Raw genomic sequence first — 230,075 nt, forward strand, 5'->3', positions numbered from 1 at the left:
CGTTCACCTCGGTTAATATGAATACTATCTTAACGAGGTGTCCGGGTGAATTAGACCACTACAGAGTGATTCACTATCCTCGTGGGGTGGAACTAGATAATATAGAACCAACTTACACAGTTGCTCTTCACCGGCAGGTGAGTCGATATAGAGATTTTCAGCGTGTTGATATTTTAAGAGCGATGGCAGAACAAGAATCTGATGGTAGTCATTGGGGGTACAGTGCAAGGCTTGATGATGTATTTAGGCTTACTGTTGGCGGAGCCGACGAGGCGGGAAGTACCGGGTTCAATCAAATACAAAACAAGTATGCCTACGGAGGTTTGTCATTGGATGGTACGTCGGTTGGTGCATCTAGAAGGAGTATATGCGGTGCTGTTTCTGCCTATGATCAATACGGTGGCAGCCGCGTTAACCATTATGACCCTGGTCAGAATTTAGTAGCGAAGGCTGTGTGGCTTGCAGCAGCAGAAGGAAACTGCGGTCGCTCGTTTCGAAGTGCATTTAACAACGATTCTTACACAGGAACTTATCGTAGTGGAGATACCTTAGTTCTTCTCGGCTACAGTACGGGTGAAGTAGCAGAAGCTGTTGCTGGGGGAAATCACACCGATGATACATATGAGCTCTTGGCAAAGGCGATAGGAGCATATAATCAAGGTGCAGGTATTTTTAATCAAACGTCTTGGCTTGAATTAATTACTTCCCAGATGACACCTGGAAGCAACGAATATCAACAAATAATGGCGATTCCGTATCCAGAAAGAAGTCGGGGGCAGAGGCGTCTTTCAGGACGAACTACGGCAATGAGATACGGTATTCGGGTAATGCATGACAATGATAAGCTGAATCTCCCATACAGAACCTATAAATGGCGCGGTGGCGTATATCCAGACCGAAACTCTGATGGGACGCCGAATCCTCGTGCTGGACAGTTTTGGTGTTTCGAGTATGGAGAAAGGGATTGGATGAATCCGGCTTTCAATATTAACCTTCGCGGAGGTGGTGTGCGTCCAGCGCGTTGGAGTGACTACTTCGGGCGAGCATCTAGGTCTGATGAACATAAGGTTGAATGCTAAACATATGAAAATGATGATGTTCTCTATCTGTCTTGCCTTTCCTATTAATGCCCTATCTATAGAGTTGAAAGATGGTTTGGGCCCTGGTGACGTTCTGTGGGGAAAGCTCACTGCAGCAGACTTCGAAGCTGGCTACTCGCCCACTTTTGCTGTGGATGCTGGTGATGGTGTGGTTTATACATATGACTCAACAATAGGTAAGGCAAACTATGAAAAAGGTGTGCTATTATATGCTTGGCCTATTCATCCTTGGCCTGGACATTTGTTTTTCGCTGGCGAGTATGCGGCTGCTGCAGAGGCTGCAAGCATTGCGCGTGGTGGGGATTTTGAGTTACCTGAAAACCCTACTGAGATAGTCAGTAGGGTGGCCAGTTATCTTTCGCTCGATTCAACTATGCCGGCAGGCTGCTTGAAAAGTATTCCTCTGCGCTATGGTGACTTCGATAGTGATGGCACGTCCGAGGTTGTTTTGTTTGCAGGTGCTTCAATCGTTTTCTTTTCTCCTCTAAATGAGGAAGTCATCTTTAGTTATCACTACGAATTGAATGACGAGTTAATTGAAGATACCGAGAAGGAAATATTTCCTCCGCCATACTCTGATTCGGATCCTCAGTATTTTTCTGATAGTGGAGCCGATGTACTGGTTATGCAGAAGCTGCAAGCGCAAAAGTCCTACTCTAAAATCTTTGTAAGCAGTTTTGATGGTGATGATGCATTGGATATTATCCTTTGGAGGAAAATGTATCGTTCAAATTTACGAAGTGAAGCTGTGCCGGGGTTTCATATGATTGGCGAGGCGGCTATGCACTATGAGTTGGTTGAAGGAGGTTATGCTTTACAGGAAACATCCACTATTGATGCCTTAACGTGGCTGGAGGACAAGAAGCTGACCTGGCAGCAAGGCTTTCCCTCTCGCTCTGAATGCCCAGGGGAAGAGGACAAATTGATTCCAGAAATGCACGATCCGCTGCTTAATGACCCGGATGTGTTGCGCTGATGGCTGGACATGGCTCTTTAACAATTGGGGTAAATAAACCAGCCGCTTGCAAAACGAGCTTCACTGGGGTGGAGGGTATCCGGAGACCCCTTTTCGTATGCATGAAAGCGGCAGTTTAAGCTTTAGTCAGATTCTGTATACAAGTCGCTACGGGCCTCGCCCTTGTGCAGCACACAGTGATATGGCGCTTAACTTCTATGATCCCAGCGATCAGTTTCAAGCATTTGTCGCTCATACCGCTTCTAATAACGAGGCGACGGCCAGTACTGCTCGATGCTGGGGTGGTATGCACTTGGCCTTTACAGGAACAAACCGAATGCGGGAGGACTATGGCAATTCGATCGCTGGAGATCCGACGGGTGCAAACCATCCGATGGCTGATTTTCGTGGCTATATCGACAACACGACGCAGGCGCTTGTTCGCAGAGCATTAACTGTGCGTGAGGATGACTACGAGGCTTTGGCAAAAGCCATAGGTTTTTACAATGGTATCGGAACGCGTTTTCGTAACTACCCATGGCCACGTATGTTAAAGCAGTACATTTATCAGAGGAATTCGAAAAGCAACCACACTAACGATGCCGGTGACTACGTATGCCATAGCTGTAAATACAGCATTGAGGTACGTAACCAAGAAGACTTATTTGCAGGTCACCTAAGGCGCTATGTCTGGATGGGTGGTACTGCGGCTGCGGATATCAGTACTGATGATGACCCTGAGATAGAAATCAGAGCGGGAGAAGAATGGTGCTTTGTGTATGGGGAAAGTGAATGGGTGAGTGGCGCGACTGTAGTTCTAGACGGTAGAAGGGTGTCCAAGAAGTATCGAGATTACAGAAGAGCAGCCCTCTTGAATGACAATCTCAAAATGGCATGCAATTAGGATTATGAAGAAACTATCGATAGTGATTTTGAGTCTATTGAGCTCAGTAGCTTATTCAATCGAAGATTTAAAGCTTGGTTATGACCTGGATGATAATGTGGATCTGCTAAAGAAATTCTACGAAAAGTATGGTTATGCAACGAGGTATGTCTACCGCTATGAAATAAATAGCTATTTCTCTTTATCGTCTGGTGGCGTGGGTCACTATGACTTTGATGACCCGCATGATCAGGGTGAGAACTGGAGTATTGAGCCCTGGTCTTATTTAGATTTTCCTCCTGAAATTCGCTTTGCACCAGGTTTTAGTGGCTATGACTTGGTGCCGGGATATCGTCATGGTTGCTTTGGCAAGTCGCCATTACGTTACGGCGACGTGGAAGGTGATGGCGATCCTGAGCTAGTGATCATGCACTCTCAGATTATGAAAATATTCTCGCCTCACTACGGAAGGCTGGTGTTTTCCATGTACTACGACGGCAGTGATTGGGAGCCGAACGACCAATATATTCGTCAGGCCTTTGAAGGCGCTCCGATGCCACCGCTGGAACAGCAGTATCACGGCTACTCTGCTATCTGGCAGCACTCTGTATATCAAGGTGGCCAGCTTGAGCCTGGCGTTCGTGTTTACAGTAAACTGTTTGCAGGTGATTTCGATAAAGACGGTAACCCAGATCTTATAAAATGGCAGAAAGCCTTTGTAAGCAACAACAAAACCGAATCCATCGCTTGGAATAAAGTCCGTAATAGTCTGACGCATTATGAGCGCGACCTTGCGACACAAAAACGTCTTGAAAACGGTGTGACTGGCGAGTATTTACCACAAATCACCCTGGACGTAGTGATCGAAGGCTGGCTGCGAGAAAACGAGTTGACCTGGCAGCAAGGCTTTCCATCATTTTCTGAATGCCCAGGCGAAGAGGGCAAGTTGATCCCAGAAATGCATGATCCATTGCTTAATGATCCAGATGTGTTGCAATAACTACCATTACTGTATCTGAATCAACGGCTGCTCGCCGGCAAAGTCGGGCAGCAGCCAGATCTGTTCGAACTCCCCTTGGTCGATGTTTAATGTGTGCAATGTTTGGGTGATTTGCTCGCGGCTCCAGGCGGGGCTGGCGTTGCGAATTACCAGCCATACGCGCTCGGAGTCGTAATGTTTTGAGGCTTTGCTGGCCAGTAAGCGCCCGAGGGCGTGCTTGAGTTGCTGTGGTTGGGAGAGCTCTAATAACTCTTGCAAATACCACCAAATCGGGTCGTGTTCTTGGCGGCCGGAAACCCATTTGGCTTCGTCTTCGCTGGCGTATAAATGAGCAATTTCCAGATCGAGTTGCCTGCCTTGATAAAAACACGAGGTGTCGGGTTTTCTTGGTTCGTTGTGCCAAATATGGCGCATGGGCTGGCCGGTGTCTTGCTCAAATCGGCGCATAAATAAACGCGCTGCGTCATGCTCGAGTTTGCGTTTTTCAACCTCAGAGCGGGGCAGTGTCCGGCCATCGTGGCGGCGATGTATGTCGGATGTCATAGCAACCTCTGAAGTATGTTGTGGGTGTGGTTTGGGTGTGGTTTGGGTGCCTAGTTAAGTCACGTAAGTAGCGTGCCCGTCTATTAATCGACGAGCAAGCTCTGAGTGTTTGCTTTTAGCTGCCCAGTGCTGGGTAGGTGGTTCCTTTTTTAGGCCCGCAAGCGTGTGGGTGGGTGTTTTTAAAAGTGACGGGCAGCGTTTGGCCGCAGGGCAGCGCGTTGTAGTTAGGGGGTAAGTTTGGGCCACACTTCTGTACGTCGAAGTGCAAATGGGGGCCGCCGCTTTGGCCGGTGTTGCCGCTGCAGGCGGCGGATAGTGAGGCGCAGAGCAGTGCCACGGCCGGGCGTAAATATTTCACAGTCGATTATCCAAGCATCCGCGAAGCGGTTTATGGACGTGACTGTAAGAAATCCCCCAGCACTGGGCAAGCGCTGAGGGTTTGTGGGGTGCTTTATGAGGTGTATGTAGAAGCGCGATTATTTGCGCTGCAAAAACACCCCGGCTTCGGTGTGATGAGTGTAGGGGAATTGGTCGAACAGCGCCGCGCGTTGGATGGTGTGGCTTTGGTTTAACACTTTCAGGTTGGCTGCTAGCGTCTGCGGGTTGCAGGAAATATAAACAATGTTTTCGTAGGCTTGCACTTGGCGAACGGATTCGTCGTCTAACCCTGCACGTGGGGGGTCGACTAATACGGTGCGAAAATCATAGTCGTTTAAGGCAATGCCTTCTAAACGGCGAAAGCTGCGCTCGCCGCGCAGTGCTTGCACAAATTCTTCGCTGGATAAGCGAATAATATCGACATTGTCGAGCTGGTTGTCGGCGATGTTTACCTGTGCGGCTTGCACCGAGGTTTTTGATATTTCCGTTGCCAGTACTCGGCGAAAGCGATCGGCCAAGGCGATGGAAAAATTACCGTTGCCGCAGTAGAGCTCTAATAAATCGCCGCCAATGCCAGTGACGCAGTTGCGTGCCCAGCTCAGCATGTGCTGGTTCATTTCGCCATTGGGCTGGGTAAAGCCGCCTTCAATTTGTCGGTAATGATAATCGCGGCCATCAACGCTGAGGGTTTCATTGACATAGTCGCGGCTTAACACGCGCTTTTGCTTACGCGCCCGGCCAATAATGGCAACGTCTAATTGCTGCGCCAGCTGTTCGGCAGCGCTTTGCCAGGCGTCGTCCAGCCGCTTGTGATAAATCAGCGTAATCAGCGCATCGCCACTTAATGTGGTTAAAAACTCCACCTGAAATAAACGCCGGCGCAGCAGCTCATTGGGTTGGATCGCGTCGAGCAGTTCCTCCATCAGACGTTGAATCAGCGGGCTGGCGATGGGGAAATCTTTGACTTCGTAAGGCTGGCTTTTATCGCCCGGTGCGTACATGGCATAAAAGCAGCGTTCGCCGTCGTGCCACAAGCGAAACTCAGCCCGCAGTCGAAACCCCTGTGGAGCGCTGGCGTGCACCTCTAATTCTGGCGCGTTGAACGGTGCCAACACCGCCGCCAACTCGGCACTTTTGGCCTGCAGCTGCTCAGGGTATTGCTCGAGTTGGACGTTGTGCTGATAAACCGGGTACATAGAGCCACCTTAAAAACGGGCGCACATTATACGAGTTGTGGCACAGATTTCAGCCCGCAGGTGTGTATCTGTCAGTTATATAACCGGCTATAACGGCAACGGCCCACCGGCTTTGACCTCGCGAATGGCAAAGCTGCTGTCGATGGTGTTGACGTTGGGCAGCTTTTGCAGGCGTCGCACCCAAGATTCGTAGTCGCGCAGGTCTCGCGCCACAACTTGCAGCAGGTAATCAAACGCCCCAGACACCGTATGGCAGCTCACCACTTGAGCCATGTCTTTTACTGTTTGCTCAAACTGCTCGATAACGGCGTCTTGGTGCTGGTTGAGGCGCACGTGCACAAACACCGTGATATCGAGCTGCAGTTTTTCGCGGCTCAGCTCGGCGCGGTAGCGCTGAATCCAGCCTTCTTGTTGCAGGCGGCGAATGCGTCGGGCGCAGGGCGATGGCGATAAATCGACCTTGTCGGCCAGCTCATGGGCGGTGAGCTGGCCATTGTGTTGTAGCAGGTCGAGTAAGCGACGGTCGATGCGGTCGAGGGGCTTCATATGGCGAAAAACTCAATAAAGTTAGCTGTATGTGGCACAAGTAGCGCCTCAGTTTGCAAAATATTGCCACCTTTGGGCAGCTGGGTCCAAGCACAATAGTGTCAGTTGTTAATTGGAGAGCACTATGTCCGGCCCTGTATCGAGCCCCATGTCGGCCAGCCAAAGCTTGAGTTGGAAAACCGTTGTGCCCATTGATAATCACGCCGGTCAGCGTCGCTTGGGCTATTTGGCGGCGTTTGCCACGGTGTTGATTTGGTCGAGCTATTTTATGTCGCTGCGTTTGGGAGCCTTGTCGCCGCTATCGACGCTGGACTTAACCCTGTTTCGCTTTGCCGTGCCTGGGCTGTTATTAGCACCTTGGTTTTGGCGCCGCCGGGCACAGCTGTTGGCAGTGCCGCGTTTATGGCAGTTGGGCATGTTGGTGGGCGGCGGTGTGCCGTTTTTCTTGCTCGGTGCCTACGCCATGCATTGGGCGCCGGTGGCTCATGGCAGCACGCTGATTCCCGGTGTGGCACCCTTGTTTGTGACCTTGTTGGCGGTAGGGTTGTTTGCCCAGCCGCTTACCCGCAATAAGCGTATCGGTCTGGGTAGCATTGCTCTGGGCGTGGCTGCGCTGTTGCTCACCAGTTGGCAACAGGCCAATGCAGAGTTGGCACAAGGGCAAGGGCTGTTTTTAATCGCCAGTTTGTTTTGGGCCGTATTTACCTTGTCAGTCCGGCAAAGCGGTCTGGCACCCTTGGATGTCGCGGCTTGGGTTACCGTGCCCAGCAGTGCGGTGTTGCTGGTGTGGGCGGCTGTTGAATGGCCGTCGCTGTTTGTATTTCAAGTCAGTTGGCAGCAGTGGTTGCCGCAACTGCTGGTGCAAGGGCTGGCGGTCGGCTTGGGCGCGGGTTTTTTGTATGGCTATGCCATTCGCCAGCTCGGTGCAGAAATTACCTCAGCCATCGGCTCATTGACGCCGGTACTGGCGACGGTCGTCGCGGCGGTGTTTTTGCAGGAAACGGTCGAATTCAGCACCCTGGTGGGGTTATTCTTGGTCGCTTTGGGCGTGCTATTCGCCAGTGGACTATTTCCTGAACGGAGATCAAATTGATGTTAGAGCAGTTGGCTCCCCCGGCAGAAGATCCGATTCTGTCGTTAACGGTGGCGTATCGACAAGATGAGCGTGACGACAAACTGGATTTGGGCATAGGTGTGTATCGCACGGCCGATGGCCATACCCCAGTGATGGCCGCCGTGCGTGAGGCGGCCATCGCCATTGCCGCGCAGCAAGACAGCAAAAGCTATGTCGGCTTGGCGGGCAACGAGGCGTTTAACCAGGCCATGATCACGCTGTTGCTGACGGATACCAGCGCACTGGCGCGCACGGCCGCCATTCAAACGCCCGGTGCCAGCGGAGCGCTGCGCATGCTGGGCGAGTTAATTGCCTACGCACGCCCAGGGGCGACGGTCTGGCTGAGCCGCCCCAGTTATGTTAATCACCAGCCGGTGATGGAGGCCTGTGGCCTTGAGGTGCGCGAGTACCCGTACTTTGACCCGGCCACTAAGCAGGTTGATGAGCCCTCGATGCTGGCAGCCATTGCCAAGCTGGGGCCAAACGATGTGTTGCTGTTGCACGGTTGCTGTCATAACCCGACCGGGGCCGATATTTCCTGGAACAGCTGGCAGAAAATTGCGGCCATGGCCCAGCAACAGGGCTTTTTGCCGTTTGTCGACTTGGCCTACCAAGGCTTTGGCGATGGCTTAGACGCCGATGCCGCCGGCCTGCGCTTGCTGGCCGACACCTTGCCAGAAGTGCTGGTGGCGGTGTCGTGCTCGAAGAACTTTGGCCTTTATCGTGAGCGTACCGGCGCGGCACTGATCATAGGTGAGACCCTAGAGCATGCTCAGCGTGCCAAGGGCCATATGCAGCGCATTGCCCGTGCGACTTACACCATGCCACCCGATCATGGCGCTGCCATCGTGGCTCATATCCTGGCCGATACGCAGCTGCAGCAGAGCTGGTTAACCGAGCTTAACGCCATGCAGCAGCGCATCGTGCGTTTGCGTGAACAGTTGGCCGGTGCCTTTAGAGAGGCCAGCGGCAGTGAGCGCTTTCACTATTTCCAACACCATCGCGGCATGTTTTCTGTCACCGGCTTAACGCCCGAGCAAACCGCTGCGCTGCGTGATCAACACGGCGTTTATGTGGTGGGCGGTGGTCGCGTTAATGTGGCCGGTTTGAGCGAAAACCGCATCGACAAACTGGTGTCGGCGTTTTTGGCGGTCGGCGCTTAATGCGCCGTATCGGAGCGAGCCGCTTAATGCGCCGTATCGGAGCGAGCCGCTTAATGCGCCGTATTGGAGAGAGGCGATGGATGAACCGAGCTGTGATGAACTGCCATGGGCAGCGCTCGGGTTTGTTGCGTGCAACTGGGCTGCTATTGGCGGCCCTGCTCAGTGCCTGCGGCGGTGGTTCAGGCTCGTCGTCATCGTCGAATAATGACCTGCAATTGCCACTGTCGGCGGAGCAGCGCCAAGCGGTGTTGCGCTTGCCTGTGGTGGTGCATGTTCTGTATCGCGATGAGCAAACCAACATCAGTGATGAGCAAATCCAGTCACAGCTGGCGGCTACGAATCAGCATTTGCGTGCGCTCAACAGCGCTGAGCTTGCGACGGTACCCGAGGTCTATCAGCCATACATTGCTGATGCCCGCATTGAGCTGGTGCTGGCTGATCAAGACCCGCAAGGCCAGCCCAGTACTGGCATTACCCGCACGCCGTACCCTGATCCAGTCGATGGCTCCTGTGATTACTGCACCGGCACGGCGGCGCAATGGGATCCGTCACGCTACATCAACATCTGGGTAGGGGAGTACAGCACGCGTACCGGTCGCCTGGCGGCCTTGGGCAGTGCAGTGGCGGGCCCCAGCTCGGCGCGTGAGCAGTGGGGCATTACCCTGGAGTACCGGGTGTTTGGCTCTCTGGAATATGGCGAGCCTGAAGCTCTGGGCTGGCTGCATGAAGACTATGCCCAGGGCAAAACCCTAACCCACGAGCTGGGCCACTACTTAGGCCTGCTTGGGCATATTCAGCTGGGGGAGGGGCACCGCCTATACAGTTGCGACGGCTTGCCTGACACCAGTTGCAGTAACAGTGAGCTGACCATGAGCTTTATGCGCACCTTGCAGCCCGATGCTGAGCTGAAAATGTTTTCTCGCAGTCAGGCCGATATCATGCGTCACACCTTGCTCAACGGCTATTTACAGGGGCTGGCGCAACTATAACCACAACCACCACCACAGTAAGGTTGTTGATCGTCATATCAGCCAATGTGTGAGTGTGCGGCTGGGTTACAGTAGCGCTTTATTTGCGCTGGGAGTGACTTATGAGCGACGTATTACGCGAGTTGTTGCAGTTACTGCGTTTGGAGGCCATTGGCGTTAACCGCTATCGTGGCCATAGCCAGGATTTAGGCTTTCGCGCTCTGTTTGGTGGCCAGGTGCTCGGCCAAAGCCTGTCGGCCGCCATGCAGACCTTACCCGCCGGCGATTGGGCGCCACATTCGCTGCATGCTTATTTTTTGCGTCCGGGCACGGTGCAAGACAGTGTCGAGTTTGAAGTCGATGTGCTGCGTGACGGTCGCAGCTTTGTCACCCGCCAGGTAAAGGCCAGTCAGCACGGCAAAGCCATTCTTACCATGATGTGCTCGTTTCAACTGCCGGAAGCGGGCTTTGAACACATGGCGCCGATGCCAACCGTCAACGGGCCGGACGGTGTGGCATCACAGTTGGAGCTGGCACGCATGTTTCGTGACTATTTTCCCGAGCGTGTGCGCGATATTTATACCGCCGATAAACCCATCGAGCAGCGCGTGCTCGACCCCGTCAATATTTTTGCGCCGCAAAAAAAGGAACCGCTGAAATACGTGTGGATGCGCGCTGACGATAGCTTGGGCGATGATTTTCATGATCATGCCCGGGTGCTGGCCTACGCCTCGGATTTCAATTTGATTACCACGGCACTGCATCCCCATGCGGTGTCGGTGTCGCAAAAAGACATGCAGGTGGCGTCGCTCGATCACAGCATTTGGTTTCATCGTCCATTTCGCATGGATGAGTGGCTGTTGTACGCCATCGATAGCCCCAACGCCGGTGGCGGGCGTGGATTTTGCCGTGGTCAGTTGTTTAATCAGCAGGGCGAGCTGGTGGCCTCCGTTGCCCAAGAAGGCTTGATGCGCAAAGTCATGCCCAAAGGAGCGTCTTGATGCACAGTGCTCGAACCTTAAAACTGTTGTGGCCGCGTCGTCGGCGGCCCTTGGCTGAGGTGTTGGCGCACAGCCAAGTGAGCTTTCGGGTGTGGCCTTGGGATTGCGATTTTAATCTGCACCTGACCAATGGCGTCTACTGCAAATGGTTAGATTTAGCGCGCACTCGTTTGTTTATTGAGTTCGGCGCGGTGCCTTTATTTGTGCGCCATGGCTGGCGCTCGGTGTTGGCCAGTCAAACGTGAAGGAACCTCTGCATAACTCGGTGCCCGCTCTGGATCGCCAGAGGGCTCCAGGTCACGAAGGCGGTTTGCCGCTTTAGCCAGCTACAGCAAAAATCGGCGACACAGAGCTGGAGTTCTCAGGCGTTCCCCGCAGGGCGCGGGCAGCAGACTTCCATAACATCGTTATCGATGTTGAAAAGGGCTGGCCATTTTCTGCCATCGCCGCCTTGTTCTGAAAGCCTGCTGCACTCGCGCAGAGCTGTGCAGAGTTATTCAGACGTTCCTTAACCTTTATTCGTGAAATTCCGCCGTTAGCTCAGGTGACTGTGACGAGCCGTGTGCTGCATATGGAGCACAAGTACTTTTATGTGGAGCACCGCTTTGAGGTGCAAGGGCGCTTGCACGCCACCGCACTGGCGCGGGTGGCGGTATTGCAAAGACGGCGTGTGCAGCCTCTGCAGCGCATGTTGGCGCAGTTGCAGCCGGGCTATATGTTTGAAACAGAGCCAGTGCCTGAATCTGTTTTGGCCAAGATGGCCTTGGTGTCCTGAATTAGAAGTTCGCATGCATTCAGCGGACCTTTCAAGTTCTCTGGCAAGGCGTGCCTCACAGGTAATGGTGGTTCCATTGGCAAGCGGCAGAACGAAGTCAGAGGGCTTGAAGGGTGCGCCCGAAGGGAGTGAATGGAAAGCCCCATTACGGCGTTGCTGCTCTAGAAAAGATCCCGATATTTCCTGCGAACAGCGCCTTGTACTAGTGCTTTCCATTCGCTCTGAAAATATACGAACTTCCGATTCAGGACACAAAACGCCAAGAAAAACGCGGGTTAACCGCTTGGCACTTTGACCTTTCCTGCCTTTTCATGTGATCGCTGCTTACCTATGCTTGTCGCTCTTAGTATTGGCAACAGGCAGTCTTCATGAGCACCGAGCTTCAAGCAGCGATTTCCCGCTTAAATCACATTATTTTGGGCAAACAGCCGCAGTTAAAGCTGGCGATGAGCTGCTTGCTGGCGCGCGGCCATTTGCTGCTGGAAGACTTGCCCGGCATGGGCAAAACCACACTTTCCCATGCGTTGGCGGGCGTGCTGGGCTTGGACTACAACCGTGTACAGTTCACCAGCGACTTGCTGCCCGCTGATGTGCTGGGCGTGAGTGTGTTTGAGCGCGAGCCAGGCAGCGAGCAAGGGCGTTTTCGCTTTCATCCCGGGCCGGTGTTTTGCCAGTTGCTACTGGCCGATGAAATCAACCGTGCCACGCCTAAGGCGCAAAGCGCTTTGCTGGAGGCAATGGAAGAGCGTCAGGTCACCGTCGAAGGTGAAACCCGGCCGCTGCCGGAACCGTTTTTTGTGATCGCCACGCAAAACCCGGTGCATCAGTCGGGCACCTTTCCTTTGCCGGAATCGCAGTTGGACCGTTTTTTAATGCGCATTAGCCTCGGCTACCCGGATGAAAAATCGGAGCGCGCGTTATTTGAAGGGCGTGACCACCGCCAGTTGGCCAATGAAGTGGAGCAGGTACTATCGGCAGGCACACTGCAGCAATTGCAGCAACAGGTCAGCGATGTCAAAGCGTCGGGCTCGGTGTTGGATTATTTGCAGCGCATCATCGCCTATACCCGTTATGACGGCGGCTACCAGTACGGCTTGTCGCCGCGCGGTGGCTTAGCATTGCTGCGTGCGGCGAAAGCTTGGGCGGTACTGCATGGGCGCCAACATTTGCTGCCTGAGGATATTCAGGCGGTACTGGCCGCCGTGGTTGACCATCGCTTGGCCGAAGCGGCCGATGGCAGCGCCGGTCGGGTATCGCAGCAAATTTTGAACAAGGTGCCGGTATTGTTATGAGCACTTGGCGCCAAGCCTGGCGGCGGCGCTGGCAAGGCTGGATGGAGCGGCGAATACCGCCGTGCTCAGAGCTGACCTTAGGCCACCGCTCGATCTTTATCTTCCCATCGGCCATTGGCTGGTTGTACGCGGCTTTGCTGTTGGTGATGCTGCTAACGGCCATCAATTACCAGAATAGCCTGATTTATGGCATGACCTTTTGGTTGTTTAGCGTAGGCATCAGTGCCATGCATTTTAGTTTTGGCAATTTGTCTGGGCTGACGTTAACGGCGGGTCATGCACTGCCGGTATTCGCCGGTGACACCATCGAGTTGCCGGTGCGTTTACGCAGCAGTAAGAGCAAGGCGCACCAGTCTTTACTGCTGCGTTACCCCAATGGCCCAGAAGTCGTCGCGGATGTGAATCGCGGCGATGAAAGCGAAGCGTTGTTAACGGTAACGACCCAAAAACGTGGCTTGTTAAACGCTGAACGCTTTTTGCTAGAAAGTCGCTACCCGCTGGGTATTTTTCGTTGCTGGAGCTGGATTCGCTTGCGCTATCCGGTGGTGGTGTATCCGCAACCGATATGGACGCCGTTTCGCTTCGCCAGTGGCACCGATGGCGAGTGGCTGGAAGGCGCCAGCATCGATAGCAGTGGTGAACAGGACTTTCAGGGGCTGCGCAGCTACCAGCCGGGCGATTCCCTCAAGCGCATCGCCTGGAAGCAATACGCCCGTGGCCGCGGCTTGGTGAGCAAGGACTTTGACAGTGATGAAGGCGCCAGTTGTTGGTTTGATTGGGAAGCGCTGGCGCCATTGGATACCGAGCAGCGCCTGTCACACCTAACGGCTTGGGTGTTAAAAGCCCACGCTAATGGCTGGCACTATGGCTTGCGCCTGCCGGGTAAAACTCTGCCGCAGTTGCACTCCGAGCTGCATTTAGAAGCCTGCTTAAAAGCGCTGGCGCTGTTTGGTTACAGCGAGGAGGCGTCATGATTACTCACTCGATTCCGCGGCCGGCGACGCCCTGGCTATTGGCTGCTGTCGCCGCCAGCTTGGTACTGCATTATTCGCATTTGCCCATTTGGATGTGGGGCTTGGCGGTGTTAACGGCCAGTTGGCGCTGGATGGTGCACCTGGGGCGCTGGTCGTATCCGGGGCGCACGCTCAAGTTGATCGCTGTGTTATTGGCGGTGCTGGCGGTGGGCAGTACCTTCAGTGGTCGCTTTTCATTGGAGAGTGCCGCGGCCTTTTTGATTGCCGCTTGTGTGCTCAAATTGCTGGAAATGCGCACCTTGCGCGATGCCTATGTGGTCATTTTTATGGCCTATTTCACCTTGGCGACGGGCTTTTTGTTTGAGCAAGAGCTGTTGGCTGGCCTGTTGGCCTTGTTCGCCATTTGGCTGATGACCAGCGCTCTTATCAGCGCGCATCGCACCAGCCAGGGCACGCAGTCGGCCAGTCAAGTGGCGGGAAAGTTACTGTTGGCATCTTTGCCGGTGATGTTGCTGCTGTATTTTTTGTTTCCACGTTTAGGGCCTTTATGGAATGTACGCTTGCAAAGCGATCAGGCGCGCACTGGGCTATCAGAGAGTATGGCGCCGGGCGAAATTGCTAACTTGAGCCAGTCGGATGAACTGGCCTTTCGTGTGACCTTTGATAATAACCAGCCATTGCCACGCCAGCAGTTGTATTTCCGCGCCTTAACGCTGGACCGCTACGATGGCCGACGTTGGTCGCCCAGCGGCATCTTTACCGAGGTCGACTATGCCCCCAATGCCTGGCGCCCGCCGACGGACGCTGAGGGCGTGGTGCGCTACGAAGTTGTTCAAGAACCCACCGATCAGCGCTGGCTGTTTGCCTTGCGCGGTGTGGGTGCAGTGGAGCCGCGCACAGGGTTAACTGGCGATGATCGCCTCGTGTATCGCACCGAAGTGCGCCAGCGCATTCGCTATCAGGTCGAATCGCTGCCCAATGTCAGCATTGCAGAGCAAGGTCTAACGCGTCGGGTATGGCAGCAAAGTGTGCAGCTGCCGGGGCGTGGCAATGAACGTGCGCGCCAATGGGCCGCTGAGCGCTATCAAGGCGATGCTTCGGCCTTGGTCAATCAGATCTTGCAGCATTTTCGCCAGCAGCCGTATTTTTACACTTTGCAGCCGCCGGCCTTGGCCAGCGATGACATCGACGGCTTTCTGTTCGATACTCGGCGCGGCTTTTGTGCCCACTACGCCGGCGCCATGACCTTTATGTTGCGCTCAGTTGGGGTGCCGGCACGTGTGGTGGCCGGCTACCAAGGCGGTGAATGGAACGCGGAAGCCGGTTATTTAACCGTGCGCCAGTTCGATGCCCATGCTTGGGTGGAGTATTGGCAGGCAGGGCAGGGCTGGATATCCGTCGACCCTACCGCAGCAGTGGCACCTGAGCGCATCGAGCAAGGGCTGCGTGAGGCGTTGGCAGGCGAGGAGGAAGAAAACTTCTTAGCCGACAATCCATTATCGCCTCATCGCTTTACCGGCGTTGGCTGGCTGAACTCGATGCGCATGCAATTCGATCAGCTCAACTTTTATTGGCACCGCTTTGTACTCTCCTATGACCGTGGCCGTCAGCAGCAGCTGTTGGATGTTTGGATCGGTCTTAAAAGCTATAAAGAATGGCTTTACCTGCTGGCCAGCGGCTTTGCATTGCTGTTGGCGAGCGGCCTGTTGTGGCTGTGGTGGCAGCAGCGGCCGCGCTATCGCAATGGCTTTGCTCGTGCTTGGAGTGAACTGCAGCATTGGCTGCTAGAGCAGCAATTGGGCCAGCCTGGTAGCACGCCCGATGAGCTGTTGGCTCAAGTGCAGCGCCAGCGCCCAGACTGTGCCAGTGAGGTCGAACGCACCCGGCGCCAGTTGCAGCATTATGTTTACGTCGCCGATGAGCCTGCGGGCAAACCGCAACAGCTTATGGCGCGCCAGCTGCGGCGCTTGCATCGTCGTTTGGCCAAGCGCAAAAGCAGCCGTCGCCCGCCACGCTCATAAAGGGGCCGTAGGGCTCTTGTTGCAGGCGGCGCACTAGGGTCGGAAACAGCTGGTCGTCGGCCACGGTGCACAGCGCACCAAAGCCATAGGCACCAAAGTAAGCCAGCTCGCCACTGGCATGAAACAAGGCCAAAGCCGGGCTGCTGGGTAACTGCAGCCCAGGCTGTGCGGTAATCACTTGCAGCCGGTCTGGGTTAAGTGCCTTAAGCTCACGGCGTTGTTGCTCGCTGCTGGTGTGAGCTGCCACCACCACCACCCGCAGCTGTGTGCTATCAAATTGGGCCAGCAGACTCGAGTAGTGGCGTTGGCTGACCTGGTTGCATAGGCAGTCTGGGTTCCAAAAGTGCATCAGGGTGGGCAGCTCAGTGGGCGGTAGTTGCTGCCACAGCGGTGCTAAGCGTTCTGCAACGCCTTCAGCTTGCCAATAATCAATGGCGTCCTCAGAGGTAATAAAAGGGCGTACGGCCTGTTGCTGAAACCACCATAAGCCGAGCAAAGTCAGCATAAATAAAGCCAGCAGTCCTGCCGACAGCCACCAGTGTTGGCGTTGCATTGTTTCTCTCGTTGTGTGCTGTGTCAGAAAGGCTTTATACCGCAACTGAACTTGAAAGTGTTGAGCTTCGCCTCCACCCACTTCACTTAAGAAGCAAAAAAGGAGCAGGGCATGAGCGACGTGGATGTTCAAATACAACAAGCCAAAGAGCAAGAGCCGGCGCAAGCGACGACGCTTTTAGAAGCGACCATCGACACCTTCGATGATGTAGTCATCGCGGCATCCAAGCAGAGGCCGGTCATGGTGGATTTCTGGGCCAGTTGGTGCGCGCCGTGCCAGGCGCAGTTGCCGATTCTGCAGACCTTGGCTAAGCAAATGCAGGGGCAGCTCGATGTTGTTAAGGTCAATACAGAAGAACAGCTGGCGCTGGCCGAACGTTTTCAGGTGCGCAGTTTGCCCACCTTGATGCTGTTTTATCGTGGTGAAGTGGTGCAACAACTGCAGGGCTTGCAGGGGGAAAGTGCTCTGCGTCAGTGGGTGGAGCCCTATGTGGTGCACGAGTACGACCAGCTGCTGCAACGCGGTGAGCAGTGTTTGTCTGAGGGGCGGGTCGATGAGGGCATTGAGCTGTTGCGGCAAGCTTGGCAGCAAGTACGTGAACAGCAAATTTCTAGGCCAGAGTTTTTGGCGCGACTGGCCACGGCCTTGATGGAAAATAATCGTCTAGCAGAGGCGCGGCAAGCATTAGAGCAGGCTGATTTGTTGTTGCAGCGGGCGCCAGAAATCGTGCAGGCAAAATCACGCCTGGCACTGTTTCAGTCTGAACACCAAAGCGATGGTGATGTGGTCAATCAGGCGCTGGCATCGGCGGCGGAGCAAAACTTTGAGGCGGCGTTAGAGCAGTTGCTGGCCAGGCTAGCTGAGCCCAATTTGGCGGCGACAGATAAAGACCAAGCACGCAAAGCCGCGGTGGACATTCTCAATACCATGCCAGATCGCGAGCAGGCCAATGCGTACCGCCGCCGCTTGTTCAGCCTGCTGCATTGACCTGACTTGAGCCATGTTGGTGGTAAAGTTATACCGTTATCTGTGTTGGGCTTTAAGGGTTGAATGTGCGAGTTGAGCGTGACAGCTGGCTGCGTGAGACCCGGGTGAGGGGTCGGTATAAGTAGCTACTGGATGGCTTAAACGGCTTTTGCAAAGAGAGTTGATTAATGTAAAGAAAGTTAGTTAATCGCGGCTGGTACTGGGTTGGTACTGAACAGTGTTATGCAATACCTGCCCTAATAGCGCGGGCATAATGCACAGCGAGATTGTGTTAACGACAAAACGGAGAGCAGCATGCAACGTCGGCCGTTAGGCAACACCGATATTCAAGTCAGTAAACTGTGTCTGGGCACCATGACCTGGGGTGAGCAAAACAGTGAAGGCGAGGCCCATGAGCAAATGGACTTTGCCTTAGAGCGGGGTATTAACTTTTTTGATACCGCTGAAATGTATCCGGTGCCGCCCAAAGCCGAGACCCAAGGGCGTACTGAGTCCTACATAGGCAGCTGGTTTAAGCACCGTGGTCAGCGTGATCGAGTGGTGTTGGCCACCAAGGTCAGTGGGCCGGGAGACTGGATGCAGCACATTCGAGGCGGTCCGCAGCTGACTCGTGAACACATTATGGCGGCGGTCGAAGATAGCCTTAAGCGTCTGCAAACCGACTACATCGACCTGTACCAAGTGCACTGGCCAGCCCGTAATACCAATTTTTTTGGCAAGCTGGGCTATCGCGCCGATCACAGCGAGGCAGAATCTACGCCACTGACTGAAACTCTGGCGGCCCTGCATGAGTTACAGCAGCAAGGCAAGATTCGGCACTATGGCCTGTCGAATGAAACCGCTTGGGGCACGATGAAGGCCCTCAGCATCGCTGATCAACGCGGCTACGCTCGGCCAGTGTCTGTGCAAAACCCTTACAATCTGCTCAATCGCAGCTACGAGGTTGGCTTGGCGGAAGTGTCGCACCGCGAGCAAGTGGGCTTGCTGGCCTATTCGCCCCTGGCCTTTGGTGCGTTAAGTGGCAAGTACCTCAATGGCCAGCGGCCAGATGGGGCGCGTCTGACGTTATTTGACCGCTTTACTCGCTACGTGGGTGAGCATGCTGAGGGCGCCATCGCGCGCTATGTCGACATTGCCCGTCAACACGACTTGTCGCCGGCCACCTTGGCGTTGGCGTTTGTGACACAGCAGCCGTTTGTGAGCTCCAATATCATCGGCGCAACTAATCTTGCGCAGCTGGAGGAAAACATAAACAGTGCCGACGTTACCCTCAGCGATGAGGTGCTGGCAGAGATCGACTTAGTACATGCGGAGATCTGCAATCCCTGCCCGTAAGGCACTTCTATAACCGTTGTTAGCCGTGAACCACGGCAGGGCGCTTGGCGATAACGGCCAAGCGCCAGCCCAGTGCGATGGCGGCTGCGGTTAAACCAACCACCAAGCCAATCCAAAAGCCTTGAGCGCCCAACGGTTCCGGCGCTAAGAAGGCCAGCCAATAACCCAGCCCTAGGCCCAGCAGCCAATATGAGACAAAGGTGATGAGCATCACCGCTATGGTGTCCTGATAGCCGCGCAGAGCACCTGCCGCGGCAATTTGAATGGCGTCCGAGAGCTGGAACACAGCAGCAAACAGCAGCAAGGTCGCGGCCAGGGCAACTACCTTGGGGTCGGGTGAATACAGCGAGGCAATCGGCGCCGACAGCAGCACGATTAAGCTGGCATTGAACATGGCGATGCCTAAGTTAACGACCACGCCAAGCCAGGAGGCTCGGCGGGCTAAATCGTAGGCGCCAGCGCCGAGGTGATGCCCAACTCTAACCGTCAGCGCCATGCCCAAGCTCAGTGGGATCATAAAGGTCAGCGAAGAAACGTTGAGTGCCACCTGATGGCCAGCCACCACCGTTGGCCCAAGTTCGGTTAAAAACAGCGCAATGACCGAGAATAAGCTCACTTCAAAAAAAATCGCCACCCCAATCGGCAAGCCGACGGCGGCTAATTGCTTGACTCTGTCCCATTTAGGGCGCCAAATGCGCCGCCACAGGCGAAATTCTGGCTGCAGTCGATGACGACGAGTGTTGATGGCCATGGCAAAGGCCATGGTAGCGAACACAATAGAGCTGCCGATGCCGCAGCCGACGCCGCCCAGTGGTGGCAGGCCAAACCAGCCATACACAAACACCGCATTCACGGGCACATTGAATGCTAGGCCCGCCAACATCACTCGGGTGACGTGGCTGGCTTGATTGAGGGCCTCGGCGTAAAAGCGATAGGCCAAAAACACACCGGCACCAGGCATTCCGATGGCAATTGCAGTAAGATACTGCGCGGCAATCTCTGCGGTTACTGGGTCATCCACCCAGGCGCCGATGAGCTGTGCCATGGCATAGAGAAAAACGCCGGCAATGGCGCCTGCGACAATGCCAAGCCAAAGTGCGGCAGCCAATAAATGCGGTAAGTCGGCGCCACGAGCGGCAGCGTTCAGGCGCGCGGTGAGTGGCGACAGGGCGACTAAAATGCCCGCCAGAAAGAGCCACACCGGCATCCAGAAACTGGTGCCAATGGCGACGGCAGCAAGGTCGCGGGTGCTGACATAACCGGACATCAAGGTATCCACGGTGCCCATGCCGATTTGGGCCAGTTGGGTGGCGAGAATGGGCAGTGTTAGGCGGCTAAGCGCTTTGAGTTCGTGGCGAGTAAACGACATGATGACAGGTCCGGAAAAGCAAGCCGGGCATTCTGCACCGAAGTAACAGAAGAGTGAATAGTGAATCCTGAGTTAAACCCGCTAGACCTGATCCAGATATTCAACACACTGTTCAGTCATGAAGAGAATACCCGCTTAATCGCCGGCGGCGATGAACCGATTTACTTGCCGGCCGATGCGCAAACCCCCTACCATCGAGTCATATTTGCCCACGGTTTTTATGAATCGGCATTGCACGAGATCAGTCATTGGTGCATTGCTGGCCGCCAGCGCCGTCAGCTGGTGGATTTTGGTTACTGGTATCAACCAGACGGGCGCACTGTTGAGCAGCAGCGCGCCTTTGAACAGGTGGAAGTGAAACCACAGGCATTGGAGTGGATATTATCTGTTGCTTGCGGCCGGCGTTTTCGCGTCAGCACCGACAACCTGGATGGCGACCGCGAAGCGGTCGAGCAGGGTCTTAGGGCCTTTCGGCTGGCCGTCGGACAACAGGTCAGCGAATACCTGAGCGCGGGCTTACCGCCCCGGGCCGAACAACTGAAACAGGCCCTGCTGAACTTTTATCAGCGTCACGATGAGTTTGCTCATTATCGCTTTGACGCCACGCAGATTTAACGGAGACGACCTTGTTTAAACGCTTATTACGACGCACTGAGGCCAATAACAGCCCCAGTCCAGCCAATAAGGCTGCCAGTCGCAGTCAGAAAAAAGCCCACCCGAAAGAAGACAATCAACCCGCCCGCGATCATCACAAGGCTGCACCGCATGCTCAAGCAAGCAAAGGCAAGCCCCGCAAGAATAAGCCCAAGCGTCCGGCACGTGATGAACGCCAAGAAAGTTGGTCGCTGAGCGATTTTCAGGTAGAAGCCGTGCCGGGTAAGGTGCGGTTTCACGATCTGGGTCTGCCAGACAGTGTCATGCGCGGAATCCATAAGTTGGGTTTTGAATATTGCACGCCCATTCAGGCCGAGAGCTTACCGGCCGCTTTGCGTGGCCGCGACACCATTGGTCAGGCGCAAACAGGCACCGGTAAATCGGCGGCCTTTATTCTCACCATTCTGAATCAACTGCTGACCGAGCAACCGAAAGAGCGCTACGCCAGCGAGCCGCGGGCGTTAATTGTGGCGCCAACGCGCGAACTGGCGATGCAAATTGGCAAAGACGCTGAGGGCTTGGCGCGTTACACCGGCATGACGGTGCATACCATTGTCGGCGGTATGAATTACGAAGAGCAGCGCAAAGGTCTGCGCGATGAAGTGGTGGACATTTTGGTGGCCACGCCAGGGCGCTTAATCGACTTTATGCGCAGCCAGGATGTGTTTTTGGACCAGGTGGAAGTTCTGGTGCTGGATGAAGCCGACCGCATGCTCGATATGGGCTTTATTCCGGATGTGCGCCGCATCGTTCGCTCGACTCCGCCCAAAGGCGAGCGCCAAACCCTGCTGTACTCGGCCACGTTTAACTACGATGTGCGCATCTTGATTGATCAATGGACGGTCAATCCGCTTAAAGTCATCATTGAACCTGAGCAAGTCACCACGGACCGCGTTGATCAGCGCTTGTATCTGGTGTCTGAGTCAGAAAAATTCGGCATGTTGCTGCGCACATTGGATGAAGAAAAGCCTGAGCGTGCAATTATCTTTGCTAACCGCCGCGACTTAACCCGCAACCTGTGCGACAAACTCAACAAAAAAGGCCATAAGGCCTTGTTGCTGTCGGGTGAAGTGAGCCAGCAAAAACGCATCAAAACATTGGAGCGCTTTCGCGATGGCGACGTCACCATCATGGTGGCTACCGATGTTGCTGGGCGTGGCATTCACGTCGAGGGCGTCAGCCATGTGGTGAACTACACCTTGCCGGAAGACCCAGAGGACTACGTACACCGCATCGGCCGTACCGGTCGCGCGGGTGCCAAAGGCGTATCGGTGAGCTTTGTGTCGGAAGACGATGCCTTTGTACTGCCCGACTTGGAAAAGTACCTCAATCAAAAGCTGACGCTGACTTACCCAGAGTATTGAGTATGGGCCCACTGCGTTATCTGGCATTGCTGGGGTGGTTGTGGAGTAGCGTTGTCTACTCTGCCGATGCCGTGCAAGGTCAGGTGACCCCGCAGTGGGCAGAGCAATATCTGTCGATGCATTACCCGGATCTGCTGGCCAGCAGCCACCAGGACCACGTCGTGTCTTATTACTACTTTGGCCAGTGGCAACAGTTCACCCTGATTGGGCTGGAGCGCGTGCGGGGGAGGGATTATCGCCAACAACTGACGCTGCTGGTGTTTAAGCAGCAGTCGCTGCTCGGTTATTTTGCCGATGTGGCCAGTTTCCCCAGCAAGTTAACGGATGGCGGCGAGCTGGTCTTTCCTCCCGGGCTGGAGCCCGAGCAGATCGTTCGACTTACCGACCTTCCGCAACAGATTTGTCTGCCGCGTTTGTCTCACTGTGCCAGCTGGCACGCTGCTGCTGCAGCTGATGCAGCAGCCAGTTTGGATCCTGCAGCGGTAGATCATGGCCCGCACTTGGATGTAAATGCAGCGGACAGTGCCACTGCTGAGCAATGCGTTGACTGCAGCGCCAATTAACCAAGCGATCCCCCTGGCTGGCATACAGGGCGGTGCGCGCGCAGGGCGCTCCTAACGGGCCACGAAAGCGGCTGGCAGCCCAGAGCTGGCGCAGGGCGTTGCGGATACTGAGAGGGTGTTGATGAGCAAACACCGTCCAATCGGCAAGGCAGTCGGCTCTGTCTTTCTTGCTTACATCTATTTCATTGACGGTTTGCTGCCAAATGGCGGCCTCTAAACGCGCTCGGCTAGGGCGCCAATGCAAAGCTGCCTGCAGCAGTTTAAGCAACGCTCTTGGCTGCATGCGCTGCCAGGGCAGAGCCAGATTGGCAAAGCTGGTATTGATGAGATGCAGCTCGCTGACTTCATGCGGGTAGCGTTTGGCCCAGTCACTGGCGATCATGGCGCCCATGGAAATGGCAATAATATGGAGCGGGCGCTGCTCTGGCAGTTGACGGCGAATGGCGTCGGTCATGGCTGGGATGCTGAGTGGCGAGGTTTGCTGCCAAAGCTCACCGTTGCCAGGCAGCTCGGGTTGCCAAAGTGTATGGTGTGGCAGGGTCTGTTGTAGACAAAGAGGGAAGTCGCCCCAGTGAAACTGCGCGCGCACTAGGCCGCGCAGTAACACCAGCGGCGTATCAGAAGTTGAAGTAGCGCTGGACGGTAAACAGGAAGTTGGTGCCGGCATCAAACTCACTCCCTAAGTTGGTGCGTTCCAGTGATAGCTGGTAGTCGTAGGCACCGTAACTGCGGCCAACGCCAATGCGGAATTGCCAGTAGTCGTCCCGGCGCTCATCACCAAAGTTAAAATCATCATCATAGCTGTGGTATTGATGGCGAGCGGTCAGCATTTCGATCGAAAACGTACCTGTTTGCACCGTGTAAGCCAGTTCAAACGCGCTCTTAGAGTGCTCTGAGCCCAAATACTCCGGTGCTTTGCGCCAGCCAAACATCAAAGCGTCATCGTACAGTGCGCGCACGGTGAGCTCGTTATAAGCGTCTATTTCTACGTCTTTATCACCGATAAAACGGTAATGGGTCAGGCTGGTGTCGATGGCCAGGCGGTCACTTAAAGGCACATACCAGCCCAGGTAAGCGTCGGTTTCGTAATCCGGGCTGTCTTTTTGCAGCCGTACGCCGCTGCCCCAGACGCCAGCGTAAAGGCCGCTGGTGTGTTGGTAGCTTAGGCCAGTTTGCAGGGTGGGCTCAGCACGGGTGTAACTGATGCCGTCGCGAATATATTCACTGGTGGCGCCAATGTGGGCTTGGAAGTCAGCCTGGGCGGCGGGTGATAGCATTACAGCCAGTGCGGCACTGGCAGACAAAACAGCTCGCAACATGAATCCTAACTACTCTTAATCAGCTGGCAATCAGCGCGACATGATACGCACTTTTGCTACAATTGTTATCCCTTTCCTACTGTTACACCTGCCAGGCTTCGTGTGGGTACCAACGCTGCAATGCTTGGCGGTGGCAATGTTGTTTGTGCTGCAAATCGCTGGGCGCCCAGGTCGGCATGCTGCGCACGGCGGACATTAGAAAATCGAACAGCAGCAAATGCCGGCGCTGAATGCGCTGCTGGCGGTGCGGCATGATGGGGTTGAAAAAACTGTGATAGCGCAGCAGGTGGCGAGGGTTTTTCTTGACCCATAGCCAAGAGCCCATTTCCAATGTCAGTGGCAAATAAATGCCATTCGGCTGTTTGCTGGCGTAGTGGCGGTAAAGGTAGTCCCATAAATCGCCGTGGGTGGTGTAGGACAGCGATTGCGGTTCGAATAAATAGTTATGACTGGGGTAGGTGCGTTCAAACAGCTCGGTCAATGCCAAGCTTTCGGCAATGCCTGGCCAAGGTTGAGTGTCGCCGGCATAGGGGAACCACACCCGGTCACGCACGCCAAAGCCGGAATGACAATCCAGACTGATGCAATGAGGTTGGCTGAAAATGGCACTGCTGACGACGTCGACCAGTGTCTGGCTCTCTAGCTCCATGTGACCGTCTTTGCGACCGCGATACCAAGGCAGATGGCGGCTGATGCGTTGGCCGCCAACCAGCCAAGCCGTTTTGCCGCAGGCATCCAGCGGTGCATTGCGCATTAAATCCACGCCGTGAGCATTGGCGCGCTGGTTGCGCCACATGCCTGCTGGGTTGACGATGGGAATCACCAATAAGCGCAGCTGTGCCAGCTGCTCGTGAATGGCAGGGTCCCATTGGAGGCGCTCCAGCAGGGTGCGTAAAAACGCCAAAATGACTTGGGTGCCTATGCGCTCTATGCCGTGCACGCCGCCAACCAAGACCAGGGTCGGCGCTAATGGGGCGCGGCTTCCGGCTTCCAGCACATAAAAGGGCAGCTGCAATGTTTGCCCATCGATGGGCTGGGGAATATGAGCGGGCACACTGATGCGCAAATGCTCGCGGCCGCGCTCTAGCAAGCGCTCAAGCTCATACAGCTCGGGCAAAGCACGTTTAAGATGGTAAATGCGTTGAATCACAAGGCTGGGGTCCTTACTCTGTGCCGCCTGTTTAACACTCTAGAGTAACAATTTGATGAAAGCGCGAACGCGCATGCCCGAAGCCATGCCTGAAAGGCTGCGGGTGATGACCTGGGTCAGAACTTTGTGGCCTTATTTGATGGAATACCGCTGGCGCGTTGTGGCGGCGCTCAGTTGCTTGCTGTTGGCAAAGCTTGCCAGTGTCGGCATGCCGTTTTTGCTGAAATATCAGGTGGATCACTTAACCACGGTGGATGACGCCGTCAGTGACTGGTGGCTGTGGTTTCCTTTGGGGTTGCTGCTGGCCTATGGCAGCGTGCGCTTTATGACGGTGTTTGTGGGCGAGGTGCGCGATGTCTTGTTTGGGCGCGTGACCGAGCGGGCGATGCGACGCATGGCATTGCGGGTATTCGAACACTTGCACCGTTTAAGCTTGGCGTTTCACTTGGATCGTCAAACTGGCGCGCTGCAGCGAGACATCGAACGCGGCACCAATGGCATCAGCTTTTTGATGCGTTTTTTGATTTTTAATATTGGCCCGACTTTGATCGAACTGGTGTTGGTGATCGGTATCTTATTGGCGAATTACCCGCCGGTATTTGCCGTCATCACCACCGTTGCGGTGGTGACCTATGTGGCATTTTCGGTGCGCGTGACAGAGTGGCGCACGCAGTATATTCGCCAGGCTAACCAAATGGACTCCACCACGCATGCTAGGGCCTTGGACAGTTTGTTGAACTATGAGACCGTTAAGTACTTTGGCGCAGAACAGCGCGAAGCGCAGGCCTACGACGGCGCTTTGGCACAGTGGGAGCAGGCCCGTCGCAAGAACCGTTTAACCTTATTTTCGCTGAACTCAGGCCAAGCCTTGATCATCAGTGTCGCCATGGCGGCCATGCTGATGTTTGCTGCCTACTATGTGATTCGTGGCGAGATGACGGTGGGCGATTTTACCTTGGTCAACGCCTTTATGTTTCAGCTGTTTTTGCCACTGAATTTGCTCGGCTTTGTGTATCGCGAGATTAAAGCCTCCATGGCCAATATTGAACGTCTGTTCGAACTGCTCGATGAAGCCCCTCAGGTTGTAGATGACGGCAAAGATAAACTGCAGGTTTCTGCCGGTCGCATCGTATTCGACAATGTGCACTTTCACTATCCAACGGGCCGCGAAGTTCTTAACGGCTTGTCACTGACAATAGCGCCTGGGCAAACCGTGGCGCTGGTGGGCAGCAGTGGCGCGGGTAAATCTACCCTGACGCGCTTGTTGTGGCGTTTTTATGATCCGCAGCAGGGGCGCATTTTGATTGACGATCAACCGCTAACGGCCGTGAGTCAGCAGTCGTTGCGTGAGCAGCTCGGCATGGTGCCGCAAGACACCGTGCTGTTTAACGATACCCTACGCAATAATCTGCTGTATGCGCGCCCGGATGCAACCCAAGAAGAGCTTGAGCGCGTGGCGGCGATGGCGCAGTTACAAGGTTTGCTAAGTCACGCCAGTCAGGGCTGGGAGACCATGGTGGGGGAGCGTGGATTAAAGCTGTCTGGCGGCGAGAAGCAGCGCCTTGCGATTGCCCGAATGCTGCTTAAGCGGCCCGCCATTATGCTGTTTGATGAAGCGACGTCATCCCTCGACTCAACCACAGAGCAAAACATCATGCAGTCGATTCGTCAGGTGTCAAAAGGGCGTACGGCGTTAATCATTGCCCATCGTTTGTCCACCATCGTCGATGCCGATCGCATCGCGGTACTGGATCAGGGGCGGCTGGTCGAAGAAGGCACTCATGGCGAACTGCTGGCCATGCGCGGCGCCTATTGGCGTTTATGGCAAGCGCAACAAAGCGAGGGAGGCGAGGATGCGACTGCTGATCATTGATGCCATGAACCTGATCCGGCGTATTTATGCGGCGGCGGAAAAAAAGGGCGAAATGCCACTGGAAGCAACGCGCAGTCATTGCCTGGCGGTAATGTCCCGGCAAGCCGAGCAGTGGCAAGCATCCCACGTGGTGATGGTGACGGAATGGCCGGCGCAAACCTGGCGTCATCAGTTGTGGCCGGATTACAAACTGGGCCGGCCACCGATGCCGGAGCCCCTGGCCCAAGGGCTGCCGGAGATGCTGCACTATTTTCATCAAAGTGGCATTTACTGCTTGTCCGTCGATGGCTGGGAGGCCGATGACGTTATTGCCAGTATGGCTGTCACGGCGTGTCAGCACCGGCTGGAGGTGTTGATCGTTTCCACGGATAAAGGCTTTTGTCAGCTGGTGCAGCCCGGGATTCAAGTTCGCAATCATTTTGATCATTACGATTGGGACTTAGCGAGGGTAGAGCAGCAGTTTGGATTGTTGCCCTCACAGCTGGTCGACTTTTGGGCCTTGATGGGCGACAGCACCAATCATCTGCCGGGCGTTGCTGGCATCGGTCGCAAGACGGCTGCGCGGCTGTTGGATCGCTTTGGCAGTCTGGATACCTTGCTGGTGCAAATGGCCGACTTTGGTGATGAACGCTGGTCCGGTTTGCTGCAGCAGCATTGGCAACAAGCCTTGTTAACCAGGTTGTTAGCGCGCCTGCGAACCGATGTGTCACTCGGCGTGTCGCTGAGTCAGTTGCGCTACGGCTAAGCGACATTGTCGGTCACGGGTGAATTGCTTACACTGCACGCTTTTTTTGGGGAGCTTCAGTGCTATGGCGGTCGAGATTAAAGTTCGTGGCTACCATTTGGATATTTATCATCATGTGAATAATGGCCGCTATCTGGAGTTTTTAGAAGAGGGGCGCTGGGACTATTTTGATCGCCACGCTTTTATCGAACTGTTTGAGTCGCGTCAGCTCAGCTTTGTCGTTGCCAATATCAATATAAATTATCGTCGGCCGGCGTACGTCAATGAAACTTTGCGCATCACTACGCGCATCGACCATATCGGTAATAAAAGTGGTCGGCTATTGCAGCAAGTGTGGTTGCTGCAACAAGGTGAAGCGGTGGAGTTGGTGGCAGATGCGCTGATTACCTTTTGCTTGATGGATGAGTCCACTCAAAAGGCAGTCGTCATCGAGGGCGAGCTGCGCGCTATATTGGAGCGCATGTTAGAGGAAGGTTTATGAAAATCGAGCAGGTGTTAGACGAGATTCGTCAGTTCTTACATATAGAAACGCCAGATGCCTGGATAGACGAAGCATTAAAGCAGCAAGATGTACTCTTAATTGATCACGCTAATTGCGAGAAGAAGGCGGCCACGACGGCAATGAACTTGCTGTATAAGCATATTGATCGCGACGATTTGCTGAAAAAGATGAGCCAGTTGGCGCGTGAAGAGCTGCTGCATTTTGAGCAAGTGGTGAACATCATGCAAGAGCGCGGTATTCGCTATCGGGCGGTGTCCTCTTCGCGCTATGCGTCGGGCTTGCGCGATGCCGTGCGCAAAGGCGGTGAACACGAACTGATCGATGTATTGATCGTGGGGGCATTTATCGAGGCACGTAGCTGTGAACGCTTTGCCAAGTTGGCGCCTTTTTTAGACGACAAGCTGGCACGGTTCTATCGCTCGTTGCTGCGCTCGGAAGGGCGCCACTACCAAGATTATCTGGCATTGGCGCAGCAGTATTCAGCGGTGGACATCACCGACCGAGTAGCGGCGTTCAGGCAGCTAGAAAATGAACTGATTGCGTCACCCGATCCGGAATTTCGTTTTCACAGCGGTGTGCCGAGTGCGGCCTAACGCTGGTTAGTCACGGCTGGCGCGAATGATCTTTAAGCACACATCGGCGATGGTTTGATATTCATCTTCACTGATAACACGCGCGGTTAAATCGCGCTGCGCTTGTTCCAAACTGGCCCGTGCATCCTGCAGGTCAGTATAACGACGGTTAGCTTCCAGAGCTTTGTTAACAACGGCCGTTGTGTTCATAGTCCACCTCATGGTCTTGCTTCAGCTTTAGCTTAGATAAGTGTGGGGAAACTACTTCCCCGCCAGCGGCTGCATTGAAGCAGCCGGTCTTAATGGCAGCAATGTTGTTTATGGAAAAACCATCTTGCTTCATTAGACGAAGGCTACCTATCATGGCTCCCTCCTTATGATTGGCTGATCAATACAATGACAACAGATACCTTGCAGCCATGGCGCAGTGATGACAAGTGCCTAGCAGGATGGCAGCGGCCAGGTCACGGTCCCATTGTGCATTTTCTTCATGGCAACGGCTTTTGTAGCCGAACACTGTGGCCAATGGCGCAGCAGCTACCAGCCAGCTGGCATTTGATTTTTACCGATATTCCTGGTCATGGACGTTCGCCGCAGCCAGATCATCGCATGCCTGACTGGCAGGCCATGGCCGAGTCTATCGCTCGTCAGATAGAGACGATGTCTAACGGCCGTGCTGTTATGGCGGTAGGGCACTCGATGGGTGGGGTGTTGAGCCTGTTGATGGCAGCGCGATATCCGTCATTATTTGCCTCCGTTGATATGTTGGACCCGGTACTGTTTACGCCGGAGGTGGTATGGGCGCAGCGCTTGATGCGCAAATCGGGCTTTTGGAAACGCACGCGCTTGGTCCGTTCGGTTGCGTCGCGTCGTCGTCACTGGGCCGATAAAGAGCAAATGCAGGCCTCGTTGCGGCGTAAATCACTTTACCGCCAATGGAATGATGAAGCGTTACAGGCGTTTGTTTGTCATGGCAGCCGGCCTGTTGCTGACGGGGTTGAGCTGGCCTGTGATCCTGCTTGGGAGGCATCCATATTTGGCTCGTATCCGCGTGGGCTGTGGTCGGCGGTGCACCGTTTGACGGTGCCAACTCGAATCTGGGTCGCAGGGGGCAGTTACTTCTTTATTGAAAAAGCAGCGCAGAAAGCGGCCCGTCGCCAACAAATCAGCTGGTTTAGCTTTGGCGATGGGCATTGTTTTCCGATGGAAGCGCCCGAGTTAACAGGAGAAAAACTGCATCAATTATTGTGCGCTGACAGCGTTGTAAAACCTTTGTCAAACACGGTAGGGTAGGCTATTGTGATTGCGCTGACAGCCCGTCGTAGCCGTCAGTTTTCATCTGGTATGGCAATAAAAAGAGATAATGAGTAGGACTCTATGAACATGGAGATTCAGGCGGCACTGGATGTCGCTGATGAAACTGATTCCTTTCTGCAAATCACCGACGTGATTTATGACAAAGAAGCCGAGCTCGGCTACGACGAACTCAACGATGCGGAGAAAACCGTATTTCTATTAGATCAACTGCTACGCGAAATGGAAAACGGCGGTTTTGTGCAGTTCGTTCACCATGATGCTGGCAGTCGAGCCACTGACACGCTCGAAGCGCTGGAACGCATCAAAGCCAAAGTGTCTGCAGGTTTACTCGACCGTCTGTTGGATTTTTTTCCTGAGAGGCATGTTCCCTCCGACGAAGATGAGCGCATTGATTTATTTGATCAGATCGAAAGTGATCACGCCGATGCCATCGCTGAACTGGATGACCGCTTCTATGACAGCGGCGAGAATCTAGTAGAAATGACGCTGCGCTTCGTCACCAAGCATGTGAAAGATTTCCGTTAATGGCCGGTTGGTGGCATCGCCGCCAACGAGCCTTTGCCGCTGCATTGGCTGGTTTGGCTGCGGTGACGCAGCGGGAGGCGCATTTTCGTATTCACCTGCTGGCGGCATTCGTCGTTTTGCTTTCTGGTGCCTTAACCGGGGTCAGCTCTGGACAGTGGCTGGCAATCATTGTCTGTGTGGCATTGGTGCTGGCGACTGAGGCCTTGAATGCAGCCATTGAAGCTGTTTGTGATGCTTTGCACCCACAGCACCACCCTCTGATTGGCCAGGCTAAAGACATGGCCGCCGCAGCGGTCTTGATTGCGGCTCTGGCATCGATGGTTGTTGCGCTACTGATATTTATCCCACTGTGGTGGCCAGGACACTTGCATTTGTGACGTGCATTTCCTATAAACGGGCCGCTGGGGGATTGATATCCCGCCTAACTATAACAACAAGAAGGATCACCACATGCTACGCATTTTGCTCGCCCTCTCCCTGTTGTTGGGCCAGACGTTTATGGCTCAAGCAAAAGAGTTTTCTGGATTGGAGTTGGCCGACTCTTTCACCCTTGATGATCACGCGCTGACGCTCAACGGTGCGGGGGTTCGTACTAAATTTTTTCTTGATTTGTATATTGCTGCACTGTACCTGCCAGAACTGGAAGATGATGGTGACGACATCGTCGAGGCAGACGAACCCATGGCGCTGCGTTTACACATTATTTCGAGCATGATTACCGGTAAGCGTATGGCCGACTCCACCCGTGATGGTTTCGTTCGTTCGACTGGTGGTAATCTGGCGCCCATTGAGGACAAAGTCGAGCAGTTAATCACCGCCTTTGCTGACGATATTAATGAGGGCGATGTGTTCGACTTAGTATATCGCCCCAGCAATGGTGTGACTGTTTACCACAACGGTGAAGCTAAGTCGCAAGTGGCAGGCTTGGCGTTTAAGCAGGCGCTGTTTGGTATCTGGTTATCAGATGACCCAGTCCAAGAGGACTTGCGCGACGCATTGTTGGTGCGGGCAGATTAAAACACGGATGTTGTTGCCAGGTGCGACTCTAGCTGAAGTGAGGAGTAATCGCTCGGCTGCGAATCCGCTATAGTCTGGGGACGGCATGCCAACAATGGCATACTGATGTCCATATAGATCGAGGGGATTTCATGGCAACGAGCCAGTTGGCCGGTTTTCTGCCTGAGGCGATTCCGGTGCTGATGGTCGATGATGACGAATCCGTCATGCAAGTGAGTCGGTTGGTATTGCGCAGTTACCGCTTTCAAGGCAAGCCGCTGGAGTTGCTGGAGTGTAATAGCGCTGCGGCAGCGCGTGCAATGTTGTTAGAGCGAGATGATATTGCGCTGGTGTTACTCGATGTCGTGATGGAATCCGATGATGCCGGTCTGCAATTGGTGGGCTTTATTCGTGAGGAGCTACAAAACCACCGCATCCGTATTGTACTGCGCACGGGGCAGCCGGGTTTCGCCCCTGAGCGTGAAGTCATCGATCAATATGAAATCAATGATTACCTTTCCAAAGCCGATGCCACCGCTCAGCGTTTGCGAGTGGTGCTGACGACGGCGCTGCGCGGCTATCGCGATATCGTTGCTGCCCAAATGATGGCGCATAAGGCTGAGCAAGCGGGTAAGGCCTCGGTTGCTAAAAGTCGTTTTTTGGCCCATATGAGCCATGAAATTCGCACGCCACTAAATGGCTTGATCGGCATCATTAGCTTGCTGCAGCAAACGCAGTTGAGCCTTGAGCAGAAAGACTTGGTTCAAGATGCTCAATATGCGGCTGACGCTGTACTGGCCATCATCAATGATGTGTTGGACTTAGGTAAAATCGAAGCTGGCAAATTGGAGCTCAGCCCCCATTGCTTTCAGGCCAACGACCTTCTAAGGCGGGTGCAATCGGTTTTTTTTGCCAACAGTCGCAAGAAGCAGTTACAACTGGATTGCAGTTTGATTCCAGACGATTGCCCACCGCTACTGGCAGATGCCGACCGTCTGCAGCAAATCTTATTAAACTTCGTCAGCAATGCTTTGAAGTTCACCCCCGACGGCGGTGCCATAGCCATTCGCGGGGAGTTTAATGCCGAAGCGCTTTGGTTGCGCTTTGAAGTCGAGGATAGCGGCATTGGCATCGCTCCCGATCAGTTGGAGCGCTTGTTTTTGCCGTATGAGCAGGCCTCGGCGCAAGTGGCTGGACAGTTTGGCGGAACTGGGTTGGGGTTGAGCTTATGCCGCTCTTTGGCCGAGCTGATGGGCGGTCAAGTGTGGGCCAGCAGCGTAGAAGGTCAAGGTAGTTGTTTTGCGGTTCAGGTGCCTGTGGAAGTGGCGATCATTGAAGATAAGCCTGGGGCTGGTTTCGAAGAAACCTCGCTGCAAGGCTTGGTCGTTGCTATCTGTGAAGACGACGACACCAGCCGAACGGTACTAGAGCGCATGCTACAGCGCCAAGGTGTAGAACTTCTGAGCTACGAGCATGGTCAGGCGCTGTTAGACGATGCCCAATGGCAGCGCGCAGATATTTTGCTGTTGGATTGCAATATGCCGGTGCTCGATGGCTTTGCCACCACGGAAGCGTTGCGCCAGCTAGGCTGTCGACGTCCAATTGTGGCGCTGACGGCGGGAGTTTCGGATGATGAGCGCCAACAGTGCCACCGCAGTGGCTTTGACGATATCGTCGCTAAGCCGGTGCGATGGCCTGAGTTGTTTGCCCTCATGCAAGCGTTGGCGTCGGCCGGCTCGCATTAATTTTTCGCTTAACCTTTGTCGTTGTTCGGGCTCTGTGCCGCTTGATACATGGCTTTTAGGCGCGCTACCACGTCGGCATTGATGCTGCCTTTAGGGAACTTCCCTGCGGCGTTGGCGGTGCCCGCTTTGCGTTGCAACAACAGGCTCAAAGCTTGGTCGACGTGGCGGACAGCATGGATATGAAACTGTCGGTTGGCCACCGCTTCCACCACTGCTTGGCTTAAAACCAAGTTGCGTTGGTTGGCCGCTGGAATGATCACGCCTTGCTTACCGGTCAGGCCGCGGGCTTGGCATAAGCGAAAGAAACCTTCGATTTTCTCATTGGCGCCGCCGATGGCTTGAACCTCTCCGTACTGATTGACCGAGCCAGTCACAGCGAACGACTGTGATACTGGGCTCTTGATCAGCGCAGAGATGAGACACACGAGCTCAGCTAGGGAAGCGCTATCGCCATCGATGTAGCCGTAAGACTGCTCCATGGCAATGTGGGCGGTCATGGCAAGTGGGAAGTCCAGTGCGTAGCGATGGCCGAGAAAGCCGCTGATGATCATCACGCCTTTTGAATGAATGGCCTGCCCCAGATCAACTTCGCGCTCAATGTCCACCACGCCTCGGGTGCCAGGGAACACAGTGGTGGTAATGCGCGCCGGTGAGCCAAAGCTGGTGTCGCCCAGAGACATGACGGTCAGGCCGTTGATGTTACCGATGGCAGTACCGTCGGTTTGTAACAACACCGTACCCTCCAGCATTTGCTCAAACAGTTTGTCGTATACGCGCCCAGTGCGCTCTTTTTTGGCATTGAGTGCACGCTCGATATGGTGTGCTTCAATCTGTTGGTCGTTGGCCATTTGACGCAAAAAGTCGGCTTCAGATAATAGGTCAAACTGCTCGCCGATGCGGGCACTTAAAGCATCTTGACGCTCGGCTAGGCGCGCACTGAACTCCAGCATGCGTACCATGCCGCCGTGGCTCATATGGGCCATTTGCTGCTCATCGATGCGACTGCGCAGCAGTCGAGCATAGGCGTGAATATGGTCGCTATCGGCTTGCAAGTCGCCGTCGAAATCAACCACAGCTCGGAACAGACGACGGAAATCCTCATCGTACTCTTGCAGTAAATAGTAAATTTGGCGTGAGCCAATCAGTACCAACTTCAGCTGCAGTGGAATGGTTTGTGGCAACAGGGTTGTGGTGTTGAGCATGCCTAGGTCGGCGTAGGGGGATTCTATTTTCAACTGGCCAGATTGCAGTGCGCGCTTCAGCGCTTCCCATACCAGTGGCTCAGACAAAACCTTCTCGGCATCGACTATTAAGTAGCCGCCGTTGGCGCGGTGGAGGGCGCCTGGGCTAATGCGACGGTAGTTGGTGACCAGAGCGCCTTGCTCGTTGGCGTATTCAATGCGGCCGAACAGGTTGGCGTAGCTTGGGTGCGGCTCGTAAATAACGGGTGCGCCACTGTTGGATTGGTGGCGGGTAACGATGTTGGGCAGCAGTGCTTCTTCCAGAGAGCTGCGTTTGTTGTACTCCTCGCGTAACTCTAACATGCGCTCTTCAATCAGCTCCTCTAGTACCAAGCGCGGTAGGTGTGCTTCGACATCGTTGAGGTAATCGCTCATGGCCGAATGGTCAGCAAACTGCTGACGCAGCGGTTCGAGTAGTGGAGCAATGGCTTCTTTGATGGTGACCTGATTCAGTTCGCGTAATGAGTTGGACGATTCGCGCTTCCATTGCGGCAACTCGGATAACTGTTCGCCCAGCATCTGCTCCAGTTCAGCAATGGTGTTGTGGAACTCGTCACGCTCTGCTTCGGGTAGCTGTGCAAACTCCGTCTCATCCAATGCTTTGCCTTCCCGCATGGGGGTAAAACTAATCGCAGATGAATCACGATATACGGCCACGCCGCGCTTGTGTGCTTCGCGCTCGATCTGTTCGATGGCCTTGTCATAGCGACGGTTGAAGGCGTAGTCGATGGCGGCTTTTTTTTGCTGGTAGGACGGGTGTTCGAAAGCCGCAGGAAAGGTGGCTAAGAGCTGATTGATCAGCTCATGAATATGCTCTTGGTAGCGTTGAGCTTCATCGGGTTGCAGTTTTAATGCGCGGGGCTCGCGCGGGTTGTCGAAATGATTGACATAACACCAGATGTCCGGGGTTGTTTGGCGTTTGCCTTCATTGCGTAGGTACTCGCGCACATATGAGGAGCGGCCCGTGCCCGTTTCTCCCATGACAAAGATGTTGTAGCCGGGGCGTTTCATGGCGACGCCAAACTGAATGGCATTTACCGCCCTTTCTTGACCGAGTACCCCTTGAAAGGCGTCGAGCTCAGCGGTGCTGGCTGGTAATCGGTTTGAATCCAGTTGGTGAGTCAGTTGGTCGCTGCTTAGGCGAGTATCTGAAAGCGATGGCATTAGCGGTGTTTATCCTTTTTAACAAGCCAAAAACGTCGGCTGGTCAGTGACAGTTCAGCCCAGTAACGAGTGATAGTAGCGGCCTGACCTACGCCCCGGCAAACCTTCTGCTGTCAGGGCGTTGCAATTGCTTTGCAGGCTTGGATAATGTGCGCCCCCTTGGAGTCCGTATGTCTGTACAGCCTGAAGATAGAACCACCATCGATATGTTTGCGGCACGCCGTCGAGGTCGTCCGCGCAGCAACCCTTATGATCGCTCATTGCAATGTCGAGTGAACAAGCGCAGCCAACGTCAGCGCGACAAAGCGCGTGGACTGAAACGCTTGGAAGTAAAGGTGCCCCACGCCATTGTCGAGCATTTGGACGATGCTTGTGAGCAGCTGCAGTTGAATCGCGCCGAAGTTATGGAGCTTGCCCTGCGCCATTGGTTGCATTTGGGCGACGACTGATGGTATCCGAGCTTATCTGCTACAAAGCATGTGAGCATTTGTCCCAATAGCACAACTGCGAATTGTGTTAGCACAGCACTGTCGCTATGCTCGGTACAAACTTACCAAGGATCCCCTTTATGCAATGGATGCGTTTGTCTTTGTTATTGGCCTCGGTGGCGGCCTCAGGTAGCCTCTTAGCCTCCCATCAGCATGAACTGGCCCAACCGGTTCCACTCTATAGCAACCCAGCTTTAGCTCTGTCCGTGCGACATACAGATAGCGGCTGGCAGTTGCTGCTGTGCCACAATGACGCTCGTGAGTTACAAACGCAGCATCCATTGGTGTTGTCCGTTGATGGCGAATTTATGCGTCTGTCGTCGGCGGGGCAAATGGTTGAGCGAGAAGGTTATCAGTGTCACGCTTTTCGTACTCGATTGGAGCGGTTGCAGCGCATGGCAGAGGCCCGACAGGTGTTGTTGCGTGCCTTTTTTGTAGAGGGGCGATTAGACACCCGAGTAACGGGCACCGAAGCGGATTATTTGACCCGTCCACGCTTGTTGGGACCCTTGGGGCAAATTGGCCGCTTCATTGATAACAGCAGTGTGGCTGAAAATTCGCTTGTAAGTGGTGGATAAACGCTTGATTTTTCAATGAGTTTTGCTATTGTTCGCGTCCTCCGAGTAATCGGACGTTGTGGTGGCCCTCATCGGTCCCCTCGCAACGATAAGCTGTAAACCCCGCCAGGCCCGGAAGGGAGCAACGGTAGCAGTGGACTCGTGTGCCGGGGTGTGGCTGGTGGGGGTCATCTCCATTTCTGTCCTGACAATCTTTTCACGACGCGCTAAGATGGCGCCCATCTTTGTTTTCCGGTAGCGGAAATTTCATGAGTTATCAGGTACTTGCGAGAAAATGGCGGCCTCGGAGCTTCGCTGAAATGGTGGGGCAGGAGCATGTTCTCAAAGCCCTTATTAATGCCTTAGACGAGCAGCGTTTGCACCATGCCTACCTGTTTACCGGCACCCGTGGCGTTGGTAAAACCACCATTGCTCGTATTCTTGCCAAGTGCCTTAACTGTGAGCAGGGCGTTAGCTCCGTGCCGTGTGGTGAGTGTGGGGCTTGTCAGTCTATTGCTGACGGTCGTTTTGTTGATCTGATTGAAGTCGATGCGGCTTCACGCACCAAAGTCGAAGATACACGCGAGTTACTCGATAACGTTCAGTATGCTCCAAGCCAAGGGCGTTATAAGGTCTATCTGATCGACGAAGTGCATATGCTGTCGACCCACAGTTTTAACGCCTTGCTAAAAACGCTGGAAGAGCCTCCCGAGCACGTAAAGTTTTTGCTGGCAACGACGGATCCGCAAAAGCTGCCCGTGACCGTGCTGTCTCGCTGTTTGCAGTTCAGCCTCAAAAATATGACACCCCAGCGCATCGTTGATTATCTAGCACAGGTGCTAACGGCAGAAAATGTCGGCTACGACGAGCCCGCCCTATGGCAGTTAGGACGAGCAGCTCAGGGCAGTATGCGTGATGCGCTGTCATTGACGGATCAAGCCATCGCTTACGGACACGGTGAAGTCACTGAACAGCAAGTTGTGGCTATGCTCGGCACTATGGATCGTGGCCGCTTGTTTCGTTTGGCGCAGGTGATGGCAAAGGCCCATGCCGCAGATGTGTTAGCGGAAGTCGCCGATATGGCTGAGCACGGTCCAGATTATGATGAAGTGTTGCAAGGCCTGATGCATATTTGGCACCGTACGGCGTTGGCGCAAGTCACGCCGGATGCCGTTGATAATGCTGAAGGCGATCGTGAAGCGATCTTGCAGTTGGCCGTTAATATGACGCCAGAAGACGTACAGTTATGCTACCAAATCGCCGGTAGTGGTCGTCAGGATTTAACTTTGGCACCCGACCCACGCCAAGGTTTTGAGATGGTGTTGCTGCGCATGTTGGCATTTCGCCCAGCGCCGACAGCTCCGCTGGAGTTGGATTTGCTCAGTTGTTTGGAATCCCCTACAACAGAGCGCCAAAGCGACGAAAAAAAAAATCCTAACGCCCGCCAGAAAACCCTTGCACCGTCGCCACTAGCAACACACCCTGGCACGCCAGAGCCGACGCCAGAGCCGACGCCAGAGCCGACGCCAGAGCCGACGCCAGAGCCGACGCCAGAGCCGACGCCAGAGCCGACGCCAGAGCCGACGCCAGAGCCGACGCCAGAGCCGACGCCAGAGCCAGAGCCAGAGCCAGAGCCAGAGCCAGAGCCAGAGCCAGAGCCAGAGCCAGAGCCAGAGCCAGAGCCAGAGCCAGAGCCAGAGCCAGAGCCAGAGCCAGAGCCAGAGTTACAACCCACAGCCAAGCTGGCCGAGCTTACCTCTCATAATTGGTGGCAATGGGTTGAGCAGTTGCCACTGGCGGGTATGACCGCTGCCATTGCCCGTAGCTGTGCACTGGTTCAGGTTGATGGCCAGCACTACCAATTTGATCTGGACCCAGATAACTCGGCGTTGTACAACGACGCCCAGCGCCAGCGCCTGCAAGAGGCCTTGGCCAGTAAGTTGGGTGTCGTCCAAGTCAGCGTTGAAGTACGGCCGGTACGCGGCGAAACGCCTGATCAGCGTCGCCAGCGCTTACAACAAGAGGCATGGCACAGCGCATCGCAAGCCTTGTCGACTGACCCAGCTTTACAGCTGCTGTTGCAGCAGTTTAGTGCCACTATTGACGAATACAGCATTCAGCCACTGCAGTCTGACTGATGTGGCTGGCCACTAAATAAGAGGAAATCACCATGATGAAAGGCGGAATGGGCAACCTGATGAAACAGGCCCAGAAGATGCAAGAGCAAATGCAAAAGGCGCAAGAAGAACTGGCTAATGCAGAAGTTCAGGGCGAAGCCGGTGCTGGTTTAGTTAAAATCACCATGAACGGCCGCCATGATGTCAAACGCGTTGAAATTGATGATGCCGTTATGTCTGAAGACAAAGAAATGCTGGAAGACTTATTGGCCGCTGCCGTCAACGATGCGGTGCGCAAAATCGAGCAGCGCAATCAGCAGGAAATGGGCAAGCTGACCGAAGGTATGGGTCTGCCAGCGGGCATGAAACTGCCATTCTAATGTTATGGCATTGGCGCCGGCACACCAGCAGTTAATACGAGAGCTGCAGCGCTTACCCGGCGTTGGGCCTAATGCGGCCGCCCGTTGGTCCGAGTGGCTGCTGACGAGGGGCAATGGTACAGGCTTGGCACAGGCGCTCTCTGAGGCGCTAGCTGCAGAGCACTGTCAACAATGTCGGCGCTTGGCTTCGGGCCCACTTTGCCGAGCGTGTGAGCAGGTCGAGGAACCACTGCGGCTGGCGGTGGTGGCCTCAGAGCAGCAGGCAGACAAGTTACTGGCTACGGGTTATCCCGGTTACTGCTTTATATGTCACGGCCGGCTTTCGCCCAGCCAAGGGGTGGGCCCAGAGGCGTTGGGCTTCATGCACTTGATTGACCGAAACTGGCAACGCGTTGATGCACTGTTTGGTCGTCAGGTTGAAGACCAAGCGACGGTATTGTATTTGCGCCAGCTCTTTCACGGACGTGCCGATGTCCATCACATTACAGAGGAGGACGGGTGGCAGCGTTAAAAATTCCTGAGCCTACCTGGCTCACGACCAATGCGGCTTTGGCAGAAGCCTGTCACGACTGGCTGCGTGAGCCTTACCTGGCTGTCGATACCGAATTTGTGCGCACACGCACGTATTTTCCTCAGGCAGGCCTGGTGCAAGTCGCCAGTCGTCAGGGAAGCTACTTAATTGATCCATTGACGATCAATGATTGGCAGCCATTGGCTGAGGTGTTTGAGCATCCGTTGGTGGTCAAGGTGTTTCATGCTTGCGCCGAAGATCTTGAAGTGTGTCGCTTACTGACCGGTGTCGTGCCATCACCATTGGCCGACTCACAGTGGGGGGCCGCGCTGGCTGGTATGGGCGGCTCATTGGGGTTTCAGAAAATGGTTAAAGAGTTGCTGAACCTCAACCTGCCGAAAGAGGAGACGCGCTCGAACTGGCTAGAGCGCCCCTTGCGTCCAGAGCAGGTGCGCTACGCTACGGCCGACGTGCACTATTTGCACAAGCTCTACCCCAAGCTGATTCGGCGGCTAAAAATTTTGGGGCGTGAATCTTGGTTGAGTGAGGACTGTCAGCGCTGGGTGCAGCAAGCGTTGGCCCCTGATGATTTGAGCAGTTTATACCGTCGCATTAAGCTCGCTTGGAAGCTAAGGCCGCAGGAGCAGCTGGTGTTGCAGCAGCTGGCGGTGTGGCGTGAGCAACAGGCACGTGCTCAAGATGTGCCGCGCGGTAAAATTGCCGATGACCAAGGTTTGTGGAACTTGGCGCGTTTTAAAGCAAAAAACCGTGACCAGCTCGCTAAAGCGGGCATGCGCCCAGCGCTGATTCGTGAGCACGGTAAGGATGTTTTAAAAATAATTGATCAGGCGCTGCAACTGGATCGGCAATACTGGCCCGCTGCCCTCGACAAACCCTTGTCGCCGTTGGCCGGTCAGTGGATGAAAAAACTGCGCCAGGCGGTCGCCGAAAAAGCCGAGCTGTTAGAGTTACCGGCCGATGTGCTGGCTAAAAAAAAGGCGCTGGATGTACTGCTGCGATCTGGCTATCCTCGCGGGCCCTTCCGTTTGCCGGATGAGCTAAGCGGCTGGCGACGGGCAGAAATTGGAGATTACTTGGTACGACTGCTGGAAGAGTGCGGTCGTGGCGAGACAACAGGCTAATTATGAGCAAAGTGTTATGCGACGTATACAAGTCGCGCAAGAAAGACGAAACCTATTTGTATGTGGCTCGCCGCGATGGCATGTCGCAAGTACCTGATGAGCTGAAAGAACTGTTTGGTGAAGCGCAACTGGCGTTGACCATGATCATAACACCGGACAAAAAGCTGGCGCGCACTGACGGCGCACGAGTACTGCAGCAAATCGACGAGCAAGGCTACTACCTGCAGCTACCGCCGCCCCGTGAAACCTACATGCTGGATCTATTTTGTAAGCGTGATGCCGACGATGACTGAGCCTTTTTGGCAGCGTAAAACGCTAGAGCAAATGACACCGTCAGAGTGGGAGTCATTGTGCGATGGCTGCGCTAAATGCTGTTTGCATAAGCTAGAAGATGAAGACACGGGTGATGTTTATTACACCGATGTGCACTGTCGCTACCTCAATACTGACAACTGTCAGTGCACTGTCTATGAACAGCGTCAGCAAAAGGTGCCGCACTGCGTGTGGTTAACACCTGAGCAAGCGCACGAGTTTTTTTGGCTGCCAGACACCTGTGCCTATCGCTTGTTAGCGGAGGGCAAGCCGTTGCCGTCTTGGCACCCCTTGATTACCGGCGATGCTAACAGCGTGCATCAAGCGGATGTTTCATTGCTGGGCAAGGGTGTGAGTGAAACTCAGGTTAACGAGCAAGACTGGGAAGATCACATTATCTGGAAAGCATAATATGGCAATCATGATGGAATACTGGCCGTTTTGGCTGATCTATTTGCTCGCCGCTGCCATCGGCTTGTGGTGCTGGGGTCAATGCTTTTTCTGGCTGCGCTCCAGTGAAGCGCGACGAGTGATGTACGCCGTGGGCGCTGTGTTGCTGTTGACGCCGGCTCCGGCAGGCGAAGGTTTGAGTCATCTGGCGCCGGCGCTGGTGGTGGTGCCGTTTGCCTGGTTGGATGGCAGCTTAGAGCAAGCGATGCCGGCACTTAACTGCTGGTTGGCAGCCTTGGGCATAGCGGCTGTGGTGTTGGCGCTCAGGGCGTTGTTGGTTTATTTCACCAGTGCCAACGAAGACGACAGTGAGCACTCTGCTTAACCTATCTCATTTCTAATCAGGGGTGTTGATCGTTTTTTATTCAGCTCGCCCCTGACTTTTCTTTTTTTTATTACTTTTCTGGCTAACTCCCAAATCTTTGCTAATTTTTACAGCAGGCGTTTACACGGTTCCCGGACGCTGAAGCATTGGGGCTTCCCCTCATGGAGCAATGGACCGCTGCGGCTCGATCCGCTGCGTAGGAAGAGGTTGGAAATATGGCAAATCATATTTTTATTCTGGCGACGGTAATGCTGCTGGCCGGTATTTTTGGCGGGCTGGTGAATTATTACCTCTACGGTGATAAAGACCCAGATGCAGCCAGCCTGCCGCGCTTTTTGGTGGTTGGGGTGGGGGCGTCTTTCCTAGTGCCAGTAGTGCTGGATATGGTCAACAGCGAGCTAGTGCTAGAAAGCCAGGGTGATCCATCGCGGTTGTTGATTTTCACTGGCTTTTGTTTGATTGCCGCGCTGCTCAGTCGCTTCCTGATTGATAACCTATCCGACCGAATTCTTAATGAAGCACAAATGGCAAAGCAGCGCTCGGAAGAAGTGCAGCAAAACTTACGTACCATGCAAACTGAGTTGCTGCCTTTAATTGACACCGAAACCGAGCAGGACGCTTCCCAAGGCGATCCAGAGTCGGTTCAGATCAACGAAGAGCTGGATGTCACTTCCACCCAAGTGCTGCGCATTCTGGCCAGTGGCCGTTTTATTTTCCGCTCGCTGGGCGGGGTCTGTCGCGAGGCCAACGAAGAAGAATCCACCATTTTAAAAACCTTGAATGTTCTGGTAGTGAAAAGCCTGGCTGGCAAGGTCAGCGGCAAAAATGGGGTGCGCTGGCACATCACGGAGAAGGGGCGCCGGGTGTTAGAAAACAACTTGTAGTTCGGTTTCCAAGTGTTAGAGCGGTGAATGAATCAGGGCACCTGCGGTCAAGCAGTGTGCCCTTTTTACTGCAAATTACAGTCCTGCGCGCTGTGGCCGATAATGACAGTATTGTGAAGTAGAAGGGGAGTGCTATGCAGCACTGGCTCAGCCGATCATTGGTCGGTTTGCTGTTACTGATGAATCTGGTTTGGTCTTTAACAGCGTCGGCTAACGAAACGCCCGCAGATGTGCGCATCATTGTCGATATATCCGGCAGTATGAAGCAAACGGACCCTGACAACCTGCGCGTGCCGGCCACCAACTTGTTGATCGAGTTAATTCCCGACGACTCTCAAGCCGGCATTTGGACCTTTGGCCGCTTTGTGAACATGCTGACGCCGCTGGCACAAGTGGATGATGCTTGGCGACAACAAGCGCGAGCAGATGCGCAAAAGATTAACTCGGTTGGCTTGCGCACTAATTTGGTTGAGGCCCTCGATAAAGCGCGCTGGCAACTCGCGCCAGACTCCGGCTATCAACAAAGCATCATTTTACTTACCGATGGCCGTATCGATATGGCCAGTGGCGCTAACGCTGAGCAGGTCAATCAAGCCGAGCGCCAACGCCTTAGCAACGAAGTGCTGCCAGCCTATGCTGCCGCCAATGCACGCATCCATACGCTGGCGCTGTCTGACGCGGCCGACAAAGACATGCTGCGGCAAATTGCGCTGGAAACCGGTGGCCTGTATCAAGAAGCGATCAATGCCGACGAGTTGCTGGTTGCCTTCCTGCGTGCCTTCGATCGTGCCGTGCCTACCGAGCAGGTGCCGATGGTGGACAACACTTTCACTATTGATGACAGCGTGACCGAATTTACGGCACTGATTTTTAAGCGCTCAAGTGATAAGCCGGTGCAGCTGTTATCGCCGTCTGGAGAGGTGTTGAATGTCAGTAACAGTGCAGAAAATAGCCAAGTGCGCTGGCATGAGGAGTTAAACTATGACCTCATCACAGTTACCGCGCCAGCTGCTGGGGATTGGCAAGCAGACGCTGACATCGACCCAGAAAACCGAGTACAGGTGTTGACGGATTTACGCTTACAAGTCAATGGCCTGCCAGAAACGATCTTTGCCGGCTACCCTGTGGACTTGGATATGGCCCTGACCAATCAGGGCGAGACCATTACCGAGCCTGCCTTGCTTCGCCTAACGGATGTGAGTATCAAAGTCACCGCCCCTGATGGGCGCATTGGTAGCAAGCTGTTGTCAGACCCTGAAAGTCTGCCGCCCGATGGCGTTTATCGTGAATCCTTGTCACGTCTGGCGCAGCCTGGTACCTATCAATTGGAAGTCACCGCCAGCGGCCCGACCTTTCAGCGCCGCCAGCAGTTAACCGCCACTTTGATGGAACCACTGCGTATTCGCAGCCGTGAGGATCATCAGCAGCAACAGGCCAGTGTTAGCGTTGAGCCGTTAGTGGCGAGCATTGATACGGGGTTGTCTCGAATCATCGCGCGCGTCATTTCCCCAGATGGCAGTTCGGTGATTCAGTCGATGGAGTTTGATACCGCGCAGCAGTCTTGGCGGCTGCAGTTAATGCCGGCCGAGGGGCCGGGTCGGTATGAGGTGGAGCTAAATGTACGCGGTGTGACGGCCAGTGGCACGACCTTTAAAACCCGCCCTGAGCCCTTAAGTTTTGACTTTCCGCTGCAAGACCCAAACGCCCCCGTAACTGCTAAGCCTGATGTTACCGAGCCCGCTGTATCTGAGCCTGAGATTGAACCAGCTCCGGCGACATCAACCGCAACGGTAAATGCTCAGCCTGAGTTAGCGCCAGCAACACCAGCAAAAGCACCGGCTGCCAAGCCACAGTCTCAACCTGAGCCAGTTGAGCCGGCCGTCGATAGCGAGCCTGAGTTGGTTGAGCCGGTAGATGAAGCCATCGAAGACGAGGGGGGGATTGCTTGGTGGGTTTATTTGCTGCTCGCGGTGGGCAATGCCAGTGTTTTAGGCGGCGCTGCTTGGTGGTGGCTACGTCATCGTCGTCAGCAAGATACGGAGGCGTTGACCCAAACCGATGCCCATGAGAGCCATTTGCCGCCTGATCTGGAAGCGCCGGAGCTGAGTGACGATGAGCTGGGCGGCAGTTTTGATAGTTTCGACGGCTTGGACGAAGAAGAAATTCAGCCACAGCCAGAGGCGCCAGCAGGCATGGGGAGTGACACCGATATTACCCCAGACTCCCTCGACGATGAGTTTTCCATCGATCCAGACGACAACGCAGCGCCCGATTTAGAGGATGACTGGGGCGAGTTTGATGTCGACGATGAGCTCGGCAGTGAGCCCGACGACACGCAAAAGCCTGATTGAGCCTCTCTTGCTGTTGCAAGGGGGGCTCCTTATACTTTCTGCCTACTTAAAATTACGTAACCTGAGGTGGGTATGAAGTTCGAGGGCACTTCTGAATATGTGGCGACGCCCGAGTTGCAAATGGCGGTGAATGCCGCCATTACTTTGCAGCGGCCGCTGCTGCTGAAGGGTGAGCCTGGCACGGGTAAAACCATGTTGGCAGAGCAGCTGGCCAAATCATTGGATACGGAATTGATCCAATGGCACATTAAAAGCACCACCAAAGCCCATCAGGGGTTGTACGAGTACGATGCGGTGTCCCGCTTGCGTGACTCACAGCTAGGTGACGATAAAGTGCACGATATTGCCAATTACATTGTCAAAGGCAAGCTGTGGGAAGCCTTTACTGCTGATAAACCGGTGGTGCTGTTGATTGATGAAATCGACAAAGCCGATATCGAGTTTCCCAATGATTTGTTACTCGAACTCGATCGCATGGAGTTTTTTGTATATGAAACCCAAGAGCGAGTGGTTGCCAAGCACCGGCCTATTATTCTGATTACTAGTAACAACGAAAAAGAGCTACCAGACGCTTTTTTGCGCCGTTGTTTTTTCCATTACATTGATTTCCCAGATCGCGACACCATGCAAAGCATTGTGGATGTTCACTATCCGGGCATTAAAGCAGATCTGGTACGCGAAGCGCTGGAAGTCTTTTTTGATGTGCGCAAAGTGCCGGGCCTTAAGAAAAAGCCATCGACATCTGAGTTGATTGACTGGCTCAAATTGTTGTTAGCCGATGATCTAGGCGCGGAAATGCTGCGCAATAAAGATCACTCTAAAGCCATTCCTCCCATGTACGGCGCACTGTTAAAAAATGAGCAGGATGTGCAGCTACTAGAAAAGCTGGCATTTATGAGCCGCCGCAAAGGCTGACCTTATGCTAATCGATTTTTTCGAAACCGTGCGACAGGCTCGCGTGCCGTGTTCGGTACGTGAGTATTTGGACCTTATTGAGGCTGTACAAGCACGTCTGGCGTTTGCCGACATGGATGATTTTTATGCCATTGCACGCTTATGCCTAGTTAAAGATGAAAAGCATTACGATAAGTTCGACAAAGCCTTTGCCGCGTATTTTCAGGGGTTGGAGCTACCGCCGGACTTCTTGACCGAAGCGGGTATTCCAGACGATTGGATGCGCAAAGAGTTTGAGCGCCTGCTGTCGCAAGAAGAAATGGATAAAATCGAGGCGCTGGGTGGTTTAGACAAACTGATGGAGGAGTTTCAAAAGCGTCTAGAGGAGCAAGAGAAGCGCCATCAGGGCGGTAATCGCATGATCGGTACTGGCGGTACGTCACCATTTGGGGCCAATGGCTATAACCCCGAAGGCTTTCGCATTGAGCAAGGCAAATCACGGCACAAAAAAGCCATTAAAGTCTGGGAAAAACGCCAATATCGCGACTTGGATGACAGCATTGAGCTTGGCATTCGCAATATCAAGGTGGCGCTGCGACGGCTGCGCAAATTTGCGCGCCAGAGCGCAGCAGAAGAGCTGGACATGGACGATACCATCGGCTCGACTGCAAAAAATGCCGGCTTTCTCGATATCAAAATGGTGCCTGAGCGTCACAATGCGGTGAAAGTGCTGCTGTTTTTTGATGTCGGTGGGTCGATGGACCCTCATGTGCGTACTTGTGAAGAACTGTTTTCAGCGGCGCGTACCGAGTTCAAACACATGGAAACCTTTTACTTCCATAATTGCTTGTATGAGTCGGTGTGGCAAAACAACGTTCGTCGCATGAATGAGCAAACCAAGACCTGGGATATTCTGCGCAAGTACGGGCCAGACTATAAAGTTATTTTTGTTGGCGATGCCATGATGGCGCCGTATGAAGTGACCCACCCGGGCGGTAGTGTTGAGCACTGGAATGAAGAGGCGGGTGCCGTTTGGCTACAGCGGGTGCAGCAGCACTACGACAAAACTGTTTGGATTAATCCAGCACCGCAAGCCTATTGGGGGCAGGGTGGCTCGCTCGGAGCGATTCGTTCAATTTTTGCCGATCATATGTACCCACTCACGCTGTCAGGTCTTGAAGATGCGATGAAGTATCTAGCGAAATAAAAAAGCGGCCGTGCCGCTTTTTATTAGCTAACACTCACCTCTGGCAGAGCAGGAGCGGGTAGCGTTTGCTTCTCTTGCGGCGCCATCACCGTAGCTTCGCCTTCGGCCACGACTTTACCGTTCTGGTTGGTCACACTGCAGCCTAGCGTCACAATCGGCTTGCTGTCGTGTTTGCTGGTGACGGTGAGCGTTACGGTGAGCTGGTCGCCTAGCATGACGGGCTTTTTAAACGACAAATTCTGACCCAAGTAAATTGTGCCTGGGCCGGGAAGTTGTGTGCCTAACACGGCAGAAATCAAGGCGCCGGTATACATGCCGTGTGCGATTTGGCCTTTGAACATGGTGGTGGCGGCGTACTCCGCGTCCAGGTGTACGGGGTTGCGATCACCCGATACGGCGGCAAATAATTGCAGATCGCGCTCGGTCACTGTTTGTTCGCGCGTTGCTTGCTCGCCAACTTCAATTTCATCAAATGTGCGATTGGTCAAGGTATCCATATTAAACTCCCTGTTGATTTAGCCACTGCAGGATATCGTTACGCACCTGATCGGCGTTAATTTCATTCAATACTTCATGACGTGCATCAGGATACAGGGTGCAGGTGACATTGTGATGACCTGTTTGGCGGAATTGTTGTGCCAAACGCTCCACGCCCTTACCAAACTGACCCACTGGGTCGCGATCGCCAGCGATAAGGAGAACCGGGAGGTCTGCGCGAATGCTGCTTAAGGCATTGGCTTGGCTGATTTCAATTAATCCAGTCATTAAGTCGGCCCATAGCTGCGCACTGCACAGGTGGCCGCAACGCGGATCATCAACATAGGCCTGTACTTGCTGTGCATCGCGTGACAACCAATCGAAAGGTGTTTGCGCCGGTTTAAAAGCGCGATTAAAACTGGCGAACGACAGAGTGTTCATCAGGTCGGATAAGTGCCTTGGGCCTTTGAGCTTGGCTTGTACTCGGGCCACCGTACGTGCCAGCTGATAAAGCCACGGCGATTGATAATTGCTGCCGCTGAGTATCAGGCCTTGCAGTTGCTCGCTGTGACGCCTAGCAAACCCTTGTGCAATAAACGACCCCATAGAATGGCCGAATAAAATTACGTTGTTTTGCTGGCACTGTTGCTGGACGAGCACTATGTCGTCGATGACTCGCTGCCAGCCATGCTGATCGGCAAAGTGCCCTAATGGAGCACGCTCGCCATGGCCACGGTGGTTGTGGCTGATGACGGCGTAGCCTGCTGCGATCAGAGTCTCTACTAGGGGTTGGTAGCGCTGATGGTGTTCGGCCATACCGTGGGTGATGTGAATCACTGTATCGGCGTCGGCTGTGTTCCAATAGCTGGCGCTGACGGTTTGGCCATCGTTACAGGTCAATGGCAAGTGCTGCGGTGCCGTTGCGGTGGCAGAGGGAGTGTCAATCGAAGCGTGATGAGTCATGTTGTGGTCGTTGTGTTATTGGATGGGCTTACCATGGCGTTGAATCAACATTTTGTAAACTGTACAGCTGTTCAGCACCATTGGCGCATCCGTAATAGTGCGCAGTTGCGGGGCAGTAAGCTTGCGGATGACCTGTTTTGCCGCACTGTTAGAAAAACGGTACACTCCTGCTGCTTTTTTTGACCCGTTGCCAGTGGGGAGCCGGCAGCTTGGTCTCGTGACTTTTAATGCCTTGGCGCTCAATCAGTTGGCCAGGGTGGCTCAGGAGGCAGTATGAACGAACAGTTTTTTCAGGAACGTTACCCCGAGGGATTCCCGACGGCGATAGACCCCGACAAATATGGCTCCGTGGTGGAGATCTTTGACGGTTTCGTTAAAAAATTCAGTGATCGCCCCGCCTTTACCTGCTTAGGTCAGACGATTACTTACCGCGAGTTAAATGAAAAAAGTGCTGCCTTCGCTGCCTATCTGCAGAATGAAACCAGTTTGCAGCCTGGCGATCGTATCGCCGTGCAGTTACCTAATGTGTTGCAATATCCAATTGTGGTATTCGGTGCAATGCGCGCTGGTATGGTCGTGGTCAACACCAACCCACTGTACACCGAGCGTGAGATGGAGCACCAGTTCAATGACTCGGGTGCCAAAGCTCTGGTGGTGCTGGCCAACATGGCGTCCAAAGCAGAAAAGGTGCTGCCCAATACCGGTATCAAGCATGTCATCGTTACTCAAGTAGGGGACATGCACGATGGCTTAAAGCGTTTGCTGATCAATGGCGTACTCAAATACGTCAAAAAAGAAGTACCCGCCTACACTATTCCCACTTCAGTAGGGCTGCGTGATGCGCTGGCTAAAGGCAGCTCGCACCGCTTTACGCCGGTACAAGTGAATCGTGATGACGTTGCCGTGTTGCAATACACAGGTGGCACGACGGGTGTAGCGAAGGGAGCGATGCTGACCCATCGCAATTTGATGGCCAATATGATGCAGTGCCATGGGTTATTTACCATGATTCTGGAAGAAGGTCGTGAAACCGCCATTGCGCCACTGCCTCTGTATCATATTTATGCCTTTACCGTGCATTGCATGGTATTACTGGAAACCGGTAACCATTCGGTACTGATTCCCAACCCACGTGATATTCCTGGCTTTGTGAAAACCTTACAGAAAAGCCAGTTCAGCGCGTTTGTGGGGTTGAATACACTGTTCGTGGCCTTGTGTAACCGCGAAGATTTCCGCGCCTTGGATTTCAGTGGGCTGAAGCTCACCATTTCTGGTGGTATGGCTTTGACCAAAGACGCAGCGGAGCAATGGCAAAAGGTCACTGGCTGTGACATTGCTGAAGGTTTTGGTATGACCGAAACCTCGCCCGTGGTGTCATTTAACCCGCCGGGCCACATTAAACTCGGCACCATTGGCATGCCGGTGGCAGGCACCTTGTGTAAAGTCATCGATGAAGATGGCAACGAGCTGCCTGTGGGAGAGCCTGGCGAATTATGTGTTCACGGCCCGCAAGTGATGAAGGGCTACTGGCAGCGTCCTGAAGCGACGGCCGAAACCATCAGTGAAGATGGCTGGTTAAAAACCGGTGACATGGCGGTCATCATGGACGACGGTTACATGAAAATCGTCGATCGTAAAAAAGACATGATTATTGTTTCGGGTTTCAATGTTTACCCGAACGAAGTTGAAGACGTGGTGGTATCACATCCCGATATTCTTGAAGCGGCTGCCGTGGGTGTGCCGGATGCCAAGAGCTCCGAGGCTGTGAAAGTGTTTGTGGTGTCGTCTAACCCAGATTTAACCGCTGCTGAAATTACCAGCTGGTGCCGTGAGCGCTTAACGGCTTATAAAATACCGCGTCATATTGAGTTCCGTGACGAGCTGCCCAAAACCAATGTGGGCAAAATCCTGCGCCGCGAACTGCGCGATGAGGAGTTGAAAAAACATAACTAGCGTCACGGTTATGGAAAAGCAACGCCCTGAGCCTTCTCGGGGCGTTTTTATTTGTTCAGGAGTCCGCCTTGCAGGCATCCACTCAAGCCGATATCAAAGCTCTGCATCAAGCCATTGATCAGTGTTTATTAAAAGATCAGTTTGCTGCGCGTCGCAGTGTGAAAAATATTCAGCAGCGCTTGCAGCAAGGCAAAGCCATTGATCAGGCATTGCAGCAGCTGTTAAAGCGTATCGAAACTAGCCAGGCCGCCCGTGCTCGGCGCAGTCAGCCGCTGACGTTATCCTACCCTGAAGGCCTGCCGGTCAGTGAGCGGCGCGAAGATATTTTACAGCTGCTGCGTGAGCATCAAGTCATTGTGGTGGCCGGCGAAACCGGCAGTGGTAAAACCACACAGTTGCCCAAATTATGCTTAGAAGCGGGGCTGGGGCAGGCAGGTCGAATTGGCCATACTCAACCGCGCCGGTTGGCTGCGCGCTCTGTTGCCCAGCGCATTGCCGATGAGCTGCAAACGCCATTGGGCGATGTGGTGGGCTATCAGGTGCGCTTCACTGACCAGAGCAGTGATGACACTCGCATTAAGTTAATGACCGACGGTATTTTGCTGGCGCAAACTCAGCACGATCGTTTTTTGAACGAATACGATGCCATCATCATCGACGAAGCCCACGAGCGTAGTCTGAATATTGATTTTCTGATTGGTTATCTCAAGCAGCTGTTGCCGAAAAGACCCGATTTAAAAATCATTATTACGTCTGCAACCATCGATCTAGAACGTTTTTCTCAGCACTTTGATAACGCGCCCATCGTTGAAGTCTCAGGGCGTACCTACCCGGTGGAAACGCGCTACCGTCCTTTGGTGCGTGACGATGAGCAAGCCGAAGATCAAACCCTGTTTGAGGGCATTGATGCGGCATTGGCTGAACTGCGCGAAGAAGATAAGCGCAACGGCCATCCGGGTGATGTGCTGGTGTTTTTACCGGGCGAGCGAGAAATTCGTGAGTGTGCTGATTATTTGCGCCGCCAGTCTTTGCCCGCAACGGATATCTTGCCGCTCTACGCTCGCCTCAGTGCAGCCGATCAGCAAAGAATTTTTCGCCCCCATGGCGGTCGGCGGGTGGTGTTATCCACCAACGTGGCCGAAACCTCTTTGACGGTGCCTGGCATTCGCTATGTGGTCGACTCCGGCGTTGCACGATTAAGTCGTTACAGTTATCGCAGCAAAGTACAGCGCCTTCAGGTTGAGGCCATTTCACAAGCCAGTGCTAATCAACGCGCCGGCCGCTGTGGCCGTACCGCACCTGGCGTCTGTATTCGCTTGTACGAAGAAGACGATTTTAACGCCCGCCCAGAATTTACCGACCCAGAAATTCGCCGTACCAATTTGGCGGCAGTGGTGCTGCAAATGCTGCACCTGAAGTTGGGTAAGTTGCAGTCATTTCCGTTTGTCGATCCGCCCGATGAGCGTTTTATTCGCGACGGTTATAACTTGCTGGCGGAACTGGAAGCGGTGGATGCGCAGCAGCAATTAACGCACATCGGCCGGCAAATGGCGCGCTTGCCGCTTGATCCGCGGGTATCGCGCATGTTGCTGGAGGCGCAGAAGCAGCAATCATTAACCGAGGTAATGGTCATTGCAGCAGCGCTGTCGGTACAGGACCCGCGTGAGCGGCCGGCTGAGAAAAAACAAGCGGCGGATGAAAAACACCGTCAGTGGCGCCATGATGATTCTGATTTTCTGACCTTGGTGAACTTGTGGCAGGGCTATGAGCAGCAACGTCAGGAGCTGAGTCAGAACCAGCTGCGCAAATGGTGTCAGAAAAACTATTTGTCGTTTATGCGTTTGCGCGAGTGGCGTGATACGCACCGTCAGCTGCATATTTTATGCAAGCAGCTGGAGTTAAAGGAAAACTCCGAGCCTGCCAGTTATGAAGCGGTCCACAAAGCCTTGTTGGCGGGTATGTTGAGTCAAATTGGTTTTAAAACCGAAGGCAGCGAGTACTTGGGCGCGCGCAACCGTAAATTGGCCATTTTTCCTGCGTCTGGATTGTACAAAAAGCGGCCCAAATGGATTATGGCCGCCGAGTTGATGGAAACCTCACGCTTGTTTGCGCGTGAGGTCGCCATGATTGAGCCGCAATGGGTCGAAGACATTGGTCGGCCGTTATTGAAATACCAGTATTCGGAGCCCCACTGGCAGCAAAAGCGTGGTCAGGTATTGGCATTTGAGCAGAGCAGTTTGTACGGCCTGGTGGTGAATCCACGCAAGCGCGTCGATTACAGCAAAACCCACCCGCAAGAGGCACGCACTCTGTTTATTCAGCATGCGTTGGTGGAGCAGCAGTTGGGCAGTCAGGTCGCTTTTTATCGCCACAATGTGGAGCTGCTCAAAGAAGTGACCGAATACGAGGAAAAATCCCGCCGCCGCGATCTGGTGATTGATGATCAGGTGCTGGCGAACTTTTATGATCGCCACTTGCCAGCGCACATCAGCTCACGTCGGCAATTAGAAAGCTGGTGTAAAAAACACCCCAAAGAGCAGCAAGCGTTAAAATTTACGCGGGAATTTTTGCTCAGCCCTGAGGCGGCGGGCATTGGTGTGGCAGATTTCCCTACCGAGCTTGAGTGGCAGGGCATTTATTACCCGCTGAAATACAGCTTTGCACCGGGGGCAGAAGACGACGGTATTTCGCTGCAAGTGCCGGTGGCCATGTTGCAGCAATTGCCGGGTGCACGAATTGAGTGGCTGGTGCCTGGTTTTATCCAAGAGAAAGTCGTGCAGCTGATCAAAGGCTTGCCCAAAGCCAAGCGCAAACAATTTGTGCCTGTGCCGCAAACGGCAGAGGCATTTTTGCAGCACGTGGCCTTCGGTCAGGGCAGTTTGCTGCAAAGCTTATTGGATTTTCTCAATCGTACGGCGTGGCCGAAAGTCGAGCGTGACGAGTTGTCGGTAGCGGATCTTCCTCAGCATTTGACGATGAATATCCAAGTGATGGACGACGGCCAGCTGGTGTGTCAGGGGAGAGATTTAACCGCGCTGCAGCAAGAGTTTAGCGGTGCCAGTCAGTTGCAAGTACAAACCCTGGGGCATGCGGACTATCAACGTGATGGCATTGAGCGTTGGGATTTTGGCGATTTACCAGAAGTGGTGGAAACGGATTTAAACGGTTTACCGGTGCGTGCTTTTCCATGCTTGTTGTTGCAAGGACATGACTTGTCGCTGACGGTAGAAGCAGACCCAGGTGTGGCCGAATCACAGCATCGACGCGCGGTGGTGCAGCTGTACCGAAGAATGTTTGCCGCTCAGGAAAAAACTTTACGCAGTGATTTGCAAAAAGCCGTGGGCTCACGCTGGCTGCAAGCGAAGGGCCTAGGCACTCAGCAACAATTGGCAGAGTCGCTATTAGCCGCTGTGTTTCGTCAGGTATTTGTGCCGTATGAGGAGCCGGCGCCACGCACGCAGCAGGTTTTTGAAGAGCGCCAGCAACGCCGTGCGCAACTGCTTGAGCAGGGCAGTGTGATGATCGAGCAGTTTGATCAGTGGATGACACTGCGCCACGGCATTCTTAAGTCGATGGGCGGGGCGGTCAGCCTTGATCGAGCGATGGCGTACAGCGACGTGAAAGCACGGCTAGAAACCTTGCTAGCCCCCGGCTTTATGGAGCAAACGCCATGGCAGCATTTGCAGTGTTTCACGCGTTATTTGAAAGCCATGGCCTATCGCTTAGATAAACTGCAAGGCAATCTGGCGCGTGATCGCCAATCCATGCTGGAGTTTGAGTCGCTTGAAAAGCCCTATTTGGAGCTGATTGCTGGCCATGATGTGCCGCCGCTGAGTGAGGTGGCGGAGTTTGGCTGGCTGCTGCAAGAGTGGCGGGTGTCCTTGTTTGCTCAGCCGCTGGGGGTGCGCGAGCCGGTATCACTGAAACGGTTAAAAGCGCGCTGGGAGGCGCTGGATAAGACGCTGTAAAAAATTGACCATTGTCTGTAAGAAACGCCGATACGCATCGACTAAGATGGTGTCGGCGGCGTTGAAGCCGTTTTTCAATAACAACAGGCAAGGTTAAATCACTATGGCGATTAAAACAGCAGCAGCGGCGTTAAGTGCCGCTTTCTTAGCATCTTTGGCCACCGCTCCAGCACAGGCTGATGCACCCGCTAACCCGTTTGCATCACAAACTTTAGACAGCGGTTACCAGCTGGCTGGTGATCATGAAGGTAAATGCGGCGAAGGTAAGTGCGGCGGCAAAGCCGAATCTGAAGGCAAGTGCGGTGAAGGCAAATGCGGCAGTAAATCAGAGTCGGAAGGTAAATGCGGTGAAGGCAAGTGCGGCAGCAAGTCCGACTCTGAGGGCAAATGCGGCGAAGGTAAATGTGGTGGCCATTCCTGAGGGTTGATGTATGAGTTTTCCAGTACAGGGGGCCGGCCTAGGCTTGCGTCGAGGCTTGATGGACGAGCTTAAGGCGGCGTTGCCTGCGCAAGTCGATTTTATGGAAATCGCACCAGAAAACTGGATGCGCATGGGTGGGCGCTTGGCGAAATCGCTGCGCGAGTTTACCGAGCGCTACGATTTTTTATGCCACGGCTTGTCTCTGTCGCTGGGAAGCCCAGACCCGTTGGATGAAGACTTCATTCGCGATGTGGGTGCGTTTTTGCGCACTCACAAAATTAAGGCTTACAGCGAGCACTTGAGTTATTGCGGCGCCGGCGGCCATATGTACGATTTGATGCCCATTCCCTTTACCACGGAGTCGGTGCGTTACGTCAGTGAGCGCATTCAGCGGGTGCAGGAAATTCTCGGTCAGCGTTTGATTATCGAAAACGTTTCAGCTTACGCCGAGCCGGGTAAGCGCATGGAAGAAATCGAATTTGTCACCGACATTCTAAAAAGCGCCGATTGCGATTTATTGTTGGACGTCAATAACGTCTTTGTGAACTGCCGCAACCATGGCGGTGACCCTTATAAATACATCACGGCCATGCCGACAGAGCGCATTCGCTACTGTCACATAGCGGGGCACTTTGAGGAAGCGGATGATTTACTGGTGGATACCCACGGTATGACGGTGAAGGATGATGTCTGGCGTCTGCTTGAGTTTACCTACCAACAGCACGGCGTGATACCGACCTTGCTTGAGCGGGATTTTAATTTCCCGCCGTTAGCTGAGCTTCTGCAAGAAGTGGATCGCATTCATGCGATTCAGGATCAAGTAGCGCGAGCGGAGCAAGTTGGATGAATGCTAGCCAAACATTGCAACAGCAGCTAGCTGACAGTATTCGTGGCGCCCAGCCGTCCATGCCTGAAGGCGTGAGTGAACGAGCGCTGGGGGTTTACCGCGACCTGTTTTTTAACAATGTGTTGGGATTTATCGACGGCACTTTTCCCGTGTGTGAGCAAGTGGTCAGTGCGCAACAAGGGCGGGATGCTTGGCTGGAGCTGGTGCGTCATTTTTTGCGCGATTTTCGTTGCTCTTCGCCACTGTTTGTCGACATTCCGCTGCATTTTTTGGAGTATTTGCAGCAGCAAGGTGAGGCGGCTTTGCCCGCGCATTTGCAGGAGTTGGCCCATTATGAATGGCTGGAGTTGGCCGTGGATATCGATCCGGCGCAAGCACCTGCGCTGGCTGATCCCAACGGTGATCTGGCGGCGTGTGTGCCAGTTTTGGCACCAGCAGCGCAGGGCTTTCTTTATCAATACCCAGTACACACCATTAGCACAGATAATCCTACGCCCGCGCCACAAGCGACGGCCTTGATAGTATTTCGTGACCGACAGGATCAGCCGCGCTTTTTGCATACTAACCCTATGACCTTGGCCTTATTAGCGCAATTGCAGCAGTCGCCGCAGTCGGGGTTGGTATGTGTCAAAGCGGTGTTAACCGCCGCTGGTCAAAAGCACACGGATGCAGCCCTACATGGAGGGCTGCAAATACTGCAGCAATGGCATCGTGAAGGGCTGATTATTGGTGTCAGGGCAACAGAGCGTCTTTGATGCTTGTGTTTGGTTGATGTGAATGATGAGGCAAGGGCTGGCACATTGGCGTCAGCAATGGATGCGCCGACAAACACTTTTCAGGTGCTTTGGTAACTGCTCTAATGGCGACGTATTTAAGCGGCGGCAAACGGCGATGAAACGGACAATAAATTACGCGCTACTGTTTTTACTGATCTTGGTATTGCCAGTGCAAGCAGAAGAGTCGGTTGATCCGGATCCTTGGGAGGGGTTTAACCGGCGCGTGTTTGCCTTTAACGAGGTCATGGATCGCTACGTTGCTAAGCCGTTAGCGCAAGGCTACCAGGCAGTGACGCCGCAAGATGTCGATGACTCGGTCACGCATTTTTTTTCCAACCTTCAGGACGTGATCGTCATTGCCAATGATTTAGGTCAGCTGAAGTTTGGTCAGGCCGCATCCGATACGGCGCGCTTTCTGGTCAATACGACCGTGGGTTTTTTCGGCGTATTTGATGTCGCAACACATATTGGTTTGCCCAAGCACAATGAGGATTTTGGCCAAACGCTCGGGTTTTGGGGGGTAGGCACGGGGCCTTATTTGGTGCTGCCCGTACTTGGCCCGAGCACGCTGCGCGATACTGCCGGCGATGCGGTGGGCACGCTGGCGGGGTTGGATTATTTAGCCATTCCGGATACTAACGCCAAAAAGCTCGGTGCATATACCTTGCGCAACGTCGATGTGCGCGCTGATTTAATCGCCTCCGAGGGCTTGGTAACAGGCGACCGCTATACCTTTATCCGCAGCTTCTATTTGCAGCGGCGTGAGTATTTAATCAATGACGGTGAGTCCAGCGATAGTTGGGAAGATGACGGCTGGGAAGAGGACCCGTGGATGGATGACGAGTTTGACGACGGCTGGGACGACGAAGCCTGGCAAGATACACAAGAGTTTCAGCAGTAAGAAAAAGCCGCATAATCATGCGGCTTTTTTAGGCTTATTCGTCGAGCATTTCCTGCATCGACATAGCGCAGCTGTTAAAACCGCCATCCACGTAGATGTTTTGTGCTGAAATGCCTGAGGCTAAATCTGAGCATAAAAATGCCGCGGTGTTGCCGACTTCTAATGTGGTGATGTTGCGGCCTAAAGGCGCGCGATCGGCATTGTGTTTGAGCATTTTGCGGAAGCTCTTAATGCCCGATGCGGCCAAGGTTTTGATGGGGCCGGCAGAAATAGAGTTCACTCGAATGCCGTCTTTGCCTAAGCTGCCCGCCAAGTAGCGTACTGAGGCTTCCAGTGAAGCTTTGGCCAAGCCCATAACGTTGTAGTTGGGCAGGGTTTGTTGTGAGCCGTGGTAGCTCAACGTCAACAAGGAGCCGCCCTCGCTGAGCATGGGCTTGGCGGCCTTAGCCAGTGCGACAAAGCTGTAAGCGCTGATGTCATGGGCAATGTGAAAGCCCTCGCGGGTAGTGACGTCGAGATAGTCGCCGTCCAGCTCATGGCCAGGAGCGAAGCCCACGGAATGGATAATGATGTCGATGTTTTGCCAGTGCTCGCCCAGTTGTTTGAAAACCGCATCGATTTCTTGGTCGGAGCTGACGTCGCATGGGAAGCACAGCTCGGAGCCCCAGCCAGCCGCCATTTTCTCAACCCGGTCTTTTAGTTTTTCGCCTTGGTAGGTGAATGCCAGTTCTGCACCTTCGCGGTGAAAAGCTTCGGCGATGCCGTGGGCAATGGAGTGTTTGCTGGCTAAACCTACAATCAGTGCTTTTTTACCGGATAACATTCCCATAGTGGTTATACCTTATTGCTGTGATTCACGCGTTGCGTTGAGTGTACGGATGGAAACGTCCTGGGCGCGGCGCCTGTCAGGACGGGATAAAATAGCATTGCGCTGACGACCATCAACATAAAGGTAGCCGCCATGGTGCAAATCAAATGGATCGGCTGACGGCGCTCCGTCAGGCAGTTGCAGCCAGTTCCACACCAGCAGCGTGTTGGGTTGGCTGGGCAATGACCAGTGTGGTTGTGCTAATTGATCTGGGTTTTGTACATGACTGATGATGATGTCGTTACTTGCGCTGTCTTCCAACAAACCAGCGCTGCGTGGGCGTACTTGGAAACCTTGACCAGTTAAAAAGTCGGCCAGTGCTTGGCTTTCGGGCTGCAGCAGCCCTGGTGGGTGCAGCAGGGTGACTGGCGGGTGGAACTCGACCGCGGCACTGGCTTGGCCATCAAAATAGCTGCGTAACTGCTGTGCCAAAACAGACGACTTATCATGGCCGGCCCCCAGTATCACAAACGGTGGGTTGGTGCTGGGTTGTTGCCATATCTGCATGCGGTAGTTGCGAGCGCGTTGGCGCAGCGGGCTGAGGTCCTCTAAATAGCGAAACTGCAGCCAGTCGATTTCGCCGCGCACCAAAGCAGGCCATTGTTGGTTGGGGTCGATTTGCTGCAACCGAATGGTGGCGATGCGAAAGCGACCAACAAATTGCTCGGCTGCCCACCAGTTCGGTGTGCGGCGCAATACCAATGCTTCACCTGGCTGCACTGAGTCGATGTAATAGGGGCCGCTGGTGGGCTCCGGTTGCCAGCGCAGGGCATCTGGCGAGGCGTTGAAAGCTTCGTAATAGTGCGCGGGTAGCAAACGCAAGGGTGCCAGCTGGCTTAGGTGCTCTGGCGCTAGCTGGCTAAATTGCAGTGCTACGTGCTGCTCTGAGTACACCTCGATGGCGATCAGATTCGACGGGCCATGCTGCTGCAGGGTGAAGACCAGGTCGCGGCTGGTCAGACGAACGCCATCGGACCAACGTGCTTGACGGTTGAGCTGCAAATACAGGCGCTGTTGCTGTTGCCCCCAGCGCTCTAGTAAGCCGCTGTGCAAGCCACCTTGATGCTGCAATGCAAGCGGCATCTGCAAGCGCTCCAGCCAGTCGCTGTGTTGTGGCAGTTCACTCAAGCGCTGCACCGCCGCTGGAAAAGGAGTGAGCGCCAAGCGCATGACTCCGCCGCTGTCTGCTGGCTGTTGAAGCTTAGCCTCTGGGCGCGGGAGTGACTGCCAATCGATTACTGGTAAATCATAAAGATAACGCACGGGCACTTGTGCCCATGAGTGGGAAGTCAGGGTGATCAGTAGCAGCAGGAGCAGACGCATGGGCGCCATGTTAGTCTCCTGTCGCTCTGGTAAGCAATCCCTGCCTTTGACACAGATTCGTTCCTGTTAAGAAAAAGTCAGTCGCTAGCGAGTGACATCAACATACAGCGTCAGACGCTGGCCTGGCTGCAAATACTTATTGCGGGCCAATTGTCGATTCCAACGTTTGACATCCGACAGGCGCACATTAAAGCGGCTAGCGATGCGAGCCAGTGAATCCCCATTGCGTACGGTGTAGCGTACCTTGCGAATGACTTCGCGCTGCGCCTGGGTAGGCTGGCTGTTTTTGCTCCAGATGGTGAGTGTTTGCCCAGGCTTGATTGGGTCGCCCGGTGCCATGCCATTCCAGCGAGTGATGTCGCGCACGCTGACGTCGTGCTGGCGGGCGATGCTCCAGAAACTGTCGCCGCTGCGCACTTGGTAGCTGATGCGCTGGCTGTTGCTGGAGGGCTTGCGCCGCTCTTTTAACCTTTCTAAGCGCTGTGGTGCACTGTAGGCGTAATTGGCTGCGGGCTGCATCGCCGATGGAATCAGTAGTGCTTGTCCGGCACGAATAATACTGCCGCGCAATTGATTGGTTTGCTGCAGTGCCGCCGGTGTGGTGTGAAAGCGCTTAGCAATGGTACTTAAAGAATCCCCACGTCGGACCACGTAGCGCTGCCATTTTAGCCGCGCCGACTCGGGTAACTGCGCCAGATTTTGATTGAATACCGTGGCGGCCTTATACGGCACCAACACCTCGTGGGGGCCTTCTGGGTGCGTGGCCCAGCGGTTAAAACTGGGGTTGAGCTTGTAAATCTCATCCAAGGGGGTATCCGCTAGCTGTGCTACCTGTGACAGATCTATCTGGCCGCCGGTGTTGACCACGGCAAAATAAGGCTCGTTTGCCACGGGCTTAAAGCGTACGTCATACTTTTCTGCATCACGCAATAAGCGTGCGAGGGCGATCAGCTTGGGTACATAGGCGCGCGTTTCTCGCGGCAGCTCCAACGACCAAAAGTCAGTGGGTTTGCCTAAGCGGCGATTTTTGCGAATGGCTTTGCGCACGGTGCCGCCGCCCGAGTTATAAGCTGCCAAGCCAAGTAGCCAGTCGCCGTCGAACTGGCGTTGTAGGCGCTCTAAATAAGTCAGCGCAGCTTCCGTGGCGGCACGAATGTCGCGCCGTCCGTCGTGCCACCAATCTTGATGCAGGCCGAAGCTGCGGCCGGTAGAGGGAATAAATTGCCAAACGCCCGCGGCACGACCATGAGAGTAGGCGAATGGATCAAAGGCGCTTTCGACAATGGGCAACAATGCCAGCTCGCCTGGCATGTCTCTGGCTTCTATTTGTTCAGCAATAAAGTACAGATAGCGCTGGCTGCGGTCGGCAACGCGATCGAGATAGCCTTGATGCGATTTATACCAGTTTAGCTGCGAGGTAATGCGCTGCTGATCTTGGTCGATGTCTAGGCGGTAAGACGCCAGAATGCGTTGCCACACATCTTGGTGTTGTAACGTGCTGTCTGACGTTTCGGGGTGAGCGGTGATGTCAATGGGCGACTGGTGCGTTGGCTCTGGCTGAGTGACGGTGGTCTGCGTAGGATGCTGCGCGCAGCCACTGATGACGCCGGCCACCAGCCATAGTTTGATGATTCTCATACCGTTACAATGTTTGCGAAAACTGGCAGTCTAAAGGCCTGCTTAGGGGCAGGCAACTGCGCAACTGTCAAGGAGAAGCATGGCTCAGTACGGTAACCGCATCGACCATCGTCATTACACTGACTGGCTGCAAAAACCATCGGCGCAGCGTTTGTTAGCGTTGGAGGCGGGCTGGCTAGGCGATTGGCTGGCCCAGTTAGACGGCGAGCAGCTACTGTATGCCGGTGTTGATCCGGCGCCGCGTTTCTTGCGTCATAGTCCTATGTCGCACGTTTTTACCACCGCACTGCCTTGGCAGTCAGCGGAGCAAGTGGCTGCCATGCGGATGAATCCAGATGCTTGGCCGCTGATGGATCAATCGCTTGATTTAGTGGTGCTGCAGCACACGCTGGATATGAGTCGCAGGCCGCATCAACTCGTGCGTGAGGCCTCTCGCTGCTTAGTCAGCAGTGGTTACTTGATCATTGTCGGTTTTAATCCTTGGAGCTTCTGGGGTGCGCAGCGCTGGTTGCGTACTTTTTCTTCGGAGCTGCCCTGGCTAAGCAATACTGTATCTGCTGGGCGCTTGTGCGATTGGCTTACATTACTCGACTTTCGTATTGAAAGTGTGCAAAACATAGCCCATTTGTGGCCTATCAAAGCGTTTAATGAAGGGCTGAGTCGTCGCATTGACCGGGTTTTAATGGGACGGCGTTGGTTGCCTGGCAATGCTTACCTGTTGGTTGCTAGAAAAACTATCGCAGGTGTGACGCGTATCCGGACACGGCGCTGGCGAGTCGCCGATAATGGCTTTACTATTCCGGCGCCAGCGGGCTGCAGTCCGCTGCCTTGAGCGGAAAAGAGAGTAGTATGAAAGTTGAGCTGTACACCGACGGTGCCTGTAAGGGAAACCCTGGGCCAGGTGGCTGGGGCTGTTTGTTGCGCTATGGTCAGCATGAAAAGGAACTCTTTGGTGGCGAAGCGTTGACGACCAATAATCGAATGGAGTTAACGGCGGCATTGCGCGGTTTGGATGCCTTGCAGCGCCCTTGTCAGGTGGTGTTGACGACGGACTCTCAGTACGTCAAGCAGGGTATTCAGCAGTGGTTGGCCGGCTGGAAGAAAAAAGGCTGGAAGACAGCCGCTGGGCAGCCCGTCAAGAATCAAGATTTATGGCAGGCTTTGGATAAGGCTGTGCAACGCCACCAAGTGGAATGGCGCTGGGTAAAAGGGCATGCCGGCCATGCCGAGAATGAGCGTGCAGATGCGCTGGCAAATCGCGGTGTCGCAGAGTGCGGTGCCGGTAATCAGTAACGGGTAAGAGCCTTTACATGAGACAAGTTGTACTGGATACAGAAACCACAGGTATCGGCGACGGCCACCGTATTATTGAAATTGGTTGTGTCGAGGTGTTGGAGCGCAAGCTGACGGGGCGGCATTTTCATCGCTACATTAATCCGCAGCGTGATATCGATGCGGAAGCTGCCGAAGTTCATGGTATTACCAATGAATGGCTGATTGAGCAAGGTGCGCCTGTTTTTGCACAAATTGCTGACGAGTTTCGCAGCTTTATCGCTGGTGCTGAGCTGGTGATTCACAATGCCCCTTTCGATGTAGGTATGATGGATGCGGAGTTTGCCCGTCTTGGGCAGTCGTCAACTCGCGATTTTTGCACCATTCTTGATACCTTGGTGATGGCTCGGGATATGTACCCGGGGGCGCGGAATAGTCTCGATGCGCTGTGTAAGCGCTATGATATTGACAACAGTCATCGCGAGTTGCACGGCGCTTTGCTGGACGCTGAGATTCTGGCCGACGTCTATTTGATGATGACAGGTGGTCAAACCGACTTGATGTTAAGCGTCGAGGATGATGAAGACGACGAAGTCAAGGTCGAAGACAAGCTCGGGCAAGTCGATGCAGCGCGTGTCAATTTGCCAGTAGTAAGGGCAGGAGCGGAGGCCTTGCAGGCGCACGAGGCTATGCTGGACTTAATCGATCGATCCAGTGATGGCGCACTGTGGCGAGGCCTATAGCGGCAGCTCCTGTTACCATGGCGGTTGGTTTAGTGCGACCCGTCGTGTCGCCAGCGGTCTTATTAGATGTGCTTATGGGTGGCAGTGTGAGCTGCCACACTTTCGGTATATAGTCGTGCTGATGCCGGCTGCAATAAAAGTTGAATGGTAGAATGGCTGACATAAAAACAGGAAGTGATGTATCCCAGTTTGCAGCGTCCTTGAACTTGGTGCGGGTCGAAGTGGCCAATGCCTTGGATCAGGCTGCATTGCAGTTGGATACTTATTCAGAGTCGGGTGACGCAGAACAGCTAAAAGCCTTTCTGGAAGAAATCCAGCAAGTGCGTGGCACCTTTAAAATGCTCGATTTTCGCGCTGGAGAGCGTCTGTGCGAAGAGTTGGCTGAAACTGGGCGGGCACAGAAAGGGCGGATGATGCCGGAGAAAACACTGTCAGTGTTTACTCAAGCCGTGCTGTTCCTGAAGCGCTACATAGACTTTGTGATCAGTGGTAAAGCTGTGGCACCAAGCTTGTTGCTGCCAACGATCAATGAGGTTCGTGCTGAGCGTAGCGAGAAGGCGCTGCCAGAGGCGTATTTCTTTTTAGTCAACTTGCGTCCGCAGTTGAACTCACCACAGGCTGAGCCACAAGCTCGAAACTTTTCAGTTCGCAGAGCGCGTCAGCTCTACCAATTGGGCTTGATTGGCTTGATTCGTAATGATGGCCGACGCGGCCCGTTACAGGTCATGCTGCGAGCTGTGCGCCGTTTTGAAAAGGCCAGCCGGTCGCAAGCATCGTGGCCGTTTTGGTATGTGGCGACGGCGGCATTAGAGGCCTTATCGGAAGACGCCTTTGAGATGACGGGTACCCGCTTGCGCTTAATGGGCTTGTTGGATCGTCAAGTGCGTCGCATTCAAGACACTGAGGGTAGGGCCTTTAATGAAAAGATGCCCGATTGGCTGTTAAAAGAGCTGCTCTATATTGTGTCGCTGGCTGAAGGTGGTGAGCCTGTTGTGGATGCGGTGCAGAACACCTTCCGTATTGGCAATGGCGTTAAAGAGCGGATGTTATCTGAGTCGCGCGCGCGCTTACACGGGCCAGACCAGTCGGCGCTGGAGTCTTTGTCGCAGGCATTGCAGGAAGAAATGCAATCAGTAAAAGATCAGATCGATCTGATTGAGCGCACTGAAGCGTCTGAGTCGTCGCTTGGCGAGTTGCTGGAGTCCTTGGATCGTATCGGCGATACCTTGCTGGTGACCAATTTAAATGATGCGTCTTACCGAACTCAGCAGCTGTGTGAGCGTTTAAAGCAAATAGGTGTCAATGGCCTAGAATCAGAGCTGCCTTATCTAGCTGATGAGGTGATGACCATTGAGCAGGATATTCTTGGTCTAACCCAAGATAACTTGGAGGGTGAGAGCCTAGTCGACCCGATTAGCCTCAATGAGGCGCGTATTGCAGTGGTGTCTGAGTCGATGACGGCGCTGACATTGATTAAGCGTGCAGTAGGCTCTTTCCTTGATTCCAGTGGCGATAAGCTTCACATCAAAAATGTTGGTAAGAGCTTGCGTGATGTCGCAGGTGCGTTGTTGTTTCTTGAGAATGAACGCGTGTGCAAAATGCTGCATGAGCTGGACAGCTTTATAGCTGCGGTCCTAGATGGCAGCTTGGAGCCCGGTGAGTCACAGATGGAGGCTTTTGCAGACGCAGTGACTGGCATTGAGTACTTTTTGGATTCCCTGTCTGGCCAATCGGCCTCGGCAGATGATGCACTGGCGTTAGCAGCCGATAGTCTTGAGCAGTTGCGAGCACGCTGAGTATGTTGCTGCAGACCTTGACAGGTGCTCTTATCGTGCTGGTGCTGCTCGGGCTGATGCTGGTAGCTGGCTTTTGGCGCGGTGATGGTTGGTTTCGTCAGTGGCTAAAAGGCACGGCCGGTATGCTGGCGCTGGCTGCTTGCGTATGGATGATACTGGCCCTCATGGATGTTTGGAGTTATCAGCAAATGCAACGCCAGCATCCGTTGGCGACCGTGTCCAGCTTTCGTATTGACGATCAGTTATACGATCTGACCATTGTCGACGAAGAGGGGCGCGAGCAACGCTTTGAGGTACGTGGGGATCAATGGCAGTTGGATGTGCGCTTATTGCACTGGCGTGGTCCGGTTGCAGCCTTGGGCAGTGCTCCCTTGTATCGCTTGGAGCGTTTGAGTGGGCGTTACCTAACGCTAGAGCAAGAGCGTACGGCACCACGCTCCGTGCATACTTTGGAGCAGTCGCGCTGGGTAGATATCTGGCAACTGCTGCGGGGCTTGCCGCTGTGGTTGCAGCCAGAGTTCGGCAGTGCTGTATATATGCCGCTGGTCAATGGGGCTGTTTATGCCGTGGAGGCCGGTGGTCGTGGTCTGACCGTTAAGCCGGTGAATGATGTCGCAGCAGCGGCAGTGAATCAGTGGTGATTCACTGCCGTATCAGGTTAATCGCGATTGCGGCAAGAAATTAGGGTGTTTTCCAGTAGCTTTGCTCGCGTCATCGGGCCCACGCCTCCAGGTACGGGGGTAATGTGGCTGGCGCGTTGAGCGGCGACCTCAAACTCTATATCACCTATCAGCTTGCCGTCCTCAGTGCGGTTGATTCCCACATCAATGACAACAGCGCCTGGCTTGATCCACTCCCCTTTAACCAATCCTGGTTTGCCGACGGCGACCACGACAATGTCTGCTTGGCTAACAAAATACTCCAGATCGTGAGTGAAACGATGGCATGTGGTAACGGTGCAGCCTTTAAGTAGTAGCTCTAGGCTCATCGGTCGGCCAACAATATTGGAAGCGCCGACGATAACAGCGTGCTGGCCGCGCACCGGCTCACCTGTGGTATCGAGTAGGTCGACGATACCTGCCGGCGTGCAGGGGCGCAGCAGTGGCATGCGTTGTGCTAAGCGACCGATGTTAAATGGGTGAAATCCGTCAACATCTTTAGCTGGGGCAATGCGCTCCAAAATCTCGTCAGCTTGCAGACCTTGTGGCAGTGGTAGCTGCACCAAGATGCCGTCGATGTCATCAGCGCTGTTAAGTTCGTCGATTAGATCGAGGAGTTGTTGCTGAGAGGTGTTAGCAGGTAGGTCGTACGCACGGCTGACAAATCCCACTTGCTCACAATCCTTGCGCTTGTGAGAAACATACACTTGAGATGCAGGGTCGCTGCCGACGAGAATAACCGCAAGGCCGGGAGCGCGTTTGCCGGCCTGGATGCGGTCGCTAACCTGTTGTTTTATGCTTTCCCGGATTGCCGCCGCCCGGGCTTTGCCGTCAATCAACTGAGCAGTCATGATTGCACAATTACCTGTTCATAAAGAGAGGGCGCGGATTTTCTCATGGGAGTCGGGTAAAACAAAGGTGGAACCGGCTCGAGTGCCCCCAGAAATGAGGGAAGCGATTGTTTTTAAAGAATTTTTAAAAAAAATGTTGACGGCTTTAGGCGGCATCTATAACATGCGCAGCCACTTGCTCGGGGCAACTCGTCAAGGAGATATCGGGGTATAGCGCAGTCTGGTAGCGCGCCTGGTTTGGGACCAGGATGTCGGGAGTTCGAATCTCTCTACCCCGACCATTTAATTGCAACAATTAAATGGCCATGCGCCCGTAGCTCAACCGGATAGAGCATCGGCCTTCTAAGCCGAGGGTTGCAGGTTCGAGCCCTGCCGGGTGCGCCACGCGCAGGCAGTGGCATCAAAATATGGTGGCTGTAGCTCAGTTGGTAGAGCCCAGGATTGTGATTCCTGTGGTCGCGGGTTCGATCCCCGTCAGCCACCCCATTTCTTCTAGCCTCTCAGGTTAATACCCACTAACAGAGCCCCATTTCGGAATATGATTTTCGGGGTGCGCAGGTTGATCACTCTGATCAGCACAGACATTTTTTGTACGTATTTTTCTTGATCTGACCTGCGCGCGACTCAGTTAGCATTTGCTGGGTGGGCGCGATATAATCCGCGACCTTTAAATAACGGTGGCTGTTTCCAAGGGAATGGCCGGTATGAGATTCACTGTACTGAGAGGCATCTATGCAAGTGTCCATTGAGACAACCTCTGGTCTTGAGCGTTGTATGACCATTGGCGTTCCTGCAGCGGAACTGGAAGAAAAAGTAACATCTGAGCTGAAGCGCATTGCTAAAGGCCAACGCGTCAACGGTTTCCGTAAAAATAAGCCTCTGCCGCCTTCAGTGGCTAAGCGCATGTTTGGTAAGCAAGCACGTCTAGAAGCGGTTTATCAGCAAATGCAGCAGTCGTTCTTTCAGGCTGTGCAAGAGCAGGATGTTAAGCTGGCCGGTATGCCTCGTTTCGAGCCAACCTTGGATGAAGACGGCAAGGACTTAGAGTTTAAAGCGACTTTTGAAGTCTATCCCGAAATTGCTTTGGCGGATTTCTCCAAGATTGCGGTAGAGCGCAAGTCTGCTGAAGTTAAGGATGAAGACTTGGAAACAATGGTCGAGACCTTGCGTAAGCAAAAAGCGCAATGGCAAGACAGTGGTGCGGCCGCGCAAGATGGCGATCAGGTTAATATCGACTTCGAAGGTTTCATCGACGGTGAGGCTTTTGAAGGCGGTAAGGTAGAAGGCTATGACCTCACTCTCGGTTCAAAGAGTATGATCCCAGGTTTTGAAGAGAGTCTTGTGGGTGTGGAAGCTGGCGCTGAAACCACCATTGAGGTGACCTTCCCTGAAGACTACCAAAAAGAAGATCTGCAGGGTAAAGCGGCGCAATTTAAGATTAAGGTGAATGCGGTTAAAGCACCTGAGCTGCCTGAGTTGAACGAAGCTTTCTTCAATGAGTTTGGTGTAGAAACCGCTGACGAAGCTGAGTTCCGCACTGAGATCCGCAAGAACATGGTGCGTGAGCTGGATCGCGCTATCCGTACCTTGAACAAGCAGCAAGTCATCAAGGGCCTTTTGGATAGCAACGATATCGACGTGCCATCCTCTTTGATTGATCAAGAAATCGACCGTCTGCGTCAGCAAGCGGTACAACAGTTTGGTGGTGCACAGCAGTTCGATCCGAAGCAGCTGCCTGCGGAACTGTTCAAAGAGCAGGCGGAAAAGCGTGTGCGTATTGGTCTGCTGATGAATGCGGCTATCGAAGCTGAAAACATCGAGCCTTCTGCTGAAAAAGTTGAGCAGCTGATCGAAGAAGTGGCTGCGACTTACCAAGAACCCGAGCAGGTGCGTGAGTACTACAACAACAATCCAGAGCAGAAATCTCAAGTTGAGGCGCTGGCGCTTGAAGAGCAGGTGGTAGAGAAAGTCTTGGCGGTAGCCCAGGTCAGTGACGTTGAGTCAAGTTATGAAGAAGTGATCCGAGCTGCAAATCAGCCGGCCTAATCTTGTTATAACCACTGACAAGTAGCGCTCAACTGGCTAAACTGTTAACAGCCGCTCCGTTATGGATGCGGCTGTTTTTATAGCTAAAGAGCTGATATTCCAAACTGCCGAGGGAGTACTGAGTCGAATGATTGACTCCAATAAGCAACAAGCCGATATCGTTCAAGCCAGTGGTCTGGTGCCCATGGTGGTAGAGCAATCTGCCCGCGGCGAGCGTTCTTACGATATCTATTCCCGTTTGCTGAAAGAGCGCGTGATCTTTCTGGTTGGTCCGGTTGAGGATCATATGGCCAATTTGGTCGTGGCTCAGTTGCTGTTTCTGGAATCGGAAAACCCTGATAAAGATATCCACCTGTATATTAACTCACCAGGTGGATCAGTAACGGCAGGTATGTCTATTTACGACACCATGCAGTTTATTAAGCCGGATGTAAGCACTATGGTAATCGGCCAAGCCTGTAGCATGGGTGCTTTCCTATTGGCTGCTGGTGCCAAGGGTAAGCGTTACAGTGTGCCTAATTCTCGGGTGATGATTCACCAACCATCCGGTGGCGCGCAAGGTCAGGCGACTGATATCCTGATTCATGCCAAGAATATTCAAGACACTAAGGAACGCTTGAATAGCATTCTGGCCAAACATACTGGGCAAGCCTACGAAACCATTGCTGAAGATACTGAGCGTGATAATTTCATGGATGCTCAGGCCGCTATGGAATATGGTCTAATTGACCAGGTGCTGGAAAAGCGCTGATAGGCTATTGTGACCTGGAAAGGTTGAAACAAGATCGAGCCTGATGCCTTCAGGCTCAAGCGTAATGAGGCAGTCGAATGACCGACGATACAAAAGGCAAAGGTGATGATGGCGGGAAGCTGCTCTACTGCTCGTTTTGCGGTAAGAGTCAGCACGAAGTACGCAAACTGATCGCTGGGCCATCGGTGTTCATCTGTGACGAGTGTGTCGACCTGTGTAACGACATCATTCGCGAAGAGGTTCAGGAAGCGGAAAGTAAAGGTAGCAGTGATGCGCTGCCGACGCCGCAAGAAATTAAGGCGACGCTGGATGAATACGTCATCGGCCAAGACAAAGCCAAAATGGTGCTGGCGGTGGCAGTATACAATCACTACAAACGCTTGCAGTTTAGTGGTGGTAAGTCAGACGTAGAGCTGTCAAAAAGCAATATTCTGCTGATCGGTCCGACAGGCAGTGGTAAGACTTTGCTGGCAGAAACGCTGGCCCGCCTGTTGAATGTTCCCTTTACTATCGCAGATGCCACCACACTGACAGAAGCGGGTTACGTGGGTGAGGATGTTGAAAACATCATCCAAAAGCTTTTGCAGAAGTGTGATTACGATGTCGACAAAGCCCAGCGTGGCATTGTTTACATTGATGAAATTGACAAGATTTCTCGTAAATCGGACAACCCATCCATTACCCGTGATGTATCGGGCGAAGGGGTTCAGCAGGCGTTGCTGAAGCTCATTGAGGGAACCGTCGCTTCCGTTCCACCCCAAGGTGGGCGCAAGCATCCTCAGCAAGAATTTTTGCAGGTGGATACCGGCAATATGCTGTTTATCTGTGGCGGCGCGTTTGCTGGCTTGGACCAGATCATTCGTGATCGCTCTGAAAAGAGTAGTATCGGCTTCTCAGCCACGGTGAAAGGCAAAGAAGACGAAAAAGCAGTGGGCGATGTTCTGCGTGATGTTGAGCCGGGAGATCTGGTGAAGTACGGCCTGATTCCTGAGTTTATTGGCCGCTTGCCAGTGGTTGCTACATTGGATGAACTCGACAGTGATGCTTTGGTGAGGATACTGACAGAACCTCGTAACTCTCTGGTGCGTCAGTACGAGAAGTTGTTCGAGATGGAATCGGTAGAACTAGAGTTCCGTGATGCCGCGCTCGAAGCGATTGCCAACTGTGCCATGGAACGTAAAACCGGTGCGCGTGGTTTGCGTTCCATTATGGAAGGTGCGTTGCTGGATATCATGTATCGCATCCCCTCGGAAGAACACGTAGCCAAGGTTGTGATTGAAGAGTCTGTGATCAATGACGATGCCGAGCCACTGATTATTTACGAGAGCGCTGATGTGGGCAAAGTCTCACCAGATGACGACTAAAGATCGTCGTTTAGCTAGCTGACAAAAGGAGCGCAAGCTCCTTTTGTTTTATCTGGCGCTTGTATTTACGGCGTTCCATCCCCAATATCAGTTCATACACTCGATTCAGGTATGTTTGATGACACGTGAAGTATTACCCCTGCTGCCACTGAGAGACGTGGTGGTATTTCCATCGATGGTTATTCCTCTGTTTGTCGGGCGCGAGAAGTCGATCAACGCCTTGGAAGAGGCGATGGAGTCCGATAAGCGCATCATGTTGGTGGCGCAAAAGGATGCTGCGGATGATGAACCCGAGCTCGACGGCCTGTATAGCATGGGCACTGTGGCGACCATTTTGCAGTTGCTGAAGCTACCTGATGGTACGGTAAAAGTACTGGTCGAGGGAGACGTTAGGGCCCAGCTTGATAGTGTCGAGCATCAGGAAGAGATGATGCGTGCGGGCTTGTCGGTGATTGGCGATGAGCAGGTTTCAGAGCGCCAAAACGAAGTGCTGGTGCGGACTTTGACCGGCAATTTTGAACAATATGTGCAATTGTCGAAAAAGGTGCCTGGTGAAGTGCTATCGACGATTTCTGGTATTGAAGACGCCAGTCGCTTGGCAGATACCGTCGCCGCTCACATTTCACTTAAGCTTGAAGAAAAACAGGAAGTGCTGGAAATGTTGGATGCGCGTGAGCGTGTTGAGCACTTGCTGGAGTTGATGGAATCCGAAATTGACCTGTTAAAAGTGGAAAAACGCATTCGCGGTCGGGTCAAAAAACAGATGGAGAAAAGCCAGCGCGAGTATTACTTGAATGAGCAAATGAAGGCCATTCAAAAAGAGCTGGGCGATCTCGAAGACGGCGGCAATGAGTTTGACGAGATTGTCGATAAAATTGAATCGTCTGGAATGACAAAAGAAGCGCGCGAAAAAGCAGAAGCGGAACTGAAAAAGCTGCGCATGATGTCGCCTATGTCAGCAGAGGCTTCGGTTGTGCGCGGTTATCTCGACTGGCTGGTGAATCTTCCTTGGAAAAAGCGCTCGCGTGTGAATCACAGCTTAGAAAAAGCCGAGCAGATTCTGGACGAAGACCACTTCGGCCTAGAAGAGGTCAAAGAGCGAATTTTGGAATACTTGGCCGTGCAAGGTCGAGTGAAAAAAGTACGTGGCGCTATTTTATGCCTAGTGGGCCCTCCTGGCGTTGGTAAAACGTCGCTGGGGCAGTCAGTGGCGCGTGCTACCAATCGTAAGTTTGTGCGTATGGCACTGGGCGGCGTGCGAGATGAGGCTGAAATTCGTGGCCACCGCCGTACTTACATCGGTTCTATGCCAGGTAAGCTGGTACAGAAAATGTCTAAAGTTGGCGTGAAAAACCCGCTCTTTTTGTTGGATGAAATAGACAAAATGGGCATGGATCATCGTGGTGACCCAGCATCGGCGTTGTTGGAAGTGCTGGATCCTGAGCAAAATAGCCAGTTTGCGGACCACTACCTTGAGGTCGATTTTGATTTGTCCGATGTAATGTTCGTGTGTACCTCCAACAGCATGGATATTCCTGGGCCATTATTGGACCGGATGGAAGTCATTCGAATTCCAGGTTATACGGAAGACGAAAAGGTCAATATTGCTCAGCGCTATTTGCTGCCCAAGCAGATTAAAGCCAATGGCCTTAAGCCTGATGAAATCGAGCTCAGTGAAGAGCAATTGCGTGACATTATTCGCTACTACACCCGCGAAGCGGGTGTGCGCGGGTTAGAGCGTGAAATTGCCAAACTGTGTCGCCGTGTCGTCAAAGCTAACGCGTTGGCCAAAGAAGCGGTAACGCGCAGTATCGACAGTGAGTTATTGCAAGAATACCTTGGAGTTACCAAATATCGCTACGGACTGGCAGGCCAAGAAAACCAAGTGGGTCAAGTTACCGGTTTGGCTTGGACCTCCGTTGGCGGTGAGCTGTTAACGCTAGAAGGCGCAGCAACTCCGGGCAAAGGTCGCACCATCAAAACGGGCTCGCTCGGTGATGTCATGCAAGAGTCCATTCAGGCGGCGCTCACGGTTGTCCGTAGCCGTGCATTAGGCATGGGCGTCGATAATGAATACTTTGAAAAGCATGATTTGCACATCCATGTGCCTGAAGGCGCAACACCAAAGGATGGCCCAAGTGCCGGTATCGGTATGGCAACGGCGTTGGTGTCTGTGATTACGGGTATTCCAGTGCGCGCAGACGTGGCGATGACGGGTGAAATTACCTTGCGTGGTAAGGTGCTGGCGATTGGCGGCTTGAAAGAAAAGCTACTGGCGGCGCATCGCGGTGGTATTCAGACGGTTGTTATTCCTAAGGAAAATGAAAAAGATCTGCGAGATATTCCAGAGAATATTCAGGCAGAGCTTAACATTGTGGCTGTGGATTGGATCGACGAGGTGCTTGAGTTGGCCTTGGAAAGCCTGCCGGAAGTTGCCACTGGTGAATTAATCAACAAAGATGAGACGGCGGCCCAGAAAGATGACAAAAGCCGCCCGAGCACCCATTGACGCTGTCAGGGGTGCTTGGTATAAATCATCGCTCTATTTGACGTTCCTGTAGCGATCGCCCAATCGCACAACAAGAATTCTTTTTTGCGCACAGAGTAAGGGGATAAGTGTGAATAAATCTGAACTGATCGACGCGATTGCTGCGTCTGCTGATATTCCAAAAGCGGCCGCTGGACGTGCACTGGATGCCATGATCGAATCTATCGGTGGAGCCCTGAAAGAGGGTGAGCAAGTGGCGCTGGTAGGTTTTGGCACCTTCCAAGTTAAAGAGCGTGCTGCCCGCACCGGTCGTAACCCACAAACCGGTGCTCCGATTGAAATTAAAGCGGCCAAAGTACCAAGTTTCAAAGCCGGTAAAGCACTGAAAGACGCGGTCAACTAAGCCAACTGAATAAGGACCGGTAGTTCAGTTGGTTAGAATACCGGCCTGTCACGCCGGGGGTCGCGGGTTCGAGTCCCGTCCGGTCCGCCAAATTAAAAAGCGCATCCCGGGATGCGCTTTTTTTGTGTTTGCCATAGAAATGGTTGCGCACAGTCAACGGAGGAATCATGTTACAAACCATGCGTGACAATGCTCAGGGCATTGTCGCCAAAGTCATTGTTGGTTTTATTATTATCGTATTCGCACTGTGGGGTGTTGAAAGCATCGTCACCTTAGGTGGGGGCGATGACGCACCTATCACGGTCGGTGATTACGACGTTTCAGAGTTAGAAATAACACGTCAAGTTGAACAGCAGAAGAACAACATGCGCCGCCAGTTTGGCGACCAGTTTGACGACAGCTTGTTTAATGATGAGTTTTTTCGTCGTACCGCGGTAGAGCAGCTAATTGAGCAAAAGCTGGCACTGCAAGCGGCTGAGGATATGGGGTTGGCCATTTCAACGGCGCAACTTGATCAAGTGATTGTCAATACGCCAGCGTTTCAGGTGGATGGCAAGTTTGATCGAGATCGCTTTGTGAGCATCTTGCGCATGAATGGCTGGACGCCCTTGTCTTATCGCGAAGACCTAGCGGCTGATTTGAAAATGAACCAAGCGCGTGCAGCGTTGGTCTTGAGTGGTATAGAAGTACCGTTCAGTGGTCAGCTGGCTCAAGCGTTAGCAGAAGAGCAGCGTGAATATCGCTATGTCGAATATCGCATTGCCGATCTGGAAGGTGACATCGAAGTCAGCGATGCCGATGTCGAGCAGTTCTACCAAGACAATCAAGACCAATTCCAAACCGCTGAAACAGTGACCGTAAATTACGTGCGCTTAAGTTTGAGTGAGTTGGCTGAGCGTCAACAGGTTCTGGACGAAGACATCGAGCAAGCCTATGCCGACTATCAAGCTGATCTGGCAGACAACGAACAGCGTGAAGCCAGCCATATTTTGATTGAGGCCAATGGCGAGCGTTCCGATAGCGAAGCGCGTGAGTTGGCTCAGCAGTTGGCTGAGCGTGCTCGCAACGGTGAGTCGTTCGCGGCCTTAGCGGAAGAGTATTCTGATGATATCGGTTCGCGCAGCAGCGGCGGCTCTTTGGGCTTAGCGGCGCGCGGCACCTTCGTTGAGCCGTTTGAAAACGCACTGTACGCCATGCAAGAAGAAGGCTCCGTGAGTGATCCGGTTGAAACTGAGTTTGGTTATCACGTGATTCGCTTCGATGGTGTTCAAAGGCAGCAGCCGAAGTCACTGGCCGATGTTCGCCCGGAGCTGGAAGATGAAATCCGCAATGGCAAAGCAGAGCTGGCTTACGCTGAGCAATTGCAAGAGTTGTCGAACTTAGCGTTTTCAGCGCGCCAGCTGAGCGATATCAGCGAAGCGATGGCGCTGCCGGTGCAGTCATCCACTGCGTTTAGCCGTCAGCAAGGTGAAGGCGTTGCCTCGGATTCGAGGGTTCGGGCAGCGGCGTTTGCTGATAACGTACTGCTCGATCGTGAGTTGTCGGACGTGATTGAAACGGATGATGGCGCCGTCGTATTGATGGTGGATCAGCACCAGCCGCAGCAAACTCAGCCGTTGGCTGAAGTGCGTGAGAGGGTTGTCGCGCTGCTCAAGCGTGAGCGCGCCGCCGAGCAGGCGCAGCAGCTGGCTCAAAGTGCTGCTGAAGACCCAGCCAGTGTGGATGCATGGCAATCTGTCAGCAATAAGGCCGCTGCCAGCAGCGATGCGCCGCGTGCAGTGCAGCAGCGCGCGTTTGCCTTGGCAGAAGGCAAGGCGGATGCCATCGCAACACCCGGTGGCCACAGTGCCGTGGTGGTGGATCGCATTCAGTCCGTGGCCTGGCAGGAGCAAAGCTTGGAAGACGGCAGTCTGGAAGAGCTGCGCATGCGTCGCTCACGTTTAGATATGTTGAGCTACCAAGGCTATGCCCGTAATACCACTGAAATCCGTGGTAGCGATAGCTAAGGTTGCTTGGCTAAAAAAGCCCGCGTTCATCGCGGGTTTTTTTGTGCGCGCTTGAAAAGGAAAAAACCATCGATGGGTGGTGCGAAGAGGAAAGCGGAGAATTAACAAGAGCAGACAACAGGAGGGGAAGAAAACACCAGGAGCAGGGCCCCTGGTGATCAAGCTTACGCTGGGAACAGTTCGCCCAGTTTGGTCGCCAGCATCATGTCGCCTTCAACACGCAGTTGACCAGACATAAACGCTTGCATGCCGTCGGTTTCGCCAGTTGCGATGCCTTCGAAAGTTTCGGTGTTCATAATCAGGGTAACGTTGGCGTCGTCGTTCTCGCCTTTTTCAACAGCACAAGTGCCGTCTTTAACAACCAAGTGGTAAGTATCACCGTCTTCGATGTTGAACTGGAAAATCAGGTCCAGGCCGGCAGCAGCGTCGGCGTTGAACTTGCTGTTCATGGTTTCAATGATTTCTGCAACAGATGCCATGAGTGGTTCCTTTTTAATACTTGTCAGATCAAGGGTTCGGCTGGCAGGAGTACAGCTGACGTCGGAAAACACTGGGTCAGCATCCCGCGCGCGTCTGCAGCCAGACGGCAACACTCTAGGTGCAGCCCTGTTGGGTGTCAATCAAAATTCATACGTTTGTTTGAATGCCTTGTCCGTCGTTGACGGGTGTGCGCGGCAGCGGCTTCAGTTATGCTTGCGCTTTAACTCAAGATGGAAGGAAATCACGGGTGGAATTCTTAGCGGACTACGGTTTGTTTGTCCTCAAAGCAGTAACCATTGTCATCGCCATTCTGGTGGTCATCGGCGGCATTGCCTCTTTGAGCATGCGTAACCGCAGCGACAGCGATGGCGAGCTCAACATTAAAAAGTTGAATGACGAGCTCGACGATCATCAGCAACAGCTGCGGGCAGCGGTGTGCGACAAAGAAGTACAAAAGCAGTTACAAAAACAAGAAAAGAAAGAGCAAAAAGCCAAGCGCAAGGCTGAGAAAAAACGCGCCAAAGATGGCATGGAACCACTGCCGGAAGCGCGCAAGCGTGTGTACGTGCTTGACTTTGATGGTGATATTCGCGCCAGTGACGTTGATCTTCTGCGCGAAGAAATATCCGCCGTGCTGACCTTTGCCCGCAAAGAAGATGAGATCGTCGTACGACTGGAAAGCGGCGGTGGCATGGTGCACAGCTATGGCCTGGCGGCGTCACAGCTCAAACGCATTCGTGACAGTGGTATTCATCTGACGGTATGCGTCGACAGAGTTGCCGCCAGCGGTGGCTACATGATGGCTTGCTTGGCAGATAAAGTCGTCGCTGCGCCCTTTGCCATCATCGGCTCCATCGGTGTGGTGGCTCAACTGCCAAACTTTCATCGCCTGCTTAAGAAAAACGACGTTGATTTTGAAATGTTCACCGCCGGTGAATACAAGCGCACGGTGACCATGTTTGGGCACAATACGATCAAAGCCAAAGAGAAATTCCAACACGATTTGGAGGATACTCATCAGCTGTTCAAGCAGCATGTGCAGCAGTACCGTCCGCGGGTGGATCTAGAAGCCGTGGCCACCGGCGATATCTGGTATGGCCAGCAAGCGCTGGAATATCGTTTGGTCGATGACGTGGGCACCAGTGACGATTACCTGATCCATGCGTGCGACCATGCGGATGTATTTACGGTGCGCTACGAGCAGCGTAAATCATTGCAAGAAAAGCTGGGGATGGCAGTGCAAGCAGGCGTTGAAAAAGCCGGTGTGCGCTTGCTGACCATGGCCAACCGTCAATTGCATTCAAAGGGGTAACTTATGTTTTCGGCATTTCGGGTAGAACAGACGGACACAGGCTTTCAAGGTCAATGGCAGTCGGTGGAACGCACTGCCTTGCCCGAAGGAGACGTCGAAATAGAGGTGCAATACTCATCGGTGAATTATAAAGACGCGCTGTCATACAGCGGCAATCGCGGCGTTACCCGTGATTACCCGCATACGCCGGGCATTGATGCCGCTGGGCGTGTGGTCAACAGTGAGGTTGATGAGTTCAGCGCCGGCGATGAGGTCGTGGTGTTTGGCTATGACCTGGGCATGAACACCGATGGCGGTTTTGCCCAACGCATTCGAGTGCCAGCCAGCTGGGTGCTGCGTTTACCGCCAGGCTTGAGCTGTGCTGATGCCATGGCCTGGGGCACCGCTGGGTTTACCGCTGCCTTGAGTGTCATGAAACTGGAGCGTAATGGCATTGCACCGAGCAATGGCCCAGTGGTGGTCACCGGTGCAACCGGCGGTGTCGGCTCAGTGGCCGTGGCCTTGTTGGCGCGTTTGGGGTATTCGGTGGCAGCGGTTTCAGGCAAGGCAGAGCAAAGCGATTTCTTGAGCCGGTTAGGTGCCACCAGCGTGGTTAGCCGCGATGATATTTTAGCGGTCAAAGGCAAAGCCATGGCTCGCACTCAGTATCAGGCGGCGGTCGACACCGTTGGCGGTGATTTAGTGGCCGCCTTGGTGCCGCAAATTCACCCAGAAGGTGCGGTGACCACCTGCGGTATGATTGCTGGCACCCACTTTGATGTCAGCGTGTTCCCGTTTATTTTGCGCGGCGTCAGTGTGCTGGGCGTTGACTCCGTGGAAATTCCACGCGCTCTTAAACAAGCGGTGCTGGATAAAGCCGCCTCCGATTGGTCATTGCCTCTGTTGAATGAGCTGGTCACAGACATTGGCCGCAGTGAGCTTTCTAAGGTGCTCGATGCGCTGTTGCAAGGGCAGGGCGTTGGTCGCTACCGTTTGGACTTGAGCCGCGATTAATCGCGGCGCAAATGGTCTTTAACGGCAATCGGGTTGGGGTAGTTAAACACCACGATGTAGCTGGAAATGGCAAAAGTGATGATGGCGGTGGCCTGAATGGTGAGCGATGCGGGCTGGCTTAACAGGCCGCTTTCACTGGCAACAAAGGCGATCAGCAATGAAAACTCGCTGATTTGCCCCAGGCGAAAGCCCACATCCCAAGCCAACCTAGGGTGCTCGCTGAACCCCGCAAGCAGGTATCTTAAGGTTATGGGTTTTACCACCAAAGCGGCGGCTGCCAGCAAGCTGGCTGGCAATAAAACATCCGACAGCAAGCCCAGATCTAAGCCGGCACCCAAGGCAAAAAAGAACATCACTAAGAAAAAGTCTCGCAGTGGCTTTAAGCTCAGAGCAATGAATTGCGCTACTGGGCTGGTGGCCAAGGCCACGCCGGCGACGAACGCACCGATTTCATAGGTTAGCCCCAGCTTGGCAGCTGCTTCGGCAATGGCTAAGCACCAGCCAATCGCAAGAATAAATAGATACTCTTGAAAGCGATCAAAGCGCTGTATCAGTGGCAGCAACAGCCAGCGCACGGCTGCGTAACAGCTGCCCGCCAGCAGGGGCATTGCCAGTAAGGGTTGCCACAGTGGAATGTCCTGATCGCCTGCCATAAAGCCCAATACGATCAGCGTAACGATGGCGAGAATGTCCTGAATCAACAGCAGGCCGATCATCAGCTCACCCATGTGCTTGTGATGCAGCACGGTGGTGGGCAGTAATTTGAGCGCAATGATGGTGGACGAGAACACCATGGCAAGGCCAATGATGATGCTGTCGAGTAAGCCAAATCCAAAGGCCCAGGCTATGACAAAGCCGCTGGCAGCAAAGACCAGTGAGCTGAGCAGGGCGACGGAAGTGGCTTGGCGCAGCACAGCCAGCAACGCCTTGGGTTGCATGTCTAACCCGAGCAAAAACAGTAAGAAGATAATACCGATATGGGACATGTGCGACAGTGCTTCTGGATGCTCGATCCAGCCCATGCCAAAGGGGCCAGCCAGTACGCCTAAGCCAATGTAGGCAATGATGAGTGGCTGGCGCGTGTAGAGTGCAACCGTGGCAAATACGGCTGCACCGGCAAATACGATGAAAAAGGCAAAAATAATATCTTCAGGCATGCAGCAAGAGTACGGGAGCGATGCGACATGCGCCAGTGCAAAACGGGGTGACCGCGTAGGCGGCCATCTGGTTAGTCCGCCATAGGGGTCAGCAGATAAGCGCGTTGACGCCCTTGGCGATCAAGGTAGCTACCGACAATCTGACCTTGCAGGTTAATGCCGGTGGCTTGGGTTAGCTGGCCATCGACGTGTGTGAGGCGGTTTAGGTCCAGCAGCTGTCCATCAAGGTAGAGAATCGCACTGACGGCGTTGCTGTCGGCTGAAAAGCCAACGGCCATACCGGCCAAGTTAATGTCGAGAAACTCAGACGAGCTTCCCAGCTGCTGGCTTAAAGTGCCAATAATATGCTTATCCAGTTGGCCATCTAAGCCGGGTAGCCACAGCGTGGCTTGTTGGGGCGAGAATGGGCGGTCGGTGCTGGAGCCAGCAATTACGCCAAAGTCGTTTATTTCCTGCGCTTCACTCCACAAGGTTTCGTCGGCTTCAAGCATGCTAAAGCCAAATAGGGTTTGCACAAAACCGCGATTGGGCTTGCCGGACCAGCGCTCGTATTCAAAACCGGCGATGTCGCCAAGGTTATTGGTGGCGCTGGCGCGGCGGTAAAAACTTTCGTGCTCGGCAATGGGCCAAACTTCGCCATCACGCCATATGACGGCGGTGTCTTGTCCGCTGTTGGCATCCGCCCAGCCGACAATGTCGCCCAGTTCATTGATGTTGGTGGCCATCGCGTTGCTACCGGCTTCGTCGCTTAACAAGGGCAGTGGCGTGGCGTCGGTTTCGCTAAATAGCCAGGGCAAGTACTGCCAGCCTTGCTGATATACGACTCGGCTGTAACCAATGATGTGGCCTTGATTGTTGATCTTGCTCGCTTGTGTGTGCTGAGAATCATCACGGCCTTGGCCAAGGCTATGCATTTCACCGTCGCGAATCACGAAGGCATGATGGCAGTTAATGGGCCCGCTGGCGGTAAAACAGGCTTTGTCGTTGTCGACATCAGACCAGCCGACAATATCGCCGACATCGTTGATGTCCAGCGCGCTAGCTTCAGGCCCGCCCAGTGTGCCTAAATCGGTAAAGCTGTAGCGCGGCAAATTCGACGGGTTGGCACTGGCCAGCGAGCTGATGGCGCTGATCAGCAAAGCGGTGGGCACAGCAGTAAAGCGTTTCATAAGAGCTCCAATGAACAGAGAATTGAGTTAGCCCTGTGAAGGCTGCTGTGAACCACCTTATCAATAAGAGTCTAAGTTAAAATGATTATTATCAATTTATGCTGAATTGAAGTGCGATGCTGAGCTATCAAGAGGCAATAAAAAAGCCACCTAAACGGTGGCTTTTTTGATTGGGGCTAGCGGCGCCGGAAAAGCGGCCTGGGGTCGCTGACATCGCTTTGGTAGGTCACGCTGAAGGTGGCGAAGGCATCTAGGGCATCTTGTATGTCCTGGTCTTCACGCAGGGCAAAGCGATTGAAGCCGCAGCGCTTCATGTAAAACAGCTGGTCAATCAATACGTCGCCGCTGGCCTGTAACTCGCCTTGGTAGCCATACGTCTGGCGCAACAGTCGTGCTGTGGTGTAGCCACGGCCATCGGTGAACTTGGGAAAGTCGATGCTGATCAGCGCCAGCAAGTGTGCGTCTTCACCCAGTTGATCCGCGGTTTGATCGCTGCGCAAATGCACACCGAGCTTGTGCTCCAGCGCCTGGCCTTTGAGCTCTGTTTGTTGGGCTTGCCAGCGCTCCAAGCTGATGATGGCAAACTCATCGATGGCTTGCTCGTCGTCCACCCAGTGCCATGGGTCTTGCTCGATGTGCTGCTCAGTATTAATCAGGTTTGCCATAAACAGCCTCCTTAAACACGGTGTGACCAGCGCGACGGTAAGTTTCTAAAAACGACTCGCCATCGATGCGATTGGCAACGTAGCAGTCTAGAATCTTGGCGATCACGTCTGGCATGGCATCGCGGGCAAAGGACGGGCCGAGAATTTTGCCCAGAGAAGCGTCGTTACCACTGCTGCCACCGAGGGAGATTTGGTAAAACTCTTCGCCTTTTTTATCGACCCCCAGCACGCCAATGTTGCCGACGTGATGGTGGCCACAGGCGTTCATGCAGCCAGAAATGTTGAGGTCGATTTCACCCAGGTCGTGCAAATAATCCAGGTCGTCAAAACGCACTTGAATGGCTTCGGCCACGGGAATGGACTTGGCGTTGGCCAAGGCGCAGAAATCGCCACCTGGGCAGCAAATCATGTCCGTCAAAAGACCCAAGGTCGGAGTGGCCAAACCGTTGGCTTTGGCTTGCTGCCACAACTCATACAGACGTTGCTGCTCGACATCGGCCAACACTAGGTTTTGTTGGTGAGTCGAGCGAATTTCGCCCAGGCTGAATTCTTCTGCCAAATCAGCGATGGCGTCCATTTGCTCGGCGGTCACATCGCCAGGCGCATTGCCTTTTTGCTTCAGGCTCAGATTGACAATGGCGTAGCCCGGTTGCTTGTGCTCGCGCACATTGCGCTGTACCCAGCGGGCAAAGGCGGCATCGTCGGCCAGTGCCTGCTGATAGCTGGCAGGGTTGGCTTCCAGAGTTCGGTAAGCGGGTGCGGTAAAGTGGGCTTTGACGCGATCCAGCTCAGCGGTCGTTAACTTGTCTTCGCCATCTTTTATCCGCTGCCATTCTTCTTCGACCAGCTCTGCCATGCGCTCAGGCCCCAGCGCTTTGACCAGAATCTTAATGCGCGCCTTGTACTTGTTGTCGCGGCGGCCGAACTGGTTGTAGATGCGAATGATGGCCTGCAAATAGGTCAGCAGGTCTTCTTCTGCCAAGAAGCTGCGAATCTCGGTACCAATGATCGGCGTACGGCCCAAGCCGCCACCCACCATAACGCGATAGCCAATGTCACCTTGCTCATTGCGTACAATCTGAATGCCAATGTCATGCACTTGCACCGCAGCACGGTCGGCGTCTGGTACGGCGTTGACGGCAATTTTAAATTTGCGCGGCAGGTAGGCGAACTCTGGGTGAAAGGTCGACCACTGGCGAATGATTTCGCAGTAAGGGCGTGGGTCGACGACTTCATCGGCGGTCACGCCTGCAAATTCATCTGTGGTGGTGTTGCGAATGCAATTGCCGCTGGTTTGCACGGCGTGCATTTGCACGGCTGCCAAACGCTCTAAGATGTCCGGGCATTGCTCCAGCGCTGGCCAGTTAAACTGTACGTTTTGGCGGGTGCTGAAGTGGGCATAGCCTTTATCATAATCGCGGGCAATGCTGGCCAAGGTGCGCATTTGCTGAGCGTTAAATAAGCCATAAGGGATGGCGACACGCAGCATGGGGGCATAGCGCTGCACGTAAATGCCATTTTGCAGGCGCAGCGGTAAGAACTCTTCTTCCGGGATTTTTCCATCCAGGTAACGGGCCATTTGGCCGCGGAACTGGGCGACCCGCTCATTCAGCAATTGCTGATCGTACTGATCGTAAACGTACATAGCTATCCGGTTGGCGAATTAGTGTGATTTTATCGGCGCACCATAGCAAAGCTTGGTTATGCATAAAATGACTATTTATCTATATGAAAATAACCAGTGAGCATAAAGCTAGCGCGATTGTGCGGCCTGCCATTGTAACCAATGCCGTCTGAGTCGCTCAGGGTAATCGCTGAACACGGCGCTGACGCCTGCCTGCCATAACTGGCTGGCTTGGTCGGTGTGGTTGACGGTAAAAGCGGCGGTGGCGATGCCTGCTTGGTGTATTTCGGCTAGGCGCTGCAAATCGACGGCATCGGCATCAAAGTGCAAGCTGGTGGCCTGAGCCTGGCTGAGGCGCTGGGCCCAATCTGAGGGAATGGCATCCACATTGAGGGCTCGGGGCAGTTGTGGCAATGACTCATGGGCGAGTGCCAGCGCCAGTTCGCTAAAGCTGCTTAATAGCAACACGGGGGGCGCTTCGACGGCGGCAAGAGTCGCGGCGACGGCGTGCACGGTCGCGGCCTCCAAGCCAGCGGCTGGTTTGAGCTCTAGGTTTAACGCCAGTGGCAGTGCTTGCGCCAGTTGCAGCAGTTCATGCAAGGTCAGTATCGGCGTGCCGCCAAACTGCGGGTTAAACCAGCTGCCGCTATCGAGCTGCTGTAACTGCAGCAAGTCATGCTGGACCACCAGGCCTTGGCCGTTGCTGCAGCGGCTTAAATCGTCATCGTGATGAATCACGGCAATGCCGTCTGCGCTTATAGTGACGTCGACCTCGGCCCAAGTCGCCCCTTGGGTGTGTGCCAGGCGAATGGCCGGAGCCGTGTTTTCAGGCGCCTCGCCACTGGCACCGCGATGGGCGATCACGCCCTGCATGCTGTGGTAGAGCGGCCAGCTGTTGATGGCGGCAGTAGGACTCATAGGCGTATTCTGGCCCAGTGTTGTGACCGCCAGATGACGGTGTAAATGGCTGACAGAGCGATGCGTTGCAAACCTTGCAGCAGCCAAATGCCGAGCAGGCCTAGCCCTGCGACGGGGCCGAGCAAATAGGCCAGTGGTAGCAGCACCAGCCATTGCATCACTAAATTGATTTTTAGCACTTGGCGGCTGGCGCCGGCGCCCAGCAAGGCTTGGGTCAATACCATGGCCACCACCTCTAGGCCAATGGCCAGCCCGGAAATGCGCAATGGCCAGGTCCCCAGTTCGATCAGGTGCTCATCTGGGGTAAATAGTCGCAGAATCCATTCCGGAAACAACCACAGCGGCAAACCAACCAAAGCCATCACCAGCATGGCCAAGCGCACTACCTCCCAACCCCAACGGTAAGCATCTTGCTGCTGCTCTCGCCCAAGGGCTTGGCCGACCAGGCTGGTAGAGGCTATGCCCAGTCCAACCGCGGGCAGAATTAGTACCAACGCCAGGCTAATCAAAATATGTCCAATGGCTTGTTGCTGGGTACCGATTTGGCCAATGATCCAGAACATCACACTGGTGCCGAGGGCAAACAAGGTTTGCTGGGTGGAGTTGGGCAACGCCAGGCGCGCCAGGGTTAATAGCTCATGGCGGCTAGGCCAGCGCCAGTCGGGTAGGCGCGCACTGTGGCGGCGAAAAGTCAGCCAGGCGTACATCAGGCTGCCCAGTGCCAGCGATGCTGCGGTGCCGATGCCGGAGCCAACGGCGCCCATTCCCGCCCAGTGGCCAATGCCAAAAATCAGCACATAGCTGATGCCGATGTTGGCTAGGTGCATCAGCAGCAATACCTTAAGGTACATGCGCGACTCACCAATGCCGCTCCAAAAGCCACGAAAGACGAAGTTAATGGCGACAAAGGTCACTGCCAAGGTGCGCCAGTCGAAGTAGGGGATAGCCACTTCAACGACGTTGGGCGTGGCGTTAAACCAGGGGATCAACCAGGGGCTGATGGTGAGAAAGAACGCCGTCAGTGGCACGCCCATCAATACCGCCAGTAGCAAGCCGGCAATAAAGGTATGTCCCATGCGGGCCGAATCGCCGGCGCCAAAGCGTCTGGCCACCAGAGCTTGCACACCTGAGGCCAGTCCCATCACGGTGGATACCACGATAAAACTGGCGTAACTGCCGATGCCGACGGCGGCCAGGGCCTGCTCGCCCAAGCGACCGACCATGGCGGCATCAATCAGGTTGATCAGGCTTTGCGACAGCATGCCGCCAATAATGGGCACGCCAATGGCCAGAATGCGTTGCAATCTGGCTTCATCAATGGCGGTCAGGCGAGCAATCAGAGGTAGCAAGTGATCCTCGCGTTAGGGTTCATAGCTCAGGTTAGGGGCCAGCCAGCGCTCCAGCTCTTGTTGGCTCATGCCTTTGCGTTGGGCTAAATCCGCGACCTGGTCACGATCAATTTTGCCAACGCCAAAGTACTTCGATTGCGGATGAGCAAAGTACCAGCCACTCACCGACGCTGCCGGTGTCATGGCAAAGCTCTCGGTCAGTGAAACGCCGGTATGGCGCTCTGCATCGAGTAGGCGGAATAAAGTGGCCTTTTCGGTGTGGTCCGGGCAGGCCGGGTAGCCAGGTGCCGGACGAATGCCTTGATAGGCTTCCTTGATCAGCTGCTGGTTATCGAGCTGCTCGCTTGATGCATAGCCCCACAACTCTTTGCGCACCTTTTCATGCATGCGCTCAGCAAAGGCTTCGGCCAAGCGATCGGCCAGCGCTTTGACCAGGATGCTGTTGTAGTCATCGTGCTGTTGGTCGTAGTGGTCGGCCAAGCGCTCGGCTTCGATGCCGGCGGTGACAACAAATCCACCCATGTAGTCTTGGGCTTGGTCTTCACTGGCAACAAAGTCGGCCAGCGAGTAATTGGGCTGCTCGCCTGGCTTGCTGGTCTGCTGGCGCATGTGATGCAGCACCGCCAGTTCGCTATCGCGTTGTTGGTCGAAGATGACGATGTCATCAGCACCGCGGCGCTGAGCGGGCCATAGGCCGACCACGGCTTTGGCGGTAAACAGTTTTTCGTCAACGATGCGCTTGAGCATGGCGGTGGCGTCGCGATACAAGTTGGTTGCCGCTTCGCCGACGACTTCATCTTCGAGAATGTTGGGGAATTTGCCCGCCAGTTCCCAAGAGATAAAGAAAGGCGTCCAGTCGATGTAATCGACCAGCTCGGCGACATCGAAATCTTCAAATACATGCAAGCCCGGCTGTTTAGGGGCTACCGGAGGATGTGCGTCGAAGTCCGGTTGAAACGCGTTATCGCAAGCCTTCTGATAGCTCAGCAACGCCTTGGATTTACGATTGGCATTGCGTTCACGTACTTTGGCATATTCATCGCGTAACTCATTGATGAACATGGGTTTATCTTGCTTGGATACCAGCTTTTGGGCGACGCCAACGGCGCGCGAAGCATCGGTCACGTAAACGGCCATGTCGTTGCTGTATTGCGGCTCAATTTTCACCGCTGTGTGCGCTTTAGAGGTGGTGGCGCCGCCAATCAATAGTGGGACGTGGAAGTCGAGGCGCTGCATTTCGCGAGCGACGTGCACCATTTCATCCAAGGAGGGGGTGATCAAGCCCGACAGGCCAATGATGTCGACGTTTTCTTCGCGCGCGACTTTCAGAATCTTCTCCGCCGGTACCATCACGCCCAGGTCGATGACCTCAAAGTTATTACACTGCAGCACCACGCCAACGATGTTCTTGCCGATGTCGTGCACGTCGCCTTTGACCGTGGCCATCAGGATTTTGCCCTGCGTCTCAGCTTTGCCGCTTTTTTCCGCTTCGATAAAGGGCAGCAAGTAAGCCACAGCTTGCTTCATCACGCGGGCGCTTTTGACCACTTGTGGTAGGAACATTTTACCGGAGCCGAATAAGTCACCGACCACGTTCATGCCGTCCATCAATGGGCCTTCAATGACCTCAATGGGGCGGTCAAACAGCTGGCGGGCTTCTTCGGTGTCTTGCTCGACAAAGCTGTTTACACCTTTTACCAACGCGTGGGTTAGGCGCTCGCGCACCGGCAAAGAGCGCCACTCTTCGTTTTCTTTTTCCTGCACGCTGCCGTCGCCGCGGTATTTCTCAGCGATTTCCAATAGCCGATCGGTGGCGTCGTCACGACGGTTAAGAATCACGTCTTCGACGCACTCTTTCAGCTCGGCGGGCAGATCGTCGTACACCGCCAGCTGGCCGGCGTTGACGATGCCCATGCTCAGGCCGTTGCGAATGGCATGGTAGAGAAACACCGAGTGAATGGCTTCACGCACCGGGTCATTGCCACGAAAAGAGAAGGAAACGTTACTGACGCCGCCGGAGATTTTGGCGTGGGGCAGTTGCTCCGTAATGAAGCGACAGCTGTTAATGAAATCGACGGCGTAATTGTTGTGCTCATCGATGCCGGTGGCGACGGCGAAGATGTTGGGGTCGAAAATGATGTCTTGGGGCGGAAAGCCGACCTTGTCGACCAGTACTCGATAAGAGCGCTCGCAGATTTCGTTTTTACGTGCCTCAGTATCCGCCTGGCCTTGCTCATCAAACGCCATGACCACCACGGCAGCGCCATAGCGCAGGCAGCGCTTGGCTTTGTCGATAAAGTCGGCTTCGCCTTCTTTTAGGCTGATGGAGTTGACGATGGCCTTGCCTTGAATGCACTTCAGGCCCGCTTCGATAATCTCCCACTTAGAGGAGTCAATCATGATGGGCACACGAGCGATGTCTGGCTCAGCGGCGATCAGGTTGAGGTAGCGCACCATCGCCGCCTGCGAGTCGAGCATGCCCTCATCCATATTGATGTCGATGATTTGGGCGCCGTTCTCCACTTGCTGGCGGGCTACCTCTAGTGCTTCGTCAAAGCTTTCTTCTTTGATTAAGCGCTTAAAGCGTGCAGAGCCGGTGACGTTGGTGCGCTCGCCGACATTGACGAACAAGCTGTCGCTGTCAAAGTTGAACGGCTCTAAGCCCGCCAAGCGGCACGCGACGGATGGCTCGGGCAATGGGCGAGGCGCGTGCTGACTGACGGCATCGGCCAAGGCGCGAATGTGCTCAGGCGTGGTGCCACAGCAGCCGCCAAGAATGTTTAGGAAGCCGCTGGCGGCAAACTCTTCGACGATGGCGGCCATTTCTTCCGGCGTTTGATCGTACTCGCCAAATTCATTGGGCAAGCCGGCATTCGGGTGCGCTGAAATGTAAGTGCTGGCCTTGGCAGACAACTCTTCTACGTGAGGACGCAGCTCTTCGGCACCGAGTGCACAGTTTAAGCCGATCGACAGTGGCTTGGCGTGAGCGACGGAGTTCCAGAATGCTTCGGCGGTTTGACCAGACAGCGTGCGCCCAGATGCATCGGTGATGGTGCCGGAAATCATAATCGGCAGTGCTTCACCGCGCTGCTCGAACACTTGCTGGGCAGCATAAATGGCAGCTTTGGCGTTGAGGGTATCGAATACGGTTTCGATCAGAATCAAATCGGCACCGCCATCCATTAACGCCGCCGTGGCTTCAGTGTATTCGTCCACCAGCTGATCAAAGGTAATGGCACGAAAACCTGGGTCGTTCACATCCGGCGAAATGGAGGCGGTTTTGCTGGTCGGGCCTAAAACACCGGCGACAAAGCGCGGGGTGCCGGTTTCGTGGGCGACTTCGTCGGCCACTTGGCGGGCCAATGCGGCTGCTTGTCGGTTGAGCTCCGGCACCAAATCTTGCAGTTGATAGTCGGCCTGGGAGACGCGCGTCGAGTTAAAGGTATTGGTTTCAATGATGTCAGCGCCAGCTTCTAAATATTGGCGATGCATTTGCGCGATCAGCTCGGGCTGACTCAGCACCAGCAGGTCATTATTGCCTTTAACCTCTTGGGTTAACTCAGCAAAGCGTTCACCGCGGTAGTCTTTTTCTTCCAACTGGTGGGTCTGAATCAAAGTACCCATGCCACCGTCGAGGATGACGATGCGTTGTTGCAGGGTTTGGTGCAGGTGGTCAATGCGTTGACGACGGTTTGACGGCAAGGGGGTGCTCTGATTCATGTTACTTCGCATTCCGGTAAATGATCGGCCGAGGCCAGAAAACAGCGGCCGGCGATTGTAGCAGAAGGCGAGACGCTCTGTCCTAACGCCCTGACTCTGGCGCCCAGCTTACCCTAGTAAAACACTAGGGTATTCAAGAGCGAGGGCGGATGCGGTATAGTGGCGCCAGTTTTAAATACAGGTGACACCATGACCCAGTACGTAAACATCACGCCCGATGCCGAAGACTACCTCGCTGACTTGCTGTCCAAGCAAAATGTCGAGGGCATGGCGGTGCGTATCTTTATCACTCAACCGGGCACCAAATACGCTGAAACTTGTCTCGCCTATTGTCGTCCGGATGAAGTTAACGATAAGGATGAAATCCAGCAAATGGAGAAAATCCGCGTTTACGTCGAGGCAATGAGCATCCCCTACCTAGATGAAGCCTTGATCGACTTTGCCAAAGACCGCATGGGCGGGCAGCTCACTATTAAAGCGCCGAATGCCAAAATGCCGCGCGTTACCGCCGACAGCCCGGTGGAAGATCGCATCAGCTACTTGCTCTACACAGAAATCAACCCAGGTTTGGCGGCTCACGGTGGTGAGGTGAGCTTGGTCGAGCTTACCGAAGACGGCATCGCGGTGTTGAAGTTCGGTGGCGGCTGTCAGGGCTGCAGTGCGGTGGATATGACTCTAAAAGACGGCGTAGAGGCGAGCTTGGTCGCTAAAATTCCTGAGGTGAATGGTGTACGAGATGTGACGGATCACACTGTGACGGAAAACGCTTACTTCAAAGCGTAACACCGGCCTTGCAGGCGCCTATGTAGCTTTACAGACGCCTGCTCCGTTATCAAAAAAACGGCAACCTTAGTGTTGCCGTTTGTTATTTGAAGTCGCTGATGGTGGCGCCAAATCGATAGCCGTTGTTTTCTTCTTCCACCCTGCAAATGGTGATTGCGGCAGATAAGGGTGACGTGGTTTGACCGCCGCTGCTGATGTGAAGAATGCCTTGGGTGCCAATGGGCAAGGGCTCACTGCAGGCGAGCTGCACGCCACTGCTGCTTAAGTCCAAGCAAGTCAGTTGCAAATCGCGTCCATCTTCGAGTCGAAGTGAGGCGGGGGTTTTGATTTGCATGCGCATGAAATCGCGTTTTTCTTGGTAAGTGCGTGCCAGCGTTGTCATAAGCATTCTCCTTATTAGGTCATCCCGATACTACCACCCTTGATTGAAAAGTGTACAAAGCGGCATAACCTCATAACTTGTCATTAATGACTGGCGCGTTTGGCGTATCTCCACCCCTGTATTGCAACCCCGAGCCGTTGGCGGTACTGTTCGCCCATTCTGACTTCCGGGAGCTTCCTGATGGCCGCAGCAGTGCTGGTCATTGACGACGACACGCAGCGGTGCGAACGCCATGTGCGCTACTTGATCAAACGCGGTTACGACGCTCAAGCGCTGCCGGCCCATGGCAGTCTTCCTGAATGGTTGCGTCAGCACCCGGTCGCTGCGCTTGTCTGCGCCCCTGGCCACGATGGGTTGGACTCCTTGCAAGTGCTAAAGCAGCAGTTTGCCCAAGCGGCCATGGTGGTTCTGTCAATGTCCTCTGACAGTGATGATGTATTGCAAGCGTTGCGCTTTGGGGCCGATGACTATTTGGTGTTGCCTCTGAGTAACCTTGAGGTGCTGGGGCTATCGGTAGACAAGGCTGTGCAGCATGCACGCACTCAAGCTGAGAATTTGGCCTATCGTCAGCACTTGGAAGTGACCAACAAAGAGTTGCAACGCCATCTGGATGAGCTGCGCAGTGATCAGCAAGCGGGCAGGCAGGCGCAAATGCGCATGTTGCCTGAGCCGCTGTGCAAATGCGGGGTATCTTTGCAGCACCGAGTCATTCCCTCCTTGCTGTTAAGCGGCGACTTTCTCGACTACTTCGAACTCGATGAGCGGCGTTTGGTCTTCTACGTGGCCGATGTATCCGGCCATGGCGCGTCGTCGGCGTTTGTGACGGTTTTATTGAAAAACCTCACCTATCGGCTGCGTCGCAACTTGCGGCGTGGCTCCAGCGATGAGCTGAATGATCCGGCGCGCGTCTTGGCGCGTATCAACAGTGAGCTGCTGGCCTCGCAGTTGGGTAAGCACCTCACCATTCTTTACGCCATTTATGATTTGGTTACCAGCCAGCTCATATACAGTGTCGGCGGTCATTTGCCCATGCCGGTGCTGGCCTGTGAGGGCCAGGCTCATTATCTGGAGGGCAGTGGTATGCCGGTAGGCTTGTTTGCCGGCGCAGAGTATCAAACCTATCAATGTAAGTTACCGGAGCCGTTTACCTTGTGGCTGTTTTCTGACGGAATACTGGAAATCATCGATCGCCCGACCTTGAATGATAAAGAAGCGGCACTGCTGCAATTGGCGGCTGCGTCCGAAGGCAGCCTGGAGCGGCTGATGACTGAACTGCAAATCACTGCAGAAGTCGAAGTACCAGATGACATTGCCATGCTGGTCGTGGCAAGGGAGGGTATATGACATCAGGCGAAGTCTATGTGGCTTTTGTCGACGGTGTTCACATTGTTCGCCTGGTCGGCGATGTGCGGCTTAACCTGTGTTCGGCCCTCGAACGCTACCTAGATGACATCCTCAAAAGGCCGGATTTTTCCCACGTAATGGTGGATCTATCCGACGCGACGGGCGTCGACAGCACGACGCTGGGCCAAATCGCTAAGATTGCCATATTGGCGCAGGAGCGTTTCGGCATGCGCCCAACCATCGTATCGCCTAACCCAGATATCACTCGTGTTTTGCTGAGTATGGGTTTTGATCAGGTGTTTAATCTGGTGCAAGACCCCATCGCCACCGATGTTGAGTTTCAGCAGTGGGCGGCGCGCGAGGTCAGTGAAGACCAAGCCAGAGAGCAGGTGATCGAAGCTCACAAAGTGCTGATGGGGCTCAACCAAAGTAACGAACACACCTTCCGCGAGCTGGTCGACTCGCTCGAGGCCGACCGTCTGGCCGCTCATTCCCATAATAAATCGTAAATCAGGGGGACCTTGTGTCTATCAGTTCAGCTACCGTCGTTGGCGGCGGCAGTTTCGGCACCGTCATTGCCAACATTCTGGCGGACAATGGCATTCGTACCCAGCAATGGATGCGTGATGCCGACACCGCCGATGCCATCAATCAACAGCATTGCAATCCGCGCTATCTCCCCGACGTCACGCTCAACCCCAGTCTGTTGGCAACCACGGATCTGCAGCAGGCCGTCACGGGGGCGGATGTTGTATTTGTATCTGTGCCCAGTCGTTCGGTGCGAGAAGTCACGCAGCAGTTCGCTGGCTGGCTTGAACCGCACCAGCTGCTGGTGAGCACTACCAAGGGCATTGAGCCGGACCCTTTTTTGCTGATGAGTCAGGTGCTCAAAGAAGAGTGCCCGCAAAACGCCAACGGCGTTTTGAGTGGCCCTAATTTGGCGAAAGAAATCGCTCGCCGTGAGCTGGCGGCCTCAGTGATTGCCAGTGAAGACAGCGATTTGCGTCGCGATGTGCAAGAAGCGCTGAGCTGCGATTATTTTCGGGTGTATGCCTCCAATGACCCTCACGGCGTTGAATTAGGCGGGGCGCTGAAGAATATTTATGCCATCGCCAGTGGTTTCGTGGCAGCGCTGGGAATGGGTGAGAACACACGCAGCATGATCGTTACCCGCTCGTTGGCAGAGATGAGTCGGTTTGCCGTCCACATGGGCGCCAACCCGCTTACCTTCTTGGGGCTGGCGGGCGTGGGCGACTTGTTTGTTACCTGCAGCTCGCCGTTGAGTCGTAACTACCGGGTGGGCTACGCCATCGGTCAAGGCAAAAGTCTGGATCAAGCCATTGAAGAGTTAGGCGAGGTCGCCGAAGGCGTTAATACCTTGCGATATGTCAGGGAAAAGGCGCGTGAGTGCGATATATATATGCCGCTGGTAATGGGGACTTACGCCGTGCTGTTCGGTGGTGCGGATCCCAAGCAGGTGGCTCAAGGGTTGATGACAGGCGAACGAGCCTCTGATGTTGAGTTTGCGCTGTCGCGCAATGAAATTTGATAAGGAACCATTATGAGTGATGTAAAAGACAATCTGACTTCCGATGCTTTTTGGTTGAAGACCTTATACCTGCTGTTGTTCTTCATGGTATCTCGCTTGGTCGGGCTGGTGGTGCTGCTACTGACAGTGGTGCAGTGGGGTTTTCAGCTGGCTACCGGTCAGCCTAATACTGAGTTGGCGCGCTTCGGTGATAGCTTAGGGCAGTACGCGAGTCAGATTATTCACTATCTGAGCGGTGTCTCGGAGCAAAAACCGTATCCTTTTCAGGATTGGCCGAGCCCGCACAACGCGGATCAAAATGAATGAAATTATGTATCGTGCGCCATGGCGTAGCCGTTCTAGGCGCAGACTCTGATGATCAGCGAGTGCTGCGTCCGGAAGGCTTGCAGCAGGCACACATGGCAGGTCGCTGGCTGGCCAGTGAGGGCTTAAGTCGGCCTCAGCTATTCGCCAGTCCCTATGTTCGTACCCAACAAACCGCTACCGAGATCGGTTCCGCCTTGGGCTGTGAGCCACAGCTGATGACTGAGCTGGTGCCAGGCAGCGAGCCACAAGTCGTTGTAGAGCAGTTGCTTGAGATGACGGACGACGTAGTTTTAGTATCCCACTTACCTTTGGTCGGGCGCTTGGCGGCCTGGCTGGTCGACGGCGAGGTCTATGATCAGCCTTGGTCGCCTGCGGAGTGTTGGCTGCTCGAAGGTGATGTGTTTGCGGCTGGCTGTATGACGGTTACCCAGGTGTGGTATCCAGAGTTGGAAAACACCTAAGGCACTGCTGACCGTTCAGCACCTTGCACAATGTGACAAGGGTCAGTAGCTTGCAGGGCTTTGTTTTGTGTGCAGACAACTAATAATGAAGCCCATTCTTCACTTTTCCCACGCCAATGGCTTTCCTGCCGGTGCGTATCAAGCGTTATTGTCGCCTTTGGCGCTGGTGGCAGATGTGCGCAGCATTGACCGCTTAGGCCATCACCCCGAATACCCAGTTACCAATAATTGGGATCATCTAGAGCGTGAGCTGCTGGAGCACTTCGAGCGCACCTACGATCGTCCGGTCATCGCCGTTGGTCATTCGCTCGGCGGTGTTCTGAGCTACATGGTGGCAAGGCGGCGGCCAGATTTAGTGGCCGGTCTCATTATGCTCGACTCGCCGATTTTAACGCCTTGGCAGTCGCGCGGCTTGCGGCTGTTAAAGAGTCTTGGTTTGTCGGATCGCGTTACGCCTGCAGGGCGAACACAAGGTCGACGTACCACTTGGCCTGACCAGCACAGTGCGCTGAGCTATTTTCGCAGTAAGTCGCTGATGCGCCACTTTGATGAGCAGTGTTTGCAGCATTACGTGGAAGCCGGTACTGAGCCATGCTCTGAGGGTGTGTGCCTGAGTTACGACCCTGATGTTGAAATGAAGATCTACCGCACCATTCCCGACAATCTCTCTAATGCGTTGCCCTTGTCGATGCCCGCCGCTGTGATCGCAGGGCGCGATAGCAATGTGTTTCGCCCCAGTCATGCGCGCTACATGCGGCGCAAGGCGGGTATGGATGTGCATTGGCTGCCTGGCAGTCATATGTTTCCGTTTGAGCATCCGCAGGCGACGCAACAGCTAATCCAGCAGGTGGTTCAGCAATGGGGGTTGATCTGATGTCGGCAGCCTTGCGTGAAGAAACACTTGGCTCGCTGGCGGCCTTACACAGCCCTCGAGGTGCGCTCCCCACGTTAATGCTGCACGGCTGGATGGACAATGCCGCCAGTTTTCATCAGTTGGCACCGCAGTTGGCAGTGGATGGCTGGGCACTTGATTTGCCGGGTCATGGTCATTCGCCGTGGCTGGCGGAAGGAGCGGACTATTACGTCTGGTCCTACTTGCCAGCAGTATTGCAAGCGCTGGATACGCTGCATCAGCAATCCGCAAAGCCGGTGTTGTTGATTGCTCACTCCATGGGCACGGCCAGTGCGCTGCAGGCGGCAGCATTGGCACCAGATCAGGTCGCGGCTGTGGTGTTGATCGATGGCATCGGCCCACTAACGACACCTGCAGCCAGCTGGATTCAGCAAATGCAACAAGCACTGGCATGGCAACCAAAGCCCGCACGGCGGTTTGACGACCCTTTGCAAGCGCTGGCGGCCCGCCAGCGAAGCTCGCCGGACCTGGATGCGGAAGCGCTCGAGGTCATGGTGCGGCGCAACCTTCAAGCCATAGGTGAGGGCTGGCAGTGGCGCACTGACCCCAGGCTCAAAGCACCCTCAAAGGTACGCTTAACCGACGACATGGTGAAAGCTGCGCTGCAAACCGTTAACTGTCGGGTGCTGGCCATCCGTGCCGAGCATGGCATAGTACCGCAGCCTTGGTGGCAGCAGCGCCTCGGTTGGCTTAGAGATGTTGATAGTGTGGTGCTCCCTGGGCATCACCATCTGCACCTGGAGCCTGCAACGAGCGGTGCGGTGGCGCTGTGTATTGAACAATTTATTGCTGGAGATTGAACAAAAATGGAGCGGCAAAACCGAATCAGCGGCGATATCGGCTGGTTTGCCTTGTTGATGGCACTGCTGTTGCTCAGTTTGGGAGCGGCTTGGCACGCTTTGGCCAAGATAAACTACGGCTTTAGCCTGTGGTATGACGTACTCGATATCGGTGAGCACATTGACCATTACGGCCCGCAGAACCGCTACAAACAAGGCCTAGAAGCACTGTCGAGGCAGCAGCATGAAGGCTTGTTTGCCGATATTGTTGCCGCAGTTCACAACCATGGGCAGGGGTTGTCTGATATAAGTTATACCGTTATCTATGAAGGAAAACATTTACATGATTCTTTATTACGTCAACCGGAAGTCATTCATCTACAAGACGTGGCGAATTTGATCGACTGGCTCAATCAGGCGCTGCTGTTTTTGCTGCCAGTGGCCTTGCTGTTGATGCTATGGCTTTCTTGGAAAAAAATGCCGCTGCGCTGGAAGCGCCAGCTTGGTGTATTGTCTGTGGTGGTCGGAGGAGGGGCGCTGGCGGTCATGCTGATCGGCCCCAAAGCGGTGTTTTATCAACTGCACGTATGGATCTTTCCCGATAAGCATCAGTGGTTCTTTTATTATCAGGAGTCGCTGATGACCACCTTGATGCATGCGCCGCAGTTATTCGGGTTGATTGCTGCGGCGATCGCGGTCTTTGGCCTGCTGTTGTTTGCACTGGTGCTGTTGCTGGTTAGACGTTGGCTTAGAACTCAGGCGGGCAGTTAAAGTTGAGACGCTCGCCGCTGCTAGGGTGGGTAAAGCTCAGTTGGCGGGCATGCAGCATCAGGCGAGGCTCGTCGTTTAGGCGCTCGCCTGCATAGAGGGTGTCTCCTACAATCGGGCAGCCGATTTGCTGCATGTGCAAGCGCAGCTGATGTGAGCGTCCTGTTTGCGGCAGCAGCTGCACGCGGCTGTATGGGCCTTCTTGTGCCAATAAGCGCCAGCGTGTTAGCGCGTAGCGCCCCTCACTGTGGCTAATCATCTGCAAGGGCCGGTTGGGCCAGTCAACGATGATGGGTAAATTGATGCAGCCCTCGTTACCGCGCGGCTTGCCGTACACCAAGGCTTGGTATTCTTTGCTGGTGGTCTGGCGTTCGAACTGTTGCTGTACCGCAGACAGCGCCGCTTTGTGACGGGCAAATACCATGACGCCTGAGGTGTCACGATCTAAGCGATGAATCACAAAGGTGGTGCCGTATTGAGCTTCTAAACGCGCTTGCAAGCAGTCTTTGTCGTAACGCCCAGGAACACTGAGCAAATGCGATGGTTTGTTAACCACCAGTAAGTCGTCATCAATCAGCAGTGGCGGGGCGAGGTTTGGCATCCGGGTAGTCGTAGTCTTGCAGTAGGCGTTGGTAGGCCCCCGAAGCTTGCAGCTGGCGCAGGCCCTGATTAAAAGCATCAATGATGCGCTGGGCGTCGGGAGAAGAGGCGCGCATTGTAACATGCAGCGTCTGGCTGGCCAGTTCCGGCGTGAGAATCTGCAAATGCTTGCCGATGGTGTCGTTGTCCTGCAACTCGCGCTCAGCAATCCAGCGATCAACAACGACTAAATCCAGCTCTTGGCGCGCCAAATCGCGAAACAACTGGGAGCAATAAGGCCGGTAATGGCGCTCAAAGCGCTGAGCAAAGCCCAGCACTTGGGCGTCGTAGTCGGCGTTTTCAAACAGCCCGAGTTTGAGTTTGGAAGCTCCGGGGGCTTGCAGGCCAGCCATGCTCAGGGCGGCCTGCTTGTGAGTAACAATCACTAGGTGGTTTTCTAGGAAGGGGGCTGACTGCAGCGTTTCTGGCGAGTTTTCAGGCCAAAGAGCGAGCCAGCCATCCAGCTTTTTTGCGCTAACGGCCTCATCGACGGCTTGCTGTGGACGAATGCTCAGTTCCATGTTCCAGCCGCTAACGGCCAGCGCTTGTTTGACGATGGCCGCCGCCAGGCCTTGCTCAGGCTCCAAGTCGCTGACGTAAGGCCCCCAAGCCGGGCTGCCCAGGTGCGCTGTGGGTGCTTCGTCTTTGTACTCCTGAGCGAGTATGGAAATCGCCTGCGCCAGCCCATGCTGCTCAATGCTGCGCGTCATTTGATCGCTGAAACTTTTTACCAAGCTAACGCCTTCAATGACGACGTCATAAATCTGCCAGCGATCATCACGACTGAACAGCTTGTAGTCGACTTTAATGGCCGGCGCGCCTACGCGCATGATTTCACTTTTCACCAGAGCGCGATTGCCTGATGGGCTCATGCGAGCTTCAGAGAATCGCATCTCTTGATCGTCATAAGCGCGAAATGCACCGGCATAGGTACGAATCACCTTGTGCTTAAAGGCTTCAACAAACTGACGTTGCTGTGCTTCTGAGGCGCGGCGCCAGAACTTGCCCAATACCAAGCGCGCCATGTAGACATGATCAACGACGGGCAGGATTTCTTCGTCAATTAATTGCTCAAGATAATAGTCTTGAGTTTGTACGCGTTCCTTGTTGGCCAGCAATTTTTTTGCCATGCCATTGGCAGCGCTCATAACCACATCCCTAGGGGGCGTAGTGTCGGCGTGGGTCGTGGTGCCGATAACAAACATCAGTACCACCAAAATGCGGTGCGCTAAGCGGCTCATACCATCCTCTGTATCATTGGGTGAGACACCAAACTATACGGGCGACGTCATTGTGCTGGCAAATTGCGAATCAGCAAGGCGCGCTGCAGATCACATTCGGCCATGCCGTGTGGGCGCGGTAGTCGGACGACAAAACCAGAGCCCGGCGCATCCTCGCGTGGATTGTCGTGCTGGTCATACAGCTCGGTCAGTACAAAGGTATGGTTGCCGTTGGCGGTCATCAGCTCCAGTGAATCGCCCAGCTGAAACCGATTTTTAACCTCAATGGTCAACATGCTTGCATGCTTGTCGGCTTTTACTTCACCAACAAACTGCTGGCGAGTGCTGATGGAGGTACCGCGCTCATAGTTTTGGTACTCGTCGTGCACGTGGCGGCGGAAAAAGCCTTCGGTGTAGCCACGGTTAGACATGTTCTCCAGGGTGTCCATGAGTTGGCGGTCAAACTGGCGACCGGCGACGGCGTCATCAATGGCTTGGCGGTAGGCTTGGGCGGTGCGGGCTGCATAATAGTGGGATTTGGTGCGCCCTTCGATTTTGAGCGAGTGCACACCCAGCTCCACCAGTTTTTGCACGTGCTGAATGGCGCGCAGGTCGCGCGAGTTCATGATGTAGGTGCCGTGCTCGTCTTCAAACGCTGGCATGTACTCGTTGTCGCGATTGCCTTCTTGCAGCAGGAATATCTGGTCGCTGGGCTGGCCTAACCCCAAGGTCGATGTGCTTGGGTCAAACTCCTGTGCCTGCACCGGAATGACGTCGCCGCCTGCGGTTTCTTTGGCCTCGTGGGCTTGGTATTTCCAGCGACACGCATTGGTACAGGTGCCTTGGTTAGGGTCGCGGTGATTCATATAGCCAGACAGCAAGCAGCGCCCGGAATAGGCGATGCACAGTGCCCCGTGAACAAATACCTCCAGCTCCATCTCTGGGCAGCGATCGCGAATCTCTGCAATTTCCTCCAGCGATAACTCGCGCGACAGTATGATTCGGCTGACGCCCTGGCGGCGCCAGAATTCAACGGCGGCCCAATTGACGACGTTGGCTTGCACCGACAGGTGAATGACGGTGTCCGGCCAGCGATCTTTCACCAGCATGATCAAGCCTGGGTCGGACATGATTAGAGCGTCTGGACCCATATCGATGATGGGTTCAATGTCGCGCAGGTAGCTGCTGATTTTACTGTTGTGCGGCGCAATGTTGCTGGCGACATAAAACTGTTTGCCCAGTTGATGGGCGTAGTCGATACCATCCGCCAGCCGTTGGGCATTAAAGTCGTTGTTGCGTACTCGTAGGCTGTATCTGGGCTGACCGGCGTATACGGCGTCTGCGCCGTATTCAAATGCGTATTGCATGTTGCGAAAGGTACCGGCGGGCGACAACAGTTCAGGGCGAAAAGTCATGGGTGGTGCTCCCAAAGTCGAACAAGGCGAGCTGGCCTCTTTCAAGCCAGGGCTCGCCGCGTTAAAAACGGCGCACCCTAGCGAAAGAGGGAGAGGCCGATCTTGACTTGGGTCAACCGCCGGTGCGCGTTAGCAGGTCAGTCGTCGGCTTCGTGCAGGGCGGCACCAAAGGGAGTGGCAGGTTGTTGTGCCAGCCAATGAAAATAGGCTTTGGCGAGTGGCTTTTGCGGCTCTTCACCTAGGAGTTCATCCTGCTCTGACATCAGCTCATTCCAATAAGCGTGCAGCGGCTCACCTTCTAAGGGGGACGTTTGCTGCAACTGCTGAAGCCACTGCTGCAACAGTTGCCAGTCCTCTTCGCTGGCACCGCCAAGGCAAGCTTCTGCAGCGCAAAACAACGACGACAGCGTAAGGTCGGCAATGTCATCGGCCAGGCTATCGTGCTGCTCTAGCTGCTCGCGCCAGTCGGCAAAATCATCAAAGAAGCGCTGTAAGTTGGCTTCGGATTTCAGTTCGCCACGCAGCCAACTGTTGGTTTTGTTGAGCAACTTGGTGGCTGGGTGAATGTCCAGCTCACGGTGCTCGGCCAGCATCAATAGATGCGGCCAGCACAGTTGGGTTAGCGTAAAAGCACGGGCGGCGATGGCATAGGGTTGCATCAGGTTTCAGGCTCAAAACGGTGGGTGGAAAAAAGACCGGGCAGTACCCAGTCGCTGTTGGCTGGCAAGGCAGCTTCTAGACGCTCAATAAACTCATCTTCATCGGTCAGGCGTACAAAGCGCTGTTTGCCTTCTAAGTCATTGGCAAAAAAATCTTCCCAGTGGCCGAGTATATAGTGGCGTGCTTGAGTGTTGGCGACGACGCTTTCAGGGTACTGCTCCACTTGCGAAAACGATGCTGGGCATAAAATGGCCACATCGATATTTTTCCCGTCTTCTAAGGGCGGTACTAAGCCAGCCGGCGCTTGGCTGGCCGCATCCTGGTAATAAATTCGATGCACGGGTTGTTCGTCGGAGTCGAGAAAATCGATCAAGAAGGCCAGGGTTTGGCCTTCTTTCCAGCCAAACGCATGCCAAGGCAATGACTTTAACGGTTGCTCATGAGAGCCGCTCATGAATTTCAGCCCCATCAAATGCGGTGCATGGCCAGATTCCAATCCCATAATGCGAATGCGCCGATCAGCGCTGTAAAACCAGCGCCCAGGTTGGGTGCTTGAACCCATGTGTTCATTCATGGCCACCAGTCGGCTGGCTGGCAGGGCGGGTAATAGCGTGTTGCGGGTGGTGGCAGAGCCATAGATGACGGCATCGGGCGTGTGCTGTTGTGCGATGTGTGGCACGTCGAGCAAGTGATCGTAGTGAGCGTGTCCGACCAGCAGCATCTGCACGTTGTCGGTGGCTGGCATGTAACGGTCGATTTTCTCGATGTCGGCGCTGAGTGGCATCCATGGGCCAGTTCGCAATAAGTGTGGATTGGTGAACGAGGGAGCCGTTAGCAATTGACTGCCCTGGTAACTGATGAGATGGCCGCCAACGCCCAGGTATTGAATGGTCAAAGCCTCTGGGTTGGTTGCTGAAGTCGCCGTTTCAGGGGTGCTGGGTGAGCGTTTTAGCTGGCTGGAGCAGGCGCTCAGCAGCACAGCGATGGTTAGAATCAGTGCGTGAGTTAAGAATTTCATGCCAAGGTATCTTCGTTGTTATTGTCATGGGTGAGGCGGGCGAGTCTAAAGGGGTTCAGCGGATCTGCCAATTTTTTGCTATCCAGTTAACGTAAATGCTTTACAAATCAGGCCATATGATTCATCACGGTTGGCAATTAAAGTCAAGTCGGCTATGGTCCGATCATCGATCAGCAATATGTATCATTTTGTTATGCCTAGTGTTGTTGTAAGCAAGAAAGACGAAGTGATCTTCCGCGGTCTGTGTGATCAGGTGTCTCCCTTGGGTTTTCAATGTGAGTTGCCGTTATCAGCATTGGATGCTTTTCGTGACGACTGTGGTCGTTATTGCACCTTTGACGTGGCAGTGACGCTCTCCGGCCCTCATGGTCGGGTGACCATCGACGGAGAAGTCGGCGTGCATGGCTTGCATCGCTGTTCGCAAGATTGCTGTCGGGTAACGTTTCGCTATGTGCGCCTGTCGGGTGAGAATCGTCGTTTGATGGCTGAGCAGCTGGCGCCGGAGCAAGACGCCGATAATGTTGCTTGGCTAGGCCGCCGAGCTTAACTGCATTTGATGCAGCTGGCAGTAATGCGTCAGTGCTTCTTCGTGGTGCACGGGTAGCTCCACCTGCATGACCACCTTATCTGGCCGATATTGGCAATCCAGCACCTGTGCCTGGTGCGATTCTAGCTCCCGACGCAAACCAGACTCTTGAGCAAACGCCAGTTCAATCTGGTGCTGCGTGGTGGGTACGATGGCGCTGAGTGACAGTGATGCGATCAACTGTTGCACAGCGCCGGAATAGGCCCGTTGCAGTCCACCCGTTCCCAGTTTAGTGCCGCCAAAGTAGCGCACGACAAACACTGCGTAATCGACCAGGTTGTGGTGGCGCAAAACGTTCAGCATCGGCATGCCTGCCGTACCGCCTGGCTCGCCGTCATCCGAATAACCCTCCTCTGGCCGATTGCCTGTGCCACAGCGAAACGCCCAGCAAACATGGCTGGCTTTATTGTGTTGTTGCTGCAGTTGAGACAGGTGCCGCTCGAAATCCGCTTTCGACGCAATCACCACGCCCAAGGCGATAAAGCGGCTGCGTTTGACCTCAAGCTCGCTGTGGCCGTCGTGTGCTCGGTATTGGGTCATGGCTGGCAGTCATAAATCGTGAATTTATCGGCTCCGTGCGCTAGGACCTGGCGGAACAAGCGGTTGAGCATCGGGCGATAAGCCAGGTGGCGGTTCGCGACCACCAGTAAGCGCCCATCGTCGGCTAACACAGACTTGGCTTGCTCAAACATGCGCAAAGCCAGATTGGTGAGCTGTTTGTGGCCATCGTGAAACGGTGGATTGCAAACAATGCCAGCGTACGGCCCGGGGGTGTTTTCGCAGCTGTCGCCATGTTGGCAATCGACGGTTAATCCCAGTCGTTGTGCGTTGGCTTGTGCTGATAGAACGGCGCTCAAAGAGTCGTCTGTTAAAGTGAAGTTGCTGTCAGGCCAGCGCTGTTTGAGCGTTAAACCCAGTAAACCGTTGCCGCAGCCTAAGTCCAGCCAATGACCTGAGTGATCAGGTTGCTCAGCGAGGTGGTTCAACAGTGCGCGTCCACCTCGATCTTCTCGCTGGCGCGAAAACACCAGCGGCAGTGCCTGCAGGCCAAGGCCGTCAGCGCTGGTATAGCCTTGCCAAAGTGTCAGCTCTTGGCAGGTGTTGGGTGCTAGCTGCACGCTTACTGCTCGAGCCTTACGTTGCACCTTGTGTTGCTGATAGCTGGCGCAGTGCTGCTCAAGCCAGTTGAGCCAAGCGACGGGGATGTGCTTGGCCGGGCCGGCCAAGTGAATGGCAGCATCAGGACCGAGATGCTGCCAGCACCACTGCAAATAGCGCAGCAGTGCATCAAAGCTTTTAGGGAACTTGATCAAAGCCTGAGCCCTGTCGCTCCGAGCATCGCCACTTTCCAGCCATGTGATGTTGGGGCGGTTGCTGTGGGGCCAGTTGCGCTGCAGTGCATGCTGGGCGCAGGCGCTGTCGAGCACGCTGGTCGCTAGGGGGCCGAGGGCGCAGGTGATCGCGCCATGGCGATCATTGAACACGACTGCGTTGCCGTCGCCTTTGAGTTGCAGCAAATACTCGTCGCTGCTGTCCCAGGGCAGGGAAACGTGTTCAGGCAGTGGAGGGTAACAGCTCAGTTCAAGCTGGTTGTATGGCCAAACGGGCATCAGTAAATGTCGTTGAAGTCTTGTTTATCCAGCTCTGACAAGAGATCGCGCGGTGCATCGTCACGCTTCTTGCTGGTCTCTCGCTGAGTGTCGGTCTCGGTTTGCGCTGCTGGCTTGGCAGCCGTTCGTTGCTGCTGCTCTTTTGCCTCAGGGTTTTGCTCCAGAAACTTTTCATACACAGACTGGTTGCGTCGGCCCTTAACGCGCTTGCCGACTTGGCGGTCGTTTCCCAAGCTGCGCTTAAGCTTGGCGCGATTACCGGTTTTGACGTTGTGAATGCGCTTTAAAGAGCGGGTTTTCTTTTTGCGTGTCATGCCTTGGCTTCTGGGATGTGAAAGATCGGCTATTGTAGCGGATAGCGTCGCCACTGTAATCTGGCGTAATGCAGGCGCTGTCTTTCTTGGAAGGCGCTGGTATAGTGGTGCCGCCGTTACCGGGCTATTGCTCCTTGCCCGGGTGATCGTAAGGAACAGGAATTCGTCAATGCCAGACAATGCTATTCAGTTGGTTTATCTCGCCTCAACCGCTGGTAATCTCAGCCTTGAGCGGGGTGAAATCAAACGCTGTTTGGCCACTCAAGGTGTGCAAGATGTTGGTCTGGTCTTTGATCCTGAAGGCACCCCATACGACTGGAACTTGGTGCGCCGCCAGATCGAGTTGGCAGATGGTTTTATCCTGCTGTTAGGTGACAGCTATGGCCCCATGGCGCCCACAGGCATCAGCTATTTACATCGCGAGTATGTGCATGCTTTAAGCCTCAATAAGCCCATTATGGCGTTTGTCCGCACTTTAGATGGGCCAGAAACGGAAGAGCAGCGACGCTTGTCTGGTTTTCATGACATTATTCGTCAGCAAACGCCCATGAAGCGCTGGCACTTACGTGATGAGTTGCTCTCGCACGTGCGCACGGCATTGCCGGGCTTCAGTACCCAGCTGGGCAGTGGCTGGTGCCCTGTAGGCAGCGAGTCAGTAGCCGTTAACGCCGCTACCATTCCACATGAACAAGAAGTCGCAGTTAAAACCCCGCCGCGCCAGCGCCTAGTAGCCAGGCAAACCATCAGTTTGCATGTCGTGGCAGATGTGTATCAGGCCGGCAACTGCAGTCGTGAAGAGTTGATGTTGCCAGCGCGCCTCGATCAGCTATTAGCCAGTTTGAAGCGCTTGCTTCAGACCGGTGCCAGTGAAGATCGGCTGCGCTCTCATTTAGACAGCCTCATTGCGGGCACCGTGAGTGAACGTTTATTGCAACGTCACCCTGAAGCGCATGCGGTCGATGATGTGCGCCTTAGTCGCGGGCAGTTCCAGCAGATTCTCAAACTGTGGCAGCAACAGGGGGCTGTTAAGCGGGGTGACCAAGGCGGTCGTATCATCTGGCGAGATGCGCGCTGAGTCTTCGCCTACAGGTTGTCTAACAGGTTTTGCTTGCGCTCCCACTCTGTTCTCATGCTGTCACAAACGGTATTGCATAAATCGAACACGAACGGCGCGCCGATGGAAAAATACGCCAGGTTGCCTTGCTGGCGCCGCTTCACCAAGCCGTGTGTGCGTAATGTCGACAAATGCTTGGATACATTAGGCTGAGATGCCTCCGTCGCCTGCACCAACTCAGTCACTGATTTTTCACCCCCTTGAAGCTGATGCAAAATGCGCAGCCTCATTGGATCCGCCAGCAGGCGAAAACGCTGTGCGATCAGCTCCAGCATTTCATCAGATAGGGGGGCAGCGGTGTCTTTGCTGGTATTGTGCGCACGCAAAACGTCGATAGTTGTGTCCACCGTTTGTTCTCTTTTGTGATTCATATTCAACCTCGATTCTAGCTTAAATAACCAAATGACAATACGGTTATGGTTGGGCTGCTTAGATCATTTGTTTATGCACTTAGTCCGTCGTGGCCAGCTTGACCATCCTCTACTGGCCAGCCTTGCCTGCCAGTCGTTATACTGCGCGCCATTTCAGGAGAGTCTCCCCATGAGTCGAGTGTTTGCAGCAACGCTGGTGCTGCTGTCTATGTTTTTATTGGCGTGTAGCCAAGCACCAGAACAACGTGTCGAGCGCATCAGTGGTCCAACCATGGGCACCAGCTATCACATATCCATAGTGGCGCAGGGCTCAGTTGATTTGTCGGCCTTGCAGGCCCAGGTGGATCAGCGCTTGCGGGCAATCAATCGCTCAATGTCCACCTATGACCCAAGCTCTGAGTTGTCACTGCTAAACCAGCGCCAGCAAGGCGGTGAAGCGCAAGTCAGTGATGACCTTGCCGAAGTGTTGGCCATGGCGCTACAGGTGAACCAGCAAAGTGAGGGCGCTTTTGATGTCACCGTAGGGCCTTTGGTCAATCGCTGGGGGTTTGGCCCGGAGCAGCGTCGTGAGCCGCCAGCGGCAGACGAAATCGCAGCGATTCGCGCGCAGCTGGGTATGGACAAGTTAACCCTCGAAGGCAACCGACTCATCACTCAGGTGCCTCTATACATTGACTTATCTGCGGTAGCCAAGGGTTGGGCGGTGGATGAAATCGGCAACCTGTTGGCCGAGCAAGGTTTTGCCAACTACCTAGTTGAGATTGGCGGTGAGATTCGAGCTCAGGGTCAAAAGCCCGATGGCACCCATTGGCGTATCGCGATTGAGCGCCCAGATTTGGGGCTGGAACGCGAGCCACAGCTGATCGTCGAGTTGCAAGATTTGGGGCTGGCGACATCGGGTGACTACCGCAACTATTATGAAGTGGATGGCCAGCGTGTATCGCACACCATCGACCCAGTCACCGGCATGCCCATTACTCACAAGCTGGCATCTGTTAGTGTGATACATGAGTCGACGGGCATGGCCGATGCGTGGGCGACCGCGCTCAATGTTGTCGGTCCAGAGCGCGCCTTGTCGTTGGCAACCCAGTACGATCTGGCCATCTATATGATCGTGCGTGATGGCCAGCAATACGCTGAGCTGATGTCGCCGGCATTTGAACATTGGTTGGAAGCGCAAGCTTCTGGGAGTAAATGATGAATACCTTTCTTGTAGTTTTAGGCGTCATGCTGGTGATTGTTGCCGGTATGGCGGTCGGTGTTATTTTGGGGCGTAAGCCATTGTCAGGTTCGTGTGGCGGCATGAGCGCTGTTGGTTTAGACGGTGCATGCGATATTTGTGGCGGCGATCCTAAAAAATGTGAGGAAGAAAACGAGCAAGCCGCTCAGGCATCGTCACAGGCTCAGTTTTACGATGCGACTAAGCGCTAATCAGCATTACTAAGGGCCTTGTCTACAATGACAGGTGTCTAACAGACGTAACAGGAATGGAGAAAAGCATGGCAGATTATCACTACGACGTCGTTATCATCGGTGCCGGCCCAGCGGGCGAAGGGGCAGCGATGAATGCGGCCAAAAATGGCAAAAAGGTCGCGATCGTCGAGGATAAGCAAATGGTTGGCGGTAATTGCACCCATTGGGGCACGATTCCGTCTAAAGCCCTGCGTCATGCGGTGAAGCAGATCATCTCATTTAACACCAACCCAATGTTTCGTGAGATAGGCGAGCCGCGCTGGTTCTCCTTTCCGCAGGTGTTAAAAAATGCTGAGCGCGTCATTTCTAAGCAAGTTAAGTTGCGCACCGAGTTTTATGGTCGCAATCGTATCAGCGTCTACACCGGCCAAGCGCGCTTTGCCGATGCGCACACGGTGGATGTATACACCGGCACTCAAAGCAACACTCGACTGCATGCCGAGCAGGTGGTGATTGCCACTGGTTCAAGCCCTTGGCGGCCGAAAAACATCGACTTTAACCATCCACGCATCTACGACTCAGATACCATTTTGCAGCTTGAGCACACGCCGCGCACCATGATTATTTACGGTGCTGGCGTGATTGGCTGCGAATACGCGTCCATTTTCTCGGGCTTAGGCGTCAAGGTGGATTTGATTCACCCTGGCGATCGCTTGCTCAATTTCCTCGATGACGAAATCTCCGACGCGCTGAGCTATCACTTGCGCGATAAAGGCGCACTGATTCGCCATAACGAGCAGTTTGACTCGGTGCAAAGCAATGAGCGCTACGTCACCATGACCATGGCATCGGGCAAAAAGGTCAAGGCAGATGCCTTCTTGTGGGCTGCGGGCCGCAGTGGCAACACCAGTCATTTAGGCTTAGAGAGCATTGGTTTAACAACCAACAGTCGTGGTCAGCTTGAAGTCGATAAAGAGTACCGCACGGCAGTAGAGAACATTTACGCCGTCGGCGACGTGATCGGCTGGCCGTCGCTGGCGTCCGCCGCATACGACCAAGGGCGTGCTGCCGCCGCGCAGATTTCTGCACCCGAGGATTTCAACTTCGTAGACTCGGTGCCGACGGGCATTTACACCATTCCAGAAATCAGCTCGGTGGGTAAAACCGAGCGCCAGCTGACGGAAGAAAAAGTCCCCTACGAAGTGGGTCAGGCCTTCTTTAAAAACATCGCTCGCGCTCAAATCACGGCCGAAGGCGTCGGCATGTTGAAAATCCTATTTCACCGCCAGACGTTGCAGATTCTGGGCATTCACTGCTTTGGTGACCAAGCGGCAGAAATCGTGCACATTGGCCAGGCCATCATGGAGCAACCCGGTGAGGGCAATACACTGAAGTACTTTGTGAATACCACCTTTAACTACCCAACCATGGCAGAAGCCTATCGGGTGGCGGCGCTGAACGGTTTAAACCGCTTATAAGCAGGCATTTAGGGTGCTGTGAAGAAGGCCGCGAATGCGGCCTTTTTTATTAAGCTCGCTACTGGTAGCCGTAAACGCGCAGACTGGGCAGCAGCAGTTCATCGCTTAAGCGGCGATCCCCGCGGCTTTGACGGGTGCGCCCCGAGGGTGGCTCTGGCGTTATCTGGTTAAACGCCGGTAGGCCGCTGCCGTCATCAATAAAGATCAATGGCAGCGATACGCTCATCGCTTTGCGCTCACCATCCGGATACAGCAAGTTGGCGCGCATAATGGGGGCTAAATCCTGCACCTGCGCCAGGCGTGTGCCAGGTCTTAGGTTGCCCAATGTCTGCAGCTGCATCTGAATATGGGTTTTGTGCTCGCCCAAGGCCAGCAGCTGCTCTTCAGCTTGCTGGATCGTTAATTGTTTGATGCTGCGACCGTGGGCATACCAACTAAAACCGACTTTTTTCGGCTTTTGCGGCAGTAATGGCAGTTGGCGATAGCACTGCTTTAAATGCAAGCGCGCTAAGCCAGTGCCTTTTAAGTGCTCCCGCAGCTGGCTATGACGCTGCGCCAGCTGGCCTTGCAGGGCAGGCCAATCGGTTTGCTGTTGTTGGCGATATTGGCGCACGCTGTGCTGCAAGGCTTGTTTGCTGTCGTTAACTTGCTGGCAGTGCTCAAACTGCGCTGGGCTGACGGCCATTAAGCCGATGTCTGTACGTGTGACGCGGCCATCCTGGCCTTGTTGATACCACACATCTTGTAACGCTTGGCAAATAGTGCCAAGCGCCTGGTCTGGCTCGTGACCCAATAGCCAGTGGCGTGGCGGGTGTTGCTGCAAGCTGCGGCAAAGGCATTGCAGATCGCTGATGAGCTGATCGTAGTGGGCGACAATGTCTTGAATCATGCTCGGTTACTGCTGCTCACGGGCCTGAATCTTGGCACGAATAAACTCGCTGTGAGGCATGTAGAGCAGTTCAGCAATGCGCCGGATCATGTGCTCTTCATAGCGATCGATGCCATCGCTAACGTAGGCTAAACGCCACAACTGGCAGAGCAGTTGAAACTTGTCCTCGCTGCTCAGGTGCTGGTGCAGCAATTCCGTGAACTGAAATAAGTCATTGGCTTGCTCGGATGTTTGACGGGCGTCCTGCAGCAACAGCTGGGCTTCTGCTGCGCTTAGCCCCAAATGCTGGGTGGCGATGTCACGAAAGGCGGCTTCTTCAGCTTCGTCGATGTGATGGTCGGCGCGCATGATTTCCACCAGCAACACTGCTGTAGCCTTTTCCAGCGTGTGTTGCGGTTGTTGTTGGATTTGCTCGGGCGCAAACCAGTCGAGAATGGCTTTGATCATAAGGTGCTCTTTATGTGTTGCTGCAGTTGCTGTTCCAGACTGCGCTGATCGATGGCAAAGCGACGAATGCCCTCGGCCAGTTTTTCTGTCGCCATGGCGTCTTCGTTTTGCTGCCAGCGAAAATCGGCTTCACAGAGTGTTGCGCGGGCATCGTCGCTGCCCATGTTTGGATGCAGCTGGCGTTCCAGTTCGCCCTGATCTTGCTCAAGTTCGGTCAGCAGCTCGGGAGAAATGGTCAACTTGTCACAGCCCGCCAGCTGTTCGATTTCACCACAGTTGCGAAAGCTGGCGCCCATCACAACGGTGTTGTAGTTGTGCTGCTTGTAGTAACGATAAATACGGCTGACGGATTGCACGCCTGGGTCGGCGGCGCCGCTGAAGTCGATTTCAGGCTGCTTGGCTTTGTGCCAGTCGAGAATGCGGCCAACAAACGGCGAGATGAGCGTTACGCCGGCATCGGCGCAGGCTTGAGCTTGGGCGAAGCTGAACAGCAGTGTCAGGTTGCAATGAATGCCGCGCTGCTCCAGTTGGCGCGCAGCCTCGATGCCTTCCCAGGTTGACGCTATTTTGATCAGAATGCGCTTACGGTTGACGCCAGCTTGCTCATACAGATTGATCAATTTCTCTGCTCGGTTAATGGTCGCGGCGGTATCAAAGGACAGTCGCGCATCCACCTCGGTGGATACCACGCCGGGAATCAACTCAAGGATGTCGCGCCCAATACTGACGGCCAAATGGTCGCAAGCGTTGGTGAGCACGGAGTCTTGATTGTCCACCTGTTGTGCCCAGTCGACCGCTTGCTTGAGCAGCGGCTGATACGCCGGCAAGGCGGCGGCTTTTAAGATCAGCGAAGGGTTGGTGGTGGCGTCTTCGGGGCGATGTTGACGAATGGCCTCGATGTCGCCGCTATCGGCAACGACAGAAGTCATGGTGCGCAAACTTTCCAGTTTACTCATATAGGCATCCTGAGTTTGAATTCGGTAAGGGGTGGCTAAACGTTGCCCAAAACTGGCCGGCAGGTCAACCTCGGCTATGAAAATACAGAATTATCAAGTGCTTGGAGTTAAGTATGAAAGTAACGACTCAAATGATGATGGCTCTGATCTTGTGCCTCGCGGCAATGGCGAGTTGGGCCGAGCCCGTGTGGATTGATGTTCGCAGTGCTCAAGAGTACGCACAGGGCCATAAGCAGGGTGCATTATTGATGCCCCATGGCGAGATCGAAGCGGCCATTGCCGCTGCCGACCTAGCTAAAGATGACACTATTTATCTGTACTGCCGCTCTGGACGTCGGGCCGGTGTTGCACTGCAAAAGCTCGAAGCTTTGGGGTACACCCAGGTCGAAAACCTGGGCGGCTTGCAAGATGCTCTGCGCAAAGCAGGAGAGTGTGAAAAGTGCTGATCAGGCTGGCTGTGGCTCGGACACCAGAGCCAGTGCCTCTTCCATCACCTCAATGCCAGAGGTGCGTTTGTGGGCTTGCTCGCTCAAATGACGGCGAAACAAACGCGCGCCTTTTTCGCCGTTAAACAACCCCAGCATATGGCGGCTGATGTGGTGCAAAACCGCACCTTGTTGCAGCTGTTGCTCGATGTAGGGGTAGAGCGAGCGAATGGCTTGCTTGCGCCCCTCGATGCTCGTGTCTGAGGAGTGATCGCTGCCAAAGTAGCGCTGGTCGGCACTCATCAAAACACTGGGGTTATGATACGCCTCACGGCCAAGCATTACGCCATCCAAATGCTGGAGTTGTTGCTCGCATTCCTCATGGGTTTTTAGGCCGCCGTTGAGGATGATTTCCAGCTGTGGAAAGTCTAGCTTGAGGCGATGAACCAACGCGTAGCGCAAGGGTGGGATTTCACGATTTTCCTTCGGTGATAAGCCCGCCAGAATGGCCGTGCGAGCGTGCACGATAAAGGTCGTGACACCACTTTCCTGCACGACGCCGACAAAATCACGCAAATGCTCATAGCTGTCCTGGTCATCAATGCCGATGCGGTGCTTGACCGTCACGTCGATGTCACAGGCGTCGCGCATGGCTGCCAGGCAGTCTCGCACCAGCTGTGGATGGGCCATCAAGCAAGCGCCAATCATGTTGTTCTGCACTCGGTCGCTGGGGCAGCCAACGTTCAAGTTGACCTCGTCATAGCCAAGTTCTTCGGCAAAGCGCGCACATTGAGCCAGCTCTTCAGGCAGGCTGCCGCCTAACTGCAGTGCCAGCGGGTGCTCTTCGTCGTTATAGGCGAGAAAACGCTGTCGGTCGCCGTGAATCAAGGCACCGGTTGTCACCATTTCTGTGTACAGCAGGCTGTGACGCGTCAGCGCCCGCCAAAACCGCCGGCAGTGGCGATCCGACCAATCCATCATAGGAGCCGTGCTAAACCGGCGAGCGCCCGGTGCTAAGGGTTTTGCGCTCATGATTCACCTTGATTCGGGTTGTCGATGAGTGCATCGCAGGCGCTTAGGTAGCGTTTGCGACTGACCAGCATATGAAAGCGACGACCGCCGACTTGGCGCCATAAAATCGCCGCACGAATGCCGGCCAGCAGCAGGGCGCGCACTTTATTGGCGGTGTGATGATTTTGCAGGTAGCTGGGGTTGCCTTTCACGCGAATGCGAAAGCTCAGGTTGCTCAGCGTTTGCTGATACAGGCCAGCCAGAGCGGCGATGGTGTTTTCATGGCCAACGGAGAAGTGATCAGCCTGGCGCGAAGCTTGGTTAATACCATCTCCCAAGGCAGCCATCATGTCGCCGTTTTTGCGCAGTTTGCGCTCCAGGTGCAACAGGCTCAGGGCGTAGCCGGTGACTTCGGGCTTGATGCCAGCTGGATCGCGCCCCACGACAATGCGCAACTGCTTCAAGCCAACGCTGAGCTGTGACGGCGCGTGACCATAGATGTCATCAAAGCGGTCGGGGGATTGCTGGAACACACTGCGCAGCAGAGGCTCGATGCTGGATTGCGGGACATCGCCTTCTCGAGCCAGTTGCTCCACTAGTGTTGCTGCCTGAAATACCGCCGCCAAGGCGATGACTTGCTCTTCGTTGCGGGATCTCATGCCTGCTTACCTGTGTGTTCAATGACGCCGCCACCTAGGCAGACGTCGCCGTCGTAAAGTACCAAAGACTGGCCCGGTGTAACTGCGCGCTGCGGTTGGTCAAATTCGACCCGATAGCCCTGCTCGTCGCGGAACAAGGTGCAGCTTTGGTCGTCTTGGCGATAGCGCACTTTGGCACTGCAGCGCAGTGGCAGCTCGGGTGCGGCGTTAACCCAGTAAATGTCACTGGTCGTCAGCCAGTCGCTGAATAGTAATGGGTGATTCTTGCCTTGTACCGCGATTAATACATTGCGTTGCAAGTCTTTACCCGCCACATACCAAGGCGCGTCAGGGTGGTTGGGCAAGCCACCGATGCCAAGCCCTTGGCGCTGCCCTAATGTGTGATACATCAAGCCTTGATGCTCGCCGATGTCTTCGCCCTCTGGGGTTTCAATGCGCCCAGGCTGGGCGGGCAAGTACTGGCGCAAAAAATCGCGAAAACGGCGCTCGCCAATAAAGCAAATGCCGGTGCTGTCTTTTTTACTGGCCGTGACCAGGCCGTTTTGCTCGGCAATGCGGCGTACCTCAGGCTTTTCCAGCTCGCCCACGGGAAACAGAGTTTGTGCAATTTCATCACCGCCGACGGCGTGCAAAAAATAGCTTTGGTCTTTGTTGCCATCGAGGCCGCGCAGCAGTTCGGTGCGACCGTCTACATCGCGGCGGCGCACATAGTGGCCGGTGGCAATCAAATCCGCGCCTAAAATTTTGGCGTATTCCAGAAAGGCTTTGAATTTGATTTCACGGTTGCACAGGATGTCTGGGTTGGGCGTGCGTCCGGCTTTGTATTCGTGCAAGAAATGCTCGAAGACATTATCCCAGTACTCGGCAGCAAAATTGGCCTGGTGCAGCTTAATGCCTAGGGTGTCGCACACCTGTTGCGCATCGGCCAAATCCTCCTTGGCGGTGCAGTATTCCGTGCCGTCGTCTTCATCCCAGTTTTTCATAAACAAGCCTTCTACCTGATAGCCCTGTTGCAACAACAGATAGGCAGAGACAGACGAATCAACGCCACCGGACATGCCAACGATGACCTTGGTGCGGGCGGTTTCAGGAGAACTATGGCTAGTCATTAAGGGTGCTCAACGATAACGTCCAGAGAAAAAAGTTTGCCGGCCAAATAATCTTCGACGCAAGTTAAAACCATGGGGGAGCGCAAACGCGATGAGGCGCGCAGCTCTTCAATGGTCATCCAGCGCGGTCCGATGATGCCCCGGTCCAGCTCCGCGCCTTCCACTGCAGTGATGGCGTCGGCGATAAAGCAATAGCGGTGGTAGGTCACGCCATTGGTGGGGCTGGTGTAGGTATAGAGGCCCAGCACCGCCGTGGGTTTCACCTCCCAGCCGGTCTCTTCCAGAGTTTCGCGACAGGCGGCTTCGAGCAAGGTCTCGCCGGCTTCAACATGGCCCGCGGGCTGATTCAGCACCGCTTCGCCGCCGCTGATTTCTTCAACCATTAAAAACCGCCCTTGGTGTTCAACCAAGGTGGCGACGGTGGCGTGTGGTGTCCAGCGCTCGATCATGCGGGCTCCCGGTCTGGCTGGTCAAAAACAGCCGCGCAGTGTACCCAAATTGCCGTTTCGGCTCAATTTTTGCGCCGTCGTTGTGGCCGCGCGGCGCCCTTTGAGCGCTGAGTCTGATTGCGAGAAGAGTTGCGTGAAGGATTGCGGGGCAGGTGCACACTCTGTTGGCGCCACTCGCCGGGCATCAGTTTGTCTAAGCGCCAAGGGCCAATAGCAACCCGGATTAAGCGCAAGGTTGGGTGGCCGATATGGGCGGTCATGCGTCTGACTTGACGGTTGCGTCCTTCAGTGATGCGAATATCCAACCAGCAGGTGTCATCATTGGCACGCTGACGAATGGGTGGCTGGCGTGGCCATAAAGAGTGCGGCTCTACTATGGTTACTTGGGCCGGCTTGGTTGGACCATCTTTGAGTTGCACGCCCTGGCGCAACTGCTGTAAGGCAGCCGCGCTTGGTGTGCCTTCGACTTGCACCCAGTATTGTTTTTGCATTTTAAATGCCGGGTCAGCAATGCGAGCTTGTAGCTGACCGTCATCCGTTAGCAGTAGCAGGCCTTCGGAGTCGTAGTCCAGCCTGCCTGCCGGGTAAACACCGGGCTGATCAATGTAGTCGGCCAGGGTTGCACGGCCTTCGCCGTCGGTGAATTGACTGAGTACCTGGAAGGGTTTGTTGAAGCAAAGGAGGGTTGCCATGTTGTAGCTTTACTACTCATTACTTTTGTCTAGCTTGCATTTTTTGTAGAAAAACTACAAATTAGCGCCACTTTTGACTTGAGGGCTAGGTGCTTGTCACTGCACCAGCCGGGCAAGCCATCCGAATTGCCACTATTCCGAGCTCCGTGGCAACGACATGAAGTGGCCACAAGCTGCTTCCGGCGGAGCTCTGCGAAACAGCAACCAGCAGCAAATGCTATAGGAGTAAGAATGACGACACAAACCCCAAAAATCATTTACACAGAGACGGACGAGGCGCCGGCGCTGGCCACTTACTCATTGCTGCCGATCGTTAAAGCGTTCACCCAGTCTGCTGGTATTCAGGTTGAAACGCGGGACATTTCGCTGGCTGGTCGTGTTGTTGCGACACTGGCGCCTTACCTGAATGAAGATCAGCGTGAGAACGATGCCCTGGCAGAGCTGGGTGAGCTGACTCAAGATGCCATGGCGAATATTATTAAACTGCCGAACATCAGCGCGTCCACTCCGCAACTGAAAGCGTCACTGAAAGAGTTACGTGCCCGCGGCTACAACTTGCCGAAGTATCCGGATAACCCGACCACGGAAGACGAAGTGGTATTGAAAGCCTTGTACGACAAGGTGAAAGGCAGTGCCGTGAACCCAGTGTTGCGTGAAGGTAACTCTGATCGTCGCGCCCCAGCAGCGGTAAAAGAGTACGCGCGCATTTACCCACACAGCATGGGCGAGTGGAGCAAAGACTCTAAGTCTCACGTTGCTTCAATGTCTGAAGGTGATTTTTTTGGCAGCGAGAAGTCGCTGACCACTGACAAAGAAACCACCGTCAGCATTCGCTTTACCGATGAGCAAGGCCAGCAATCGCTGTTAAAAGACGGCTTGAAGCTGCAAGCGGGCGAAGTAATTGACGCCGCGGTGATGAGCGTTAAGGCATTGCGCAGCTTCTTGGAGCAGCAAATTGCCGATTGCAAAGAGCAAGATGTGCTGCTGTCGCTGCATTTAAAAGCAACCATGATGAAGGTTTCCGACCCCATCATCTTTGGTCATGCGGTGGATGTCTTCTTCCGCGACTTGTATGCCAAGCACGACGAAGCCTTCAAGGCCGCCAGCATCAGCGTTAACAATGGTTTTGGTGATGTCATCGCTAAAATGGATCGCCTGCCAGAAGACGTTCAAGCACAAGTGCGTGAAGAGATTGATGCCATCTTTGCCAAGCAGCCGCGCGTTGCCATGGTCGACTCTGACAAAGGTATTACCAACCTACACGTACCCAACGACGTGATTGTGGATGCGTCTATGCCAGCGATGATTCGCAGCTCCGGCAAAATGTGGGGCGCCGATGGTGAGCTGCACGATGCCAAGGCCATCATTCCGGATCGCAGCTACGCCGGCGTTTATCAGGAAACCATCAATTTCTGCAAAGAGCACGGTGCGTTTGATCCTGCCACCATGGGCAGCGTGCCGAATGTGGGTTTGATGGCGCAAAAAGCCGAAGAGTACGGGTCGCACGACAAAACTTTTGAAATGACCGCCAACGGCCGCGTTGATGTGGTTGATGCAGACGGCAATGTCTTGCTGAGCCATGAAGTGGGCACGGGTGATATTTGGCGCATGTGTCAGACTAAAGACGCGCCGATTCGTGACTGGGTCAAGCTGGCTGTGAATCGTGCGCGTGCCAGCAACACGCCAGCGGTGTTCTGGCTGGATGAAAACCGTGCTCACGACGCTCAGTTGATTGCCAAGGTAAACCAGTATCTGCCAGAGCATGATACCGACGGTCTGGACATCCGCATCATGGCGCCAGTGGACGCAACGCGTTTCTCACTGGAGCGCATCAAAGAAGGCTTGGATACCATTTCGGTGACGGGCAACGTCTTGCGCGATTACCTGACGGACTTGTTCCCGATTATGGAACTGGGCACCAGCGCTAAGATGCTGTCTATTGTGCCTTTGATGAATGGCGGCGGTTTATTCGAAACCGGTGCCGGCGGCTCCGCACCTAAGCATGTGCAGCAGCTGGTGGAAGAAAACTTCCTGCGTTGGGATTCTCTGGGTGAGTTTATGGCGCTGGCCGCTTCCTTGGAGCACCTGGCAAAGGTCGCCGACAATCGCCGCGCCCAGGTGTTGGCAGATGCACTCGACACCGCGACCGGCCAGTTGTTGCAAAACAACAAGTCGCCTAAGCGCAAGGTAGGCGATATTGATAACCGCGGTAGCCATTTTTACTTGGCGCTGTATTGGGCTCAGGCTCTGGCTGCGCAGAGTGACGATGAAGCCTTGCAGGCTTGCTTTAAGCCGATTGCAGAGGAGCTGGCCGCCAAAGAAGAGACCATCGTCAGTGAGCTGAACGCGGTACAAGGTCAGCCGGTTGATTTGGGGGGCTACTACCGTCCAGATCCAGACAAGGTTGCCAAGATCATGCGCCCATCGGCCACGCTGAACCACATCATCGACAACATCAGCTGTTAAAGCGAAGCGTCGAGATGGCAAAAGGGCCGGCTGGTTAACCAGTCGGCCCTTTTTTTACGGTTAATCGTCAGTGATTGTCGATCGGTTGAATGTTGATGGCGTGAATGCCTTTGTCGCTGGGTTTGGTCTCGAACTGAACAGGCTGGCCCGCCTTGAGGGTTCGATAGCCATCCATTTGAATGGTGGAATAGTGGGCGAACAGGTCTTCAGTGCTGTCGTCAGCCAAAATAAAACCATAGCCCTTTGCATTGTTGAACCATTTCACCTTGCCGGTTTTCATGGCTACACCTCCCTTGCTGTTACTTCGCTGTGACCTGTCAGGCGGGTCAGTGAAAAACTGTGTTTCAACACTACGTTGCAGTTTCTGCAGCGTCAAGCTTGTCAAGCCCTGTTTTTGCCACCATTAAACTCTGTGGCAGACGTTGTTGCCAGTTCCGGCGGCGCGGTATCATGGCCTGCGTTTTTATCAACCCAGATCCAAGGACATTATGCGTAACCTGGTAATGCAAGATCCGCAGCACAACGACGATGATGGCGGCCTAGCGGTTGAGCAATCCAAGCCGGAGCTGAAACGCCCCTCCATGTACAGTGTCATTATGCTCAATGACGACTACACGCCTATGGAGTTTGTGGTGGAAGTGTTGCAGAAATTTTTCAATAAAGATCCAGAGCAGGCGACGCAAATCATGCTGACTGTTCACACCAAAGGCAGTGCCGTGTGTGCCATCTATACTAAGGATGTGGCGGAAACTAAAGCCGCCATCGTGAATCAATACTCTCGTGACTGCCAGCACCCGCTGATGTGCGAAATAGCGCCGGCAGACGACGGAGAATAGGAGGCAGCATGCTGAACCGAGAACTGGAGCAAACCCTGAATGGTGCATTCAAAGAGGCGCGCTCCAAACGTCACGAATTTATGACGGTAGAGCATTTGTTGCTGGCCTTGCTGGACAACGAAGCCGCTGCCAAGGTATTGGAGGCCTGCGGTGCTGACGCTAGCAAGTTACGGCGCGATCTGCAGGATTTTGTCGATTCAACCACACCGTTGATCCCGGAGGATGATCTAGATCGTGAAACTCAGCCAACGCTGGGGTTTCAGCGAGTGCTGCAGCGCGCGGTGTTTCATGTGCAGAGCTCTGGTAAGTCGGAGGTAACGGGCGCCAATGTCTTAGTTGCGATTTTCAGTGAACAAGAAAGTCAGGCAGTGTATTTCCTCAAGCAACAAGGGGTCGCTCGTATTGATGTCGTAAACTACATCAGTCACGGCATATCGAAAGTCAGCGGGCCTGAAGAGTCTTCTGATCAAATGTCTGAGCAGCATGACGACGAAGGTGAGGGCAGTAGCAAGAACGCTTTGGAAGGTTACGCTACTAACCTCAATCGCCAGGCGCGTGATGGTCGCATCGACCCTTTGATTGGTCGCGAGTATGAAGTTAATCGCTTGGTGCAGATTTTGTCGCGGCGTCGCAAAAATAATCCCTTATTGGTGGGGGATTCTGGCGTCGGCAAAACCGCCATCGTAGAGGGCTTGGCTAAGCGCATTGTAGACGGTGATGTACCAGAGATTATCAATGACGCTGTGGTTTACAGCCTAGATATGGGCGCCCTTTTGGCTGGCACCAAATACCGTGGCGATTTTGAAAAACGCTTTAAAGCCTTGCTGGCTGAGCTCAAGAAGCAGCCGCACGGCATTCTGTTTATTGATGAAATTCATACCATTATCGGCGCCGGCGCGGCCTCTGGTGGTGTAATGGATGCCTCCAACTTACTCAAGCCGCTGTTGAGTTCGGGTGAAATTCGGTGCATAGGTTCGACCACCTTTACTGAGTTTCGCGGTATTTTCGAAAAAGACAGCGCCTTGACTCGACGCTTCCAAAAAATCGACGTGGCGCAACCATCGGTTGATGACACCTATAAAATCCTGAAAGGGCTGAAGAGTCGTTTTGAAGAGCATCATGCGGTGCGTTACACCGACAAAGCCTTGCGCGCAGCGGCCGAGTTGTCGGAGCGTTACATTACTGATCGCAATTTGCCAGACAAAGCCATCGACGTTATCGACGAGGTAGGTGCGCTGCAGCACTTGCTGCCGCCGAGTAAGCGTAAAAAGGTTATCAATGTTGGCGAAGTGGAGCAGGTGGTAGCTTCCATTGCTCGCATACCGCCTAAGTCGGTAAACGCCAGCGATAAAGAGCTTCTGTTTAAGTTAGAAGACAAGTTGTCGATGGTGGTGTTCGGGCAGGATGAGGCCATTCAGAGTTTGTCGACGGCCATCAAAATGAATCGCGCCGGCCTAGACTCACCCGAAAAACCCATAGGCTCTTTCTTGTTTGCTGGACCAACTGGGGTGGGTAAAACCGAAGTGACTCGCCAGTTGGCCAATGTGATGGGCATGGAGCTGGTGCGCTTTGATATGTCCGAGTACATGGAGCGCCATACCGTGTCACGTTTAATCGGTGCACCTCCTGGGTATGTCGGCTATGACCAAGGCGGCCTGCTCACGGAAGCCGTGAATAAAACACCGCATTGTGTCTTGTTGCTCGATGAAATTGAAAAGGCGCATCCAGAGGTGTTTAACATTTTGTTGCAAGTGATGGATCACGGCACACTGACGGACAATAACGGTCGTAAGACCGACTTCCGCAACGTCATTTTGGTCATGACGACCAACGCCGGCGCGCAACAAATGAATCGTGCCAGCATCGGCTTCACTCAGCAGGATCACAGTACCGATGGTATGGAAGAGCTGAAGAAGCTGTTTACGCCCGAGTTCCGCAACCGCTTGGATAGCATTATTCAGTTCTCGCCGCTGGGTCGAGACACTATTTTGCACGTGGTGGATAAATTGCTGGCCGAGCTGCAAGGGCAGCTGGATGATAAGCGTGTTTTGCTCAACGTCAGCGATGAAGCGCGTATTTGGCTGGGCGTGAACGGTTATGACGAGAAAATGGGCGCTCGCCCGATGAGTCGCCTAGTACAAGAGAAAATCAAAAAGCCACTGGCTGAGATTATTCTGTTTGGCGATTTAGAGAAGGGGGGCGAAGTCGACGTCTATGTTGAAGATGACGAGCTTCGCCTGAGGATCCCGCAAGAGGTATCAGCTTAGGCTGATACCTTAACGATTCTGAATTAACGGGCGCGGTAGGTGATGCGCCCTTTGCTCAGGTCGTAGGGAGTCAGCTCGACCTTGACCTTGTCGCCAGTCAGAATGCGGATGTAATTCTTACGCATCTTGCCAGAGATATGAGCGGTCACTACGTGGCCGTTTTCCAGTTTTACGCGAAACATGGTATTTGGCAGGGTGTCAATAACCTCGCCTTCCATTTCAATATGATCGTCTTTTGCCATTCGTCACCTGTTTAGACCGTGCACAATGCGCGCGCATTCTGCACCAAATGGGCAGAAGAAGCAAAGCCTCTGCCAGTAAAACCTTTATCTATCTGCCTTTGTTCCAAGCAGCGGGATGCCAATGCCCCTGCTGCTGTAGCTCTAAAGGTTGCCACTCAGCTTTATAGAGCATTTTGCGGCAATCGGCGATGTAGTAGCCCAAATAGTGATAGCGCAGCCCCAGTGCCTGACCTAAGCGGGATAGCGAGTAAATCAGGTAGCGCCCTGGGCTGTTGTGCTCATGCGCTGGGTCAAAATAGCAGTAAACAGACGATACCCCGTCCAGTAGCCGATCAAACACCAAGCAGCCGATTAAGTTCTGCTGACATCTCAGGGTGAGTAGCGCTGTATTGCCAAAGTGGCTGCAAATAAACTCTCGGTATTGTTGCTCGGTCGGCGGGAACATGGCGCCGTCGCTGTGGCGTTGGCGAATGTAGTGCGCGTATAACTGATAGTGCTCTTGCTGAAAATCTGCCGGCTCGATGGCCAGTTGATAGTGGCGACAGCGCTTGATGGTGCGCTTCAAGCGCCGGTTGATATGCATGGCATTCAACGCAAAGCGCGCGGATTGGCAGGCGCTGCAACTCGGGCATGCAGGCCGATAAACCAGCTTGCCACTGCGGCGAAACCCCAGTGTATTCAGCTCTGTTAGCTCTTCATCGGTCAGCTCGAGTCTGGGGTCGACATAATCGCTGCGCGAGAGCTTGTTGGGTAAATAACCACAGGGCGAGAGTTGGGTTGGCCGGTACAGGCGCAGCGGGCGCATTAGCGAATCACCCCGGGCAGCGGCGCAATAGGCGGCTGCTCTGTTGCATGGCGTAAGCGGGACTCAAATTCTTGGCGGTCGGCGTCGTAACAGCCAAACTGAGCCAGATGCTCGGTGTGCATTTGGCAATCGATCAGCTCAATGCCAAGTTCAAACAGCAGTGGGGCGGCGCTGGCAAATGCCAATTTAGAGGCATTGCTAACGCGAGAGAACATCGACTCACCAAACAATGCTGCGCCGATCAATACGCCATAAAAGCCGCCAATCAAGCCTGCTTCGCTGTCGTCATCCCAGACTTCAACACAGATCGCGCGCCCAGCACGAAATAGCCGTGGGTAGTTGTGCAGTAACTCTTCATCAATCCAGGTGCCGCCATCATCCTCTCTGGGTTCAGCGCAGGCCGCTTGAACTTGCTCGAACGCTTGATTGGCGGTGATGCGCCAGCGGCTTCGTTTGAGCAGTTTGCGCACCGTGCGGGGCAGCCGAAATGACTCGGGCGTAATGATGGCGCGCGGGGCTGGCGACCACCATAAGCGCACTTCTTGCGGGTCATTCCAAGGGAAAATGCCGCGCCGATAAGCGCTTTCCAGCCAATAAGGAGAGGTTTGCCCGCCGGCCGCCAATAGCCCATTGGGCTCTTGCAGTGCATCGGTGGTGGGCGGAAAATCAGGTCGGCCGCCTGCGTCCAGCCATTCCAGCATGGTGCGTGTTACACTCCGGTGTTTGATGTTTGACTTACTGTGAGAACGATTTGTGCCCAAGGATACGCCTGAATCCAGCACTCAGCCAGAGGCGCGAAAACGCCGCACCGATGCCGCCTTCTTTATACTGGCACTGATCTCTTTGTTGCTGCTGCTGGCGTTGCTGAGCTACTCGCCGCAGGACCCGGCATGGTCGCGCCTAGGCGCAGCCCAGGTGCACAACCTGATTGGTCGCACCGGTGCTTGGATGGCCGATATTCTTTATCACGGCTTTGGCTATTTGGCGTACGCCATTCCGCTGCTAACCACTTTGCGAGCCTATTTAGTGATGCGCGGTCAGCCCATGCCTGGGCACTGGAGCCGCCGTCCTGTGGGTTTGGTTTTGACCATGTTGTCACTTTGCACCTTGGCTCATATGAGCATTTTGCCGCCTGAAGGGCTTCCCGCAGGCCCTGGTGGCGCGGTGGGCGATGGCTTAATGATGAGTTTGCAGCCCTGGTTCGGCTTTGTTGGTCTGGCGCTGGTGATGACCGTCGTCAGCGCACTGGGCCTGATGCTGTTTTTTGATTTCTCTTGGCTGCAGCTGTTTGAACGCATCGGCGGTGCTTTGCTGGCTTCAGCCAGCAGCGTCGCTAACCGTGCCGACCACCCACCCAAGCCTGCCGTGACTGCCAAGTCGCAGCCCGCTGCGGAGCAAAAGCCTTCGGAGCCCAATAAGGACTCAAGCGCCGAGGAACAAAAAACGGAGGGTAAGCGCCGCTGGCTTGCTCGTTTCTTTAAGGCACGCCCTGAGACGGCAAAAACAGCGCCGCAAGAGCCACCGTTGCGCCTAGACCCAGTACTCAGCGATCTTGCCCCGGGTGATGAGGATGATTTGCCAGTGCTCAGCGATGCCGTGCCCGAATCATCATCTAAGCCCGCATCTAAGTCCACGCCGAGGCCCACACCCAAGCCAGCAGAGACACCGTCTGCAAAATCCGCTGCGCCTGAGAATGACGATAAAGAGCTACTGATCACGCCGTTGGAAAAGCGCGAAACCGGCCCCAGCAAGCGCGCGCAGCGCGATTTGCAGGGCAGTTTGTTTAAAGAGCCACAACCTTTGCCGTCAATATCGCTGCTGGATCCGCCGCGGGAAGGGCAGAAAAGTGGCTTCTCGGCCGATCGCTTAAAAGAAATGTCCAAGCTTTTGGTGCAAAAGCTGGCCGACTTTGGCGTCAAAGTCGAAGTGACGGCGGTAGCGCCGGGGCCGGTGATTACGCGCTTTGAAATTCAGCCAGCACCTGGGGTGAAATCCAGCAAAATCTCCAATCTCGCTCGTGACTTGGCGCGCTCCATGGCCATGGTGGCGGTGCGAGTGGTGGAGGTAATTCCCGGTAAGTCGGTCATGGGCATTGAGGTGCCGAATGAAAATCGTGCCATTGTGTCGCTGTCGGAGGTATTGTCATCGCCGGATTACGACGACAGCCCGTCTCCTTTGACCATGGCACTGGGGCACGACATCGCTGGCAATACTGTAGTGACCGATTTGGCCAAAATGCCCCATCTGTTGGTGGCGGGTACCACCGGCTCGGGCAAATCGGTGGGCGTCAATGCGATGATTTTGTCGCTATTGCTTAAGTCCACGCCCGATGAGCTGAGGTTGATTTTGGTCGACCCGAAAATGCTGGAGTTGTCTGTCTACGAAGGCATTCCCCATTTGCTGACGCCCGTGATCACCGACATGAAAGAAGCCCACAACGGTTTGCGCTGGTCGGTGGAAGAAATGGAACGGCGCTATCAGCTGATGGCCGCTTTAGGGGTGCGTAACATTGCTGGTTACAACAAAAAGGTGAAGCAAGCGATCGCCGATGGCCAGCCACTGGCCGACCCACTATGGCGCATTGATCAAAGCTTTGACACCACGCCGCCGACGCTGGAGCCTTTGCCTTACATTGTGATCGTCATCGACGAATTTGCCGACATGATGATGATGGTGGGCAAAAAGGTTGAAGAGCTGATCGCCCGCATCGCCCAGAAAGCACGTGCGGCCGGCATTCATATGATTCTGGCCACACAGCGTCCATCGGTGGATGTGATCACCGGCTTGATCAAGGCCAACGTGCCAACGCGCATCGCCTTTCAGGTGTCGTCAAAAATTGACTCGCGCACCATTCTCGACCAAGGCGGCGCTGAACAGCTGCTCGGTCATGGCGATATGCTGTTTATGCCGCCGGGCAGTTCACTGCCTGAGCGGGTGCACGGCGCCTTTGTCGATGACGACGAGGTGCATCGCGTGGTCGCTGAATGGAAAACCCGCGGCGAGCCGGACTACATCGAAGAAATCACCCAAGGCGGTGAGGGCGATGGCGTACCGGGGCTGGAAGCCGGAGATGAAAAGGACGATCTGTACGACCAGGCCGTGGCCTTTGTAACGGAATCGGGCAAATGCTCGATATCCTCGGTGCAGCGCAAACTGCGAATTGGTTACAATCGCGCTGCGCGTCTGGTTGAAACCATGGAGGCGTCAGGGGTGGTCTCGCCGCCGGCGCATAATGGCAGTCGCGAAGTGCTGGCGCGAGCCGCACCCTCGGATTAATCGCCTGCAATGGCAGGTGAACTTTTAGCACTAACTGGCCTCGGTTAACTCTACAACCAGGCTTTGAGGAAAATGGATGATTCAACGATTTGTATTGCTGGCGTGTTTGTTGCCATCTTTGGTTCTGGCCGACACTCAGGCGACGGACGAGCTGTTACAGCGTTTGCAGACGCTGAACTCACTGCAAGCTCAATTTGAACAGCGCACTTTGGCCAAAGATGGCAAGGTACTCCAGCAGTTAACCGGGCAGCTGCAAGTCGCGCGTCCAGGCAAAATGCGCTGGCAAACGGATGACCCGTACCCGCAACTGGTGGTATCCGACGGCGAGCTGCTGTGGATTTACGACATGGACTTAGAGCAAGTCACCATTCGTGACATGGACCAGCGAGTACAGCAAACACCGGCCTTGCTGCTCAGCGGTCAGGCCGACGCCATCAAGGGCAACTTTAACGTCAGCGCCGATAACCAAGACGGTCAGCGCATTTACCACTTGCAGCCATTGGATAACAGCCAGCTGTTTGAAGAGCTGCGCTTCGCCTATCAAGGTGAGCAGCTGGCGCGTATGGAAATTCTCGATGCCGCTGGCCAGCGCACGGAGATTCGCTTCGAGCAAGTAACGCGCAATGGCCAGCAAGATGCCACCGCCTTTGTGTTTGATGTGCCAGAAGGGGTGGATGTCATCGACGGCCGCCATGACCGCTGATCTGTTCGCCGAAAATGGCGCCTACCAACCGTTGGCCGCACGCATGCGGCCACAATCCTTAGACGATTACATCGGCCAGCAGACGGTTGTTGGCCATGGCTCGCCACTGCGCCGCGCGCTTGAGCGCGGTCAGCTGCATTCGCTGATTTTGTGGGGGCCGCCTGGGGTGGGTAAAACCACGCTGGCGCAACTGATGGCCAGCTACGTTGACGCGGACTTCCTGTCGTTGAGTGCCGTCATGGCCGGAGTGAAAGACATTCGCCAAGCGGTGGATCAAGCACGGCAAAGTCAGTATCGCGGTCGTAAAACCGTGCTGTTTATCGATGAGGTGCACCGCTTTAATAAAGCGCAGCAAGATGCCTTTTTGCCCTATGTCGAAGACGGCACGGTCATATTTGTGGGTGCCACCACTGAAAATCCATCGTTTGAGCTGAACAATGCACTGCTGTCGCGGGCACAGGTGTATGTACTGCAATCCCTCGATGAAGCCGGACTGCTGCGCATTGCAGAAACAGCGTTGCAGCGTTTTGGCGAAGGCAAGCAAGCCCAGCCACAAGCGCTGAAACGGCTGGTCAGTGCCGCCGATGGCGATGCCCGCAAACTGCTGAATCTGCTGGAGCTGGCTCTGCAGCTGGCTGAGCGTGATATTGACGACGCCGTGCTGGAGCAAGTGTTGCGACAGTCATTGCGACGCTTCGACAAGGGCGGCGACGACTTTTATGAGCAAATTTCCGCGCTGCACAAGTCGGTGCGCGGCAGCGACCCGGATGCCTCGCTTTACTGGTTGTGTCGCATGCTTGATGGCGGCTGTGATCCGCTGTACATCGCACGCCGGGTGGTGCGCATGGCCAGTGAAGACATCGGCAACGCCGACCCTCGAGCGTTAACCCTGTGCACCAACGCTTGGGATGTGCAACAACGTCTAGGTAGCCCTGAAGGCGAACTGGCCATTGCTCAGGCAGTGGTTTATTTGGCGTGTGCGCCCAAAAGCAATGCGGTTTATAGCGCTTATAACCAGGCTCGCAAGCTGGTGAGTGAACGCCACAGCGACGGCGTGCCCATGCATTTGCGCAACGCTCCAACTGGTTTGATGAGTGACTTGGGCTATGGCCAAGAATACCGTTATGCCCACGATGAGCCCGAAGCCTTTGCCGCCGGCGAAAGCTACTTTCCGCAGGCGTTGCATGGCACGCGCTTTTATCACCCCAGTGAGCGTGGCCTAGAAGGTAAAATCGCCGCCAAGCTCAATCACTTACGTCAGCTCAATGCCCACGCCGAATGGCAGCGCTATCCGGAGGATGAGTAGATGGCATTTTTGTGGGTCGGTGTCGGTGGTGCGCTCGGAGCCATGGCGCGATTTTGGCTGGCAACCGCCGTATTTCGGGCGCTGGAGCGGCCTTTTCCCTATGGCACCTTATCGGTCAACCTGTTAGGCTCTTTTGCCATTGGCGCCGCCTATGTATGGCTGGTACAGCATCAGTGGGGCACAGATCACCACAAGCAACTAGCGATGATCGGCTTTCTTGGCGCTTTTACAACGTTTTCGACGTTTTCCCTGGAAACACTCACCCTGATGCAGCAAGCACGCTGGCTCGCCGCTGTGGCGTATATTGGAGTCAGTTTGTTGGGCTGTTTATTGGCAACCGCCGTGGGAATGTGGGTATCAAAATCATTGGTATAAAACATCATGCTGGACATTAAATACATTCGCGACAACCTGGACGCCGTCAAAGCCGGTTTGGCCAAAAAAGGCTTCACCTTTGATGACATTGAATTCAAACGCTTGGATGAGCATCGCAAAAGTGCTCTGACTCAAGCCCAGTCCCTGCAAGCGGAAAAGAAAAAAGCGTCCAAGCAAATTGGCGCCCTGATCGGCCAAGGCATGTCGCCAGAAGATGCCAAGGCTCAGGTTATGGGCAGTATTGATGCCGACATCACCGAAGCCGAACAGGTCGCCAAGCAAGCTGAGCAAGCGCTGCACGATTTGCTGATGAGTGTGCCCAATGTGCCGGCCGACGAAGTGCCTCATGGCAATGATGAAGAAGACAACGTCGAGGTGATGACCTGGGGTACGCCTACATCGCTTGATTTTGAAGCCAAAGATCACGTCGATTTGGGCGAACCGTTTGGCCTGAATTTCGATCAGGGCGCGCAAGTGGCTGGCTCTCGCTTTGTGGCCATGTCTGGCAAAATGGCGCGCCTGCATCGTGCACTGACGCAGTTTATGCTTGATCTGCACACCGACCAGCACGGTTATACCGAAACCTACGTGCCTTACTTGGTGAATAAAGAAGCATTGGAAGGCACAGGTCAGCTGCCTAAGTTTGAAGAAGACCTGTTCAAAATCCCGCAGGCTCAGGGGGATAAAGATTTCTACCTGATTCCAACCGCTGAAGTGCCAGTGACCAACCTGCTGCGCGACAAGGTCAACGACATCGAACTGCCGCTCAAGCGTGTGGCGCATACGCCGTGTTTTCGTTCCGAAGCCGGTAGCTACGGTCGTGATACGCGCGGCATGATTCGACAGCATCAGTTCGACAAAGTGGAGCTGGTGCAGTTTGTGCGTGCCGATCAGTCTGAGCAAGCGTTGGAAGAATTGACCGGCCATGCTGAGGCGGTTTTACAAAAATTAGAGCTGCCTTACCGCAAGGTTATTCTGTGCGGTGGCGATCTGGGCTTTTCTGCCGCTAAAACCTACGACCTTGAAGTCTGGCTGCCGGGGCAGCAGAAATACCGTGAGATCTCGTCTTGCAGTAACTTCCGCGACTATCAAGCGCGTCGCATGGGCGCGCGCTGGCGCAACCCAGAAACCGGCAAGCCCGAGCTGCTGCACACGCTGAATGGTAGTGGTCTAGCCGTCGGCCGTTGCTTGGTGGCCGTACTGGAAAACTACCAGCAAGCCGATGGCAGCATTCGCATTCCAGCGGCATTGCAGCCTTACATGGGCGGTTTGCAGGTAGTGAACTAGTGGATTTAGCGTTAGTTTGGCGTCGTACGCCGCAGTTTGTGGTGTATGGCGCCGGCAGTGTGGCAGCTCGGCGCGTCCCCACGTTGCTAGCCAGTGGCTGTCGAGTCACTGTGATTGCTCAAAAAGCCGATGCGGCCATCGTCGAGTTGGCCACCCAAGGACGAATTGACTGGCAGCAGCGTACCGTGACTCAAGCGTCAGAGCAGCATGACGCTAATGCTTGGTATGTATTGGCGCTGGACGACAGCTCTCTCAATGCCATTCTGGCGCAGCAAATTCGACGCATTGGCGGCCAAGTTTGCCGCGCCGATGCACCGGATGACAGCGACTTTTATTTCCCCGCCGTTATTGACCGTTCTCCTGTGATGGTGACCGTCTCCAGCAGCGGCACATCGCCTGCGCTAACGCGGTATTTGCGCCAACGACTGGAAACATTTCTACCGGCCGAAATCGGCGATTTAGGGCGATTTGTACGCGATTGGCGCCAACGGGTGCGTCAGCAGCTGCCATTGGCCCAGCGCAAGGCGTTTTGGCGGCAGTGGATGCGCAGCGTGGCGCCTGAGCGTGTTCTTGCGCGCCAAACCGTTGAAGCTGAGACGCTGACGCAGCAGTTGCTAGAAGGCAAACAGCCAGCGCGCGGTGAGGTGTTCTTGGTGGGTGCAGGCCCAGGTGATCCAGATCTGCTGACGTTTCGAGCGCTGCGTTTGATGCAGTCAGCCGATGTGGTGTTTTACGACCGCTTGGTCGGCGAGCGCATTCTCAACCTGCTGCCGGCTGATGCCGAGCGCTTTTATGTCGGCAAAGCGCGCAGCGATCATGCCGTGCCGCAAGAGCGCATCAACCAACTGTTGGTGGAGCAGGCTCAGCAGGGTAGGCGGGTGTTGCGCCTGAAAGGTGGCGATCCCTTTATTTTTGGTCGTGGCGGCGAAGAGCTAGAAACTCTGGCCGCAGCGCAGGTGCCGTTTCAGGTCGTGCCTGGCATCACCGCCGCCGGTGGCTGTGCCGCTTACGCCGGCATTCCGCTGACTCACCGCGATCATGCACAAAGCGTACGTTTTGTGACCGGGCATTTAAAAGATGGCAGCTGTAATTTGCCCTGGAGTGAGCTGATTCACCCAGAGCAAACCTTGGTGATCTACATGGGCTTGGCGGGTTTGCCGCAAATATGCGCGCAACTGATGAGTCATGGTATGCCAGCAGAAACGCCCATCGGCTTGGTAGAAAAAGGCACCTTGCCCGACCAAAAAGTGCATATCAGTACCTTGCGTGATATGCCGGCCTACCTTGAAGAGCACGAGATTCAGCCGCCCACGCTCACCATCGTAGGATCGGTGGTGACCTTAAGTTCCAGCCTTGGCTGGCGATAACCCGTCTGACGCGTTTACACTGGACAAACCAGCCGATGGCTTTTGTCCAGCCCTTGCTGTCTTTGAAGCTGTGTAATGGAAACCGCTATGTCTCTGCTCAATGCCTTTAGTATAAAAACCAAAATACTGTCGTTAACTGCAGTGGCTGTGGTTGGTTTTCTGGTCAACCTGGCCATTAATACCAGCATCAATCAAGCCAATTCAGAGCGCCTCAACACCATCCAGCAGCGCTATTTCCCTTTGGTTCAGGAATCACGAGCGAATTTGGTGCGCCTTGCTCGCATCGAAGAGTTATTGTCGACTGCGGTGAGCACGGGTGAGATGGATTTTGTTCGCACAGCCGATGAGTTGCGTGACGACATGCAAAGCAGCTTTGATGTGATGGCAGACCTATGGCCCGAAGCCGCGACTGATAGCCGTAATGCTGCAGCTGTATTTGAGCGCTATTACCGTGCAGCGCGAGGTGTATCTGAAGGCATGGTGCAAGGCACGGCGGATATGTCCGGCATCAGTAGTGCCATTAGCGACATGAATCGTGAACTGAGCAACAGCCGTCAGCTCATGGGGGCCTACAACGAGGCGGCGGTCACTGCGTTTAATCAAACCGTATCCGACTCTAACAAAGCCGTGCAAGAGGCTCTAAATCTTGGTGTTACCGTCGTGTTAGCGACACTGTTCATCTTGATGGTGGTGGCTTGGAGCACCGCGCGCAGTATTGGTCAATCACTCTCTGGCTTATTGCGGTCTTTAAAAGACATAGCCCGCGGCGATGGTGATCTGACACAGCGGATTGAAAAAACCAGTCAAGATGAAATTGGCGAAGTAGTGGACTGGTTCAACCAGTTTGTTGATAAGCTTCACGTTAGCATCGGCGAGATCGTGGAGGCCAGTCAGCCATTGAGCTCTGTATCGGTGGATTTGCGCAACCTGACAAGCCAAACGGCTGAGGTGTCTGAGCGCCAGAATCAGGCGACTGAGCAGGTGTCTATGGTGGTCGAAGAAATGGTGACCAGTGTGCGCGAGGTATCCAGTAGTGCCAACTCCGCCGCCGAGGCCGCCTACGATGCCGACAGTTCGGCCAAGGCCGGTCGCGATGTGGTCAACCAAACCGTCGCTACCATCAACAGCTTGGCCGAAGAAGTCGATCGTGCCAGTGAAGTGATTCGCCAGTTAGAGGCTGACACCGGCAACGTTGCTGCGATTTTGGACGTGATCAAAGGCATTGCGGAGCAGACTAACTTATTGGCGCTGAATGCCGCCATCGAGGCGGCGCGGGCAGGCGAGCAGGGCCGTGGCTTTGCCGTGGTGGCGGATGAAGTGCGTACCCTGGCGTCGCGCACCCAAGACAGCACCCAAGAAATTCAAAGTGTCATTGAAAAGCTGCAGTCAGCCGCCAACTCGGCGGTTAAAGCCATGTCGGACAGCAAGTCTCATGCTGAAGAAAGTGTTGCGCAAGCGGCCAAAACCAACGACAGCCTGGCCAGCATCACTGATAAGGTGGAATCCATCTCTGAAATGAATATGCGCATTGCAACCACCACTGAAGAGCAAGACCGAGCTGCGGCCAGCATCCTAGAAAACGTCACCGGTATACGTGATACCTCAGAAGCTGCCCTTGCCAGCATCCAGCAAGTGGAGACGGCGAGTCAGTCGCTTACCAGCATTGCCGCTACGCTGCATCGGGTGACGGGGCAGTTCCGCGTTTAAGTCACAAGCAGTTCTCTGGTCTGGGCAGCCCTGCAATGCGGGCTGCCATTTTGGCCGGACTGCCGGGAAAGAGCCGCAGTAGATAAATACTGCTGGCTTTGTCGGCGCCTAACTCGGCGCGAATGTATTTGCTTAATGGCCGCATGGCGGGAGAGATATCAAACTCCTGATAAAAGCGTCGAAGCAAATGTACGATTTCCCAATGTTCCGCTGTCAGCTCGATGCCTTCTTGCTGTGCCAACTCTACGGCAACGCTTTCATTCCAATCGTTTAAGTGCTTTAAAAAGCCGTCATTATCGAGTTCTAGCATCAGTCAAACCAACTCAATGTACGTTCAGCGGTTAACGTTAATTGTATCCAGTCGCTATCGCTAAGCCACTCGACGTTATCAGGCGAGAGCCCAGTGTGTTCTTTGTCTTGTTGTCGGGCGAAATAACGCACACTGGTCTGACAGGTCAAAGCCAATGCCTGCTCCAACAACACGATGGCGTCGTTGGGGCCGAGGCATTGTAAAACTTGCTGGTGCGTTTCAGGTCGGGCGGAAAAAAGTAAGTGCAAGGTCATGACTAAAAGCTCAAACAGTGCTCAGCCTGCGCAATCAGTTGTTGCAGCTGCACAGCGTCGATTGGACTGGCTAGGGGAGACAGTTGCTTGCGCACATGCGGTGCAACATCGTTGTCTAGATAATAAATGCGCTCGCAATCGTACATAGGCAAACTGCGCAGTAGTTTGGCAGGAGCCTTGCCGCCCACCACCAAGGCGCTGGCTTGCGGGTTTAGCCAGCCTAAGCCTGGGCCTGCAAACACCACTACCGGCGGGCGTTCAAAGGCCGCCAGCGCCATCACCAGCTCCAGCGGTTCAGGGTCTATGGCAGGGGCTGTTCGAATGAGGGTGAGTATGGCCATCAAAACTCCACGATGCGGTCGCTGTCTTCGCTGGCGCTGGCCATTTCGCCCAGACCGGCTAGCACAAAGTCGGGGGCTAGGGTAGCCTGGCAATCGTAACGTTGCGCTTCACGTTCATCCACCACGCCTCGACGAAGGGCGTTGGCAATGCATACTTGCAATGTGACACCGCGAGCGGCTAGGGATTGCCACTGTTGTGAAATAGCCGCTTGCCCTTGTGGCGGCTGCTGCTGCATAGCGGCCAAGACGGCGTCTTGGTAGAAAAACACCCGTTTGATAGCGTGGCCGGCATCTAATGCAGCGGATGCAAACGCCAGCGCCGTCTGATGTCCATGCCCAATGTATGGGCTACGTCGTATCAATAGAGTCAATGTCGCCATGAAATGCTTGCCTGCTGATGATGCTGCCGATGATAGGCACTGCTGCTGTTAGCGCAACCTGTAATCGGCAAAAAGCCGCTATCACATTGATTTGATTAAAAAAGTGTTGACGCTAAGGCTGCGTTCGGTATGATGCGCAGCATCGCTTGGAGGGATGGCTGAGCGGTTGAAAGCACCGGTCTTGAAAACCGGCATAGGTTAATAGCCTATCTAGGGTTCGAATCCCTATCCCTCCGCCATATTGCAAAAAGCCGACTCGTTTGAGTCGGCTTTTTTTTCGCCTATTGCTAGCGTCGGGCCTCAGCGCAAGACGCTGAGCAGCGCCAGTGCCAGCACGCCACCGCACCAAATCGTCATCAGCGCCACTGCCAGCCATTCGAGCTTAACAATGCGAGTCACCACGTTTGGTCTTGCCAATACATTCTTGAGTGATTGAAGGCTAGGTTGAGGCACCCTACATCTCCACCAGTGCAGATAGTGACAAGATGCACTCGGTGAGCGTCATTTCCTATCGCCATTGCGTAGCGACTTGTATCGGGCTGTGTACCTAGTGTTACCAGACTGTAAGTGTGGCGCTTTTAAGCTTGCTCCAGCATAACGCCAATAAACTCGTTCACACAGCGCCCTAGGGCATTCATGTCGTAGCCACCTTCCAAAATGGCAAGCCAAGGTGTATGCCGCGCATTGGTGAAGTTGCTGATCCATTGGGCAATCCAGCGATAGTCGTCGTCTTCTAGGCAAAGCTCTGCCATTGGGTCCTCTCGGTGGGCATCAAAGCCTGCTGAAACAATGATCAGCTCCGGTGCAAAGCGGCGCAGCGGCTCGGCCCAGTAATTGAGGATGGTGTCGCGAAAATCACGGCTGCCAGCGCCCGCTTGCAAGTAGCCATTGACCAGATTGTTGTATTTGTTCGCTTCGTAATGACTGTATGGGTAGAAAGGATGCTGAAAGGTAGAGCACAGCAAAAAACGCACGTCATTTTGCAAAATATCAATGGTGCCGTTGCCTTGGTGGGCATCAAAATCAAGAATGGCAATGCGCTGCAAATGATGGGTTTCTGCTGCTCGCATGGCAGCGACGGCAACGTTATTAAAAAAGCAAAAGCCCATACTGCGTTTGTGCTCAGCATGATGCCCCGGTGGACGGGTGGCAACAAAAGCATTGCGAAATTGGCCGCGCAACACGGCATCAACGGCTTCCACGGCAGCGCCAGCGGAATGGTACGCGGCTTCTAGGCTGCCAGGTGACATGGGCGTGTCTTCATCGACATAAATGCGGCCATGCTGTGGCTGAATTAAGTCCAGCTGCTCCACATAGCCCGGGCTATGGGCGCGTAAGATATCAGCCCGCTTGGCGGGGCCGCTTTCGCACACCGTCAGCTGCTCCCAAGTACCCGCCTCATGCAAGGCATTTTCAATCGCAGTGATACGCAAAGCGTGTTCCGGATGATCGTCGCCAGTGGCGTGAGAAAAATGCTGGTGAAAGCAAAAATAAGCGGTCGACATAGGGCATAACATTCCTGTTTTGTGACAGTGTACTGGCCTGCCAAGGCTTTAAAAAGCCAGAAATTATTCGACAATGGGCGTACTCGGCTATGATGCAGCGGCAGCCACCTGTGGCCTGTACTGTTTTTAATGTGGCTCTGATGCAGGGCGCACACATGCATTCAAACAGGGCGGATCGCACTCGACCTTGTCATGGGTCATGATGATCTCATCACAGATGGCGACACTGATGACCAGCAGGCAGATCGCGCTCTAGCCTGATTCTAACCGGCAGCTAAAGGACACCGACGCGCTATGGGTACTCGTTCACTAGAGCACTTCTTCAACCCCAAAAGCATCGCCGTGATTGGCGCCTCTGAGCGCGAGGGCAGTTTGGGCGGTGCCATTGTACGCAACCTGCTCGACAATCATTTCGGCGGTGACATCATACCGATTAACTCGCGCGGTTATGATTCTGTGTTTGGTTTGAACGCACTGTCGCGCATCAGTCAGCTGACGTTCACGCCTGAGTTAGCAATTATTTGTACCCCAGCTGAAACAGTGCCCAAGATCCTTAAGCAGCTGCATCAGTTGGGCGTAGCAGCCGCCATGGTGTTGACGGGAGGCATTGCCCGAGCGCGATCATGGCAATTTCGGCCCAGCTCTGAGCGCCTAGAGCAAATGATTGCACAAACGCGCATGCGCATTCTTGGGCCTGATTGCTTGGGCGTTATTGTGCCTGGTCGTCAGCTAAACGCGTCGTTTTTGCATGTGCCGGTGCGCAAAGGCAGCATTGCTTACATCGGCCAGTCTGGCACGTTGGCTTCCAGCGTTATGGATTGGGCTTACAGTCGCAACATCGGTTTTTCTCATGTGCTAACGCTGGGCAAAAGCCAAGACGTTAGTCTTGCCGACATCATTGACTACATAGTGCAAGAGCCGCATGTGCGTACTTTGCTGATTCAGTTGGATGAAATCGGCTCGGGCAAAGCTTTGCTACGCGCGTTGCGCGCGGCGTCGCGACACAAGTTGGTGTTGGCGGTAAAAAGCAATCGCTTTGCCGACAGTCCGCTCAATCGCATACCTACACCGAAAGGCTTAATCAGCCGTGATCAACTCATTGATGAAACCCTGGCGCGGGCAGGGGTATTGCGGGTCTCAGCAACGGACGAGCTGTTCGATTGTGTCGATGCTTTGTCGCGGCGGCGCGAGGGGTTTGGTCCGCGCCTGGCAATGATTGCCAATGGTCGCGGGCCGGCTATTTTGGGGCTCGATCGGCTGCGACATGACAAGGGCAAGCTGGCCGAGCTCAGCGACGAAACGCGCACCCATTTGCGCGGCTTGCTGCCAGAGTATGTGCGCACCGATAACCCAGTACTGCTCAACCCAGAATTAAATCCCAAGCAGCTGGCCGCTGTGACGACCACGCTATTGCGCGACCGTCAGGTTGATGCGGTCTTGGTGATCTACATTCCCAGCCTGGGCTCTGATGCGCTGGCCAATGCCGAAGAGCTGGTGCGAGTGGCGAAAAACAGCAACAAGACCATTCTCACCAGTTGGATGGGCGAGTATTCCGTCGAGCGGGCGCGCGAGTTATTTGATCGTCACGCCATTCCCACCTTCGATACGCCCGACAATGCCATTAAGTCGTACATGTACATGGTGCAACATCAGCGCACCCAGGATTTATTGCGAGAGACGCCGCAAAGCCTGGAAATCCCCATGTCCAGCGCCTGTCGTGAGCTGGGTGAAGAAATTCGCTCGCACCATCGACCGGGCGACTTCCTGCCGCCCAATGACGCTTGGCGTTTGCTGGAAGCCTATGGCTTTCCCTATGCCGAGAGCCGTTTCTTTCGCAGTCGCAAAGAGTTTCAGGCCATGGCAGAGCAGGTGCCAGGGCCTTGGGTATTGCGCGTACACCATCAGCGTTACTTGTACCCGTTTGCTTACGGCGCCAACCCGCGCGAGCGTTTGCGTAGCGTGGCGCGCGAGCTGCACACAGTAGAAGACATCGCGCCAGCGGCCGACCGCTTAGAAGCCAAGATTCACGAGACCTTTCCCGACAGCCCGGTGTTGGGCTATACCCTGCAAACCATGCACCGCGCCATGGATAACTTGCAGTTTTCCTTTGGTATCGGCCGCGACAGCGAGCTTGGACCGTATTTATTTTTTGGTGGTGGCGGCACCACCGCCGATATTTTGTCCGACCGCCAAGTTGCCTTGCCGCCGTTAAATGCCAACCTGGCCAAGCAGCTGATTAAGCGCAGCCATTTTTATCAGGTACTGCGCGAGCGCTCGGAGGATATCAAGCGCGAACTGGTAACGCTGGAGCGCTGGCTGGTGGCGCTGTCGCACATTGCGCTAAACCACCCTTGGCTATCGGGTTTGGAGGTGAACGCCATACGCCAGCAAGTCGGTCGCTACTTGGCCATTGGTGTGGCAGCCGAAACGGGGGTATCGATCAAGAGCGCCATCCAGCCATACCCACTCGAGCTGGAAACGCACTACACCAGTCCGAATGAACATCGCTATGTCATGCGCCCAATTCGCGCCGAAGACGAGCCGGCGTTGGAGTCGTTTTATCAGCGCTTGAGCCCTGAGTCGCTACGGCTGCGATTTTTCTCAGCGCGACGCCAGTTTGATCATAAAGAGCTGGCCCGCTTTACCCAAATCGACTACGACCGTGAAATGGCCTTCGTTGCCCTGCGCGAGCAAGCCTTGTATGGCGTTGTTAGGGTGTGGATTGACCCAGATGACGTCACCGCTGAGTTTGCCGTGATCATTGATGACAATTGTCGCGGTGAGGGGCTGGGCAGGGCGCTGATGGATACCATCATCGACTACCTCACGCAGCGCGGCGTGCTGCAAATCTATGGTACCGTCCTACCCCACAATCGCGGCATGCTGAGTCTGGCAGAGAGGCTTGGCTTTAGTCGTCGCAATAACCCAGAAGAAGGGGTGGTAGAAGTTGGTAAGTTATTGAATCCATTGAAATACAGCTGGCAACGCAAGCGCATGTACCCGCTGTAATGGGTCTGCTATATTGCCGACTATAATAATGACGTCATAGTGAAATGACGCAGAACTAAAGCGGTTGTCGCCAAGGCAGTAAGCCTATGCAGATGGCCATGATTTTCAAGGGGTCAAACTTGATAAGGGTGCTTGTTGTTGATGACCATGAGCTGGTGCGCTCGGGTATTTCGCGTCTGTTGTCTGACAGCAAGGGAATCGAAGTGATCGGCCAGGCGGCCAGCGGTGAGGATGCAGTGCAGTGGGTGCGTAACGACACCCCAGATATCATCTTGATGGACATCCATATGCCGGGCATCGGCGGCATGGAAGCCACGCGCAAGATTTTACGCAGCCATCCCGATGTGCACGTCATTGCCGTCACCGCGCTGGACGACAACCCCTACGCCGCACGCTTAATGCAGGCCGGCGCCTCGGGTTATATCACCAAAGGTGCTGACGCCAGCGAAATGATTACCGCCATCATGAAAGTGCGTTCTGGGCAAAAATACATCTCACCTGAGATCGCCCAGCGCATGGCCTTAAAACCTTTTCAAGAAGATCAAAAATCGCCCTTCGATGAGCTGTCCGAGCGCGAAATGCAAATCGCCTTGATGATTGTTGGCTGCCAAAAAGTGGCGGATATCAGTGAAAAACTGTTCCTCAGCCCGAAAACAGTAAACAGCTATCGCTACCGGATTTTTGATAAACTCGACATTTCCAGCGATGTAGAGCTGGCACTGCTGGCCATGCGTCATGGCCTAGTGAACCCAACCAGTTGAGGATATGTCCGAGTTTGATATTCCGGCCTTTTTAAGCAATTTAACTCGTCGCGCCGGCGTCTATCGCATGTATGACGCAGACGATGAGCTGTTGTATGTAGGCAAGGCCAAACACCTTAAAAACCGCGTTTCTAGCTACTTTCGTGCCCGCGGCCTCAATGCCAAAACCGTGGCGCTGGTCAGCCGTATCGCACGCATTGAGGTGACGGTTACTGGCAGCGAGGCGGAAGCTCTGTTGCTGGAGCAAACGCTGATCAAGCGACATCGTCCGCCGTACAACATTCTGCTCAAAGACGATCGGTCGTACCCGTATTTGCATTTGTCGCAGCACGACTACCCCATGCTCAGCTACCGCCGCGGCAAACGCCGGGGCAGTGGGCGCTTCTTTGGCCCATACCCGAACTCTGGCGCAGTGCGTGAAGCGCTCAATCATATGCAAAAGCTGTTTTTGCTGCGCTCCTGTGAAGACAGCTATTTCAACCACCGCAGTCGGCCCTGCCTGCAGTATGAAATTCGCCGTTGCTCTGGCCCTTGTGTCGGTCACATCAGCGCCAGCGATTATCAGCGCGATGTCGAGCATGCCGTACTGTTTTTACAAGGCAAAAACCGCGAGCTGACGGCCGAGCTGCAACAAGACATGCAGCAGGCGGCGGAGGGGCTGCAGTTTGAACGGGCAGCCGAACTGCGCGACCAGATCGATTTATTACGCCGCATTCAGGAAAAACAGAATGTGGATGCCGACAAAGGTGATGCCGATGCCTGGGCTTTGGTGCACTGGCAGGGCGTAGGTTGCCTGCACCGTTTGAGTTTTCGTCGCGGCCGACTGGTTAACAGCCAGAACTTTTTCCCGGATAATCCCGCCGGCTTGGATGACGACGAGTTGCTGGCTGAATACTTAAGCCAGTTTTATCTCGGTGGCCATGCGCCGGAGGGCATTCCGCGCGACATCATCGCCGATATCGACACCGATGCCATGGCAGTGGTGCTGGAAGCGCTGCAGCTGGAAAGCCAAAAACGTGCTCGTCACGTACGTGGCGTGCGCGGCCAGCCAAGGCAATGGCTGCATATGGCGCAAGAAAATGCTCGCACAGGCGCGCAAAACCATATTTCAGCGGCTCAAGCAGCGCGCCACAAATTGACGCAAGTGCAAACTCTGTTGCGGCTGAGCAAAACGCCGCAGCGCATTGAGTGTTTTGACATTTCGCACGCGCAAGGGGAAGCTACCTTCGCCTCCTGCGTGGTCTATGACCACGAAGGGCTGAACAAATCGCGCTATCGCCGCTTTGGCATCAAAGGCGTTGCGGCAGGCGATGACTACGCCGCCCTAGAGCAGGCGGTACGCCGCCATTTGACGCGCTTGAGTGAGCAACAAGATTGCCCAGATTTGCTGTTAATCGACGGTGGCCAAGGGCAGATTGGCCGCATCCAAGCCGTGCTGGATGAGATGCAGCTGAATGAGGTGCAAGCCTTTGGCATATCCAAAGGCGAGACGCGAAAGTCCGGCTGGGAATTTTTATGGCAAGCGGGCAATCGCCAGCCGATCATTCCCGATGCCCACGATGAAGGGTTTCGGCTGTTGCAATGGGTGCGTGACGAAGCCCACCGCTTTGCCATTACCGGCCATCGCAAGGCGCGCGCCAAAAGCCGTGGGCGCTCGGGCATTGAGGCCTTGCCGGGCGTTGGCCCTAAACGGCGTAAGGCCTTGCTGCTGCACTTTGGCAGCCTGAAAAATATGAGCGGTGCCGCACGTGAGGAAATTGCCCGCGTGCCTGGCATCAGCAGCAAACTGGCAGAACAAATCTTTGCTCACCTGCATGGCGAGCCACAGGAGTAATCACCCGCATGAACCTGCCCAACATTTTGACATTAAGCCGCATCCTGATGATTCCGTTGCTGGTGGTGTGCTACTACTGGGCCGGACCGGCAGGCAAACTGTGGGCGGCAGGGCTGTTCTGTTTGGCTGCCGTGACCGACTGGTTCGATGGCTACCTGGCGCGGCGCTGGAATCAAACCACGCCACTGGGGGCATTTCTCGACCCGGTAGCCGACAAACTCATCGTGTCGGTGGCACTGATCCTCTTGGTCGAGTCTCATGCCTCGCTGTGGCTCACCATACCAGCGACCATCATCGTCGGGCGTGAGATTGTGATTTCAGCATTGCGCGAGTGGATGGCCGAGCTGGGTAAGCGCGCCAATATTGCGGTCTCCAACGTCGGCAAAGTCAAAACCGCCATGCAAATGGGGGCCATCACCATTTTGCTGGTCGCTGAGCTGCACACCTGGCTCGACTGGATTGGCCTGGCACTGATATACGGCGCTGCGGTACTGACCATTTGGTCGATGCTGGTGTATCTGAAAGCGGCCTGGCCGCATTTGGCTGCTGGTGTTGAACCCAACTCAGCCAAGTGAAGCGTCCTTGTTGCCAAAAGCCGCCGCTTTAAATGCATCTAAAGCGGCGTTCGATATTTGATCGATTTTTAGAAAATGCGGCTAAGTGCCTAAAAAGTAAGAAAAAACGCTTGACGCACCAAGCTCAATCATTACAATGCGCAGCACTAACGCGGGAATAGCTCAGTTGGTAGAGCACAACCTTGCCAAGGTTGGGGTCGCGAGTTCGAATCTCGTTTCCCGCTCCAATTCATCTTAAATGATGAATCAGGCGCGATAGCAAAGTGGTTATGCCGCGGATTGCAAATCCGCTGACGCCGGTTCGATTCCGGCTCGCGCCTCCACATTCTGCGTAAAGCACATACTCTGTGCTCATTTCCTCAGGAAGCGCACACTCAGCCCGAGTGGTGGAATTGGTAGACACAGGAGACTTAAAATCTCCCGACTTCACGGTCGTGCCGGTTCAAGTCCGGCCTCGGGCACCATACATAGCAAGGCCTCCAGCGAAACAAGACCAAGACCAAGACCAAGACCAAGACCAAGACTGAGACAGTCACGATAAGAAAGCTGCCTGATGGCAGCGTCTAAATCTACTGGCTAGGCTGTATGCAGATCCTGTTCACTGGGAGTCGGCCATGCCTAAACCGCGCAAAGAACTCGTTTCTCTGGAGGCCACGCCGTATTATCACTGTGTCTCACGCTGTGTGCGGCGTGCTTTTTTATGCGGCTTTGATCAGGAAGGGCGCAGCTTTGAGCATCGCCGAGGCTGGATTGAGTCATTGCTACTGGAGCAAGCCCAGGTCTTTGCCATAGACATCGCTGCCTATGCAGTGATGTCGAATCACTTTCATGTGGTCCTGCATGTTGCACAGGATCAGGCTGCGAGCTGGTCTGTACGTGAAGTGATTGAGCGCTGGCACCGGCTGTACAAAGGTAATGCTTTTACTCAACGCTATCTGTTAGGCGAAGCGCTGAGCTCGGTGGAAGAGCAATTAGTTGAAAAGTACGCCAACGAATGGCGCGAGCGTTTAACCTCCATTAGCTGGTTTATGCGCCGTTTGAATGAAAAAATTGCGCGCATGGCCAACGAAGAGGACGAATGTACTGGGCATTTCTGGGAAGGTCGTTTTAAATCTCAGGCGCTGCTCGACGAAAAAGCACTGGCTGCTTGCATGGCCTACGTGGATTTAAACCCTATTAGAGCAGGCATGGCGAAAACACCAGAAACGTCTGATTACACCTCGATCAAAAAACGCAGCCGTAAAGCAAAGCAAGCCAACTCACCCAATCATCCGTTCCAACAAGTCCCCGAGCTATTTAACTTCGCTGGCAATCCCCGTCAAAAAATGCCGGACGGCATTCCAATGCAGTTAACCGACTACATCGACTTGGTGGACTGGACCGGCAGACAAATACGCGATGATAAACGCGGTCATGTTGACCAAAGCTTACCGCCTGCGTTGCTCAGGCTAGGCATTGATCCACAACACTGGCTGGTGATAACACAGCAGTTTGAAAGCCAGTTTAAAGGCCTGGTGGGCAGCGCTCAGAAACTAAAAGCCAAACTAAGTTGCTTTCTCCACGATAGCAAACAACACCGAACGGCTGGTATCGGTGCTTGCCAGCAGCTACTGACTTAACAGAAGTCAGCAAAATCTCTGCATCAAAAACCTGTTTTTTCAACAAGCAGGGGTTAGCTTTGTCTGAAACTCTCTCTCGGTAGCTAAATCACTTTTTGACTCATTGATAGACGGTGCTCAAGGCCGCCAGTGGCTGGGTGTAGTGGTCAACCCAAACCGGACACATTTCTAAGCACATTTTTCAAATTCAATCGGTGTTGCATCGCCCAGCGTCGTGTGTAAACGGCGAGCGTTGTAATAGGCAATGTACTCCCTCACATCGGCCACGGCATCTTCTCGTGTCGCGTAAATATTTCCCGTTAGCCACTCGCGTTTAAGACTGCCGAAAAAACGCTCTGTGGGTGCGTTATCCCAGCAGTTTCCTTTGCGGCTCATTGAACACACCATGCCATGCTGTTTCAGCAGCGCTTGGTAGGCATGACTGGCGTACTGACTGCCACGATCCGAGTGGTGGAGCAGCCCTTTAGGCGGTTGGCGCAAATTAATGGCCATCATCAGGGCTCGACTGACCAACGCGGTTTCCATATGGCGATCTAAATGCCAGCCCACCACTCGGCGCGAATATAAATCGATCACCACCGCCAGATAAACCCAGCCTTGCAAGGTCCAAATGTAAGTGATGTCCGTCGTCCACACACGATTTTTGTCGCTCGGAGAAAACGCTCGATTCAGCACATTTTCTGCCACCGGTAGCGCGTGTTGACTGTCGGTGGTCAGCACAGCTGGCATTGGTGCTTGCCAGCAGCTACTGACTTAACAGAAGTCAGCAAAATCTCTGCATCAAAAACCTGTTTTTTCAACAAGCAGGGGTTAGCTTTGTCTGAAACTCTCTCTCGGTAGCTAAATCACTTTTTGACTCATTGATAGACGGTGCTCAATGCCGCCAGTGGCTGGATGCAGCAGTAAACAGCCGTGCTTCTCTTCACATGACTGTCTGTTTTTTTCCCGCAACGCTATTTGTTAGGTGAAGCGCTGAGCTCGGTGGAAGAGCAATTAGTTGAAAAGTACGCCAACGAATGGCGTGAGCGTTTAACCTCCATTAGCTGGTTTATGCGCCGTTTGAATGAAAAAATTGCGCGCATGGCCAACGAAGAGGACGAATGTACTGGCCATTTTTGGGAGGGACGCTTTAAATCTCAGGCACTGCTCGATGAAAAAGCACTGGCTGCCTGCATGGCCTACGTGGATTTAAACCCTATTAGAGCAGGCATGGCGAAAACACCAGAAACATCTGATTATACCTCGATCAAAAAACGTAGCCGTAAAGCACAGCAAACCAGTTCACCCAATCATCCGTTTCAACAAGTCCCTGAGCTATTTAACTTCGCTGGTAACCCTCGTGAAAAAATGCCGGAAGGCATCCCAATGCAGTTAACCGACTACATCGACTTGGTGGACTGGACAGGCAGACAAATACGCGATGATAAACGCGGTTATATTGATCAAGGCCTGCCACCCGCGTTGCTCAGGCTGGGCATTGATCCACAACACTGGCTGGTGATGACGCAGCAGTTTGAAAGCCAGTTTAAAGGCCTGGTGGGCAGTGCTCAGCAGCTAAAGGCCAAACTGAGCTGCTTTTTCCGCGACAGCAAACAACATAGAACGGCTGGCATTGGTGCTTGCCAGCAGCTGCTGACTTAACAGAAGTCAATAAAGTCTCTGCATCAAAAACCTGTTTGTTCAACAAGCATGGGTTAGCCTTGTCTGAAACTCTCTCTCGGTAGCTCAATCACTTTTTGACTCATTGATAGACGGTGCTCAATGCCGCCAGTGGCTGGATGCAGCAGTAAACAGCCATGCTTCTCTTCGCGTGACTGTCTGTTTTTTTTTCAGCAGACGCTAACTAATCTTTGAGCTTTTGCTCAGCATCACACCCTGGTAGCACCCCGGCGTACAGGTCAAACAGCCATTTACGGCGGTGCGAAAGCGCCGGGCCTGGTCCAGTGCATTGACCGCAAAGGGGTAGGCTCCTAAATAGGTTCGACTGTGAGGTAAGGGTAAGCGGCGGCAATCGCCTGTGTGAATAACATGGTATCCGTCGACCTGGGGTAGATCGCTTACGTAGTAGTGTTGCATGACGCGCCTCCTTGCAGCTGCGCCATATCATAGTTGGACTTTGCCGGTAAAAAAGTTCCGGTTGGCGTTTTCTGTTGTGCGAGATATCGCACAGCGTTGATGGCAAAATCACCAATAATTACTGACCAAGCGGTCAGCCTGCGATACCATGCGCGCCTTTTGATTGAGTTGGGAGGTGCTAGTGCGTCTTATTTCGCATTTTATTCTATGGCTTTTGCTGGGCGCCGCGAGCTGGAGCCAGGCGGCAAACGAGCCACTGCAAGAGCCGTTACAGCAGCCATTAAAAGTTGCGTTTGTTTATGTGGCACCCGTCGGTGACGCCGGCTGGACGCTGTCGCACGATTTGGGCCGCCAGTATGTGCAGCAGTTATTTGGCGAGCGCATTGAAACCCAATTTGTTGAGGCCGTTGCGCCAGGGCGCAACGCCACTGAGGTGCTTGAACAACTGGTGGAGCAGGGCAATGACATGATCTTCACCACCTCATGGGGGTACATGGTACCCACAGACCGCGTCGCCCAGAGTCATCCAAACGTGTTGTTTGAGCATGCCACCGGCATTCGTCGTGGCGACAATTTATCGACCTATGCCAATCGCGCCTATCAAGGACGCTACTTGGCTGGCATGGTGGCAGGCGCCATGAGCGAGAGTGGCAAGATCGGCTACGTTGCGGCGCACCCAGTGGTCGAGATTATTCGCGGCATCAATGCCTTCACCTTGGGGGCGCGCAGTGTCAATCCAGAGGTGGAGGTGGCCGTCGAGTGGAGCCGCTCTTGGTACGACCCAGCAACCGAAGCACGTTTGACGCACGGCCTGATCAATGACGGTGCCGATATCATCGTCCAGCATACTGACAGCCCGACGCCAGTCCGCATTGCAGAGCGGCGCGGTGTTTACAGCATGGGCTATCACACGGATATGTCGCCGTTCGCGCCTGAACGCCATTTATTGTCCGTCGTGCATCAGTGGGGGCCGATTTATGAGCAGCGCATTCGTGCGGCACTGCAGAATGAATGGCAAGCAGGCGATGTATGGCCGGGCTTAGAGGCGGAAACCGTGGCGCTTACCGGCTGGCATCAAGACATACCGGCCGAAGTGCGCCAGCAAGTGGAAGCGGTGCGCGCGCAGTTCAGCAGCGGTGAGCGTCGGGTGTTTGTCGGCCCTATTAACAACTACCGTGGTCGCACCCAGGTGCGGGAAGAGCATGAGCTGTCAGACCTGGAGCTGACCCACATGGATTGGTTTGTTGAGGGCACGCGCGGCGACCTACGCTCTTTTTAATACCGACACTGCCCGTGCGTAGTTTTTCGCACTGGGCTTTCGGTTCGGTCCAATAGAGTGGGGCGGGTGGCTTTGTAATAATCGCCCGCCCCTTACCGTGGCTCGTATGTTATGCCCTATCAAAACTTGCTGGATGCAATAACCCACCAGGCACCAAAGCTGTTTGGCCAAGGCCAGGTGGCGGATTACATCCCCGCCTTAAAACGCGTTAATCCGCAGCAGTTTGGCATTGCCTTGCTCACCGCGGATGGCCAACTGTTTCAAGCAGGCCAGGCAGATACGCGCTTTTCAATTCAGTCGATCTCAAAGGTGCTGTCGCTGACATTGGCGTTGCAGCGCCACGGCGAGCAACTCTGGCAGCGCGTTGGCATTGAGCCATCCGGCACGGCGTTTAACTCGCTGGTGCAGCTGGAGTATGAGCAAGGCAAGCCGCGCAACCCCTTTATTAACGCCGGTGCCCTGGTGGTGGTCGATGCCTTGCTGTCACGCAATGCCATGCCGGTGCACAGCATGCTGACCACCGTGCGCCGCTTGGCGGGCAATCCGGCCATCACCATGGATGAAGTCGTTAGCGAGTCGGAATACCAGCACCGCGAGCGCAATGCCGCCATGGCCTGGCTGATGAAGTCGTACGGCAATTTTCATAACGATGTCGACGCCGTGCTCAAGGCTTATTTTCAATTTTGCGCCCTGCACATGAGCTGTGTTGAGCTGGTGCGTACCTTTAGCTTTTTGATGAACCAGGGCATTTGCTTGCAGTCTGGCCAACGCATTCTCAGTGCGCGCCAAACACAGCAAATCAATGCCTTGCTGCTGACCAGCGGCTTGTACGATGCCGCCGGTGATTTTGCCGTGCGCGTGGGCATGCCAGGCAAGTCCGGCGTGGGCGGTGGCATCATTGGTGCTGTACCGGGCAAGTTTACCGTGTGCGTATGGTCGCCGGAGCTGAATGAGTACGGCAATTCGGTGGCCGGCCTATACGCCTTGGAGCAACTGGCTGAGCATTTGAACAGCAGCATTTTTCGCGGCTTGGGCTGAGCTGGTATGATGTGAGTCTTTGTCGTTATTGATCAAGGACTCCCATGCTGGATTACATTGAACCTGTGTTTCGCCCGCCCAGTGAAGGTCGTTCGCTGATTTTTCAGGTCACCAATGGTTGCTCCTGGAATAAGTGCACCTTCTGCGATATGTACACCCAGCCACAAAAGAAGTTTCGCGCCCGCAGCGAAGACGAAGTGCTGGAAGAAATCCGCCAGGCTAAAACCATCGGCCCGCGCTTTGAAAAAGTCTTTCTCGCCGATGGCGATGCCATGGTACTGCCAACCCATCGCTTAGCGAATATTCTGCTGGCCATTCGCGAGCACCTACCTTGGGTAAAACGCGTCGGCGCCTATTGCTTACCGCGAAACTTGCGCAAAAAAAGCACAGAAGATCTCAGCCATTTAAAAGCGCTGGGCCTAGGCATTTTATACGTAGGCGCCGAGAGCGGTGACGATGAAGTGCTGCAGTTTATTAATAAAGGCGAAACCTACGCCTCTACATTAGAAGCGCTGCAGAAAATTCATCAGGCCGGCATTAAAAGTTCGGTCATGATTCTAAATGGCATGGGCGGCGTGCGTTACAGCGAGCAGCATGCGATTAACTCGGCCAAATTAATGAATGAAGCTCAGCCTGATTTTTTGTCGACCTTGGTGGTGAGTTATCCGCTCGGCGATGAGCGGGTGCGCGAAGGTTTTAACGGTGATTATGAGCTGCCGGATCAAATGGCGCTGTTTCAAGAGCTGCGTCTTTTGATTGATACGCTGGAGCTAAACAACACCGTGTTTCGCAGCGACCATGCGTCGAATTATTTAGCGCTCAAAGGCCAACTGGGCGCCGATAAATCACAATTATTGGCACAGCTGGATGCTGCCATGAGTGGCCGCATTGCACTGCGCCAAGAATGGCAACGGGGGCTTTAATGGATCTTTCAAGCTTGCAGCAACAAATAGGTTTGCACTCAACCGCCAAGCAACCACCGGTAGAGCAGTGGAACCCAGAGCTGAGCGGCGACATTGATATTGTGATTCGCGCCGATGGCAGTTGGTGGCATGAAGGTAGAGCATTTGAACGCCAAGATTTAGTGCGTTTGTTCGCATCGATTTTGCGCCATGAAAGTCCTGATTATTTCGTGCTGACTCCGGTCGAAAAATGGCGCATCCAGGTCGAAGATCGGCCATTTGTCGTCACTTTGATTGCGGCCGATGCCAATGATATTGAGTTTGTCACCAACGTCGGCGACAGCGGCCGCATTGGCCCTGAGCACCCGCTGCGCTTAAGTCATCGTCCAGGGGAGCCTGAGCCGCTGCCCGAGGTATTGATACGCCATGACTTATGGGCGCGTTTATCCCGGAATGCCTTTTACGAGCTGGTAGAGCATGCGCAGGAAATAGACGGCCAGTGGTGTATCGTCAGTGACGGTGAGCGCTATTTCATTGCCGACTAAGTCATTATTATGAGCGTTACACAAGGTTAGCAAACCCCTCTCAAATTCATGGCACAGTCCATGGCATGGCGCTAAATTGCTCAATTATTGAGCAAAAAGGAGCCTGCTCATGGAAGCGCTAGAATTTTCTGTCGGTCAGAGACAAGATCCACGAATTAAATTTCCCGCTCGTCTGGTCGATGACGAGGTCAGTTACGCCGTCATTGACTGGAGCGTTACAGGTTTTGCCCTGGCAGACGGTGCCTTGCAAGCTCTGCAAAGCGATTGTCAGTATTTCTGTATTGACTTACCGGAGGGGACGTTAAGCCTAGCGGTGCATGCCCATGCTGTGCGCTATTCCGATCAAGGTTTTGCCGTGGGGTTTCGCTTTAGCGAGCAAGATTGGAGTACGCGCAAAACTCTGCAAAGCGTGGTGCACAGTTATTTTAATAGCGATCAAATCGAACTTGATGAAGTTATTCAAACTGGAGTGAAAACCCAGCTAGTACAGCAAGATGTCCAGCGGTTGCGAGACAATCGTGGTCGGGTGGTCATGCTTGGTGCTGGGGTTGCCTGCCTAATTGCCATCGCAATCTGGTTGGTGTATCACAAATGGCTGGTGGTGGAGGCATCATACGCTGCGGTGGCTTTGCCGGTTATAGAGTTGCGCGCCAATAATCATGGTCAGTTAGCATTTCATGGTGTCACTCAAGGGCAAAATGTTAGCGAAGGCCAGCCACTGTTTAGTATCACCTCAGATGAACAACAGGAAATTCTGCGTGATAAACGCTTAGAACTGCAGGCGCTACAAATTGCACTACAGCGTGACCGCGGGCATTTCAGTGATATGGAGCAAGCGCTGGCGCACTTTCGAAGCAATAGCCGTGAGCGCATTGCAGCCTTGCGTCAGCAAGCTGACTTATTGCAGCAAGAGGTAAGCGCTCAGCGACAACAGGTAGCATTGTTTGAGCGGCGCTACCGCGAAGGCGTAGTGGATGCCTTGACGCGTAATGAGCAGCAACTGCTGTTGAATCAGCGTCAGCGTTTATTACTGAATACTCGTTATAAAATTACCGAAGCGGAGCGTGCTCTTTCTGTAGCTGAGCAGGGGCTTTATATCGGTCATACCAACAATGATTTATTTCAAGCGCGCCCGTTAGCTCATGACCTGCAACACACAGAGCGAATGATCGCCGCTCTGAGCACGGAAATACAAACTCTTGAACAGGGCAGTGTTTACACATCACCGTGCGATTGCTTAGTGCACGAGGTTAATAGTTATCAGGGGCCAATCGCGGCTCAGCGCACGGTGTTGACGTTAACACCAGCACAGCAGCAAAGCCCGCAGGTATTGGCGTTATTGCCGTTAACAAAGATTGAGCGCATTCAAACTGGTATGGATGTCGAGTTTTTTCTGGCCAGTAGTGAAGCGTCTCAGAAGGGCACGGTAGAGCAGGTGCGCTACTTTAGCTCAGAAGAGTCCACGCTTTACAGCGCCGGCGGCGAACTGATTTCCGGCTTGCCTAAAAATCTCCCTAAGGTGACACAATTTGCCTTGCTGCGCATTCGCCCCGTTACGCCTTTGGCCCCTAGCTTGCGCAGTGAACCTGCGCGAGTGAATATTTACCCGGGCTTTTGGCATAGCGCTAAAGTAGCGTTGCTGTAATGAAGGCGCCTTTTGTAGCTCGCTTTGTCAACGGCGATCAGGTTAACACTGGTATCGCTTGGGGCATGGTGTTATTGGCGCTGCTCTTGTTGTGCTTATTAACGGTGATTTTTTATCGCCATCAGTTGCCTCGCTCCGAGCTATTAGTGGTCGTTGGTCTGATCGGCATTTGGCGTTATGGCTGGAAAAGCTGGCATGCCTTACGAGCTATGTTTTATCTCACAGAGCATTTTCCGGCATTGCGAACGTTGGCCGATGCTGCTCGAAAACCATCGGAGTTGTTGGTGGTGGTGCCGAGTTATCGCATCGATGCTTACGTTAATCACCGTGTGTATCATAAATTGTTTGTCGAGCTGGCTGCTTACGGTGTCCCCAGTCGCGTGGTGGCGTGTATCACCGACCCTGCCGATCAAGTTGTGGTCACCCAGGCGCATCAGCAAGCGCCTGGTCGAACTCAGTTGTTTTTTTGTCCTCAGGCAGGCCGAGGCAAGCGCTCGGCTATGGCAGAAGCCCTGATGTTACTGTTGCAACAAGGCTATGCCGATGATGCGCAGCTGTTATTGATGGACGGTGACACTTTGCTTAGTGACCGGGTGTTTTTTCGCCTTTGTGGTTTTCTGAGTCGCTTTCACGACCTAGGGGCTGTCACTTGTGATAATGAACCGTTGATAAAAGCTGACGGCGTAATGCTCCAATGGTATCGGCAGCGCATGGCTATGCGTCATTTTTATATGAGCTCTATAAGCCTCAGTCATCGGTTATTAGTGTTGACTGGCCGTTGCTCACTGTTTCGAGCGTCAACACTGCTCAACCGAGAGTTCATTCATACCCTAGAGCATGACGTACTCGATCACTGGCGCTATGGACGTTTAAAAATGCTCACAGGAGATGACAAGTCGACCTGGTTTTATTTGCTGCGTCATCGCTGGAAAATGCTCTACATTGCCGATGTAAAAGTCTATTGCTTAGAGGAGGCTGTGAGCGCACGGTTCTTTTCTCACAGTGTTATGCTGATGCAGCGCTGGTATGGCAATATGCTGCGCAATAACGGCCGTGCACTGCAACTGGGGCCAAGCCATTGCGGTGGTTTTTTATGGCTGTGTCTGCTGGACCAACGCATTAGTATTTGGACAACGCTGACTGGCCCTGTATTTGTTGGTTTATTTGCTGTATTGCATAGTATGGTGATTGTCACAGCCTACCTTGCTTGGGTCATTGTCGGGCGTGGTATTAACTGCTTGTTGGTTGCCTGGGTGGCGCGCAGTTTTCATCCGCTGTATATCCCTCTGCTGTGGTATGAGCAAATGCTGGGCTCCGCTGTAAAGGTTTACATGATGTTTCGTCTAGATCGCCAGCGCTGGACACGGCAAACAATTCGGCAAGCACCGATTATGCAAGGGTTTATGAAGACAACCTGGCCTCAGCTAATGACGTTTGCCAGTGTACTTTGTTTGGTCACCGTCATCGCGCTGCTGCATGGCTTTTTGCAGCTACCCAGTTAATAAAAAACCGCGCATTGCGCGGTTTTTTATTGGCTTACATAGTTGGCTGGCTTACATATTAGGATAGTTAGGACCACCGCCGCCTTCCGGCGTTACCCAGGTAATGTTCTGGGCCGGGTCTTTAATATCACAGGTTTTGCAGTGCACGCAGTTTTGTGAGTTGATCTGGAAGCGTTTTTCGCCGCCTTCATCTTCCACCACTTCATACACGCCGGCAGGGCAGTAGCGCTGCGCTGGCTCGTCGAACTTCGGCAAGTTGACCTGCAGCGGAATGCTGTCATCTTTCAATTGCAAGTGACAAGGCTGATCTTCAGCATGGTTAACATTGCCGATAAAGACCGAATCCAGCTTGTTAAAGCTGAGCACACCATCTGGCTTGGGGTAGTCGATTTTTTTGCACTCACTGGCTGGCTTCAGAGTTTCATGATCGGCGGTGGTGTCGTGCAAGGTGACCGGAATCGGGAAGATGTTCTGATCAATAAAGTTAAATGCAGCGCCACCGAAGGTGCCGAACTTGTGCATCGCTGGGCCAAAGTTACGGCTGCGATGCAGCTCTTCGTAGGCCCAAGATTTTTCAAACTCGGTGGTGAACTCAGTAATTTCATCATTGGCACGGCCCGCTTTTAATGCTGCGAACAACTGCTCTGCTGCCACTATGCCGCTCTTCATGGCGGTGTGCGTGCCTTTAATTTTGGCAAAGTTCAACGTGCCGGCATCGCAGCCTACAATCAAACCGCCAGGGAAGGTCATTTTCGGCAAGCAGTTAAGGCCGCCTTTGGTAATGGCGCGAGCACCGTAAGAAACGCGCTTGCCGCCTTCCAGGTATTGCTTGATGACCGGATGGTGCTTCATGCGCTGGAACTCATCGAACGGGCTCAGGTGCGGGTTCGAATAAGATAAGTCGGTAATTAAGCCCACCACGACCTGGTTGTTTTCATCGTGGTACAAAAAGAAGCCACCGGTTGAGCCGGACTCGCTCAAAGGCCAGCCAGTGCCGTGCAGCACTAAGCCAGGCTTAGATTTGGCTGGGTCAATGTCCCACAGCTCTTTGATGCCGATGCCGTAATGCTGTGGATCTTTGCCTTCATCCAGTTTGAATTCGCTGATCAGACGCTTGCCCAAGTGGCCGCGACAGCCTTCGGCAAAAATGGTGTATTTACCGCGCAGTTCCATGCCGGGCATGTAGGTGTCTTTTTGCTCGCCTTCGGCGCTCAGGCCGAAGTCACCGATGACGATGCCTTTTACTTGGCCGTCTTCGACGATGTAGTCTGCGGCCGGGAAGCCTGGGTAGATTTCAACGCCCACATTTTCCGCCTGCTCGCCCAGCCAGCGACACACATTACCGAGTGAAACGATGTAGTTGCCATCGTTGTGCATCGGCTTAGGAATGCTCCAGCCCGGTGCTTTGGCCGCTTTTTCTGGGCCAGTCATGAAGTAAACTTCGTCTTCCGTCACTTGGGTGTTAAGCGGCGCCCCCATTTCTTTCCAATTGGGAAACAGCTCAGTCAGCGCGCGGTCTTCAATCACGGCGCCAGACAATATGTGGGCACCAATTTCAGAGCCTTTTTCTACCAGGCAAACGGAAATTTCGTCGCCGGCGTCGTTGGCCAGCTGCTTGATACGAATGGCTGTTGACAGACCGGCAGGGCCGCCGCCAACGATGACCACATCGTATTCCATCACTTCACGTTGCATATCAATCTCCTCAAGCATCAAGGGGAGCGCGAGCGTCACGTCGCTCTGTTGGCCCGCCCACAGCGTGCGTTTTGAATTATCAAACGGGCGTTTGAATTTTCTGCATTATACGGTTACCAACCCCGCAGGCAACCGCTTTCCTTTGTCTTCTGGCTTGTCTGAGCCGATGGTTGGGTTTCAGCAGTGTAAACAGCTGGCTAAAAATGTAACGTTTAACCGTCAAGGTTGCTGATTTAGCGCAATTCAATGCCGTTTGCGTGAATCCCTTGACCGTAGATTGTTTCAACTCACCCTGCTAGCCTTGCCTTCGGCCATGCTTGGGCGACGGGCGATAGTAGCTTGAGTGTGCTTTAAATGCATGTCGGCTCACGGAAAATGCCTACGCAAAGCCTTCGGCATCTGCGTACGCTATTGACGCTATCTTTAAAGCGCCCAATAATGTGCCGCGCTGGAAAGGGCACCCGCCTGTGACTGTGTCATCCTTGCGGAGTGGTATTCGTGCCCTTTGTTCATCCACTTGAGAAAAACGAGGAATCTATGAAGGTTCTTGTCGCTGTAAAACGCGTGATCGACTACAACGTTAAAGTCCGCGTTAAACCAGACAACTCAGACGTCGACTTGGCTAACGTCAAGATGGCGATGAACCCATTCTGTGAAATCGCTGTTGAAGAAGCGGTTCGTCTGAAAGAAAAAGGCGTGGCCACTGAAGTTGTTGTGGTTTCTATCGGTCCTAAAGTAGCGCAAGAGCAGATTCGCACCGCGCTGGCACTGGGTGCAGATCGCGGCATCCTGATCGAAACCGAAGAAAAACTCGAGTCTCTGACCGTCGCCAAGTTATTAAAAGGTGTGGTTGATAAAGAGCAACCGCAGCTGGTGTTGATGGGCAAGCAGTCCATCGACAGCGACAACAACCAAACTGGTCAAATGTTGGGCGCATTGACCGGCATGGCGCAAGGTACCTTCGCTTCCGAAATCACCATTGATGGCGACAAAGCCAATGTTGTGCGTGAAGTTGATGGCGGTCTGCGTACTGTGGCGCTGAACCTGCCAGCGGTGGTCACCGCTGACTTGCGTTTGAATGAGCCACGCTACGCGTCGCTGCCAAACATCATGAAGGCTAAGCGCAAGCCTCTGGACGTGACTACGCCAGCGGACCTCGGCGTTGAAGTCAAATCGACTCAATCTTTGGTCAAGGTTGCTCCTCCTGCCGAGCGCGAAGCCGGCATCAAGGTGGCCAGCGTGAGCGAGCTGGTAGAGAAACTGAAAACTGAAGCGAAAGTGCTGTAAGAGAGGTAAGTGTAATGGCTATTTTGGTAATCGCAGAACACGACAATGCCGCTCTGAATGGCGCCACGCTGAACACTGTGGCTGCGGCTAAAGCCATCGGTGGCGATATCGATGTGTTGGTAGCCGGTAGTGGCTGCAGCGCAGTGGCAGAAGCCGCTGCCAAAGTCGACGGTGTTGCTAAGGTGCTGGTTGCAGATCACGACGCCTACAGCCATCAGCTGGCTGAAAACGTGGGCGAGCTGGTCGCTGAGCTGGGTAAAAACTACAGCCACATTCTGGCGCCAGCCACCACGGCGGGCAAAGACTACTTGCCACGCGCAGCGGCGCTGTTGGATGTGAACATGCTGTCAGAAGTCATCGCTGTTGAAGATGCCGACACCTTTGCTCGTCCAATTTATGCAGGCAACGCCATCGCTACAGTCAAATCGGCTGACGCCATCAAGGTGATGACCGTGCGCGGTACCGCTTTTGATGCCGTTGCAGCCGAAGGTGGCAGCGCCACTGTTGAAACCGTTGACGTAGTGAAAGACGCTGGCACTTCGGCCTTTGTTAGCGAAGAGCTGGCTCAGTCGGATCGTCCTGATCTGACCGCTGCCGATGTGGTGATTTCGGGTGGTCGCGGTATGCAAAACGGCGACAACTTCGAAATGCTGTACAAAGTGGCCGACAAGCTCGGCGCAGCGGTCGGTGCATCACGCGCCGCTGTGGACGCAGGTTTTGTTCCTAACGATATGCAGGTCGGTCAGACCGGTAAGATCGTTGCGCCAAACCTGTACATTGCTGTCGGTATTTCTGGTGCGATCCAGCACTTGGCTGGTATGAAGGACTCTAAAGTCATTGTTGCCATCAACAAAGACGAAGAAGCTCCAATCTTCCAAGTAGCCGATTACGGCTTGGTCGCAGACCTGTTTGAGGCTGTGCCAGAATTGGAAAATGCGCTGTAATATCAACAGCTTAGAAGAACCCGGCCAAGGCCGGGTTTTTTTATGTCACGCGCTTGTCATTTTGCGGTAATAAGGTAACGTACCTCAACCCAAGCAACACACAAGGACTCTGCTTTGAACATCACGGTTGTTGGCACCGGTTACGTCGGCCTGGTTACCGGCGCATGTTTTGCCGAAATGGGTAACAGCGTGGCTTGCGTCGATATCGACCAAGACAAGGTAGAAAGGCTGCGCCAGGGTGATATTCCCATCTACGAACCTGGCTTGGATGCCATTGTCGCCAACAACAGCAAAGCAGGGCGCCTGACCTTTACCAGTGAGCTGAGCGCCGCTATGGCAGATGCTCAGCTGCATTTTATCGCCGTGGGCACACCGCCAGGCGAAGACGGCTCAGCCGATTTAACTCATGTATTACAAGTGGCAGAAGAAATTGGCCGCCACCTAAACGGCTATGCCGTTGTGGTGAATAAATCGACGGTGCCCGTGGGCACGGCCGATCAGGTGCGCCAGGTGATTGAAGAACAGCTGCGCGCACGTGGTCGCAGCGATGTTCAGTTTGACGTGGTCTCTAACCCCGAATTCTTGAAAGAAGGTGCCGCCATTGAAGACTTTATGCGCCCAGATCGCATTGTCGTGGGCGTTGAGTCCGACCATGCTCGGCAGATAATGGCCGAGTTATATCAAAGCTTTTCGCGCAATCACGACAAAGTCATGTTTATGGGGGTACGTGACGCCGAGCTCACCAAGTACGCTGCCAATGCCATGCTCGCTACCAAGATTTCGTTTATGAATGAAATCGCCAATTTGGCCGAGCGCATGGGCGTCGACATTGAGCAAGTACGCAAAGGCATCGGTTCCGATTCGCGCATTGGCTACAGCTTTATATACCCAGGCTGCGGCTACGGCGGCTCGTGTTTTCCGAAGGACGTTAAAGCCTTGATCCGTATGGGCGAGGCCTTTGATTATTCCACCGATGTCTTAAACGCCGTCGAAGCACGCAATGTCGCGCAAAAAAGGCGCTTGTTTGAGAAGCTGGCCGAGCGCTTGGGCAGTGAACTCAACGGCGCCACCATTGGCATTTGGGGCCTAGCGTTTAAGCCCGGCACCGATGATATGCGCGAGGCTAGCTCCATCGAGCTAATCAATGCCCTGGTAGCCGCTGGCGCCAAAGTACGTGCTTATGATCCGGTTGCCATGGACGAAGCAACGCGCTACTTTCCCGCCGAATGGCTGGAGAACGGAACTATGACACTGTGCGCGCATCAATACGATGCTTTAATGGACGCCGACGCCATGGTGCTGGTCACCGAGTGGAAACCGTTCCGACAGCCCGATTTTAACGCCATGCGCAAACTACTGAAACGCCCGATCATCATTGATGGCCGCAACCAGTATGACCCGCACAGTTTGAAACAGCAGGGCTTTGATTACACCGGCATAGGCCGGGACATTGCCTGACACGGATTGATTCATGACAGCAGTAGCTATGCCAGACACCTCATCTCTTGAGCTGGAACAACCGGCCGATGCCATCGCTGGGCCACAGCGTGAACAGCGCTTACCTTACAGCTTTGCCCGCCGGTTTGGCGTCATCGTCGAAGGGCGTGATGAGCAACTGACTCTGGTGCACAAGGAAGGCCTCTCAGCCGCCGCCTTAATGGAAGTTCAGCGCCACTTAGGGCGTCAGTTTCGGTTAGAAACCGTTGACAGCGACGAGTTTGATCGTCGCCTAGGGCTTGCTTATCAAAGCGACTCTTCCGAAGCGATGGAAATGGTCGAAGGCTTAGGCGAAGACATGGACCTCGCCAGCTTGGCCGACTCGGTGCCAGAAACCGAAGACTTACTTGAGCAAGAGGGTGATGCGCCGATCATTCGCCTGATCAACGCCTTGCTGACTGAGGCCGTTAAAGACAACGCCTCGGACATTCACATCGAAACCTATGAAAAACGCTTGGTCGTGCGCTTTCGCGTCGATGGCGTGTTGCGCGAAGTCGTACAGCCTAAGCGCGCTTTGGCGGCGCTGCTGGTGTCGCGTATTAAGGTCATGGCCAAACTCGATATTGCTGAAAAACGCATTCCGCAAGACGGCCGCATTGCACTGCGCATCGGTGGCCGCGAAGTTGATGTGCGGGTATCGACCATGCCTTCCAGCCATGGCGAACGGGTGGTGATGCGACTGCTCGACAAACAAGCCGGGCGCATGAGCCTGGGCCAGCTGGGCATGTCGGTGCGCGATTTAAACACCATGCGCGACATCATTTCCAAGCCGCACGGCATCATCTTGGTAACTGGCCCTACGGGCTCGGGTAAAACCACCACGCTGTACGGCGCATTAAGCGATCTAAACGATGCCAGCCGCAACATCCTGACGGTGGAAGACCCCATCGAATACAGCCTTGCCGGCATTGGCCAAACTCAGGTCAACACCAAGGTCGACATGACCTTCGCCAAGGGCTTGCGCGCCATTTTGCGTCAAGACCCAGATGTGGTGATGATCGGTGAGATTCGCGACCTAGAAACGGTGGAAATCGCCATTCAAGCCTCGCTCACCGGCCACTTGGTGTTATCAACGCTGCACACCAACACCGCCGTCGGTGCGATCACGCGCTTGCAAGACATGGGCGTCGAGCCTTTCTTATTGTCATCGAGCGTGGTCGGGGTGATTGCCCAGCGCTTAGTGCGGGTATTGTGTGAAGACTGCAAACAACCGGTGCCGGCCGATGGCTCCGAGTGCGAGCTGCTCGGCGCTGACCCGCAGCAGCCACCGATTATTTATCACGCCAAGGGCTGCGAGAAATGCAACCAGCTCGGTTACCGTGGCCGTCAGGGCATCTACGAGATCATCAAGGTAGATGAGCAACTAAAAACCCTGATTCACGACAAAGCCGGCGAGCAGGAGCTAGAGCATCACGCCCGCCAATTGGGCCCCAGCATTCGCCAAGACGGCATTCGCAAAGTATTAGCAGGCAGCACCACCATTGAAGAGCTGTTGCGGGTTGCTAAGGGATAAGCATGGCGGCATTTGAATTTCAGGCGCTGGATGCCAAAGGCAAACAGCAAAAAGGGGTATTGGAGGGCGACAGCGCTCGCCAGATCCGCCAAAAACTGCGCGACAAAGGCTGGATGCCGCTGTCGGTAGACGCCACTAAGTCGGCCGCCGCAGCCAAAACCGAAGGCAACTTGATCAGCCGCTGGCGTCAGCGTGGCCCATCGCTGTCTGTGCCAGAGCTGGCCTTGCTGACTCGCCAATTAGCCACGCTGATTGCGGCCGGTCTGCCCATCGATGAATCGCTCAAGGCGCTGGCCGATCAAACCAGCAAGCAATCGGTGCAAGCGATGATTTTGGCGGTGCGCGCCAAAGTGTTAGAGGGCTACACTCTGGCACAAGCGCTGGCCGATTACCCCCGTGCGTTTCCGCATTTGTTTCGTGCCACCGTTGCCGCCGGCGAACACGCTGGCCAGCTCGATGGCGTGTTAAATCGCTTGGCCGATTACACCGAATCGCGCCAGGCGTCCGATCAGAAAATCAAACTGGCGGCGATTTATCCCATTGTTTTAACCGTGGTGGCCCTAGGCGTGGTCGTCGGCTTGCTGACCTACGTGGTGCCCGACATTGTTGATGTCTTTGTTAAAAATGGCCAGGAACTGCCAGGCTTAACGCAATTTATGCTTGATCTGAGCCATTTGATTTCGGGCTACGGCCTGTATCTATTGGCGGGCGTGATTGTCGCCATTGTCTTGTTTGGTCGGGCGCTGCAAAAACCGGGGTTTCGGCGCAAGTATCACCACTTTGTACTGCGCTGGCCTGGCATTGGCCGCTTTGTACGCGATGCCAATACGGCGCGCTTTGGCAGTACCGTGGCGATTCTTACCAGCAGTGGTGTGCCTTTGGTGGAAGCCATGCGCATCGCCAGCCAGGTGGTGAGCAACATGCCGATTCAGTCGTCTTTAACCCAAGCAACGGTCGCCGTCAGTGAGGGCGGCAGTCTGCATCAAGCGTTGCGGGATACCGGCTATTTTTCTCCCATCATGCTGCATATGATTGCCTCCGGTGAAAACAGTGGCGAGCTCGACAGCATGCTGGCACGCACCGCACGCCAGCAAGAAGAAACATTAGAGAACACCGTGTCCGCACTGGTGAAAATTTTTGAACCCCTGATGCTTTTGATCATGGGGGGCATCGTCGGCCTAATCGTGGCCGCCATCATGATGCCGATTTTACAGCTACAACAAATGGTTCAGTAGGAGCGACAAACCATGCATTCCCGTTCACAACTGCGCAAAGCGCAAGGTTTTACCCTGATTGAAGTCATGGTGGTATTGGCCATCATCGGCGGCATTTTGGCGTTGGTCGCCACCAATGTTTTAGGCTCGGCGGACGAAGCCCGCATTAAAACCACCAAGAGCCAAATGAAGTTAGTCGAGAACGCCCTCGATATGTACAAGCTGGATAACTACGTGTATCCGACCTCTGAGCAAGGCCTGGAAGCTTTGATCAGCAAGCCCTCCAGCAGCCCCGAGCCGAAAAACTATCGCGACGGTGGTTACCTGAAAGGCAACAAACTGCCAACCGATGCTTGGGGCAATGAATTTTTGTATTTCGCTGATAAAGGCGAATATGAAATCGTTTCCATGGGCGCCGATGGTCAAGAAGGCGGCGAAGGTGATGCGGCTGATATCAGCTCCCTCGATTAATGCCTAAGCAACGTCAGCGCGGCGTCACGCTGCTGGAAATTCTGGTGGTGTTGACGCTGATCGGCGGTCTGATGGGCATTGTCATGCTCAACACAGGCAACGACCAAGCACGCAAAGACACCAAGCAATTCGCCCAACAGCTGCAGCTGTGGCTGGGAGCGTTGCGCCAAGAAGCGGTGTTTCAAAACCTCGACTTTGGCATCGCCATGGACAGTGAAGCCATGCTACTGCTGAGCTATCAAGACGTTTATAGCCAAGAGTTCTCTGCCAACTTGGACGCCGAAGAACTGGATGCCTTGCGCAAAAATCCATGGCGAGCCCATTCTGCTGGGCGGTTAAAGCAAGAGCTGCAAACACCCGACACCCTGCGCTTGCGCTTGTTTATTGATGATGAAGAAGTCGACTTTGCCGAGCTGCTGGAGCAAGAGGACGGCCCACTGCCGGCGCTGTTATTGTTGTCTTCCGATGAGTACACGCCGTTTCGGCTGATGTTAGAGCATGATGAAGACGCCAGTTTCTATTACGAGCTATCCGGCGATGGTTTTTCACCGCTGCAACTGGAATTGCAGGATTATGACAACTGAGCGCGGCTTTACCCTGCTGGAAGTAATGATTGCGGTGACCATTTTTGCTGTGGTCGCCACCACCATCGCCAACGTCAGCAGCCAGACTGTATCTAACTTGCTGGTGATCGAAGAGAAGACTCTCGCCGCGCTGGTGGCCGAGAATCGTTTGGCTGAAATGCGCCTGGCCGGCTACCCCAATGTCAGTCAAACCAACGACACCTTTGATATGGCAGATCGCGAGTGGTTTATTCGCACCGAAGTAGAAGAAACCCCGTTCCCAGATACGCGTCGTGTCACCGTTGCCGTCAGTCGTGAAGACGAAGGTGGCGAGTTGGCCCGCCTGACCACCTTGATCGGGATGCACTGATGCGATTACAGCGCGCCTTTACCTTGCTCGAAGTGTTGCTGGCCATTGCCATTACCGCCACCATCGGCGTGGCCAGTCATCAGCTGTTAAGCGGCACCTTACTGACCAAAGAGGTGTCCGATCGCAAAGCCGATCAACTAAAGAGCCTGCAGCGCTTAAACCAAGTGTTAAACCGCGACATACGGCAAATCATCGACCGGCCCATTCGCGATGTGTTTGGCGACGAACAGCCGCCACTGCTGCTTGAAAGCAGCGATTATCCGCTGGAGTTTACCCGCGCAGGCTGGCGCAACTCGCCGGTCACCGAAGACCCGCGCGCCGAGCTGCAGCGTGTGGCTTATCGGCTAGAGCCCATCGACAGCGACATTTGCGAGTCAGCGCGCGAGCGCCTGTTTCGCTGGGGCATCACCGAGCCCGATGGTGATTGCTTGGTGCGCTACTACTGGCATGTATTGGACCGCGCCAACGATACCGAGCCGTCACATCAAGTGGTGTATGAGTTGGTGGAGCGTTTAGAAATGGAAGTGCTGATTAGCCAGAGCAGTGAAGCCATCGGCGACAGCCAAGACTGGTACAGCAGCTGGCCGGCGCTGACGGGAGCGGATAATCGCGCCGCCCCAGTGGCCTTGCGCTGGCGCATCGAGCTGCCGCCCTTTGGTGAGATTGAACGCCTGTGGTTGCTGGCGCCAGGAGATTTACCATGAAGCGCCAACAGGGCGTCGCACTGTTAATGGTGCTGATGATTTTTGCCTTTGTGTCGTTATTGGCCACAGCCATGATCGATCGCGAATCCACCGACATTCAGCGCGCCTCGACCTTGCTCGACATTCAGCGCGCGCGTGCCTACGCCCAGGGCGCAGAAGACGCCGTGCGCACCGGCTTGTATTTAGACTGGAAGCAAGATGGCAGCATCGACCATCTCAACGAAGAATGGGCACAAGAGCGCACCTTGCCGCTGGACCCAGACCCAGGCCGGGTATTGCTAAAAATCGCCGATGCCCAGGGGCGCTTTAACCTCAATAGCATGCAGCCAACGGCCAGCAGCAATGACGTGCAACTGCAACGCTTTCGCAACTTGCTCAATCAGCTCGGCTTAGACCCATTGCTGGCCAGTTACTGGCAGCGCTGGCTCAGTGCCGACAGCCAAGCCGATGAGCTGTATCTGTCTCGCGAGCAACACCCATATCGCGCCGCCTACCGCGCTTGCACTCACACCAGCGAGCTGATGCTGATTGAAGGCATGACGCGCGAAGCTTACAAGCGCCTGGAGCCCTACGTCGCCTGCTTGCCCATCACCGTTACCTTAAACGTCAACACCGCATCGGCGGTGGTATTGGCCGCCCTGGATGAGCGCCTATCGCTGGCCGATGGCCAAGCATTGGTGGCCGAGCGCGGTGAAAAAGGCTTTGCCAGCGTCGATGACTTTTGGGGCTCCAGCGTGGTGACGCGCTTTACCCAAGAGCCAGATAGCGAACGTCGCAGCAATAACGGCAACAACGACGACAACGCGCCGTCCACCACACGCTGGGATAAAGCCGCGTTCGATGTCAAAAGCGAGTACTTTGAAATGTTTGCCCGAGTCGAGTTTGCCGGTCGCATTGCCACCTTGGAGGCGCTATTGCAGCGCACCAACAGTGATGGCAGCCTGAGCACCCTATACCGGAATTTCAGCCGCCGCGAAGCGCGCCCCCAAGAGGCGCCCGGGTTATCTTTGTCAGTTAACAATCGGAATTAGCCATGATTACAGCACGGGTTGAATGGCAGGCCAGCGCCAGTCAGTGGTTCATCAGCCCCTGGCAGCCAGAGCGCGGTTTTTTGCCAGCCCAGCCGCTGACCGACTGGGCCAGCGAGCAGCCAGACTTAAGCAGCGTGCAACTGCTGCTCAGCGCCCATAACTATTCAGCGCACTGGGTCACCATGCCCGGCGTCAGCAAGCGCCACTTGGCGCGGGCGTTGCCATTTGCATTGGAAGAGCAGCTGATTGAAGACCCGGAGCACTACTTAATCGTGCCGGGCAGCGCTTACAATAAACGCCAAAGCGCTTATGCGCTGAATCGCCAGCACATTGATGACCTTATTGAGGCGTGTCAGCTGCATCATGTGCGCATCACTGGCCTGATAGCCGAGACCGAGCTGTTTGCCGACCAGCACCGCTTAGTGCGCTGGCAGCAGGGCTGGCTGTGGCTATGGCCGGGGCAGTTTGAAGGCTGGCTCAGCGATGGTGCGCTTAACCTCGTGCTGGAAGACCAGCTCGATGGCCACAGCGAACAAAGCCTGACCATTGTCGCCGACACCATGGATCAGGCCCAATTGCTGAAAACCACTCTAGAAAGCGGCTACGGCGATGCGCTCAGCAGTGTTGAAATCCAGGTCGCCGCCACCGAAGCCTTGTTGCAAAAAGGACTCAATGGCCGCCACACCAACTTGCTCAATGGCCTGCTGGCATCGGCCAGCCATACGGAGCAGCGCCCACCGGCGTGGTGGCGCCCACTGGCTGGCCTGGCCGCGGCCATCACCGTGGTATCTGTTATTACGTTGCTGGTAGATAACCATCAGATTCAACAGCGTGAGCAATTGGTGCGCAAAGAAGCCAATGAACTCTATCGCTCGCTGTTCCCAGGTGAGCGTATTCGCAGCTTGGAACGCCAGTTCCGCGAAAAACTGCGCAGCGGCGGCGAAGGCGGCGGCAATGAAGGCTTTGTGCCCTTGGTCAATCAGTTGGCCAAGGTGTATGCCAGTGGCGACCACAACAGCAAGCTGGAGCTGCAGTCATTGCGCTTCAGCGATCGTGACCAGCAGCTCACCGTCGAGGTCAGCGCGGCCGAACTGAGTCAGTTGCAAAGCTTTCGCCAGGCGCTGGAGCAGGCCGGCTTGCAAGCCGAGGTGGCCAATGCCAGCAACGATGCCAAGGGTGTGAAAGGACGATTAAAAGTAGGGGCGCAGGCATGAAGCTCGAGCAACTGAAACAAGAGGTTTACAACAGCAGCCTGTGGCAGGCCTGGCAAGGCTGGTATGGGCAATTGAACAGTCGCGATCAAACCATTGTGCGCTGGGCGGCGGCCGTCACAACGGTACTGGTGCTGCTGTTGCTGATCGTCGCACCGCTGGTAAAAAAGAATCATGCACTGCAAGACCAATACCAGCGCAGCTTGTCCAGCTTTGAGCTGATGGCCGATAATGCCCATCGCTTTGGCGGCGCCAGCAGCAGTGCCAGCGGGCCGATTTTGGGCCGTGTGATGCAGCCGGCTAAGCGCTATGGCATCAGCTTAAGCCGCTACGAGCAAGATGGTGGCGACCTGCGCATCTGGCTCGACGACGTGGTGTTTGACGATGCCATCAGCTGGATGGAACAGCTGCAGCAACAGAACATTCGAGCGTCATTGGTAACGGTGGACCGCACCGCCAGTGGCCGAGTTAATTTACGCGCCACGCTGACTCAGGGCTAACTGAGCGAGCGGCGCAGCAAGACAGAGGTGAGTATGAGTTATGATTTCGACCTGATGGTCATTGGCGCCGGCAGCGGCGGGGTGCGCGCCTCGCGCATGGCGGCCGCCAAAGGGGCGAAAGTGGCGGTGGTAGAAAACCGCTATCTGGGTGGCACGTGCGTCAACGTTGGCTGTGTGCCAAAAAAACTGTTTGTTTATGCCTCTGAATACGCTGAAAAATTTGCCGAAGCCAAAGGCTTTGGCGTCAACGGACAGCTCAATGACTTTGACTGGCCCACCTTGCGCGATAATAAAACCGCCGAAATTGAGCGCTTAAACGGCATTTATAACAACCTGCTGGAAAACTCTGGCGCACAAATTTTGCGCGGCACCGGCAGCATTGTGGATGCGCACACGGTATCTGTTGACGGCCAGCACTACAGCGCCGAGCGCATTTTGATTGCCACTGGTGGCTGGCCATTTAAGCCGGAAATTCCGGGCATTGAGCACGCCATTACCTCCAACGAAGCGTTTTATCTGGATGAATTCCCTAAGCGCGTGGTGGTGGTCGGTGGCGGCTACATTGCGGTGGAGTTTGCCGGCATTTTCAACGGCCTAGGCTCAGATACCACTTTGCTGTATCGCGGCGAGCAAATTTTGCGCGGCTTTGATGACGATGTGCGTGAGTTTGCCGCCGAGCAAGTCGCGGCCAAAGGCGTGAAGATTCAAACCCAAAGCGACATTGCCCGCATCGAAAAACTCTCAGATGGCAGCTTGATGGCACACCTGCAATCAGGTGGACGCATCGCTTGTGATTGCGTGATGTACGCCACCGGCCGTCGCCCCATGACCGACGGACTCAACTTAGAGGCACTGGGTGTTGAAACCCGCGATGATGGCACCATCGTGGCGGATGATTTCTTCCGTACCAGCGTGCCTTCCATCTTTGCCTTGGGCGATGTCATTGGCACCCCAGCCTTGACCCCAGTCGCGCTGGCGCAAGGCATGAAGTTGGTGGCGCAGCAGTTTGAAGGCGATACCTCAGCGATGAGTTACGACAACATTGCCACCGCCGTATTTTGCCAGCCCAACATTGCCACGGTCGGCCTGACGGAAGCTGAGGCGGTGAGCCGCTTTGCTGATGATGTCACCATTTTCCAATCGTCATTCAGACCGATGAAGCACACCTTAAGCGGCCTGCCTGAGCGCAGCCTGATGAAGCTGGTAGTGCACACCAGTACCGATAAGGTCATTGGCGCGCACATGGTGGGCCCGGATGCCGGTGAAATCATGCAAGGCCTGGCCGTGGCCATCAAAATGGGGGCCACCAAAGCTCAGTTTGATCAGACCATTGGCATTCACCCCACGGCGGCAGAAGAGTTTGTCACCATGCGTACACCACGCAGTTAGTTACCCTCACGCTCCAGCAGCTCGCGCAGCTGCTGGCAGCGCCCCTCAAGCACGGCAGCCTGCTGCTGCCATTGCTGTTTTTCTTGCTCGATCGCCTGCCGCTGTTGCTGCTGTTGTTCTAACTGCTGTTGCAGTGATTCGCTGTTTTCTTGCTGCTGCGCCAGCGCCCACTGATGTTGTTTGAGCTGGTCGTGTAGCTGCTGCTCGGTCTGGGTTTGCTGTTGTCGCTCATATTGTTGCTGCTGGCGCAGCTCGTCGAGTTGTTGCTGCGCCTGCTCATGCTGCTGCATTGCCTGCTGCCATTGCTGCTCATAGTTCTGTGCCTGTTGCTGCCACTGCAGTTTGCTGTGTTGCTCTTGTTGCCATTGCTGTTGGCCAGCCAGCAGCTGTTGCTGCGCTTCTTGTAACTGGTGCTGCACGGCCTGCAGCTCACGCTGTGCTTGCTCGCGCTGCTGTTGGCGCTCTTCCATGCTGCGTTGCTGGTAGTGCTCAAAGTGCTCGCGCACGTCTTTATTTTCCTGTCGTAGCGCTTGCAGCTGCTCTTTTTGCTCGCTGACTTGCTGGCGTGCCTGATCGCGCTGCTCGCTGACTTTGCTGAGCTCAATGCGAACTTGCTGTAGGACGCGCTCTTGCTGCGCCAGTGCTTCTTTAAGCTGGTCACGCTCGTCACTGAGCGTTTTTTCACTGCTTTCCAGTTCGCTAATGCGCGCCAGAGCGTCGGAGATTTGCGCCTGCTGCGCTTCGCTTAGTGCTTCAAAGTCTTGCTGTGCACTGGTGATGCGCTCATCGGCCAATTGCTGCAAATGTTTATGCAAGCTGCGCACGCCGTCGAGAAGGTCGGGCGGCAAATCGGCTTCTTGCTGCTGCTCGTTACGCCAACGCTTTAGCAGTGGGGCAATGGTGCTTTTACTGCCGGTGCCCAGTGCTTCTCGTACTCGATCGACCGTGGGGTTGTGTCCCTGGTTGCGCACTTGCTCGGCCGCCTCGGCGATATCGGCGTAACTGACTCCGTTTCTGGCCATGCCTTTTCTCCACTAAAAAAACATATTACGTATTACGTAATATTACGTTATTTAGATCACAAAACAAACAACTAAGAAAACTGACTTATAACCTTCGATAAATAGCATTATCGAAGGTTAAGCTGATAAACTCACCCCAACGAGGCGTAATCAGCGGTACAGCGCAACAAATAAGGGGAAAAGGAGAGGGCCAAAGAAAAGCCTAGGGCACCTCTGAATAACTCTACACAGCTCTGCGCGAGTGCAGCAGGCTTTCAGAACAAGGCGGCGACGGCAGGAAATGGCCAGCCCTTTTCAACGTCGCCAACGACGTTATGGAAGCCTGCGGCCCGCGCCCTACGGGGAACGCCAGAGCACTCCAGCTCTGTGTCGCCGATTTTTGCTGTAGCTGGCTAGAGCGGCAAACCGGCTTCGTGATCTGAAGCCCTCTGGCGATCCAGAGCGGGCACCGAATTATTCAGAGGTGCCCTAGGCAAAGCCGTCAACAAAGCACCAAAGCAGAGCCGGCAGCTAAAGCAGCCTCGAAGGCAAAAAGAGCGGCAAAAGACAGCAGCAAAAAACAACGAGCCAGAAAGAAGCTAAAGCGAGAGCCAACCGATGAAAAAAACAGCGCCAAGCATTCGCCAGTCGCACCTGCCAGTCAGCCAGGAGCAGGAGGCACTGCGCCAGTATTTGCAGGCCTCGACCTCAGCCAATACCCGCAAAGCCTACGCCTCCGCCATTCGCCAGTTCGAAAAGTGGGGCGGGCGACTGCCGACGGACAGCGATACACTCACACGCTACTTACTGGCTCAGGCCCAACGCCTTAACAGCCGCAGTCTCACGCTACATTTAACGGCCATCAGCCAATGGCATCGCTACCAGGAGCTGCCCGACCCAGCTCAGACACCCATGGTACGCAAAACCCTGGAAGGCATTCGCCGCCAACACGGCCAACCCAAGCGCAAAGCCAAAGCCCTACGCTTGGAGCACATTGCCGCCATGGCCAGCCATTTACAGTCCGACACCCACGCCAATACGAAGGCCAAGCCCGACCTTAAAAAGAAGCGTGACCTGGCCATGGTGTTAACGGGTTTTTTTGGCGCCCTGCGGCGCAGCGAGCTGGTCGCCCTGCAGGCGGAGGATTTAACCTGGGAGCCAGAAGGCTTAATCATTCGCCTAGCGCGCTCCAAAACCGACCAGCAGGGCAGCGGTATAAGCCGCGCCATTCCCAAAGGCGCCCCCGGCTGCTGCCCTTGCGCAGCCATTCAGCAATGGCTCGATGCCAGCGGCATTCAGCAAGGGCCGCTGTTTCGACCAATTAACCGCTGGGGCCAGCTGCGCGCGAAAGCCCTGCCAGCCAATGCCGTCAACGACCTGCTCAAGCAACTCGGACGCGAGCTGAACTTTGATTTTGTACCCGAGCTCAGCAGCCACAGCTTGCGCCGCGGCATGTCGACCAGTGCGGCACGCGCCAATGTCGACTTTGAGCTGATCAAAAAGCAGGGCGGCTGGAAGAGCGATGCCACGGTGTGGGAATACATCGAAGAAGGGCGACAACTGCAAGACAACGCAGCAACGCCGCTAATGCAAGCACTGGCCGAGCAAATGAAACAAGAAAAGTAAGCTTTGGTGCTCGATTTGTTACATTGAATCATCGCGTCACATCAAGCTTGGCCTTACTCTGGCAACTACGTATCAGACCGCTAGCAAACCGCAAGCAGGCCGACAACAAACCGACAACAGGCCGTGCGCCACCATAATTAAAACATCGAGTAACCGCTGATGAGTCAATTTCAATCTTTACTGCAACCCCTGGATCTAGGTTTCACTCAGGCCCGCAGCCGCGTCGTGATGGGCTCCATGCACACCGGGTTAGAGGAGCGCCCCGGCGGCTGGCAGCGCCAGGCTGAGTTCTTTCGCCAACGCGCCGAGGGCGGTGTGGGCATCATCGTCACCGGCGGCATCGGCCCCAATGAAGAAGGCGCCGTATTTCGTGGCGGCAGCATTTTAACCAACAGCGACGAAGTCGCAGAGCACCGCATTGTCACCGACGCTGTGCACTCCGTGCCGGGCGCGCTCATTTGCATGCAAATCCTACACGCCGGTCGCTACGCCTATGGCGGCTTAGGCGTGGCGCCGTCGGCCATTCCTGCCCCCATCAACCCCATGCCGCCGCGCGAACTGGACGAAGAGGGCATCGAAAAGCAGATTCAAGACTTTGTGCGCTGCGCCAGCCTCGCCAAAGAAGCCGGCTACGACGGCGTCGAAATCATGGGCTCAGAAGGCTACTTCATTAACCAGTTTATCGCCAAGCGCACCAACCACCGCAGCGATCGCTGGGGCGGCAGCTATGAAAACCGCATTCGCTTACCGCTGGAAATCGTGCGCCGGGTACGCGAGGCCGTAGGGCCTGAGTTTATTTTGATTTACCGCTTGTCGATGCTCGATTTGGTCGAAGACGGCAGCACCTGGGAAGAAGTCGTGCAGCTTGGCCAAGCCCTAGAGCAAGCCGGCGTTACTTTGATTAATACCGGCATCGGCTGGCACGAAGCCCGCGTGCCAACCATTGCCACCAGCGTGCCACGCGCTGCGTTCGCCGAAGTTACCGCCCGCATGAAGCAACACTTAAGCGTGCCTTTGATTACCACCAACCGCATTAATGACCCCGCCGTGGGCGATGCCATCATCGCCGAAGGCAAAGCGGACATGGTTTCCATGGCACGCCCCATGCTGGCCGACCCAGATTTTGTGCGCAAAGCGGCGGAAGGCCGCGCCGATGAAATCAACACCTGCATTGGCTGCAACCAGGCGTGCCTGGATCACACCTTTGGCGGCCAAGAAGTCTCTTGCCTGGTCAATCCATACGCTTGCCATGAAACCCTGCTAATTGATCAGCCATTGGCGCAGAAAAAGCGCATCGCCGTGGTGGGCGCAGGCCCAGCAGGCTTGGCAGCGGCCACCACTGCCGCCAAGCGCGGCCATGACGTCACGTTATTCGACGCCGACGATAAAATTGGCGGCCAGTTTAATATTGCCAAGCAAATTCCCGGCAAAGAAGAATTCTACGAAACCCTGCGTTATTTTCGCGTCATGCTGGAAAAAACCGGCGTTAATGTGCAACTCAATACCCGCGTCAGTGCAGATGACTTGCGCGAGTTTGATGAAGTCATGCTCGCCACGGGCATTTCACCCCGTACGCCGGACATTCCAGGTATTCACGACAGCGATAAGGTGCTGAGCTACTTAGACGTGCTGAAGCACAAAAAAGCCGTTGGCCAGCGCGTGGCCGTGATCGGCGCCGGCGGCATTGGCTTTGACGTATCCGAATATTTAACCCATGGCGCCACGACGCCAAGCCAAAATGTCGATGAATTTATGCGCGAGTGGGGCGTTGATTTGAGCGTGAGCACGCCAGGCGGCCTGACTCAGCCGCAGCCTGAAAAAGCCGAACGCGACGTCTTTTTATTGCAGCGCAAGACCACCAAGGTGGGGGCCAACCTAGGCAAAACCACCGGCTGGATTCATCGCACTACGCTGAAAAACAAAGGCGTCACCATGATCAATGGCGTGAGCTATGAGCGCATTGACGACAAAGGCCTGCACATCAGCATTAATGGCGAACCCAAGTTGCTGGAAGTCGACCACATCGTAGTCTGCGCCGGCCAAGAGCCAAATCGCGAACTACACCAAGCACTGGTAGATGCGGGCGCTTCTGTGCATTTAATTGGCGGCGCAGATAAAGCCGCAGAGCTGGATGCCAAACGCGCCATCAAACAGGGTACTGAATTGGCGGCGGCGATCTAAACTCCTGCCAGCTACGTTAGCCATAGCCGACACCTAGGTGTCGGCTTTTTTGTTTGTCATGGCCAATATGAGCACGCTAACGCTAGGCGAGGTGCAGTTTTGGTATCATGCCCGCTTTACTCATCGCGGCGGCTTTATAGCAATGTTGCACAATCTATTTCGGTGGCAAAAAGGCCGCCAACAAAGCGGTTATGAAAAAATGCTACTCGCTGGCGCTACCTGGCCGATTAAGTTCGACTTATACCTGCTTAGGTTTCCTGAAGGCTGCGAAGTGCCTCCGCATACCGACAAAGTCGACTCAGGCAAACACTACCGCCTCAACATTGTCTTGAAACAAGCAAAATCGGGCGGTGAGTTTATTTGCCAAACGCCTATCTACTGCTCCAAGCGCATCAAGCTTTTTCGACCGGACCTATGCGAACATGCCGTTACCCGTGTCAACTCGGGCAACCGCTATTTGCTGAGCATTGGGTGGGTGAGAGATTGACGCGTCATGCGTTGTACCAAAATATCCGACCAATCGGACTAAGTTCGTCCCAGAGCACCAATCGATCTTGCCCTTGTTGGTCTAGCGGTCTGCTGAAAGACCGAAGAGTCGCGCTCTCATTATTTCCTGCCAAGATTTTCAAGATCTAGGATGGGAGATCTAGGATGGGTGTCCGGATTGTATCACACTCTTATAATGAAATGCTACAGTTAAGTCTTTAACTAAGATCAAAATACTACTTTTATACTACTCAACAATGCGAACACTGAGCCGATATAGATATACGTAGTCACTTACTGGAGACAGATATGGATATTGCAAAACTACCTGCTGGCGGATCAATCCCCAGTTCGTCAAAGATGAATCCGGCGATTGAAGAGGCGGCTCAGAATGTCACCCCCCCAGAACAGACCGAGCTTAAATCGGTCGAATCTGATTCTATAAGAATGTTTGTCAATACCTTACCCCCATTATCAAGAGCAGAAAGGGAAGAAAGCAGCAAAATTACTTTTGAAGGATATAATCAGGCTAAAGCAGGTGTTCGGGGTATTGTCAGCAATTACAAAGAGGCTTTATCAACAATAAGGAAAGAAGAGCCGGATTTACTGGCTAAAAAATGGGATATTGCAGTGAATTCAGAGGATGAACTGATTATCAAAACTGGTGGTGCCGGGATATCTGCAAGTGAAGTACAACTACTGGCTGAAGTGTTTGATACAGAGGAAGTAAAGAAAGGATTAAAGGACCTGCAGGATGGCGTGATCAGAATGACAGAGGCAAATTACCAATCGGAACTCAACACAGGCTCTGCCGCTCACTATAATCTGGATACAGAAAGTGCGGCTTTGGTCATCAGTGCAAGAGAGATTCTGGATGGTTTAGCGCATAATGGCCCGGGACGGGAATTTAGTTTATGGTCGACACTCTCTAATCAACTTGTAAAAAATGGCGATGCATTCCTCAAACCCGAGACAAAAAATCTCAGGTTTATTGAGGTTGAAGTTTGACTTGTCGGTATCATGGGGCTTCGATAAAAAGCCCCTATTGACCTACAGGTTATAATCCATATATCCCAGCCCGGATACTGCAGACTAAATGGACACCCACCTTAAGCTGTCACGTTGGTGGCAGCCTACCTCCGCAGCGGCTAGGCTGATTTCAGCTGCTGCAGAGCCGGGCATGAGTACCGCTTGAAGACTATTCAAGAAATACAACAAGGACATATATAGACGCTCTCCCGAGGAGCTAGACGGACACCCACCCTAAGCTGTCCGTTGGTCCGCAGCAGCTAGGCTGATATCAGCTGCTGCAGAGCCTGAGTACCATGCTCAATGGGGCATCTTCTTTATCCTTTAGGTCGGTAGAGTGAAGTCATGACTCCTTGGCGGCAGGGTTTTGCTTTAAACGCGATTTATTTAAGTTTTGGTGATATTTTGATCATATTGTTAGAGAAGATTTTCTACGTTGCTTATCTTAGAGTGAAGCACTCGTCCAAGGTAAAACCTGAAGATCAGAGTGAGTTTTGGCTGCTTGTGAATGTGATGCTTGCATTGTCTGCTTCAGGAATTGTCTATGTTACTGCAGCAATAGTGATATTGGGATTAGTTTTCGATTTTCCTGCTTTTTTGTTTTTGTCTGGAAAGTTGACTCCAAATATTCCACCTCCTGTAATGTACACTGGGTTTTTAGTCTCTTTTTTGATCTTCTATGTCATATGTGTGAAAGGGAGGAGGTACAGAGCCTACCCAGAGCGCTACCCAGATATCTCAGTAAAAAACATTCGCCAGAATGATCAGCGTTACCTTCTGACCCCTGCGGTTTTATCACTCGTTGTGTTGTTTGCTTCTACCTATATGGTTTTTCATTTTGAGAGAGGGATTTGAGCGGAACTAAATGCGGAACTAAATGGACGAAACTAAATGGACATCCACTCTAAGCTGTCACGTTGGTGGCAGCCTGCTCCGCAGCAGCCAGGCTGATTTAGCTGCTGCACAGCCGGAGTGTCATTATGCCTAAGCCCAGAAAACATCAGGTCTCCCTCGACGCCACGCCGTATTATCATTGCGTATCACGCTGTGTGCGGCGTGCTTTTCTGTGTGGTACGGATCATATGACTAGCCAATGTTACGAGCACCGCCGAGGCTGGCTGGAAGATAAGCTGTTGTCTCTGCCTCAGGTGTTTGCAGTGGAAGTCGCTGCTTACGCCATTATGAGCAACCACTATCACGTTGTTCTATTTATTGATGCTGAGCGCGCCAATCACTGGAGTGACACGGAAGTCATTGAGCGCTGGCACACGCTATTTAGCGGCAATATGCTGTCTCAGCGTTTCATGGATGGTGACGAACTGGGCGTGGCTGAGCAAAAGCGACTGCAGATTTACGTAGAAGAGTGGCGCTCACGCTTGTCTAGCATCAGCTGGTTTATGCGGGTGCTGAATGAGGCCATTGCGCGAGAAGCCAATCAGGAAGATCAGTGCACTGGTCGCTTATTATTCGGCTCATCCATGAGCCTCACCTCAAAGGCAGCGTAGCCGTATCAATATTTCCCGAATACTGATGGGAAGGGCGTTTTAAATCCCAGGTGCTGCTGGACGAAGCAGCACTGGCTGCGTGTATGGCCAATGTCGATCTTAACCCGGTGCGGGCAAACATGGCCGCCACACCAGAAACATCTGCCCACACTTCGGTGAAGCGGCGAGCCGAAAAAGCCAAAATCAGCAAACAGCCCAGCCACCCCAATTACCAACCTTCGATTAAAACTCATCAAGATTGCTTGTTCAAAGCAGTTCTGTTCAGAAAACTCTCGTGCTCATTATGATAGGGTTGGGCCTGTCGTGAGGTGGGCTTTTAAAGCGGGGCCCTGAGATGGCTGGCCTGGTTGACCCCGTAGGCTTCGAGGGCCGCAGTTAATTAAGCAGTCGGGTAGGGTTGTGAATCAGTATCAGTTCGGCCAACAGCCATCGTCAATGCGATGGCTGTTGGTTTTCTTTTAGGCCTTTTTGCTTTTCTGCTGCGACCTTTGCAGCGCGAAGCGGATTTGCTTTTCCAACTCAATAATCACTAACACAGCAACACCGGTAGCGACGATTAGCAGTAAGTCAGTAACTTTGAGCGGCTGCGAGTCGAAAATGCCCTGCATGAAGGGTGCATAAATGAAGAGCAGCTGTGCGATCACTACCAGGGTAAGCGCAATAAAAACGGGCTTGGTGCCGACCACGCCTTGCCAGGTCATGGATGTACTTTGCCCGTAACGCATACTGAATAGATAAAATACTTCCATCGCTATCAGCGTATTGACGGCCATTGTTCGCGCCACCTCGAGATCACGCCCCATCAGTAGCGCCAGTTCAAACTGGCCAAATATTCCCGCTGCAAAAACCAAAGACACAAACACAATGCGCCATATTAAAAACGAAGAAAGAATGGGTTGTGATGAGTTGCGGGGAGGGCGACGCATTACTTGCGATTCAGCTGGCTCAAACGCCAAGGTAATTGCCAGTACGACCGAGCCTAGCATGTTTACCCATAAAATTTGCGTGGGTGCAATCGGCAAGGTTAATCCAAGCAGCAGCGCCATGATTAAACTAATGGCTTCACCGCCATTGACGGGCAGCATGAAGGAGATCACTTTTGTGAGGTTATCGTACACCGTGCGCCCCTCACGCACAGCGGCTACGATGGAGGCAAAGTTATCATCTGCCAATACCAAATCTGACGCTTCTTTTGCTGCTTCGCTGCCTTTTTTACCCATGGCAATACCGGCATCGGCGCGTTTGAGTGCTGGGGCATCATTTACGCCATCACCCGTCATGGCAACGATTTTACCGTGCCCTTGTAAAGCCATGACCAGACGTAGCTTATGCTCTGGGCTGGTGCGAGCAAATACGTCACAGTGCATGACAACTTGACTTAGCGCGGCGTCATCCAGAGTATCCAAGTCCGCCCCAGTGTATACGGTGTCGGTATTTTGCAGGCCAATTTGCTTGCCGATCGCGGCGGCCGTTTTGATGTGATCTCCGGTAATCATAATGACGCGAATGCCCGCCTCATGACACTCAGCAACGGCTTGAATCGCTTCATCACGAGGCGGGTCTATCAACCCCACCATCCCCACGAGCGTCAATGTTCCATCGACGTCCTCATGGTCCAGTGCGGTGCATTCACCAGGCATTGATTTCACAGCAAAAGCCAATACACGCTGACCTGATGCTGCAACGGCCTCCGCCTGTTGTTGCCAGTACGCACGATCCAGACACTCGACGGTACCGTCAGCAGCGCGTTGATTGGCACACATTTCCAACAGTCGCTCTGGTGCGCCTTTCACATAAACACAAGCATTTCTTTCTGGGGTATGGTTAAGCGTCGCCATGAATCGATGTTTGGCATCGAATGGAATGGCGGCTGTTCGCTGCCAAGTGCCATGCAGCGCGCGGGCGTGAACACCCATCTTGCCACTGAAGGCCAGCAATGCCCCTTCCATAGGATCGCCTTCCACCACCCAAGTACCGTTATGCTCACGCAAGGCAGCATCATTACAGAGTGCTGCGGCTCGGGCCAGCTCCTCCAGTATCATGTGCTCACTGGGCTGCGTAGGCGCATCGTTGAGAGTTAACGCACCTTTCGGCTCATAGCCAACGCCTTCTAATTTAAATACATGGCGACTGGAGAGGACCGAAGCCACTAACATTTCATTATGGGTTAACGTACCGGTTTTATCGGTACAAATGACCGACACAGAACCCAGTGTTTCAATGGCGGGCAATCGACGTACGATCGCATTGCGCCGCGCCATTGCTTGCACACCAATCGCCAAGGTAATGGTCAGTACGGCTGGCAATCCTTCCGGAATGGCCGCGACTGACAAACCCACCACGGCCATAAACATTTCATTGAAATCGTGATGGGCACTGAAGTAGCCAAAAGCCAGTAGCACGGCAGCGATAACTAGAATAAAGATGGTCAGCCATTTGGCAAAAAGGGCCATTTGCTCAACCAACGGCGTGGTGAGTGTTTCGACACTCGACAGCAATCCACTGATGCGGCCAATTTCGGTATTGGGGCCAGTAGCGACCACCACGCCTTTGCCTTGGCCAGTCGATACGAGGGTGCCTGAGTATGCCATGGAAGTGCGGTCACCCAATGGCGCATTATCGGCGGCGGGCAAAATGCCTTTTTCAACCGGCACGGATTCGCCGGTTAGAATCGCTTCCTGAATAGATAAACCATAAGCACTGAACAGCCTGAGATCGGCCGGCACTTTATCACCGGCCTCCAGCAGAACAACATCGCCAGGCACTAGCTGTTCACCATCTATGGAAATACGCTCGTCGCCACGGATGACATTGGCTCGCGGCGCGAGCATATGACGTATGGCATCCATTGCTTGCTCAGCTTTCCCCTCCTGGATAAACCCAATGATGGCATTGACCACCACCACGGCAAAGATCACACCTGTGTCTACCCAGTGCCCCAGCAGAGCGGTAATGAGCGCGGCGCCGAGCAGCACATAAATAAGAATATTGTTGAAGTGCATCAAAAAACGCACCACCACATGCTTGCGTGCAGCCTGGGGCAGGCGATTGACACCATACTGAGCTTGTCGCTTTTCGATATCCGCTTGGTTTAGGCCACACACCGAGCTATCCAAATTTTTGATCGCAGTGTCGGCGGAAACGCTGTGCCAGTTTTCGTGTGGTTTTGAACCTGTCTTGTCCATACCATTCTCGTTATATTGTAGGAATGCTGGCATTCTAATCAAAGGCCCAAGTCGGGGCGTTAACTTGGGTCAAGTAATTATTCCATAAGCAGCATTGGTGGCAATTAATGCAATTTAACCGGACATTTAGTCAGGGTTATATGAAAAGTTCGGCAGCTACTCTGGCGCTCACCTTAAACTGCGTACAACGCCGTTACCTAAAAGGGTCAAACGCCTTGCTCTGAGAGCTCAATACACTTGTGGAGAGTAGTTATGCAGAGCGGTTCGGAGATCCCCTATAATGGACAAATCTGACTCAGGGCACCTCTGAATAATTCGTTGTCCGCTCTGGATCGCCAGAGGGCTTCAGGTCACGGTGCCAGTTTGCCGCTCTAGCCAGCTACAGCAAAAAATGGCGACACCGAGCTGGAGTTTTCTGACGCTCCCTGCAGGGTGCGGGCGGCAGGCTTTCATAACGTTGTTGGCGATGTTAAAAAGGGCTGGCCATATCCTGCCACCACCGCCTTGTTCTGAAAGCCTGCTGCACTCGCGCAGAGTTGTGCAGTATTATTCAGAGGTGCCCTAGCTGTACACACAACCACAACAAACTGCGCAATCGAAGCGACGGTTTTTCTAACCACCTCGACACGAGTATCTCAACGCGATGAGCCAAGATAGTCTGAATACAATCAAACGAATACTGTTCAATCAGGAGTCAGTTCTATCGATGATCGTACCCGCTATCATCTATGGTTTGACCTATTGGCATTATGGGCTCGTAGAGGCGGTGATTGCATCCGGTGCTTATGCCATTATTGCCAGTTTTTTCCTGAAATCGACAAAGTACATTGCATTTTTATTTGCTGCTTTTGGCCTGATCGAGATCCTAATTGTCTGGATAGCCCCAGACTCTTGGTTGATAGGTACGCTGTTTATGAAATCGCTTATTGGTGCAACACAAGTCGCTGTTTTATTTCTCATATTTTCACTTATTAAAAAGCCTATCCCAATGCTGTTTGCCGAAGCTGGCATGCCCGAATTAAAGGAGTGGGAGTTCAGTGCGACAAAAACTTATTTGGGGATTTGGCAGAAAATCTCTTATTTTTGGGTATTGATATACAGCATAAAGGCAGCAACTTTAGTTATGTTTTACCCTGTTGATGCTGATACTCTGGTCATGCTTAATCTGTTATTAGGCTGGCCTTTGCATGTGGGGCTGATCATCATCTCTGTCATTTATGTAAGATCCCAACTGATAAAATATGACGACTAAAAAGCATCCAGCCGGCTTTAAAGCGGCATCGAGGACATTAGAGGCTTTACAAAAGGGCGCTACACAGCCGAAGTTTTTTGGCGATCTTCGCAGGGCACGGGCGGAAAACCTCCATAATATCGTTTGCGATGTTGCAAAGGGCTGGCCATATCCTGCCATCACTTTCTTACCCTGAAAGCCGCACTCGGAAACTAAAAGAACACACGCCCAAGCTGTCACGTTGTTGGCAGCCCATGGGCCGCGAAGGCGGCCATCTAATTGTTAGAATGACTTTCTACCGATTGTATGCGTTGATCAACTTGGTCAGATAGCCATTGTGACGGCGTTCTTCCTTGCAGGTGATCTTGCATAAAGCCAGTGCGATGGGAAACCTGACCAATCACATTATCGGCTACCAGTTTTACTGGACTGATTTTAGCACTCAATACTCCGGAAAAAACGCTTGAGGCAATGCGCCCAGTTTGGGTTTGCGTTTGTGAATTGTTATACCGCTCATAGCCGGCCTGGAGCCCAGAAAAACTGGAAAAAAGCCGCTGGGCGCCCGACAGCACATTGTTGTAGGCATTAAAACCACTGGCCGTACTGCTATTACCCAAGGTCGACTGTATTAGCTTGTTTCTGCCTTTCGTTGCCGCAGACAGTGTGGAGCCACCATCGAAGACGTTAAAATTGGTTTTTGGGGCATCGCCCTTATGCGGACCGCTCATACTTGCACCTCTTGCCATGTACAGGGGAAGTATGAGCAGCAAGAGTTACGCCATTGGTCAAGTATGGGGAGAAATCGGGTTCAGATTATCTCTGGCTCATCGAAATCACATTGGCACTGGGTGTTTTTTCACGCATTTCGCACACACATTCGGGATCAAGATTACCCAGTGTCTTTCATCCAGTACCTTTCACATGCTTCACTCAGGAGTGTGTTACCTGGCCGCTGCGGTGCCTGCTATTTCATAAGCAGTTCCCAAAGAACCCAACCAGCCCCCATAGACAGCTTGCGCGAAGCATGATATTGATTTTCCTATCATCGCCACCGGCGAGCTGGCCTCTGTCTTTCAGCACGCCATTATCACCAACCAGTTTGAGCAACAGGAACATTGCATGATTACACAGGATAAAAAATCACTGATTGAGTCATACATTCAGTGCTACAACGCCTTTGATATCGATGGCTTAGTCGCGTTACTGGCTGACGATGTGGTGTTTGAAAATGAAGCCGGAGGGGAGGTTAATGTGCACACACAAGGCAAAGAAGATTTTAAAACCTTGGCCTTACAATCGGCTCAAGTATTCAGTGCGCGCCAGCAAACCATTACCAACATGCAACTGCACGACGACAGCGCCACGGTGGATATTGATTATCAAGGCACAGTGGCCGCGGATTTAGATAATGGCCTTAAGGCCGGCCAGGTTATTGAATTGCAGGGCCAAACCTTATTTAAGTTTAGCCACGGCAAAATCAGCCACATCAAGGACGTCAGTTAAAGAGCCAGCCCGGCAAGCCGGGCTGTGGCAAAGTGTGGTTTAACCACAAAATACCAATCGCACCGAATCCAGCAGCAGCTGTGATTCATCGATCGCCGCCAATACGTCGTCACGCTCTTGGCGCACCACATCGAGCATGGCTGGTGAAATATTGGCATTGTGCTGAGCCAGAGAATCCAACCGCGCCAAACGGTCTTCGTAGGCTTCTTCCGCTTTGCGCTTGGCCACGGCGACCATTTTATCCAGCTGGGCAGCGCCCATTTTTTCCAGCTTGTGCAATAGCGGCTGAATTTCTTCGGCGCGCTGCTCGACCAAGCCGCGAGCGGTGCCTTTTTTCAGCGGCAGGGCGAAGCCTGGCAGGGCTTCAGGCTCGTTAACCTTCAGGTCACCTGTTGGCGTCATCATTAAATGCATGGCATTGGGCGGCAAAAAGCGTTCAACTTGCAGTGCACGCTTGGCCGGGCAGCTGGCAACAAACTGCAACTGCAAGAACACATCGCCCGTGGTGTGCGGGTGATCTTCAATGTAACCGACCACCGCATTGCCCGCAGGGCCGGTGAGAATTAACTCCAGCGCTTGGTCAATAAAGGGGTGCTCCCAACTCAGGAACTGCACATCGTCACGCGCCAGCGCTACTTCACGGCGGGTCGTTGCCATAAAGCCATCGGCAGGCAAGTGTGGCATATCCGGCACCAGCATATGATCGCCCGGTGCAATGGTGACGCAGTCGCCGCCAAGATCGGTTATTTCAACGCCGAAGGCATCGGCAAATAACTCCAAAAAGTCGTTCAGGTCTGCCTCATCCTCAATGTGCGTAATGGTCATATCACGCGCGAGTGCTTTGGCCTTGCCTGGACGACAGGAGTGCATCTCCAGCAAACGGTCGCGACCGGATTCCAGTTGTGCCAGAAGCTCGCGACGGCGCTCAGCAATGCGCTCGACCAACGGCTGCAAATCACCATCGGTCAGCAGCGCTTGGGTAATGTCGTCACGGTGCTCATCCAGCAACGGCTGCGCCGCCGGGTTAGGCGCACGGAACAAGTCAAAGCCTTGCTCTAATAAAGTCGCCCAGCGCTGGCTGATGTGGCCTTGGAATACCGGAATGTGAATTTGAATGTCGTTCTTTTGACCAATGCGGTCGAGGCGGCCAATGCGCTGTTCCAGCAAGTCGCAGTTAAACGGTAAATCAAACAGCACCAAGTGGTGGGCAAACTGGAAGTTGCGACCTTCGCTGCCAATTTCCGAGCACAGCAAAATACGCGCGCCTTGCTCGTGGTCAGCAAAATAGGCGGCGGCGCGGTCACGCTCGACCAAATCCATGTGCTCATGGAATACCGCTGCCGGCAGGGCGTATTGATCCCATAAGTGGGCTTCTAGGTCGAGCACGGTTTGCGCCGAGTGGCAGATCAAAATGACCTTGTCTTTGCCCGTCGCGCCCAGCAGCTCGGTCAGCCATTGCACGCGAGGGTCTTTCGGGCACCAGTTGGCCTTGTGACGCTCGGGCACCAAATCTTCCAGACTGGCATTGTCAGCAAATTCGGCCGCCGGCAGCTCAGTGATGGTGGTTAACCGCTGCGGGAAGCCGCTAACGCCATGTCGAGTATTACGATACAGCGCTCGTCCTGGGCCAAAACGGTCAATCAATGCCTCGAGCTGACGATCACGCGAGTCGCTATCGGCCAAATCGGGCAGTTTCTCCGCCAGGGCCGCTTGCTGCTCGCTGCTCAGTGCTTCATCACTGCACAGCGCTGCCGCCAGATCCGCAATGGGCTGGTAAGCCTGCTGCTCTTGCAGGAATTTCTCCAACGACGGATAACGCTCAGGGTCGAGCAGGCGCAAGCGCGCAAAGTGCCCCTCAACGCCAAGCTGCTCAGGTGTCGCGGTCAGCAGCATCACACCGGCCGTGCGGCACGCCAAGCTCTCAACCAGGGTGTAAGCTGGGCCTTGCTCGTCTTCGCTCCACTCCAAATGGTGCGCTTCGTCGACGATGAGCATGTCCCAAGCACTGCTCAGCGCCGCCTGCTGCAGCACCTCGTTATCGGCCAGCGACATTGGGCAAATAAACAACTGGCCGTCGGCAAACATGGCCTCACCATCGCCCAATGAGCCTTGGTTGATGATGTTAAAGCGCAAGTTAAAGCGGCGAATCATTTCAACCAGCCACTGGTGCACCAGGTGATCTGGCACCAGTACCAACACCCGCTGCAAACGCTGCTGCAGCATTAAACGGTGCAGCATCAAGCCGGCTTCGATGGTTTTACCCAGACCGACCTCATCGGCCAGCAGCACCCGTGGCAGGGCGTCTTGAGTGGCATGTTCAGCGATGTACAGCTGATGTGGCAGCAAGCTGGTACGCGCGCCTAGCAAGCCAAAGTAGCGACGCTGGCGCAACTTGCTTTGCTGCTGCAATGCGACCTGACGCAGCTCGTAAAGGTTATTGCGGTCAATCTGGCCAGAAAACAGCCGATCGACCGGGCGGTTCAGCTGAATGCTGCCACTTAAGTGGGTTTCGGGCACCACGCGCTCGCCATCGCCGTAGAACACGATGTCGTCGTGCTGATCGACTTCGGTCAGCGTCATCACGGTGCCGTCTTGCAGCGGCACCTGATCGCCGACCTTAAAGATCACACGGCTCAAAGGGGAGTTTTGGCGGGAGTAGGTGCGACTTTCTTCAATCACCGGGAAAAACACGGTCACCATACGGAAGTCGACACTTTGAATTAGACCCAGTCCGAGGTCGGTTTCGGCTTCACTGATCCAGCGCTGGCCAACACTAAAGCTGCTCATCGTCTGTTGCTGTCTTCTGTCGTCGCTAAGAAATGGCGGCGCAGTCTAACTGATGAGCGCTTAAAATCCCATGCGCACGAAGGATTTGATGACGCAAAAGGCCAGTCATGTGTGACCATCACTCGGTGGTGATAATGACCTTTTTAACATCGTACTTCTTCACCAACTTGCCAAATGCGCGGCGGTCTTTGCCGCACAGGGCAGCCGCACGGGTGATATTGCCATCCGCCAGCTCCAACATTTGCACCACATAGTGTTTTTCGAACTGCTCAACGGCTTGGCGCTTATCGTCGGCAAAATTGTAATGGCTTTGCGCGTGCAAATCGGGCAGAGGAGGGCGTATGGCTGGCTGAGCACTTTCTGCTGCAGCCGTCGAAGGCGTTGCTGCCGAGCAATGCTCGCTGTCAATACATTGCCCTGGCGACAGCAAAAATAAACGATGCAAGGTATTTTCCAACTCACGAACATTGCCGTGCCAAGGCATGGACACCAAATCCGCCATAAGGGCCGGCGAGACCTGCTTCGGCGCCAAACCGTATTGGCCCGCGAACTGTCGCAAAAAGTGGTTTACCAGCAAGGGAATGTCCTGGCGGCGTTGACGCAGCGGTGGCATATGCACCGCCAAAATATACAAGCGGTAGTACAAATCACGGCGAAACAAGCCTTCGTCCACGCGTTGCAGTAAATCGCAGTTCGCCGAAGCGATTAATCGCGCATTGGAGGTCAAGGTTTTTTCACTGCCCACAGGGCGAAACTCAGATTCTTGCAAAAAGCGCAGCAGTGCTGCCTGCGAGGCCAGTGACAAGCTATCGATTTCATCAAGAAACAAGGTGCCCTGGTCGGCTTCGGCCAACAGCCCTTTTTTGTCGTGGCGAGCGTCGGTGAAAGCGCCGCGCTTATGGCCAAACAGTTCGCTGGCGAACAGCTCGGTTGTTAGCGTAGCGCAGTTCACGGCCACAAACGGCTGACCTCGACGCTGCCCGCAATAGTGCAAGCCGCGTGCGGCCAACTCTTTACCGGTACCGGTTTCGCCGGTAATTAACACAGGTGCGTCGTATTGGGCTTGTATGTGAATATTGGCCAGCGCTTCTTTCAGCTGTGGCGACTGCCCGACGATATGAACGCCAGCGACCTCTGTGGTCGTAGCGTCTTCCGTTGAATAATGAAAGTTGGCAGCGGAGGAGGGGCCAGCGACCTCATGATGAGACGAATCGGCCAGTGTCAGAGAATCGTCCATGATGGGCATAACCTCCTGAATCAATGATGTCGATGCCTCGCACTAACCGAGGTTCGTCTTTAGTTTTTTTGAAAATCGCTATTCAAAATATATCGCAATATCAATGCCAGCTAAGCGAGGCTAGCATAGGCCCATAGCAGCGCCATAAATGGCCGCATAATTCATTCCTTCGGTCGGTAACTGATGATTTATTGAGCGGGTTAATCGTGACCCGCTGGGCAATATTTGACCCATCAAGCAACACACAAACGCAACACGATCAAACCAACCCGGGGCAACCCACCCCAACCGGGTAAAAAGCAGCGCCCTTTTTCAGCGGCGCAGCCCTTCAAGCCCATTCCTACGGGCTTTTTATGCTTGGCACCGGCATTGCTATAGCCCTCTGTGCAGTATCAATTTACTTCCTCAATTAAGTGATGGTGCCCACGTGAGCGACAACAGCCAAAACGACCACAGCCTTTATGTGGCCAGACTCATAGAGAACTACTTGCAAGCACATCCAAACGCGATGGATAGCTTCGAAGGAATCAGACGTTGGTGGATTACTGAACAGAAAATCCATGAGTCTGCATTTTCGGTTAAGGACGCTCTTGAAATTCTGGTCAGTAAAGGCGTGGTAGAGGAAGTCGGGGGTGGCTTCTTTAAATGCGCGGAAAAAAAGACATCCGCCCGCCATTGAGGCAAAGCCAACTGTCATATCAATAATGTGAGGGAATAATTTTGGAAAGTGTACAGAAAAAACTATCCAGGGTTAGATCGCCAAGGGTCCACATCACTTACGATGTTGAAATCGGCAATGCCATTTTACAACGTGAGCTGCCGTTAATAGTGGGCATATTGGCCGATTTATCTGGCAAACCGACCGAGCCACTGCCACCACTGAAAGAGCGCGAGTTCGTCGAAGTGGATCGTGACAACTTTGATTCCGTTATGGAGGGCATCACACCGCGCCTGACCATGAAAATCAGCGATGTCCTGGCCAGTAAAAAAGACACCACCACCAACATTGAGTTGCTGTTTAAATCGATCGATGACTTTGGCCCGCTAGAGCTAGTGCAGCAAGTGCCGGCAACCGCCGCCATGTACGAAAGCCGCAGCCACCTGCGCGATTTTCTAGCCAAGCTTGACGGCAATGATGCATTAGACGACTTATTAACCCAGCTGTTAGCCGACGATGCTTTGCAAAAAGAAGTGAGCGGGGTGTACGAGGGAGCAGAGGACTTATCCGCCGTTGAGCCCAGCGAATTCATGACCAAACTGCTGGAAGAAGGTGGCATGGCGTTAGACGAATCACAACGCCCTTATGCCTTAACGCTGATCGGCCAGTTTGCCTTGGATATATTGTCCAAAAACAGTAAGCAAACCAGCGGTGATGCCGCCGATCGCATGAACGACCGCATCTCGGAAATCGATAACTTACTGACTCAGCAGATCAACTTGATTTTGCATGAACCGAGCTTCCAACAGCTCGAATCGTCTTGGCGTGGCTTGCACTACTTGGTCATGAACACCGAGACCAACACTCACCTGAAGCTGCGCTTACTCAATGTATCTAAGCGCGATTTGCTCAAAGACCTGCAAAAAGCCTCTGAATTTGACCAAAGCGCGCTGTTTAAAAAAGTATACGAAGATGAATTTGGCACCTACGGCGGTGATCCATTCAGTCTACTGCTGGGCGATTATGAATTTGGCCGCCATCCAGAAGACATCGAACTATTAGAAAAAATCTCCGGTGTCGCCGCCGCAGCGCATGCGCCTTTCATTGCCGCCGCCTACGCCAAACTGTTTGATATGCAGGATTATTTCCGCCTGTCACAGCCACGCGATTTATCGAAGATTTTCGAAAGCACAGAGCTGATCAAATGGCGCAGTTTCCGCGACAGTGAAGATTCACGCTACGTGAGCCTGACCTTACCGAAAGTGTTGCTGCGCCTACCGTATGGCCCAGAAACCGTGGTGGTGGATGGCTTTGACTTTAAAGAGGACGTCGATGGCACCGACGCTTCGCGCTATTTGTGGGGCAATCCAGCGTTTGTGCTGGGTCAACGCATTACCAATGCTTTTTCGAAATACGGCTGGTTGGCTGCGATTCGCGGCGTTGAGGGCGGCGGCTTGGTTGAAGGCTTACCTGCCCATACGTTTAAAACCGCCGCAGGCGATGTGCGTCTGACCTGCCCGACCCAAGTCGCCATTACTGACCGACGTGAAAAAGAGCTAAACGATTTAGGCTTTATGGCCATTTTGCACTGCAAGGGCACAGATAAAGCTGCTTTTTTTGGTGGCCAAACCACCAACAATCCGAAGAAATACAACACCGACGAGGCCAATGCCAACGCCCGCACCTCTGCCATGTTGCCTTATGTGCTGAATGCGTCGCGCTTTGCGCATTACATCAAGGTCATTATGCGCGACAAAATCGGTGCTTTTTTAACCAAAGACAATGTCGCCGATTTTTTAAACACTTGGATCGCCAATTACGTGTTGATCGACGACGGTGCTGCCAGCGAGATCAAGGCGCGCTATCCGCTGCGCGAGGCGCGCATTGATGTCACCGACATTCCTGGCAAGCCCGGCGCTTATAAAGCCACGGTATTTCTCAAGCCACACTTCCAGTTGGAAGAGCTGTCCACCTCGATTCGTCTGGTAGCCGATATCCCTGGTTAATAAGAGAAATACAGACAACACTTTTTGGAGCAAAACATGGATCTTATTTTATTAGAACTCGGCGATGCCGCATTGACCAAACCCAAAGGCAGTGATGTGGCTGCCGGCGGCTCACTGATTGACGGTGCTGCTGACGGCGACAGCTGGGTAGATGTCACCAAAAACGCCGACAACTTAGGCTTTGATGCCAGTAAATGTGTCGAGCTGGTGTCGATCAATCAGGGCATTCAGCAGCAAGTCACCACCGATGTCAGCAACAGTGCGCGCACCTCTGGGCGGCCCATTATTTCTGACTTCACCTGTGTGAAATACGTCGATGTATCGTCGCCCAAACTTTATGAGTACTGCCTACGCGCCAAACTGCTGGATGAAAAAGGCTCGCCTTGTCGCATTCACATTTTGCGCAACTCAGGCGATCGCCTCAATATGCTGATGCAGTTTGAGCTGACCCAGGTATTGATCAGTGAAATTCAGTTCCAGTCCCATCCCAACGACATGGCGACGGAGCAGTTCAAACTGAACTTTACCGAAATCTCTTGGGTGCACTGCTTGCAAGGTCCTGGCCTTAAAAACACAGGGCATGTGGCAACCGGCTGGAGCGTGGCGCGCAATCGCCCGATTGCTCCAGGCAGTTATACCTTGTAAGGCAGGGAGGCCAGCAAATGAACCGCACATTGCTCGAAAAGCTAGACAGCCGCTGCCATCGCCAAACCTTGCAGCAGTCCGTGTGCCAGCAAGTGCAGCGCATTTTAGCGACCCGCAGTTATCGTCGCGCGGTGGACGGTGTCGGTTCATTTGTTGTCGCCTTTGGCATTCCTGAATTACTGGATCAATTTAAAGGCGACGACGACGCGCAACGCCGCTATCGGCAACGCATTCGCGAGCAAATATTGGCCTTAGAGCCAAGGCTAACCGATGTCGACGTCAAAGCCATTCACAGTGACGGCTCCCGCGCCCATTGCCAGTTGATATTGCATCTGGGGCAGGAGCAGGTCAGTGAACATTTTTATTTTTAACTCGGGGTCATCATGAGTAGCGACATTCAGCCATTTCAACAAGAGCTGAACGCCCTGCGCGGATCGGTGGAGGCGTTTAGCAACGCTTACCCAAGCGTTGCCTCCGAACTGCGCCTCAGTGCCGGCCACTCGGCAGACCCGCATGTGGAGCAGCTACTGCAGTCATTTGCTTGGCTGACTGGCAGACTGCGCTCAGACCTGGAGCGCAAACGCTACGAGACCGCCAATCATTTATTGCTCAGCCTGTACCCGAGTTTATTGCGTTCCATTCCATGCATGACGGTGATGCAAGCCAACGTCATGGTCGACGGTGCTAGCTTTATCAACGGCTATAGCCTAGAAAAAGGGCGCACGTTTACCGCACTCAGCCAAGCTCGGCGCTTGGGCGATCAGGTTGAAAACAAGCAGGTGGAATGTCGCATGCAGTGCTGTTACGACACACCGCTGTGGCCATTTGAAATTCGTGACATCGCCACCAAGCCCAAAAACTTATTTCCGTTTCTGGATCATCGCGCTGATGTTCAGGGCGTGATGTCCATCCGCATTCAAAGTCAGGGCTCAGACCCGATTTACGAATACCCGCTGGAGCGATTGCGCTTCTTTATCGCCGCCAACGATTTGCGCGCGCCTTTGCACCAACTGCTGAGCCAACATTTTCGTGGCGCCGCACTCAAAGTCGGCGATCAATACATAGAGCTGCCCGAAGCAAATATCGAATGGCTTGGCTTTGAGCCCGAACACAACGTACTGCCACAGCACACCGGCAGCCACGAGGGCTATCGGCTACTGCAGGAATATTTCTATTTTCCGGAAAAATACTATTTTTTCGAGCTGACCGGCATTCAGGCCGACCAGCTGACCGACGAGTTTGAGCTGTTGCTCTTGGTCGAGCGTATGGACTTACTGCCCGGGCTGCAACGCAACAGTCTCTGCATCAACAGCTTTCCAGCCATCAACTTATTTCCCGCCGTATTTAAACCGGTGCAATTGGATCAAAGCCAGTTTGAGTACCGTTTATTGGCCGATGAAGACCAATACGGCCAGAGCGAAGTGCACAGCCTAAGCGAAGTCAAAGTGCTGTCAGCCAACGGCCAGGTGCGTCGCGCCGAGCCATGGTTGGGCGGAGCAGGGGCCAGCTCACCGCAGCAACAACTGCGTTTTCTCACCCGCCTGGTGCCACCTTTAACACCGACTGCGGCAGGCTGCGACACCTTAATTGCTTTGCAAGACGAGCAACTGCGACCGGCCACGCCGGTGGATCAAACCCTCAGCGTTAAAGGCCTGTGCAGTAACCGCAATTTAGCCGAATCGCTGCGCATGGGCGATCGCATGCAATTGGTGGGCGCCGGCGCATTGCATCACGCCGCCGTGGTCTCTCGCCCAACCCTGTTTAAACCGGCACGGTTGCAAGGCGAGTCCATGGTGCAACTGCTGTCGCAGCTGCATTTGAATTTGCGCTCATTGGTACGCGGCAGTGCCAGCGAAGTGCAGCAGCGTCTCCACCAGCTGTTAAGCCTGTACACCGACCCGATGAACCCATCGCACCTGAAGCAGCTCGATGGCCTGGTGTCGCTGACGGCTCGCTCGTCGGTCAAGCGCATGGGCCACGATGCTTGGCGCGGGCATTTTCGCGGCACACACATGACGCTGACGCTGGATGAGGACTACTTCGACGGCGCCAACCCATTGTTATTAGGGGATGTATTAAGTCGATTTTTGGGCCTGTACACAACGCCCAACCATTTCGTGCAACTGCAGTTGCAGAGTTATCAACGTGAAGGAGTGTGGAAGCAATGGCATCCGCGTATTGGCGAACAGGTCATTCTGTAAGCTCACTGCTGCAAAGCCCCGGCGTTGGTTGGGATTTCCTGCAATTGGTGCGCTTGTTGCTGGCCGCTAACGCCGACCAGTTTGATGACCACCAGCGCAGCGACCAAGATCTGCTGCAGCGCATTGGCGAAGCCATACGCTTCGATCTGGTGCTGGATGCCGACTACCCACCCGGTGAAGTGCGCCACCTCAGCTACCAGCCGCAACAGCCCACCCACTTGACGGCCACCCTGGGCGGCCTAAGTGCCAACGATGGGCCACTGCCCGAACCCTTTATCGAATGGCTGCGTGAGCTGGATGAGCAAGACGACCACGCCATGCTCGATTTTCTCGGCTTGTTCAACCAGCGACTGCAAGCACTGCGCTACTTGGTGCAACGCGAGCAATGCCCGACTTTGCTGGACTGTCGCGCCGAGCACAGCCACAGCGGTGCGTTACTGCAGGCTTTGGCTGGCACACTGGGGGTAGGCGAAGCCGCCAACAGCGACCTCGCTTTGGCCGGCTTATTCGCTAACTGCCGCATGTCATTGCCCGTGGTGCGGCAACTGCTGCAATTTGAACTGGGCATTGAGCTGCGTCACATGGACTGCCTGGAAGGCGGCTGGGTGCAAATAGACAGCGCCGATCATACCCACTTAGGGCAAGATCTTAACGCCGAGTTGGGGCAAAGCGCCATGCTCGGCCAACGTGTCTGGGATCAGCACAAGTTTATTCATCTGCATCTAGGGCCCGTCGACTGGCCACGGTTGACACAGTTGATTCCTGGCGGCAGCGACTTTGCTCAGCTGCAGGCTGTGGCAGAGCGCATCAGCGATTGCCAATACGACTGCCGCATTACGCTGTATTGCTCGCAAGCACAACTACCCAACTTGCGTTTAGGCAATCATCAAAACCCCATGTCGCTGGGGCTGACCGCCTTTTTGCCATGGTCATTGGCGCCCAGCGATCATCATTTTCAGCACAGTTTGGAGGGCGAAGAAGTCGCTGTGTCGTTTGTAGTGGAGGCGGCGCTATGACGAGGCTCAACCACTGTGGCTTTGCACTGATCGCAACACTGCTCCTAGTCGCACTGACAGGCTGTTCCTCCAACACCCCTAAACCGGCCGCCAGCGGCCTCAGCCGTATCGACTTGCAAGCCAGCGCTGACGCCAACCGCAACCTGGCGACGGCCCTGGATTTGGTGTTCGTGTACGACGCCAAGGTGGGGCAGCTGCTGGCAGAGCTGAACGGGCCGCAATGGTTTGAACGCAAAACCAGCCTAACCCTGCGCTATGCCCACGACATTGCCGTGGCCAGCTTTGAAGTGGTGCCACTGACACTTAAGCCCAACGTGACTTTGCCAGACGGCCACGCCCAGGCGCAGCAAGTGCTGCTGTTTGCCAATTACCTCGGCAGCGACGGTCAGTACGTAACCGACATCACCCAGTTCAAGCACCTGCAGATACAGCTGCTGCGTGACCAATATTCACTCAAAGAACTGAAGCCGGTCAGCGATGACTAGCCGGCGACCATTACCAAAGGCGACATAACATGGCTATTTTATCGACCGGACAAGCCAGTTTAATCCGCGCGGCGGCCAACGATGAAGGCGCCCCAGGCCGCTTGCCGAATCCCATTTGCTGGCATCAGGGCATGCTGCTGTCACCGCAACACTTTCAGCAAAACCATTTGTACTGGGAAGAGCAGCTGCGCCAACGCCTATCACTGTTGCAGCCGCATTACTGGGGCATTGGCCGCCTAGAGCTAGACCCCATCGCACTGGCGGAAGGCAGCGTCGACATTCGCCGCTTAATTGCCGTGATGCCAGATGGCCTGTTGATTGACTATCACAGCAGCGTGGATGAGCGCCTGCAGCTGGCGCTGGACATGGATTTCAGCCAAGGGCCGGTGACCATTCAACTGGCGGTGCCGATTCAGGTCGCGGGCAGTGCCAGCGAGCGCTCAGAAATTCAGCGCTACATCAGCCGCGAGGATCGCCCCAAGGTGGATGAAAACACCGGCGACAATGAGCTGGTCATGCCGCGTCTGGTGCCGCGCCTATCGCTGCAAAGCGGTGATCAAGTCAGTCATCGCTATGTCGGCCTGCCACTGTTTCGAGTCGTACAGCCCGACGGCGGCAGCCTGCAACTGGACCCAGATTACGCACCGCCACTGCTTAACATCGCCGCCGATCACTTTCGCCACCATGGCGCCCAAGGCAGCATCAAACCTCTGATGACACTGTGCGCACAATTGGCGCTGGCCATTCGCCAAAAAGCCCGCCAGCTAGCGGGATTATCCGAGCAAGGTGAGCAGTTAGGGCGCAACATCGCCCAACGCCATCACCGCTGGATTCGAGCCATGGTGCAAGAGTTGGCCAGTTTTGAGCTGGTCGCCGGCACCGACACGGCAACGCCCTATGAGCTGTACCAAAGTCTGGTGCGTTTAGCAGGACCGGTCAGCGAGTTGGACCCCAACGGCATGCCGCCGGCCTTTCGCGCCTACAGCCACGACAACGCCTTACCCGGTTTTTTGCAAGTGCTGCGTTACGTGCAGCAGCAGATCAGCCGCGTCAACCTCAACTACACCACCTTGAGCTTTGACGAAGAACGCAGCGGCTGCTTTACCTTGGCATTCGATAAGGCCTGGGAAGGGCGTGACCTACTGATTGAGCTGCGCCCCAGTCACAACGGCAACAGCGACGGCGTCAGTCAGTGGCTAAAAACCGCTCGCATCGCCTCTGCCAGCATTCACAAAGTATTGCAGCAACGGCGCTTGCTGGGAGCCAAATCCGAGCGCATTCAGCGCGACCAGCGCAGCGACATCGAACCCGCCCAAGGCAATGCACTGTTTCGGGTGAAGGCCGACAAAGCGCTGATTCGTGCCGGCGCCAAACTGTTGATTGTGTGCACCAGCGACAAGCTCAAAGGCGAGCAGCCCGCTGCCATCCTTCTGCACATGCCGCATGAGTAAGTTATGAGCACTCGTAACCCATTCCTGATGGCAGACAGCAGCGTCAACGCCTGCGACAGCAGCGACCCGATGCGTTTAATGAGCCACTTTTACCAACAGGTGGTGGCCATTAAGCAGGGGCTGCAAAGCGGCGACTTGGAGCAGGCGGTCAGCCATCAACTGCAAATCAACCGACCGCCCACCGGCGAGGAACTGGCCGAAGCGGTTGCGCAACGGCTGCAACGCTGGGTCGAGCGCTGCAGTCATCAATTGCAAAAAGTGCTGACCGAACGAGAGTTTCGCTTAGTGCAGCAGGCGTTGTTTGTGATGGTCGCGCTGGCCGACGAGCTGCTGATTTTCAATGTGCCTTGGTCTGGCCGAGATAGCTGGCAGCAAACGCCATTAGAGATGCGCATTTTCCGCAGCTGCTATGCCGGCGAGCGCTTCTTTGCCGGCGTTGCCAGCCTGTTGAAACTGCGCAGCTGGGACCCACAGCAGCAAAACCTTGCGGCGGTGTATTTGCTGGCCATGCGGCTGGGCTTTGAAGGCTGTTTTCGCGACCAACCCAAGCGCCTGGACTTCGTTCGCCAGCAGCTCTACAAGCGCATTCGCTCGCAATCAGAGCTGGGCCGCATCTGCCCAGAGGCCTACAACAACGTTCTGGCCGCTAGCGAAGAGCGCCGTCTCGCGCCACTAGACCGCTGGTATCGGTTATTAGCATTGGGGGCCATCGCGTATCTCAGCGTTGGCCTAGGGATCTGGTTGACCTTTAAAGGCGGTTGGATGTGATGGATGCGATAAACAGGGGAGTTTGTTGGTCATGAGCACTGTCATCCATGCCTGGCAAGCCTTGCAAACACAGGCCGTTACGTTATGGCAGGCACTGCAGCAGCGCCTGCAGCCGTTAGTTATCCAGCTTGAGCCGATCTGGAGCGACCCGCTGTGGCAGTTCATTGGCCTGCTGATTGCGGCCTTATTGATGCTGTGGTTGCTGTATAAGCTGGGGCAGTGGAGTTGGGATGCGCTGGTATCGCTGGCCAGCGCCATCAGCCAAGCCATTGGCAAACCGATTAAATGGCTAGAAAAGGCCAACGCCCAGCGGCGTCAGCGCCAGCAACAGCAAGCGCAACAAGCCCAGTCACGCTGGCGCTGGCTGACTCAGGTACATGTACGCCAAGGCATCGATGTGGTGCGCTATTTAACCACCCGCCGGGATTGGCGCTATCGCAGCCAGTGGTTTTTGCTCAGCGGCCTCGATGACAGCGGTAAAAGCCACTGGATCGACAGCGTTGCTCACACCACCCGCACGCAACTTTTGGCACGCGAAAAACAACTGATTAGCGAGGGCAGTCAGTGGCGCTTTTTTGATCACGGTGCGGTGATCGAAGTCGAGCAAGAATCCAAGTTCGATGCCATTGTCGACTTGCTTAACTTCTATCGCCCGGAAAGGCCCATAGATGGCTTAATTCTGACCATTTCCGCGCCACAGTTGCTGGCCGCCCAAGACCCACTGCAACAGCGCGAGCTGGGCGAGCGTCTGTATCAGCAGCTGTGGCAGGCGCAGCGCAAAACCGGGTTTGTTATGCCGGTTTACGTGCAAATCACCCAGTGTGACCACATTCCTGGATTTCAGTCCTTTTGGCAGGCGCGAGAATCTGCGGCGCAAGGGGAGATGTTTGGTTGGTCGAACCCATACCGCATCGACCAAGCCTTTAGCGACCAGTGGATACATGAAGGCTTTGACGACATCATCGACGGGGTGCGCAACGCCCAACTGGCCGTCGCCGCTGCCGGCCAAGACATCGCCGACATCGACGCGTTTATGCTGTTCGACCGCGAGCTAACTGCTTTGCAAGCCCCCCTGGCAGCCGTGCTGAGCCATGCTTTTGCGCGCAGCAGTTTTCAAGATGCCTTGCCACTGCGCGGCTTTTGGCTAAGCGGGCGCGTGGATGAGCAAATCGTTGCCAGTGAAGAGTTTTTCAGCCATAAGCTGTGGCCAGAAAAGCACCTGGCATACCCACAAGAACAGCGGCTTTTTTCACTTAATCGCATACTGCGGCGGGTGCAGTACGCATCGTTGGCGCTGGCGACATTGCTTTGCATGGCGCTGGCGATCGATAGCTATCAGCTGTATCGCTACACCCAAGCCAGCAAAACACTTTGGGCACAAATCACACTCACGCCGCAAGACAGCAGCCCTGACGCCCACCCAAGTGCGTTCAAGCAAAACTATTGTGAGCGCACCGGGGCCTCAGTGTGGTGGCTGCTGAGCAAACTCAGCCAAATTGGACAACAGCCCAATACCCTGGCCATTCCGGCTTCCTGGGGCGGCGGCCAATCAGATTTATTACAGGAGACAGTCGCTCGCGAGATTTTGCCAGCGCGCTTGTTTGCCGGCATGGACTGTCGCTTAGAAGCCAAGGCCGATGACGTTCGCCAGCTATTTTCAAAGCCGCTGCCCCAGCAGGACGACCTGGCGCCACGGCTAGAGCGATTGCTGGAGCTCAGCGACACACTCAGTCGCCACCAGCGGGCACGAATGGCCTTTATCAAACTGGCCGAACCCACCCACAACCGCCGTGAAGTCGCGCCAGAGCTGAAGCGGTTGCTGGACTATCTCTATGATTCGCCCATGCCTGCCACCATTGATTTTGATGGCCCCTTGATTGCCGGTGCGGTAGAGGCAGGCACCTACGACCACGACTTTAACGAACTGGACAAGCGTAAGACGTATCGCCAGCTGAGCCAGCTCGACCAATTGGCCGCAACGGTGCAAGAAGGGCTGATTGAGCAAGCAACTAAACCGCCGGTGGCGGAGCTTAGGCGTGCTTTTATGCAGCTGTCGGATGGCCACAGCTGGCAGCAAGCGCGTGATGATATGAATAGTGCGCTGCAAGCTTTTCAACGCTGGCTGGCCGAGGTTCGTCGTCACTGGCTATTGTCGAATGCCGACAGCAGCCCTTGCGGTCAGACCCTGCAACACCTGCAGCAGGCTTTCACGCCATTGGAAGCCGCTGGCTACTCTCCAACTCAGTTGCAAGCCCTACTCAAACGCTTTCAGCCTGATGCCTGCGATGGCTACATAAGAGCGCAGCTTGAAAGCCTCAATATCCCGCCCATTGGCCCGTTTTTTCAGCCCAGCACCTTGGCCATGACGCCCGAGTTAACGCACTGGAGTGACGAATTTGCCGCCTTGCGTTCATTGCCTTTTTTGAGCGCGTCCACAGTCGTGCCTGCTGCTAGCGATTCGGCTAGCCACGGCAATGCCGTGGTGATCGGCTGGCGCCGTACAACCCTGGTAGAAGCGTTGGATGCGATGCTGGCTTATCAGTCGTTTACGCGCCAGTGGTATCAAGCTGACGATCAAAAACCCTTCTACAGCAATGCTTTGCAGCATCAGCTGCAACGTCGCGTGCAAAGCTTGATTCGCGGGGCACAGGTCTATGAGTCTGTGCCCAGCAGCGAAGCCGTGTTTGCTGAGCAAGACAGTGAATCGTCGCTGGCCGCCAGCGTGGCCAGCTTTGAAGCGGTGCAAACCGTGATTCAACAACTTTTGGCGGTGTTAAAGCAGGAGGGCGACGAAGCCAGCCTGGCGTTACTGCAAAACCTTAGCCAGCGCTTTGCCCAGCAACAGCTAAAACAGCTGGATCAGCTGGTCGAAACGGATCGCCTGTATCTGCCACTGCGCTCGCCGCAGTGGGCCAGTGCTAATTTTGCCGGCGCTTTGTTTAGTTATCCGACCGAGGCGGAAATCAATAGCTATTTACAAAATCAGCGCCAACGCACCCGTTACATGGCCAATTTGTACGCCAAGCCCTTGGTGGGCTTTTTGATCGACACGCAAGGCGTCAGCGCTACCGACACCGTCACCCAACGTTGGCTCGATACCTTGCGCGACCTAAAACGCTATCAGCGCCAACAGCCGGGCAACCCGGTCAACGAACTGGAAACCTTCGTCGGCACAGAACTGCAGCAATTAACGGTGGCACAATGCAACACCTGGTTGCAGCAGCCCATCAGCACCCACACCGGCGGCGGGTTGTTTGCCAAACGCCATTACAGCATCGAGCAGCAAGTGCGTCAGTATTGCCAGCAATATGGCAAAAATACCGTCATCAAACGCTACTTGGCACTGGCAGAACGCTTCAATCAAGAGCTGGCTGGGCGCTTTCCATTTGCCAGCCTTGAGCAGGCGGGCAAGACCGACATTTCTGCCAGCGCGCTGGCCAGTTTTCTCAATGATTATCGCCAGCAATGGGCGCAGCCGCTGCAAGGGCAAACTTTGCTGCAAGGCCTAGAGGCGCTGGTCAAAGCCCAGCCGCAACTGGCGTTAGACAGCTGGCTGGTGTTCGTGCGCCAAATCGATCAACTGGCGACGCTGTGGCAGCAAGCCAGTGATGACAATGGCGAACTGGCCGTTAATCTCAACGTGGAGTTTGCCGCCTTGCCGGATCAATCCCTAGGCATGCGCCAAATCGTGCAATGGGACTTCAGCAGCGGCAATACCTTACTGCGCTTTCCCAATGGTGCAGACCAAGCCCAATGGGGGGCCGGCGATGCGCTGCAGCTAACCCTGCGCTGGGCCAGTGGTTCCGATTTTCGCCCAGCCCGCAACAGCCAGCACCCAGTGCAAATTGATGACCAGCAGCGCAGTGCGGTGTTCACCAGCGCCGGCACCTGGAGTTTGTTCGAGTGGTGGCAGCGCTTTGCCAGCCCCACTAAAGCGAATAAAGCCACGCGCCTCACCTTCGAGGTGCCCGTGGTGGGCAAAACCACCGACAAGGGCAATCGCGCTGCTTATTTGAGCAAAATCAATCTGCTCGTCACCGTGACCAGTCGTCAAAATGGACAAAACACCTTAGTGACGGTGCCCGCCAAACTGCCGACGTTGGCACCGGGCGTTCCCGGCGATCAACACCTGCCAGGAGGACATGACCTTGCGCTTACCCGACAACCTTGAAACCGCCAACAACCCAGGGCTTAACCAATACATAAAAGCGTTCTATGGCATCAGCCTGGACGAGCTGCTCAGCCCCATTGACGACAACCCAGTGGGTGAGTCCGTGCGTCACAACGGCGTGTATTTTGAAATCAAAGAAGCCCGTCGCTGCGATGACCCAACGCTGCCACAAGGGGTATGGACCCATGAGCTAAAAACAGCCGACTGGGATGTGGTGGAAAAAACCGCGCTCAATGCGCTGTGTCATAAAAGCAAAGATCTGCAGCTCGGCGTTTGGCTGATGGAGTCGAGCATTCATCGCTATGGCTTTGCCGGCATTGCCCCTGCGGCGGTGCTGATTCGCAGCTTATGCCAGACCTACTGGGACACCATGCACCCACAAATGGAAGACGGCGACATCGAGTTTCGCACCAATCCAATCAACTGGATCAACGAAAAACTGGCCCTGCAGTTGCGTCTGGTGCCACTCACCCATGCCGACATCGACGGGACAGAGATGAGCTGGAGTGATTGGGAGAACGCCCAGCGCTACGAGCAGCTAAAGCGCCAGCATCAGCAGCCCATAGAGTGGAAGGGGCCGACGACGGAAGCGTTCAAACATCATATGGCCGGCACTGGCAATGACCATCTGCAGTCTCTGCAGCAGCAAGTCAGCGATGGCCAGCGCGCCATTGCTGAACTCACGGCCTGGCTTGACCATACCTGCGGCAGCGACAGTCCATCACTGTCTGAAATCAGTACGTTATTAACCAGCATCAACACTCTGGTCAGCGCCGAGCTGCAACGCCGCGGCGTCCATTGCAGCAGTGCAACCGATCAGCCAGACAGCGACACACCGCCGCCAGAGCAAAGCCCGGGCGGTAGCGATTCGTCCGGCTCTGGCGGCAACCCGCCAAGCAGCCTGAGCAGCCGTGCCGATGCCTTTGCGCTGCTGTACCGAGCAGCGGAGTTTTTGATGCAGGACGATCCTCACAGCCCGGTGCCTTATTTGGTCTACACCGCTTGCGCCTGGGGTGAAAAATCCGCCCCCGACCTGTACCAAGAGCTGTTTCTGCAAAAGGGTGGCCAGCTCAATATTTTTGACGTCATGGGGCTGGATACCAGCGAGTAGGAAAGCGGCATGCAACTGAGCCAACCACAGACCGACGATGCCACCCATTGGCTGCTGCACGCCATCAATGCGCCCATTGCCCAAGATCAGCGTCTGGCATGGATGCAATGGCTGCGTCAGCAGCTCGAGCAGCCCATAGCCACGCCCCAGCAGCATGAGCTGTTGTGTCAACTGAGCCATCAACTGTGCGATTGGGCAGCGCTGGTGTATTTACTGCAAGGCGCTAGCACGCTGGCTGACCGGCGCTTGCGACTGCATGCCAGTTGGCAGCTGGCCGACGCTGAGCACGCTTTCGAGCAGCTGCGCCAGCTGTATTGGCATTTTCCAAGGGCACAAATGCAGCCATGGCCTTACGCCGCAAAGTTATGTCTGCAAAGCCCTGAGGGCCTGCAACTCAGACCTTTGGGCGTCGACGACCTAAGCGCTTTTTGCTGGCAATACAGCGACGACATCGCAGAGCGCTGCAATTTGCCCAAGTTCGACAGCGACGAGCACTGGCTGCATTGGTTGGCCGAGGCCAGAATTGACCCAGCACAGCAGCCGTTTGCCGTGATCCACCCAGAATGGGGCTTGATCGGCTCTGTCGCTTTGGAGGTCCACGGCGACAGTGGCTTTTTTTACTACTGGCTGGGGGCAGACTTTCAACAACACGGCTTCGGCCCTGCGGCGGTGATGACGGTGCTGAGTTGGGCCGAGCAAACCCTAGGGCTTAGGCATTGCTTTGCCAAAGCCTACCACCATAACCACCCGTCGCTGCGTGCTCTTAAGCGCATGGGCTTTACGCCGCTGAGTTGTTCATTGGCAGCGCCTCATGATAACGAGCGGCTGTTTTATTTGGGTGCCGCCAATCAACAACCCTGGTTGTTTGATCGGCTGCAGCGGTTATTCATCGATATGAACTGCGAGTACCAGTTGGTGCCTTGGGCCGATGCGTTTATCCGACCCGTCGCCTAAGCAGCGCTGACTGTTCGCTTAACTCTGTCCGAACTGTCTGTACCATAAGGAGGCGCCGACAATGTTTTTACATCGCAAAGCCAAACGGGCGGATAAAGCTCCGTCCAAAGGCCTGGATTTTAAAACCATGATCCGCAACGTTCAGCAAGCACGGGAGGAGCAGGGCGGCTTTAAGCGCATCACGCCAGACATGCTGCAACAACAGGCCACACGGTTAAAAAAGATCGACCACGTCAGTGTGCCGGGCTGGCAAGGCGTGCAGCTGTCGCGTGATCGAGCCAGCGGCGCCTACAGCAGCGGAGCGCATTTTGCCGATTTCATTCAGCAAACCCGGCGCGACTTATCGCACTTAGCCAGCACCGCAACGGGTCAGGACATCGCCCAACGCATCGGCGACAGCGGTCACTCTGTGTTTATTCGTGACCGCGGCGACAATCCGGACCGCGGCGGCTCCAATCGCCCCCATGATCGCACCGCGGCCAGCCAGCTGGGTGTGGGTTCAGACGCCACGGTGACCCACCAACCGGATCGCTCCAAATTAGCCTCAAGGCAAGATCGCGTCGGTTACGTTGGCTCATCCAGCGCCATGAGTCTGGGGCACGAACTGATTCACGCCGTGCACACGGTGGAAGGTAGCCATCGCGGCTCAGCCATTCACCCAGAGTCCGGCGCTAAACAAGAAGAGCGTGACACCGTTGGCCATCATGACGGCAGCGGCGCGTTGACAGAAAACAAATTACGTCAGGAGCTGCAAACCCAGCACTACGGCAGTGACAGCGGCGTGCTTAAGCCCATTCGCCCACGCAAACACTATGGCGGCCGGGATCTTAAGTTCTGACGGCACCTCTGAATAATTCTGCACAGCTGTGCGTGCCCTTATTTTTACCCAACCGGGTGCATTCGCACCCACCTTAAACGCCATGTCGGCGGCTATGTTCGCCGTCGTGGCGGCCCATGCAAGGTCGTTCGCCAAGGCCAGACGCTGGCATTATTACTGCAATAACCGGTTATTCATGCAAGGTGATGGGTTATTGGATGACACTCAAACAGGAGCCGTTTTCGATTGCCGAGGTGGATTACAATGCCCCCTCCGTGGCGATCTGCATTGAGGGCGGCAGCGGCTTAGACAGCAACTACATTCGTGTCGATTCGCTGCAAGGACAGGAGGCCATTTCACAGCCGTATCAGCTTTCTGTCGAACTGCGCGCCGATGACATGGCCAATGCCAACGGCAAAATGCTGGACGCTTCCGCCATCGGCCAATGGGCACAACTTGAGCTGGCTCAGCGCAACCAAGATGACCAGCCTTTCATCACACGCTGTTTGCGCGGCTTAGTCACTGAACTGGCGCTGGGAGCGCCCGGTTGTTACACCTTAACGTTGCAATCACCGCTGCAGCTGTTGAGCCTGCGCAACCGCTACCACATTTACACCGACTGCGATGTTGAACTGCTGCTGAAGCAGGTGTTCGCGCAAGAGCTGCAAGACCCACGTTTTAAACTGCGCTTCGATTTTGACGACAGCTTAACTCTGACGCGCACCCAGGACTGGCTGCAAGCAGGCGAAACGGACATGGAATTTATGCAACGCATTTTGGGCAAATGCGGCGTGCATTATTTTTTCATTCATGAGCCCAACTGCTTAACCCTGGTGTTTTCCAACAGCGTTGCAACGGCCGATAAGGTCAGCATTCCCGGCCATGCCTCAGGGCCAGTGCCACTGCGCTACACCTACACCAACATTGAAAAGCTAGGGCTGCAGCAAAACGACCTACTGTGTGATTTACGCTACGCCATCAAGATGATGCCGGGCAAAGTGCGCAGCATGCTGACCCGCCAACCGGCGGTGTGGGAGCAAAATCCGGTCGTTCGGGCAGAAAACACACCCTGGCTCAGCCACGGCAGCAGCGCCAACACGGAGTACCAGCATCATCGCTGTTACGACTACGGCGCTGATCGCGATGAAGACGAAGGCCAACTGACTAAAATTTGCCAGCAAATCGAAACCGAAGCGGGCACCTTAACCGGCAACGTAACCAACTCGCTGCTCAGCCCAGGCTACTGCTTTACTTTGACCGACCCGCTACAGGAGCTGCCCGCCAATGGCTCCTTAAGTGTCGATGCGCAAGGGCGACCGGAGTTTTCCGGCGAGACCTTTGTGGTGACGAAAATACAACACAAGCTGCAGGCCAGCGGACACTACACCGGTCAAGTAGAGGCCACCATGCTGAGCCTGGGCAGCGATGCCTACCAACATACCTTGCTGACACCATTTTCCATTCAAAACACTCGCCAAGGCAGCATATTGGCCAAGGTCATTGACCATGAAAAACCCAGCGGTTGGCGCTACCGCAGCAAGGGCAATTTCCAACCCGAGCGCGGCCAAACCAGCTTTGATGGCGAGCCTTATCATGAGCGCGGCTGCCTGGTGGAACTGGTGACGGGGGAGCAGTACTGGGTCGCGCTGCCGCGCACCTCGCAAACCGTGCCAGACGTGAACGCCATGGTCATGATTGGCCGCGGCAGCAATGAAAGCGAGCAACCTGAGCTGCAGCAAGTGCTGTCATCCCACGGCTCCAAAACCATTATGCCGCCAGACCGTCGCAGCGCCTCCTGGCAAACCAATACCCATTGGGGCAGTAATTATTCCACCAGTTACGGCGATGGCATCAGCATTCGCTATGGCCATAACTCAGCCACCAACCTGGACCAAGCCATCCAGCTGGTCGAAAGTGCCTATGACAACGCCGACATGAACGGCGGCTTGTACGGCAACAGCAGTTACTCCAAAGGCGGAGGCTGGAGTCTGTCGCAAAGCGATCAGGGCGATGCCGGCATCTTGAGCGCTTCTGTATCGCAAGGCAGCAGTTACAACGAAAGCCACGCCAAGGTCAGCTACAGCGTCAGCAATACCGGCACCAGCCAGAGCTTTTCCAAAGTGGGCAAAAGCGTGAATCGCTCAGTGATTGGTGAGTACGATGGCAGCGTCGATTTGAGTTCGCCCAGCTTTGTCGCTGGCAAACTGCCCGAGCAATCCATCGTTAACCTGGCCAACCAACTGGGCAATGGCGACAGCTACAGCGAAAACCACATCAAAGGCCGCTCCGTCAGCCTTAATGGCACAGACATGCCGCCGCCTGGCTGGGATGATAAATCGGCGACGGTTTACTCCAGCTCAACCACCTTAGGCAAGGTGGTGAACAAAAACGTGCACATCGGCGACAGCGACAGTAAGTCACTGCAGGTCGGCAACAGCTTGAGCATCAGCACCACCGTTGGCACCACCGACAACATCAATACCTTTGTGGGCTTGCGTAACGACACCACGACCTCACTGAGCGCCACCAATGCCATTTCAACCACCATTGGTGCCAGCAACAGCATCAGCACCAACGCCAGTGCCACCAACAGCATTTCGACCACTGTTGGCCTGGCCAACAGCGTTGAAACCTTCATTGGTGCCAGAAACTCACTGGCAACGCATTTGTCGGCCAGTAATTCGACGTCCACCACCTTAGGCGTCAGCAACAGCACCGAAACCTTTATTGGCGCCAAAAACGTGACCGCCACCAACATCTCTGCTGCCAACACAACATCGACCACCATTGGCGCCACTAACTCAATCGAGACCTTTATCGGCGCTCGCAATCACACGTCCACCAGCCTGGCGGCGACCAACTCAACTGAAACCTTTATCGGCGCCACCAACTGCACCAGCACTAAGTTGGCCGCCAGCAACAGCGTATCGACCACGCTGGGTGCAGCCAGCAACACCGACACCTTTATTGGCGCCAAATCCGCCACCCAAACCTTCATTGGCGCTGAGATCAATAACTCCACCAATGTCAGTGTGGCGATGAACAGTAAAATCAATGCCGGCGTGGCGATTAACAGCGTGGTGAATACCGCGGTTGAGCTGAACTCCAAAGTCATACCCGCTACGGTTACCAGCGAGATGACCACCCACGCCAAAACCAGTGAGACAACGGTGGAAATGCTGCTCAGCATTTACATCGTGTTATAGCGCCATGCAAATCATCAAACCGCGCCAGCTGAGTGTCATCAGCCAGACCTATCGCTACCGCCAAACCCAGCTGGCCGTTGGCACCTTGGGGTTTTTCCGGTTGGGCAGTACAAATTACCTCACCGAACAAGAAGGCTGGCGTGCGTTGGCGCCGCTGTTGTCTCAAGGCTTAGTATTAGACACGGGCCATGCCAAACCTCGTGCAGAATTTTTGCTGGTCGGCAGCGCCTGCGCTCCGCAAGGCCAAACGGTCAGCCGCATGCAGGTGGCAGTGCAGGTGGGAAGCGTTAAAAAAACGCTACAGGTGGTGGGTGATCGCCACTGGCTGGGCCGGCCATTGCGCGCGCCCAGTGCCGCACAGCCCTTCGCAAAAATGCCGCTCTCCTTTGCGCGCGCCTACGGCGGTGCTCAGTTCGCACACAACCCATTGGGCAAAGGCCATGGCGCAGAGGAGGGGCTCTGGCATCTCCCAAATTTATACGCCGAGCGCGAATCGATCAAAGCCAACCACCGCCCACGCCAGCCCACGGCGTTTGAACCGTTAGATGTGCGCTGGCCGCAGCGCCAACAGTACAGCGGCAATTACGATCAGGCCTGGTTGCAACAAGGCCAGCCCGGCTTTGCCGACGATACCCAGCCAGCGTTTTTTAATGCCGCCATGGCCGATCAACAGCTGGATGGTTTTATCGAACCTGGCACCCAGGTTGAGTTGCTTGGCTTACACCCAGAGCACCAGCGTTGGCAGTTTTGCCTGCCCGAGCTCAAGGCTCGCATGTTCATACGCCAAACAACGGCTGCTGACGCCAAGCTGGTCGAAGCAGCGGGGCACATCGACACGCTGTGGCTGTTTCCGGAACTTGAAATGGGGCTAGTCATTCACCGAGCGGTATTTGCCGTTCAGGATTCTTTGGGCTTAGACGTCGCCCAGCTGTTGTTGGCCTATGAGCACAGTCACGACAAGCCCAGGCCTTTGAATCATTACCAGCAAGCGTTAAACGAGCGCACCGATGCCGCCACCGCGGCGGTAAAAATGCTGCATGAAGCGCCACTGAAACCGCAAAAAAGCCCTCAACAGCAAGCCCAAGAGCAACAGCTCTATCGCCAAGCCGAGCAGCGCCAGCAACAAACTCGCCAAGCGTTTATTGAGCAGCTAGCAGAGCAAGCCAAAACGCCCCCCCAAAGCCCAGTAGCCATCAATAAACCATCGGCAGAATCATCTGTGGAACCATCAGCAGAGCCACCGGCATTGCCGCCTGAACTGATTCGCCAGGGCGATGTGGATTTAACGCCACACGTTGCATTTGCTCAGCACCAAACCGAGCAAGCTCGCCAGGCCAGTGAGCAACAGCGCCACGCAGCTATGCAGCATCACCCCATCAACGCACCAGAAAGCCTCAGCGAGATACGCACCCGAGTCATGACTGTACGCGCACTTGAGCACAACAGTGATGAGGCAATGGCGAGCTTGCCCAGCCCCCTGCGCCAGCAGCTGCAAGCGGACCCAGAGGCACTGGCGCGTTGGCAGCAAGCGGCGCAGCTGCAGCACGGCGGTCAGTTTCAAGCGCGCATCAAATCGCCCGTTTGTATGACGCTGTCACGTCCGCTGCCACCTGACGGCGCCCAGCAAATACGTAAATTGGTTATTGAATTACTGCAGCGCGGAGCGTCTTTGGCCGGGCGCGACTTAGCCGGTGGCGACTTGCGTGACTTAGATTTTCGCCATTGTGATTTACGCCAGACCGGGTTGGAGCGCTGCCAACTGCAGGGCTGTTGCTTCGATGGCGCCCAGTTAAGCCAAGCCGTATTGACGGAAGCCAACCTAGAGCAGGCCAGTTTTCGTCGGGCAGACCTCAGCCAAGCCAATTTATCTGCCACCGTTGGCGAGCAGGTCGATTTTTCTGCCGCGCAACTGCACGACACCTTGTTGCATCAGGCCCAGTTGCCGCATGCCCACTTTCACCAGGCACACCTGCTTAAAACCCAAGCACTGCAAGCGCACCTGCCGCACGCCCAGTTTGTGCAAGCCAACTTGGAGCAAGTGTTGTTTTTGCAAGCAGACTTAGCGCACAGCCAATGGCGTGATTGCGCCCTGACGCTGTGCAACTTCACCAAAGCCAGCCTGCAAAGTGCCGATTGGCAACAGACGCGCTTACTGCGCTGCGTCATGGTAGGGCTCAACGCCCAAGCCGCGCAGTTTCATCACATCGAGGGTGAAAGAGTGCAGTTCAGCAACGAAGGGCAGCTGAACAGCGCTCAGATGACGCACTGCAGCTGGCATACCTGCGGTTTTCGTGGCCTTGATCTGCAACAAGTGCAGCTCAGTCACAGTTTATTTCAGCAGTGCGATTTTGGTGACAGTCAACTGCAAGCCAGCCAGCTGACTCGATGCGCCTGGTTAAGCTGCATTTTGCTGCAGACCAATTTAACCGCTGCCAAGGTCGATGGCTGTTTGTTTCACCAAAGCCAGCTGGGCAAGCTGCAAACACAGCGCTGCCGCTTTGCCCAAACCCGGATTGAGCAATGCCACTTGTTGGAATTGGCATTGGACGATGAGCAACGTCAACACCTAGTGATATCACCCATAGCCAACGTCGGCTAGCAGCGAGGTTTTATGACAGCCATGGCCGCAGCGGCAAATCAGCCGCCCATTATGGATCAGGATTTTTCCAATCAACACTGGCAAGGCCACGATTTCAGTGGTGCGGTTTTTATTAACTGCCGCTTTAGCCAATGCGTATTTGAGCGCTGCTTATTGCAGCGCGCTGTGTTTGTTGATTGCGATTTTAGCCACGCCAAAGTGCAGGATTGCCACACCGACCAAGCCAACTGGATTCGCTGTCAAGCAAGCGCCAGTCAATGGCTGGGCGCGATCAACATTGCCACGTGGTGCGAGTGCGATTTATCGCAATCACACTGGCAGTGCCAGCTGTATGCAGCCACGCTCAGCCAGTGCAATGTCAGTGCTGCCCAGTGGCAGAGCTGTCGCTTTAACACGGTAAATTTATCTGAAATCACCTCCGCTGAGTTAGCCATCAATCAATGTAATTTCCAAAATGTGGTGTGGACAAAAACGGATTTTTCCACCATCCATATGGCCGAGGTGCATTTCACCAAGGCGCTGTTGCTGCACTGTATTTTTCACGGTAATGATTTATCTCAGCTGTCGCTGAGCCAATGCACTTGCAACGGCAGTCGCTTTCAACAAGTGAATTTTCAGGCGGCCAACTTAGAAGCCAGCGGATTCAGCGAGTGTGAAATCCATGCGTGTGATTTTTCAAAGGCCAATTTAAAACAGGCGCTGTTTTTACAAGCCAAGATAACAGATTCTCAGTTCACCGCTTGCCAAGCAAGCCAAGCAAATTTTCAACAGGCAACGCTTAGCCAGTGTCACTTCGATCAAGCCTGTTTAGAGATGGCCTGGTTGAAGCAGGTCAACATGGAAGGCTGTGAGTTCACAGAGGCCGACTGTCGCTACCTCAACGCCAGCTTAGGGCAGTTCAAAGACTGTAATTTCAGCCGCGTACGGCTACAGCAAAGCAACTTTCATGCGGCGAAATACAAGCATTGCCGCTGGTCAGGGGTAGACCTTAGCCAGCGCATTGATACCGACCCACAACAACAGCAGCAACAACAAGCCTTCGAGCAATATGGAGTGTCGACATGAATACGTGCATTCGCTTGGCCCCCAGCAAGCAACCGGCGCCTTTGCAGGGCAACTTTAGCGGTGTGATCAGCGCTGCGAATAACGACGGCAGCTGGCTTATTGATGAGCATTTTAGTGCCTGGCAAGCCACCAGCTTACTCATCAAGCCCGCCGTGGGCGATACGGTCGCTTATGTGGCCGTTGCAGAGCGCTATTTCATTGTGCACATTTTGCAGCGCACGGAAGACTCAGAAAACCTAGAAATCAGAACCCAACAGCCGTTATCGATCCGGGCGCCGCAGCTGGATTTATTGGGCTGGGAAAGCATCCAGCTCACCTCATTGCAGACAATTTCTACTGCCTGCCAGCACCACGCATTAACCGCATCAGGCAGCTTGGTGCAGCAAGCGCACGATGTCATTCAACAAGCGCAGCACGTAACGCAAACCACCACTGGCATCGCACGTCACAGCGCTCAGCAACACATCATTACCGCCAGCGACGACGTGCAGATCGATGGCAAACGCATCAATATGGGGTAACGCGTATGTTCGCCAACACACAAAGCATTGCGATTCATTTATCGGTCATCGATGTTTGTAAAACGCCCATTCCCATTCCGATGCCCAACATTGGGTTAACGTCGACGGCCATTCCTAATATTTTCAATATGTTCACCGAGGCCATGCCCGACCATAATTTGCTCACCACCATGCCGTTATCAAACGGCGATCAAGCCGGGGTATTAATGGGGGTGGTATCTAATACCATCATGGGGCCAGTGCAAAATATCATCGGCAGCTTTAAGGTGTTTAAAGCTGTGATGCCGGCCACCAAAATGCTGTGTCCATCCACTCACAATACGTACAACACCATTGGCCTGACGCTGTCGCCGTCGCAAGTCAAAGTCATGATTTTGAGTTAAACCGTCGCTTTATAACTCTACATCCGTGCCTTTTATGCCTTGCAACGAGGGCCGCTCCACCAACGGCAGGCGTGTTTGCTTGCCGGCTTTGAGCGCAGAGGGCTGATAACTTAAATCGGCTGCTGTATGCGGGGAGGGATTCGGGGAAGAGGCCGTCGGCGCATGATCTGCCGGCAGTGTTGCCGCTGCATCGCTGCGCTCGCTGGGCGGTGTAACGGTGACCGACTCTTGGCTGCCACCGCCTAAATACGCACGGGATTTGGTGCCAGACCAACCATCTTGTCGAGTTGGCGCGGCTTTGGGGCTAATGCCACGAAAGTAGCTTTGTTGCTGCTCATCCAACGAATGAAATAGCGTCGTCGACTCACGCGTCGACAAAAACCCAGCATTGCCCGGCGCCTCGGGCAGACGAGGGCTGCGACCGTCCATGCCAATTTCATCCAGGCTTCGCAATCGTGTTTCTACCGGCGTGGCATTTTCTTCGGCATAAGCCCGTGCCAATTGGTAGGGCAGCCGGCAGCACGCGTGGGGCTGATCTCTAACCACACGCACCATTTGCCGATAACTACGCAGCGGGGGAGGCGTTGTCATGGGGTGTTCTCCTTGGCGATTGGCCATTGCACCAGTTGATTTGCAAACCGTCCGCCCATGGCGGCGGCGCGGTAAGGCGACGCATTTTTTACCTCTGCCAGTGGCCCCATGACCAAGGCCATACTGCGCGATTGCTGGGGCCCGCTTTTTAGTGTGAATAGCGTCAGTGGTTGCGCGGAAAGGCGCTGCTCAGCCATGCGCTGCTGCCATTGCTGAGCCAGCGCTTGAGCGTCGTCACTGCTGGCGACAATTGCCACCAACACACCCACCTGCGTCTCGCTGCCTGGCTCTACTAGCCAACTCGCCAGACTCAGATCAGCGTAGTCCAGAGGCTGGCTGGCCGAAGCCAGATCGAGGGAGAAAGCCGGTGGCATTTGAGCGGCGTCAGGGTTACGCAGGTACAACGTCAGGCCAGTGGCGGTGGCTACTAACAGCAAACTGATGGTAATAATCAACTTCATTGAAACGCCTCCGTGCAAGCTCACTATACACAGGCCATCGGGTGCCATCCACAGCCTTAATATGACAAGGCTTACAGCGGTGGTAGACTGCCGAACTCTTTAACTATTAACGAGGTTATCAGGTGACCTTCACCCTCTGGTTGTCCCTTTTAGTGGTATGCCTGCTGGGCGCCATGTCGCCCGGCCCCAGCTTGGCCATCATGGTCAAGCATGCGTTGAGCAGCGGTCGCCCCCATGCTTTAGCCGCTGCTTGGAGCCATGCTCTGGGCATTGGCATTTATGCGGCGGCAACGGTAGCCGGCCTGACTTGGCTATTGCAGCAGGCGCAGTGGCTATTCACCGCCATCAGTGTGGCTGGGGCTGTTTATCTGGCTTACTTAGGCTGGCAGGCGCTGCGCGCCAAGGGTGGGGTGATGGCAAGCTTAACCGGTGGCGCTCACGTGCCTCTGCATCAAGCCGCCAAAGAGGGAATATTAATTTCTCTGCTCAACCCTAAAATTGCGTTGTTTTTTGCCGCGCTATTCAGTCAGTTTTTAACCGCAGACCCTTCCTGGCAGGCCAAGCTGCTGTTGGTGATCACGCCTTTATTGGTGGACGGCCTTTGGTACACCTTGATTGCCCTGCTGATGTCTCACCCCAAAATAGTGCCGGCGTTGCAACAGCGTGGGCAACTGATCGATCGCATTTCTGGCGGCATTTTGCTGCTGTTGGCAGCACGCGTAGTAACTCAGATATAAACCTAACACCCAAATTCGACTAGGCTCACTCATCTAAGCAACCCTATTTATTCGCCAAGAGGGGCCCACATGTCTACACCAATGGCGATTCCCATGTCGCAGCGTTTATCTGCCCAGCTACTGACCGTAGCCTTGCTACCTGTCGTATTGTTGTGCGTGCAAGCCGTATTGGCATGGACCTCCAGCACCTCCGTTGCGCAACGACTGACCAGCTTATACCAAGACCGCATTACACCGGTCACTGAGCTAAAAGTCATCAGTGATGCCTACGCCGTCAAGGTGATTGATGCCGTCAACAAAGCCAATGCGGGCTTAGTGTCAGTGCAGCAAGCCATGACGGATATTAATAGCGCACAGACACTGATTGACGACGCTTGGCAACAGTATCAGCAGCGTTCGTTCAGCGCCGACATGCAGCGAGCTAACCTGCAAGCGCAGGCAAAATTTCAGGCAGCCGACCAAGCGATTAGTCAAGCCATGCAAAGGTTGTCGCAAGTGAGGGGCAGTGGCGCAGGGCAGCTAGACGATATCGACGGCCCACTGTACAACGCCATCGACCCAATCAGTGATCATATCAATGAGTTGATAGCGATGGAGCTGGGGGCAGCAGCAGAAGACCATCGCAGCGCAAAGCGACTGATCGCCAGCAATGACGGTTGGATGGTGATTGTCGTATTGCTGGGGGTAGTTTTGTCTCTGGTGGCTGTTGCCTGGCTTTATCGACAGCTGCAGCAGCAACTGGGCAGCGAGCCCAAACACTTATCCGAACAAGTTCAGCGCATTGCCAGTGGTGACTTGGCCACCGGCACGACGGCCAAGTCTGCAGAGGGGAGTGTTGCTCACCACTTGGAGACTATGCGTCGCCACTTGGCCGGCATTGTGCAGGATTTGAATCAGCGCAATCAGGCGCTTAATCGAGTGGCCCAGACGCTTAATCATCGCAGTGGTGAGATTTTATCGTCGATGTCGCAGTTACATGAGCAAACTGGGCAGGTGTCGACGGCCATCACAGAAATGAGCGCTAGCATCCAAGAGGTAGCAGGCAATAGCGCACGCAGCAGTGAGTCGGTAAAAGGCATACAAGCCAGCCTGCGTTCAAGTCGCGACACCACCGCTCAAGCGCAAGAAAAGACCAACGCACTGCATGAGCAACTGCAGCACAGTAGCCAAGATATTGAGGCTTTAGCCGACAACAGCCAAAAAATTGGTGCCATCTTGGATGTGATTAATGCCATTGCGGAGCAAACCAACTTATTGGCACTCAATGCTGCCATCGAGGCCGCCAGAGCAGGGGAGCAAGGGCGTGGTTTTGCCGTGGTTGCAGATGAGGTGCGTTCATTGGCACAACGCACCAATGACTCCACCAGCGAGATTCAAGCCATGATCGCCGATTTGCAAGCGAGCAGCACACGCTCCGCCGACTCCATGCGAGTCAGCCAGTGCGATGCCGAGCAAGCGTCCGAGTTTAATCATGCGGTGATGGCCGCCTTCACTGAGCTATCAGACAGCTCCCAGCACGCCGCCGACATGAGTGTGCAAATTGCCGCCGCGGCGGAGCAGCAAAGCAGCGTAGCTGGGGAGATTGCCAGCAACGTTCAAAGCATCGACCAGTACGCGGAAGATTCGGTAGGCAGCGCCCGCCAGTTGCACCAACTCAGTGAGCAACTAGAACAAGAAGCCGATGCCATCGCTAAGGGAATCGGATACTTCACCATTGCCAAGACTTAGCGGGCCTGGGCACAGCCAGGCTCGGCGCTGAGTCGCGGGCTGAAGGCCTGTGAGCTTCGGGACATTAGTAATATCACGGCGAAATACTAGCGTTGGCGCAAAGTCTACCGCGACCACACAAAACCACGTAAAAAACCTGACAGTTACAGTAGTGAGGGGGCGCTGGGTCTATTAGTATCGCGCGCCCTTAAACCACTAGATTCACATGCATGGCCAAATCTCAGCTTTTAATAGCCACTCTGGCATCTACCTTGATCGCCTGTGGCGGCGATCAAGATAACCTCGCATACATAACGGAAGAGACAAAACAATGACAAAAACATCTTTATACACGGCCATGCTGGCCGCATTCCTCACCGGCTGCGGCGGCGAATCATCAAGCAGCAATAGCACACCAGAGCTAACCGATCCGACAGTCAGACAAGGCGAACCGGGCACATATGCCTACTATGAAGCCGGTGATTGCGGAGACTTATCTGAGATCGACTTTGATCAGCTGGCCATTGAAAGTAGCAGCAAAGACTATAGAGGCAAGCCCACCAGCAATGCTGCAACCGCACTGATTGATAACAGCAGCGGCGATGTATGTCTCAATGGTTCTTTGGCACAACTGACTGTCAGCGGCGGCTATGCCTATGTTTATGTGTCTGGCTCAGTAACCACAGTTACTGTGACGGATAGCAGCGACGATGTGTATATATTTGGCTCAGTCGACACCATGACGGTGACAGATAGCAGCGCCGACGTGCATGTGTTTGGCACCATTGGTTATCTCATATTGGATGGCGGCACCGCCGATGTGTATACATCAGAGGTGGCTAGCTATGACAATTTGGGTGGCAGCAGTGATGTTATGGACCTGTCTTATGCTGGTTTCGATTAACTGCGGGTAGATTTACAACCAAAGCGGCGGAGCTAGCCAGGTTCCGCCAAACGGACAGGAGCCGTATTATGCCCGATATTTCCGATAATTGATATTATCGGAAATATCGGATTCCCGTTTTTCACTTATGACCAGTGCCGTTTGCTTAGCATCAGCTTGGTCTTTCTGCTGCTTAAAACTGGCGGCCCGTTCATCGAGCCGCTCGCGTTTTTACTGTTCTGTAGCAATGCGCGCTGGCTTACCGCGCATGCGCCGTCCCAGCGCACTCAGATCAGCGCCCACCAGATACAGGTTGGGAATCAACAGCAAGGTAATGACGGTGGCAAACAGCACACCAAAGGCCAGCGATACCGCCATCGGGATAACGATTTTGGCCTGCAAGCTGGTTTCCAACATGATCGGCATCAGGCCGATAAACGTGGTCAGTGAGGTCAGCATGATGGCACGGAACCGTCGTTGACCCGCGGCCAATACCGCTTCTTTCACGCCAATGCCCGCGCGGCGCTGCTGGTTGATGTAATCCACCATCACTAAGCTGTCATTTACCACCACGCCGGCGGCGGCAATGATGCCAAACAGTGAAAAGGAACTGATGCCCATGCCTAACAGCAAGTGGCCATATATCGCACCGATCACGCCAAACGGAATCACCGCCATAATCACCAAAGGCTGACCGTATGAGCGCAGCGGGATGGCCAACAAGGCATACACCAACAACATCGACAAGGCAAAGTTACGCAACTGCTCGGTTTGGCTGTCGATTTCATCCTGGATGCGGCCAGACAGTTCACTGCGCACGCCGTCATAGCGCTGCAGCAGCTCCGGCAGGAAGTTATCGCGAATGTCCTGCGCGACTTTTTGTGGCTCTACCACAGCGCTGTTGACTGAAGCCCATACGGTCAGCGTGCGCGCTCCATCTTCACGGCGAATGGATTCTGCGCTGCGCGTCACCTCAAGCTCGGCTACTTGTGCCAGCGGCACACTGGCACCCGTTGGGGTTTGAATGCGGGTATCGGCCACATGCCCTAAAGCATTGCGCTCCGTTTGCGGATAGCGCAGCATCACTTTGACCTCTTCGCCATCGCGCAGGATACGCTGCACTTCTAGGCCATAAAAACTGGCATTCATCTGCCCCGCCACACTGGCCAAATCCAGCCCTAGGCTTTGACCCAAGGGCGTGAGACGCAACCCCACTTCCTGACGCGTCGATTGCTGGCTGTCGTTGATATCGCCCACGCCTTCGATGCGCTCCAGCTTTTGCTTGAGCTCTGCGGCGGCGGCGGCCAGTTGTTCGTGATTGCTGCCAAACAGTTTAAAGCTGATGTCACCGTCTTCGCGTCCACCGCCGAACACGTCCTCCTGAATCGACAGCGATTTTAAGCCAGGAATGGCCGGCATGGCCTCACGCCAGCGCTCAGCCAGGGCAAAGGTGTCCATCGGTCGCAGCTCAGGCTCGACCAGCGTGGTCATGATTTCGGCTTCGGTGCGCGAGTCCAGCTCGACATATATCGAGCTGATCATGCTGCGGCCACTCTCCTCTTCGATCTGACGGTCCACTTCACGAATCATGCGCTCAATCGCCAGCGCGGCGTCGAGGGTCGCCTGCTCGCCACTGTCGGAGGTCATTTCCAGTTGTATTTCCGGAAAATCGTGCGGCACCTTGGGCATGCCAATCATGCGCACCACACCGCCTTGCACCAAGCCTATGGTGATGAACAGTACGGCGATAAACAGGGCCACCACGCTGTAACGGTGCGCTAAAGTGCGACGTAAAAACGGGCCGTAACTGTGCTGGATAAAGGCTTGCAGGCGGGCGTCAATCCAATCCTGCAGGCGATAAATCGGGTTGCGGCTGTCTTTTTTCGGTGCCATGCCAGCTAAGTGAGCGGGCAAAATCAGCTTCGATTCCACCAATGAGAACAGCAGGCACAAAATCACCACCCAGCCAATAGACGCTGCTATGGCGGCATCTGGGCCGTCGCCGATCAACATGGGCAAAAAGGCGGCGACTGTGGTCAGCACACCAAAGGTGGCCGGCATGGCAACCTTTTTGGCTCCGGCAATCACACTGTCCATCGACTGACCACGCTGCTCGACTTCGGAATAAACGCTCTCACCAATGACAATGGCATCATCGACCACGATACCGAGCACCAGAATAAAGCCAAACAGGCTGGTTAAGCTGATGGTGACGTTGATCGGGTCCATCGGCATCATCATTAAGGTGCCAAGAAAGCACACCGGCAGCCCTACCATCACCCAAGCAGCCAGACGCAGGCGCAAAAACATCGACAACATCAAAAACACCAGCAGCGCCGATGCCCACATATTGCTGAGCATCATATCGAGACGCCCTTCTAGGTAGTAGGTCAGGTCGATCCAGGGCTCCAGAGTCATGCCGGCCGGCAGCGATGCTTGGCGTTGCTCAATGTACTCTTTGACGGCAGCGGCAACATCCGGCGTTGATTGGTCATTCGATGCGCCGACAAAAAACAGCACCGCGTCGTGGCCGTTAAACTTGTTGTATTGCAGCCCTTGTTCAAAGCCGTCATGCACCTGAGCGACATCGGCCAGCCGCAGCTGACTGCCATCGGCCAAGGTGCGAATGGGGATTTGTTCAAATTCGCGCTGCTGGTAGGCCTGATTTTCGACCCGGATGCCAATGTAGCCGCCATCGGTACGAATCTCGCCCGCGCTCATGTTAGCGCTGTAAGCGCGAATGCTGGCGGCGACTTGGGCAAAGGTGAGGTCGTATTCGCGCAGTCGGTCGCGTGAGACTTCGATGCTGATTTCATAGGCAGGGCCACCGTGAAACTCACTGACTTGCACCCTGGGCAACTGGCGGATTTCATCGTAGATGTCTTCGCCCAGCTTGCGGATATCGGCAAATGGCAGCTCGCCGTGCAGCGCGACCCACATCACTTCTTGGATGAACTTCTCACGCGTAATCAGCGGCGTTTCTGCGCCCGACGGCATGGTTTGAATGCCCTCGACATTGACTTTAACTTCATCGAGTACGTCATCAACGTCGTAGCTGTCGTCGACCTCCACCCAAGTTTGCGAGGCATTGCGCATGCTGTAAGTAATGACGCGTTTGATGCCTTGAATGCCTTCCAGCGACTGCTCGATCTTTTCCGTAATGCCGTCTTCTACATCCTGTGGGCCAGCGCCCGGATAAGCGGTGCTGATGGAAATCCAGTTAAATTCGAGCTGCGGGAACATCTGCTTTTGAATCGTGAAGGCAGAAAACATCCCACCCACCAGAATGAACACCATCAGCAAGTTAGCGGCCACTGGGTTGCGCGCAAACCAGGCAATCACACCTTGATGCGTATCAGTTGTCATGCCCTTCCCCCTCGGTCGCCACCGTCATGGTCGGGGCCATGCGTTTCAATGCCATACCATGGCTGGGGTACTGTAAGGCCGTGGTAACAATCGGCAATGGCTCATTATTGGGCAGCTGCAAGATGGCTTGCTCACCTTCCAGTCGCACTAGAGAGACTGGGCGCAAATTCAGCTCACCGTTCGTTAACAACGGCAGGCGGTCATTTCGCAGCCACTGATAAGGAATGCGTATGCTGTTGTCATAGCTGCGACCTTCGATGCGAGCGCTGACGTATTCACCAAAGCGTAACGGCCGCTCGAACTGATACGGCTGCTCCACCTGAGCGACGAGAAAGTGCATACGACTGGCATCATCCACCAGACCTTCACTGCGCACTATGGTGGCTGGCCAATCATAGCGGGCATCGCCCTGCTCCAGCGTTAAGGTGACACTGGCACCTAGGCCACCATCGACCAGCTGCTGCCAATGGCGAGCGGCGATGGGTAAGCGCACTTCACCACGGTCCATGGCATAGACAGTCCCCAAGGGGGAGCCTGGGGTGACATAGCTGCCCAAACCTGGCTGGCGCTCTACTACTAGCGCGGCAAAGGGGGCTTTTACCTCGGTACGTTGCAAATCACGCTGGGCACGTTGCACTTGGGCTTGACTGGCTTTGACGGCAGCACGGGCCTGCGCCAACTGCGGCTTGCGCAGCGCCAGCACGGTTGGGTTATCAACGCCTTGCAATTGCTCACGTGCCACCTTGGCCTGTGCCTGCTCGGTTTCAAGATTGGCAACGGCGGCGGCCAGTGCCGCCTCGGCATCCAGTAGCGCCGATTGATAGTCGCTGTCGTCAATACGCAGCATAACGGTGCCAGGCTCAACCTGACCGCCGCGCACAAACGCCGGATGAATATACGTAATGGTGCCGCTGACTTGTGCCACCAAGGTGGTTTGCTCGCGCGCGCTCATCACGCCATGAGATTCGACCTGCACCTGGATCGGCCCCGGGACGCGCTCGATTACTTCCACTTCCGGCACACTTTGGGTGACGGGCTTTTCTTCCGGCGGCTGTTTCAGCGCCGCCAAGCCCACGGCAACCAAGACACCCACCGCCAGAATCCCCAATGGCAGGACGATTGTTTTTAGCTTCATAATCCTAACTCTTGCAAACGGCGGCCAGAGTCTAACTCTGGCAACCTGAACATTTGATGAAAGCCGTCGCTTAATAGCTGCGGCGACGGAAATACACAGCGCCGATAAAGCAGGCCGCGCTCAGTACAGCGCCCGTCAGCCAGGTCCACCAAGGCTGGGGCGGCACAAATACATGGCCGTCGGCAAACTCGACGTTGGGCAGCGTCCAGCGAATAAACTCCAGCACCGAGCCAAGGCCGAGCAGCCAGAAAAAGATGGCCTCCAGCGCCGCTGGGATCAGCAAGGCCCACAGTAATGGCAGCTTGGTCGCCCGCGAGGACACCAGTAGCAGCCAGCAGGCCAGCGGCAAACTGGAGAGCATCACCGCCGCCACCACTTTGCCCTGTGCCCACAAGGTCGCCAGTGGTTGATAATCACCGGCCGTGCCCAATCCCAAGGTATCGTTGGCATCCAGCGTTGCTACCAGCAACCACTGAGGTATCCAGCTTGCTAGCCAGTAAACACAGACCAGCAGCACCCAGGGGGCCAGCAACTTGGCCAGCACCACCTGCCATTCAGGCACTGGCATGGATTGCCAGAACAGCAAGCTGCGATCGCGGCGCTCGCGATAGAGGCCGTCCAGCAAGTACAGATACGCCACCAAGAACCAGATCACGTAATAAACGATAAACAGCGTATGGCTGGCGCCGTTTAAGCTGCTGTCATCGTCCGTGACGACGCCACCGTCCAACTGCTCTAGGGTGTGCTCATTCAAACCGGCAGCCTCACCCGCTTGCAGCCATTGCTGGTGAAAATCCCAGTTGAATGCTGCTGGCGCGTTTGGCGTTAATGTCAGCGCTTCCTCCGCTGGCACCGGCGGCTGCGGAATCTGCGGCGGCGCTGGCACCTCGGCATCGTCACTCAGGTCGATGACCACAGTGCCATCAAAATTGAAGTCATCTAGGCCGGTCATCACAAACACGCTGGGCAACAGACCCAACAGCAGCAACACCAGCGGCACCCAGAGGAACTCCACCCGGCGCTCCCATACCTCGCGCTTTATCAGTGTCATTAACATGAGCGGCCCTCCTGCTCCATCAGCGCCACAAACACATCACTCAGGCTGGCCAAGCTGACCTCTCCCAACTGCGCCAGCTGTTCATCGCTGTGACCTTGCATTAGCAGGCGAGCACCGCCGAGAGTGCGCTGCTCGGCCACGGGCACCAATGCACGTGCGGCCTCTAGCTGCTCGTTTTTTACCTGCAGCTGGCGGTATTGCTGCTGCAGCGCTTCCATGGACGATTGCAATACTACTTGGCCCTGACGCATGAAAGCGGCATGGGTCAAAATGCCTTCGATTTCATCTACTTGGTGGGTGGTGATCACAATGGTGCGCTCTTGGTCGTAATAGTCCTCAAGCAGGCGCTGATAAAACTGGCGGCGATACAAGATATCCAAGCCCAGCGTGGGTTCATCCAGCACCAGCAGACGGGCGTCAATGGCCATGGCCAAAGCAAGGTGCACCTGAGTGACCATGCCTTTGCTCAGCGCTGCGATTTTGCGCTGCGGGGGAACATCGGTGGTGGCCAGTAGCGATTCAGCACGGCTGCGGTCAAAGCGTGGATGCACGCCTTGCATGTAATCCAACAACTGAGTGACCGTCATCCAAGCAGGCAAAATGGCGGTGTCGGCGATATAAGCCAGTTGCTCCAACATGCCGTGGCGCTGCTGCCAAGGAGATTGCCCCAACACCTGCAGCTCACCCTCTGCTGGCGTTAGCCCCAGCAAACAGCGCAGCAAGGTGGTTTTGCCAGCGCCATTAGGGCCAATCAAACCGACGATTTGTCCCGCTTCCACGGTTAGGTCGATGCCCTTTAATACTTGGGTTTTGCCAAAGCATTTTGTTAGCTGCCGGGCTTCAATCAATGCACTCATACATCCGGCTCCTGTGACGTGCGGATGGCATCGATAATGGTGTCGTGATCAATGCCCAGTTGTTTTATCCGTGCCAGGAAGGCGGGTAGCTCCTGCTCTATAAACTGACGCGCCTGCTCTTCTTGCAAAGCCTGGCGTGCGCCTGTGGCGACAAACATGCCTAACCCCCGTCGTTTTTCTAATAATTCCCGTGCCACCAGCTCCTGATAGGCTTTGCTCACGGTGAGATGGTTAATTTGATAGTCACTCGCCAATGCTCGCACGGAGGGAATAGCTTCTCCTTCGGGCAAGCTGCCATCGAGAATGAGCCCGATAATCCGAGCTTCAATCTGGCGATAAATGGGCTCTTTATCGTTCCATTCAGTCACAAGGTTTCATCCTCCAGTGGCTTCACAGAGCCGCTGCCAAGCTGGCGGGCATTGACCTCGGGGTTGCCGGCATAGCGCACATCGCCGCTGCCGAGAATGTTGGCATCCAGGTGCTGCGCCACGGTCAGCGTGACATCACTGCTGCCCAGCAAGGCAATGACCGCATCGTCGACCACCAATGCTGGCGCCTCGAAATCGCCCGACCCCAGCATTTGTAAGTTGAGCTTGGCCACGCTGCTGGCCTCATAAATTTCGATATCGCCCTGGCCGGCGCTGTTAGCGTTCAGGCGCTCGGCCGTCAAACGCCCCAGTTCGACATCAGCCGAGCCGGAGCTATTAATCATCAGAGTGTTGACTTGCCAGATTTGGCCTTTGATGTCACCGCTGCCTTGCAGCGACAATTCCAGTGCTTCGGTGGTTAAGTTCGTGCTGTAAACCTCGCCGCTGCCGCGGTTAATAATGTGCAGCTTTGGCTGTGTCATGGCAGCCAGATAAAGATTGCCCGACCCCAGCATTTCCACCAGATCTAACCGCGGCAGGGCGATTTTAATCTTGACGTCACTGGTGTTCGCCAGCGCTTTTACACGCGCATCCGGTTGCCAATGCACCTTCAAGCGCGCCCCTGCTTGTTTCAAGCGCAACGCTGAGTGCAATGCCGACGGGGCTTGCAGCCAAACACCATACTGCTCGGCTTGCACAATTTGCACCGCGACGGGTGCACTAATGACTACCTGAGTAAAGGCAGATCCACCCAGCGCCTGCGAAACCAAGGTGGCATCCTCCGGCTCCGCCCAGACGACGTTGACCCACAAACAAAAAACCATCATCCACTTCATCATCTGACCTTCCTTCACTGATCTTGCACCGACCATCAAGCCGAGCTATACGATGGGCGCCATGCTAGCCGTCATGCCGGCAAAAAACACCACCCCAAAGAACACTTCAAATACCCGATTCATCTGCATTACCCCTTCCATCCTCTCAATGCTTGCTTACGCAATGGGCGCCACACTGGCGGCCATGCCGGCCAAAAACACCACACCAAAAAACACTTCAAATACCCGATTCATCTGCATTACCCCTTCCATCCTCTCAATGCTTGCTTACGCAATCGGCGCCACACTGGCGGCCATGCCGGCCAAAAACACCACCCCAAAGAACACTTCAAATACCCGATTCATCTGCATCACCCTTCCACTCTCTCAATGCTTGCTTACGCAATGGGCGCCACGCTGGCGGCCATACCGGCAAAAAACACCACCCCAAAGAACACTTCAAATACGCGGTTCATCATCTCTCTCCTTTAAACGATGGGCGCCAGGCTGTAGCCCATCGCCGTCAGCATGACTGCACAAAAAGCCACTTCGAAAAAACGGTTCATGTAGTTCATCTCCAACCCCTTGCAGGCATCGCCTGAGTCATAGTGTTATACGCAACTATAACACCATATCTCAGGCTGGCAAGCACAGATTGAAAAAAATCCTTGACAACCCCTCGATCAGACACACAGAGGCAGGTCGCAAGCCCAGCAACCACGGGCCCTAGCGAGCATTTAAGCCGCGTCCAATAGCGATAGTGTCGGCGGTTGGATTTTGCTAAATTGCGTGTTTCCAAAGGCTCAGGCAGTGTTATGTTGTCCCAGGTACTACAACACCCACCCACACCTCTAATCGATCACCTAGATCACATAGACAACCCCCTCAACTACGCACGACAGGTGCTCCAACGCTTGCCAGAGCTGCGCGACATTGAAGGGGCTTACGATGATTTGGTGCACTCGCTGAGTTTTTTAGTGAGCTACAACGGCAGCATCGCCACCTTTAATAGCTATCGCCGTGAAGTTGAGCGCTTATTGCAGTGGAGCTGGCAGGTGCAGGGTTTGTCGTTGACGGAGCTTAGGCGCCAACATTTGGAAGATTTTGTGCGCTTTTGCCAAGCACCACCGCAAGCCTGGATTGGTCGCAAGCAAGTGGCGCGGTTTCATAACCAGCAAGGCTATCGCGTGGCCAATGCCGACTGGCGACCGTTTGTCACTCAAGCCGACAAACTGACCGGCGAGCATCCTGAGCAATTCGCTCTGTCGCAAAAAAGCCTACAAAGCATTTTTTCAGTGTTGTCGACTTACTTTAATTATTTGCTGCAAGAAGATTACTTAGAGCTCAACCCCATCAGCTTGATTCGTCAGAAAAGCAAGTTTATTCAACGCCACGCCTATAAAGAGCCGATTCGGCGCATTTCTAATATGCAATGGGATTACGTATTAGACAGCGTTAACGAGCTAGCACAAGAAAACCCGCACGAGCATGAACGCTCGCTGTTTGTCATGCACTGCTTATACGGCATGTATTTACGCATTTCTGAGCTGGTCGCCGATGAGCGCTCCACGCCCACCATGGGCGACTTTCAATGCGATAGCGATGGCCATTGGTGGCTACGCGTGGTTGGCAAAGGCAACAAGGTACGACTGGTGACGGTGTCTGACGACATGCTGGCCTCCTTGCAGCGCTATCGCTTGCACTTAGGGCTACCAGCACTGCCCACCGCCGGCGAGCAAACCCCACTGGTGCCCAAACTGCGGGGGCGCGGACCAGTCACCAGCACGCGGCAAATTCGCAACCTAGTGCAGTTTTGTTTCGATAGCGCTTACCAGCGCATGCGAGCGCAAGGTTTAGAGCAAGATGCCAATGAACTGCGCGTGGCGACGGTGCACTGGTTGCGGCACACGGGCATTTCAGAAGACGTGCGCGTGCGCCCCAAAGAGCACGTCAAAGAAGATGCCGGCCACGCCAGCATGGCCACCACCGACCGTTACATTGATACCGAGCTGCGCGAGCGCCATGCCAGTGCCAAAAACAAACGTTTGCGGCCGGATTATGACTAGCCGCCGATAAAATCGGGCTAACAGGTTAAAAAACGAAAAAAGGGGCGAACGCCCCTTTTGCTTAACCTGCTGGTTAACTTGGCACAGCTTTAACCACTAGTGCATGTACTGACCACCGTTGGCAGAAATATTGGCACCGGTTACAAAGCCTGCATCTTCCGCCGCCAAAAATGACACCACACGGGCAATTTCTTCCGGCTCACCGAAGCGCTTCACCGGAATCGACTCGCGGATTTGCTCCCGAATTTCTTCCGGCACATCCATAATCATGCTAGTGGCAATGTAACCCGGCGATACCGTATTCACTGTGATGCCTTTGCTCGCCACCTCTTGTGCCACGGCTTTGGTAAAACCGTACATGCCCGCTTTGGCGGCAGAATAGTTGGCCTGGCCAAATTGACCTTTCTCGCCATTAATCGAAGAAATATTAACGATGCGGCCCCATTTTTTCTCCAGCATGTCGTTGATCACCAAGCGCGTCAGATAAAACACCGAGGTCAAATTGGTTTCGATCACATCGTGCCACTGATCTGGTTCCATGCGCTTGAGTGTGGTGTCGCGCGTAATGCCACCGTTATTGACTAGCACATCAATGGTACCAAAGTCACTGCGAATGCCTTCAACGCAAGACTTGCAAGACTCCCAGTCGCGAATATTGCCAAACGCCACTGATACGTCATAGCCTTTGGCTTGCATCTCTTCTTGCCACGCTTGTGCTTTTTCATGCTTACCGCCGTGGTAATAGCCTGCAATGACCTTATAGCCATCTTCAGCCAAGCGGCGGCAAATTTCGCTGCCGATACCACCCGTACCACCGGTCACAAATGCAATGCGCTTGCTCATTTTTCTACTCCTTCAGGCGTCCATCTGAAAATCATCTTTTAATCAGTTGCCAATCTTCCGTCTAACAAGCGTTTCATTGAAAACGGTACGATTGGCCGTCGTCAGTTGCTGAACAGCGACGTGCCGTTCAGCCTCCACTGTGTTGATGACAGTAATATGAAGCCTAAGCTTAGCCTAAGCAGCTGTCGCTTCAGTCAGTACTAAATTATTAGTGCACCCGTTATGGGCGAGATTGTTCATTGACATTTGCTGACTGACAGGTGGCAGGTAACACAAGCGGTGTCCGACGCAGTTCGCCGCTGTTATAATGGCCGGCTTTTGATTTGCCACCTCAGCCAGGCCCGCATGAATTTCGTTGTCAAACTCTTCCCCGAGATCACCATTAAATCCCGCTCCGTGCGCAAACAGATGACCAAAATTCTGCGCGCCAACCTGCGCACCCAGCTTAAGCGCCATGATATATCGGCAGACGTGCAAAACCGTTGGGACAGCTTGGTCATAGTGGTCAATGAAAAGCACCATGGCGATGCCAATGTACGTCGCCATTGCTTGCGCATCCTGACGCATACGCCGGGCATTGGCAGCGCCCTAGAAGTAACCGAACACCCGTTCGAGAGCTTACCGCAAGCCTATGAGCTGATTCGTGACGAATACCGCGATGCATTGAGCGGCAAATCCTTTTGCGTGCGCATTAAGCGTGCTGGACAGCATGATTTTAATAGCCACCAAGCGGAGATTTATATCGGCGGCGGCTTACTCAAAGAAACCGACGCCCGCGAAGTGTCACTCAAGCAGCCAGAAGTCACCGTGCGGGCTGAAATCCGCAACCAAACACTGCAAATCGTTGGCCACGAGGTGCCTGGTTTGGGCGGCTTCCCATTGGGCAGCCAAGGCGAGGTGCTGTCATTGATTTCTGGTGGCTTTGATTCCATCGTCGCCAGCTATCTGATGAACCGCCGCGGCCTCAAAACCCACTACTTGTTCTTTAACCTCGGCGGCAGCGCCCATGAAATTGGCGTGAAGCAAGTCGCCCATTATTTGTGGAATGGCTATGGCGAAAGCCACCGAGTCAAGTTTGTCACCATTCCGTTTGAAAACGTCGTCAGTGAAATTCTGCAGCACGTCGAAACCAGCCAAATGGGCGTGGTGCTCAAGCGCATGATGCTGCGGGCGGCCTCGCAAGTAGCGTTTAAACTGCGCATTCCAGCACTGGTCACCGGCGAGGCTGTGGCCCAAGTGGCCAGCCAAACCATTACCAACCTAGCGGTGATCGACCAAGCCAGCGACCACATGGTATTGCGCCCGCTGGCAGCCATGGACAAGCAAGACATCATTAATATTGCGCGCCAAATCGGCACCGAGACCTTTGCCGCCAACATGCCCGAATACTGCGGCGTTATCTCGGTGAGCCCGACCACCGTTGGCGATCGCAAGCTGGTAGAAAAGGCAGAGCAAGCATTCGACATGGAAGTGCTTAACAGCGCCATAGGCAACGCTCGCATACAACGCATTGATGAAGTGCTGGATGGCGCTGAAGAAACGGGCTTAGACTCCTTAGAACAGGTCTATACGCCGGCGTTGAGCGATGTGGTCATTGATATTCGCCACCCCAATGAAAGCAGCGAAACGCCACTGCACCTGACGAACAACAAAGTGCTGAGCATTCCATTTTATGAGCTGGATAGCCGAGTGGCAGAGTTGCCAGAGGCACCGCGCTACCTGCTTTACTGCCAGCAAGGCACCATGAGCAAAATTCACGCGCACCATTTAAACCAACAGCAACCCGGCCAATTTGGTGTTTTGCTCGACCCGCGCTAAGCGCCTTCTGAGGCAGAAATAGAGCTGCTATCATGCGCTCTTTTTCTACCACGGCAAACGACACCATGGCACGAGTCATCAGCTTTAACATCAACGGCATTCGCGCCCGTCAGCACCAGCTGGAAGCGCTGCGCAAGCACTACGACGCCGACATTATTGGCCTGCAAGAGACCAAAGTTCACGACGAGCAATTCCCGCTGGCGGACGTCGAATCATTGGGGTATCACGTCGAATACTTTGGCCAAAAAAGCCACTACGGCGTCGCCCTGCTCTCTAAAACCAAGCCAGTCTTTGTGCAAAAGGGCTGGCCCTGGGACGATGAAGACGCGCAAAAGCGCATCATTCACGCCCGCTACGAACTAGACGGCGACACCATTGACGTGATCAATGGCTACTTCCCGCAAGGTGAAAGCCGCGACCATGAAATTAAGTTTCCGGCCAAACGCCAGTTTTACGCCGATTTAATGCGCTACTTAGATGAAAAGTTTACGCCTGAGTCCAAGTTGGTACTGATGGGCGATATGAACATTTCACCGCAAGACATCGACATCGGCATTGGCGAGCCCAACCGCAAGCGCTGGTTAAAAACCGGCAAATGTAGCTTTTTACCGGAAGAGCGTGAATGGTACGACCGTTTGCTGGCCTGGGGCCTGACGGACAGCTATCGCCAATTAAACCCAGACAGCAGCGAGCTGTTCAGCTGGTTTGATTACCGCTCCAAAGGCTTTAACGACGACCCCAAACGCGGCCTGCGCATCGACCATATTCTGCTGACCGCACCACTGGCACAAAGCTGCCACAATGCCGGCATTGGCTACGATATTCGCGCCATGGAAAAGCCTTCCGATCATGCACCGATTTGGGCGGATTTTTAGGCTGCCGCCCCTTTTGCCCGCACAGGGGTCAGAGCTTAAGCTCTGACCCCTAGAATGGCTATTTCGCTATAGCTCTCTTGCTGTTTCAAAAATCTGGAATAGGCTGTCCTGCTAGACTGTGTTTCCAACTCATAACGCTGCCAGCATGCGCGCCTTTGCAGTGGAGGCGAAGCCGCGACGAAAAAGGCGTCGCCGTGCCTGGCCTGTTATATTTAGTTGCGACCACCCTGAGACTTTACCTTTGGCAACTCCGGTAATTGGTTGCTTGAGAAAACCATCGCAATGTCTCTGATATCGCCCACAGAAAACTGTATGGGCTTGGGCGGTTCTCCGTTCTCACCGAACAGAATAAAGCGAAATTCGCTTTGATATTGGTACTCCGAGAACTTTCTGAATGGCCCCATTTGGCCATGATAGTTTCGTTTATCAACGTATTCGACCGGACCGTATAGCAGCCGCTTACCGGCGTCCTGTGCTGCCGCCCTGTAGCGCCTCACAAACTCCTTTAAGTCAGTTATGATCACAGCCGCATCCCCGAAGCCAATGTTTCGCTCATCGAAATGAAAGTCCGGCTTATCAGTAAACATATACATACAGAGGATGTTTCTGCTTTCTTTTTCTCCGTACCGGCACATCAACGGGCTTTGCGCACCGCCAATCGGCGTCCAGTTACCGGATCTGTCTCGAATCGAGATTTCTTTGAACTGCCACGCTTCATCCACTCCTTCATGAGTATCTGACCGGAGTGCATCAGACGATTCAACCGTAACGAAATACGCGTCCGTATTCATGTACAGGTTCCCGTCAAGGAAGTCAGCCACGTACTTTTGAGGAAGAATCTTGGCTAGTATGACTCCGTACGACATAGTTCCCTTCAAATATAACGCTTCAAGAAGCGGCACGGCTTGCCGCGTCCGACTTACTTGACTTGTTAGATGATTTTGAATCGCTTACTTTAGTGGAGAGGAATATATCTGAATAGATTCCTTTCAATGACGCGGCTAATACAACCATACCAGCAATAAAAATATACAGATCGATTTCCTTTAATAGCTTTCTGGCATCTTCATTGATCGTTCCTGCAACTAAAAGAACTCCACAAACCACGCCACTTGCTTGAAGAATTGCATTAACCATAACAGCCTGATTGAATTCTTTTTTCGCCTTATGGCACCTGAATGCATAGATCGCAATCAATACAACACCAATAAAAGCGGAGGGAATAAATATGGCTTTATCCATTTCCTTTCCCTCCTTTTTTTACTGAGTCACCAATTAGACCACCAATAATACCGCCTAATATCGCACCAAGTGGTCCACCAACAGAAGCACCGAATATAGCACCTCCGGCTGCAGCGCCTAATACTCTTGAGTTATCATCTGACTCTTCTTCTGGTGTGGGTGGTCGGTGATAAATGTTGAAATCAACATCCAATATTTCTGCGCCACTAGCTTCGTGATTAGTGTGATTAACAATTCCTGTAGGGTATTCCCAGACTTCAAACTTTAAATGGATCTCTTGATCGCAGTTATCACAAAGAAGATCAACATATGCAGCGTAATGATTCTCTTCGCCCATGCCTCTTTCGGAGCCTGACTCTGCTTCAAAAGTAATTTCATCTTGCTTCAGATTATGTTCATGGCCGCAACTTATACACACATAAGTTGCTTCAGCAATTATTCCATCACTCATAAATATCTCGATGCTTCCTTAAATCATCTAACGCCGCCAACAGCGGCCGAGCGTAGCGAGGTCCAGCACACGCAGTGTGCGATGCTGCTTGGCCTTGTTAAGCATTTGCCTCTGCACTCCAATTTTTAAACCACTCTACAGGCAAACATACAGACTCACAGTCTAACTGCTGAAGTTCAGACAGTGAGTATGTGTTAGCTAAATAGAGATCCCATTGTGTTTCTACATCCGCCAACACAGGCATGATCTTCTCAATTATTTCTGGCGCATCAATGTCACAATACTCGTTCCAGAAACGCTCACACCATTCTGCTATTTGCTTATGGGTATATGGCGATTTCTCTGTATTTTCTCCATATGAAAGCAAAACTAAGAAGTTCTCTTTGCTGTAATCCATCTCTATCGGTTTGCTCAATTTCATAATGATGCTTAACAGATTATTAGTGTGCGCGCCTTTTTTTCCAGCTAGAACCATTCGAGGCATCTCTGCCAGCCCATTGATTTATAGCTGGATGCTTTCTTTTCTTCCTTATTCCCTGCTTGACAAACGTGCTTGCCTACTATCCACACCTCAAAGCGCTGGGACTCAAAGGCTAACTCACTAATTTATCAAGTAGTTAAGCTACCACCCTATGGGAATACAGGCAAGCCGGCCTGAAAAGCGTACCAGCTTTTTGTTATCCCAAGAAATATACTGGTTGTATGAACAGCATCTCTTTACATTGAGTCTCTAGCCGCTTCTTGGCTGATTGCTCTAGGTTTTCGCGCCTTAGCAGGTCGCCTAAGTTGGCCATGACTGTGCCCGCAGGGGCTGCCTGGATGGCAGCACCTGCCAACATTCTGCCGGGATTGTTGGCCTTGCGGGAAAGAAAACGCAGATAAGGGGTCAGAGCTTAAGCTCTGACCCCTTTCGTAAGTAGCCACAAAGCAACGGAGCTTTTGTTATTAAAAGCGTGGAAGCGTGAGTTAAAAAAGCATCACCCTATTTAACTCAGGACACCGCTATTTTGCCCCTGCAAAACTCCCCGGTGCCATGCCGTACTCATCCATGCTGGCGATATAGTCGAGCCATTGGCGTGCGGTGCCGGCCGATTGCGGCAGCTTTAATGCCTGGCGAAAAAACGCACTGGCCTCATTGCCCATGCCGGCCTGAAAGGCACTGCCACCGGCGAGCAATAATAACTGCGCGCGACTTTTATCACTGAGTTCTTTCTCTAACGCTGCTTTGGCATTGTCGATCACCGCCTGATGATCGCCGTCTTGCATGGCCAACTGCGCAGCGCGATACAATAATTCACCGCTGTCTTTGGCATTTATGCCCGGCGTTTGGCTGGCTTGCTGCAACGCTTGAATGGCCTGCGCTCGCTCGCGCCCTTGCTGCCAGGCCGTGGCTAATAAACGCCAATTTCGCTCCGTTTGCTCAATCACACCGGATTGAATGCCCTGCGCCAAAATGCGCCCAGCACGTTCGGGCAAACCTTGGTTGATTTGCAACTGCACTAATAACAGAAGGCTTTGGGTTTGCTTTAAATAGCCGCCCGCGTAAGCCGTTTCTAATACCGTCAGTGCTTTCGCCGCTTGGTTTTGTTGCTGATAAATACCGGCTTGCTGCTGCCAATAGCTTTCTTTTTCTGGCGCTAAGGCAATCAACACATCCAACGAGCGCAAGGCATTTTGCCATTGGTTTTCACGGTATTGCGCCACCATTAACATGCGCCACCAGTTTTCTTGCGGGCTTTTACCCAGCTGCTGGCGGCGCTCAATGGCTTGCTCTACCCAATTAATGGAAGACGCGTAGTTTTCTTGCAACTGATACGCCGTGGCCAGGGTAATCATGGCCATCGGTTGCACAAACTGGGCGCTTTTGCCGGTTTTTTGCTGCTCTGCCAGTTCAGCTTGAATGAGTTTTGGCAGGCGCTGCTCGAGAGTTTGCTGGGCTTTTTTGGCTTGCTGCTCGGCCAAATACAATTGCGCCACGTTGGTGGCCATGCCGGATTCTTGCGCCGGGGCAAAGGCGTTTTGCGCCAGCGCTTGTTCAAACTCGGCAATGGCCTTGGCGTTATTTTCTTGCGCCAGCCAATATTGACCCGATAGTTGTAACGCCAATGCCTTACCAAACCCGGGCTGCAAATCCTCCAATAATTCATCCAGCTCTTCGCGTGCTTCGGCCCAGTTTTCTTCTGCCAGCAGGGTTTGAATATCGTTGAGATTTTCGTAAGTGGCGGGCGATAACGTCGATGCCTGTGCCGCACCTGCAGAAAGCAACGCTAAAAATAACCACAACGCAGCACACCAAGGTCGCATCAGTTATCTCCCAACTTAAATTCAATGGTTTGCGTTGCCGTTTGCGCTACCGGTTTGTTATCGACCATTTTGGGTTTGAATTTGTAGCGGTACAGCGCCATCACCGCCTCACGCTCGAACACACCCGGTGGCTTGGAATCAATGACTTCCACGTCGTCGACGGTGCCTTCTGGCGTAATGGATAAACGCGCCGTCACATAACCTTCTTGGCGGGCGCGCAACGCGCGACGTGGGTATTGCGGCTGCACTTTGACCAGCGGCAACACTTCACTGTCGCCCATGCCCATGCCGACCACCGCATCGCCTAAGAAGGATTGATTGCTGACGCTGAGATCGGCGGCAACATCGGGAAAGTCAATCTGCAGTGATTGCACCTGAGTGCTTTGCTGCGCCACGGCAGTATCGGGCAAGGTCGGCTGCTGCGGCTTGGGCGGCTCTTTGCGGCGGCGCTCTTTGAGCTGAGTTTCGCTGTTTTCTTTTAACCGCACAAAGTCCACCACGGCTTGCTCTTTGGCCGACTGCTGTAATTCAGCAGGCCCCAACACCATGGCATGCATGGCATAAAACAGCACTAGGGTGACGGCAGTTGCCAAGCCAGAGGCCAACAGCAAACGCATCAGTCGGTTGCCTCTGCTGAAATCGAAATGTCCTCAACACCTGCCAGGCGAATTTGATCCATCACTTTGACCAGCAAGCCGGTGGATGAATGCTCATCCGCTTGAATAATGACCGCGCCTTCGGGGTTTTCGGCTTTCATGCGTTCGATATTGGGCCGCACCGAGCGCACATCGATGGCGCGTCGGTCGATCCAGATTTCGCCGTTAGCGCGAATCGCCACCAAAATATTGCTGCCTTTTTTCTGTTCAGCGGTTTGCGCACTGGGGCGCGACACCGTCACACCGCTTTCT

The 230,075-nt window shown here is 54.3% G+C and carries 213 protein-coding genes, 8 tRNA genes, 1 other RNA gene and 2 pseudogenes (1 of these 224 running past the window's edge); 150 read left to right on the forward strand and 74 right to left on the reverse strand.

What is annotated here, in order from left to right; all coding sequences use genetic code 11:
- The 4 genes from IE090_RS05820 to IE090_RS05835 all read left to right on the forward strand — a co-directional run.
- Positions 1 to 1,079, forward strand: a 1,079-nt coding sequence (locus IE090_RS05820; RefSeq protein ID WP_229815520.1) for a hypothetical protein, incomplete at its 5' end; no start/stop codon positions are given.
- A 4-nt stretch (positions 1,080 to 1,083) separates the two neighbouring features.
- The gene (locus IE090_RS05825) at positions 1,084 to 2,076 is read left to right on the forward strand and encodes a hypothetical protein (protein ID WP_189387432.1); all 993 of its coding nucleotides are present in this window, start codon (positions 1,084 to 1,086) and stop codon (positions 2,074 to 2,076) included.
- Positions 2,077 to 2,173: 97 nt separating this feature from the next.
- Entirely contained in the window at positions 2,174 to 2,959 is a 786-nt protein-coding gene (locus IE090_RS05830; protein WP_189387433.1) for a hypothetical protein, read from the forward strand.
- Positions 2,960 to 2,963: 4 nt separating this feature from the next.
- On the forward strand, positions 2,964 to 3,938 hold the full coding sequence (locus IE090_RS05835; RefSeq protein WP_189387434.1) for a hypothetical protein: 975 nt from the start codon (positions 2,964 to 2,966) through the stop codon (positions 3,936 to 3,938).
- Positions 3,939 to 3,944: 6 nt separating this feature from the next.
- Here IE090_RS05835 and IE090_RS05840 read toward each other — a convergent pair whose 3' ends face one another.
- The 3 genes from IE090_RS05840 to IE090_RS05850 form a co-directional block, all read right to left on the reverse strand.
- Positions 3,945 to 4,481: a hypothetical protein gene (locus tag IE090_RS05840; protein ID WP_189387435.1), complete on the reverse strand. Its 537-nt coding sequence runs from the start codon at positions 4,479 to 4,481 to the stop codon at positions 3,945 to 3,947.
- Between the two features lie 476 nt (positions 4,482 to 4,957).
- Positions 4,958 to 6,055: a tRNA (uridine(54)-C5)-methyltransferase TrmA gene (gene trmA / locus IE090_RS05845; protein ID WP_189387436.1), complete on the reverse strand. Its 1,098-nt coding sequence runs from the start codon at positions 6,053 to 6,055 to the stop codon at positions 4,958 to 4,960.
- An 87-nt stretch (positions 6,056 to 6,142) separates the two neighbouring features.
- On the reverse strand, positions 6,143 to 6,601 hold the full coding sequence (locus IE090_RS05850; RefSeq protein WP_189387437.1) for an Lrp/AsnC family transcriptional regulator: 459 nt from the start codon (positions 6,599 to 6,601) through the stop codon (positions 6,143 to 6,145).
- 124 nt (positions 6,602 to 6,725) lie between these two features.
- Between IE090_RS05850 and IE090_RS05855 the strand changes: the two genes are divergently transcribed.
- The 9 genes from IE090_RS05855 (at position 6,726) to IE090_RS05895 (ending at position 15,909) form a co-directional block, all read left to right on the forward strand.
- Positions 6,726 to 7,694 (forward strand): DMT family transporter, encoded by a 969-nt coding sequence (locus IE090_RS05855; protein WP_189387438.1) that lies wholly within the window; start codon positions 6,726 to 6,728, stop codon positions 7,692 to 7,694.
- Positions 7,694 to 8,878, forward strand: a complete 1,185-nt coding sequence (locus IE090_RS05860; protein WP_189387439.1) for an amino acid aminotransferase — start codon at positions 7,694 to 7,696, stop codon at positions 8,876 to 8,878. Before IE090_RS05855 ends, IE090_RS05860 begins: the two co-directional genes overlap by 1 nt.
- Before the next feature lie 80 nt (positions 8,879 to 8,958).
- Positions 8,959 to 9,867, forward strand: a complete 909-nt coding sequence (locus IE090_RS05865; RefSeq protein WP_189387440.1) for a M43 family zinc metalloprotease — start codon at positions 8,959 to 8,961, stop codon at positions 9,865 to 9,867.
- A 101-nt stretch (positions 9,868 to 9,968) separates the two neighbouring features.
- Positions 9,969 to 10,847 carry an acyl-CoA thioesterase gene (locus tag IE090_RS05870; RefSeq protein ID WP_189387441.1) on the forward strand — a complete coding sequence of 293 codons (879 nt, stop codon included), beginning with the start codon at positions 9,969 to 9,971 and terminating at the stop codon, positions 10,845 to 10,847.
- Complete coding sequence (locus IE090_RS05875; RefSeq protein WP_189387442.1) at positions 10,847 to 11,092, forward strand: acyl-CoA thioesterase; 246 nt, start codon at positions 10,847 to 10,849, stop codon at positions 11,090 to 11,092. Before IE090_RS05870 ends, IE090_RS05875 begins: the two co-directional genes overlap by 1 nt.
- Before the next feature lie 272 nt (positions 11,093 to 11,364).
- Entirely contained in the window at positions 11,365 to 11,622 is a 258-nt protein-coding gene (locus tag IE090_RS05880) for a thioesterase family protein (protein WP_373296412.1), read from the forward strand.
- Between the two features lie 368 nt (positions 11,623 to 11,990).
- A complete protein-coding gene (locus IE090_RS05885) occupies positions 11,991 to 12,914 on the forward strand; it encodes an AAA family ATPase (RefSeq protein WP_189387444.1) in 924 nt (307 codons plus the stop codon).
- Positions 12,911 to 13,888, forward strand: coding sequence for a DUF58 domain-containing protein (locus IE090_RS05890; protein ID WP_189387445.1), 978 nt, complete (start codon positions 12,911 to 12,913; stop codon positions 13,886 to 13,888). Before IE090_RS05885 ends, IE090_RS05890 begins: the two co-directional genes overlap by 4 nt.
- On the forward strand, positions 13,885 to 15,909 hold the full coding sequence (locus tag IE090_RS05895) for a transglutaminase TgpA family protein (RefSeq protein WP_189387446.1): 2,025 nt from the start codon (positions 13,885 to 13,887) through the stop codon (positions 15,907 to 15,909). The genes IE090_RS05890 and IE090_RS05895 overlap by 4 nt, the downstream gene beginning before the upstream one ends.
- Here IE090_RS05895 and IE090_RS05900 read toward each other — a convergent pair.
- A complete protein-coding gene (locus IE090_RS05900; RefSeq protein ID WP_189387447.1) occupies positions 15,833 to 16,462 on the reverse strand; it encodes a DUF6436 domain-containing protein in 630 nt (209 codons plus the stop codon). The two genes, IE090_RS05895 and IE090_RS05900, sit on opposite strands and share 77 nt — an antisense overlap.
- A 111-nt stretch (positions 16,463 to 16,573) precedes the next feature.
- Between IE090_RS05900 and trxA the strand changes: the two genes are divergently transcribed.
- Both trxA and IE090_RS05910 read left to right on the forward strand, forming a co-directional pair.
- On the forward strand, positions 16,574 to 17,449 hold the full coding sequence (gene trxA, locus IE090_RS05905) for a thioredoxin (protein WP_189387448.1): 876 nt from the start codon (positions 16,574 to 16,576) through the stop codon (positions 17,447 to 17,449).
- A 294-nt stretch (positions 17,450 to 17,743) separates the two neighbouring features.
- Positions 17,744 to 18,784 carry an NADP(H)-dependent aldo-keto reductase gene (locus tag IE090_RS05910; RefSeq protein WP_189387449.1) on the forward strand — a complete coding sequence of 347 codons (1,041 nt, stop codon included), beginning with the start codon at positions 17,744 to 17,746 and terminating at the stop codon, positions 18,782 to 18,784.
- A 19-nt stretch (positions 18,785 to 18,803) separates the two neighbouring features.
- On the opposite strand, the gene IE090_RS05915 is transcribed toward IE090_RS05910, so the two are convergent.
- Positions 18,804 to 20,153: an MATE family efflux transporter gene (locus IE090_RS05915; RefSeq protein ID WP_189387450.1), complete on the reverse strand. Its 1,350-nt coding sequence runs from the start codon at positions 20,151 to 20,153 to the stop codon at positions 18,804 to 18,806.
- 60 nt (positions 20,154 to 20,213) lie between these two features.
- On the opposite strand from IE090_RS05915, the gene IE090_RS05920 reads away from it, so the two are divergent.
- Positions 20,214 to 20,768, forward strand: a complete 555-nt coding sequence (locus tag IE090_RS05920) for an elongation factor P hydroxylase (RefSeq protein ID WP_189387451.1) — start codon at positions 20,214 to 20,216, stop codon at positions 20,766 to 20,768.
- An 11-nt stretch (positions 20,769 to 20,779) separates the two neighbouring features.
- A complete protein-coding gene (locus tag IE090_RS05925) occupies positions 20,780 to 22,171 on the forward strand; it encodes a DEAD/DEAH box helicase (RefSeq protein WP_189387452.1) in 1,392 nt (463 codons plus the stop codon).
- Between the two features lie 378 nt (positions 22,172 to 22,549).
- Here IE090_RS05925 and IE090_RS05930 read toward each other — a convergent pair whose 3' ends face one another.
- The 3 genes from IE090_RS05930 to IE090_RS05940 all read right to left on the reverse strand — a co-directional run bounded on the left by IE090_RS05930 (position 22,550) and on the right by IE090_RS05940 (position 25,203).
- Positions 22,550 to 23,401 (reverse strand): alpha/beta fold hydrolase, encoded by an 852-nt coding sequence (locus IE090_RS05930; RefSeq protein WP_189387453.1) that lies wholly within the window; start codon positions 23,399 to 23,401, stop codon positions 22,550 to 22,552.
- Positions 23,352 to 24,053: a TorF family putative porin gene (locus IE090_RS05935; protein ID WP_189387454.1), complete on the reverse strand. Its 702-nt coding sequence runs from the start codon at positions 24,051 to 24,053 to the stop codon at positions 23,352 to 23,354. The genes IE090_RS05930 and IE090_RS05935 overlap by 50 nt, the downstream gene beginning before the upstream one ends.
- 82 nt (positions 24,054 to 24,135) lie before the next feature.
- Positions 24,136 to 25,203, reverse strand: a complete 1,068-nt coding sequence (locus tag IE090_RS05940) for a M14 family zinc carboxypeptidase (protein WP_189387455.1) — start codon at positions 25,201 to 25,203, stop codon at positions 24,136 to 24,138.
- A 55-nt stretch (positions 25,204 to 25,258) separates the two neighbouring features.
- On the opposite strand from IE090_RS05940, the gene IE090_RS05945 reads away from it, so the two are divergent.
- The 4 genes from IE090_RS05945 (at position 25,259) to IE090_RS05960 (ending at position 28,916) form a co-directional block, all read left to right on the forward strand.
- The gene (locus IE090_RS05945; RefSeq protein WP_229815526.1) at positions 25,259 to 27,076 is read left to right on the forward strand and encodes an ABCB family ABC transporter ATP-binding protein/permease; all 1,818 of its coding nucleotides are present in this window, start codon (positions 25,259 to 25,261) and stop codon (positions 27,074 to 27,076) included.
- The gene (xni, locus tag IE090_RS05950; protein ID WP_189387456.1) at positions 27,057 to 27,821 is read left to right on the forward strand and encodes a flap endonuclease Xni; all 765 of its coding nucleotides are present in this window, start codon (positions 27,057 to 27,059) and stop codon (positions 27,819 to 27,821) included. Before IE090_RS05945 ends, xni begins: the two co-directional genes overlap by 20 nt.
- Before the next feature lie 64 nt (positions 27,822 to 27,885).
- Positions 27,886 to 28,302: an acyl-CoA thioesterase gene (locus tag IE090_RS05955; RefSeq protein WP_189387457.1), complete on the forward strand. Its 417-nt coding sequence runs from the start codon at positions 27,886 to 27,888 to the stop codon at positions 28,300 to 28,302.
- On the forward strand, positions 28,299 to 28,916 hold the full coding sequence (locus IE090_RS05960; RefSeq protein WP_189387458.1) for a MiaE family protein: 618 nt from the start codon (positions 28,299 to 28,301) through the stop codon (positions 28,914 to 28,916). Before IE090_RS05955 ends, IE090_RS05960 begins: the two co-directional genes overlap by 4 nt.
- A 6-nt stretch (positions 28,917 to 28,922) precedes the next feature.
- Here the strand turns inward: IE090_RS05960 and IE090_RS05965 are convergent, their stop codons facing one another.
- Positions 28,923 to 29,105 carry a hypothetical protein gene (locus tag IE090_RS05965; protein ID WP_189387459.1) on the reverse strand — a complete coding sequence of 61 codons (183 nt, stop codon included), beginning with the start codon at positions 29,103 to 29,105 and terminating at the stop codon, positions 28,923 to 28,925.
- Positions 29,106 to 29,291: 186 nt separating this feature from the next.
- Between IE090_RS05965 and IE090_RS05970 the strand changes: the two genes are divergently transcribed.
- From IE090_RS05970 to IE090_RS05990, 5 genes are all read left to right on the forward strand, one after another.
- Positions 29,292 to 30,188, forward strand: coding sequence for an alpha/beta fold hydrolase (locus IE090_RS05970; RefSeq protein WP_189387460.1), 897 nt, complete (start codon positions 29,292 to 29,294; stop codon positions 30,186 to 30,188).
- Positions 30,189 to 30,272: 84 nt separating this feature from the next.
- Entirely contained in the window at positions 30,273 to 30,737 is a 465-nt protein-coding gene (locus IE090_RS05975; RefSeq protein ID WP_189387461.1) for a DMP19 family protein, read from the forward strand.
- Positions 30,737 to 31,114, forward strand: coding sequence for a diacylglycerol kinase (locus IE090_RS05980; RefSeq protein WP_189387462.1), 378 nt, complete (start codon positions 30,737 to 30,739; stop codon positions 31,112 to 31,114). Before IE090_RS05975 ends, IE090_RS05980 begins: the two co-directional genes overlap by 1 nt.
- 73 nt (positions 31,115 to 31,187) lie before the next feature.
- Positions 31,188 to 31,754, forward strand: coding sequence for a chalcone isomerase family protein (locus IE090_RS05985; RefSeq protein ID WP_189387463.1), 567 nt, complete (start codon positions 31,188 to 31,190; stop codon positions 31,752 to 31,754).
- Positions 31,755 to 31,885: 131 nt separating this feature from the next.
- Positions 31,886 to 33,478 carry a response regulator gene (locus tag IE090_RS05990; RefSeq protein WP_189387464.1) on the forward strand — a complete coding sequence of 531 codons (1,593 nt, stop codon included), beginning with the start codon at positions 31,886 to 31,888 and terminating at the stop codon, positions 33,476 to 33,478.
- A gap of 8 nt (positions 33,479 to 33,486) precedes the next feature.
- Here IE090_RS05990 and IE090_RS05995 read toward each other — a convergent pair whose 3' ends face one another.
- Positions 33,487 to 35,883 (reverse strand): Lon protease family protein, encoded by a 2,397-nt coding sequence (locus tag IE090_RS05995; protein ID WP_189387465.1) that lies wholly within the window; start codon positions 35,881 to 35,883, stop codon positions 33,487 to 33,489.
- A gap of 170 nt (positions 35,884 to 36,053) precedes the next feature.
- On the opposite strand from IE090_RS05995, the gene ybfE reads away from it, so the two are divergent.
- From ybfE to IE090_RS06065, 14 genes are all read left to right on the forward strand, one after another.
- Positions 36,054 to 36,332 (forward strand): LexA regulated protein, encoded by a 279-nt coding sequence (ybfE, locus tag IE090_RS06000; protein ID WP_189387466.1) that lies wholly within the window; start codon positions 36,054 to 36,056, stop codon positions 36,330 to 36,332.
- 119 nt (positions 36,333 to 36,451) lie between these two features.
- Positions 36,452 to 36,949, forward strand: coding sequence for a hypothetical protein (locus IE090_RS06005; protein ID WP_189387467.1), 498 nt, complete (start codon positions 36,452 to 36,454; stop codon positions 36,947 to 36,949).
- Between the two features lie 69 nt (positions 36,950 to 37,018).
- Positions 37,019 to 37,115: signal recognition particle sRNA small type (gene ffs / locus IE090_RS06010), an RNA gene on the forward strand.
- Between the two features lie 82 nt (positions 37,116 to 37,197).
- Positions 37,198 to 39,066 (forward strand): DNA polymerase III subunit gamma/tau, encoded by a 1,869-nt coding sequence (gene dnaX / locus IE090_RS06015; protein WP_189387468.1) that lies wholly within the window; start codon positions 37,198 to 37,200, stop codon positions 39,064 to 39,066.
- A 32-nt stretch (positions 39,067 to 39,098) separates the two neighbouring features.
- Entirely contained in the window at positions 39,099 to 39,425 is a 327-nt protein-coding gene (locus IE090_RS06020; RefSeq protein ID WP_189387469.1) for a YbaB/EbfC family nucleoid-associated protein, read from the forward strand.
- A gap of 4 nt (positions 39,426 to 39,429) precedes the next feature.
- Positions 39,430 to 39,936, forward strand: a complete 507-nt coding sequence (locus IE090_RS06025) for a toprim domain-containing protein (protein WP_189387470.1) — start codon at positions 39,430 to 39,432, stop codon at positions 39,934 to 39,936.
- A complete protein-coding gene (rnd, locus tag IE090_RS06030; RefSeq protein ID WP_189387471.1) occupies positions 39,924 to 41,078 on the forward strand; it encodes a ribonuclease D in 1,155 nt (384 codons plus the stop codon). Before IE090_RS06025 ends, rnd begins: the two co-directional genes overlap by 13 nt.
- Positions 41,079 to 41,080: 2 nt before the next feature.
- The gene (locus IE090_RS06035; protein ID WP_189387472.1) at positions 41,081 to 41,371 is read left to right on the forward strand and encodes a YcgL domain-containing protein; all 291 of its coding nucleotides are present in this window, start codon (positions 41,081 to 41,083) and stop codon (positions 41,369 to 41,371) included.
- Complete coding sequence (locus IE090_RS06040) at positions 41,364 to 41,801, forward strand: YcgN family cysteine cluster protein (RefSeq protein WP_189387473.1); 438 nt, start codon at positions 41,364 to 41,366, stop codon at positions 41,799 to 41,801. Before IE090_RS06035 ends, IE090_RS06040 begins: the two co-directional genes overlap by 8 nt.
- A 1-nt stretch (position 41,802) precedes the next feature.
- Positions 41,803 to 42,165 carry a hypothetical protein gene (locus IE090_RS06045; RefSeq protein WP_189387474.1) on the forward strand — a complete coding sequence of 121 codons (363 nt, stop codon included), beginning with the start codon at positions 41,803 to 41,805 and terminating at the stop codon, positions 42,163 to 42,165.
- 215 nt (positions 42,166 to 42,380) lie between these two features.
- Positions 42,381 to 43,049 (forward strand): YEATS-associated helix-containing protein, encoded by a 669-nt coding sequence (locus tag IE090_RS06050; RefSeq protein ID WP_189387475.1) that lies wholly within the window; start codon positions 42,381 to 42,383, stop codon positions 43,047 to 43,049.
- Between the two features lie 134 nt (positions 43,050 to 43,183).
- On the forward strand, positions 43,184 to 45,400 hold the full coding sequence (locus tag IE090_RS06055) for a vWA domain-containing protein (protein ID WP_189387476.1): 2,217 nt from the start codon (positions 43,184 to 43,186) through the stop codon (positions 45,398 to 45,400).
- Between the two features lie 72 nt (positions 45,401 to 45,472).
- Positions 45,473 to 46,315: an AAA family ATPase gene (locus tag IE090_RS06060; protein ID WP_189387477.1), complete on the forward strand. Its 843-nt coding sequence runs from the start codon at positions 45,473 to 45,475 to the stop codon at positions 46,313 to 46,315.
- A 4-nt stretch (positions 46,316 to 46,319) separates the two neighbouring features.
- Positions 46,320 to 47,501 carry a vWA domain-containing protein gene (locus tag IE090_RS06065; RefSeq protein ID WP_189387478.1) on the forward strand — a complete coding sequence of 394 codons (1,182 nt, stop codon included), beginning with the start codon at positions 46,320 to 46,322 and terminating at the stop codon, positions 47,499 to 47,501.
- A gap of 23 nt (positions 47,502 to 47,524) precedes the next feature.
- On the opposite strand, the gene IE090_RS06070 is transcribed toward IE090_RS06065, so the two are convergent.
- Positions 47,525 to 47,998 (reverse strand): MaoC/PaaZ C-terminal domain-containing protein, encoded by a 474-nt coding sequence (locus tag IE090_RS06070; RefSeq protein WP_189387479.1) that lies wholly within the window; start codon positions 47,996 to 47,998, stop codon positions 47,525 to 47,527.
- A 1-nt stretch (position 47,999) separates the two neighbouring features.
- Positions 48,000 to 48,941 (reverse strand): alpha/beta fold hydrolase, encoded by a 942-nt coding sequence (locus IE090_RS06075; RefSeq protein WP_189387480.1) that lies wholly within the window; start codon positions 48,939 to 48,941, stop codon positions 48,000 to 48,002.
- A 273-nt stretch (positions 48,942 to 49,214) separates the two neighbouring features.
- On the opposite strand from IE090_RS06075, the gene IE090_RS06080 reads away from it, so the two are divergent.
- The 6 genes from IE090_RS06080 (at position 49,215) to IE090_RS06105 (ending at position 57,807) form a co-directional block, all read left to right on the forward strand.
- A complete protein-coding gene (locus IE090_RS06080) occupies positions 49,215 to 50,894 on the forward strand; it encodes an AMP-binding protein (RefSeq protein WP_189387481.1) in 1,680 nt (559 codons plus the stop codon).
- Positions 50,895 to 50,962: 68 nt separating this feature from the next.
- Entirely contained in the window at positions 50,963 to 54,862 is a 3,900-nt protein-coding gene (gene hrpA, locus IE090_RS06085) for an ATP-dependent RNA helicase HrpA (RefSeq protein ID WP_189387482.1), read from the forward strand.
- A 103-nt stretch (positions 54,863 to 54,965) separates the two neighbouring features.
- Complete coding sequence (locus tag IE090_RS06090) at positions 54,966 to 55,283, forward strand: HvfA family oxazolone/thioamide-modified RiPP metallophore (RefSeq protein WP_189387483.1); 318 nt, start codon at positions 54,966 to 54,968, stop codon at positions 55,281 to 55,283.
- 10 nt (positions 55,284 to 55,293) lie between these two features.
- Entirely contained in the window at positions 55,294 to 56,130 is an 837-nt protein-coding gene (locus IE090_RS06095) for an HvfB family MNIO-type RiPP peptide maturase (protein ID WP_189387484.1), read from the forward strand.
- On the forward strand, positions 56,127 to 56,885 hold the full coding sequence (locus tag IE090_RS06100) for an HvfC family RiPP maturation protein (RefSeq protein ID WP_189387485.1): 759 nt from the start codon (positions 56,127 to 56,129) through the stop codon (positions 56,883 to 56,885). Before IE090_RS06095 ends, IE090_RS06100 begins: the two co-directional genes overlap by 4 nt.
- A 136-nt stretch (positions 56,886 to 57,021) precedes the next feature.
- Positions 57,022 to 57,807, forward strand: a complete 786-nt coding sequence (locus IE090_RS06105) for an MlaA family lipoprotein (RefSeq protein ID WP_189387486.1) — start codon at positions 57,022 to 57,024, stop codon at positions 57,805 to 57,807.
- Between the two features lie 34 nt (positions 57,808 to 57,841).
- Here IE090_RS06105 and IE090_RS06110 read toward each other — a convergent pair whose 3' ends face one another.
- The 3 genes from IE090_RS06110 to IE090_RS06120 form a co-directional block, all read right to left on the reverse strand.
- A complete protein-coding gene (locus IE090_RS06110; protein WP_189387487.1) occupies positions 57,842 to 58,636 on the reverse strand; it encodes an enoyl-ACP reductase FabI in 795 nt (264 codons plus the stop codon).
- A 12-nt stretch (positions 58,637 to 58,648) separates the two neighbouring features.
- Entirely contained in the window at positions 58,649 to 60,007 is a 1,359-nt protein-coding gene (locus IE090_RS06115) for an ABC transporter substrate-binding protein (protein WP_189387488.1), read from the reverse strand.
- Positions 60,008 to 60,082: 75 nt separating this feature from the next.
- Complete coding sequence (locus IE090_RS06120; RefSeq protein WP_189387489.1) at positions 60,083 to 61,636, reverse strand: lytic transglycosylase; 1,554 nt, start codon at positions 61,634 to 61,636, stop codon at positions 60,083 to 60,085.
- A gap of 79 nt (positions 61,637 to 61,715) precedes the next feature.
- Between IE090_RS06120 and IE090_RS06125 the strand changes: the two genes are divergently transcribed.
- The 5 genes from IE090_RS06125 (at position 61,716) to IE090_RS06145 (ending at position 66,088) form a co-directional block, all read left to right on the forward strand.
- Positions 61,716 to 62,468 carry a class I SAM-dependent methyltransferase gene (locus tag IE090_RS06125; protein ID WP_189387490.1) on the forward strand — a complete coding sequence of 251 codons (753 nt, stop codon included), beginning with the start codon at positions 61,716 to 61,718 and terminating at the stop codon, positions 62,466 to 62,468.
- Between the two features lie 17 nt (positions 62,469 to 62,485).
- Positions 62,486 to 62,929: a ribonuclease HI gene (rnhA, locus tag IE090_RS06130; protein WP_189387491.1), complete on the forward strand. Its 444-nt coding sequence runs from the start codon at positions 62,486 to 62,488 to the stop codon at positions 62,927 to 62,929.
- 17 nt (positions 62,930 to 62,946) lie between these two features.
- Positions 62,947 to 63,651, forward strand: coding sequence for a DNA polymerase III subunit epsilon (dnaQ, locus tag IE090_RS06135; protein WP_189387492.1), 705 nt, complete (start codon positions 62,947 to 62,949; stop codon positions 63,649 to 63,651).
- Between the two features lie 152 nt (positions 63,652 to 63,803).
- Positions 63,804 to 65,447 carry a FimL-related protein gene (locus tag IE090_RS06140; RefSeq protein WP_189387493.1) on the forward strand — a complete coding sequence of 548 codons (1,644 nt, stop codon included), beginning with the start codon at positions 63,804 to 63,806 and terminating at the stop codon, positions 65,445 to 65,447.
- 2 nt (positions 65,448 to 65,449) lie between these two features.
- Entirely contained in the window at positions 65,450 to 66,088 is a 639-nt protein-coding gene (locus tag IE090_RS06145; protein WP_189387494.1) for a hypothetical protein, read from the forward strand.
- A gap of 17 nt (positions 66,089 to 66,105) precedes the next feature.
- On the opposite strand, the gene folD is transcribed toward IE090_RS06145, so the two are convergent.
- A complete protein-coding gene (gene folD / locus IE090_RS06150; RefSeq protein ID WP_189387495.1) occupies positions 66,106 to 66,957 on the reverse strand; it encodes a bifunctional methylenetetrahydrofolate dehydrogenase/methenyltetrahydrofolate cyclohydrolase FolD in 852 nt (283 codons plus the stop codon).
- Here folD and IE090_RS06155 point away from each other — a divergent pair.
- The 11 genes from IE090_RS06155 to IE090_RS06205 all read left to right on the forward strand — a co-directional run bounded on the left by IE090_RS06155 (position 66,956) and on the right by IE090_RS06205 (position 76,015).
- Positions 66,956 to 67,171, forward strand: coding sequence for a hypothetical protein (locus tag IE090_RS06155; protein ID WP_189387496.1), 216 nt, complete (start codon positions 66,956 to 66,958; stop codon positions 67,169 to 67,171). The genes folD and IE090_RS06155 overlap by 2 nt on opposite strands.
- Positions 67,162 to 67,238: transfer RNA gene (locus tag IE090_RS06160), tRNA-Pro, on the forward strand. The genes IE090_RS06155 and IE090_RS06160 overlap by 10 nt, the downstream gene beginning before the upstream one ends.
- Before the next feature lie 26 nt (positions 67,239 to 67,264).
- Positions 67,265 to 67,341 (forward strand) — tRNA-Arg (locus IE090_RS06165).
- Positions 67,342 to 67,367: 26 nt separating this feature from the next.
- Positions 67,368 to 67,443, forward strand: a tRNA-His gene (locus tag IE090_RS06170).
- Positions 67,444 to 67,689: 246 nt separating this feature from the next.
- Positions 67,690 to 69,003, forward strand: a complete 1,314-nt coding sequence (gene tig / locus IE090_RS06175) for a trigger factor (protein WP_189387497.1) — start codon at positions 67,690 to 67,692, stop codon at positions 69,001 to 69,003.
- A gap of 127 nt (positions 69,004 to 69,130) precedes the next feature.
- A complete protein-coding gene (gene clpP / locus IE090_RS06180; protein ID WP_189387734.1) occupies positions 69,131 to 69,754 on the forward strand; it encodes an ATP-dependent Clp endopeptidase proteolytic subunit ClpP in 624 nt (207 codons plus the stop codon).
- Positions 69,755 to 69,831: 77 nt separating this feature from the next.
- Positions 69,832 to 71,118, forward strand: coding sequence for an ATP-dependent Clp protease ATP-binding subunit ClpX (clpX, locus tag IE090_RS06185; protein ID WP_189387498.1), 1,287 nt, complete (start codon positions 69,832 to 69,834; stop codon positions 71,116 to 71,118).
- Positions 71,119 to 71,236: 118 nt separating this feature from the next.
- Complete coding sequence (lon, locus tag IE090_RS06190; RefSeq protein WP_189387499.1) at positions 71,237 to 73,627, forward strand: endopeptidase La; 2,391 nt, start codon at positions 71,237 to 71,239, stop codon at positions 73,625 to 73,627.
- A 109-nt stretch (positions 73,628 to 73,736) separates the two neighbouring features.
- A complete protein-coding gene (locus tag IE090_RS06195) occupies positions 73,737 to 74,009 on the forward strand; it encodes an HU family DNA-binding protein (RefSeq protein WP_189387500.1) in 273 nt (90 codons plus the stop codon).
- A 13-nt stretch (positions 74,010 to 74,022) separates the two neighbouring features.
- Positions 74,023 to 74,099: transfer RNA gene (locus IE090_RS06200), tRNA-Asp, on the forward strand.
- 77 nt (positions 74,100 to 74,176) lie between these two features.
- Entirely contained in the window at positions 74,177 to 76,015 is a 1,839-nt protein-coding gene (locus IE090_RS06205) for a SurA N-terminal domain-containing protein (RefSeq protein WP_189387501.1), read from the forward strand.
- Between the two features lie 164 nt (positions 76,016 to 76,179).
- On the opposite strand, the gene IE090_RS06210 is transcribed toward IE090_RS06205, so the two are convergent.
- Positions 76,180 to 76,494 (reverse strand): SCP2 sterol-binding domain-containing protein, encoded by a 315-nt coding sequence (locus IE090_RS06210; RefSeq protein WP_189387502.1) that lies wholly within the window; start codon positions 76,492 to 76,494, stop codon positions 76,180 to 76,182.
- Positions 76,495 to 76,742: 248 nt separating this feature from the next.
- Between IE090_RS06210 and sohB the strand changes: the two genes are divergently transcribed.
- Together sohB and IE090_RS06220 are read left to right on the forward strand one after the other, a co-directional pair.
- Positions 76,743 to 77,807 (forward strand): protease SohB, encoded by a 1,065-nt coding sequence (gene sohB, locus IE090_RS06215; protein ID WP_189387503.1) that lies wholly within the window; start codon positions 76,743 to 76,745, stop codon positions 77,805 to 77,807.
- A 3-nt stretch (positions 77,808 to 77,810) separates the two neighbouring features.
- The gene (locus IE090_RS06220; RefSeq protein WP_189387504.1) at positions 77,811 to 78,800 is read left to right on the forward strand and encodes a YhdH/YhfP family quinone oxidoreductase; all 990 of its coding nucleotides are present in this window, start codon (positions 77,811 to 77,813) and stop codon (positions 78,798 to 78,800) included.
- On the opposite strand, the gene IE090_RS06225 is transcribed toward IE090_RS06220, so the two are convergent.
- The 7 genes from IE090_RS06225 to metH all read right to left on the reverse strand — a co-directional run bounded on the left by IE090_RS06225 (position 78,797) and on the right by metH (position 89,402).
- Entirely contained in the window at positions 78,797 to 79,957 is a 1,161-nt protein-coding gene (locus tag IE090_RS06225; protein WP_189387505.1) for a cation:proton antiporter domain-containing protein, read from the reverse strand. The genes IE090_RS06220 and IE090_RS06225 overlap by 4 nt on opposite strands.
- A 71-nt stretch (positions 79,958 to 80,028) precedes the next feature.
- Complete coding sequence (locus IE090_RS06230; protein WP_189387506.1) at positions 80,029 to 81,126, reverse strand: DUF3466 family protein; 1,098 nt, start codon at positions 81,124 to 81,126, stop codon at positions 80,029 to 80,031.
- A 176-nt stretch (positions 81,127 to 81,302) separates the two neighbouring features.
- Positions 81,303 to 81,791, reverse strand: a complete 489-nt coding sequence (locus IE090_RS06235; protein WP_189387507.1) for a DUF934 domain-containing protein — start codon at positions 81,789 to 81,791, stop codon at positions 81,303 to 81,305.
- Entirely contained in the window at positions 81,775 to 83,436 is a 1,662-nt protein-coding gene (locus IE090_RS06240; protein ID WP_189387508.1) for a nitrite/sulfite reductase, read from the reverse strand. Before IE090_RS06240 ends, IE090_RS06235 begins: the two co-directional genes overlap by 17 nt.
- A gap of 108 nt (positions 83,437 to 83,544) precedes the next feature.
- Positions 83,545 to 84,333 (reverse strand): glycerophosphodiester phosphodiesterase family protein, encoded by a 789-nt coding sequence (locus IE090_RS06245; protein WP_189387509.1) that lies wholly within the window; start codon positions 84,331 to 84,333, stop codon positions 83,545 to 83,547.
- Entirely contained in the window at positions 84,330 to 85,682 is a 1,353-nt protein-coding gene (locus IE090_RS06250; protein WP_229815528.1) for an MATE family efflux transporter, read from the reverse strand. Before IE090_RS06250 ends, IE090_RS06245 begins: the two co-directional genes overlap by 4 nt.
- A 12-nt stretch (positions 85,683 to 85,694) precedes the next feature.
- A complete protein-coding gene (gene metH / locus IE090_RS06255) occupies positions 85,695 to 89,402 on the reverse strand; it encodes a methionine synthase (protein ID WP_189387510.1) in 3,708 nt (1,235 codons plus the stop codon).
- A gap of 189 nt (positions 89,403 to 89,591) precedes the next feature.
- Here metH and nfuA point away from each other — a divergent pair, with 189 nt between their 5' ends.
- The gene (gene nfuA / locus IE090_RS06260; protein ID WP_189387511.1) at positions 89,592 to 90,185 is read left to right on the forward strand and encodes a Fe-S biogenesis protein NfuA; all 594 of its coding nucleotides are present in this window, start codon (positions 89,592 to 89,594) and stop codon (positions 90,183 to 90,185) included.
- 82 nt (positions 90,186 to 90,267) lie between these two features.
- Here nfuA and IE090_RS06265 read toward each other — a convergent pair whose 3' ends face one another.
- Positions 90,268 to 90,567 carry a PilZ domain-containing protein gene (locus IE090_RS06265; protein WP_189387512.1) on the reverse strand — a complete coding sequence of 100 codons (300 nt, stop codon included), beginning with the start codon at positions 90,565 to 90,567 and terminating at the stop codon, positions 90,268 to 90,270.
- Between the two features lie 180 nt (positions 90,568 to 90,747).
- Between IE090_RS06265 and IE090_RS06270 the strand changes: the two genes are divergently transcribed.
- From IE090_RS06270 to IE090_RS06305, 8 genes are all read left to right on the forward strand, one after another.
- Positions 90,748 to 91,911: a PP2C family protein-serine/threonine phosphatase gene (locus IE090_RS06270; RefSeq protein ID WP_189387513.1), complete on the forward strand. Its 1,164-nt coding sequence runs from the start codon at positions 90,748 to 90,750 to the stop codon at positions 91,909 to 91,911.
- Entirely contained in the window at positions 91,908 to 92,420 is a 513-nt protein-coding gene (locus tag IE090_RS06275; RefSeq protein WP_189387514.1) for an STAS domain-containing protein, read from the forward strand. Before IE090_RS06270 ends, IE090_RS06275 begins: the two co-directional genes overlap by 4 nt.
- 14 nt (positions 92,421 to 92,434) lie before the next feature.
- Positions 92,435 to 93,460, forward strand: coding sequence for an NAD(P)H-dependent glycerol-3-phosphate dehydrogenase (locus tag IE090_RS06280; RefSeq protein WP_189387515.1), 1,026 nt, complete (start codon positions 92,435 to 92,437; stop codon positions 93,458 to 93,460).
- Between the two features lie 12 nt (positions 93,461 to 93,472).
- Positions 93,473 to 93,766, forward strand: coding sequence for a DUF4389 domain-containing protein (locus IE090_RS06285; protein WP_189387516.1), 294 nt, complete (start codon positions 93,473 to 93,475; stop codon positions 93,764 to 93,766).
- A complete protein-coding gene (gene sixA / locus IE090_RS06290; RefSeq protein WP_189387517.1) occupies positions 93,763 to 94,227 on the forward strand; it encodes a phosphohistidine phosphatase SixA in 465 nt (154 codons plus the stop codon). Before IE090_RS06285 ends, sixA begins: the two co-directional genes overlap by 4 nt.
- 85 nt (positions 94,228 to 94,312) lie before the next feature.
- Positions 94,313 to 95,101: an alpha/beta fold hydrolase gene (locus IE090_RS06295; RefSeq protein ID WP_189387518.1), complete on the forward strand. Its 789-nt coding sequence runs from the start codon at positions 94,313 to 94,315 to the stop codon at positions 95,099 to 95,101.
- Positions 95,086 to 95,940, forward strand: coding sequence for an alpha/beta fold hydrolase (locus IE090_RS06300; protein WP_189387519.1), 855 nt, complete (start codon positions 95,086 to 95,088; stop codon positions 95,938 to 95,940). The genes IE090_RS06295 and IE090_RS06300 overlap by 16 nt, the downstream gene beginning before the upstream one ends.
- Positions 95,941 to 95,946: 6 nt before the next feature.
- Positions 95,947 to 96,690, forward strand: a complete 744-nt coding sequence (locus tag IE090_RS06305) for a lipoprotein intramolecular transacylase Lit (RefSeq protein ID WP_189387520.1) — start codon at positions 95,947 to 95,949, stop codon at positions 96,688 to 96,690.
- Here IE090_RS06305 and IE090_RS06310 read toward each other — a convergent pair.
- From IE090_RS06310 to IE090_RS06330, 5 genes are all read right to left on the reverse strand, one after another.
- A complete protein-coding gene (locus tag IE090_RS06310; RefSeq protein WP_189387521.1) occupies positions 96,668 to 97,288 on the reverse strand; it encodes an RluA family pseudouridine synthase in 621 nt (206 codons plus the stop codon). The two genes, IE090_RS06305 and IE090_RS06310, sit on opposite strands and share 23 nt — an antisense overlap.
- Complete coding sequence (locus IE090_RS06315) at positions 97,257 to 98,567, reverse strand: ABC transporter substrate-binding protein (protein WP_189387522.1); 1,311 nt, start codon at positions 98,565 to 98,567, stop codon at positions 97,257 to 97,259. Before IE090_RS06315 ends, IE090_RS06310 begins: the two co-directional genes overlap by 32 nt.
- Positions 98,568 to 98,614: 47 nt before the next feature.
- Positions 98,615 to 99,961: a prephenate-dependent tRNA uridine(34) hydroxylase TrhP gene (trhP, locus tag IE090_RS06320; protein ID WP_189387523.1), complete on the reverse strand. Its 1,347-nt coding sequence runs from the start codon at positions 99,959 to 99,961 to the stop codon at positions 98,615 to 98,617.
- Positions 99,962 to 100,098: 137 nt separating this feature from the next.
- The gene (locus IE090_RS06325; RefSeq protein ID WP_189387524.1) at positions 100,099 to 100,620 is read right to left on the reverse strand and encodes a hypothetical protein; all 522 of its coding nucleotides are present in this window, start codon (positions 100,618 to 100,620) and stop codon (positions 100,099 to 100,101) included.
- Positions 100,620 to 101,639 (reverse strand): MBL fold metallo-hydrolase, encoded by a 1,020-nt coding sequence (locus IE090_RS06330; protein WP_189387525.1) that lies wholly within the window; start codon positions 101,637 to 101,639, stop codon positions 100,620 to 100,622. The genes IE090_RS06325 and IE090_RS06330 overlap by 1 nt, the downstream gene beginning before the upstream one ends.
- Before the next feature lie 193 nt (positions 101,640 to 101,832).
- Here IE090_RS06330 and IE090_RS06335 point away from each other — a divergent pair, with 193 nt between their 5' ends.
- Complete coding sequence (locus IE090_RS06335; RefSeq protein ID WP_189387526.1) at positions 101,833 to 102,186, forward strand: hypothetical protein; 354 nt, start codon at positions 101,833 to 101,835, stop codon at positions 102,184 to 102,186.
- Here IE090_RS06335 and IE090_RS06340 read toward each other — a convergent pair.
- The 3 genes from IE090_RS06340 to IE090_RS06350 are packed head-to-tail and all read right to left on the reverse strand — an operon-like array spanning position 102,169 to position 104,149.
- Positions 102,169 to 102,765 (reverse strand): IMPACT family protein, encoded by a 597-nt coding sequence (locus tag IE090_RS06340; RefSeq protein WP_189387527.1) that lies wholly within the window; start codon positions 102,763 to 102,765, stop codon positions 102,169 to 102,171. The genes IE090_RS06335 and IE090_RS06340 overlap by 18 nt on opposite strands.
- On the reverse strand, positions 102,762 to 103,835 hold the full coding sequence (locus IE090_RS06345) for a class I SAM-dependent methyltransferase (RefSeq protein ID WP_189387528.1): 1,074 nt from the start codon (positions 103,833 to 103,835) through the stop codon (positions 102,762 to 102,764). The genes IE090_RS06340 and IE090_RS06345 overlap by 4 nt, the downstream gene beginning before the upstream one ends.
- Positions 103,835 to 104,149 carry a hypothetical protein gene (locus tag IE090_RS06350; RefSeq protein ID WP_189387529.1) on the reverse strand — a complete coding sequence of 105 codons (315 nt, stop codon included), beginning with the start codon at positions 104,147 to 104,149 and terminating at the stop codon, positions 103,835 to 103,837. Before IE090_RS06350 ends, IE090_RS06345 begins: the two co-directional genes overlap by 1 nt.
- A 169-nt stretch (positions 104,150 to 104,318) precedes the next feature.
- Between IE090_RS06350 and IE090_RS06355 the strand changes: the two genes are divergently transcribed.
- Positions 104,319 to 105,224, forward strand: coding sequence for a DUF4062 domain-containing protein (locus IE090_RS06355; RefSeq protein ID WP_189387530.1), 906 nt, complete (start codon positions 104,319 to 104,321; stop codon positions 105,222 to 105,224).
- A gap of 8 nt (positions 105,225 to 105,232) precedes the next feature.
- Here the strand turns inward: IE090_RS06355 and IE090_RS06360 are convergent, their stop codons facing one another.
- Positions 105,233 to 105,610: an ArsR/SmtB family transcription factor gene (locus IE090_RS06360; RefSeq protein ID WP_229815530.1), complete on the reverse strand. Its 378-nt coding sequence runs from the start codon at positions 105,608 to 105,610 to the stop codon at positions 105,233 to 105,235.
- A gap of 193 nt (positions 105,611 to 105,803) precedes the next feature.
- Between IE090_RS06360 and IE090_RS06365 the strand changes: the two genes are divergently transcribed.
- The 3 genes from IE090_RS06365 (at position 105,804) to sthA (ending at position 108,525) form a co-directional block, all read left to right on the forward strand.
- On the forward strand, positions 105,804 to 106,832 hold the full coding sequence (locus IE090_RS06365; RefSeq protein WP_189387531.1) for an FAD:protein FMN transferase: 1,029 nt from the start codon (positions 105,804 to 105,806) through the stop codon (positions 106,830 to 106,832).
- The gene (gene nqrM / locus IE090_RS06370; protein ID WP_189387532.1) at positions 106,832 to 107,065 is read left to right on the forward strand and encodes a (Na+)-NQR maturation NqrM; all 234 of its coding nucleotides are present in this window, start codon (positions 106,832 to 106,834) and stop codon (positions 107,063 to 107,065) included. Before IE090_RS06365 ends, nqrM begins: the two co-directional genes overlap by 1 nt.
- A gap of 68 nt (positions 107,066 to 107,133) precedes the next feature.
- Positions 107,134 to 108,525: a Si-specific NAD(P)(+) transhydrogenase gene (sthA, locus tag IE090_RS06375; protein ID WP_189387533.1), complete on the forward strand. Its 1,392-nt coding sequence runs from the start codon at positions 107,134 to 107,136 to the stop codon at positions 108,523 to 108,525.
- Between the two features lie 58 nt (positions 108,526 to 108,583).
- Here sthA and IE090_RS06380 read toward each other — a convergent pair whose 3' ends face one another.
- Genes IE090_RS06380 through tal form a run of 3 tightly spaced genes read right to left on the reverse strand, consistent with a single transcriptional unit; the run spans position 108,584 to position 110,817 of the window.
- Entirely contained in the window at positions 108,584 to 109,414 is an 831-nt protein-coding gene (locus tag IE090_RS06380; protein WP_189387534.1) for a DNA replication terminus site-binding protein, read from the reverse strand.
- 6 nt (positions 109,415 to 109,420) lie between these two features.
- Positions 109,421 to 109,861, reverse strand: coding sequence for a tellurite resistance TerB family protein (locus IE090_RS06385; RefSeq protein ID WP_189387535.1), 441 nt, complete (start codon positions 109,859 to 109,861; stop codon positions 109,421 to 109,423).
- Positions 109,858 to 110,817 (reverse strand): transaldolase, encoded by a 960-nt coding sequence (tal, locus tag IE090_RS06390; protein WP_189387536.1) that lies wholly within the window; start codon positions 110,815 to 110,817, stop codon positions 109,858 to 109,860. The genes IE090_RS06385 and tal overlap by 4 nt, the downstream gene beginning before the upstream one ends.
- A 113-nt stretch (positions 110,818 to 110,930) precedes the next feature.
- On the opposite strand from tal, the gene IE090_RS06395 reads away from it, so the two are divergent.
- The gene (locus IE090_RS06395) at positions 110,931 to 111,263 is read left to right on the forward strand and encodes a rhodanese-like domain-containing protein (protein ID WP_229815531.1); all 333 of its coding nucleotides are present in this window, start codon (positions 110,931 to 110,933) and stop codon (positions 111,261 to 111,263) included.
- On the opposite strand, the gene dusA is transcribed toward IE090_RS06395, so the two are convergent.
- The 5 genes from dusA to IE090_RS06420 all read right to left on the reverse strand — a co-directional run bounded on the left by dusA (position 111,264) and on the right by IE090_RS06420 (position 115,162).
- Positions 111,264 to 112,274, reverse strand: coding sequence for a tRNA dihydrouridine(20/20a) synthase DusA (gene dusA / locus IE090_RS06400; RefSeq protein ID WP_189387537.1), 1,011 nt, complete (start codon positions 112,272 to 112,274; stop codon positions 111,264 to 111,266).
- The gene (gene hflD, locus IE090_RS06405; protein WP_189387538.1) at positions 112,271 to 112,912 is read right to left on the reverse strand and encodes a high frequency lysogenization protein HflD; all 642 of its coding nucleotides are present in this window, start codon (positions 112,910 to 112,912) and stop codon (positions 112,271 to 112,273) included. The genes dusA and hflD overlap by 4 nt, the downstream gene beginning before the upstream one ends.
- A complete protein-coding gene (mnmA, locus tag IE090_RS06410) occupies positions 112,909 to 114,021 on the reverse strand; it encodes a tRNA 2-thiouridine(34) synthase MnmA (RefSeq protein WP_189387539.1) in 1,113 nt (370 codons plus the stop codon). Before mnmA ends, hflD begins: the two co-directional genes overlap by 4 nt.
- Complete coding sequence (locus IE090_RS06415; protein ID WP_189387540.1) at positions 114,021 to 114,470, reverse strand: NUDIX hydrolase; 450 nt, start codon at positions 114,468 to 114,470, stop codon at positions 114,021 to 114,023. The genes mnmA and IE090_RS06415 overlap by 1 nt, the downstream gene beginning before the upstream one ends.
- Before the next feature lie 62 nt (positions 114,471 to 114,532).
- The gene (locus IE090_RS06420) at positions 114,533 to 115,162 is read right to left on the reverse strand and encodes a pseudouridine synthase (protein WP_189387541.1); all 630 of its coding nucleotides are present in this window, start codon (positions 115,160 to 115,162) and stop codon (positions 114,533 to 114,535) included.
- A gap of 231 nt (positions 115,163 to 115,393) precedes the next feature.
- Here IE090_RS06420 and IE090_RS06425 point away from each other — a divergent pair, with 231 nt between their 5' ends.
- The gene (locus tag IE090_RS06425) at positions 115,394 to 117,628 is read left to right on the forward strand and encodes an NADP-dependent isocitrate dehydrogenase (RefSeq protein WP_189387542.1); all 2,235 of its coding nucleotides are present in this window, start codon (positions 115,394 to 115,396) and stop codon (positions 117,626 to 117,628) included.
- 67 nt (positions 117,629 to 117,695) lie between these two features.
- Here the strand turns inward: IE090_RS06425 and cspD are convergent, their stop codons facing one another.
- Positions 117,696 to 117,908: a cold shock domain-containing protein CspD gene (gene cspD, locus IE090_RS06430; protein ID WP_189387543.1), complete on the reverse strand. Its 213-nt coding sequence runs from the start codon at positions 117,906 to 117,908 to the stop codon at positions 117,696 to 117,698.
- 208 nt (positions 117,909 to 118,116) lie between these two features.
- Between cspD and clpS the strand changes: the two genes are divergently transcribed.
- Together clpS and clpA are read left to right on the forward strand one after the other, a co-directional pair.
- The gene (gene clpS, locus IE090_RS06435) at positions 118,117 to 118,464 is read left to right on the forward strand and encodes an ATP-dependent Clp protease adapter ClpS (protein WP_189387544.1); all 348 of its coding nucleotides are present in this window, start codon (positions 118,117 to 118,119) and stop codon (positions 118,462 to 118,464) included.
- Between the two features lie 8 nt (positions 118,465 to 118,472).
- Positions 118,473 to 120,731, forward strand: a complete 2,259-nt coding sequence (clpA, locus tag IE090_RS06440; protein ID WP_189387545.1) for an ATP-dependent Clp protease ATP-binding subunit ClpA — start codon at positions 118,473 to 118,475, stop codon at positions 120,729 to 120,731.
- A 23-nt stretch (positions 120,732 to 120,754) separates the two neighbouring features.
- Here clpA and infA read toward each other — a convergent pair whose 3' ends face one another.
- The 3 genes from infA to aat form a co-directional block, all read right to left on the reverse strand.
- Complete coding sequence (gene infA / locus IE090_RS06445; protein WP_028292799.1) at positions 120,755 to 120,973, reverse strand: translation initiation factor IF-1; 219 nt, start codon at positions 120,971 to 120,973, stop codon at positions 120,755 to 120,757.
- 88 nt (positions 120,974 to 121,061) lie between these two features.
- Positions 121,062 to 121,778, reverse strand: coding sequence for an arginyltransferase (locus IE090_RS06450; protein WP_189387546.1), 717 nt, complete (start codon positions 121,776 to 121,778; stop codon positions 121,062 to 121,064).
- Positions 121,778 to 122,479: a leucyl/phenylalanyl-tRNA--protein transferase gene (gene aat / locus IE090_RS06455; protein WP_189387547.1), complete on the reverse strand. Its 702-nt coding sequence runs from the start codon at positions 122,477 to 122,479 to the stop codon at positions 121,778 to 121,780. The genes IE090_RS06450 and aat overlap by 1 nt, the downstream gene beginning before the upstream one ends.
- Positions 122,480 to 122,531: 52 nt before the next feature.
- Between aat and IE090_RS06460 the strand changes: the two genes are divergently transcribed.
- The 7 genes from IE090_RS06460 (at position 122,532) to IE090_RS06490 (ending at position 131,799) form a co-directional block, all read left to right on the forward strand.
- A complete protein-coding gene (locus tag IE090_RS06460) occupies positions 122,532 to 125,054 on the forward strand; it encodes a DNA translocase FtsK (RefSeq protein WP_189387548.1) in 2,523 nt (840 codons plus the stop codon).
- A 76-nt stretch (positions 125,055 to 125,130) separates the two neighbouring features.
- Positions 125,131 to 125,757: an outer membrane lipoprotein periplasmic chaperone LolA gene (gene lolA / locus IE090_RS06465; RefSeq protein ID WP_189387549.1), complete on the forward strand. Its 627-nt coding sequence runs from the start codon at positions 125,131 to 125,133 to the stop codon at positions 125,755 to 125,757.
- Positions 125,729 to 127,063, forward strand: a complete 1,335-nt coding sequence (locus IE090_RS06470; protein ID WP_229815533.1) for a replication-associated recombination protein A — start codon at positions 125,729 to 125,731, stop codon at positions 127,061 to 127,063. Before lolA ends, IE090_RS06470 begins: the two co-directional genes overlap by 29 nt.
- Positions 127,064 to 127,438, forward strand: a complete 375-nt coding sequence (crcB, locus tag IE090_RS06475) for a fluoride efflux transporter CrcB (protein ID WP_189387550.1) — start codon at positions 127,064 to 127,066, stop codon at positions 127,436 to 127,438.
- Positions 127,439 to 127,444: 6 nt separating this feature from the next.
- Positions 127,445 to 128,725, forward strand: a complete 1,281-nt coding sequence (gene serS / locus IE090_RS06480) for a serine--tRNA ligase (protein WP_189387551.1) — start codon at positions 127,445 to 127,447, stop codon at positions 128,723 to 128,725.
- Positions 128,725 to 130,092 carry a siroheme synthase CysG gene (gene cysG, locus IE090_RS06485; RefSeq protein ID WP_189387552.1) on the forward strand — a complete coding sequence of 456 codons (1,368 nt, stop codon included), beginning with the start codon at positions 128,725 to 128,727 and terminating at the stop codon, positions 130,090 to 130,092. Before serS ends, cysG begins: the two co-directional genes overlap by 1 nt.
- A gap of 87 nt (positions 130,093 to 130,179) precedes the next feature.
- A complete protein-coding gene (locus IE090_RS06490) occupies positions 130,180 to 131,799 on the forward strand; it encodes a methyl-accepting chemotaxis protein (RefSeq protein WP_189387553.1) in 1,620 nt (539 codons plus the stop codon).
- 1 nt (position 131,800) lies between these two features.
- Here IE090_RS06490 and IE090_RS06495 read toward each other — a convergent pair whose 3' ends face one another.
- Genes IE090_RS06495 through tusD form a run of 4 tightly spaced genes read right to left on the reverse strand, consistent with a single transcriptional unit; the run spans position 131,801 to position 133,084 of the window.
- Entirely contained in the window at positions 131,801 to 132,109 is a 309-nt protein-coding gene (locus IE090_RS06495; protein WP_189387554.1) for a TusE/DsrC/DsvC family sulfur relay protein, read from the reverse strand.
- The gene (locus tag IE090_RS06500; protein ID WP_189387555.1) at positions 132,109 to 132,363 is read right to left on the reverse strand and encodes a hypothetical protein; all 255 of its coding nucleotides are present in this window, start codon (positions 132,361 to 132,363) and stop codon (positions 132,109 to 132,111) included. Before IE090_RS06500 ends, IE090_RS06495 begins: the two co-directional genes overlap by 1 nt.
- A 2-nt stretch (positions 132,364 to 132,365) precedes the next feature.
- The gene (locus IE090_RS06505; protein ID WP_189387556.1) at positions 132,366 to 132,704 is read right to left on the reverse strand and encodes a DsrE family protein; all 339 of its coding nucleotides are present in this window, start codon (positions 132,702 to 132,704) and stop codon (positions 132,366 to 132,368) included.
- Positions 132,704 to 133,084 carry a sulfurtransferase complex subunit TusD gene (tusD, locus tag IE090_RS06510; RefSeq protein WP_189387557.1) on the reverse strand — a complete coding sequence of 127 codons (381 nt, stop codon included), beginning with the start codon at positions 133,082 to 133,084 and terminating at the stop codon, positions 132,704 to 132,706. The genes IE090_RS06505 and tusD overlap by 1 nt, the downstream gene beginning before the upstream one ends.
- A 148-nt stretch (positions 133,085 to 133,232) precedes the next feature.
- Here tusD and IE090_RS06515 point away from each other — a divergent pair.
- Positions 133,233 to 133,323, forward strand: a tRNA-Ser gene (locus tag IE090_RS06515).
- 339 nt (positions 133,324 to 133,662) lie between these two features.
- Here IE090_RS06515 and IE090_RS06520 read toward each other — a convergent pair.
- Entirely contained in the window at positions 133,663 to 134,589 is a 927-nt protein-coding gene (locus IE090_RS06520; RefSeq protein WP_189387558.1) for a histone deacetylase family protein, read from the reverse strand.
- Positions 134,590 to 134,883: 294 nt separating this feature from the next.
- Between IE090_RS06520 and IE090_RS06525 the strand changes: the two genes are divergently transcribed.
- From IE090_RS06525 to IE090_RS06560, 8 genes are all read left to right on the forward strand, one after another.
- On the forward strand, positions 134,884 to 137,598 hold the full coding sequence (locus IE090_RS06525; protein WP_189387559.1) for a bifunctional acetate--CoA ligase family protein/GNAT family N-acetyltransferase: 2,715 nt from the start codon (positions 134,884 to 134,886) through the stop codon (positions 137,596 to 137,598).
- Positions 137,599 to 137,717: 119 nt separating this feature from the next.
- Positions 137,718 to 138,359 (forward strand): UvrY/SirA/GacA family response regulator transcription factor, encoded by a 642-nt coding sequence (gene uvrY / locus IE090_RS06530; RefSeq protein WP_189387560.1) that lies wholly within the window; start codon positions 137,718 to 137,720, stop codon positions 138,357 to 138,359.
- A gap of 4 nt (positions 138,360 to 138,363) precedes the next feature.
- The gene (gene uvrC / locus IE090_RS06535) at positions 138,364 to 140,193 is read left to right on the forward strand and encodes an excinuclease ABC subunit UvrC (RefSeq protein WP_189387561.1); all 1,830 of its coding nucleotides are present in this window, start codon (positions 138,364 to 138,366) and stop codon (positions 140,191 to 140,193) included.
- 8 nt (positions 140,194 to 140,201) lie between these two features.
- Positions 140,202 to 140,768 carry a CDP-diacylglycerol--glycerol-3-phosphate 3-phosphatidyltransferase gene (gene pgsA / locus IE090_RS06540; RefSeq protein ID WP_189387562.1) on the forward strand — a complete coding sequence of 189 codons (567 nt, stop codon included), beginning with the start codon at positions 140,202 to 140,204 and terminating at the stop codon, positions 140,766 to 140,768.
- Between the two features lie 151 nt (positions 140,769 to 140,919).
- Positions 140,920 to 140,995: transfer RNA gene (locus IE090_RS06545), tRNA-Gly, on the forward strand.
- 22 nt (positions 140,996 to 141,017) lie between these two features.
- A tRNA-Cys gene (locus tag IE090_RS06550) sits at positions 141,018 to 141,091 on the forward strand.
- A gap of 54 nt (positions 141,092 to 141,145) precedes the next feature.
- A tRNA-Leu gene (locus tag IE090_RS06555) sits at positions 141,146 to 141,232 on the forward strand.
- 150 nt (positions 141,233 to 141,382) lie between these two features.
- Positions 141,383 to 142,387 carry a transposase gene (locus IE090_RS06560; RefSeq protein WP_189387563.1) on the forward strand — a complete coding sequence of 335 codons (1,005 nt, stop codon included), beginning with the start codon at positions 141,383 to 141,385 and terminating at the stop codon, positions 142,385 to 142,387.
- A 168-nt stretch (positions 142,388 to 142,555) separates the two neighbouring features.
- Here IE090_RS06560 and IE090_RS06565 read toward each other — a convergent pair.
- Positions 142,556 to 143,101, reverse strand: a pseudogene (locus IE090_RS06565) (IS3 family transposase); the annotation flags it as partial.
- Between the two features lie 243 nt (positions 143,102 to 143,344).
- On the opposite strand from IE090_RS06565, the gene IE090_RS06570 reads away from it, so the two are divergent.
- From IE090_RS06570 to IE090_RS06600, 7 genes are all read left to right on the forward strand, one after another.
- Positions 143,345 to 144,028: a transposase gene (locus tag IE090_RS06570; protein WP_229815536.1), complete on the forward strand. Its 684-nt coding sequence runs from the start codon at positions 143,345 to 143,347 to the stop codon at positions 144,026 to 144,028.
- Positions 144,029 to 144,644: 616 nt separating this feature from the next.
- Positions 144,645 to 145,742 carry a BMP family ABC transporter substrate-binding protein gene (locus tag IE090_RS06575; RefSeq protein WP_189387565.1) on the forward strand — a complete coding sequence of 366 codons (1,098 nt, stop codon included), beginning with the start codon at positions 144,645 to 144,647 and terminating at the stop codon, positions 145,740 to 145,742.
- A gap of 111 nt (positions 145,743 to 145,853) precedes the next feature.
- Positions 145,854 to 146,780, forward strand: coding sequence for a glutaminase B (gene glsB / locus IE090_RS06580; protein WP_189387566.1), 927 nt, complete (start codon positions 145,854 to 145,856; stop codon positions 146,778 to 146,780).
- A gap of 44 nt (positions 146,781 to 146,824) precedes the next feature.
- A complete protein-coding gene (locus tag IE090_RS06585) occupies positions 146,825 to 147,703 on the forward strand; it encodes a radical SAM protein (RefSeq protein ID WP_189387567.1) in 879 nt (292 codons plus the stop codon).
- Complete coding sequence (locus IE090_RS06590; RefSeq protein WP_189387568.1) at positions 147,703 to 148,227, forward strand: DUF1285 domain-containing protein; 525 nt, start codon at positions 147,703 to 147,705, stop codon at positions 148,225 to 148,227. The genes IE090_RS06585 and IE090_RS06590 overlap by 1 nt, the downstream gene beginning before the upstream one ends.
- Positions 148,228 to 148,336: 109 nt before the next feature.
- Positions 148,337 to 149,872 (forward strand): HlyD family secretion protein, encoded by a 1,536-nt coding sequence (locus IE090_RS06595; RefSeq protein WP_189387569.1) that lies wholly within the window; start codon positions 148,337 to 148,339, stop codon positions 149,870 to 149,872.
- Positions 149,872 to 151,374, forward strand: a complete 1,503-nt coding sequence (locus tag IE090_RS06600) for a glycosyltransferase (protein WP_189387570.1) — start codon at positions 149,872 to 149,874, stop codon at positions 151,372 to 151,374. The genes IE090_RS06595 and IE090_RS06600 overlap by 1 nt, the downstream gene beginning before the upstream one ends.
- A gap of 51 nt (positions 151,375 to 151,425) precedes the next feature.
- On the opposite strand, the gene IE090_RS06605 is transcribed toward IE090_RS06600, so the two are convergent.
- Positions 151,426 to 153,069, reverse strand: a complete 1,644-nt coding sequence (locus IE090_RS06605; RefSeq protein ID WP_189387571.1) for an electron transfer flavoprotein-ubiquinone oxidoreductase — start codon at positions 153,067 to 153,069, stop codon at positions 151,426 to 151,428.
- Between the two features lie 537 nt (positions 153,070 to 153,606).
- On the opposite strand from IE090_RS06605, the gene IE090_RS06610 reads away from it, so the two are divergent.
- The 13 genes from IE090_RS06610 to gorA all read left to right on the forward strand — a co-directional run bounded on the left by IE090_RS06610 (position 153,607) and on the right by gorA (position 165,763).
- Positions 153,607 to 154,356, forward strand: coding sequence for an electron transfer flavoprotein subunit beta/FixA family protein (locus tag IE090_RS06610; protein ID WP_189387572.1), 750 nt, complete (start codon positions 153,607 to 153,609; stop codon positions 154,354 to 154,356).
- A gap of 14 nt (positions 154,357 to 154,370) precedes the next feature.
- Complete coding sequence (locus IE090_RS06615; RefSeq protein WP_189387573.1) at positions 154,371 to 155,300, forward strand: electron transfer flavoprotein subunit alpha/FixB family protein; 930 nt, start codon at positions 154,371 to 154,373, stop codon at positions 155,298 to 155,300.
- A 114-nt stretch (positions 155,301 to 155,414) separates the two neighbouring features.
- Positions 155,415 to 156,758 (forward strand): UDP-glucose dehydrogenase family protein, encoded by a 1,344-nt coding sequence (locus IE090_RS06620; RefSeq protein ID WP_189387574.1) that lies wholly within the window; start codon positions 155,415 to 155,417, stop codon positions 156,756 to 156,758.
- A 13-nt stretch (positions 156,759 to 156,771) separates the two neighbouring features.
- Complete coding sequence (gene gspE / locus IE090_RS06625) at positions 156,772 to 158,310, forward strand: type II secretion system ATPase GspE (RefSeq protein ID WP_308428492.1); 1,539 nt, start codon at positions 156,772 to 156,774, stop codon at positions 158,308 to 158,310.
- 2 nt (positions 158,311 to 158,312) lie between these two features.
- Complete coding sequence (gene gspF, locus IE090_RS06630; RefSeq protein ID WP_189387575.1) at positions 158,313 to 159,545, forward strand: type II secretion system inner membrane protein GspF; 1,233 nt, start codon at positions 158,313 to 158,315, stop codon at positions 159,543 to 159,545.
- Between the two features lie 12 nt (positions 159,546 to 159,557).
- A complete protein-coding gene (gene gspG, locus IE090_RS06635) occupies positions 159,558 to 159,995 on the forward strand; it encodes a type II secretion system major pseudopilin GspG (protein WP_189387576.1) in 438 nt (145 codons plus the stop codon).
- Complete coding sequence (gspH, locus tag IE090_RS06640) at positions 159,995 to 160,579, forward strand: type II secretion system minor pseudopilin GspH (RefSeq protein ID WP_189387577.1); 585 nt, start codon at positions 159,995 to 159,997, stop codon at positions 160,577 to 160,579. Before gspG ends, gspH begins: the two co-directional genes overlap by 1 nt.
- Positions 160,569 to 160,928 (forward strand): type II secretion system minor pseudopilin GspI, encoded by a 360-nt coding sequence (gene gspI / locus IE090_RS06645; RefSeq protein WP_189387578.1) that lies wholly within the window; start codon positions 160,569 to 160,571, stop codon positions 160,926 to 160,928. The genes gspH and gspI overlap by 11 nt, the downstream gene beginning before the upstream one ends.
- On the forward strand, positions 160,928 to 161,632 hold the full coding sequence (gene gspJ, locus IE090_RS06650) for a type II secretion system minor pseudopilin GspJ (protein ID WP_189387579.1): 705 nt from the start codon (positions 160,928 to 160,930) through the stop codon (positions 161,630 to 161,632). Before gspI ends, gspJ begins: the two co-directional genes overlap by 1 nt.
- A complete protein-coding gene (gene gspK / locus IE090_RS06655; protein WP_189387580.1) occupies positions 161,629 to 162,663 on the forward strand; it encodes a type II secretion system minor pseudopilin GspK in 1,035 nt (344 codons plus the stop codon). The genes gspJ and gspK overlap by 4 nt, the downstream gene beginning before the upstream one ends.
- A gap of 2 nt (positions 162,664 to 162,665) precedes the next feature.
- Entirely contained in the window at positions 162,666 to 163,877 is a 1,212-nt protein-coding gene (gene gspL, locus IE090_RS06660; RefSeq protein ID WP_189387581.1) for a type II secretion system protein GspL, read from the forward strand.
- Positions 163,874 to 164,374 carry a type II secretion system protein M gene (locus IE090_RS06665; RefSeq protein ID WP_189387582.1) on the forward strand — a complete coding sequence of 167 codons (501 nt, stop codon included), beginning with the start codon at positions 163,874 to 163,876 and terminating at the stop codon, positions 164,372 to 164,374. Before gspL ends, IE090_RS06665 begins: the two co-directional genes overlap by 4 nt.
- Positions 164,375 to 164,407: 33 nt before the next feature.
- Complete coding sequence (gorA, locus tag IE090_RS06670; RefSeq protein WP_189387583.1) at positions 164,408 to 165,763, forward strand: glutathione-disulfide reductase; 1,356 nt, start codon at positions 164,408 to 164,410, stop codon at positions 165,761 to 165,763.
- Here the strand turns inward: gorA and IE090_RS06675 are convergent.
- Entirely contained in the window at positions 165,760 to 166,785 is a 1,026-nt protein-coding gene (locus IE090_RS06675) for a DNA-binding protein (protein WP_189387584.1), read from the reverse strand. The two genes, gorA and IE090_RS06675, sit on opposite strands and share 4 nt — an antisense overlap.
- A gap of 597 nt (positions 166,786 to 167,382) precedes the next feature.
- Between IE090_RS06675 and IE090_RS06680 the strand changes: the two genes are divergently transcribed.
- From IE090_RS06680 to IE090_RS06705, 6 genes and pseudogenes are all read left to right on the forward strand, one after another.
- Complete coding sequence (locus tag IE090_RS06680) at positions 167,383 to 168,390, forward strand: site-specific integrase (protein ID WP_189387585.1); 1,008 nt, start codon at positions 167,383 to 167,385, stop codon at positions 168,388 to 168,390.
- A gap of 159 nt (positions 168,391 to 168,549) precedes the next feature.
- A complete protein-coding gene (locus IE090_RS06685) occupies positions 168,550 to 170,571 on the forward strand; it encodes an NADPH-dependent 2,4-dienoyl-CoA reductase (RefSeq protein WP_189387586.1) in 2,022 nt (673 codons plus the stop codon).
- Positions 170,572 to 170,608: 37 nt separating this feature from the next.
- A complete protein-coding gene (locus IE090_RS06690) occupies positions 170,609 to 171,058 on the forward strand; it encodes a 2OG-Fe(II) oxygenase family protein (protein ID WP_229815538.1) in 450 nt (149 codons plus the stop codon).
- 308 nt (positions 171,059 to 171,366) lie between these two features.
- A complete protein-coding gene (locus IE090_RS06695; protein WP_189387587.1) occupies positions 171,367 to 172,065 on the forward strand; it encodes a hypothetical protein in 699 nt (232 codons plus the stop codon).
- A gap of 366 nt (positions 172,066 to 172,431) precedes the next feature.
- Positions 172,432 to 172,941 carry a hypothetical protein gene (locus IE090_RS06700; protein ID WP_189387588.1) on the forward strand — a complete coding sequence of 170 codons (510 nt, stop codon included), beginning with the start codon at positions 172,432 to 172,434 and terminating at the stop codon, positions 172,939 to 172,941.
- Between the two features lie 125 nt (positions 172,942 to 173,066).
- Positions 173,067 to 173,782, forward strand: a pseudogene (locus IE090_RS06705) (transposase); the annotation flags it as partial.
- A 267-nt stretch (positions 173,783 to 174,049) separates the two neighbouring features.
- On the opposite strand, the gene IE090_RS06710 reads toward IE090_RS06705, so the two are convergent.
- Entirely contained in the window at positions 174,050 to 176,776 is a 2,727-nt protein-coding gene (locus IE090_RS06710) for a cation-transporting P-type ATPase (RefSeq protein ID WP_189387590.1), read from the reverse strand.
- A gap of 706 nt (positions 176,777 to 177,482) precedes the next feature.
- Between IE090_RS06710 and IE090_RS06715 the strand changes: the two genes are divergently transcribed.
- Entirely contained in the window at positions 177,483 to 178,028 is a 546-nt protein-coding gene (locus tag IE090_RS06715) for a hypothetical protein (protein ID WP_189387591.1), read from the forward strand.
- A gap of 254 nt (positions 178,029 to 178,282) precedes the next feature.
- Here the strand turns inward: IE090_RS06715 and IE090_RS06720 are convergent, their stop codons facing one another.
- Positions 178,283 to 178,777, reverse strand: a complete 495-nt coding sequence (locus tag IE090_RS06720) for a hypothetical protein (RefSeq protein ID WP_189387592.1) — start codon at positions 178,775 to 178,777, stop codon at positions 178,283 to 178,285.
- A 349-nt stretch (positions 178,778 to 179,126) separates the two neighbouring features.
- On the opposite strand from IE090_RS06720, the gene IE090_RS06725 reads away from it, so the two are divergent.
- Entirely contained in the window at positions 179,127 to 179,510 is a 384-nt protein-coding gene (locus IE090_RS06725; protein WP_189387593.1) for a nuclear transport factor 2 family protein, read from the forward strand.
- 39 nt (positions 179,511 to 179,549) lie between these two features.
- Here IE090_RS06725 and rapA read toward each other — a convergent pair whose 3' ends face one another.
- Together rapA and IE090_RS06735 are read right to left on the reverse strand one after the other, a co-directional pair.
- Positions 179,550 to 182,297, reverse strand: coding sequence for an RNA polymerase-associated protein RapA (rapA, locus tag IE090_RS06730; RefSeq protein WP_189387594.1), 2,748 nt, complete (start codon positions 182,295 to 182,297; stop codon positions 179,550 to 179,552).
- A gap of 118 nt (positions 182,298 to 182,415) precedes the next feature.
- On the reverse strand, positions 182,416 to 183,534 hold the full coding sequence (locus IE090_RS06735; protein ID WP_189387595.1) for a sigma-54 interaction domain-containing protein: 1,119 nt from the start codon (positions 183,532 to 183,534) through the stop codon (positions 182,416 to 182,418).
- Between the two features lie 427 nt (positions 183,535 to 183,961).
- Here IE090_RS06735 and IE090_RS06740 point away from each other — a divergent pair, with 427 nt between their 5' ends.
- From IE090_RS06740 to IE090_RS06825, 18 genes are all read left to right on the forward strand, one after another.
- Complete coding sequence (locus tag IE090_RS06740; protein ID WP_189387596.1) at positions 183,962 to 184,213, forward strand: hypothetical protein; 252 nt, start codon at positions 183,962 to 183,964, stop codon at positions 184,211 to 184,213.
- Positions 184,214 to 184,254: 41 nt separating this feature from the next.
- Positions 184,255 to 186,198: a type VI secretion system contractile sheath large subunit gene (gene tssC, locus IE090_RS06745; RefSeq protein ID WP_189387597.1), complete on the forward strand. Its 1,944-nt coding sequence runs from the start codon at positions 184,255 to 184,257 to the stop codon at positions 186,196 to 186,198.
- A gap of 36 nt (positions 186,199 to 186,234) precedes the next feature.
- On the forward strand, positions 186,235 to 186,843 hold the full coding sequence (locus tag IE090_RS06750) for an Hcp family type VI secretion system effector (RefSeq protein ID WP_189387598.1): 609 nt from the start codon (positions 186,235 to 186,237) through the stop codon (positions 186,841 to 186,843).
- Positions 186,844 to 186,860: 17 nt separating this feature from the next.
- Complete coding sequence (gene tssE / locus IE090_RS06755; protein WP_189387599.1) at positions 186,861 to 187,214, forward strand: type VI secretion system baseplate subunit TssE; 354 nt, start codon at positions 186,861 to 186,863, stop codon at positions 187,212 to 187,214.
- A gap of 12 nt (positions 187,215 to 187,226) precedes the next feature.
- Positions 187,227 to 189,044, forward strand: a complete 1,818-nt coding sequence (gene tssF, locus IE090_RS06760; RefSeq protein ID WP_189387600.1) for a type VI secretion system baseplate subunit TssF — start codon at positions 187,227 to 187,229, stop codon at positions 189,042 to 189,044.
- The gene (tssG, locus tag IE090_RS06765) at positions 189,008 to 190,060 is read left to right on the forward strand and encodes a type VI secretion system baseplate subunit TssG (protein ID WP_189387601.1); all 1,053 of its coding nucleotides are present in this window, start codon (positions 189,008 to 189,010) and stop codon (positions 190,058 to 190,060) included. The genes tssF and tssG overlap by 37 nt, the downstream gene beginning before the upstream one ends.
- Positions 190,057 to 190,545 (forward strand): hypothetical protein, encoded by a 489-nt coding sequence (locus tag IE090_RS06770; RefSeq protein WP_189387602.1) that lies wholly within the window; start codon positions 190,057 to 190,059, stop codon positions 190,543 to 190,545. Before tssG ends, IE090_RS06770 begins: the two co-directional genes overlap by 4 nt.
- A gap of 29 nt (positions 190,546 to 190,574) precedes the next feature.
- Positions 190,575 to 191,996 carry a type VI secretion system baseplate subunit TssK gene (tssK, locus tag IE090_RS06775; RefSeq protein ID WP_189387603.1) on the forward strand — a complete coding sequence of 474 codons (1,422 nt, stop codon included), beginning with the start codon at positions 190,575 to 190,577 and terminating at the stop codon, positions 191,994 to 191,996.
- Positions 191,997 to 191,999: 3 nt separating this feature from the next.
- Positions 192,000 to 192,764, forward strand: coding sequence for a DotU family type IV/VI secretion system protein (locus IE090_RS06780; protein WP_189387604.1), 765 nt, complete (start codon positions 192,000 to 192,002; stop codon positions 192,762 to 192,764).
- 31 nt (positions 192,765 to 192,795) lie between these two features.
- On the forward strand, positions 192,796 to 196,935 hold the full coding sequence (locus IE090_RS06785; RefSeq protein ID WP_189387605.1) for a type VI secretion system protein: 4,140 nt from the start codon (positions 192,796 to 192,798) through the stop codon (positions 196,933 to 196,935).
- A complete protein-coding gene (gene tssA, locus IE090_RS06790) occupies positions 196,907 to 198,046 on the forward strand; it encodes a type VI secretion system protein TssA (protein WP_189387606.1) in 1,140 nt (379 codons plus the stop codon). The genes IE090_RS06785 and tssA overlap by 29 nt, the downstream gene beginning before the upstream one ends.
- A gap of 9 nt (positions 198,047 to 198,055) precedes the next feature.
- The gene (locus IE090_RS06795; RefSeq protein ID WP_189387607.1) at positions 198,056 to 199,000 is read left to right on the forward strand and encodes a GNAT family N-acetyltransferase; all 945 of its coding nucleotides are present in this window, start codon (positions 198,056 to 198,058) and stop codon (positions 198,998 to 199,000) included.
- Positions 199,001 to 199,061: 61 nt separating this feature from the next.
- Positions 199,062 to 199,838 carry a M91 family zinc metallopeptidase gene (locus tag IE090_RS06800; RefSeq protein ID WP_189387608.1) on the forward strand — a complete coding sequence of 259 codons (777 nt, stop codon included), beginning with the start codon at positions 199,062 to 199,064 and terminating at the stop codon, positions 199,836 to 199,838.
- A gap of 197 nt (positions 199,839 to 200,035) precedes the next feature.
- The gene (locus IE090_RS06805; RefSeq protein WP_189387609.1) at positions 200,036 to 203,023 is read left to right on the forward strand and encodes a contractile injection system protein, VgrG/Pvc8 family; all 2,988 of its coding nucleotides are present in this window, start codon (positions 200,036 to 200,038) and stop codon (positions 203,021 to 203,023) included.
- 4 nt (positions 203,024 to 203,027) lie between these two features.
- Complete coding sequence (locus tag IE090_RS06810) at positions 203,028 to 205,622, forward strand: DUF2169 family type VI secretion system accessory protein (protein WP_189387610.1); 2,595 nt, start codon at positions 203,028 to 203,030, stop codon at positions 205,620 to 205,622.
- Positions 205,623 to 205,634: 12 nt separating this feature from the next.
- A complete protein-coding gene (locus tag IE090_RS06815; RefSeq protein WP_189387611.1) occupies positions 205,635 to 206,687 on the forward strand; it encodes a pentapeptide repeat-containing protein in 1,053 nt (350 codons plus the stop codon).
- Entirely contained in the window at positions 206,684 to 207,208 is a 525-nt protein-coding gene (locus IE090_RS06820; protein ID WP_189387612.1) for a DUF3540 domain-containing protein, read from the forward strand. Before IE090_RS06815 ends, IE090_RS06820 begins: the two co-directional genes overlap by 4 nt.
- A 5-nt stretch (positions 207,209 to 207,213) precedes the next feature.
- Positions 207,214 to 207,591 carry a DUF4150 domain-containing protein gene (locus tag IE090_RS06825; protein ID WP_189387613.1) on the forward strand — a complete coding sequence of 126 codons (378 nt, stop codon included), beginning with the start codon at positions 207,214 to 207,216 and terminating at the stop codon, positions 207,589 to 207,591.
- A gap of 9 nt (positions 207,592 to 207,600) precedes the next feature.
- Here the strand turns inward: IE090_RS06825 and IE090_RS06830 are convergent, their stop codons facing one another.
- Positions 207,601 to 208,182: a hypothetical protein gene (locus IE090_RS06830; protein ID WP_189387614.1), complete on the reverse strand. Its 582-nt coding sequence runs from the start codon at positions 208,180 to 208,182 to the stop codon at positions 207,601 to 207,603.
- The gene (locus IE090_RS06835) at positions 208,179 to 208,643 is read right to left on the reverse strand and encodes a hypothetical protein (RefSeq protein WP_189387615.1); all 465 of its coding nucleotides are present in this window, start codon (positions 208,641 to 208,643) and stop codon (positions 208,179 to 208,181) included. The genes IE090_RS06830 and IE090_RS06835 overlap by 4 nt, the downstream gene beginning before the upstream one ends.
- Positions 208,644 to 208,765: 122 nt before the next feature.
- On the opposite strand from IE090_RS06835, the gene IE090_RS06840 reads away from it, so the two are divergent.
- The 3 genes from IE090_RS06840 (at position 208,766) to IE090_RS06850 (ending at position 211,991) form a co-directional block, all read left to right on the forward strand.
- Positions 208,766 to 209,380 carry a LysE family translocator gene (locus tag IE090_RS06840; protein WP_189387616.1) on the forward strand — a complete coding sequence of 205 codons (615 nt, stop codon included), beginning with the start codon at positions 208,766 to 208,768 and terminating at the stop codon, positions 209,378 to 209,380.
- 69 nt (positions 209,381 to 209,449) lie between these two features.
- On the forward strand, positions 209,450 to 211,108 hold the full coding sequence (locus tag IE090_RS06845; protein ID WP_189387617.1) for a methyl-accepting chemotaxis protein: 1,659 nt from the start codon (positions 209,450 to 209,452) through the stop codon (positions 211,106 to 211,108).
- Positions 211,109 to 211,418: 310 nt separating this feature from the next.
- The gene (locus tag IE090_RS06850; protein ID WP_189387618.1) at positions 211,419 to 211,991 is read left to right on the forward strand and encodes a hypothetical protein; all 573 of its coding nucleotides are present in this window, start codon (positions 211,419 to 211,421) and stop codon (positions 211,989 to 211,991) included.
- A 210-nt stretch (positions 211,992 to 212,201) separates the two neighbouring features.
- Here the strand turns inward: IE090_RS06850 and IE090_RS06855 are convergent, their stop codons facing one another.
- From IE090_RS06855 to IE090_RS06880, 6 genes are all read right to left on the reverse strand, one after another.
- Complete coding sequence (locus tag IE090_RS06855; RefSeq protein WP_189387619.1) at positions 212,202 to 215,336, reverse strand: efflux RND transporter permease subunit; 3,135 nt, start codon at positions 215,334 to 215,336, stop codon at positions 212,202 to 212,204.
- Positions 215,326 to 216,471, reverse strand: coding sequence for an efflux RND transporter periplasmic adaptor subunit (locus IE090_RS06860; RefSeq protein ID WP_189387620.1), 1,146 nt, complete (start codon positions 216,469 to 216,471; stop codon positions 215,326 to 215,328). Before IE090_RS06860 ends, IE090_RS06855 begins: the two co-directional genes overlap by 11 nt.
- 70 nt (positions 216,472 to 216,541) lie before the next feature.
- Complete coding sequence (locus IE090_RS06865; protein WP_189387621.1) at positions 216,542 to 217,528, reverse strand: ABC transporter permease; 987 nt, start codon at positions 217,526 to 217,528, stop codon at positions 216,542 to 216,544.
- Positions 217,522 to 218,385: an ABC transporter ATP-binding protein gene (locus IE090_RS06870; RefSeq protein WP_189387622.1), complete on the reverse strand. Its 864-nt coding sequence runs from the start codon at positions 218,383 to 218,385 to the stop codon at positions 217,522 to 217,524. The genes IE090_RS06865 and IE090_RS06870 overlap by 7 nt, the downstream gene beginning before the upstream one ends.
- The gene (locus IE090_RS06875) at positions 218,382 to 218,753 is read right to left on the reverse strand and encodes a GntR family transcriptional regulator (protein ID WP_189387623.1); all 372 of its coding nucleotides are present in this window, start codon (positions 218,751 to 218,753) and stop codon (positions 218,382 to 218,384) included. The genes IE090_RS06870 and IE090_RS06875 overlap by 4 nt, the downstream gene beginning before the upstream one ends.
- Entirely contained in the window at positions 218,750 to 219,592 is an 843-nt protein-coding gene (locus IE090_RS06880; protein WP_189387624.1) for a GIN domain-containing protein, read from the reverse strand. The genes IE090_RS06875 and IE090_RS06880 overlap by 4 nt, the downstream gene beginning before the upstream one ends.
- Positions 219,593 to 220,383: 791 nt before the next feature.
- Here IE090_RS06880 and IE090_RS06885 point away from each other — a divergent pair.
- Positions 220,384 to 221,634 carry a tyrosine-type recombinase/integrase gene (locus IE090_RS06885; RefSeq protein ID WP_189387625.1) on the forward strand — a complete coding sequence of 417 codons (1,251 nt, stop codon included), beginning with the start codon at positions 220,384 to 220,386 and terminating at the stop codon, positions 221,632 to 221,634.
- A gap of 96 nt (positions 221,635 to 221,730) precedes the next feature.
- Here the strand turns inward: IE090_RS06885 and phbB are convergent, their stop codons facing one another.
- Positions 221,731 to 222,477: an acetoacetyl-CoA reductase gene (gene phbB, locus IE090_RS06890; RefSeq protein WP_189387626.1), complete on the reverse strand. Its 747-nt coding sequence runs from the start codon at positions 222,475 to 222,477 to the stop codon at positions 221,731 to 221,733.
- Between the two features lie 345 nt (positions 222,478 to 222,822).
- On the opposite strand from phbB, the gene thiI reads away from it, so the two are divergent.
- Both thiI and xthA read left to right on the forward strand, forming a co-directional pair.
- Positions 222,823 to 224,295 (forward strand): tRNA uracil 4-sulfurtransferase ThiI, encoded by a 1,473-nt coding sequence (gene thiI, locus IE090_RS06895; protein WP_189387627.1) that lies wholly within the window; start codon positions 222,823 to 222,825, stop codon positions 224,293 to 224,295.
- Positions 224,296 to 224,327: 32 nt separating this feature from the next.
- On the forward strand, positions 224,328 to 225,170 hold the full coding sequence (gene xthA / locus IE090_RS06900; protein ID WP_229815540.1) for an exodeoxyribonuclease III: 843 nt from the start codon (positions 224,328 to 224,330) through the stop codon (positions 225,168 to 225,170).
- A 212-nt stretch (positions 225,171 to 225,382) separates the two neighbouring features.
- Here the strand turns inward: xthA and IE090_RS06905 are convergent, their stop codons facing one another.
- The 7 genes from IE090_RS06905 to IE090_RS06935 all read right to left on the reverse strand — a co-directional run.
- Positions 225,383 to 225,961, reverse strand: coding sequence for a hypothetical protein (locus IE090_RS06905; RefSeq protein WP_189387628.1), 579 nt, complete (start codon positions 225,959 to 225,961; stop codon positions 225,383 to 225,385).
- 97 nt (positions 225,962 to 226,058) lie between these two features.
- Positions 226,059 to 226,412, reverse strand: coding sequence for a threonyl-tRNA synthetase (locus tag IE090_RS06910; protein ID WP_189387629.1), 354 nt, complete (start codon positions 226,410 to 226,412; stop codon positions 226,059 to 226,061).
- Positions 226,405 to 226,863 (reverse strand): hypothetical protein, encoded by a 459-nt coding sequence (locus IE090_RS06915; RefSeq protein ID WP_189387630.1) that lies wholly within the window; start codon positions 226,861 to 226,863, stop codon positions 226,405 to 226,407. Before IE090_RS06915 ends, IE090_RS06910 begins: the two co-directional genes overlap by 8 nt.
- A 97-nt stretch (positions 226,864 to 226,960) precedes the next feature.
- Positions 226,961 to 227,284 carry a hypothetical protein gene (locus tag IE090_RS06920; RefSeq protein ID WP_229815542.1) on the reverse strand — a complete coding sequence of 108 codons (324 nt, stop codon included), beginning with the start codon at positions 227,282 to 227,284 and terminating at the stop codon, positions 226,961 to 226,963.
- A gap of 581 nt (positions 227,285 to 227,865) precedes the next feature.
- Positions 227,866 to 229,167 (reverse strand): tetratricopeptide repeat protein, encoded by a 1,302-nt coding sequence (locus IE090_RS06925; protein ID WP_189387631.1) that lies wholly within the window; start codon positions 229,165 to 229,167, stop codon positions 227,866 to 227,868.
- A complete protein-coding gene (locus IE090_RS06930) occupies positions 229,167 to 229,784 on the reverse strand; it encodes an energy transducer TonB (RefSeq protein ID WP_189387632.1) in 618 nt (205 codons plus the stop codon). Before IE090_RS06930 ends, IE090_RS06925 begins: the two co-directional genes overlap by 1 nt.
- Positions 229,784 to 230,075: the 3' portion of an ExbD/TolR family protein gene (locus IE090_RS06935; RefSeq protein WP_189387633.1), read on the reverse strand. The gene runs 116 nt beyond the window's last position; 292 of the gene's 408 nt are visible here — the last part of the coding sequence; its start codon lies beyond the right edge, outside the window; it ends in the stop codon at positions 229,784 to 229,786. The genes IE090_RS06930 and IE090_RS06935 overlap by 1 nt, the downstream gene beginning before the upstream one ends.

It is taken from the genome of Bacterioplanes sanyensis (genome assembly GCF_014652515.1).
GTDB classification, from domain to species: domain Bacteria; phylum Pseudomonadota; class Gammaproteobacteria; order Pseudomonadales; family Oceanobacteraceae; genus Bacterioplanes; species Bacterioplanes sanyensis.

Coding starts and splice junctions, on each gene's coding strand:
- IE090_RS06590 (WP_189387568.1), top strand. CDS start 147,703: ATGGATCTTTCAAGCTTGCAGCAACAAATAGGTTTGCACTCAACCGCC.
- gspE (WP_308428492.1), top strand. CDS start 156,772: ATGACAGCAGTAGCTATGCCAGACACCTCATCTCTTGAGCTGGAACAA.
- IE090_RS06305 (WP_189387520.1), top strand. CDS start 95,947: ATGGAGCGGCAAAACCGAATCAGCGGCGATATCGGCTGGTTTGCCTTG.
- phbB (WP_189387626.1), bottom strand. CDS start 222,477: ATGAGCAAGCGCATTGCATTTGTGACCGGTGGTACGGGTGGTATCGGC.
- mnmA (WP_189387539.1), bottom strand. CDS start 114,021: ATGACTAGCCATAGTTCTCCTGAAACCGCCCGCACCAAGGTCATCGTT.
- IE090_RS06365 (WP_189387531.1), top strand. CDS start 105,804: ATGAGTCGAGTGTTTGCAGCAACGCTGGTGCTGCTGTCTATGTTTTTA.
- IE090_RS05840 (WP_189387435.1), bottom strand. CDS start 4,481: ATGACATCCGACATACATCGCCGCCACGATGGCCGGACACTGCCCCGC.
- sthA (WP_189387533.1), top strand. CDS start 107,134: ATGGCAGATTATCACTACGACGTCGTTATCATCGGTGCCGGCCCAGCG.
- IE090_RS05875 (WP_189387442.1), top strand. CDS start 10,847: ATGCACAGTGCTCGAACCTTAAAACTGTTGTGGCCGCGTCGTCGGCGG.
- IE090_RS05995 (WP_189387465.1), bottom strand. CDS start 35,883: ATGCCATCGCTTTCAGATACTCGCCTAAGCAGCGACCAACTGACTCAC.
- IE090_RS06910 (WP_189387629.1), bottom strand. CDS start 226,412: ATGGATAAAGCCATATTTATTCCCTCCGCTTTTATTGGTGTTGTATTG.
- IE090_RS05945 (WP_229815526.1), top strand. CDS start 25,259: ATGAAAGCGCGAACGCGCATGCCCGAAGCCATGCCTGAAAGGCTGCGG.
- IE090_RS05865 (WP_189387440.1), top strand. CDS start 8,959: ATGAACCGAGCTGTGATGAACTGCCATGGGCAGCGCTCGGGTTTGTTG.
- IE090_RS06050 (WP_189387475.1), top strand. CDS start 42,381: ATGGCAAATCATATTTTTATTCTGGCGACGGTAATGCTGCTGGCCGGT.
- ybfE (WP_189387466.1), top strand. CDS start 36,054: ATGTCTGTACAGCCTGAAGATAGAACCACCATCGATATGTTTGCGGCA.
- glsB (WP_189387566.1), top strand. CDS start 145,854: ATGCCCTATCAAAACTTGCTGGATGCAATAACCCACCAGGCACCAAAG.
- IE090_RS06715 (WP_189387591.1), top strand. CDS start 177,483: ATGATCGTACCCGCTATCATCTATGGTTTGACCTATTGGCATTATGGG.
- xni (WP_189387456.1), top strand. CDS start 27,057: ATGCGACTGCTGATCATTGATGCCATGAACCTGATCCGGCGTATTTAT.
- IE090_RS06785 (WP_189387605.1), top strand. CDS start 192,796: ATGAGCACTGTCATCCATGCCTGGCAAGCCTTGCAAACACAGGCCGTT.
- IE090_RS06830 (WP_189387614.1), bottom strand. CDS start 208,182: ATGACAACGCCTCCCCCGCTGCGTAGTTATCGGCAAATGGTGCGTGTG.
- IE090_RS05890 (WP_189387445.1), top strand. CDS start 12,911: ATGAGCACTTGGCGCCAAGCCTGGCGGCGGCGCTGGCAAGGCTGGATG.
- gspL (WP_189387581.1), top strand. CDS start 162,666: ATGATTACAGCACGGGTTGAATGGCAGGCCAGCGCCAGTCAGTGGTTC.
- IE090_RS05870 (WP_189387441.1), top strand. CDS start 9,969: ATGAGCGACGTATTACGCGAGTTGTTGCAGTTACTGCGTTTGGAGGCC.
- IE090_RS06105 (WP_189387486.1), top strand. CDS start 57,022: ATGAAACGGACAATAAATTACGCGCTACTGTTTTTACTGATCTTGGTA.
- IE090_RS06420 (WP_189387541.1), bottom strand. CDS start 115,162: ATGGCAACCCTCCTTTGCTTCAACAAACCCTTCCAGGTACTCAGTCAA.
- gorA (WP_189387583.1), top strand. CDS start 164,408: ATGAGTTATGATTTCGACCTGATGGTCATTGGCGCCGGCAGCGGCGGG.
- IE090_RS06225 (WP_189387505.1), bottom strand. CDS start 79,957: ATGCCTGAAGATATTATTTTTGCCTTTTTCATCGTATTTGCCGGTGCA.
- IE090_RS06870 (WP_189387622.1), bottom strand. CDS start 218,385: ATGAGTGCATTGATTGAAGCCCGGCAGCTAACAAAATGCTTTGGCAAA.
- IE090_RS06520 (WP_189387558.1), bottom strand. CDS start 134,589: ATGTCGACCGCTTATTTTTGCTTTCACCAGCATTTTTCTCACGCCACT.
- IE090_RS06605 (WP_189387571.1), bottom strand. CDS start 153,069: ATGCAACGTGAAGTGATGGAATACGATGTGGTCATCGTTGGCGGCGGC.
- IE090_RS06915 (WP_189387630.1), bottom strand. CDS start 226,863: ATGAGTGATGGAATAATTGCTGAAGCAACTTATGTGTGTATAAGTTGC.
- IE090_RS05885 (WP_189387444.1), top strand. CDS start 11,991: ATGAGCACCGAGCTTCAAGCAGCGATTTCCCGCTTAAATCACATTATT.
- IE090_RS06805 (WP_189387609.1), top strand. CDS start 200,036: ATGACACTCAAACAGGAGCCGTTTTCGATTGCCGAGGTGGATTACAAT.
- IE090_RS05965 (WP_189387459.1), bottom strand. CDS start 29,105: ATGAACACAACGGCCGTTGTTAACAAAGCTCTGGAAGCTAACCGTCGT.
- gspG (WP_189387576.1), top strand. CDS start 159,558: ATGCATTCCCGTTCACAACTGCGCAAAGCGCAAGGTTTTACCCTGATT.
- uvrC (WP_189387561.1), top strand. CDS start 138,364: ATGTCCGAGTTTGATATTCCGGCCTTTTTAAGCAATTTAACTCGTCGC.
- IE090_RS06415 (WP_189387540.1), bottom strand. CDS start 114,470: ATGATCGAGCGCTGGACACCACACGCCACCGTCGCCACCTTGGTTGAA.
- IE090_RS06395 (WP_229815531.1), top strand. CDS start 110,931: ATGAAAGTAACGACTCAAATGATGATGGCTCTGATCTTGTGCCTCGCG.
- IE090_RS06345 (WP_189387528.1), bottom strand. CDS start 103,835: ATGCCCGTTTGGCCATACAACCAGCTTGAACTGAGCTGTTACCCTCCA.
- IE090_RS06685 (WP_189387586.1), top strand. CDS start 168,550: ATGAGTCAATTTCAATCTTTACTGCAACCCCTGGATCTAGGTTTCACT.
- IE090_RS06220 (WP_189387504.1), top strand. CDS start 77,811: ATGTTTTCGGCATTTCGGGTAGAACAGACGGACACAGGCTTTCAAGGT.
- IE090_RS06810 (WP_189387610.1), top strand. CDS start 203,028: ATGCAAATCATCAAACCGCGCCAGCTGAGTGTCATCAGCCAGACCTAT.
- IE090_RS06780 (WP_189387604.1), top strand. CDS start 192,000: ATGAGCACTCGTAACCCATTCCTGATGGCAGACAGCAGCGTCAACGCC.
- IE090_RS06245 (WP_189387509.1), bottom strand. CDS start 84,333: ATGAGTCCTACTGCCGCCATCAACAGCTGGCCGCTCTACCACAGCATG.
- IE090_RS06680 (WP_189387585.1), top strand. CDS start 167,383: ATGAAAAAAACAGCGCCAAGCATTCGCCAGTCGCACCTGCCAGTCAGC.
- IE090_RS05935 (WP_189387454.1), bottom strand. CDS start 24,053: ATGTTGCGAGCTGTTTTGTCTGCCAGTGCCGCACTGGCTGTAATGCTA.
- IE090_RS06585 (WP_189387567.1), top strand. CDS start 146,825: ATGCTGGATTACATTGAACCTGTGTTTCGCCCGCCCAGTGAAGGTCGT.
- IE090_RS05900 (WP_189387447.1), bottom strand. CDS start 16,462: ATGCAACGCCAACACTGGTGGCTGTCGGCAGGACTGCTGGCTTTATTT.
- rnhA (WP_189387491.1), top strand. CDS start 62,486: ATGAAAGTTGAGCTGTACACCGACGGTGCCTGTAAGGGAAACCCTGGG.
- IE090_RS06075 (WP_189387480.1), bottom strand. CDS start 48,941: ATGACTCATCACGCTTCGATTGACACTCCCTCTGCCACCGCAACGGCA.
- gspJ (WP_189387579.1), top strand. CDS start 160,928: ATGCGATTACAGCGCGCCTTTACCTTGCTCGAAGTGTTGCTGGCCATT.
- IE090_RS06920 (WP_229815542.1), bottom strand. CDS start 227,284: ATGAAATTGAGCAAACCGATAGAGATGGATTACAGCAAAGAGAACTTC.
- gspH (WP_189387577.1), top strand. CDS start 159,995: ATGCCTAAGCAACGTCAGCGCGGCGTCACGCTGCTGGAAATTCTGGTG.
- serS (WP_189387551.1), top strand. CDS start 127,445: ATGCTGGACATTAAATACATTCGCGACAACCTGGACGCCGTCAAAGCC.
- IE090_RS06355 (WP_189387530.1), top strand. CDS start 104,319: ATGCCAGACAATGCTATTCAGTTGGTTTATCTCGCCTCAACCGCTGGT.
- IE090_RS06265 (WP_189387512.1), bottom strand. CDS start 90,567: ATGACAACGCTGGCACGCACTTACCAAGAAAAACGCGATTTCATGCGC.
- IE090_RS05915 (WP_189387450.1), bottom strand. CDS start 20,153: ATGTCGTTTACTCGCCACGAACTCAAAGCGCTTAGCCGCCTAACACTG.
- IE090_RS06100 (WP_189387485.1), top strand. CDS start 56,127: ATGAATGCTAGCCAAACATTGCAACAGCAGCTAGCTGACAGTATTCGT.
- IE090_RS06525 (WP_189387559.1), top strand. CDS start 134,884: ATGGGTACTCGTTCACTAGAGCACTTCTTCAACCCCAAAAGCATCGCC.
- IE090_RS06205 (WP_189387501.1), top strand. CDS start 74,177: ATGTTACAAACCATGCGTGACAATGCTCAGGGCATTGTCGCCAAAGTC.
- lolA (WP_189387549.1), top strand. CDS start 125,131: ATGATTCAACGATTTGTATTGCTGGCGTGTTTGTTGCCATCTTTGGTT.
- lon (WP_189387499.1), top strand. CDS start 71,237: ATGACACGTGAAGTATTACCCCTGCTGCCACTGAGAGACGTGGTGGTA.
- IE090_RS06240 (WP_189387508.1), bottom strand. CDS start 83,436: ATGTACGTTTACGATCAGTACGATCAGCAATTGCTGAATGAGCGGGTC.
- IE090_RS06145 (WP_189387494.1), top strand. CDS start 65,450: ATGTTGCTGCAGACCTTGACAGGTGCTCTTATCGTGCTGGTGCTGCTC.
- trxA (WP_189387448.1), top strand. CDS start 16,574: ATGAGCGACGTGGATGTTCAAATACAACAAGCCAAAGAGCAAGAGCCG.
- IE090_RS06340 (WP_189387527.1), bottom strand. CDS start 102,765: ATGACCCAATACCGAGCACACGACGGCCACAGCGAGCTTGAGGTCAAA.
- sixA (WP_189387517.1), top strand. CDS start 93,763: ATGAAATTATGTATCGTGCGCCATGGCGTAGCCGTTCTAGGCGCAGAC.
- IE090_RS06750 (WP_189387598.1), top strand. CDS start 186,235: ATGGATCTTATTTTATTAGAACTCGGCGATGCCGCATTGACCAAACCC.
- IE090_RS05830 (WP_189387433.1), top strand. CDS start 2,174: ATGCATGAAAGCGGCAGTTTAAGCTTTAGTCAGATTCTGTATACAAGT.
- IE090_RS06865 (WP_189387621.1), bottom strand. CDS start 217,528: ATGTTAATGACACTGATAAAGCGCGAGGTATGGGAGCGCCGGGTGGAG.
- IE090_RS05910 (WP_189387449.1), top strand. CDS start 17,744: ATGCAACGTCGGCCGTTAGGCAACACCGATATTCAAGTCAGTAAACTG.
- IE090_RS06610 (WP_189387572.1), top strand. CDS start 153,607: ATGAAGGTTCTTGTCGCTGTAAAACGCGTGATCGACTACAACGTTAAA.
- IE090_RS06615 (WP_189387573.1), top strand. CDS start 154,371: ATGGCTATTTTGGTAATCGCAGAACACGACAATGCCGCTCTGAATGGC.
- IE090_RS06005 (WP_189387467.1), top strand. CDS start 36,452: ATGCAATGGATGCGTTTGTCTTTGTTATTGGCCTCGGTGGCGGCCTCA.
- IE090_RS06350 (WP_189387529.1), bottom strand. CDS start 104,149: ATGACACGCAAAAAGAAAACCCGCTCTTTAAAGCGCATTCACAACGTC.
- IE090_RS06855 (WP_189387619.1), bottom strand. CDS start 215,336: ATGACAACTGATACGCATCAAGGTGTGATTGCCTGGTTTGCGCGCAAC.
- IE090_RS06110 (WP_189387487.1), bottom strand. CDS start 58,636: ATGGGAATGTTATCCGGTAAAAAAGCACTGATTGTAGGTTTAGCCAGC.
- IE090_RS06035 (WP_189387472.1), top strand. CDS start 41,081: ATGAGCAAAGTGTTATGCGACGTATACAAGTCGCGCAAGAAAGACGAA.
- IE090_RS06560 (WP_189387563.1), top strand. CDS start 141,383: ATGCCTAAACCGCGCAAAGAACTCGTTTCTCTGGAGGCCACGCCGTAT.
- IE090_RS06210 (WP_189387502.1), bottom strand. CDS start 76,494: ATGGCATCTGTTGCAGAAATCATTGAAACCATGAACAGCAAGTTCAAC.
- IE090_RS06665 (WP_189387582.1), top strand. CDS start 163,874: ATGAAGCTCGAGCAACTGAAACAAGAGGTTTACAACAGCAGCCTGTGG.
- dnaX (WP_189387468.1), top strand. CDS start 37,198: ATGAGTTATCAGGTACTTGCGAGAAAATGGCGGCCTCGGAGCTTCGCT.
- IE090_RS05835 (WP_189387434.1), top strand. CDS start 2,964: ATGAAGAAACTATCGATAGTGATTTTGAGTCTATTGAGCTCAGTAGCT.
- IE090_RS06450 (WP_189387546.1), bottom strand. CDS start 121,778: ATGCGCCCGCTGCGCCTGTACCGGCCAACCCAACTCTCGCCCTGTGGT.
- IE090_RS06235 (WP_189387507.1), bottom strand. CDS start 81,791: ATGGCAAACCTGATTAATACTGAGCAGCACATCGAGCAAGACCCATGG.
- IE090_RS06295 (WP_189387518.1), top strand. CDS start 94,313: ATGAAGCCCATTCTTCACTTTTCCCACGCCAATGGCTTTCCTGCCGGT.
- IE090_RS06905 (WP_189387628.1), bottom strand. CDS start 225,961: ATGAATACGGACGCGTATTTCGTTACGGTTGAATCGTCTGATGCACTC.
- folD (WP_189387495.1), bottom strand. CDS start 66,957: ATGACTGCTCAGTTGATTGACGGCAAAGCCCGGGCGGCGGCAATCCGG.
- IE090_RS05975 (WP_189387461.1), top strand. CDS start 30,273: ATGAACATGGAGATTCAGGCGGCACTGGATGTCGCTGATGAAACTGAT.
- IE090_RS06020 (WP_189387469.1), top strand. CDS start 39,099: ATGATGAAAGGCGGAATGGGCAACCTGATGAAACAGGCCCAGAAGATG.
- IE090_RS06800 (WP_189387608.1), top strand. CDS start 199,062: ATGTTTTTACATCGCAAAGCCAAACGGGCGGATAAAGCTCCGTCCAAA.
- IE090_RS06700 (WP_189387588.1), top strand. CDS start 172,432: ATGACTCCTTGGCGGCAGGGTTTTGCTTTAAACGCGATTTATTTAAGT.
- trhP (WP_189387523.1), bottom strand. CDS start 99,961: ATGACTTTTCGCCCTGAACTGTTGTCGCCCGCCGGTACCTTTCGCAAC.
- tig (WP_189387497.1), top strand. CDS start 67,690: ATGCAAGTGTCCATTGAGACAACCTCTGGTCTTGAGCGTTGTATGACC.
- IE090_RS06860 (WP_189387620.1), bottom strand. CDS start 216,471: ATGAAGCTAAAAACAATCGTCCTGCCATTGGGGATTCTGGCGGTGGGT.
- IE090_RS06270 (WP_189387513.1), top strand. CDS start 90,748: ATGGCCGCAGCAGTGCTGGTCATTGACGACGACACGCAGCGGTGCGAA.
- IE090_RS06885 (WP_189387625.1), top strand. CDS start 220,384: ATGTTGTCCCAGGTACTACAACACCCACCCACACCTCTAATCGATCAC.
- IE090_RS06845 (WP_189387617.1), top strand. CDS start 209,450: ATGTCTACACCAATGGCGATTCCCATGTCGCAGCGTTTATCTGCCCAG.
- IE090_RS06045 (WP_189387474.1), top strand. CDS start 41,803: ATGGCAATCATGATGGAATACTGGCCGTTTTGGCTGATCTATTTGCTC.
- IE090_RS06315 (WP_189387522.1), bottom strand. CDS start 98,567: ATGAGCCGCTTAGCGCACCGCATTTTGGTGGTACTGATGTTTGTTATC.
- tusD (WP_189387557.1), bottom strand. CDS start 133,084: ATGGCGACATTGACTCTATTGATACGACGTAGCCCATACATTGGGCAT.
- IE090_RS06120 (WP_189387489.1), bottom strand. CDS start 61,636: ATGAGAATCATCAAACTATGGCTGGTGGCCGGCGTCATCAGTGGCTGC.
- IE090_RS06055 (WP_189387476.1), top strand. CDS start 43,184: ATGCAGCACTGGCTCAGCCGATCATTGGTCGGTTTGCTGTTACTGATG.
- IE090_RS06930 (WP_189387632.1), bottom strand. CDS start 229,784: ATGCGTTTGCTGTTGGCCTCTGGCTTGGCAACTGCCGTCACCCTAGTG.
- trmA (WP_189387436.1), bottom strand. CDS start 6,055: ATGTACCCGGTTTATCAGCACAACGTCCAACTCGAGCAATACCCTGAG.
- IE090_RS06155 (WP_189387496.1), top strand. CDS start 66,956: ATGATTGCACAATTACCTGTTCATAAAGAGAGGGCGCGGATTTTCTCA.
- dnaQ (WP_189387492.1), top strand. CDS start 62,947: ATGAGACAAGTTGTACTGGATACAGAAACCACAGGTATCGGCGACGGC.
- IE090_RS06385 (WP_189387535.1), bottom strand. CDS start 109,861: ATGATCAAAGCCATTCTCGACTGGTTTGCGCCCGAGCAAATCCAACAA.
- IE090_RS05860 (WP_189387439.1), top strand. CDS start 7,694: ATGTTAGAGCAGTTGGCTCCCCCGGCAGAAGATCCGATTCTGTCGTTA.
- IE090_RS06380 (WP_189387534.1), bottom strand. CDS start 109,414: ATGATTCAAGACATTGTCGCCCACTACGATCAGCTCATCAGCGATCTG.
- IE090_RS06300 (WP_189387519.1), top strand. CDS start 95,086: ATGGGGGTTGATCTGATGTCGGCAGCCTTGCGTGAAGAAACACTTGGC.
- IE090_RS06835 (WP_189387615.1), bottom strand. CDS start 208,643: ATGAAGTTGATTATTACCATCAGTTTGCTGTTAGTAGCCACCGCCACT.
- IE090_RS06880 (WP_189387624.1), bottom strand. CDS start 219,592: ATGATGAAGTGGATGATGGTTTTTTGTTTGTGGGTCAACGTCGTCTGG.
- tal (WP_189387536.1), bottom strand. CDS start 110,817: ATGAGTAAACTGGAAAGTTTGCGCACCATGACTTCTGTCGTTGCCGAT.
- IE090_RS06470 (WP_229815533.1), top strand. CDS start 125,729: ATGTCATCGACGGCCGCCATGACCGCTGATCTGTTCGCCGAAAATGGC.
- IE090_RS05960 (WP_189387458.1), top strand. CDS start 28,299: ATGAAAATCGAGCAGGTGTTAGACGAGATTCGTCAGTTCTTACATATA.
- tssF (WP_189387600.1), top strand. CDS start 187,227: ATGAGTAGCGACATTCAGCCATTTCAACAAGAGCTGAACGCCCTGCGC.
- nfuA (WP_189387511.1), top strand. CDS start 89,592: ATGACCCAGTACGTAAACATCACGCCCGATGCCGAAGACTACCTCGCT.
- aat (WP_189387547.1), bottom strand. CDS start 122,479: ATGCTGGAATGGCTGGACGCAGGCGGCCGACCTGATTTTCCGCCCACC.
- IE090_RS06820 (WP_189387612.1), top strand. CDS start 206,684: ATGAATACGTGCATTCGCTTGGCCCCCAGCAAGCAACCGGCGCCTTTG.
- IE090_RS06850 (WP_189387618.1), top strand. CDS start 211,419: ATGACAAAAACATCTTTATACACGGCCATGCTGGCCGCATTCCTCACC.
- IE090_RS06065 (WP_189387478.1), top strand. CDS start 46,320: ATGCTAATCGATTTTTTCGAAACCGTGCGACAGGCTCGCGTGCCGTGT.
- IE090_RS06040 (WP_189387473.1), top strand. CDS start 41,364: ATGACTGAGCCTTTTTGGCAGCGTAAAACGCTAGAGCAAATGACACCG.
- IE090_RS06095 (WP_189387484.1), top strand. CDS start 55,294: ATGAGTTTTCCAGTACAGGGGGCCGGCCTAGGCTTGCGTCGAGGCTTG.
- clpX (WP_189387498.1), top strand. CDS start 69,832: ATGACCGACGATACAAAAGGCAAAGGTGATGATGGCGGGAAGCTGCTC.
- tssE (WP_189387599.1), top strand. CDS start 186,861: ATGAACCGCACATTGCTCGAAAAGCTAGACAGCCGCTGCCATCGCCAA.
- gspF (WP_189387575.1), top strand. CDS start 158,313: ATGGCGGCATTTGAATTTCAGGCGCTGGATGCCAAAGGCAAACAGCAA.
- gspI (WP_189387578.1), top strand. CDS start 160,569: ATGACAACTGAGCGCGGCTTTACCCTGCTGGAAGTAATGATTGCGGTG.
- cspD (WP_189387543.1), bottom strand. CDS start 117,908: ATGAAAACCGGCAAGGTGAAATGGTTCAACAATGCAAAGGGCTATGGT.
- hflD (WP_189387538.1), bottom strand. CDS start 112,912: ATGAGATCCCGCAACGAAGAGCAAGTCATCGCCTTGGCGGCGGTATTT.
- clpS (WP_189387544.1), top strand. CDS start 118,117: ATGCGTAACCTGGTAATGCAAGATCCGCAGCACAACGACGATGATGGC.
- IE090_RS05895 (WP_189387446.1), top strand. CDS start 13,885: ATGATTACTCACTCGATTCCGCGGCCGGCGACGCCCTGGCTATTGGCT.
- IE090_RS06815 (WP_189387611.1), top strand. CDS start 205,635: ATGACAGCCATGGCCGCAGCGGCAAATCAGCCGCCCATTATGGATCAG.
- IE090_RS06330 (WP_189387525.1), bottom strand. CDS start 101,639: ATGAAATTCTTAACTCACGCACTGATTCTAACCATCGCTGTGCTGCTG.
- IE090_RS06795 (WP_189387607.1), top strand. CDS start 198,056: ATGCAACTGAGCCAACCACAGACCGACGATGCCACCCATTGGCTGCTG.
- IE090_RS06725 (WP_189387593.1), top strand. CDS start 179,127: ATGATTACACAGGATAAAAAATCACTGATTGAGTCATACATTCAGTGC.
- IE090_RS06275 (WP_189387514.1), top strand. CDS start 91,908: ATGACATCAGGCGAAGTCTATGTGGCTTTTGTCGACGGTGTTCACATT.
- IE090_RS06080 (WP_189387481.1), top strand. CDS start 49,215: ATGAACGAACAGTTTTTTCAGGAACGTTACCCCGAGGGATTCCCGACG.
- clpP (WP_189387734.1), top strand. CDS start 69,131: ATGATTGACTCCAATAAGCAACAAGCCGATATCGTTCAAGCCAGTGGT.
- IE090_RS06335 (WP_189387526.1), top strand. CDS start 101,833: ATGCCTAGTGTTGTTGTAAGCAAGAAAGACGAAGTGATCTTCCGCGGT.
- IE090_RS05980 (WP_189387462.1), top strand. CDS start 30,737: ATGGCCGGTTGGTGGCATCGCCGCCAACGAGCCTTTGCCGCTGCATTG.
- IE090_RS06505 (WP_189387556.1), bottom strand. CDS start 132,704: ATGGCCATACTCACCCTCATTCGAACAGCCCCTGCCATAGACCCTGAA.
- IE090_RS06770 (WP_189387602.1), top strand. CDS start 190,057: ATGACGAGGCTCAACCACTGTGGCTTTGCACTGATCGCAACACTGCTC.
- IE090_RS06025 (WP_189387470.1), top strand. CDS start 39,430: ATGGCATTGGCGCCGGCACACCAGCAGTTAATACGAGAGCTGCAGCGC.
- rapA (WP_189387594.1), bottom strand. CDS start 182,297: ATGAGCAGCTTTAGTGTTGGCCAGCGCTGGATCAGTGAAGCCGAAACC.
- metH (WP_189387510.1), bottom strand. CDS start 89,402: ATGAATCAGAGCACCCCCTTGCCGTCAAACCGTCGTCAACGCATTGAC.
- IE090_RS06500 (WP_189387555.1), bottom strand. CDS start 132,363: ATGACCTTGCACTTACTTTTTTCCGCCCGACCTGAAACGCACCAGCAA.
- IE090_RS06495 (WP_189387554.1), bottom strand. CDS start 132,109: ATGCTAGAACTCGATAATGACGGCTTTTTAAAGCACTTAAACGATTGG.
- IE090_RS06710 (WP_189387590.1), bottom strand. CDS start 176,776: ATGGACAAGACAGGTTCAAAACCACACGAAAACTGGCACAGCGTTTCC.
- nqrM (WP_189387532.1), top strand. CDS start 106,832: ATGAATACCTTTCTTGTAGTTTTAGGCGTCATGCTGGTGATTGTTGCC.
- IE090_RS06325 (WP_189387524.1), bottom strand. CDS start 100,620: ATGCAACCCTATGCCATCGCCGCCCGTGCTTTTACGCTAACCCAACTG.
- IE090_RS05985 (WP_189387463.1), top strand. CDS start 31,188: ATGCTACGCATTTTGCTCGCCCTCTCCCTGTTGTTGGGCCAGACGTTT.
- pgsA (WP_189387562.1), top strand. CDS start 140,202: ATGAACCTGCCCAACATTTTGACATTAAGCCGCATCCTGATGATTCCG.
- IE090_RS06735 (WP_189387595.1), bottom strand. CDS start 183,534: ATGGACGATTCTCTGACACTGGCCGATTCGTCTCATCATGAGGTCGCT.
- thiI (WP_189387627.1), top strand. CDS start 222,823: ATGAATTTCGTTGTCAAACTCTTCCCCGAGATCACCATTAAATCCCGC.
- IE090_RS06925 (WP_189387631.1), bottom strand. CDS start 229,167: ATGCGACCTTGGTGTGCTGCGTTGTGGTTATTTTTAGCGTTGCTTTCT.
- tssA (WP_189387606.1), top strand. CDS start 196,907: ATGACCTTGCGCTTACCCGACAACCTTGAAACCGCCAACAACCCAGGG.
- IE090_RS05955 (WP_189387457.1), top strand. CDS start 27,886: ATGGCGGTCGAGATTAAAGTTCGTGGCTACCATTTGGATATTTATCAT.
- IE090_RS06090 (WP_189387483.1), top strand. CDS start 54,966: ATGGCGATTAAAACAGCAGCAGCGGCGTTAAGTGCCGCTTTCTTAGCA.
- IE090_RS06490 (WP_189387553.1), top strand. CDS start 130,180: ATGTCTCTGCTCAATGCCTTTAGTATAAAAACCAAAATACTGTCGTTA.
- IE090_RS06115 (WP_189387488.1), bottom strand. CDS start 60,007: ATGGCGCCCATGCGTCTGCTCCTGCTGCTACTGATCACCCTGACTTCC.
- infA (WP_028292799.1), bottom strand. CDS start 120,973: ATGGCAAAAGACGATCATATTGAAATGGAAGGCGAGGTTATTGACACC.
- IE090_RS06595 (WP_189387569.1), top strand. CDS start 148,337: ATGGAAGCGCTAGAATTTTCTGTCGGTCAGAGACAAGATCCACGAATT.
- gspK (WP_189387580.1), top strand. CDS start 161,629: ATGAAGCGCCAACAGGGCGTCGCACTGTTAATGGTGCTGATGATTTTT.
- clpA (WP_189387545.1), top strand. CDS start 118,473: ATGCTGAACCGAGAACTGGAGCAAACCCTGAATGGTGCATTCAAAGAG.
- IE090_RS06125 (WP_189387490.1), top strand. CDS start 61,716: ATGGCTCAGTACGGTAACCGCATCGACCATCGTCATTACACTGACTGG.
- IE090_RS06060 (WP_189387477.1), top strand. CDS start 45,473: ATGAAGTTCGAGGGCACTTCTGAATATGTGGCGACGCCCGAGTTGCAA.
- IE090_RS06140 (WP_189387493.1), top strand. CDS start 63,804: ATGGCTGACATAAAAACAGGAAGTGATGTATCCCAGTTTGCAGCGTCC.
- IE090_RS06695 (WP_189387587.1), top strand. CDS start 171,367: ATGGATATTGCAAAACTACCTGCTGGCGGATCAATCCCCAGTTCGTCA.
- IE090_RS05930 (WP_189387453.1), bottom strand. CDS start 23,401: ATGCCGGCACCAACTTCCTGTTTACCGTCCAGCGCTACTTCAACTTCT.
- tssG (WP_189387601.1), top strand. CDS start 189,008: ATGGCATCCGCGTATTGGCGAACAGGTCATTCTGTAAGCTCACTGCTG.
- IE090_RS05855 (WP_189387438.1), top strand. CDS start 6,726: ATGTCCGGCCCTGTATCGAGCCCCATGTCGGCCAGCCAAAGCTTGAGT.
- xthA (WP_229815540.1), top strand. CDS start 224,328: ATGCGCTCTTTTTCTACCACGGCAAACGACACCATGGCACGAGTCATC.
- crcB (WP_189387550.1), top strand. CDS start 127,064: ATGGCATTTTTGTGGGTCGGTGTCGGTGGTGCGCTCGGAGCCATGGCG.
- tssK (WP_189387603.1), top strand. CDS start 190,575: ATGGCTATTTTATCGACCGGACAAGCCAGTTTAATCCGCGCGGCGGCC.
- IE090_RS06230 (WP_189387506.1), bottom strand. CDS start 81,126: ATGAAACGCTTTACTGCTGTGCCCACCGCTTTGCTGATCAGCGCCATC.
- IE090_RS05970 (WP_189387460.1), top strand. CDS start 29,292: ATGACAACAGATACCTTGCAGCCATGGCGCAGTGATGACAAGTGCCTA.
- IE090_RS06285 (WP_189387516.1), top strand. CDS start 93,473: ATGAGTGATGTAAAAGACAATCTGACTTCCGATGCTTTTTGGTTGAAG.
- IE090_RS05850 (WP_189387437.1), bottom strand. CDS start 6,601: ATGAAGCCCCTCGACCGCATCGACCGTCGCTTACTCGACCTGCTACAA.
- IE090_RS06825 (WP_189387613.1), top strand. CDS start 207,214: ATGTTCGCCAACACACAAAGCATTGCGATTCATTTATCGGTCATCGAT.
- IE090_RS05825 (WP_189387432.1), top strand. CDS start 1,084: ATGAAAATGATGATGTTCTCTATCTGTCTTGCCTTTCCTATTAATGCC.
- IE090_RS06070 (WP_189387479.1), bottom strand. CDS start 47,998: ATGGATACCTTGACCAATCGCACATTTGATGAAATTGAAGTTGGCGAG.
- IE090_RS05990 (WP_189387464.1), top strand. CDS start 31,886: ATGGCAACGAGCCAGTTGGCCGGTTTTCTGCCTGAGGCGATTCCGGTG.
- IE090_RS06310 (WP_189387521.1), bottom strand. CDS start 97,288: ATGCCAAACCTCGCCCCGCCACTGCTGATTGATGACGACTTACTGGTG.
- IE090_RS06675 (WP_189387584.1), bottom strand. CDS start 166,785: ATGGCCAGAAACGGAGTCAGTTACGCCGATATCGCCGAGGCGGCCGAG.
- dusA (WP_189387537.1), bottom strand. CDS start 112,274: ATGAGCGCAAAACCCTTAGCACCGGGCGCTCGCCGGTTTAGCACGGCT.
- IE090_RS06425 (WP_189387542.1), top strand. CDS start 115,394: ATGACGACACAAACCCCAAAAATCATTTACACAGAGACGGACGAGGCG.
- IE090_RS06600 (WP_189387570.1), top strand. CDS start 149,872: ATGAAGGCGCCTTTTGTAGCTCGCTTTGTCAACGGCGATCAGGTTAAC.